Source organism: Arenibacterium sp. CAU 1754 (genome assembly GCF_054482635.1).
Genome location: NZ_JBTLRG010000002.1, coordinates 558451 through 784262 on the forward strand (window position 1 = coordinate 558451; position 225812 = coordinate 784262).

219 protein-coding genes, 3 tRNA genes and 2 pseudogenes (2 of these 224 only partly in view) are annotated in these 225812 nt (G+C 60.6%); 125 read left to right on the forward strand and 99 right to left on the reverse strand.

The genetic code is table 11. The features are described from left to right. The 3 genes from deoD to ACXYMO_RS09490 form a co-directional block, all read right to left on the reverse strand. Positions 1-230 carry the 5' end (the start) of a purine-nucleoside phosphorylase gene (gene deoD, locus ACXYMO_RS09480; protein WP_458878454.1) on the reverse strand. The gene continues 475 nt to the left of window position 1, outside the view, so 230 of the gene's 705 nt are visible here — the first part of the coding sequence; the start codon lies at positions 228-230; its stop codon lies beyond the left edge, outside the window. A gap of 29 nt (positions 231-259) precedes the next feature. Next, a complete protein-coding gene (locus ACXYMO_RS09485; RefSeq protein ID WP_458878455.1) occupies positions 260-595 on the reverse strand; it encodes an H-NS histone family protein in 336 nt (111 codons plus the stop codon). 112 nt (positions 596-707) lie between these two features. Next, the gene (locus tag ACXYMO_RS09490) at positions 708-2672 is read right to left on the reverse strand and encodes a methylmalonyl-CoA mutase family protein (RefSeq protein ID WP_458878456.1); all 1965 of its coding nucleotides are present in this window, start codon (positions 2670-2672) and stop codon (positions 708-710) included. Positions 2673-2868: 196 nt separating this feature from the next. Between ACXYMO_RS09490 and ACXYMO_RS09495 the strand changes: the two genes are divergently transcribed. The 7 genes from ACXYMO_RS09495 (at position 2869) to ACXYMO_RS09525 (ending at position 9811) form a co-directional block, all read left to right on the forward strand. Beyond that, positions 2869-4281, forward strand: coding sequence for a 1-acyl-sn-glycerol-3-phosphate acyltransferase (locus tag ACXYMO_RS09495; RefSeq protein ID WP_458878457.1), 1413 nt, complete (start codon positions 2869-2871; stop codon positions 4279-4281). A 111-nt stretch (positions 4282-4392) separates the two neighbouring features. Beyond that, a complete protein-coding gene (gene ccrA / locus ACXYMO_RS09500; RefSeq protein WP_458878458.1) occupies positions 4393-5679 on the forward strand; it encodes a crotonyl-CoA carboxylase/reductase in 1287 nt (428 codons plus the stop codon). Positions 5680-5890: 211 nt separating this feature from the next. Beyond that, entirely contained in the window at positions 5891-6109 is a 219-nt protein-coding gene (locus tag ACXYMO_RS09505; protein ID WP_458878459.1) for a hypothetical protein, read from the forward strand. Next, positions 6048-6767 carry a helix-turn-helix transcriptional regulator gene (locus tag ACXYMO_RS09510; RefSeq protein ID WP_458878460.1) on the forward strand — a complete coding sequence of 240 codons (720 nt, stop codon included), beginning with the start codon at positions 6048-6050 and terminating at the stop codon, positions 6765-6767. Before ACXYMO_RS09505 ends, ACXYMO_RS09510 begins: the two co-directional genes overlap by 62 nt. A gap of 98 nt (positions 6768-6865) precedes the next feature. Continuing rightward, on the forward strand, positions 6866-7504 hold the full coding sequence (locus ACXYMO_RS09515) for an acyl-homoserine-lactone synthase (protein ID WP_458878461.1): 639 nt from the start codon (positions 6866-6868) through the stop codon (positions 7502-7504). A gap of 52 nt (positions 7505-7556) precedes the next feature. Then, positions 7557-9086: an ATP-dependent DNA helicase gene (locus tag ACXYMO_RS09520; protein ID WP_458878462.1), complete on the forward strand. Its 1530-nt coding sequence runs from the start codon at positions 7557-7559 to the stop codon at positions 9084-9086. Continuing rightward, positions 9083-9811 (forward strand): SDR family oxidoreductase, encoded by a 729-nt coding sequence (locus tag ACXYMO_RS09525; RefSeq protein ID WP_458878463.1) that lies wholly within the window; start codon positions 9083-9085, stop codon positions 9809-9811. Before ACXYMO_RS09520 ends, ACXYMO_RS09525 begins: the two co-directional genes overlap by 4 nt. A gap of 60 nt (positions 9812-9871) precedes the next feature. Here the strand turns inward: ACXYMO_RS09525 and ACXYMO_RS09530 are convergent, their stop codons facing one another. From ACXYMO_RS09530 to trpS, 14 genes are all read right to left on the reverse strand, one after another. Continuing rightward, positions 9872-10633 (reverse strand): TIGR02186 family protein, encoded by a 762-nt coding sequence (locus ACXYMO_RS09530; protein ID WP_458878464.1) that lies wholly within the window; start codon positions 10631-10633, stop codon positions 9872-9874. A gap of 3 nt (positions 10634-10636) precedes the next feature. Beyond that, positions 10637-11569: a sulfite exporter TauE/SafE family protein gene (locus ACXYMO_RS09535; protein WP_458878465.1), complete on the reverse strand. Its 933-nt coding sequence runs from the start codon at positions 11567-11569 to the stop codon at positions 10637-10639. Between the two features lie 116 nt (positions 11570-11685). Continuing rightward, positions 11686-12651, reverse strand: coding sequence for an ABC transporter permease (locus tag ACXYMO_RS09540; protein ID WP_458878466.1), 966 nt, complete (start codon positions 12649-12651; stop codon positions 11686-11688). Beyond that, positions 12651-13745, reverse strand: coding sequence for an ABC transporter permease (locus tag ACXYMO_RS09545; protein ID WP_458878467.1), 1095 nt, complete (start codon positions 13743-13745; stop codon positions 12651-12653). The genes ACXYMO_RS09540 and ACXYMO_RS09545 overlap by 1 nt, the downstream gene beginning before the upstream one ends. After that, positions 13745-15283 (reverse strand): ABC transporter ATP-binding protein, encoded by a 1539-nt coding sequence (locus ACXYMO_RS09550; RefSeq protein ID WP_458878468.1) that lies wholly within the window; start codon positions 15281-15283, stop codon positions 13745-13747. The genes ACXYMO_RS09545 and ACXYMO_RS09550 overlap by 1 nt, the downstream gene beginning before the upstream one ends. 161 nt (positions 15284-15444) lie before the next feature. Then, positions 15445-16440, reverse strand: a complete 996-nt coding sequence (locus ACXYMO_RS09555; RefSeq protein WP_458878469.1) for a BMP family lipoprotein — start codon at positions 16438-16440, stop codon at positions 15445-15447. 152 nt (positions 16441-16592) lie between these two features. Further along, the gene (locus ACXYMO_RS09560; protein ID WP_458878470.1) at positions 16593-17012 is read right to left on the reverse strand and encodes a GNAT family N-acetyltransferase; all 420 of its coding nucleotides are present in this window, start codon (positions 17010-17012) and stop codon (positions 16593-16595) included. Beyond that, positions 17012-17626 carry a tRNA (adenosine(37)-N6)-threonylcarbamoyltransferase complex dimerization subunit type 1 TsaB gene (tsaB, locus tag ACXYMO_RS09565; RefSeq protein ID WP_458878471.1) on the reverse strand — a complete coding sequence of 205 codons (615 nt, stop codon included), beginning with the start codon at positions 17624-17626 and terminating at the stop codon, positions 17012-17014. The genes ACXYMO_RS09560 and tsaB overlap by 1 nt, the downstream gene beginning before the upstream one ends. Continuing rightward, complete coding sequence (locus tag ACXYMO_RS09570) at positions 17623-18078, reverse strand: GFA family protein (protein WP_458878472.1); 456 nt, start codon at positions 18076-18078, stop codon at positions 17623-17625. Before ACXYMO_RS09570 ends, tsaB begins: the two co-directional genes overlap by 4 nt. Positions 18079-18091: 13 nt before the next feature. After that, positions 18092-18655 (reverse strand): NifU family protein, encoded by a 564-nt coding sequence (locus ACXYMO_RS09575; RefSeq protein WP_458878473.1) that lies wholly within the window; start codon positions 18653-18655, stop codon positions 18092-18094. Positions 18656-18739: 84 nt separating this feature from the next. Further along, positions 18740-20128, reverse strand: coding sequence for a S1 family peptidase (locus tag ACXYMO_RS09580; RefSeq protein ID WP_458878474.1), 1389 nt, complete (start codon positions 20126-20128; stop codon positions 18740-18742). Positions 20129-20158: 30 nt separating this feature from the next. Further along, positions 20159-20614 (reverse strand): universal stress protein, encoded by a 456-nt coding sequence (locus tag ACXYMO_RS09585; protein ID WP_458878475.1) that lies wholly within the window; start codon positions 20612-20614, stop codon positions 20159-20161. 66 nt (positions 20615-20680) lie between these two features. Continuing rightward, positions 20681-21544 (reverse strand): branched-chain amino acid aminotransferase, encoded by an 864-nt coding sequence (locus ACXYMO_RS09590; RefSeq protein WP_458878476.1) that lies wholly within the window; start codon positions 21542-21544, stop codon positions 20681-20683. A gap of 463 nt (positions 21545-22007) precedes the next feature. Continuing rightward, positions 22008-23030 carry a tryptophan--tRNA ligase gene (trpS, locus tag ACXYMO_RS09595; RefSeq protein ID WP_458878477.1) on the reverse strand — a complete coding sequence of 341 codons (1023 nt, stop codon included), beginning with the start codon at positions 23028-23030 and terminating at the stop codon, positions 22008-22010. 89 nt (positions 23031-23119) lie between these two features. On the opposite strand from trpS, the gene ACXYMO_RS09600 reads away from it, so the two are divergent. After that, positions 23120-23806, forward strand: a complete 687-nt coding sequence (locus ACXYMO_RS09600; protein ID WP_458878478.1) for a rhomboid family intramembrane serine protease — start codon at positions 23120-23122, stop codon at positions 23804-23806. A gap of 6 nt (positions 23807-23812) precedes the next feature. On the opposite strand, the gene ACXYMO_RS09605 is transcribed toward ACXYMO_RS09600, so the two are convergent. From ACXYMO_RS09605 to murJ, 3 genes are all read right to left on the reverse strand, one after another. Further along, complete coding sequence (locus tag ACXYMO_RS09605; protein WP_458878479.1) at positions 23813-24004, reverse strand: YgaP family membrane protein; 192 nt, start codon at positions 24002-24004, stop codon at positions 23813-23815. A 73-nt stretch (positions 24005-24077) separates the two neighbouring features. Further along, positions 24078-24677 carry a Crp/Fnr family transcriptional regulator gene (locus ACXYMO_RS09610; RefSeq protein ID WP_458878480.1) on the reverse strand — a complete coding sequence of 200 codons (600 nt, stop codon included), beginning with the start codon at positions 24675-24677 and terminating at the stop codon, positions 24078-24080. 3 nt (positions 24678-24680) lie between these two features. Then, a complete protein-coding gene (gene murJ / locus ACXYMO_RS09615; protein ID WP_458878481.1) occupies positions 24681-26219 on the reverse strand; it encodes a murein biosynthesis integral membrane protein MurJ in 1539 nt (512 codons plus the stop codon). A gap of 375 nt (positions 26220-26594) precedes the next feature. Between murJ and rsgA the strand changes: the two genes are divergently transcribed. Then, positions 26595-27656 (forward strand): ribosome small subunit-dependent GTPase A, encoded by a 1062-nt coding sequence (gene rsgA, locus ACXYMO_RS09620; protein WP_458878482.1) that lies wholly within the window; start codon positions 26595-26597, stop codon positions 27654-27656. A gap of 61 nt (positions 27657-27717) precedes the next feature. Here the strand turns inward: rsgA and ACXYMO_RS09625 are convergent, their stop codons facing one another. Both ACXYMO_RS09625 and ACXYMO_RS09630 read right to left on the reverse strand, forming a co-directional pair. Then, complete coding sequence (locus ACXYMO_RS09625) at positions 27718-30546, reverse strand: [protein-PII] uridylyltransferase (protein WP_458878483.1); 2829 nt, start codon at positions 30544-30546, stop codon at positions 27718-27720. Beyond that, positions 30506-31684 (reverse strand): penicillin-binding protein activator, encoded by a 1179-nt coding sequence (locus tag ACXYMO_RS09630; RefSeq protein WP_458878484.1) that lies wholly within the window; start codon positions 31682-31684, stop codon positions 30506-30508. The genes ACXYMO_RS09625 and ACXYMO_RS09630 overlap by 41 nt, the downstream gene beginning before the upstream one ends. A gap of 85 nt (positions 31685-31769) precedes the next feature. Here ACXYMO_RS09630 and rsmI point away from each other — a divergent pair, with 85 nt between their 5' ends. The 4 genes from rsmI to ACXYMO_RS09650 all read left to right on the forward strand — a co-directional run bounded on the left by rsmI (position 31770) and on the right by ACXYMO_RS09650 (position 34591). Then, positions 31770-32627, forward strand: coding sequence for a 16S rRNA (cytidine(1402)-2'-O)-methyltransferase (gene rsmI / locus ACXYMO_RS09635; protein ID WP_458879071.1), 858 nt, complete (start codon positions 31770-31772; stop codon positions 32625-32627). Position 32628: 1 nt separating this feature from the next. Further along, the gene (locus ACXYMO_RS09640) at positions 32629-33000 is read left to right on the forward strand and encodes a YraN family protein (protein WP_458878485.1); all 372 of its coding nucleotides are present in this window, start codon (positions 32629-32631) and stop codon (positions 32998-33000) included. Positions 33001-33062: 62 nt separating this feature from the next. Next, on the forward strand, positions 33063-33998 hold the full coding sequence (gene gshB, locus ACXYMO_RS09645) for a glutathione synthase (RefSeq protein ID WP_458878486.1): 936 nt from the start codon (positions 33063-33065) through the stop codon (positions 33996-33998). An 80-nt stretch (positions 33999-34078) separates the two neighbouring features. Then, entirely contained in the window at positions 34079-34591 is a 513-nt protein-coding gene (locus ACXYMO_RS09650) for a GNAT family N-acetyltransferase (protein WP_458878487.1), read from the forward strand. A 13-nt stretch (positions 34592-34604) separates the two neighbouring features. Here ACXYMO_RS09650 and ACXYMO_RS09655 read toward each other — a convergent pair whose 3' ends face one another. The 4 genes from ACXYMO_RS09655 to cobU form a co-directional block, all read right to left on the reverse strand. After that, positions 34605-36116 carry a YifB family Mg chelatase-like AAA ATPase gene (locus ACXYMO_RS09655; RefSeq protein ID WP_458878488.1) on the reverse strand — a complete coding sequence of 504 codons (1512 nt, stop codon included), beginning with the start codon at positions 36114-36116 and terminating at the stop codon, positions 34605-34607. Positions 36117-36196: 80 nt separating this feature from the next. Then, entirely contained in the window at positions 36197-36883 is a 687-nt protein-coding gene (locus ACXYMO_RS09660; protein WP_458878489.1) for a glutathione S-transferase, read from the reverse strand. 60 nt (positions 36884-36943) lie between these two features. Further along, a complete protein-coding gene (locus tag ACXYMO_RS09665) occupies positions 36944-37522 on the reverse strand; it encodes a histidine phosphatase family protein (RefSeq protein WP_458878490.1) in 579 nt (192 codons plus the stop codon). After that, positions 37519-38040: a bifunctional adenosylcobinamide kinase/adenosylcobinamide-phosphate guanylyltransferase gene (gene cobU / locus ACXYMO_RS09670; RefSeq protein ID WP_458878491.1), complete on the reverse strand. Its 522-nt coding sequence runs from the start codon at positions 38038-38040 to the stop codon at positions 37519-37521. The genes ACXYMO_RS09665 and cobU overlap by 4 nt, the downstream gene beginning before the upstream one ends. 93 nt (positions 38041-38133) lie before the next feature. Between cobU and ACXYMO_RS09675 the strand changes: the two genes are divergently transcribed. The 5 genes from ACXYMO_RS09675 (at position 38134) to ACXYMO_RS09695 (ending at position 43973) form a co-directional block, all read left to right on the forward strand. Next, on the forward strand, positions 38134-39012 hold the full coding sequence (locus ACXYMO_RS09675) for an RNA polymerase factor sigma-32 (RefSeq protein WP_458878492.1): 879 nt from the start codon (positions 38134-38136) through the stop codon (positions 39010-39012). A gap of 115 nt (positions 39013-39127) precedes the next feature. Beyond that, positions 39128-40324 carry a bifunctional phosphopantothenoylcysteine decarboxylase/phosphopantothenate--cysteine ligase CoaBC gene (gene coaBC, locus ACXYMO_RS09680; RefSeq protein ID WP_458878493.1) on the forward strand — a complete coding sequence of 399 codons (1197 nt, stop codon included), beginning with the start codon at positions 39128-39130 and terminating at the stop codon, positions 40322-40324. A 52-nt stretch (positions 40325-40376) separates the two neighbouring features. After that, positions 40377-40832: a dUTP diphosphatase gene (gene dut, locus ACXYMO_RS09685; RefSeq protein ID WP_458879072.1), complete on the forward strand. Its 456-nt coding sequence runs from the start codon at positions 40377-40379 to the stop codon at positions 40830-40832. Next, positions 40832-41884, forward strand: a complete 1053-nt coding sequence (locus ACXYMO_RS09690; protein ID WP_458878494.1) for a HesA/MoeB/ThiF family protein — start codon at positions 40832-40834, stop codon at positions 41882-41884. The genes dut and ACXYMO_RS09690 overlap by 1 nt, the downstream gene beginning before the upstream one ends. A gap of 76 nt (positions 41885-41960) precedes the next feature. Next, positions 41961-43973, forward strand: coding sequence for a M3 family metallopeptidase (locus ACXYMO_RS09695; RefSeq protein WP_458878495.1), 2013 nt, complete (start codon positions 41961-41963; stop codon positions 43971-43973). Between the two features lie 104 nt (positions 43974-44077). Here the strand turns inward: ACXYMO_RS09695 and ACXYMO_RS09700 are convergent, their stop codons facing one another. The 7 genes from ACXYMO_RS09700 to ACXYMO_RS09730 form a co-directional block, all read right to left on the reverse strand. Then, positions 44078-45010, reverse strand: coding sequence for a 2-hydroxyacid dehydrogenase (locus ACXYMO_RS09700; protein ID WP_458878496.1), 933 nt, complete (start codon positions 45008-45010; stop codon positions 44078-44080). 4 nt (positions 45011-45014) lie between these two features. Continuing rightward, positions 45015-46166, reverse strand: coding sequence for a rod shape-determining protein RodA (rodA, locus tag ACXYMO_RS09705; protein WP_458878497.1), 1152 nt, complete (start codon positions 46164-46166; stop codon positions 45015-45017). Next, a complete protein-coding gene (mrdA, locus tag ACXYMO_RS09710) occupies positions 46163-48112 on the reverse strand; it encodes a penicillin-binding protein 2 (protein ID WP_458878498.1) in 1950 nt (649 codons plus the stop codon). The genes rodA and mrdA overlap by 4 nt, the downstream gene beginning before the upstream one ends. Next, positions 48109-48648 (reverse strand): rod shape-determining protein MreD, encoded by a 540-nt coding sequence (locus tag ACXYMO_RS09715; RefSeq protein WP_458878499.1) that lies wholly within the window; start codon positions 48646-48648, stop codon positions 48109-48111. Before ACXYMO_RS09715 ends, mrdA begins: the two co-directional genes overlap by 4 nt. Then, the gene (gene mreC, locus ACXYMO_RS09720; RefSeq protein ID WP_458878500.1) at positions 48641-49540 is read right to left on the reverse strand and encodes a rod shape-determining protein MreC; all 900 of its coding nucleotides are present in this window, start codon (positions 49538-49540) and stop codon (positions 48641-48643) included. Before mreC ends, ACXYMO_RS09715 begins: the two co-directional genes overlap by 8 nt. 58 nt (positions 49541-49598) lie before the next feature. Then, positions 49599-50645 (reverse strand): rod shape-determining protein, encoded by a 1047-nt coding sequence (locus ACXYMO_RS09725; protein ID WP_458878501.1) that lies wholly within the window; start codon positions 50643-50645, stop codon positions 49599-49601. Positions 50646-50870: 225 nt separating this feature from the next. After that, positions 50871-52445 carry a 2-isopropylmalate synthase gene (locus ACXYMO_RS09730; RefSeq protein WP_458878502.1) on the reverse strand — a complete coding sequence of 525 codons (1575 nt, stop codon included), beginning with the start codon at positions 52443-52445 and terminating at the stop codon, positions 50871-50873. A gap of 308 nt (positions 52446-52753) precedes the next feature. Between ACXYMO_RS09730 and ACXYMO_RS09735 the strand changes: the two genes are divergently transcribed. Continuing rightward, complete coding sequence (locus ACXYMO_RS09735; RefSeq protein WP_458878503.1) at positions 52754-53419, forward strand: SDR family NAD(P)-dependent oxidoreductase; 666 nt, start codon at positions 52754-52756, stop codon at positions 53417-53419. 12 nt (positions 53420-53431) lie between these two features. On the opposite strand, the gene ACXYMO_RS09740 is transcribed toward ACXYMO_RS09735, so the two are convergent. After that, on the reverse strand, positions 53432-54880 hold the full coding sequence (locus tag ACXYMO_RS09740; RefSeq protein WP_458878504.1) for an MORN repeat-containing protein: 1449 nt from the start codon (positions 54878-54880) through the stop codon (positions 53432-53434). Positions 54881-55042: 162 nt separating this feature from the next. Between ACXYMO_RS09740 and ACXYMO_RS09745 the strand changes: the two genes are divergently transcribed. Next, positions 55043-56701 carry an NAD+ synthase gene (locus tag ACXYMO_RS09745; protein ID WP_458878505.1) on the forward strand — a complete coding sequence of 553 codons (1659 nt, stop codon included), beginning with the start codon at positions 55043-55045 and terminating at the stop codon, positions 56699-56701. Between the two features lie 135 nt (positions 56702-56836). Continuing rightward, positions 56837-58165 carry an NAD(P)/FAD-dependent oxidoreductase gene (locus tag ACXYMO_RS09750; protein ID WP_458878506.1) on the forward strand — a complete coding sequence of 443 codons (1329 nt, stop codon included), beginning with the start codon at positions 56837-56839 and terminating at the stop codon, positions 58163-58165. Between the two features lie 30 nt (positions 58166-58195). On the opposite strand, the gene ACXYMO_RS09755 is transcribed toward ACXYMO_RS09750, so the two are convergent. After that, positions 58196-59122: an MBL fold metallo-hydrolase gene (locus ACXYMO_RS09755; protein ID WP_458878507.1), complete on the reverse strand. Its 927-nt coding sequence runs from the start codon at positions 59120-59122 to the stop codon at positions 58196-58198. 218 nt (positions 59123-59340) lie between these two features. Between ACXYMO_RS09755 and gltX the strand changes: the two genes are divergently transcribed. Further along, positions 59341-60666 carry a glutamate--tRNA ligase gene (gene gltX, locus ACXYMO_RS09760; RefSeq protein WP_458878508.1) on the forward strand — a complete coding sequence of 442 codons (1326 nt, stop codon included), beginning with the start codon at positions 59341-59343 and terminating at the stop codon, positions 60664-60666. On the opposite strand, the gene ACXYMO_RS09765 is transcribed toward gltX, so the two are convergent. After that, positions 60663-61247: a gamma-glutamylcyclotransferase family protein gene (locus tag ACXYMO_RS09765; protein ID WP_458878509.1), complete on the reverse strand. Its 585-nt coding sequence runs from the start codon at positions 61245-61247 to the stop codon at positions 60663-60665. The two genes, gltX and ACXYMO_RS09765, sit on opposite strands and share 4 nt — an antisense overlap. 104 nt (positions 61248-61351) lie before the next feature. Here ACXYMO_RS09765 and ACXYMO_RS09770 point away from each other — a divergent pair, with 104 nt between their 5' ends. Continuing rightward, entirely contained in the window at positions 61352-61816 is a 465-nt protein-coding gene (locus ACXYMO_RS09770) for an RrF2 family transcriptional regulator (RefSeq protein ID WP_458878510.1), read from the forward strand. Here the strand turns inward: ACXYMO_RS09770 and ACXYMO_RS09775 are convergent. Then, positions 61799-64327: an ABC transporter permease gene (locus ACXYMO_RS09775; RefSeq protein ID WP_458878511.1), complete on the reverse strand. Its 2529-nt coding sequence runs from the start codon at positions 64325-64327 to the stop codon at positions 61799-61801. The two genes, ACXYMO_RS09770 and ACXYMO_RS09775, sit on opposite strands and share 18 nt — an antisense overlap. Beyond that, positions 64324-65019 (reverse strand): ABC transporter ATP-binding protein, encoded by a 696-nt coding sequence (locus tag ACXYMO_RS09780; RefSeq protein WP_458878512.1) that lies wholly within the window; start codon positions 65017-65019, stop codon positions 64324-64326. Before ACXYMO_RS09780 ends, ACXYMO_RS09775 begins: the two co-directional genes overlap by 4 nt. Before the next feature lie 52 nt (positions 65020-65071). Between ACXYMO_RS09780 and ACXYMO_RS09785 the strand changes: the two genes are divergently transcribed. Next, on the forward strand, positions 65072-65719 hold the full coding sequence (locus ACXYMO_RS09785; RefSeq protein ID WP_458878513.1) for an arylesterase: 648 nt from the start codon (positions 65072-65074) through the stop codon (positions 65717-65719). A gap of 62 nt (positions 65720-65781) precedes the next feature. Here ACXYMO_RS09785 and ACXYMO_RS09790 read toward each other — a convergent pair whose 3' ends face one another. The 5 genes from ACXYMO_RS09790 to ACXYMO_RS09810 form a co-directional block, all read right to left on the reverse strand. Further along, positions 65782-65991 (reverse strand): cold-shock protein, encoded by a 210-nt coding sequence (locus ACXYMO_RS09790; RefSeq protein WP_458878514.1) that lies wholly within the window; start codon positions 65989-65991, stop codon positions 65782-65784. 166 nt (positions 65992-66157) lie between these two features. Beyond that, positions 66158-66697, reverse strand: coding sequence for a DUF4329 domain-containing protein (locus ACXYMO_RS09795; protein WP_458878515.1), 540 nt, complete (start codon positions 66695-66697; stop codon positions 66158-66160). A 168-nt stretch (positions 66698-66865) separates the two neighbouring features. After that, positions 66866-67429, reverse strand: a complete 564-nt coding sequence (locus ACXYMO_RS09800) for a L,D-transpeptidase (protein ID WP_458878516.1) — start codon at positions 67427-67429, stop codon at positions 66866-66868. A 146-nt stretch (positions 67430-67575) separates the two neighbouring features. Further along, on the reverse strand, positions 67576-67926 hold the full coding sequence (locus ACXYMO_RS09805; RefSeq protein ID WP_458878517.1) for a DUF3147 family protein: 351 nt from the start codon (positions 67924-67926) through the stop codon (positions 67576-67578). A gap of 78 nt (positions 67927-68004) precedes the next feature. After that, positions 68005-68211, reverse strand: a complete 207-nt coding sequence (locus ACXYMO_RS09810) for a cold-shock protein (protein WP_027263247.1) — start codon at positions 68209-68211, stop codon at positions 68005-68007. Between the two features lie 270 nt (positions 68212-68481). On the opposite strand from ACXYMO_RS09810, the gene trxC reads away from it, so the two are divergent. Then, a complete protein-coding gene (trxC, locus tag ACXYMO_RS09815) occupies positions 68482-68910 on the forward strand; it encodes a thioredoxin TrxC (RefSeq protein ID WP_458878518.1) in 429 nt (142 codons plus the stop codon). 155 nt (positions 68911-69065) lie between these two features. Next, positions 69066-69266: a YgaP family membrane protein gene (locus ACXYMO_RS09820; RefSeq protein ID WP_458878519.1), complete on the forward strand. Its 201-nt coding sequence runs from the start codon at positions 69066-69068 to the stop codon at positions 69264-69266. A gap of 76 nt (positions 69267-69342) precedes the next feature. Here ACXYMO_RS09820 and ACXYMO_RS09825 read toward each other — a convergent pair whose 3' ends face one another. Further along, positions 69343-70017 carry a hypothetical protein gene (locus ACXYMO_RS09825; RefSeq protein ID WP_458878520.1) on the reverse strand — a complete coding sequence of 225 codons (675 nt, stop codon included), beginning with the start codon at positions 70015-70017 and terminating at the stop codon, positions 69343-69345. A 363-nt stretch (positions 70018-70380) separates the two neighbouring features. Next, positions 70381-72036, reverse strand: coding sequence for an energy-dependent translational throttle protein EttA (gene ettA / locus ACXYMO_RS09830; RefSeq protein ID WP_458878521.1), 1656 nt, complete (start codon positions 72034-72036; stop codon positions 70381-70383). A gap of 178 nt (positions 72037-72214) precedes the next feature. On the opposite strand from ettA, the gene ACXYMO_RS09835 reads away from it, so the two are divergent. Next, complete coding sequence (locus ACXYMO_RS09835) at positions 72215-72829, forward strand: nicotinate-nucleotide adenylyltransferase (RefSeq protein ID WP_458878522.1); 615 nt, start codon at positions 72215-72217, stop codon at positions 72827-72829. Here ACXYMO_RS09835 and ACXYMO_RS09840 read toward each other — a convergent pair. Then, a complete protein-coding gene (locus ACXYMO_RS09840; protein WP_458878523.1) occupies positions 72809-73636 on the reverse strand; it encodes a DMT family transporter in 828 nt (275 codons plus the stop codon). The two genes, ACXYMO_RS09835 and ACXYMO_RS09840, sit on opposite strands and share 21 nt — an antisense overlap. A gap of 86 nt (positions 73637-73722) precedes the next feature. Here ACXYMO_RS09840 and dacB point away from each other — a divergent pair, with 86 nt between their 5' ends. Beyond that, positions 73723-75219: a D-alanyl-D-alanine carboxypeptidase/D-alanyl-D-alanine endopeptidase gene (dacB, locus tag ACXYMO_RS09845; RefSeq protein ID WP_458878524.1), complete on the forward strand. Its 1497-nt coding sequence runs from the start codon at positions 73723-73725 to the stop codon at positions 75217-75219. 30 nt (positions 75220-75249) lie between these two features. Here dacB and ACXYMO_RS09850 read toward each other — a convergent pair whose 3' ends face one another. Both ACXYMO_RS09850 and ACXYMO_RS09855 read right to left on the reverse strand, forming a co-directional pair. Further along, the gene (locus tag ACXYMO_RS09850) at positions 75250-75648 is read right to left on the reverse strand and encodes a L,D-transpeptidase (protein WP_458878525.1); all 399 of its coding nucleotides are present in this window, start codon (positions 75646-75648) and stop codon (positions 75250-75252) included. A gap of 64 nt (positions 75649-75712) precedes the next feature. After that, a complete protein-coding gene (locus ACXYMO_RS09855; RefSeq protein WP_458878526.1) occupies positions 75713-76135 on the reverse strand; it encodes a tellurite resistance TerB family protein in 423 nt (140 codons plus the stop codon). A gap of 120 nt (positions 76136-76255) precedes the next feature. On the opposite strand from ACXYMO_RS09855, the gene ACXYMO_RS09860 reads away from it, so the two are divergent. From ACXYMO_RS09860 to ACXYMO_RS09870, 3 genes are all read left to right on the forward strand, one after another. After that, positions 76256-77830: a lysine--tRNA ligase gene (locus ACXYMO_RS09860; RefSeq protein WP_458878527.1), complete on the forward strand. Its 1575-nt coding sequence runs from the start codon at positions 76256-76258 to the stop codon at positions 77828-77830. Between the two features lie 88 nt (positions 77831-77918). Beyond that, positions 77919-78320: a DUF4864 domain-containing protein gene (locus tag ACXYMO_RS09865; RefSeq protein WP_458878528.1), complete on the forward strand. Its 402-nt coding sequence runs from the start codon at positions 77919-77921 to the stop codon at positions 78318-78320. Positions 78321-78474: 154 nt separating this feature from the next. Further along, on the forward strand, positions 78475-80760 hold the full coding sequence (locus ACXYMO_RS09870) for a right-handed parallel beta-helix repeat-containing protein (RefSeq protein WP_458878529.1): 2286 nt from the start codon (positions 78475-78477) through the stop codon (positions 80758-80760). Here ACXYMO_RS09870 and ACXYMO_RS09875 read toward each other — a convergent pair. Continuing rightward, a complete protein-coding gene (locus ACXYMO_RS09875) occupies positions 80740-81246 on the reverse strand; it encodes a HugZ family pyridoxamine 5'-phosphate oxidase (protein ID WP_458878530.1) in 507 nt (168 codons plus the stop codon). The genes ACXYMO_RS09870 and ACXYMO_RS09875 overlap by 21 nt on opposite strands. Positions 81247-81287: 41 nt before the next feature. Next, positions 81288-81965, reverse strand: a complete 678-nt coding sequence (locus tag ACXYMO_RS09880; RefSeq protein WP_458878531.1) for a hypothetical protein — start codon at positions 81963-81965, stop codon at positions 81288-81290. 138 nt (positions 81966-82103) lie between these two features. On the opposite strand from ACXYMO_RS09880, the gene parA reads away from it, so the two are divergent. The 5 genes from parA to ACXYMO_RS09905 all read left to right on the forward strand — a co-directional run bounded on the left by parA (position 82104) and on the right by ACXYMO_RS09905 (position 85345). After that, positions 82104-82736: a ParA family partition ATPase gene (gene parA / locus ACXYMO_RS09885; RefSeq protein ID WP_458878532.1), complete on the forward strand. Its 633-nt coding sequence runs from the start codon at positions 82104-82106 to the stop codon at positions 82734-82736. A gap of 84 nt (positions 82737-82820) precedes the next feature. Beyond that, positions 82821-83228 carry a universal stress protein gene (locus ACXYMO_RS09890; RefSeq protein ID WP_458878533.1) on the forward strand — a complete coding sequence of 136 codons (408 nt, stop codon included), beginning with the start codon at positions 82821-82823 and terminating at the stop codon, positions 83226-83228. 66 nt (positions 83229-83294) lie between these two features. After that, entirely contained in the window at positions 83295-83843 is a 549-nt protein-coding gene (locus ACXYMO_RS09895; RefSeq protein WP_458878534.1) for a hemerythrin domain-containing protein, read from the forward strand. Between the two features lie 127 nt (positions 83844-83970). Continuing rightward, positions 83971-84891 carry an NYN domain-containing protein gene (locus ACXYMO_RS09900; RefSeq protein ID WP_458878535.1) on the forward strand — a complete coding sequence of 307 codons (921 nt, stop codon included), beginning with the start codon at positions 83971-83973 and terminating at the stop codon, positions 84889-84891. A gap of 82 nt (positions 84892-84973) precedes the next feature. After that, positions 84974-85345 carry a TFIIB-type zinc ribbon-containing protein gene (locus ACXYMO_RS09905; protein WP_458878536.1) on the forward strand — a complete coding sequence of 124 codons (372 nt, stop codon included), beginning with the start codon at positions 84974-84976 and terminating at the stop codon, positions 85343-85345. 70 nt (positions 85346-85415) lie between these two features. On the opposite strand, the gene uvrB is transcribed toward ACXYMO_RS09905, so the two are convergent. Both uvrB and ACXYMO_RS09915 read right to left on the reverse strand, forming a co-directional pair. After that, positions 85416-87614: an excinuclease ABC subunit UvrB gene (gene uvrB, locus ACXYMO_RS09910; RefSeq protein ID WP_458878537.1), complete on the reverse strand. Its 2199-nt coding sequence runs from the start codon at positions 87612-87614 to the stop codon at positions 85416-85418. 102 nt (positions 87615-87716) lie between these two features. Beyond that, on the reverse strand, positions 87717-89333 hold the full coding sequence (locus ACXYMO_RS09915) for a tetratricopeptide repeat-containing sulfotransferase family protein (protein ID WP_458878538.1): 1617 nt from the start codon (positions 89331-89333) through the stop codon (positions 87717-87719). Positions 89334-89721: 388 nt separating this feature from the next. Here ACXYMO_RS09915 and ACXYMO_RS09920 point away from each other — a divergent pair, with 388 nt between their 5' ends. The 3 genes from ACXYMO_RS09920 to ACXYMO_RS09930 all read left to right on the forward strand — a co-directional run bounded on the left by ACXYMO_RS09920 (position 89722) and on the right by ACXYMO_RS09930 (position 90611). Further along, positions 89722-90033 carry an ETC complex I subunit gene (locus ACXYMO_RS09920; RefSeq protein WP_458878539.1) on the forward strand — a complete coding sequence of 104 codons (312 nt, stop codon included), beginning with the start codon at positions 89722-89724 and terminating at the stop codon, positions 90031-90033. After that, positions 90021-90488: a GNAT family N-acetyltransferase gene (locus tag ACXYMO_RS09925; RefSeq protein ID WP_458878540.1), complete on the forward strand. Its 468-nt coding sequence runs from the start codon at positions 90021-90023 to the stop codon at positions 90486-90488. The genes ACXYMO_RS09920 and ACXYMO_RS09925 overlap by 13 nt, the downstream gene beginning before the upstream one ends. Positions 90489-90534: 46 nt before the next feature. Beyond that, positions 90535-90611: transfer RNA gene (locus ACXYMO_RS09930), tRNA-Arg, on the forward strand. Between the two features lie 285 nt (positions 90612-90896). On the opposite strand, the gene ACXYMO_RS09935 is transcribed toward ACXYMO_RS09930, so the two are convergent. The 3 genes from ACXYMO_RS09935 to yghX form a co-directional block, all read right to left on the reverse strand. Then, on the reverse strand, positions 90897-91502 hold the full coding sequence (locus tag ACXYMO_RS09935; protein ID WP_458878541.1) for a ferric reductase-like transmembrane domain-containing protein: 606 nt from the start codon (positions 91500-91502) through the stop codon (positions 90897-90899). A 9-nt stretch (positions 91503-91511) separates the two neighbouring features. Beyond that, entirely contained in the window at positions 91512-91991 is a 480-nt protein-coding gene (locus ACXYMO_RS09940) for a peptidase associated/transthyretin-like domain-containing protein (RefSeq protein WP_458878542.1), read from the reverse strand. 210 nt (positions 91992-92201) lie between these two features. Beyond that, complete coding sequence (yghX, locus tag ACXYMO_RS09945; protein WP_458878543.1) at positions 92202-93098, reverse strand: YghX family hydrolase; 897 nt, start codon at positions 93096-93098, stop codon at positions 92202-92204. Positions 93099-93330: 232 nt separating this feature from the next. On the opposite strand from yghX, the gene ACXYMO_RS09950 reads away from it, so the two are divergent. The 4 genes from ACXYMO_RS09950 to ACXYMO_RS09965 are packed head-to-tail and all read left to right on the forward strand — an operon-like array spanning position 93331 to position 97009. Next, positions 93331-94323: a TRAP transporter substrate-binding protein gene (locus ACXYMO_RS09950; protein WP_458878544.1), complete on the forward strand. Its 993-nt coding sequence runs from the start codon at positions 93331-93333 to the stop codon at positions 94321-94323. Between the two features lie 40 nt (positions 94324-94363). Beyond that, positions 94364-94861 carry a TRAP transporter small permease gene (locus ACXYMO_RS09955; protein WP_458878545.1) on the forward strand — a complete coding sequence of 166 codons (498 nt, stop codon included), beginning with the start codon at positions 94364-94366 and terminating at the stop codon, positions 94859-94861. Then, a complete protein-coding gene (locus ACXYMO_RS09960) occupies positions 94858-96132 on the forward strand; it encodes a TRAP transporter large permease (protein WP_458878546.1) in 1275 nt (424 codons plus the stop codon). Before ACXYMO_RS09955 ends, ACXYMO_RS09960 begins: the two co-directional genes overlap by 4 nt. Before the next feature lie 7 nt (positions 96133-96139). Then, positions 96140-97009: an isocitrate lyase/PEP mutase family protein gene (locus ACXYMO_RS09965; RefSeq protein ID WP_458878547.1), complete on the forward strand. Its 870-nt coding sequence runs from the start codon at positions 96140-96142 to the stop codon at positions 97007-97009. Between the two features lie 38 nt (positions 97010-97047). Here ACXYMO_RS09965 and ACXYMO_RS09970 read toward each other — a convergent pair whose 3' ends face one another. Further along, complete coding sequence (locus tag ACXYMO_RS09970) at positions 97048-97956, reverse strand: DMT family transporter (RefSeq protein ID WP_458878548.1); 909 nt, start codon at positions 97954-97956, stop codon at positions 97048-97050. 418 nt (positions 97957-98374) lie between these two features. Between ACXYMO_RS09970 and ACXYMO_RS09975 the strand changes: the two genes are divergently transcribed. Together ACXYMO_RS09975 and ACXYMO_RS09980 are read left to right on the forward strand one after the other, a co-directional pair. Then, positions 98375-98662, forward strand: coding sequence for a hypothetical protein (locus ACXYMO_RS09975; protein WP_458878549.1), 288 nt, complete (start codon positions 98375-98377; stop codon positions 98660-98662). Positions 98663-98803: 141 nt separating this feature from the next. Continuing rightward, positions 98804-99577, forward strand: coding sequence for a hypothetical protein (locus tag ACXYMO_RS09980; protein WP_458878550.1), 774 nt, complete (start codon positions 98804-98806; stop codon positions 99575-99577). 58 nt (positions 99578-99635) lie between these two features. On the opposite strand, the gene ACXYMO_RS09985 is transcribed toward ACXYMO_RS09980, so the two are convergent. From ACXYMO_RS09985 to ACXYMO_RS10025, 9 genes are all read right to left on the reverse strand, one after another. Then, on the reverse strand, positions 99636-100370 hold the full coding sequence (locus ACXYMO_RS09985) for a hypothetical protein (protein WP_458878551.1): 735 nt from the start codon (positions 100368-100370) through the stop codon (positions 99636-99638). Between the two features lie 144 nt (positions 100371-100514). Beyond that, the gene (locus ACXYMO_RS09990) at positions 100515-101939 is read right to left on the reverse strand and encodes a mannose-1-phosphate guanylyltransferase/mannose-6-phosphate isomerase (RefSeq protein ID WP_458878552.1); all 1425 of its coding nucleotides are present in this window, start codon (positions 101937-101939) and stop codon (positions 100515-100517) included. A 5-nt stretch (positions 101940-101944) separates the two neighbouring features. Beyond that, positions 101945-103276 (reverse strand): lipopolysaccharide biosynthesis protein, encoded by a 1332-nt coding sequence (locus ACXYMO_RS09995; protein ID WP_458878553.1) that lies wholly within the window; start codon positions 103274-103276, stop codon positions 101945-101947. A 3-nt stretch (positions 103277-103279) separates the two neighbouring features. Then, positions 103280-104158, reverse strand: a complete 879-nt coding sequence (locus ACXYMO_RS10000; RefSeq protein ID WP_458878554.1) for a glycosyltransferase — start codon at positions 104156-104158, stop codon at positions 103280-103282. A gap of 182 nt (positions 104159-104340) precedes the next feature. After that, on the reverse strand, positions 104341-105567 hold the full coding sequence (locus ACXYMO_RS10005) for a glycosyltransferase (RefSeq protein ID WP_458878555.1): 1227 nt from the start codon (positions 105565-105567) through the stop codon (positions 104341-104343). Beyond that, positions 105564-107057, reverse strand: coding sequence for a glycoside hydrolase 5 family protein (locus ACXYMO_RS10010; protein WP_458878556.1), 1494 nt, complete (start codon positions 107055-107057; stop codon positions 105564-105566). Before ACXYMO_RS10010 ends, ACXYMO_RS10005 begins: the two co-directional genes overlap by 4 nt. Positions 107058-107071: 14 nt before the next feature. Further along, positions 107072-108172 (reverse strand): hypothetical protein, encoded by a 1101-nt coding sequence (locus tag ACXYMO_RS10015; protein WP_458878557.1) that lies wholly within the window; start codon positions 108170-108172, stop codon positions 107072-107074. Between the two features lie 8 nt (positions 108173-108180). Then, complete coding sequence (locus tag ACXYMO_RS10020) at positions 108181-111267, reverse strand: hypothetical protein (RefSeq protein ID WP_458878558.1); 3087 nt, start codon at positions 111265-111267, stop codon at positions 108181-108183. Between the two features lie 83 nt (positions 111268-111350). Continuing rightward, positions 111351-111953 (reverse strand): response regulator, encoded by a 603-nt coding sequence (locus ACXYMO_RS10025; protein ID WP_458878559.1) that lies wholly within the window; start codon positions 111951-111953, stop codon positions 111351-111353. A gap of 317 nt (positions 111954-112270) precedes the next feature. On the opposite strand from ACXYMO_RS10025, the gene ACXYMO_RS10030 reads away from it, so the two are divergent. Both ACXYMO_RS10030 and ACXYMO_RS10035 read left to right on the forward strand, forming a co-directional pair. Beyond that, a complete protein-coding gene (locus tag ACXYMO_RS10030) occupies positions 112271-112795 on the forward strand; it encodes a putative pterin-binding protein (protein WP_458878560.1) in 525 nt (174 codons plus the stop codon). A gap of 111 nt (positions 112796-112906) precedes the next feature. Next, positions 112907-115399, forward strand: a complete 2493-nt coding sequence (locus ACXYMO_RS10035; RefSeq protein WP_458878561.1) for a hybrid sensor histidine kinase/response regulator — start codon at positions 112907-112909, stop codon at positions 115397-115399. A 183-nt stretch (positions 115400-115582) separates the two neighbouring features. Here ACXYMO_RS10035 and ACXYMO_RS10040 read toward each other — a convergent pair whose 3' ends face one another. Next, a complete protein-coding gene (locus tag ACXYMO_RS10040; RefSeq protein ID WP_458878562.1) occupies positions 115583-115753 on the reverse strand; it encodes a hypothetical protein in 171 nt (56 codons plus the stop codon). 87 nt (positions 115754-115840) lie between these two features. On the opposite strand from ACXYMO_RS10040, the gene ACXYMO_RS10045 reads away from it, so the two are divergent. The 3 genes from ACXYMO_RS10045 to ACXYMO_RS10055 all read left to right on the forward strand — a co-directional run bounded on the left by ACXYMO_RS10045 (position 115841) and on the right by ACXYMO_RS10055 (position 119028). Then, positions 115841-116140: a hypothetical protein gene (locus tag ACXYMO_RS10045; protein WP_458878563.1), complete on the forward strand. Its 300-nt coding sequence runs from the start codon at positions 115841-115843 to the stop codon at positions 116138-116140. A gap of 102 nt (positions 116141-116242) precedes the next feature. Further along, entirely contained in the window at positions 116243-117106 is an 864-nt protein-coding gene (locus ACXYMO_RS10050; protein ID WP_458878564.1) for a phosphate/phosphite/phosphonate ABC transporter substrate-binding protein, read from the forward strand. A 47-nt stretch (positions 117107-117153) separates the two neighbouring features. Then, positions 117154-119028, forward strand: coding sequence for an ATP-binding protein (locus ACXYMO_RS10055; protein WP_458878565.1), 1875 nt, complete (start codon positions 117154-117156; stop codon positions 119026-119028). A gap of 170 nt (positions 119029-119198) precedes the next feature. On the opposite strand, the gene ACXYMO_RS10060 is transcribed toward ACXYMO_RS10055, so the two are convergent. From ACXYMO_RS10060 to ACXYMO_RS10075, 4 genes are read right to left on the reverse strand one after another with little or no spacing between them, the layout of a single operon-like run. After that, entirely contained in the window at positions 119199-119945 is a 747-nt protein-coding gene (locus ACXYMO_RS10060; protein ID WP_458878566.1) for a peptidase, read from the reverse strand. A gap of 34 nt (positions 119946-119979) precedes the next feature. Beyond that, positions 119980-120786 carry a transglutaminase family protein gene (locus ACXYMO_RS10065; protein ID WP_458878567.1) on the reverse strand — a complete coding sequence of 269 codons (807 nt, stop codon included), beginning with the start codon at positions 120784-120786 and terminating at the stop codon, positions 119980-119982. Positions 120787-120792: 6 nt separating this feature from the next. Next, positions 120793-121734, reverse strand: coding sequence for an alpha-E domain-containing protein (locus ACXYMO_RS10070; RefSeq protein ID WP_458878568.1), 942 nt, complete (start codon positions 121732-121734; stop codon positions 120793-120795). 6 nt (positions 121735-121740) lie between these two features. Next, positions 121741-123171, reverse strand: a complete 1431-nt coding sequence (locus ACXYMO_RS10075; protein WP_458878569.1) for a circularly permuted type 2 ATP-grasp protein — start codon at positions 123169-123171, stop codon at positions 121741-121743. Positions 123172-123475: 304 nt separating this feature from the next. On the opposite strand from ACXYMO_RS10075, the gene ACXYMO_RS10080 reads away from it, so the two are divergent. The 5 genes from ACXYMO_RS10080 to ACXYMO_RS10100 all read left to right on the forward strand — a co-directional run bounded on the left by ACXYMO_RS10080 (position 123476) and on the right by ACXYMO_RS10100 (position 128063). Next, positions 123476-124729, forward strand: a complete 1254-nt coding sequence (locus tag ACXYMO_RS10080) for a urate hydroxylase PuuD (protein ID WP_458878570.1) — start codon at positions 123476-123478, stop codon at positions 124727-124729. Positions 124730-124904: 175 nt separating this feature from the next. Next, positions 124905-125786, forward strand: coding sequence for a glutathione-dependent disulfide-bond oxidoreductase (gene yghU, locus ACXYMO_RS10085; RefSeq protein WP_458878571.1), 882 nt, complete (start codon positions 124905-124907; stop codon positions 125784-125786). A gap of 211 nt (positions 125787-125997) precedes the next feature. Continuing rightward, the gene (locus ACXYMO_RS10090; RefSeq protein WP_458878572.1) at positions 125998-126678 is read left to right on the forward strand and encodes a phosphatidylserine decarboxylase; all 681 of its coding nucleotides are present in this window, start codon (positions 125998-126000) and stop codon (positions 126676-126678) included. 3 nt (positions 126679-126681) lie between these two features. Continuing rightward, the gene (gene pssA / locus ACXYMO_RS10095) at positions 126682-127437 is read left to right on the forward strand and encodes a CDP-diacylglycerol--serine O-phosphatidyltransferase (protein WP_458878573.1); all 756 of its coding nucleotides are present in this window, start codon (positions 126682-126684) and stop codon (positions 127435-127437) included. A 2-nt stretch (positions 127438-127439) separates the two neighbouring features. Then, a complete protein-coding gene (locus tag ACXYMO_RS10100) occupies positions 127440-128063 on the forward strand; it encodes a class I SAM-dependent methyltransferase (RefSeq protein ID WP_458878574.1) in 624 nt (207 codons plus the stop codon). A 96-nt stretch (positions 128064-128159) separates the two neighbouring features. Here ACXYMO_RS10100 and ACXYMO_RS10105 read toward each other — a convergent pair. Next, positions 128160-128234 (reverse strand) — tRNA-Thr (locus tag ACXYMO_RS10105). An 84-nt stretch (positions 128235-128318) separates the two neighbouring features. Between ACXYMO_RS10105 and ACXYMO_RS10110 the strand changes: the two genes are divergently transcribed. The 13 genes from ACXYMO_RS10110 (at position 128319) to ACXYMO_RS10170 (ending at position 135912) form a co-directional block, all read left to right on the forward strand. Next, positions 128319-128477, forward strand: a complete 159-nt coding sequence (locus ACXYMO_RS10110) for a hypothetical protein (protein WP_458878575.1) — start codon at positions 128319-128321, stop codon at positions 128475-128477. 5 nt (positions 128478-128482) lie between these two features. Further along, the gene (gene murA, locus ACXYMO_RS10115) at positions 128483-129751 is read left to right on the forward strand and encodes a UDP-N-acetylglucosamine 1-carboxyvinyltransferase (protein WP_458878576.1); all 1269 of its coding nucleotides are present in this window, start codon (positions 128483-128485) and stop codon (positions 129749-129751) included. Next, a complete protein-coding gene (locus tag ACXYMO_RS10120; protein ID WP_458878577.1) occupies positions 129748-130227 on the forward strand; it encodes a DUF2948 family protein in 480 nt (159 codons plus the stop codon). The genes murA and ACXYMO_RS10120 overlap by 4 nt, the downstream gene beginning before the upstream one ends. Positions 130228-130342: 115 nt before the next feature. Beyond that, on the forward strand, positions 130343-131644 hold the full coding sequence (gene hisD / locus ACXYMO_RS10125; protein ID WP_458878578.1) for a histidinol dehydrogenase: 1302 nt from the start codon (positions 130343-130345) through the stop codon (positions 131642-131644). A gap of 6 nt (positions 131645-131650) precedes the next feature. Then, positions 131651-132130 carry a UPF0262 family protein gene (locus ACXYMO_RS10130; protein ID WP_458878579.1) on the forward strand — a complete coding sequence of 160 codons (480 nt, stop codon included), beginning with the start codon at positions 131651-131653 and terminating at the stop codon, positions 132128-132130. A 3-nt stretch (positions 132131-132133) separates the two neighbouring features. Then, entirely contained in the window at positions 132134-132592 is a 459-nt protein-coding gene (locus tag ACXYMO_RS10135) for an arsenate-mycothiol transferase ArsC (RefSeq protein ID WP_458878580.1), read from the forward strand. Beyond that, complete coding sequence (locus tag ACXYMO_RS10140; protein ID WP_458878581.1) at positions 132592-132981, forward strand: ketosteroid isomerase-related protein; 390 nt, start codon at positions 132592-132594, stop codon at positions 132979-132981. Before ACXYMO_RS10135 ends, ACXYMO_RS10140 begins: the two co-directional genes overlap by 1 nt. Next, entirely contained in the window at positions 132981-133562 is a 582-nt protein-coding gene (locus tag ACXYMO_RS10145) for a GNAT family N-acetyltransferase (RefSeq protein ID WP_458878582.1), read from the forward strand. Before ACXYMO_RS10140 ends, ACXYMO_RS10145 begins: the two co-directional genes overlap by 1 nt. Positions 133563-133749: 187 nt before the next feature. After that, positions 133750-133968, forward strand: coding sequence for a translation initiation factor IF-1 (gene infA / locus ACXYMO_RS10150; protein ID WP_005978431.1), 219 nt, complete (start codon positions 133750-133752; stop codon positions 133966-133968). 9 nt (positions 133969-133977) lie between these two features. Continuing rightward, positions 133978-134556, forward strand: a complete 579-nt coding sequence (locus ACXYMO_RS10155) for a Maf family protein (protein WP_458878583.1) — start codon at positions 133978-133980, stop codon at positions 134554-134556. After that, on the forward strand, positions 134553-135575 hold the full coding sequence (locus ACXYMO_RS10160) for a ribonuclease E/G (RefSeq protein ID WP_458878584.1): 1023 nt from the start codon (positions 134553-134555) through the stop codon (positions 135573-135575). Before ACXYMO_RS10155 ends, ACXYMO_RS10160 begins: the two co-directional genes overlap by 4 nt. After that, on the forward strand, positions 135572-135754 hold the full coding sequence (locus tag ACXYMO_RS10165) for a DNA gyrase inhibitor YacG (RefSeq protein ID WP_458878585.1): 183 nt from the start codon (positions 135572-135574) through the stop codon (positions 135752-135754). The genes ACXYMO_RS10160 and ACXYMO_RS10165 overlap by 4 nt, the downstream gene beginning before the upstream one ends. Positions 135755-135837: 83 nt before the next feature. After that, a tRNA-Phe gene (locus ACXYMO_RS10170) sits at positions 135838-135912 on the forward strand. A 111-nt stretch (positions 135913-136023) separates the two neighbouring features. Here the strand turns inward: ACXYMO_RS10170 and ACXYMO_RS10175 are convergent. Continuing rightward, a complete protein-coding gene (locus ACXYMO_RS10175; protein WP_458879073.1) occupies positions 136024-137553 on the reverse strand; it encodes a recombinase family protein in 1530 nt (509 codons plus the stop codon). 43 nt (positions 137554-137596) lie between these two features. Between ACXYMO_RS10175 and ACXYMO_RS10180 the strand changes: the two are divergent. The 4 genes and pseudogenes from ACXYMO_RS10180 to ACXYMO_RS10195 form a co-directional block, all read left to right on the forward strand. Then, positions 137597-137794 (forward strand): annotated as a pseudogene (locus tag ACXYMO_RS10180) (transposase); the annotation flags it as partial. Continuing rightward, positions 137787-137924: pseudogene (locus ACXYMO_RS10185) on the forward strand (pyridine nucleotide-disulfide oxidoreductase); the annotation flags it as partial. The pseudogenes ACXYMO_RS10180 and ACXYMO_RS10185, both read left to right, overlap by 8 nt. Then, positions 137861-138289 (forward strand): DUF5368 domain-containing protein, encoded by a 429-nt coding sequence (locus ACXYMO_RS10190; protein WP_458879074.1) that lies wholly within the window; start codon positions 137861-137863, stop codon positions 138287-138289. The pseudogene ACXYMO_RS10185 and the gene ACXYMO_RS10190, both read left to right, overlap by 64 nt. A 91-nt stretch (positions 138290-138380) precedes the next feature. Beyond that, positions 138381-138575 (forward strand): hypothetical protein, encoded by a 195-nt coding sequence (locus ACXYMO_RS10195; RefSeq protein WP_458878586.1) that lies wholly within the window; start codon positions 138381-138383, stop codon positions 138573-138575. Between the two features lie 15 nt (positions 138576-138590). Here the strand turns inward: ACXYMO_RS10195 and ureG are convergent, their stop codons facing one another. From ureG to ACXYMO_RS10235, 8 genes are read right to left on the reverse strand one after another with little or no spacing between them, the layout of a single operon-like run. Continuing rightward, positions 138591-139202 (reverse strand): urease accessory protein UreG, encoded by a 612-nt coding sequence (ureG, locus tag ACXYMO_RS10200; RefSeq protein WP_458878587.1) that lies wholly within the window; start codon positions 139200-139202, stop codon positions 138591-138593. Further along, positions 139199-139843, reverse strand: coding sequence for an urease accessory protein UreF (locus tag ACXYMO_RS10205; RefSeq protein ID WP_458878588.1), 645 nt, complete (start codon positions 139841-139843; stop codon positions 139199-139201). Before ACXYMO_RS10205 ends, ureG begins: the two co-directional genes overlap by 4 nt. After that, complete coding sequence (gene ureE, locus ACXYMO_RS10210) at positions 139833-140354, reverse strand: urease accessory protein UreE (protein WP_458878589.1); 522 nt, start codon at positions 140352-140354, stop codon at positions 139833-139835. Before ureE ends, ACXYMO_RS10205 begins: the two co-directional genes overlap by 11 nt. A gap of 34 nt (positions 140355-140388) precedes the next feature. Then, positions 140389-142128, reverse strand: coding sequence for an urease subunit alpha (gene ureC / locus ACXYMO_RS10215; protein ID WP_458878590.1), 1740 nt, complete (start codon positions 142126-142128; stop codon positions 140389-140391). A 1-nt stretch (position 142129) separates the two neighbouring features. Continuing rightward, positions 142130-142435, reverse strand: coding sequence for an urease subunit beta (locus ACXYMO_RS10220; protein ID WP_458879075.1), 306 nt, complete (start codon positions 142433-142435; stop codon positions 142130-142132). Next, on the reverse strand, positions 142432-142596 hold the full coding sequence (locus tag ACXYMO_RS10225; protein ID WP_458878591.1) for a hypothetical protein: 165 nt from the start codon (positions 142594-142596) through the stop codon (positions 142432-142434). The genes ACXYMO_RS10220 and ACXYMO_RS10225 overlap by 4 nt, the downstream gene beginning before the upstream one ends. Before the next feature lie 15 nt (positions 142597-142611). Next, positions 142612-142914: an urease subunit gamma gene (locus ACXYMO_RS10230; protein ID WP_458878592.1), complete on the reverse strand. Its 303-nt coding sequence runs from the start codon at positions 142912-142914 to the stop codon at positions 142612-142614. 1 nt (position 142915) lies between these two features. After that, positions 142916-143713, reverse strand: coding sequence for an urease accessory protein UreD (locus tag ACXYMO_RS10235; protein ID WP_458878593.1), 798 nt, complete (start codon positions 143711-143713; stop codon positions 142916-142918). Positions 143714-144145: 432 nt separating this feature from the next. Between ACXYMO_RS10235 and urtA the strand changes: the two genes are divergently transcribed. From urtA to urtE, 5 genes are read left to right on the forward strand one after another with little or no spacing between them, the layout of a single operon-like run. Further along, the gene (gene urtA, locus ACXYMO_RS10240; protein ID WP_458878594.1) at positions 144146-145423 is read left to right on the forward strand and encodes an urea ABC transporter substrate-binding protein; all 1278 of its coding nucleotides are present in this window, start codon (positions 144146-144148) and stop codon (positions 145421-145423) included. A gap of 58 nt (positions 145424-145481) precedes the next feature. After that, positions 145482-147437 carry an urea ABC transporter permease subunit UrtB gene (urtB, locus tag ACXYMO_RS10245; protein WP_458878595.1) on the forward strand — a complete coding sequence of 652 codons (1956 nt, stop codon included), beginning with the start codon at positions 145482-145484 and terminating at the stop codon, positions 147435-147437. A gap of 3 nt (positions 147438-147440) precedes the next feature. Further along, positions 147441-148673 carry an urea ABC transporter permease subunit UrtC gene (urtC, locus tag ACXYMO_RS10250; protein WP_458878596.1) on the forward strand — a complete coding sequence of 411 codons (1233 nt, stop codon included), beginning with the start codon at positions 147441-147443 and terminating at the stop codon, positions 148671-148673. After that, positions 148670-149410, forward strand: a complete 741-nt coding sequence (gene urtD / locus ACXYMO_RS10255; RefSeq protein WP_458878597.1) for an urea ABC transporter ATP-binding protein UrtD — start codon at positions 148670-148672, stop codon at positions 149408-149410. Before urtC ends, urtD begins: the two co-directional genes overlap by 4 nt. Before the next feature lies 1 nt (position 149411). Beyond that, a complete protein-coding gene (gene urtE, locus ACXYMO_RS10260) occupies positions 149412-150107 on the forward strand; it encodes an urea ABC transporter ATP-binding subunit UrtE (protein ID WP_458878598.1) in 696 nt (231 codons plus the stop codon). A gap of 32 nt (positions 150108-150139) precedes the next feature. Here the strand turns inward: urtE and ACXYMO_RS10265 are convergent, their stop codons facing one another. From ACXYMO_RS10265 to ACXYMO_RS10275, 3 genes are all read right to left on the reverse strand, one after another. Further along, positions 150140-150964: an NAD-dependent epimerase/dehydratase family protein gene (locus tag ACXYMO_RS10265; protein ID WP_458878599.1), complete on the reverse strand. Its 825-nt coding sequence runs from the start codon at positions 150962-150964 to the stop codon at positions 150140-150142. 30 nt (positions 150965-150994) lie between these two features. After that, positions 150995-152200 carry an NAD(P)/FAD-dependent oxidoreductase gene (locus tag ACXYMO_RS10270; protein WP_458879076.1) on the reverse strand — a complete coding sequence of 402 codons (1206 nt, stop codon included), beginning with the start codon at positions 152198-152200 and terminating at the stop codon, positions 150995-150997. Between the two features lie 148 nt (positions 152201-152348). Continuing rightward, positions 152349-153824 carry a flavin-containing monooxygenase gene (locus tag ACXYMO_RS10275; protein WP_458878600.1) on the reverse strand — a complete coding sequence of 492 codons (1476 nt, stop codon included), beginning with the start codon at positions 153822-153824 and terminating at the stop codon, positions 152349-152351. Between the two features lie 126 nt (positions 153825-153950). On the opposite strand from ACXYMO_RS10275, the gene ACXYMO_RS10280 reads away from it, so the two are divergent. Beyond that, positions 153951-154745 (forward strand): TIGR03084 family metal-binding protein, encoded by a 795-nt coding sequence (locus ACXYMO_RS10280; RefSeq protein ID WP_458878601.1) that lies wholly within the window; start codon positions 153951-153953, stop codon positions 154743-154745. Between the two features lie 18 nt (positions 154746-154763). Here ACXYMO_RS10280 and ACXYMO_RS10285 read toward each other — a convergent pair whose 3' ends face one another. Next, complete coding sequence (locus ACXYMO_RS10285; protein ID WP_458878602.1) at positions 154764-155624, reverse strand: 2-dehydro-3-deoxygalactonokinase; 861 nt, start codon at positions 155622-155624, stop codon at positions 154764-154766. A gap of 228 nt (positions 155625-155852) precedes the next feature. Here ACXYMO_RS10285 and gap point away from each other — a divergent pair, with 228 nt between their 5' ends. From gap to ACXYMO_RS10320, 7 genes are all read left to right on the forward strand, one after another. Further along, on the forward strand, positions 155853-156851 hold the full coding sequence (gap, locus tag ACXYMO_RS10290) for a type I glyceraldehyde-3-phosphate dehydrogenase (protein ID WP_458878603.1): 999 nt from the start codon (positions 155853-155855) through the stop codon (positions 156849-156851). A 430-nt stretch (positions 156852-157281) separates the two neighbouring features. Next, complete coding sequence (locus ACXYMO_RS10295; protein ID WP_458878604.1) at positions 157282-158082, forward strand: sugar transferase; 801 nt, start codon at positions 157282-157284, stop codon at positions 158080-158082. A 68-nt stretch (positions 158083-158150) separates the two neighbouring features. Beyond that, positions 158151-159074 (forward strand): CpsD/CapB family tyrosine-protein kinase, encoded by a 924-nt coding sequence (locus ACXYMO_RS10300; protein ID WP_458878605.1) that lies wholly within the window; start codon positions 158151-158153, stop codon positions 159072-159074. Positions 159075-159131: 57 nt separating this feature from the next. Further along, complete coding sequence (locus ACXYMO_RS10305; RefSeq protein ID WP_458878606.1) at positions 159132-160394, forward strand: GumC domain-containing protein; 1263 nt, start codon at positions 159132-159134, stop codon at positions 160392-160394. Positions 160395-160553: 159 nt separating this feature from the next. Beyond that, positions 160554-162005, forward strand: a complete 1452-nt coding sequence (gene xylB / locus ACXYMO_RS10310; protein WP_458878607.1) for a xylulokinase — start codon at positions 160554-160556, stop codon at positions 162003-162005. After that, positions 162002-163309, forward strand: coding sequence for a xylose isomerase (gene xylA / locus ACXYMO_RS10315; RefSeq protein ID WP_458878608.1), 1308 nt, complete (start codon positions 162002-162004; stop codon positions 163307-163309). The genes xylB and xylA overlap by 4 nt, the downstream gene beginning before the upstream one ends. A 101-nt stretch (positions 163310-163410) precedes the next feature. Then, positions 163411-164709, forward strand: coding sequence for a cytochrome-c peroxidase (locus tag ACXYMO_RS10320; protein ID WP_458878609.1), 1299 nt, complete (start codon positions 163411-163413; stop codon positions 164707-164709). On the opposite strand, the gene ACXYMO_RS10325 is transcribed toward ACXYMO_RS10320, so the two are convergent. Next, positions 164703-166244 (reverse strand): CRTAC1 family protein, encoded by a 1542-nt coding sequence (locus ACXYMO_RS10325; protein ID WP_458878610.1) that lies wholly within the window; start codon positions 166242-166244, stop codon positions 164703-164705. The two genes, ACXYMO_RS10320 and ACXYMO_RS10325, sit on opposite strands and share 7 nt — an antisense overlap. Then, positions 166234-167400, reverse strand: coding sequence for an ROK family transcriptional regulator (locus ACXYMO_RS10330; protein WP_458878611.1), 1167 nt, complete (start codon positions 167398-167400; stop codon positions 166234-166236). Before ACXYMO_RS10330 ends, ACXYMO_RS10325 begins: the two co-directional genes overlap by 11 nt. Positions 167401-167641: 241 nt before the next feature. On the opposite strand from ACXYMO_RS10330, the gene xylF reads away from it, so the two are divergent. The 4 genes from xylF (at position 167642) to ACXYMO_RS10350 (ending at position 171771) form a co-directional block, all read left to right on the forward strand. After that, positions 167642-168670 (forward strand): D-xylose ABC transporter substrate-binding protein, encoded by a 1029-nt coding sequence (xylF, locus tag ACXYMO_RS10335; RefSeq protein WP_458878612.1) that lies wholly within the window; start codon positions 167642-167644, stop codon positions 168668-168670. Between the two features lie 65 nt (positions 168671-168735). Beyond that, complete coding sequence (locus ACXYMO_RS10340; RefSeq protein ID WP_458878613.1) at positions 168736-170034, forward strand: sugar ABC transporter permease; 1299 nt, start codon at positions 168736-168738, stop codon at positions 170032-170034. After that, positions 170031-170786: an ATP-binding cassette domain-containing protein gene (locus ACXYMO_RS10345; RefSeq protein WP_458878614.1), complete on the forward strand. Its 756-nt coding sequence runs from the start codon at positions 170031-170033 to the stop codon at positions 170784-170786. The genes ACXYMO_RS10340 and ACXYMO_RS10345 overlap by 4 nt, the downstream gene beginning before the upstream one ends. Before the next feature lie 49 nt (positions 170787-170835). Continuing rightward, positions 170836-171771 (forward strand): glucokinase, encoded by a 936-nt coding sequence (locus ACXYMO_RS10350; protein ID WP_458878615.1) that lies wholly within the window; start codon positions 170836-170838, stop codon positions 171769-171771. Here ACXYMO_RS10350 and ACXYMO_RS10355 read toward each other — a convergent pair. The 3 genes from ACXYMO_RS10355 to ACXYMO_RS10365 are packed head-to-tail and all read right to left on the reverse strand — an operon-like array spanning position 171768 to position 179059. Further along, positions 171768-173549, reverse strand: a complete 1782-nt coding sequence (locus tag ACXYMO_RS10355; RefSeq protein ID WP_458878616.1) for a gamma-glutamyltransferase family protein — start codon at positions 173547-173549, stop codon at positions 171768-171770. The two genes, ACXYMO_RS10350 and ACXYMO_RS10355, sit on opposite strands and share 4 nt — an antisense overlap. 51 nt (positions 173550-173600) lie before the next feature. Continuing rightward, a complete protein-coding gene (locus ACXYMO_RS10360; protein ID WP_458878617.1) occupies positions 173601-177233 on the reverse strand; it encodes a translocation/assembly module TamB domain-containing protein in 3633 nt (1210 codons plus the stop codon). Then, positions 177230-179059, reverse strand: a complete 1830-nt coding sequence (locus tag ACXYMO_RS10365; protein ID WP_458878618.1) for an autotransporter assembly complex protein TamA — start codon at positions 179057-179059, stop codon at positions 177230-177232. The genes ACXYMO_RS10360 and ACXYMO_RS10365 overlap by 4 nt, the downstream gene beginning before the upstream one ends. Before the next feature lie 219 nt (positions 179060-179278). Between ACXYMO_RS10365 and ACXYMO_RS10370 the strand changes: the two genes are divergently transcribed. Both ACXYMO_RS10370 and ACXYMO_RS10375 read left to right on the forward strand, forming a co-directional pair. Next, entirely contained in the window at positions 179279-180211 is a 933-nt protein-coding gene (locus tag ACXYMO_RS10370) for a LysR family transcriptional regulator (RefSeq protein WP_458878619.1), read from the forward strand. 175 nt (positions 180212-180386) lie between these two features. Beyond that, positions 180387-181478, forward strand: a complete 1092-nt coding sequence (locus tag ACXYMO_RS10375) for a sensor histidine kinase (protein ID WP_458878620.1) — start codon at positions 180387-180389, stop codon at positions 181476-181478. 17 nt (positions 181479-181495) lie between these two features. On the opposite strand, the gene uraH is transcribed toward ACXYMO_RS10375, so the two are convergent. After that, entirely contained in the window at positions 181496-181849 is a 354-nt protein-coding gene (gene uraH, locus ACXYMO_RS10380) for a hydroxyisourate hydrolase (protein WP_458878621.1), read from the reverse strand. 140 nt (positions 181850-181989) lie between these two features. Between uraH and puuE the strand changes: the two genes are divergently transcribed. The 3 genes from puuE (at position 181990) to ACXYMO_RS10395 (ending at position 185404) form a co-directional block, all read left to right on the forward strand. Further along, positions 181990-183402 carry an allantoinase PuuE gene (gene puuE, locus ACXYMO_RS10385; RefSeq protein WP_458878622.1) on the forward strand — a complete coding sequence of 471 codons (1413 nt, stop codon included), beginning with the start codon at positions 181990-181992 and terminating at the stop codon, positions 183400-183402. Next, complete coding sequence (locus ACXYMO_RS10390; RefSeq protein WP_458878623.1) at positions 183399-183887, forward strand: ureidoglycolate lyase; 489 nt, start codon at positions 183399-183401, stop codon at positions 183885-183887. The genes puuE and ACXYMO_RS10390 overlap by 4 nt, the downstream gene beginning before the upstream one ends. Positions 183888-183952: 65 nt before the next feature. Next, positions 183953-185404, forward strand: a complete 1452-nt coding sequence (locus ACXYMO_RS10395) for a uracil-xanthine permease family protein (protein ID WP_458878624.1) — start codon at positions 183953-183955, stop codon at positions 185402-185404. 49 nt (positions 185405-185453) lie between these two features. Here the strand turns inward: ACXYMO_RS10395 and ACXYMO_RS10400 are convergent, their stop codons facing one another. Next, positions 185454-186443, reverse strand: a complete 990-nt coding sequence (locus ACXYMO_RS10400; protein ID WP_458878625.1) for a type I glyceraldehyde-3-phosphate dehydrogenase — start codon at positions 186441-186443, stop codon at positions 185454-185456. Positions 186444-186487: 44 nt separating this feature from the next. After that, positions 186488-187321, reverse strand: coding sequence for a bifunctional allantoicase/(S)-ureidoglycine aminohydrolase (locus ACXYMO_RS10405; RefSeq protein ID WP_458878626.1), 834 nt, complete (start codon positions 187319-187321; stop codon positions 186488-186490). A gap of 189 nt (positions 187322-187510) precedes the next feature. Here ACXYMO_RS10405 and ACXYMO_RS10410 point away from each other — a divergent pair, with 189 nt between their 5' ends. From ACXYMO_RS10410 to ACXYMO_RS10420, 3 genes are all read left to right on the forward strand, one after another. Further along, entirely contained in the window at positions 187511-188275 is a 765-nt protein-coding gene (locus ACXYMO_RS10410; protein ID WP_458878627.1) for an SDR family NAD(P)-dependent oxidoreductase, read from the forward strand. A gap of 254 nt (positions 188276-188529) precedes the next feature. Further along, positions 188530-190176 (forward strand): hypothetical protein, encoded by a 1647-nt coding sequence (locus ACXYMO_RS10415; protein ID WP_458879077.1) that lies wholly within the window; start codon positions 188530-188532, stop codon positions 190174-190176. After that, on the forward strand, positions 190173-190556 hold the full coding sequence (locus tag ACXYMO_RS10420) for a hypothetical protein (RefSeq protein ID WP_458878628.1): 384 nt from the start codon (positions 190173-190175) through the stop codon (positions 190554-190556). Before ACXYMO_RS10415 ends, ACXYMO_RS10420 begins: the two co-directional genes overlap by 4 nt. A 9-nt stretch (positions 190557-190565) precedes the next feature. Here ACXYMO_RS10420 and truA read toward each other — a convergent pair whose 3' ends face one another. Further along, on the reverse strand, positions 190566-191339 hold the full coding sequence (gene truA, locus ACXYMO_RS10425) for a tRNA pseudouridine(38-40) synthase TruA (RefSeq protein ID WP_458878629.1): 774 nt from the start codon (positions 191337-191339) through the stop codon (positions 190566-190568). 109 nt (positions 191340-191448) lie between these two features. On the opposite strand from truA, the gene ACXYMO_RS10430 reads away from it, so the two are divergent. From ACXYMO_RS10430 to ACXYMO_RS10465, 8 genes are all read left to right on the forward strand, one after another. Further along, positions 191449-192864: a YcjX family GTP-binding protein gene (locus ACXYMO_RS10430; RefSeq protein ID WP_458878630.1), complete on the forward strand. Its 1416-nt coding sequence runs from the start codon at positions 191449-191451 to the stop codon at positions 192862-192864. Further along, entirely contained in the window at positions 192861-193310 is a 450-nt protein-coding gene (locus ACXYMO_RS10435) for a GNAT family N-acetyltransferase (RefSeq protein ID WP_458878631.1), read from the forward strand. The genes ACXYMO_RS10430 and ACXYMO_RS10435 overlap by 4 nt, the downstream gene beginning before the upstream one ends. Continuing rightward, entirely contained in the window at positions 193307-194314 is a 1008-nt protein-coding gene (locus tag ACXYMO_RS10440) for a YcjF family protein (protein WP_458878632.1), read from the forward strand. The genes ACXYMO_RS10435 and ACXYMO_RS10440 overlap by 4 nt, the downstream gene beginning before the upstream one ends. Positions 194315-194392: 78 nt before the next feature. Beyond that, positions 194393-195226, forward strand: a complete 834-nt coding sequence (locus tag ACXYMO_RS10445; RefSeq protein WP_458878633.1) for an SAM-dependent methyltransferase — start codon at positions 194393-194395, stop codon at positions 195224-195226. A gap of 74 nt (positions 195227-195300) precedes the next feature. Continuing rightward, a complete protein-coding gene (locus tag ACXYMO_RS10450; protein ID WP_458878634.1) occupies positions 195301-196011 on the forward strand; it encodes a VIT1/CCC1 transporter family protein in 711 nt (236 codons plus the stop codon). A 215-nt stretch (positions 196012-196226) separates the two neighbouring features. Further along, complete coding sequence (gene ileS, locus ACXYMO_RS10455) at positions 196227-199202, forward strand: isoleucine--tRNA ligase (protein WP_458878635.1); 2976 nt, start codon at positions 196227-196229, stop codon at positions 199200-199202. An 80-nt stretch (positions 199203-199282) separates the two neighbouring features. Next, complete coding sequence (locus tag ACXYMO_RS10460; RefSeq protein ID WP_458878636.1) at positions 199283-199738, forward strand: methylated-DNA--[protein]-cysteine S-methyltransferase; 456 nt, start codon at positions 199283-199285, stop codon at positions 199736-199738. Between the two features lie 86 nt (positions 199739-199824). Beyond that, positions 199825-200292, forward strand: coding sequence for a hypothetical protein (locus ACXYMO_RS10465; protein ID WP_458878637.1), 468 nt, complete (start codon positions 199825-199827; stop codon positions 200290-200292). Between the two features lie 7 nt (positions 200293-200299). On the opposite strand, the gene ACXYMO_RS10470 is transcribed toward ACXYMO_RS10465, so the two are convergent. The 4 genes from ACXYMO_RS10470 to fsa all read right to left on the reverse strand — a co-directional run bounded on the left by ACXYMO_RS10470 (position 200300) and on the right by fsa (position 203534). After that, entirely contained in the window at positions 200300-201007 is a 708-nt protein-coding gene (locus ACXYMO_RS10470) for a CDP-alcohol phosphatidyltransferase family protein (protein ID WP_458878638.1), read from the reverse strand. 91 nt (positions 201008-201098) lie between these two features. Continuing rightward, on the reverse strand, positions 201099-202022 hold the full coding sequence (locus ACXYMO_RS10475; protein WP_458878639.1) for a tyrosine recombinase XerC: 924 nt from the start codon (positions 202020-202022) through the stop codon (positions 201099-201101). Next, positions 202019-202732 carry a DUF484 family protein gene (locus tag ACXYMO_RS10480; RefSeq protein WP_458878640.1) on the reverse strand — a complete coding sequence of 238 codons (714 nt, stop codon included), beginning with the start codon at positions 202730-202732 and terminating at the stop codon, positions 202019-202021. Before ACXYMO_RS10480 ends, ACXYMO_RS10475 begins: the two co-directional genes overlap by 4 nt. Before the next feature lie 148 nt (positions 202733-202880). Continuing rightward, positions 202881-203534: a fructose-6-phosphate aldolase gene (fsa, locus tag ACXYMO_RS10485; protein WP_458878641.1), complete on the reverse strand. Its 654-nt coding sequence runs from the start codon at positions 203532-203534 to the stop codon at positions 202881-202883. Between the two features lie 130 nt (positions 203535-203664). Here fsa and ACXYMO_RS10490 point away from each other — a divergent pair, with 130 nt between their 5' ends. Further along, positions 203665-205860: a primosomal protein N' gene (locus tag ACXYMO_RS10490; RefSeq protein WP_458878642.1), complete on the forward strand. Its 2196-nt coding sequence runs from the start codon at positions 203665-203667 to the stop codon at positions 205858-205860. Here ACXYMO_RS10490 and ACXYMO_RS10495 read toward each other — a convergent pair whose 3' ends face one another. After that, positions 205861-206922, reverse strand: coding sequence for a YeeE/YedE family protein (locus tag ACXYMO_RS10495; RefSeq protein ID WP_458878643.1), 1062 nt, complete (start codon positions 206920-206922; stop codon positions 205861-205863). It abuts the gene before it with no gap. Between the two features lie 131 nt (positions 206923-207053). On the opposite strand from ACXYMO_RS10495, the gene ACXYMO_RS10500 reads away from it, so the two are divergent. The 4 genes from ACXYMO_RS10500 to ACXYMO_RS10515 are packed head-to-tail and all read left to right on the forward strand — an operon-like array spanning position 207054 to position 211000. After that, positions 207054-208286 carry an MFS transporter gene (locus ACXYMO_RS10500; RefSeq protein ID WP_458878644.1) on the forward strand — a complete coding sequence of 411 codons (1233 nt, stop codon included), beginning with the start codon at positions 207054-207056 and terminating at the stop codon, positions 208284-208286. Then, entirely contained in the window at positions 208283-209689 is a 1407-nt protein-coding gene (locus ACXYMO_RS10505; protein WP_458878645.1) for an MATE family efflux transporter, read from the forward strand. The genes ACXYMO_RS10500 and ACXYMO_RS10505 overlap by 4 nt, the downstream gene beginning before the upstream one ends. Next, on the forward strand, positions 209689-210564 hold the full coding sequence (locus tag ACXYMO_RS10510) for a 50S ribosomal protein L11 methyltransferase (RefSeq protein ID WP_458878646.1): 876 nt from the start codon (positions 209689-209691) through the stop codon (positions 210562-210564). The genes ACXYMO_RS10505 and ACXYMO_RS10510 overlap by 1 nt, the downstream gene beginning before the upstream one ends. A gap of 31 nt (positions 210565-210595) precedes the next feature. Further along, on the forward strand, positions 210596-211000 hold the full coding sequence (locus ACXYMO_RS10515; protein WP_458878647.1) for a hypothetical protein: 405 nt from the start codon (positions 210596-210598) through the stop codon (positions 210998-211000). Positions 211001-211115: 115 nt separating this feature from the next. On the opposite strand, the gene ACXYMO_RS10520 is transcribed toward ACXYMO_RS10515, so the two are convergent. Next, positions 211116-211580, reverse strand: coding sequence for a DUF1127 domain-containing protein (locus ACXYMO_RS10520; RefSeq protein ID WP_458878648.1), 465 nt, complete (start codon positions 211578-211580; stop codon positions 211116-211118). Positions 211581-211662: 82 nt separating this feature from the next. On the opposite strand from ACXYMO_RS10520, the gene ruvC reads away from it, so the two are divergent. The 15 genes from ruvC to ACXYMO_RS10595 all read left to right on the forward strand — a co-directional run. After that, on the forward strand, positions 211663-212163 hold the full coding sequence (gene ruvC, locus ACXYMO_RS10525; RefSeq protein ID WP_458878649.1) for a crossover junction endodeoxyribonuclease RuvC: 501 nt from the start codon (positions 211663-211665) through the stop codon (positions 212161-212163). Next, a complete protein-coding gene (ruvA, locus tag ACXYMO_RS10530; RefSeq protein ID WP_458878650.1) occupies positions 212160-212834 on the forward strand; it encodes a Holliday junction branch migration protein RuvA in 675 nt (224 codons plus the stop codon). Before ruvC ends, ruvA begins: the two co-directional genes overlap by 4 nt. A 46-nt stretch (positions 212835-212880) precedes the next feature. Next, entirely contained in the window at positions 212881-213900 is a 1020-nt protein-coding gene (gene ruvB, locus ACXYMO_RS10535; protein WP_458878651.1) for a Holliday junction branch migration DNA helicase RuvB, read from the forward strand. A 63-nt stretch (positions 213901-213963) separates the two neighbouring features. Further along, positions 213964-214590: a hypothetical protein gene (locus ACXYMO_RS10540; protein ID WP_458878652.1), complete on the forward strand. Its 627-nt coding sequence runs from the start codon at positions 213964-213966 to the stop codon at positions 214588-214590. A gap of 71 nt (positions 214591-214661) precedes the next feature. Further along, a complete protein-coding gene (ybgC, locus tag ACXYMO_RS10545; RefSeq protein WP_458879078.1) occupies positions 214662-215045 on the forward strand; it encodes a tol-pal system-associated acyl-CoA thioesterase in 384 nt (127 codons plus the stop codon). Between the two features lie 102 nt (positions 215046-215147). Next, a complete protein-coding gene (gene tolQ / locus ACXYMO_RS10550; protein ID WP_458878653.1) occupies positions 215148-215843 on the forward strand; it encodes a protein TolQ in 696 nt (231 codons plus the stop codon). 2 nt (positions 215844-215845) lie between these two features. Then, on the forward strand, positions 215846-216322 hold the full coding sequence (tolR, locus tag ACXYMO_RS10555) for a protein TolR (RefSeq protein WP_458878654.1): 477 nt from the start codon (positions 215846-215848) through the stop codon (positions 216320-216322). Between the two features lie 9 nt (positions 216323-216331). Next, positions 216332-217429, forward strand: coding sequence for an energy transducer TonB (locus tag ACXYMO_RS10560; protein WP_458878655.1), 1098 nt, complete (start codon positions 216332-216334; stop codon positions 217427-217429). Next, entirely contained in the window at positions 217426-218748 is a 1323-nt protein-coding gene (gene tolB, locus ACXYMO_RS10565; protein WP_458878656.1) for a Tol-Pal system beta propeller repeat protein TolB, read from the forward strand. The genes ACXYMO_RS10560 and tolB overlap by 4 nt, the downstream gene beginning before the upstream one ends. Before the next feature lie 90 nt (positions 218749-218838). Continuing rightward, on the forward strand, positions 218839-219354 hold the full coding sequence (pal, locus tag ACXYMO_RS10570; protein ID WP_458878657.1) for a peptidoglycan-associated lipoprotein Pal: 516 nt from the start codon (positions 218839-218841) through the stop codon (positions 219352-219354). Between the two features lie 4 nt (positions 219355-219358). After that, positions 219359-220186 carry a tol-pal system protein YbgF gene (ybgF, locus tag ACXYMO_RS10575; protein WP_458879079.1) on the forward strand — a complete coding sequence of 276 codons (828 nt, stop codon included), beginning with the start codon at positions 219359-219361 and terminating at the stop codon, positions 220184-220186. Continuing rightward, positions 220183-221445, forward strand: a complete 1263-nt coding sequence (gene tilS, locus ACXYMO_RS10580; protein WP_458878658.1) for a tRNA lysidine(34) synthetase TilS — start codon at positions 220183-220185, stop codon at positions 221443-221445. The genes ybgF and tilS overlap by 4 nt, the downstream gene beginning before the upstream one ends. A 77-nt stretch (positions 221446-221522) precedes the next feature. Then, entirely contained in the window at positions 221523-223448 is a 1926-nt protein-coding gene (gene ftsH / locus ACXYMO_RS10585; protein WP_458878659.1) for an ATP-dependent zinc metalloprotease FtsH, read from the forward strand. A gap of 114 nt (positions 223449-223562) precedes the next feature. Continuing rightward, positions 223563-224141, forward strand: a complete 579-nt coding sequence (locus ACXYMO_RS10590; protein ID WP_458878660.1) for an MOSC domain-containing protein — start codon at positions 223563-223565, stop codon at positions 224139-224141. 163 nt (positions 224142-224304) lie between these two features. After that, positions 224305-225812, forward strand: the 5' portion of a protein-coding gene (locus ACXYMO_RS10595) for a formate--tetrahydrofolate ligase (protein ID WP_458878661.1). The gene runs 169 nt beyond the window's last position; 1508 of the gene's 1677 nt are visible here — the first part of the coding sequence; it begins with the start codon at positions 224305-224307; its stop codon lies beyond the right edge, outside the window.

Genomic DNA, 225812 nt, shown 5'->3' on the forward strand with positions numbered 1-225812 from the left:
ATCAACTCGTTCACATAGATCGACAGCGACGGCATGCCCATGCCGCTGCCCTGAATTGTCACGCGGTTGCCGTTCCAGGTGCCGGTAAACCCCAGCATCCCGCGTACCTCGTTGATACAGCGAACGTCGCTCAGGAACGTTTCGGCGGCCCATTTTGCGCGATAGGGATCGCCCGGCAACAAAACGGTTTCTGCAATGTCGCCGGGGGCGGCGCCGATATGGATGGTCATCAAAAGATCTCGCTCAACTCAAGGGTCGCTCAGATCTCAAGCTCCTTGATGTCGACCTTGTTGGCAAGGGCATCGTGGAACCATTGTGGTTTGCGCCCCATGCCCGACCAGGTCTGTTCCGGATTTTCGGGATTGCGATACTTGGGCGCGGCATTGGCGCGTTTTCCCTTGGCACGGCGCTTTTTGCGGCCATCTCCGGGATTGGCCAGGTCATCAAGCGAATAACCAAATTTTGCTGCTGCATCCTGTGCGGCTTTCAATGCGTCGCGCCGCTCGCGTTCTTCGGCTGCAACCAATGCCTTGTCGATATCGGACTGCAATTTCAGCAACTCTTTGCGCGACATATTCTTCAGATCAATCGCCATTTAATTTCCCTGCAATTGTTATTGCGGCCCCAGTGCACGCAATAGGAAAATCGATAACAGAGAGTTATGACGCATGTCAGCGTCATAATGCATTGTTTCAGAAGAAAAAATTCTATTGCGCTGCAATTGATCCCGGATTCACAAGCGTAACGATATCCATCATTATCGTATTCAACTCAAAGTCCTTGGGCGTATAGATTTTTGCAACGCCCATTTCGCGCAGACGTTTTTCATCGTCTTCCGGAATGATTCCACCGACAATAACCGGAATATGGCCCAATCCGGCAGCTTTCATGCGTGTCATGACGTCTTCGACCAAGGGAATATGGCTGCCTGACAGGATCGACAAACCGACCACATGCGCCTTGTCATCCTGTGCAGCGGTCACGATTTCCTCGGGCGTCATGCGAATGCCGTCATAGGAAATATCCATGCCGCAGTCGCGGGCGCGGAATGCAATCTGTTCAGCGCCGTTGGAATGGCCATCCAGGCCGGGCTTGCCCACCAGGAATTTCAACCGGCGGCCCAGCGCATCGCTGGCCGCATCGACGGCGGCGCGAATGTCGTCCAGACCTTCGGTCTTGTTCGATACCGATCCCGACACTCCGGTCGGGCCGCGATAGGTGCCGAAAACCTGACGCATTTCTTCGGCCCACTCCCCGGTCGTGACGCCGGCCTTGGCGGCGGCGATGGACGGTTCCATGACGTTTTCACCATTGCGGGCGGCATTGCGCAGCGCGGCCAGGGCCGCCTGAACGGCATTGTCGTCCCGCTCGGCGCGCCAGCCGTTCAAACGGTCGATCTGTTCTTGTTCAACCGCGGGATCGACCACCATGATCCCGCCATCCTCGCTCATCAAAGGCGAGGGTTCAGTGGTGGTGAATTTGTTGACGCCAACAACGGTCGTTTCACCTGCTTCGATGCGGTTCAGACGTTCGGCATTTGAATCCACAAGACGGGATTTCATGTATTCGATTGCCGAAATGGCGCCGCCCATACTTTCGAGATTGTCCAATTCGGCGCGTGCGCCTTCTTTCAATTCGGCGACCTTTGCATCGACAACCGGATTATTGTCGAACAGATCGCCGTATTCCAGAAGATCGGTTTCATAGGCCAGAATTTGCTGCATTCGCATTGACCATTGCTGATCCCACGGGCGGGGCAGGCCCAATGCTTCATTCCAGGCGGGCAATTGCACCGCGCGGGCGCGGGCATTTTTCGACAAGGTCACGGCGAGCATTTCGATCAGAATGCGGTAAACGTTATTCTCAGGCTGTTGTTCCGTCAGGCCCAGAGAATTGACCTGAACCCCGTACCGGAAACGGCGCATTTTCGGGTCTGTCACGCCATAGCGTTTTTCACAGATTTCATCCCACATTTCGACAAAGGCACGCATTTTGCACATCTCGGTGACGAACCGGATACCCGCATTCACAAAGAAGGAAATACGCCCGACAACGGTTGGAAAATCTTCATCGGGGACCTGACCCTTGAGCCCGTCCAGAACCGCTTGGGCGGTGGCGAGGGCAAAAGCCAGTTCCTGCTCGGGCGTCGCGCCGGCCTCTTGCAGGTGATAGGAACACACGTTCATCGGGTTCCATTTCGGAACATTGGTATAGCAATAGGCCGCAACGTCGGTGATCAGTTTCAGCGAGGGCTTGGGCGGGCAGATATAGGTGCCCCGGCTCAGATATTCCTTGATGATGTCGTTCTGCACCGTGCCTTGCAGCTTGGACACATCCGCGCCCTGTTCCTCGGCCACGGCGATATAAAGCGCCAGCAACCACGGGGCCGTGGCGTTGATCGTCATCGATGTATTCATCTGCTCGAGCGGAATTTCGTCGAACAGTGCGCGCATATCGCCCAGGTGGGATACAGGCACGCCAACTTTGCCGACCTCACCCCGCGCCAGAACATGGTCGCTGTCATACCCGGTCTGGGTGGGCAGATCGAAGGCGACGGAAAGGCCGGTCTGCCCTTTGGCCAGATTGCCCCGGTACAACGCGTTCGAGGCCTTGGCGGTGGAGTGTCCTGCGTAGGTGCGGATCAGCCAGGGGCGGTCTTTTTGCGTTTGCATCGTCGGGGCCTCATGAGTCGCTGTGAGTAATAATATTGCGTTGGGTATGTCTAAACAGAAATTTTTGGCACATGTCAATTCGCTGCATCGCGGCATTTGGCAAAAGCCCGCGTGGACGCACAGGCTGCACGCGAAAGGTGCAGGGCAGGGGCGCGATTCATGTTTACCTGCACGATCAGGCTTGCAAGGATCGGGCATGAATTCCACTGTCGAATTACCTCTTTGGCTGTTCATTCTGATCCTGCTCTTTGCAGCGATTACTTTTGCATCACATTTCCTGTTCCCGTCGGTGCGCTGGTATTTTCGCCGCCGTCTTGAACGCGTCGTCGCAAGGCTGAACCAGCGGCTTGAACGTCCGATCCAACCTTTCAAGCTGGCCCGCCGCTATGACATGATCCAGAGGCTGATCTATGATCCGCAGGTGGCGCAGGCGGTTGCGAAACATGCCGAGGCCGAGGGGATTCCGGAAAACGTCGCCTTTGAACGCGCCCGCCGGTATGCCAAGGAAATTGTTCCGGCCTTTTCGGCCTCGGCATATTTCGGCTTTGCCATCCGTGCAGCCAAGTTTCTGGGCGATGCCTTGTATCGCGTCCGGTTGGGCCATTTTGAGCCCATGGACCTGTCTGAAATCGATACCGACGCAACGGTCGTTTTCGTAATGAACCATCGTAGCAACATGGATTACGTGCTGGTCACCTATCTGGCGGCGGACCGGTCTGCCCTCTCTTATGCTGTGGGCGAATGGGCGCAGGTCTGGCCGCTCAGCGGGCTGATCCGGGCGATGGGGGCCTATTTCATTCGCCGCAAATCGCGCAATGAACTCTATCGCACTGTACTGGCCCGATATGTCCAGCTCGCGACCCAGGCGGGTGTGACGCAGGCCATGTTTCCCGAGGGCGGGTTGTCGAGGACCGGCGCACTGATGCCGCCTAAAATGGGACTGCTGAAATACATCATCGAAGCAACTGACCCCGAGACCCACGACGTCGTCTTTGTGCCGGTTGCGTTGAATTATGACCGCGTGCTTGAGGACCGGGCGCTGACCGCCGCCGCCGAAGACCCGAACCATCGGTTCCAGGCGGGGATCGGTATGATTGCCCGCAGTATCGTGAAACAGCTCTGGTTGCGGGTGAGCGGACGATATCATCGGTTCGGCTATGCCGCGGTCAGTTTCGGACGGCCTGTTTCGCTGCGCGAATTTACGGCGGGCCATCCGGGCGATGTGACCATGCAGCTGGCGCAGGAACTGATGGACCGGATCGGCGCGATCGTTCCGGTGCTGCCAGTGCCGCTGGTCAGCTGGCTGGTTCTGGAAAATGGAGCAATGACCCGGGCCGAGGTTGAACGGGGTCTGAGTGCGCTTTTGACACGGCTGCCGACCGCCCATACCCATCTGCCGCGCGACAACCGCGATTACGGCGCCGAAGTCGGGCTGCGCCATCTGGTTGAACGCGGGGTCCTGCGCGAAGAAGGCGGCAAGTATGTGCCCGATCCGGCGGAAATGAAGATTTTGCAGTACTATGCAAATTCGATCCGGCATCTGATTCCCGGAGATGACCCGGGGGTTTCTGCGGGCGCAAACGAAATTTCTGCAGTCGCAGGGTCATAAAATTACAAATTTGGGGCGTCGAGCTATTGCATTGTTGCGCATCTCTTCATATTCCAAGTTCAAGCGTGCGATTCTGCACCGCGGCAAAGAAAAGCAAAATAGGAGGCCAGCATGGCTTTGGACACCAACGGCGATATCGCGCCGTACGAGGCGCCCGAAAAAGACCTGTACGAGATGGGTGAAATCCCTCCGCTGGGCTATGTGCCCAAGCAGATGTACGCATGGGCCATTCGCAAGGAACGTCACGGCGACCCCGATACCGCCATGCTGCAAGAGGTTGTCGACGTTCCCGTACTGGACAGCCACGAGGTGCTGGTTCTGGTGATGGCGGCTGGCGTCAACTATAACGGCGTCTGGGCCGCCCTGGGTAAACCAATCAGCCCATTTGACGGCCACAAGCAACCTTATCACATCGCAGGATCGGATGCCGCTGGCATCGTCTGGGCCGTGGGTGACAAGGTCAAGCGCTGGAAGGTCGGCGACGAGGTCGTTATTCACTGCAATCAGGACGATGGTGACGACGAGGAATGCAACGGCGGCGATCCCATGTATTCGCCCAGCCAGCGCATCTGGGGCTATGAAACGCCTGATGGGTCCTTTGCCCAGTTCACCAATGTTCAGGCTCAGCAGCTGATGCCGCGCCCCAAGCACCTGACCTGGGAAGAATCGGCCTGTTACACCCTGACGCTGGCAACCGCCTATCGCATGCTGTTCGGTCACGAACCGCATGACCTGAAGCCCGGTCAGAACGTTCTGGTCTGGGGCGCATCGGGCGGTCTGGGCTCTTACGCGATCCAGTTGATCAATACCGCTGGCGCCAATGCCATCGGCGTGATTTCGGATGAATCCAAGCGTGACTTTGTCATGGACCTGGGCGCCAAGGGCGTTCTGAACCGCAAGGATTTCAACTGCTGGGGCCAATTGCCCACGGTCAACACGCCTGAATACGCCACTTGGTTCACCGAGGCGCGCAAATTTGGCAAGGCGATCTGGGACATCACCGGCAAGGGTGTGAACGTCGACATGGTGTTCGAACATCCGGGTGAGGCGACATTCCCCGTTTCGACCTTTGTGGTCAAGAAAGGCGGCATGGTCGTGATCTGCGCCGGCACCACCGGTTTCAACCTGACATTCGACGTGCGGTATATGTGGATGCACCAGAAACGTTTGCAGGGCAGCCACTTTGCGCACCTGAAGCAGGCCAGCGCCGCGAACAAGCTCATGCTTGAGCGTCGCCTTGATCCGTGTATGTCCGAAGTGTTCGACTGGGCCGACCTGCCGCAGGCGCACATGAAGATGCTGCGCAACGAACACAAGCCCGGCAACATGTCGGTTCTGGTTCAGGCGCCCAAAACAGGGCTGCGTACATTGGAAGAAGTGCTTGAGGCGCGTCCTTAATCATTCGCTTCGCTGACGAACAGAAAATGCCCGCGAATCGCAAATGCGTTTCGCGGGCATTTTTGCGTGTATTGCGCGGATTCAGGGAAATCAGTGGTTTGCATTTCCTGCCCTCGCCAATTCGGGGGAGTTGAAAGCGGCGAATATCCTAACAAAATGCCACATGCTATAGTTGTGTTAACTATTTGTTAACTACTCCGGAACAAATCTCATGAAACACAACGACTGGATTTTGGACGTTCTGGCCGACCTCAAATCGTTTGCCGATGCCAATGGCCTGACCGCCCTGGCCGAGCAGCTGGACGACACCACGCTCATAGCAGCGTCCGAGATTGCAGCCAAAGCACAAGAGGCGATCAACCGGACAAATGGCGAGCAACGTCAATTTGGATCAGATCATCGAACAGTTGGACGCCACCAGCGCGCTTGAGGGGCTGAAATCGGTCATCTATTCGTTGCGAGACGCTTATGCAATTGATCACATGGTATATCACTGGGTGGATAGCGCCGGGGATCAGTACGGCTGTGGCACCTATGATGATATCTGGGTCGAGCGGTATCTGACGCAGGAGTATCTGCGCACCGATCCGGTCATCGTTGGGTGTTTTCAGCGGTTTCACCCGGTGGACTGGAAACGTCTCGATTGGTCCGGCAAAGCGGCGCGCACCTTTCTGGTTGATGCGCTACAGCACGGGGTTGGAAATCAGGGCTATTCCATTCCCATTCGCGGCCCGAAAGGGCAGTTTGCCCTGTTCACGGCCAACCACTCCTGTGATGATGAAACGTGGGCCCGTTTTACCGAGGAAAACAGTCGCAGCTTGATCCTAATGGCGCATTATTTCAATCGAAAGGCGCTTGAGTTCGAACCCAGCCGGCAACCCGAACAGTCCCGCGCGCTTTCTCCGCGTGAAGTAGATTCAATGACCCTTTTGGCGATGGGGTATAGCCGGGCGCAGGTGGCCGAAACCCTGTCGATTTCGGAACATACGTTACGTGTTTATATCGAAAGCGCGCGGTTCAAACTGGGCGCGCTCAACACCACGCATGCCGTCGCGCGCGCCATGAGCCGCGGACTGATTGTCGTGTAATCCACATAAAAGTTTATCGACCGCGCGGTGCCCCTACCGGCTGTTAACCAAGCTTTTCCTAGTTTTGGTATCAGCCAGGACGACAAGGGGAACTGCTCATGCTGCGCTATGTCTATGCTAATGATCTGCACAAATTCGAAAAACTGGGCCGGTCGATGTTCATCGATCGCGCCGATCAATTCCGCACCCGACTGGGGTGGGATGTTGATGTCGATGAACAGGGGTTCGAACGTGATGAATACGACGCATTGAACCCGTTATACGTGATCTGGGAAACTCCGGATGGAACCCATGGCGGCTCCATGCGGTTTCTGCCGACCACCGGTCGGGTGATGGTCAATGACATTTTCGGCCACCTGACCGGTGGCGCCCCCATCACCAGCCCGCTGATCTGGGAATGTACGCGGTTTTGCCTGTCGCGCGATGCCAAGTCACGGGTTGCTGCCGCGTTGATGCTGGGCGGCGGTGAGATCATGACCAATTTTGGCATTCGCCATTTCGCAGGTGTGTTCGACGCCCGGATGGAGCGGATTTACAAGGCGATCGGATCTTCGCCCGAGGTTCTTGGGTCCGAGGGGCAGGGCCGCGAAAAGATCAGTGTCGGTCTGTGGTCCTTTACGCCCGAAGCCAAGGCGCGGGTTGCCAAGCGCGCCGGGGTCTCGCCAGACCTGTCGCGGCTGTGGTTTGATCGTTCTTTCGGCTCTGAGGCGGCAAACGCAATGCTCCTGACCGGGTAAAAGCTGCCGGTCGTATCTGGCGGATTTCGCGGCGCGACTGTAGGGTCGCGCCATGACCGCGCCACCCGTGATTTTTTCCGAGGATCAGGCCGCCGCATATGACAGCGTGGCCGACATGCTGCGCAGTGCGGGGGTTGATCTGGATGACAGCCTGCTTACCCCACCGCGCGGCGAGGGCAGCGGTGTTCTGGCCGTGATCGGCAAGGCCGGATCAGGTAAGACCCTGTTGCTGGCCGAACTCTACAAAGCGCTGGAACAGGCCGGGGTCGAGGTCGTCTCGGGCGATTATGAAAGCCGCAAGCGCAAGGACAAGCGCTCGCTCGCCATTCTGGCCCCCACGAACAAGGCCGCCAGCGTGCTGCGCCTGCGCGGCGTGCCTGCCACGACCATCCACCGCATTCTATACACTCCGGTTTATGACCCGGAATATGAACGCATTGCCGAATGGCTGGCGGGCGAGGGCGAGCGCCCTGAAATCGAAGGCCTGACCGATCAGGCGCTGGACCGCGCAGCGGCCTTTTACGCGGGCAACAAATCGATCCCGGGGGCATTGGCGGCCGCGGGCCTCAAGGGATCGGATTTCATCACCGGATGGAAACGGCGCGAAGAACCGCTCGACATCGGATTTGTCGACGAAGCGTCGATGCTGGACGAACGTCAGTTCGAGGACCTGCAGGAGATTTTCCCCAACCTGCTTTTGTTTGGCGACCCGGCCCAGCTGGCCCCGGTCAATCAATCCGGCTCGATGGTGTTTGACGGGCTGGCCGCCCCGCGCAAGCTCGAACTGAGCCGAATTCACCGGCAGGACGCTGACAACCCCATTCTGGATCTGGCACATGCACTGGCCGATCCACAGTTGGAATTCCATGATTTCGAGCGGATGATCGAAGAGACGGCCAAGCGCGATGACCGGGTCGTGTGGGGCCAGCGGGTCGAGGTGGACCTGATGGCCCGCAGTCCGGTTCTGGTCTGGCGCAATGCAACGCGCATCCGCCTGATCAACGCTTTTCGCACGGTCTACGGGGCGCCCGAGGACGCACTCCTGGAAGGGGAGCCGCTGATTTGCGATGGCATCGAACTGCCGCTGAAGCATCGCAAAAAACGTCTCGACCTTGAGGCGCGCGGCCTGATCAAGGGGGCGCAGGTAGTCTATTTGGGACCGGGGCGCAAACCGGGGTTTTCACGTCTTCACGTGATTGGGGCCGAAGACCCGCAGGTCAGCGCCGCATCCATCGTCAAGATCGAAAAACCGGATGAAGAAGAACCGTTCATCCCCTTTGCCGCGCGCATGGGGGCCACGTTTTTACACGGGGCCGCAGTGACGATCCACAAGGCGCAAGGCAGCCAGTGGGACACCGTGCAGGTGTTCGCGCCCGACCTGTTCGTTGCAGCCCGGATGGGGCGGATGGAGGCGGGGCAGCCGCTTTGGAAACGGTTGGCCTATGTTGCGATCACGCGGGCGCAGGACCGGCTGATCTGGGTTGTGCGCAACCGACTGTCAAAACCAGTGCATGCGCTCAAGGTGGACGATCTGCGCGGCACGCCGGTGGCTCCTTTGACGTTGGAAAGTGAGGACATATGAAAAGCATTCTCATCACGGGCGCCAGCTCGGGCATAGGCCGCGCGACGGCTGAACAGTTTCTTGAAAACGGCTGGCAGGTGGGCATTCTGGCCCGCCGTGGGGCGCGACTGGACGAAATCGCGCAGCAATATGAAAACGCCATTCCACTGGTCGCGGATGTGACGGACGCAGACGGCATGGAAGCGGCCTTTGCCCGCTTCTTGGGCAAGACAGGGCGGATTGACGTGCTGTTCAACAACGCAGGGATTTTCACTCCCCCCGGCACCATCGACGAAATCCCGCTGGAGCATTGGCATAGTGCGGTTGCGGTCAACCTGACGGGAATGTTTCTGGCCGCGCGTCTTGCCTTTGGCGCGATGCGTGCGCAGGATCCGCAGGGCGGGAGGATCATCAACAACGGGTCGATTTCAGCCTATGTGCCGCGCCCCGGTTCGGTGACCTATACAACCACCAAACACGCGGTGACCGGATTGACCCGGACCCTGTCTCTGGATGGTCGGCCGTTCAACATTGCCTGTGGGCAGATCGACATCGGCAATGCCGAGACACCCATGGTGGCCGAGCTCAAGGCGCGCGCCGTGGCCGAAGGCGGAGACGTTCCCGAAACGATGCACGTTGCAGATGCGGCGCGGTCGGTGTTGCACATGGCCAGTTTGCCGCTTGAGGCGAATGTGCAGTTCATGACCGTCATGGCGACAAAAATGCCCTACATCGGACGCGGCTAGCCAAGACCGGATCACGTGAAATCAGGGCGTGGCGTTAACCGCAGGTCATCCTGCGCACCTTCAGCTGTTGCGCAACAGACGGAAAGCCGCCGAAGCGCCCCAGCCGGCTGCAATGGCGATGGCCAGCGACATCAGGCCGTAAAGCGGCGCGTTTTCACGGGACAGAACAAATAGCCAGCGTTCCAGACCCACCTTGCGCACATCGATCGAGGTTTCATAACTCGATACGATTTCGCCGTTGCGGGTCAGGAAAATGCGGGTTGCATAGTCGCCCTCGGTCAGATTGGAGGGCAGTTCGATGGCGGTCCGGAACAGGGTTTGTTCGTCCAGGGCCACCTGACCTTCGAGCATCTGGTAAAGGCCCTGATCCTGCCGGATACGGATCACCGCCTTGGTGAAATTCGCAGAGTCCTTGATGTTCGATGGCGCCCCGACCGAGCGGATTACCCGATTGATCGAGATTCTCTGGCGCAGGTCCTCCACATCGCGCAGAACCTCACGCAGGGGGGCGGTTGTGGCAACGGCATAAAAACTGGGGGCTGCATCCACCTCGACGGCGTCCGTATTCACCCAGATACCGAATTTCTTGGCCTTGCGGCGCACCGTCACCGGGGCGAACGGGCCGGTCACGGTAATCACGACTTCCAATGGGGCCTCAGTCGGAATTGGCTCTTCACGTTTTACCGCGCCAAAGATCAGGATTTCGGACCCGTCAAAGCTGGTGGTGATGGCCACCTTGTCGCGTGACAGGCCCAGAACCACCTCTTCCGAAGTGGCCCATGTGGGCAGAAGGAATATCAGGAGTAACAGCCAGATGCGCATTGTTCAGTGCCCACCCGCAAAGCCGAGGGAATAAAGCTCGGACGGTTGCAGCAACAGATCAAGTGCCAGTTTGGCACACACCACCAGCACCAACAGCGCCAGAAGGATACGCAACTGTTCGGCTTTCATGCGCACGCCGATCTGGGTGCCGATCTGGGCCCCGACAACGCCACCGATCAACAACAGAACGGCAAGAACGATATCGACGGTATAGTTGGTCGTGGCGTGCAGCATGGTGGTGAAGGCGGTGACAAAGATGATCTGAAACAGCGACGTGCCCACGACGACCTTGGTTGGCATGCCCAGCAGATAGATCATGGCCGGAACCATGATGAACCCGCCACCCACGCCCATGATCGCCGCGAGAATGCCAACGGCGACGCCGACCAAAAGCGGCGGAATCGCCGAAATATAAAGCCCCGAGGTGCGAAACCGCATCTTGAAGGGCAAGGCGTGGATCCAGCTGCGGTGACGGCGCACCGGAGGGGCCGGGCGGCCGGATGCCTTAGCTTTACGGCTTTTGCGGATAGCATTCAGGCTTTCCAGGAACATCAACCCGCCGACGACACCAAGAAAGACGACGTAACAAAGCCGAACCAGCAGATCGACCTGGCCGATCGCCTTGAGATAGTTGAAGACCACAACACCCAGCGCCGCCCCGGCCAGACCGCCGATCAAAAGAACGACGCCCATTTTCAGATCGACGGTTTTTCGTCGGAAATGTGCCAGCACACCGGAAAAGGACGAGGCGACGATCTGGTTGGCTTCGGTCGCAACAGCGACGGCCGGGGGGATGCCGATAAAGAACAACAGCGGCGTCATCAGGAAACCGCCGCCCACGCCGAACATGCCCGACAGGATGCCCACCAGTCCCCCCAGACCCAAAAGAAGGAAGGCGTCTACCGATACCTCGGCGATGGGCAGATAAATTTGCATGGCCGTTCCTAGCCCACCCCGTGGCAGTCAATCAATATCTCAGTCCCCGGATGCGACCACAGGCCTGATCGATGGGAGCGAACTGGCCCCATAGTGCACAGAAATGCCGCGCTGTCCTAGCGTTCCTTGACATAAGGTTCACCACCAGCGCGCGGCGGGATGGCCTTGCCCACAAATCCGGCCAGAATAACGACGGTCAGAACATAGGGCAGGGCGTCCATGACCTGGACCGGGATCACGAAGTCTCCGATGTTGATGTTCTGGTACCTCAGCGCAATGGCTTGCAGGAATCCGAACAGAAGACAGGCCCACATTGCGTGCCATGGACGCCATTTGGCAAAGATCAGCGCGGCAAGCGCGATAAACCCGCGCCCGGCGGTCATGTCCTTGACGAACCCGGCCTGAAGCGCGGTTGCCAGATAGGCCCCGGCGATCCCGCAAAGGATGCCACAGATGCCGACAGCGGCATAGCGCAGGCCCACAACTGAAACACCGGCCGTATCGACCGCGGCTGGGTTTTCCCCAACGGCGCGCAGGCGCAGGCCGAACCGGGTGCGGTAAAGGATCCACCACGTGGCGGGCACCGCCAGAATGGCGATATAGACAAGGACCGAGTGGCCCGAGATTAATTCGGAATAGACGGGGCCAAGGCCGGGCACATCACGCAGGGGTTCGGCAAAGGGGAAGGTGATCGGGTTGAACCGTCCACCACCGATCAGTGACGGGGTGCGCCCACCTTGTTGAAACCAGTCCTGCGCGATCAGAACTGTCATGCCCGCGGCAAGAAAATTGATCGCGACACCGGAAATCAATTGATTGCCGCGAAAGGTGATCGATGCCAGACCATGCAAGGCTGACAGAGCAAGGGAAGCCGCGATTCCGGCCAGCAGGCCAAGCCAGACCGACCCCGAAACGGCGGCGATGGCGGCCGAGAAAAAGGCGGCTGCAAGCATCTTGCCTTCCAGTCCGATGTCGAAAATCCCGGCCCGTTCGGAAAACAACCCGGCAAGGCAGGCCAGCAAAAGAGGAGTTGCCAGGCGGATGGTGCTGTCGAGCACCTGGATGATCGTCAGGAAATCCATCAGCCGTTTTCCTTCCGCAGGGCAAGGAACAGTTTTTCAAGCGGCATGCGCACCATGTTGTCCAATGCGCCGGTGAACAGGATCACCAGCGCCTGGATGACCACGATCAATTCGCGCGGGATCTTGGTCCAGAGCGCAAGTTCGGCGCCGCCCTGATAGAGAAAGCCGAACAGGATGGCCGCCAGGAAAACGCCAAAGGGGTGCGAACGGCCCATCAGCGCAACAGCGATCCCGATGAAACCGGCCCCTTCGGTGGCGTTCAGGACAAGGCGCTCGGCCTCGCCCATGACATTGTTGATTGCCATCAGGCCAGCCAAGGCCCCCGAGATCAGCATCGCGATCATGGTGATGCGCACCGGAGAAATGCCCGCGTAAAGCGCGCCGCTTTCCGAATGCCCATAGGCACGGATGGAATAGCCCAGACGCGTGCGCCAGATCAGCAGCCAGATAACGACACAGGCGGCGATGGCGACAAGCAGGCTGATGTTGGCCGGTGCGGCCTTGGAAAACGAAATGCCCAAGGGGGCCAGCAATTCGTGCAGCGTCGGCAGGTGCACAGCCTCGGGGAAACGCCGGGTTGCCGGGTCCATCGACCCTTCGGGGCGCATCACGTTGACCAGCATGTAATTCAGCACCGCGGCGGCGATGAAGTTGAACATGATGGTGGTGATCACGATATGGCTGCCGCGCTTGGCCTGAAGATAGGCCGGAATCGCTGCCCAGGCTGCGCCGAACAGGGCGGCTGCGAGGGACGCGAAGATCAGCGCCAGCGACCAGTGAGGCCACGGGATATAGACGCACACCATCGCCACGCCCAATCCGCCCAGCATCGCCTGACCTTCGCCGCCGATGTTGAACAGGCGCGCGTGAAAGGCCACCGCGACGGCCAGCCCGGTGAACATGAAGTTGGTTGCATAGTAGAGCGTGTAACCCCAGCCATAGGTGGACCCCAGCGCCCCATTGACCATCAGCTTCACGGCGGCGATGGGGTCTTCGCCAATGCCAAGAATGACCAGCGCCGACAGAATGGCCGCCAGGCTCAGCGAGATCAGGGGAACCAGGACCACCTCGGCCCATTTTGGCATCACATCCATCAAGCGGCCTCTTCGTTCACGCCGGCCATCAGCAGGCCCAGTTCTGTTTCGTCGGTGTCCTGTGGCATGCGTTCACCCATGATGTGCCCGTCGAACATGACTGCGATGCGATCGGCGAGCGAGAAGATTTCCTCAAGCTCGACCGAGACCAGAAGGATCGCTTTGCCCTGATCGCGCAGGGCGACGATCTGCTGGTGGATGAATTCGATGGCCCCGATGTCCACGCCGCGGGTGGGCTGCCCGACAAGCAGCAGGTCGGGATTGCGTTCGATTTCACGGGCAACGACGATCTTTTGCTGGTTGCCGCCGGAAAAATTCTTGGCGGCCAGCCACGGGTCGGGCGGTCGCACGTCAAATTTTTCCATCTTCGCCGCGGTGTCGCGGCGCAGGGCGGCGTTGTTCATGAACAGGGCGTTGCGCTGATAGGTGGCATCGTGGTGATAGCCAAAGGCGACGTTTTCCCAGGCGTGGAAGTCCATGATCAGACCTTCGCGCTGCCGGTCCTCGGGAACGTGGGCAATGCCCCGCGCCCGGCGCGACTGCCCGTCTGACTGTTTGCCGGTCAAATCAAGTGGCTGACCGTTCAACAGGATCGTGCCGGTGGCGCGGCGCATGCCGCCAAGCACCTCAAGCAATTCGGACTGACCGTTCCCGGCGACCCCGGCAATGCCCAGGATTTCGCCTGCTCGCACGGTCAGGTCTATGCCTTTGATCCGTTCAACGCCGGTCTCGTCCGTGACATGCAGGTTCTGGATTTCCAGAACCGGCTTGCCCGGTGTGGCGGGCGCCTTGTCGACGCGCAACAGAACCTTGCGGCCCACCATCAGCTCGGCCAGGTGTTCGGGGCTGGTGTCTGCGGTTTTGACCGTGGCGGTCATCTCGCCGCGCCGCATCACGCTGACCGTGTCGGTGATATCCATGATCTCGCGCAGCTTGTGGGTGATCAGGATGATGGTTTTGCCCTCTTCGCGCAGGCGATGCAGGATGCGGAACAGCTGATCCGCCTCGGCCGGGGTCAGAACGCCCGTGGGTTCGTCCAGGATCAGGATTTCGGCCTGCCGGTACAGCGCCTTGAGGATTTCGACCCGCTGTTGTTTGCCCACGCCCAGATCCTCGATCACGGCGTCGGGGTCCACGTTCAGCCCGTATTCGCGTTCAAGATCGACCAGAGTGGCGCGGGCCTTGGACAGCGAGGGTTTCAACAGCCCCCCGTCCTCGGCGCCCAGAATGATGTTTTCCAGAACGGTAAAGTTTTCGACCAGTTTGAAGTGCTGAAACACCATCCCGATCCCGGCGGCGATGGCGGCCTGGCTGTCGGGAATTTCGGTTTTCTGTCCGCCGATGAAAATCTCGCCCTTATCAGCTTTGTAAAAACCATAGAGAATGCTCATCAACGTGGATTTGCCCGCGCCGTTTTCACCAATGATCCCGTGGATCGTGCCGGGGGCGACGCTGATGGAAATATCCTTGTTGGCCTGCACCGGGCCGAACGCCTTGGATATGCCTTTGAGTTCGATTGCGGGGGCTTGGGTGTTCATGATTTCACACTATGACCGCCGACAACCGGACGTGTCTTTCCGTTATTTTTGGCCGCGGTATTTTTCTGAACCGGGGCCGCCGAGGAATGTCTTGGCAAAAAGAACAGAAAAATGGGTCGCGCGGTGAAATGCGGGGCCGAAAATTCGGCCCCGCGTTCCAATCAGAAGCTGAGAACCGGGCAGCTGTCGTCAGACATATAGTCGTGCACTTTCAACTCGCCGCTGGCGATCTTGGCCGATGCGGCATCAACCGCGGCCTGCATTTCGGCACTGACCAGCGCGGCGTTGTTGTCATCCATTGCATAGCCCACACCGCCATTGGCCAGACCCATGACGTTGAATCCGGTTTCCATGTCGGGACCATCGGTAAAGGCCGCATACACCGCATTGTCGACGCGTTTCATCATCGAGGTCAGAACCTTGCCCGGGTGCAGATAGTTCTGGTTGCTGTCCACACCGATCGACAGGATGCCTTCATCTGCAGCGGTCTGCAGAACACCGACGCCCGTACCGCCAGCCGCAGCATAGACGACATCTGCACCCTGGCTGATCTGTGCCTTGGTCAGCTCCGATCCCTTGACCGGGTCATTCCAGGCCGACGGGGTGGTGCCGGTCATGTTTGCGATGACCTTGGCCTCGGGGTTGGCGGCCAGAACGCCCTGGGCATAGCCACAGGCGAATTTGCGGATCAGCGGGATGTCCATACCGCCGATAAAGCCGACCGTGCCCGATTTTGATGCCTGCGCAGCCATCATGCCGACCAGGTATGACCCTTCGTGTTCGTTGAACACGACTGAGCGAACGTTGGGGGCATCAACCACCATGTCGATGATCACGAACCTTGTGTCCGGGTAATCGGCCGCGACCTGACCCAGGGCATCGGCAAAGGCGAAACCGGCCATGACGATCGGGTTTGCGCCCGCTTCGGCAAAGCGGCGCAATGCTTGTTCGCGCTGGGCTTCGGATTGCAGTTCGATTTCACGAAAGCTTTCGCCGGTTTCATCGGCCCAACGTTTGGCCCCATTGAACGCGGCCTCGTTGAAGGATTTGTCGAACTTTCCGCCCAGGTCAAAGATGAGGGCCGGTTCGGCCAGCGCAGCACCTGCGGTCAGGGCAAGGCTCGCGGCGGCACCCATAAGGGTTTTCATGAGGGTCATCTGGTTCTCCCGTTGTTTTTCATGTTTTGGGGCCGCGCGGCGGTTGCCTGGCGGCCCGAAAGCGAAGGTCGTTGCTTCTATGCGTCAATTTAGGACGCAGGCGGCGCAAGCGGTCAACCGCTTTTTGTGCGCAGAGGCCGGGATCTGCCTGCTTACCGTTGGGTCAGGTCCAATGCCATGACCAAGGCGTCGGCGGCAGGGCCTGTTTCGCGGGCGTAATAGCCGCGTCTCTGGCCGCATATGCCAAACCCGCAGGCCTGATAGAGCGCGATGGCTGCGGGGTTGTCCGCCGCCACCTCCAGAAAAAGGCGCGATGCGCCTTTTTCGGCTGCGGTGGCCTGCAAAGCCTGAACAAGGGCGCGGGCCAGACCCCGGCGGCGATGGTCAGGATGGGTCGCGATGGTCAGCAGTTCCGCCTCATCCGCAATGACACGCACAAGGGCAAAAGCGCGTGTATCGCCCTGGGCAAAGGTGGCGGGGCGGGCCAGAAGGGCAGCGAATTCATCGGCCGACCATGGGCGTGACTGGTCAAAGGCCGCGCCGTGCAAGGCGGCCATTTCGGCGTGCGACATCAATCCAGAAGGACCGGCGGTTCATCGCGGGACGGGGCCGCGTCGGCGGGGCGCAAATACATCGGCGCCGGGGGCGGCGCGGTATCGGGCCAGTGTGCGGCGGCCAGTTGCGCAATGGCGCAGGCCAGGTGGTCCGGGGCAGGCTGTGGCGCGATGGTCAGCCCATGCGAGTCGGCCACCTGTTGTGCCGCGTCTCGGTCCATGATGGCCAGGGCATCATCGGGAAGGGCGACATAAAGCTGATCGCGCGGGGCGGGGATGGTGATCAGCCCTGGCGCCTGCAGCGCTTGCGCGCGCGCCTCGAAACCGTCGATACCATAGGCGGGAATGTCCAACCCAAGCGCAAGGCCACGCGCGGCGGACACGGAAATGCGGATGCCGGTAAAGTTGCCCGGCCCGGTGCCCACCCCGATGGCCGACAGATCGCGCCATGTGTGGCCGGTTTCGGCAAGCAGTTCCTCGATTAGGGGCATCAGGCGTTCCGCCTGGCCGCGTCCCATTTCCTCGGATCGGCTGGCCAGTACCGTGTCACCCGATACCAAAGCCGCCGCACAATGGGTACCAGACGTGTCAAAACCCAGCACCAGCGGGGTATCGTGGGCATTGTCGGTCATTGGGCTCTGTCAGATCCGCGTTGCGCGGCTTTTTGAGCGTCGCGGGCGCTGCCGGGATTTTGCTCAAGATCGTCCTCGATGTGCAACCAGGGCAGGCGTGACCCGGCGTGGCTGTGCAGTTTTGGTACCAGATCGTTCGCCTGATCCAGAATGCCGACCGGGACATAAACCTGGCCCGGCAGATAGTCGAACCACGCGGCCAGAGGCGACCCGCAGGTGCCGCAGAACCGGCGCGCGACCCCATCGGCGCAGGACACCTGCGCCGGTTCGGGGGTGATCGTCACATCGTCGGTCGCAAAGGCGGCAAAGGCCGCGACCGGGGCGCCGGTGATGCGGCGGCAATCAGAGCAGTGGCAATAGGATACCGTCTGGGGACGCGACAGCGCGGACAGGCGCGTCGCACCGCAATAACACCGACCGGTGATCGGGGATGGGTCCGGAGTATCTTGCACGTTTGACCGGTCGTCAGACGGCAACCGGGCGCACCTCGGTCACTTCGGGAATGTAGTGGCGCAGCAGGTTTTCGATGCCCATTTTCAGGGTCAGCGTCGAGGACGGGCACCCTGCACAGGCCCCTTGCATGTGCAGATAGACCACGCCGCGATCGAACCCGTGAAAGGTGATGTCGCCACCGTCCTGGGCCACCGCAGGACGCACCCGGCTGTCCAGAAGTTCCTTGATCTGGCCGACGATCTCGGCGTTTTCGCCGCTATGCTCGGCATGGCCCGAGGCGGTCGCATGGCCATCGTCGATCACCGGTTGCCCCGACTGGAAATGTTCCATCACAGCGCCAAGAATGGCGGGCTTGATGTGATCCCAATCGACGGCGTCGGCCTTGGTCACGGTGACAAAGTCATTGCCGAAAAATACTCCCTGTACACCCTCGACCGCAAAGATACGGCGCGCCAAGGGCGATTTGTCCGCGGCATCGGCCGTGGGAAAATCGGCTGTGCCGACCTCAAGTACGCTCTGGCCGGGCAAAAACTTCAGCGTTGCCGGGTTGGGTGTGGATTCAGTTTGGATGAACATGACGCGTCTCCGTATATGCCCCCTTGATATGCTGGTGCGGTGCCGACAAGTCAAGGTTTGGAACCATTCCAAATTGGCGATATCTCAGCGGCAGAAGACCGGTACAACCGCGCGTTCCAGGCTGTTCCTGACCTCATTTGCGGACCCATCGTGATCGGTACTGTCACGCTGATCAAAGAAGACATCCTCGCGATACAGCATGTCCGCAATTGCATGGGTCGGTGCGGCCAGCGACAGCTGATCGGGCAGGGCACGTGACGCGTTGGCGGGGCGGCCAACCATGACGGCGATGATCCTGTTGCTGGCATCCAGAACCGGCGCGCCCAGATTGCCGGGTCTGAACGGCATCGCCAGACCGCGGCGCTGACCGGCGCCAAGATACCGGTTCTGACCATCAACCTGACCGTGGGAACTGACCAGCGCGGTGAACCCGCGCTGGTACAAAGGATAGCCCAGTGCGAAAACACGGCTTTGCGGTTGCGGTTCGGACTGCACCGCCAAAGGCAGCCAGTCGCGCGACCGCGCGGGCGATGTCACCACGACCGCCCCCATCGCGCGGGTGTTTTCAAGCGGCGTCAGCGCTGTTCCGTCACCCAGCTTCAGCCCCCGGCACATGCGCAGAACGGCTGTTGCGGTCAAAAGATCGGTGTTGTTGATGTAAAACGCGGTTCCGGCAAAGGCACCGCTATCCTTTTTGGAAACAACCGGTGTCGGCTGGGCCGCAGGCGCGGTTTCCGCTGCAAGCGCCAGAATGGCGCGCTGGATCAGGCCGCCCTCGGGCAGAACCAGCCCCGGCTGTTTGCCAAGCGAAATGCTGGCGAGGATGATCCGCGCGGCCTGTGCCTGCTTGGGGTGCCACCGCACCCGCGTCGTGACAAAATCCTGCCCTCGCCGGTGCGAGCGGAGATAGACCGTGTTCCTCTTGTCGCTTAGCACGGCCGCGGTGATGCGCCGATCTACGGTGCGCACAATCGGCGCTGTCGCGGGGGTCAACGCATTGTCGATCACCCATTTGTGGAGAGTTTCCGTGGTGGCCGCATCATCCCTTCGCGTGCGCACCAGCAATTCGCCCCTGCGCTCCAGGAAGGTGACTCGCTCCTGGCCGGGCTGGCGGATGACCAGCGCCAACGGCAACAGGTAGGACATATCGGTGTTCGGGTCGTGAAAGACCTGCCAGCGCCCTTCGGTCAATGATTTCTGAAACGGCCGTGCAAGGGTGGCCAGATCGCGGACCGTAACGGTGTCATGGCCCAGGTCCTGTTGAACTGTTTCGTTCAAGGCGCGCAGGCTGCGCCGGCCCCACGCCCCGTCAATCAGCCCGGTGTAACGCCCGTTTCCGGCAAGCAGCGCCTGCAGGAACCTGACTTCGACAGGGCGCAATTGTTCCAGCGGCGCAGGTCGGTCCAGAAACGGTTCGGCCATGGCGCTTGCGCTGGACAGGACGGTCAGGATCAGAGCCAGAATGTAACGCATGGTACCTCTTACAAGACTTGGGGATCTTAATCAGGTGATCGCTTCCAGCTTTTCCTTGCTCAGATCTCCGGGAACAATCGTTATGGGGATGGGCAGCGATCCGGCCGAGCGGCTCAGCTGTGTCACCAGCGGACCGGGGCCTTTCTTGTCCGTGCCCGCACCCAGAACCAGAACGCCGATTTCCTGGTCTTCCTTGATCTGGGCGATGATCTCGGGAACAGGATCGCCCTCCCGGATAACAAGTTGGGGGTCGATCCCCTGCTTGTCCCGCATCCATTTGGCGAAGACCTCGAAATGAGCGTGAATGCGTTCGCGCGCCTCGTCACGCATCACTTCGCCCACACCGATCCAGTGGTTGAATTCGTCTGGCGGGATGACCGACAGGATTTCCACGGCGCCATTGGTCTTGGCGGCGCGCATGGCGGCAAAGCGCATCGCGTTCAGACATTCGCGGCTGTCATCCAGCACGACCAGAAACTTGCGCATGTGCGGTCCCCCTTTTGCAGGGGCGATCATGGCGCAAGGACATGTCTCGCGCAATAGAGGCCGCGCTCACCCGTTGGATGCGGCCCAGTCCCAGTACATTTCACGTACCTGGCGGGTCACGGGGCCAATCTGATACTGTCGGTCATCGAATGCGCTGACCGGCGTCACCTTGTTCATGTTCCCGGACATGAACACTTCGTCCGCGTCCTCGAAATCAGAAAAGGACAAAACACATTCATGCACCGTCATTCCGTCGGCGCGCATGTTGTTCAGATGACGTGCGCGGGTGATCCCGGCCAGAAATGTCCCGTTGGAGATCGGGGTGAACACCTCACCATCGCGCACCATAAAGATGTTGGCGGTGGCGGTTTCCGCCACGTTGCCCATGGCATCGGCAACCAATGCGTTGGAAAACCCTTTCGATCGCGCCTCGACCAGCATGCGGGCATTGTTGGGATAAAGGCAGCCCGCCTTGGCATTGACCACCGCGTCCTCCATCACCGGACGGCGAAACCGCGTGCGCGTCAGCGTGGCCGACGCGGTTTCCGGCGCCATCGGGATTTCCTCAAGACAGATGGCGAACCCGGTTTCATCCGGTTGCGGCACAATCGCGGTGACATCCCCATCAATGCCCCAGTACATCGGGCGGATGTACACGGCGGCATTAGGGGCGTGCGCTTTCAGCCCCTCGCGCACAATTTCGACCATATCCCCGACCGGGACCGTCGGTTTCAGCATCAGCGCCTCGGCCGACCGGTTCACCCGCGCGCAATGCGCCTCAAGGTCCGGGGCCAGCCCGTCAAAGCGGCGCGCGCCGTCAAAGACACCCGACCCCAACCATGCGCCATGGTCGGCAGCCCGCATGATCGGAACGTCGCCATCATGCCACTGACCTTCGAAATAGGTTCGGATATTGCTGCCGGTTGCCATCGTTGCCTCCCTGTTGCCGGGGCGACCCTAGGACGGGATCGCCACCGGGGTCCATAGGGTGGGCACGTCATTCTTCATCTTGCCAGGAAAACTCTGGGGTTTGGGGCAAAGCCCCAAGTCGCACGAAGTGCCATGAAAGGCACGCGTCGCAGCGCGCGTCCGTTGAAGGGGAGAGCGGCGATTTTTCCGTTCGTGCTTTCTGAGCGAGAGCGTATCGCGATGTTCAGCGGTATCAAGGTGTGGCTCCGGCAAGCAAACCAATACCGGTTTGGACCGAACCTTATGGCAAGCCCCGGAAGGTTTTCGGGGGCAATTTCTGTGCCGCCCGTTTGGCCCGGCAATATTCTCTGACAGCGATGATGCTGGCCACGACGATCCTTGGACTGCTCAGCGCAGTCTGGGTCATCCGGCTCGACAGGAGCGAGGGCGATGCCCAGCCGATTTGACCGGGTTGCCGGTGGCGTCAGACCGGGGCGACCATCCCGACAATGTCATAGGTCTTGCGCAGGATCGGTGCGGTGATCTCGCGGGCGCGCTGGGACCCGGCCGACAAAATCCGGTCGATTTCGGCCGGGTCGTTCATCAATCGTGCCATTTCGGTCGAGATCGGCGACAGTTTGGCCACCGCCAGATCGGCCAGCATCGGTTTGAACGCCCCGAACTGAAGACCGCCCACCTCGGCCAGCACCTGATCGACCGTCTGGTCGGACAGGCCCGCATAAATGTTGATGAGGTTGCGCGCGTCGGGGCGGTCTTCCAGCCCCTTGGCCTCGGAAGGGAGGGCATCAGGGTCGGTCTTGGCCTTGCGGATCTTCTTGGCGATGGCATCGGCATCATCGGTCATGTTGATGCGGCTGGCATCGGACGGATCGGATTTGCTCATCTTCTTGGTGCCGTCGCGCAGGGACATCACCCGCGTCGCGGCACCTTCGATTACCGGTTCGGTGATCGGAAAGAAATCAACGCCATAGTCATGGTTGAACTTGGCCGCGATGTCGCGGGTCAGTTCCAGATGTTGTTTCTGATCCTCGCCCACGGGCACATGCGTCGCGTGATAGATCAGGATATCGGCCGCCATCAGCGCAGGGTATGCAAACAACCCCAGGGAGGCCGCCTCGGCATTCTTGCCGGCCTTGTCTTTCCATTGGGTCATGCGACCCATCCAGCCCATCCGTGCCACGCAGTTGAAGATCCACGCAAGCTGCGCGTGCTCGGGCACCTGGCTTTGGTTGATCAGGATGGATTTGGTCGGGTCGATCCCAGATGCGATGAAACCGGCGCACAATTCGCGCGTGTTGCGGGTCAGGTCCGCAGGGTCCTGCCAGACGGTGATCGCATGCAGGTCAACCATGCAATAGACGGTTTCGAACGCATCACCCTGCATGCCCACAAACCGTTTGATCGCGCCCAGATAATTGCCCAGCGTCAGACCACCCGAGGGCTGGATCCCGGAAAACACCCGTGGCGTGAAGGTGGATTGGGTCATCTGGGTCAACTCCCGGCTGGCAAAATTCGCCCGCCTCGCTTACCCATGGGGCCAAGCGCCGTCAAGAAGCCGAAAAGGAAGCCGGGCAAATGAGCAGTCAGAACAATGTCTCCGCGGTCAACCCGCTGCCACCTGTCGTGGTGGCGCTGTTTCTGGTGCTGATCGGGATCGAACTGGTGTTTCAGGCCGGGGCCCGGGGCCTCGCCGGTGGTCCGGCTGCGATTGGCTGGCGGCTCGAGGCGTTGCAGAAATACGCCTTTTCCGGCGAAATCGCGATCTGGATGTGGGAAACCGGCCGCTGGCCGATGGCGCATCTGATCCGCTTTGTCAGCTATCCGTTCATCCACGGGTCCTTTACCCAGACCCTGTTCGCCGGTGTGATGCTTCTGGCGATGGGCAAGATGGTCGCCGAGGTGTTCGGCGCGGTGGCGATGCTGGTGGTGTTTTTCGCTTCGTCCGTCGGCGGGGCGCTGGTGTTTACGCTGTTCAGCGGTGAAAACGCGGTTCTGATCGGGGCCTTTCCGCCAATCTATGGCTTGATCGGGACCTTTACCTATCTGTTGTGGCGCAACTTGTCGGTGGTCGGCGCCAATCAGGCGCTGGCCTTTTCGCTGATCGGCATTCTGATGGCCTTTCAACTGTTGTTCGGCCTGATCTTCGGCCTGCAAAGCGATTGGATCGCCGATCTCGCCGGCTTTTCCATCGGGTTTGGTCTGTCGTTCCTGATCGCCCCGGGCGGATGGGCCAGTTTCCTCAGCCACATCCGCAAGGAGTGATCAAACTCAGTTCTTGAGCGGGCAGGTGCTGAGCCCGAGGATGCGATAGAGCGGGCAAAAGCCGATCAAACCGGTCACCAGCGGGACAAGTCCAACCCAGCCCCACGGGGTCTGAGGGCCGATAAAGACAAGCGACAATAGCACAAGGCCAAGAATGACGCGAAGCACGCGGTCGATGGTGCCTTCGTTGCGGGTCATGGGATATTCCTTTCGGTTTTGATCCTGAATGGCCTGATCATACACTATTTTGGTGCGCAGGTCGGTGACAGTGTCACCGTTCCTGTGCGGCAATCCGTTCCAATGCGGCCCGGTCCAGTAAGCGCAGGCGCCCGCGCATCGGTTCGACCAGCCCCTGACGCGCAAATTCAGCCAGCCTGCGACTGACGAATGCGCGCCCCGAGGCGGTTTCGGCGGCAAGGCTGTCATGGGTCGCGGCGACCTCATCGCCTGCGCCGGCGAGGCGCACAAGGGCACGGGCCAGTCGCGTATCAAACCCGGTCAGGGCAACGTCCTCGACCAGTTGTTCGTAATCCGAGAACCGGCGGGCCACCGCGCGCAGCACCTCGGAGCGAAAGGCGGCGTCGTCGGACATTCTGGTTTGAAACAGCGCGTTGGGCAGGATTTCTCCGGTCACGTCCGTTTCGGCAATGCCTTCGGCGCTGTACTGGCCGCCATCGGTCAGGCAGGAAAAGGTTTGCAGGCAGACATCCCCGGGCCGCACGCGGTAAAGAACCATTTCACGTCCGTTGGCCCCGGTCAGGGTTACGCGGATCGTGCCCGAGGTGACACGCACAAAGCCGGGGCACTCTTGGTCCGGGCGGAACAGAACGGTGCCGGCGCCGCATCGGAGGGGGATCGGTGTATCACTCATCGTTCAGCGCCTGATGGCTCGACGGAATTCGGACAGTCGGAAGGCCCCGATCAGGTGGCCCGTTGCGAAATAGACGACCATGCCCAGTGCAACCAATGCCGCCAGTGCAAGATAGCGCCAGCCGGCTGTTTGCAGAAGATCCGACAACAGGTGTGCCGCGCCCCACAGGGCCGCACCCATGATCGCCGAAGCAAGGCAGATGCGCCAGATACGGGTGTGGAACCGAGTATCAAACCGGGCGACATCACCCATGGGCCGCGCCCCTAGCGTCAGTTGCGCCACCATGACCCAGCCCGCCAGCGTGGTCGCAACTGCGGGCGCCAGCCAACCGAGCGAGGGCGCAAGGCCGATGGCGACAACCGCGTTGAACACCATTGCCACAAGGGCATAATTGAACGGCGACCGGGTGTTTTCGCGGGCAAAGTAAAGCGGTTGCAGGATTTTCTGCATCACAAAGGCCGGCAGGCCCGCACCATAAATGGCCACGGCAATGGCGATGGCGGCACTGTCGGCGGCGGTGGTGGCTCCTCGCTCGAACAGGACCGAAACCAACGGCACGGGGATCACCATCAGTGCGGCGGCCGAGGGGATGGTCAGGGCCAGAGAAATCTCGCCCGCGCGGCTGAGCGCGTCACGCCCGCCGTCGCTGTCATCCGCCGCCAGACGGCGCGAGAGGTCGGGCAAAAGAACGATTCCGATAGCGATGCCCACCACGCCCAAGGGCAGTTGATAAAGCCGGTCGGCGGCATATAGCCAGCCGACAGCCTTATCGAAATAACTGGCCACCTGCTGACCGACCAGCAGGTTGACCTGCACCACGCCGCCAGCGAGCGCCGCGGGGATGGCGATGCGGACAAGGCGCCCCAGTTCGGGTGACAGGGTGGGGCGTTTCAGGCGCAGGGAAAACCCGGCCCGCGCTGCGGCGACCCAGACCAGCAACAGCTGTGCGGCCCCGGCCACCGGAATGGTCCAGATCAGGGCCCGCGCAACATCGCCGCCCACCATGGCCGCCGTGGCCATGACCCCGACCAGCAGCACGTTCAGCAGAACCGGTGCCGCTGCGGCGGCGGCAAAGCGGCCCGTGGCGTTCAGAATGCCCGACATCAGGGCCGCCAGGGAAATGAACAGGATATAGGGAAACGCGATGCGCCCGAATTCGACCGACAGATCAAACTGCTCCTGCCCGGAAAACCCACTTGCCAGTGCAAAGATCATCCATGGCATGACCAGCTGTGCAACCAGGGTCAGCGCGATCAGGACCGTCGTCAGCCCGGCCAGTGCATCCTCGGCAAAGCCTTTGGCGTCCTGATCCGCTTCCAGCTTTTTTGAGAACATGGGAACGAACGCCATGTTGAACGCGCCCTCGGCGAAAAAGCGGCGAAACATGTTGGGCAGACGAAAGGCCACGACATAGGCCTCGTACAGGGGACCGGTCCCCAGATAGGCCAGGATCATCGCGTCGCGCACGAACCCCAAAACGCGGCTGAGCAGGGTCCACACCCCGACGGTCAGAAAACCTGACATCAGACGGATCGGTTTCATGCGTGCGCCTGTCGGGTGCGGTTTGGCATTTGATTGCCCTTATGCTTCTTGCCTGCGTCAGGAGTAACCGTTTCCGCGGCAGGGGGGAAGTGAGCGGTGATGGAGTCGTTATTTCAAGTCGCGCAAACCGGGAAAACCTTGAGTAAAGCCGACAAGCTGTCTAACTGGTGGTATCGTAATGAAGATTTCATGTTCCGATAAGGTGGGAAGGCAAATGGCCCTTCCGATGCAAATTTGAACTTGTGCCGCATGCTGGGCGACGCTGGCTTGCAGTGGGTCGGGTTTGCGATCTCTCAAATCATCGACGCCAATCCCCCGGCAACAGCCGTGGCTGGAACATGAAAGCCTGACCGAATGGTACGCGACAATTCAAACATGACGCCCCAAAGTGGCATGAAATCAGATGCGGATCGCAAACTCACCACGCTTGAAATGCTGGGGTGGCAGGCCTTTTTCGCGCAGCAGACTGATGTCGATGAAATGTCCGTCACGCCCCCTGCGCGCGTGACCGAAGTGCACCGCAACGGGTTTCAGGTTCTGGGCGAGGGCATTGACATGATGGTTCCACCGGGGCCCGAGGCAACAGTGGGCGACTGGCTTATGGTGAACTTGGACCTGCCGACCCAAAGCCGGGTTCTGGAGCGCAAAAGCCTGATCAAACGGCGCGCACCGGGGCATGATCGTCAGATTCAGTTGATTGCCGCCAATATCGATACGGCCTTTATCGTGACCTCGTGCAATCAGGATTTCAATATTGCGCGGCTGGAGCGGTATGTCGCCCTGGTTTTTGATGCCGGCGTAGACCCGGTGATCCTGCTGACCAAACCCGATCTGAGTGATGCGCCGGAAACCTTTGCGCAAGAGGCCAGAACCATATCGGATCTGGTGCCGGTCGTCGTTTTGAATGCCCGCAGCGAAGAGCCGAAATCAAAACTGGTGCAATGGATCAAGCCGGGGAAAACCGTTGCCTTTCTCGGGTCATCCGGCGTTGGAAAATCCACGCTGGTCAACGCCCTATCGGAAACGGAATCGATCGAAACGCAAGCCATTCGTGAGGACGACGCCAAGGGACGCCACACCACGACGCGCCGGCAGTTGTATTTCCTGCCCAATGGCTGCGCGGTCCTGGACACGCCCGGCATGAGAGAGCTTCAACTGACGGACATGGGCTCGGGTCTGGAGGACGTGTTTTCCGAACTTCACGCGCTGAGCCAGAATTGCCGGTTTCGCGATTGCAGGCACATGAGCGAACCGGGGTGCGCGGTTCTGGCCGCTGTCGAGGATGGGACAGTCGATCGCGCCCGGTTCGAGAGATGGCAGAAACTGGTCGCGGAAGAGCAGGTCAACACCGCAAGCCTTGCGGAGCGGAAATCAAAAGACAAAACATTGGGCAAAACCATCCGCCAGTTCAAGAAGACCAAGAAAAAGGGCGGCTGATCCGCAGATCGCAACAGCATCACCGAGCGTCGAACCGGATTTGCCCATTCAGGGCACAGATCTATTTGTCCGCGCGTTCCGCCCCTTCGGCGATGGCCTTGCGCAACTTGGCCTCAAGCCCGCGTCGTTTGGATTCCGAATGGTATTTCAGCCCGAACATATCCTTGACGTAGAAGGTATCGACCACCTGTTCGCCGTAGGTGGCGATGACCGCATTGGCGATATAGACGTTGGCCGCCGCAAGGGTGCGGGCCAGATCGTAAAGAAGGCCAGGCCGGTCGCGTGTGTCGACCTCGATGATCGTGTAAATCTCGGACCCTTCGTTATCAAAGGTGATGTGGGTCGGCACGTTGAACGCCTTTTCCCGTTTCTTGATCTTGTCACGCGATTTCAATGCGTCGCGCGTGATGACCTGACCTTTGAGTATTTTTTCGATCATCTGGGTCAGGCGCGGCAGACGGTCGGCCTCGTAAGGGGAGCCATCGGAATCCTGAATCCAGAACGCATCGGTCACATAGCCGTCTTTGGTCGTGTAGGATCGCGCATCGACGATGTTGGCCCCGACAAGGGCCAGCGCCCCCGCCAGCCGGGAAAAGATGCCGGGATGGTCGGCCATGACGAAACAGGCGCGCGTTGCATCGCGGTCTTCGTCCGGGTGTAGCCGGATCATGATCTTGCCGGGATCGTCGGATTCCTCCAAATCGCGGAGCATCTCGGCGAAATCGACATGGGCGGTGACATGCAGACCCTGCCAATAGGGTGGGTAGTGCCGCCCCGTTTCCAGTTTAAGCGCGGCTTTGGTCCAGTCCGGCAGCGCCTTGCGCAGTTCCTTTTTCGCCTCGGCGCCCCGGTTTTCGCGGTTCAGATCCTCCATGCCGGTTTCCATCGCGCGTTTGGTCTGGCGATACAGCGCACGGATCAGCGCGGCCTTCCAGTTGTTCCAGACGTGCGGACCAACGCCGCGAATGTCACAGACCGTCAACACCGTCAGCAGGTCCAGCCGTTTGACCGTTTGCACCGCCTTGGCAAAATCGCGCACCGTGCGCGGATCGGCGATATCGCGTTTCTGGGCCATATCGGACATCAGCAGGTGATAGCGCACCAGCCATTCGACCGTTTCGCTGTCGGTCTTGTTCAGGCCAAGGCGCGGCGCGACCTTTCGCGCGATCTGGGCGCCCAGGATCGAATGGTCCTCCGGACGGCCCTTACCGATGTCATGCAGTAGGAGCGCCACATAGAGAACCTTGCGGTTGACGCCACGCTCCAGAATGTTCGAGGCAACCGGCAGTTCTTCGATCAACTCACCCTTTTCGATCTGCGCGAGGTTCGCGATGCACTGGATGATATGTTCGTCCACGGTATAGCTGTGGTACATGTTGAACTGCATCATCGCCACGATCGGTTCGAATTCCGGCAGGAAGGCCGCAAGCACGCCCAGTTCGTTCATGCGGCGCAGCGCGCGTTCCGGGTTGCCGTGTTTCAAAAGCAGGCCGAGAAAGATTTGCCGCGCCTCGCGGTCGTTGCGCATGTCGTCGTCAATCAGGTGCAGGTTTGCGGTGACCAGACGCATGGCATCCGGGTGGATCAGCATCCCGGTGCGCAATCCTTCCTCAAAAATGCGCAGCAGATTCAGCTTGTCCTGTAAAAAGGCGTCGGGATCGATCACGGCAAGGCGATTGTTGATGACCTCATACCCCGGTTTCACACGCGGTTTGCGGCGGAAAATGCGTTCCAGCAGGGGTTCGGATTTGAGGTGGATCGCTTCAAGCTTGGTCAGGAAGATGCGGGTCAGATCGCCCACGGCGGTTGCGTGTCTGAAATAGGCCTGCATGAAGATTTCAACGCCGCGTCTGCCGGCCTTGTCCTCGTATCCCATGCGCTCGGCGACATCGACCTGCAGATCGAAGGTGAGCTGTTCAGTCGGCCGGCCCGTGATCAGGTGCATGTGCGCGCGCACGGCCCACAGAAAATCCTCCGCCTTGACGAATCGGTCGAACTCCTCTGGGCGGAATACGCCCAGCGGCACCAGTTCGGCCGCGTCTTTCACGCCGTGAATGTATTTGGCAATCCAGAACAGCGACTGAAGATCGCGCAACCCGCCTTTGCCCTCTTTCACGTTGGGCTCGACCATATAGCGCTGGCCCTGTTTCTCGTGGCGCTTTTCACGTTCTTCCAGCTTGGCCTCGATAAAATCGCGGCCAGTGCCGGAAAACAGGTCGCTTTCCAGTTTCTCGGCCAGTTCCTGTGCCAAAGGGACGTGGCCGGCAAGGAACCGATGCTCCAACAAGGCGGTGCGGATGGTGAAATCTTCACCTCCCAGCCGGATGCAATCGCGGATGGTCCGGCTGGAATGACCAACCTTCAGCTTGAGATCCCACAGCATGTACAGCATCGATTCAATGACGCTTTCGGCCCAGGCGGTGATTTTGTAGGGCGTCAGGAACAAAAGATCGACATCCGAAAACGGCGCCATTTCGCCCCGCCCATAGCCGCCAACGGCGATCACGGCGATATGTTCGCCCGAGGTCGGGTTGGCAACCGGATGCAGCATTCGGCTCGACACATAGAGCGCCGTCGTCACCAGCCCGTCGGTCAGGTAGGTATAGGACCGCGTCAACGGGCGCGCGGCAAAGGGCGCCTCGGCAAAGGCCTGTGCAATGGCCGCGCGGCCTGCAGTGTTGGCCTCGCGCAAAAGGCGCACGATATCGGCCCGCAGTTTCGCGGGGTCACTCACATCCTTGGCGAGCGCGTCGATTTGATCGCCGATCCTGTCAGCGTCAAAAATGTCGATTGGGTCGCAGATCAGTGGACCGGATGCCGCTATGGAAATCCGGTCCGTTTGCGTGGCTTCAGAAGCCGGCGCCTGAGAAACTTGCTGGGGCAGGGTCAATTACAACCACCTGTCTGTTTTGAATTGTGGCCACGGCCAGCCCCCGCTGGTTTGTGCCGTCTGAACGCAGACGGAAGATACCACCGACGCCCTGGAAACCGGCGCCTTGCGTCAGGGCCGCCCCGGTAAGTGCATTGGATTTGCCCGCGCCGACAAGGGCGCCGATTGCCGCAATGCCGTCATAGGCCAGCCCGCCGATTGGGTGCGGCTGCGCCCCGTAGGTCGCAAGATAGCGCTGGCGGAACTGTCCGCTTCTGGACGGATCCGGCAGGGCGAACCAGCCGCCCTGAACGCCCGGCAGTTCAAGGGTCTGGGCGGGAATATCCCACCGTGTAAGACCGATGAACTGGGTGGTGGTGTTGCTGACGCCAGCCTCGGGCAAAAGCTGTGTCAGAAGCGGCAGCGCACCCGCGGTGTTCGCGGTCAGAAAGATCGCATCGGCCCCGGTCGAGCCAATCGTCTCCTTGATGCGCGGAATGGTGGCGACCACGCTTTGCTGCGAAAGATCGTAACCGACGGCACCGGCGACCCTGGCGCCAGTGCGCCCGGCGGCCGTCTGAACGGCATCGCGCCCTGCCTGTCCGGCAACGTCATTGCTGTGAACGACGAGGATGTTCTTTTTGCCCTGGCGCGCGGCATAGCTGGCCAGCCGGGTCGCGGTATTGTCAAAAGTCGGGCCCAGGATGAACACGTTGCCGCCCGCGATGCTGGCGTTGTTCGAAAAGGCCAGAACGTTGACCTTTTTCGGGGCCACGGCCAACCCGACGGCGTTTGCGGATTCCGCATAAACGGGGCCAAGGATGATCTGGGCGCCATCATTGACTGCCTTGACCGCCTGACTGGCGGCGGTAGCCGCTGAACCCGCGGTGTCATAGACCCGCAGGTCAACTTTCACACCCTGCAAATCGGCGATCGCCAGACGTGCGGCGTTTTCGAGGCTTTTGGCAAGAAGCGCATCCCCCTGTTGGCCCGATCCCTGGGGAATCAGAAGGGCAACCGGTACAGGGGCTGTTGTATCTATGGTGGGGCCGGCGCCCGTGCCCACGGCAACGGCGTCACAGGACGCAAGTAACATCGTGGCCCCCAAGGCCAGGGACGTGAGGGTTGCCTTGCGGGCACGGCGAAAAACAGCAAACATGGTACGGAAACTCCCTGATCCGGCGATTTGACGCCGCGTTCTTGTCGGTCCGGGATAATAAACGTCAATGAAGGCGGGTCCAGAGTTGAATTTCCAAAAGATCAGATTGGCTCCCGGGTTGTATTTCGTTGCAACGCCGATAGGCACCGCGCGCGACATCACGTTGCGTGCGCTGGATGTGCTGGCCTCGGCCGACATGCTGGCCGCCGAAGACACGCGCAGTTTGCGCCGGTTGATGGATATTCATGGCGTTCCGTTGGGCGACCGACGGGTGATGGCATATCACGATCACAGCGGTGCGGGCGCGCAGGCACGGCTGATTGCGGCGTTGGAACAGGGGCAATCGGTGGCTTATGCGTCGGAGGCGGGGATGCCGCTGATTGCCGATCCGGGTTATGAGCTGAGCAAGGCCGCGGCCGAGGCCGGGTACAGCGTGACGGCGGCGCCAGGGCCGTCGGCGGTGTTAACCGCACTGACGCTGGCGGGACTGCCGACGGATGCGTTTTTCTTTGGCGGGTTCTTGCCAAACGCAACGGCGGCGCGGCGGACGCGGCTGGAACAGTTGCGCGACGTGCCCGGAACGCTGGTGTTTTACGAATCGCCCAAGAGGGTGGCGGCCAGCCTTGCGGACATGGTCGAGGTTCTGGGGGCCGAACGGCCCGCCGCGATGTGCCGGGAACTGACCAAAAAGTTCGAAGAGGTGCGCCGCGCGCCGCTGGGGGATCTGGCTGCATCGCTTGCGGGCACCACCCCAAAAGGCGAGATCGTTCTGGTGGTGGATCGCGCCCGTTCAGAAACTGTTAGTGACTCCGATATAGAACAAGCCCTGACCGAGGCCATGAAAAGCCATTCGGTCAAGGATGCGGCGGAACTGGTGTCCAAGATGTTCGCCGTCCCAAAGCGCCAAGCCTATCAGATGGCGCTGAAACTGGGCAAAGGATGAGATGAATACCAAACAGCTTCGTGGTCAGGTTTCCTATCATGCGGGCCTGTCGGCCGAACAGCGGATCGCCAGGGTCTATCAAGATCGCGGATTTCAGGTTGCCGCGACACGGTGGCGCGGGGCGGGTGGTGAAATCGACCTTATCGTGACCGGGGCTGACGGTGTTGTTTTCGTCGAGGTCAAACAGTCCGGTAATTTTGCCCGGGCCGCCGAACGTTTGGGCCAGCAACAGATGCGGCGTATCTATGCCTCGGCCTCGGAATTTCTTGCAACTCAGCCGGACGGCCAGATGACTCAATCGCGGTTCGATGTGGCGCTTGTAAACCGGACCGGGGCGTTTGAAATCATCGAGAATGCTTTTGGCTTTGGCTAATCGCCATTGAACCCCCGGCGCGGCTGGGCCATGTATCTGGCCAGAGCAATAGGGGATACGCCATGAAAATCGCCTTTCAGATGGACCCGATCCGGGACGTGAACATTAACGCCGACAGCACATTCCGGCTGGCCGAGGAGGCGCAGGCCCGGGGTCATGAACTGTTTTACTACGGTCCTGACCAACTGGCCTTTCAGGAGGGGCGCATCACGGCGCGCGGCCATGACATGACGGTGCAGCGGGTCGCCGATGAGCCCGCGATCCTGGGACCCGAGCGCGAAGTCGACCTGAAGGACATGGATGTCGTGTGGCTGCGGCAGGACCCGCCTTTTGACATGCATTACATCACATCGACCCATCTGCTGGATCGACTGGCGCCCGAAACATTGGTGGTGAACGATCCGTTCTGGGTGCGGAACTATCCGGAAAAGCTGCTGGTGCTGGATTTTCCCGACCTGACGCCGCCAACGACAGTCGCCCGCGACCTTGAGACGATCAAGGCGTTCAAAGACAAGCATGGCGATATCATCCTGAAACCGCTTTATGGCAATGGTGGCGCGGGCGTGTTCCGGCTGGACCGGGACGACCGCAACCTGACAGCCCTGCATGAACTGTTCACCGGCTTTTCGCGTGAACCCCTGATCGTGCAGAAATTCCTGCCCGACGTCAGCAATGGCGACAAGCGTGTGATCCTGGTCAATGGCGACCCCGTTGGCGCGATCAACCGCGTGCCCGCGGTTGGCGAGACGCGGTCGAACATGCATGTGGGTGGACGCCCCGAGAAAATCGCGCTCAGCGCGCGCGACCGCGAGATTTGTGCCGCGATTGGCCCGCTGTTGCGCGAAAAGGGGCAGGTGTTTGTCGGGATCGATGTGATCGGCGATTACCTGACCGAAATCAACGTCACATCGCCCACCGGCATTCAGGAACTGGAACGGTTCGACGGCATCAACGTGGCCGAGAAGATCTGGGAAACGATCGAGTCCAAATTGACTTAGGACGGGCCAGTGCGCGTTCGGCCTGAGTCGTGCATCGACAGCGCATGTCGTGCTCTGCTCACTCGTGATCGGGAGCGTTTATGAAACTCAGACGGGCCTTGAAATCTGATGCGTCCAGCCTTGCGGCGCTATCACTGGAGGTCTGGTTGGGCACATACCTGCGCCGGGGCATAGGCGCGTTTTTTGCAGATTACGCGCTGGCAGAATTCACAAAGGCCAAGTTTGAGTCGGTCCTCGCCGACCCCAACGAATACCTTGCCGTGTCCCAGAACGACGAAGGCATCGATGGGTTCATCCGTGTGAGCGCCGGCAAATCAGGGCCGGTCGACGGGTGTTCCACAACCGAAATTTCAACCCTCTACGTGCAACCCCGGCATCACGGCAAAGGTCTGGGAAAAGCGTTGCTGGCCGAAGGTTTGCGCCACTGCCGGGAAAACGGTGTTGCGTCGGTCTGGCTTGCGACAAATTCCGAAAACACGCCGGCAATCGCATTCTACCTCGCACAGGGGTTTCAGAACATCGGGCAGACCCATTTTCGCATTCAGGACCAGGCCTATCTGAACCAAGTGTTTTCCTTGGCATTGACGGACTAAAGACACCTTCGCTTTAATTCGCCCCGGTAATCAGCCTGAAACTCAGCGCTTCGGCGACATGCGGGCGACGCACGTCGTCTTCGCCCGCCAGGTCGGCGATGGTGCGGGCCACGCGCAGAACGCGGTGATATCCGCGTGCGGACAGACCGAATTTTTCCGCCACCCGGATCAACAATTCGCGCCCTTCGGCGTCGGGTGTGGCGATTTCCTCAAGCTGGCTGCCCTCGGCATCGGCATTCTGGCGCATCCCCGGCGCATCGGCAAAGCGGATGGACTGTCTGTCGCGCGCGGTAGCGACACGGGCGGCGACGGTGGCCGAATTGTCGCCCGAAGCCGGAAGATCGAGATCGGCAAAGGCCACCGGGGGAACTTCGAGGCGCAGATCAAACCGGTCCATCAAGGGGCCGGAAATGCGGCCCAGGTAATCTTCGCCGCATTGGGGAACGCGGGCGCAGGCGCGGGACGGGTCACTGAGATATCCGCATTTGCACGGGTTGGCGGCGGCGACCAGCATGAATTTGCAGGGGTATTTTACGTGCGCGTTGGCCCGCGCGATCATCACCTCGCCCGTCTCGATCGGCTGGCGGAGGGTCTCAAGAACCGTTCGCGAAAACTCGGGGAATTCATCCATGAACAGAACGCCGTTATGGGCGAGGCTGATTTCACCCGGCTTGGCGTTGCGCCCGCCACCGACGATGGCGGCCATGGATGCGGTGTGATGCGGCTCGCGGAAGGGGCGAGCGCGGTTTATGCCACCTTCATCCAGCAGGCCGCAGAGCGATTGGATCATCGAGGTTTCCAGCGCCTCGGGCGCGGTGAGGGGCGGCAGGATGCCGGGAATGCGCGCAGCCAGCATGGATTTGCCAGAGCCGGGTGTGCCGACCATCATCAGGTGATGCCGCCCGGCGGCCGCGATTTCCATGGCCCGCTTGGCGCGTTCCTGCCCTTTGACATCACGCAGATCCGGCCCCGCATAGGTTTCGCTGATCTCTCCGGGTTCTGCGGGAGGGATCGGAGACTGGCCCGTGAAATGACGCACTACGTCGCCCAGGGATGCCGCGCCAATGACCTGGGTTGCGCCGACCCATGCGGCCTCGGCGCCCGATGCCTTGGGGCAGAGAAGGGTGCGCTCTTCCTCGGCTGCGGCCATGGCGGCGGGCAGGGCACCAAGGACCGGCACCAGCGACCCGTCGAGCGACAATTCCCCCAGAGCAACGGTGTTTTCCGCAGCATCCGTCGGCACGATGTCCAGCGCGGCCAGCAGGGCCAGTGCGATGGGCAGATCGAAATGACTGCCCTCCTTGGGCAGATCGGCGGGCGACAGGTTGATCGTGATGCGTTTGGAGGGCAGCGCAATGGCCATCGCGCTGAGCGCGCTGCGCACGCGATCGCGGGCCTCGGACACGGCCTTGTCCGGCAGGCCGACAACCGCAAAGGCGGGCAGGCCGGGGGTGACGGCGCATTGCACTTCGACCAGGCGGGCCTGCACGCCCTGAAAGGCAACGGTATAGGCGCGGGCAACCATATTGACCCCTGAACGTGGTTAGCAGTTGATTAACGGCTAGCGGTTCAGGGGTTTAATAATGGTTAATTTTGAAGGCTGCGTCAGTCGAATGCGGGCCAAGGTGTGGTTGGCAGACCCTGGTCATAGGGATCCGGGTCGTAGCTGACCTTCAGCGCCTCGGTGCGCCACGCGCGAACCGCCGGATCGCCCAGCAAGCCGTGGCAATAGGACAGAGCGGTGTCGCTGACCGGCAATCCGTACCCGACAATTCGGGCCGCGACGGGTGTATAGAAGACATCCGCCAGCGAATAGGCGCCAAACAGATATGGTGTCTGCGACCGCGAAACCGCGCGGGCATGAGCCCAGAGGATTTCAATCCGGTTCAGGTCGGCCAGGACGGCGTCGGAAGGTTGAAATCCGACGTTGCAATACTGCAATTGCATCGGGCAGTCGCCGCGCAGGGCCGAGAACCCGCCGACCATTTCGGCGCAGAGCCAGCGGGCCGTTGCGCGACTGGCAGGATCGGCGGGCCACAGCCCTGCATCGGAGTGCCGTTCGGCCAGCGTTTCGGCAATGGCCAGACTTTCACCGATGACCGTGCCCTCGGGGGTGCGCACGGCCGGGACCAGCCGCGCAGGCGCCAGCGGTTTCAGGTCGTCGGCCATCGTCCCGGAATAGAGGCCAACAAGATGGGTGTCGCAGGGGATGTTGAATTTCTCGAACATCAGCCATCCGCGCAGCGACCAACTGGAAAACATGCGGTCGCCGACAAAAAGATCATAGTTCATGCGGGGCAGACTAGGCGGTGCCGGACACGGCGGTAAAATTCTGTTTTGTGCGCAGTGCCATCACGGCAGATGATTGATGTGCCCCACGTCCCAACCTGCCCTGTGGCGGTTCAGTTGCGTGACCGACAGGTTGTCGATGCGGTGCGAAAACGCCTGGCTCGCGTCCAGCTGCAGGGCGCGCTGCACCTGGGTGAGGATCACGCCGAAATGGGCCACGATGATAAGGTCGCGATCTGCGTGCGCCTCCATCAGCGCATCGACGGTGGCATCGACCCGCGCGCGCACTTCGTTCCAGCTTTCTCCGCCGGGCGGGCGGACATCGCCGGGCGTTTCCCAATAGGCGCGGATGTGATCGGGGTCTTCTTCCTCGATCTCGGCAAAGCGGCGCAGTTCCCACGCGCCAAAATTGATTTCGCGCAGGTTTTCAAGATGCGGCAACCGGCGCCGCGCCCCCTGAATCGCATCCGCAGTGGCGCTGGCGCGGGTGAGATCGGATGACACGACAACCGCGCTGGCCGGCAGGTGCGCGGCCAGACGATCAAGGGCCTGCGTGTCACTGAGGTCGGCGGGCAGGTCGGACCAGCCCACCATTGATTTGGCATGGGTCGGTCCGTGACGCACCAGATGCAGACGCGTCATGGCGCGTCTCCTTTGAGCGTGCGGGGCAAGCCGGCGGTCACCTGAACGACCACATCGGCCTGCGCCGCCAGCAGGATGTTCAGCCGGCCCTGGGCCTCGCGAAAACGGCGGGCGAGGGCATTGTCCGGCACGATGCCATGGCCGACCTCATTCGAGACGATGATGATATGGGCGGGTGATTTTTCGATCGCCGCCAGCAGCATGATTTGTTCATGTTCCAGATCGCTGTCGGCCAGCAAGTGATTGGAAAGCCACATGGTTGCGCAATCGAACAGGCATGTTGCCCCGGCCGGAAGGTCAGCCAGATGCGCCGCGGCGTCCAGCGGCGTCTCTTCGGTTTTCCATCCCGCCGCGCGGCGCGCGATATGATCGTCGATCTTGTGACGCATTTCGTCGTCAAAGGCCTGTGCAGTGGCAAGGTAGACCCATGGCGACGGCCTGCGTGTCACCAGCAATTCGGCATAGGCCGACTTTCCCGATGCGGCCCCGCCCAGAACCAATGTTGTCGCTGGCAACACTTTTTTTTGACCTCAAACTGAACCAGATAGCGTTACAATGCGTATATAGTGTGAACCCGCAAAACAAGGCACAGCTATCGTTAGGGGTGTTACATGCCACTGGATGTCTCTCAGGACCGAACTGTCACACGTCAGGCCATGAAGGCCGAACTTCTCGATGCCGAGACGGAATTGAAACTTGCCTATGCCTGGCGCGACGAACGCGATGAACAGGCGTTGCACCGGCTTATCAACGCCTACATGCGTCTTGCCATTTCAATGGCGTCGAAGTTCCGTCGCTATGGCGCGCCGATGAATGACCTTATTCAAGAGGCCGGACTGGGCCTGATGAAAGCGGCAGACAAATTCGACCCGGATCGCGGTGTGCGGTTCTCCACATACGCGGTCTGGTGGATCAAGGCTTCGATCCAGGATTTCGTGATGCGCAACTGGTCGATGGTGCGTACTGGATCCACGTCGTCTCAGAAGTCTCTGTTTTTCAACATGAAGCGCGTTCAGGCGCGATTAGAGCGCGAGGCGCTGGCAAGGGGTGAGAACTTGGATCGCAGCCAGTTACACCAAATGATCTCGACTGAAATCGGCGTGCCGCTGCACGATGTCGAAATGATGGACGGGCGGCTTTCGGGGTCGGATTTTTCGCTGAATGCCGTGCAATCCGCAGACGAGGACGGGCGCGAGTGGATTGATGCGCTGGAGGATGACAGCGCCCAGGCCGCCGAAGTTGTCGAGGATCGTCACGATACGCAGCAACTGCGCGAATGGCTGATCTCGGCCATGAATGGCCTGAACGAGCGTGAGCGGTTCATTGTGCGCGAGCGCAAACTGCGCGATCAGCCGAGAACCCTTGAGAGCCTGGGCAATGAGCTTGGCCTGTCCAAGGAACGTGTACGCCAGCTTGAGGCCGGAGCGTTTCAGAAAATGCGCAAGACACTGGAATCCGAGACCCGCGAAGTGAGACACCTGCTGGCATAAATATGCGAGGGGTGGCGCGGACCGTTCACCAGACCGGGACGTGATCCAATTCGCACTGGCAGAACCGGCCCGGCGCGCCTATGGTCGGGTGGGTTCTGAGCAAAAGGTGCGCTAAATGCTGGCCTCCAAACGTATTCTTCTGATCATCGGCGGCGGGATTGCGGCCTATAAATCGTTGGAACTGATCCGCCGGTTGCAGGATCAGGGCGCTACTGTGATCCCTGTGCTGACCCGTGCGGCCGAAGAATTCGTGACTCCGCTGTCGGTGTCGGCGCTGGCCGGGCAGAAAGTGTACCGCGATCTGTTCGATCTGACTGACGAGGCCGAGATGGGCCACATCCAGTTGTCGCGCAGCGCCGATCTGGTGGTGGTGGCGCCTGCAACGGCGGACTTGATGGGCAAGATGGCGGGCGGTTTGGCCAATGATCTTGCCTCGACCCTGTTGATGGCGACCGACACGCCGGTCCTGATCGCGCCTGCGATGAATGTCCGGATGTGGGAGCATCCGGCGACCCGACGCAACCTTGCTCAGCTGAAAACGGATGGCATCCGGTTTGTCGGCCCGAACGACGGCGGTATGGCCTGCGGCGAATTTGGGCCGGGGCGCATGGCCGAACCGGATGAGATTGTCACGGCCGTCGGCGCCGTGCTGGGCGATGGGCCGTTGAAGGGGAAGCGGATCATCGTGACCTCTGGCCCGACCCATGAACCAATTGACCCGGTGCGTTATATCGCCAACCGGTCCTCGGGCGCGCAGGGCAGTGCGATTGCGCGGGCTCTTGTTGCGCTGGGGGCTGACGTTGTCTTTGTCACCGGTCCCGCCGATGTGCCGCCGCCCGGAGGGGCCGACGTCGTGCGGATCGAAACCGCACAACAGATGTCAGACGCGGTGGATGCGGCCTTGCCCGCGGATGCTGCGGTGTTTGCCGCTGCCGTGGCCGACTGGCGTGTAGCCAGCGCCTCGGACCGGAAATTGAAGAAATCGAAAGACGGCCTGCCGCTGCTGGAGTTTGCGGAGAACCCCGACATTCTGGCCCGCGTGGCACAGATGAAGCAGGGGCGTCCCGGTCTTGTCGTGGGCTTTGCCGCCGAGACCGATGACGTGGTCGAGAATGCAACGGCCAAGCGCAAGCGCAAGGGATGCGACTGGATCGTGGCCAATGACGTGAGCCCGGCGACGGGGATCATGGGCGGCTCGGAGAACGCCGTGGTTCTGATTTCGCAGGACGGCGCCGAGGAATGGCCGCGGATGGGCAAGGACGAGGTTGCCCAGCGGCTGGCAGCGCGCATTGCGGATGCGTTGGTGACATGATTTTCATGCCTCCGGCGGGAGTTTGTTTGGTAAGATGAAACTGGAAACGGGAATGGTCGTGATCCGTGTCACACTTGACGAGGGTGCCGATGATGCGGTGCCATTGCCGTCTTATGAAACGGCCGGGGCGGCGGGGGCGGATCTGCGCGCGAACCTGCCGGACCGGGGCGAAATGACACTGGCGCCGGGAGAGCGGGCGTTGGTGCCGACAGGGTTGCGGGTTGAGATTCCCGATGGTTATGAGGTGCAGATCCGGCCGCGCTCGGGGCTGGCGCTCAAGCATGGGATCACGCTGCCCAATGCGCCGGGGACGATTGACAGCGATTACCGTGGGCCGCTCGGTGTGATCGTCATGAACGCCGGGAGCGATCCGTTCGTGATTGTCCATGGCGCGCGCATTGCCCAGATGGTCGTGGCGCCGGTAACACGGGCGGCATTCGAACTGGCCGAAGGGTTGAGCGACACCGCGCGCGGCGCTGGCGGCTTTGGGTCGACCGGGACCGGCTGATGATCCTTGTCTTCGTACTTGCTGCCCTGTTGTGGGGGCTGGGGATGGCCATTGGTGCGCCTCGCTCGCAGCGCCTGATCATGATTGCGCTGTTGCTGTCGGGGGTGCTTGCGCTGCAACTTATCCTGCCTGCGGGACATCCGCTGCGCGAGGCGACCGGCGGGTCACCGGCGTTGTGGCTTTTGCTGGGCGGGTTTGGCGTGGTTGCGCTCGCCTACGGCCGCGTCGTTGGCGCCTTGCGCCGTCGGGCCCGGGGCAAGACGGAGCCTAAGGATGCGGCAAAACCCGGAGCGTTCAGCGAAACGGAGCTTGATCGGTATGCCCGCCATATCGTGTTGCGTGAGATCGGAGGGCCGGGGCAAAAGCGGCTGAAGGATGCGCGCGTGCTGGTCATTGGGGCTGGGGGGCTGGGCGCGCCGGCGCTGCAATATCTGGCGGCGGCGGGCGTGGGCACCATCGGGGTGATTGACCATGATGTGGTCGATAACGCGAACCTGCAGCGCCAGGTCATCCACCGCGATACCGATGTCGGCAAACCCAAGGTATTTTCCGCGCAGGCGGCGATGGAGGCACAGAACCCCTTTGTCACGGTGCGCCCCTATAACCGGCGTCTGAGCGCAGAGATCGCCGACGACCTGATCGACGATTACGATCTGGTGCTGGATGGGACTGACAATTTCGAAACCCGCTATCTGGTCAACCGCACATGCGCCGCCGCAGGCAAGCCGCTGATATCAGGCGCCTTGTCCCAGTGGGAAGGCCAGTTAAGCGTGTTTGATCCGGCCCATGGCGCGCCCTGCTATCAATGCATATTCCCCTCGGCACCCGCGCCGGAGCTGGCCCCGTCCTGTGCCGAGGCCGGAGTAATCGGTCCGTTGCCAGGGGTTGTCGGCGCGATGATGGCGGTGGAGGCGATCAAGCTGATCACTGGCGCGGGCACGGTTCTGCGCGGGGAAATGATGATTTATGACGCGCTTTATGGCGAAAGTCGCAAGATCGTGCTGAAACCCCGGGCGGATTGTCCGGTGTGCGGGGATGCCAAAGCGGGGTGAACTGGCGCAATTTCGCGGCTTGGCTCTGGACGTCCTGCATGGGGCTGCATAGCTTGCCCTGCAAAGGAGCATCCATATGAACAACCCCCTTCTGGCCGATTGGTCAACGCCGTTCGAGATAGCACCATTCGATGCGATTTCGGATGAGGATTTTGCCCCGGCACTGGACCTGGCGCTGAGTGCGCATAGGGAAGAGATCGACGCGATCGCCAGCGATGCGTCCGAGCCGAGCTTTGCCAATACGGTTGAGGCGCTGGAGCGCGCGGGCGAAAATCTGGACAAGGTTCTGAGCGTCTTTTTCACCGTGGCCGGGGCGGACAGCAACACCAAAAGGGAAGAGTTGCAGAGAGAGTTTTCCCCCAAGCTGGCGGCGCATTTTTCCGAGATTTCAGCCAACAAGGGGCTGTTCCGGCGTTTGGCAGCGGTGTGGGATCAGCGCGATGCGCTGGATCTGACGGATGAGCAGGCGCGTGTCTTGATGCTGACCCATCGCGGGTTTGTCCGGTCGGGCGCGGCGCTGGAAGGTGACGCGGAATCGCGCATGAAAGAGATCAAGGGGCGGTTGGCCACGCTGGGCACAGATTTCACCCAGAACCTGTTGGCGGACGAGCGAGAGTGGTTCATGGACCTGTCCGAAGAGGACCTGGAAGGACTGCCGCAATTCGTGGTCGATGCGGCCCGCGCGGCGGGGGCCGAAAAAGGCGCCGCCGGGCCGGTGGTCACCCTGTCGCGGTCTTTGATCGTGCCGTTCCTGCAATTTTCGCCGCGGCGGGATTTGCGCGAGAAAGCCTATCGTGCGTGGGCTGCGCGGGGGGCGAATGGAGGCAAAACGGACAATCGCGACATTGCCGGTGAAATTCTTCGGCTGCGCGCAGAGCGGGCTGCTTTGCTGGGCTATGACAGCTTTGCGGATTACAAACTGGAAACCGAGATGGCCAAGGAACCGGCCAAGGTGCGGGACTTGCTGATGGCCGTCTGGGGCCCGGCCCGGGCGCAGGCCGAGGCGGATGCCGCGGTGCTGACAGAAATGCTGCGCACTGATGGGGTGAACGGGGCGCTCCAGCCGTGGGACTGGCGGTACTACGCGGAACAGCGGCGCAAGGCCGAGCATGATCTGGATGAGGCCGAGCTGAAACCATACCTGCAACTGGAGCGGATGATCGAGGCGTCGTTTGCCTGTGCGACCCGCTTGTTCGGACTGGAGTTCAAACCGCTGGATGTGCCGCTTTATCACGCCGATTGCCGGGCGTGGGAGGTGACGCGGGGCGGCAAGCATGTAGCCGTATTCATAGGCGATTATTTTGCCCGTGGTTCGAAGCGGTCGGGTGCCTGGTGCAGCGCGATGCGCAGCCAGGCGAAGTTCCCGCAGAAACAGACGCCGGTGGTGATCAACGTGTGCAACTTTGCCAAGGGCGATCCGGCGCTGTTGTCATATGACGACGCCCGCACGCTGTTTCACGAATTTGGCCATGCGCTGCATCAGATGCTGTCGAATGTGACCTATGAATCGGTCTCGGGCACATCGGTGGCGCGCGATTTCGTCGAACTGCCCAGTCAGCTTTATGAGCATTGGCTGGAAGTGCCCGAAGTTCTGGGCGAATTTGCCACCCATGCTGAAACCGGCGAAGCGATGCCCGCCGCGATGCTGGACAAGGTTCTCAAAGCGGCCAATTTCGACATGGGTTTCCAGACGGTGGAATATGTCGCCTCGGCGCTGGTTGATCTGGCGTTTCACGAAGGTGTCGCGCCCGAGGATATCATGGTACGGCAGGAGGAGATCCTCGCCGATCTGGGCATGCCACATGCCATTGGAATGCGCCACGCCACACCACATTTTGCCCATGTGTTTTCTGGCGACGGATATTCGTCGGGATATTACAGCTATATGTGGTCCGAAGTCATGGATGCGGATGCCTTTGCGGCCTTTGAAGAGGCAGGTGGGCCGTTTGATGCAGACCGCGCCAGAGCCTTGGAGGAGAACATTCTGTCCACTGGCGGAAGCCGGGATGCGGCCGAGCTTTATACGGCGTTCCGTGGGCGGTTGCCCGGGGTCGAGGCCCTGTTGAAGGGCCGAGGCCTTGCCGTGTGATGGAAATTGAGGCGCGTTCCGCGCCGCGCCTTTGTTTTCCGTTTTTGCGATGCAAAAACGCGATGCCTCCGGCGGGAGTTTCCTTGGGCAAGATGAAGGGTGGATCAGTAGCCCAGTGACCGGTCTACGAGGTGAAGCAGGGGGATGCCAGCCTCGTTGCGACGGATGTTCTCGGCGACGACCTCTGAGGCTGTGTCGACCCGTGTGGTCGAGGCGATATGCGGTGTGACCGTGACACGGCGATGCGACCAGTAGGGGTGCTCGTGGGGCAGGGGTTCGGTCCGGAAGGCGTCAAGCGTGGCGTGGCCGACCTGACCTGCGTCGAGCGCCGCCAACAGGGCATCATCATCGATCAGCGCGCCCCGACCGGGGTTCAGGATGACCGCTCTGGTGGGCAACAGGGCTAGCGTTTCTGCATTAAGCGTGTTTTCGGTGGCCGGGGTGTCGGGCAGCAGCAACACGACAATTTCAGCGTTCTTCAATGCCTGATCCAACCCGTGATCGCCGTGCAGGCACGTGACGTGAGGGATCGATTTTGCGGTACGGCTCCACCCGGATACGGCAAAGCCGAGATCGGCGAGCGTTTCGGCGCAGGCCTGTCCCAGCCTGCCAAGGCCGAGGATCGACACGGCGCGGTTTTTGGCCAGAGGTGGGGCGACAGGCGCCCATTGGTGTTCGGGGTTCACGATATGGGCATCCATGCCCAGATGGTGGCGCAATACGTGCCCGGTGACCCACTCGCGCATGCCCTGGGTCAGCCCGTCATCGACCATGCGGGCAAGCGGGGCTTTCAGCGTCGGGTTGCCGACCACGTCCTCGACCCCGGCCCAGAGGTTCAACACCGCCTTGAGCCGTGTGTAAGGGGTGAAATCCTGAACCGTGCTGTTGGGGGCGTAGACGATGTAGTCGACATCGGACGGCGGGAAATCATCGCGCAGATCGAAAGTCAGCCCGGCGCATCGGAGCGCGTCGGTCAGGGCCGATCGGTAATTTTCCCAACTTTCGGATTTGGCGGCAAACAGGATATTTATGGTCATTTTTTCATTTCATGCGCCCGCGCGGGCGGTGGATATGGGCACTTTGAACAAGGCCGAAGGCAATCATAAGGACCAGCATGGCCGAGCCACCATAACTGACCATGGGCAAGGGAACTCCCACAACCGGGGCAAGGCCCATGACCATGGACATGTTGACGGCAAAAAACAGGAAGAAGGTGATGGCCACGCCAAGTGTCACAAGCGAGGAAAACCGGTCACGCGTGGCCATCGCGGTTGCGACGCAAAAGACGACAATCAGCGCGTAAAGGCCAAGCAGGGAGATGCCGCCCAGAAATCCGAATTCTTCGGCCAGCGTGGTGAAGATAAAGTCCGTGTGTTTTTCAGGCAGAAAGTTCAGCCGCGATTGGGTGCCTTGCATGAACCCGCGCCCGGTCCATCCGCCCGAACCGAGAGCGATCTTGGACTGGGTGATGTGATACCCGGCGCCCAGCGGGTCGCTGGCCGGATCCAGAAACGTGTCTATGCGTCGGTATTGATAGTCTTTCAGCAATTGCCAGCTGGTACCGCGGCTTTGGAACACGGCCGTGATCAGGCCGACCCCGGCAGCGATGACGGCGGCGAAATAGGCCCAGTGCGCCCCGGCCAGAAAGATCAGCCCGCCCCCGGCCGTCAGCAGGAGGATCGAGGTGCCCAGATCGGGTTGGCGCAGAACGAGGAAGGTGGGCAGAAGGATGATCAGCAAAGGAACCAGAACCCAGAATGGGCGCGAGACCCGCTTGGCCGGCAGCCAGTCGTAATAGGCGGCCAGCAGCATCACCAGCGAGATTTTCATAAGCTCGGACGGCTGCAATCGCATGAACCCGATGTCGATCCAGCGTTGCGCGCCCTTGCCCTCGACACCAAAGAATTCGACCGCGATCAGCAGCAGGATGGACAGGCCATAGGCCACGGCAGCCATGTTGCGCCAGAACCAGATCGGCACCATTGCAACGATCAACATTGCGGTAAACCCAAAGGCAAAGCGTTTCATCTGGGGTTCGGCCCAGGGGGTCAGCGAGCCGCCTGCGACGGAATAGAGCATCAGGAAGCCAACTCCGGCAACACTGAGGAGCAACAGGTTCAGCGGCCAGTTCAGGTACAGAACCTTGCGCAGCCCGGTTGGCGTGGCTTTGACGTTATACTCAAGATAACTCATGCGCGGTTGCTTTCGCTGGTGCCGTCCTCTTGGCGTTCGCGTTGCAGGCGTTCTTGCTGGGCCTTGATGCGGCTGCGATCGCCGGTCGGATAGGCGGCCAAGGGCGGCGTTCCGTTGTAAAGCGCCTGCAACATGATGTCGCGCGCGATCGGGGCCGCGGCGGTCGATCCGCCGCCGCCATGTTCAACCACTATGGAGACCGCGAATTTCGGGTCGTCATAGGGGGCGAAGCTGACGAACAGGGCGTGGTCGCGGCGTTCCCACGGAAGGTCGCGATTTCGGATCACACCGGCGGCGCGTTCGGCGGCGGTGATGTTGCGCACCTGGCTGGTGCCGGTCTTTCCCGCCATGCGCATGGTGTCTTCGATGATGCGGCTGCGATAGGCGGTGCCGCGACGATCATTGCTGACCGCATACATGCCGCGGCGGATTTTGCGCAGGTTATTTTCGTTCAGCCCCATGCTATCGCCGGCACCGCTGGGTTGTTCGATACCATTGATGGATTTGACCAGACGGGGGGACAGGGACCGTCCGGTGGCGATCCGGGCCGACATTACCGCCAGTTGCAGCGGCGAGGCCAGCATATAGCCCTGACCGATCGAGGAGTTGGCCGTGTCGCCAATCAGCCAGTCCTGATTGTGCACCCGTGATTTCCAGGCGCGGTCCGGGGCAAGGCCACTGGCAACGGCGGACATCGGCAGATCGTGGCGCACGCCCAGCCCGAACCGGCGGGCCATTGCGGAAATCTTGTCGATCCCGACCTTGAGCGCGAGATCGTAATAGTAGACGTCACAACTTTGCTTGAGCGAATTCTGCAGGTCCATGTGTCCGTGGCCCGCGCGTTTCCAGCAGTGAAAGCGGCGGCCTGACACCTCAAGGTGACCGGGACAATATACCGTGTCGTCCGGACCGATCAGCCCGTCCTCAAGAGCGGCCATCGCCGTGATCATCTTGAAGGTCGAGCCGGGCGGATAGGTGCCCTGCACCGACTTGTTGGCCAGCGGGCGATAGGGGTCTTCGGTCAGACCGCGATAGTCGGCAACAGAAATGCCCTGGACAAACAGGTTTGGATCAAACGTGGGCGAAGACGCGATGGCGCGCAGGTCACCGTTCTCGCAATCGATCACGACCGCGCTGGCGCTTTCGTTGCCGAGGCGCGCCTGAACATAGCCCTGAAGGTCGGCGTCGATGCAAAGTTGCAGGTCGGCGCCCGGTTGCCCTTCGCGGCGGTCGAGTTCGCGCATGATCCGACCGGTGGCATTTACTTCGACCCGTTTGGCCCCGGCTTTGCCGCGCAGCAATTCCTCCTGCTTGGCCTCAATGCCGACTTTGCCGATCTGAAACCGTGGGATTCGCAGTACCGGTTCGGGGTCTTCGATCTGGCTGAGGTCATAGTCGCTGACCGGGCCGACATATCCGACCACATGGGCCATGTCGGCACCGCGCGGGTAGACGCGGGTCAGGCCGACCTCGGGGGTCACGCCGGGCAGGGCGGGCGCGTTCACGGCGACGCGGCTGACCTCCTCCCATGTTGCGCGATCCGACAGTGTGACCGGCAGGAACGGCGTTGTGCGGGTCCGTTCGATTTCGGTCAGGGCGCGGTTCAGTTCGTCGTCATCCAGTTCGACCAGTCGCGACAGGTCGGCAATGACCTTTTCGACATCACCTGCGTCCTCAGGAACGACGATGATGCGATAGCTGGGCACGTTACGGGCCAGAACCTTGCCATTGAGATCAAACAGTTCGCCCCGGGCGGGCGGGATCAGGCGGATGTTGATGCGGTTTTCTTCGGCCAGCAGGCGGAACTGATCGGCCTGATCGACCTGCAGGTACCGCATGCGAAAGGCCAGACCGCCTACAAACGCCGCCTGCAGCCCCCCCAGAAGAAGCGCGCGCCGACCCAATTGGCGATGGGAGAATTCCAGATCCTTGATGTTGCGTGTCATGCCCGGCCTCCAAACGAGCGGCCATCGTTGAGGGCCGGTTTTCGAATGCCCAGAACGCTTTGTGTGATCAGAACGACCACCGGATAGACCACGATTGTCAGCAACATCTGCGTCAGGCCCAGCCCCAGCGAGGGCTGACCCACCAGCAGGACCGACAGCACAAGGCGGTTGGCGATCGTGATGGCAATGATCACGATGCAGACGAGGGCCCATTCCCCCAGAAACCCGGCTTCGCCCAGGCTGGCGGCGCGGGCCTTGAGGTATTCGGACCCCAGCACCACCAGAACCGCGAAAAGCCCCGGAGGGCGCTGGAACATCAGATCGGCCATCAGCATGACAAGGGCCACGCTGAGCGCCGGTGCATAGTCCGGCCGTCGCAGCACCCAGGCGAGTGTAAAGGCCATCAGAAAATCCGGCGGTGCCCAGCGGCGCGGCACCGTATCCAGCGGGATAAGGTGGAAAAAGATGATCAGCATCGCGAGGCCGACAAACCCGGCGCGCATCACCCACAGGTGCGTGACCGACCGTTCAGCCATCGCCCGGTTCCTCCTCGGTCGCCTGCACGGTGGCCGCCGGGGCCACAAGGGTGCCCGGGTCGCTTACGGTTTCGGTGCCGTGGTGGCGAAGAACGCGCAGAAATTCGAGCCTCTCGTAATCCGCGGCCAGTCGCACGCGCAGCCGCCCGGACGGAGCGGCGGCCACCTGACCGATCAGCACCCCGGCAGGGAACACACCACCATCGCCTGAACTGACCACTCGGTCACCCGGGCGCACCAGATCGGGACTCTCCAGGAAATCCACCAGCGGCGCGGCGGAGTTGTCGCCCTTGATCAGGGCCGACTGTCCGGATGGCTGGATCGTGGCGGGGATCGAACTGGCCGCATCGGTCAGCAGGATCACGCGGGAGGTGTTTTGCCCGGTGCCGGATATGCGCCCGACCAGGCCGATACCGTCCATGGCGGCCCAACCATCCATGATGCCATCGCGCGCCCCCACGTTCAGCAGGACGGATTGGCGAAAGGGGGATCCGCTGTCGGCCATCACGACGCCGGTGACAAAGGTCAGACGCGGGTCCAGTCGCACGTTGTTCAGGTCGAGCAACCGGGCGTTTTCCTGTTCCAGTTGCAGCGCGGCTTCTTTCCAGGCCTGCATCTGGCGTAATTCGCTACGCAATTCGCGGTTCTGTTCGGCGAGACGTTGATAACTTTGGAAATCGCGGATCAGATTGATGGTGCCGGTCACCGGGGCCAGGGCCCAATCCATATTGGGCACGACGTTATCGGTCACCTGGGCGCGAAACCTCTCAACGCGGGGACTGTCGATGCGCCAGACAAGGAAGATGGCGATCAGGCACAGGCAGATCACCCCGATCAGCAATCGTCGCAGGGGGCCGGTGTAGTCGTCGCTTTGTGATCGGTCCTTGGCCAATGGAACCCTCTTGGTAATTCACCCGCCGGGGCGACATCTGGTCCCGAGGGTGCGTGCCCTAGCTGTCGTAGTCAATCGCGTGGCGCAATTGCTTTTCGTATTCCAGCGCCTTGCCGGTGCCCAGGGCCACGCAGTTCAGGCTTTCATCGGCAATCGAAACCGCCAGCCCGGTCTGTTCACGCAAGGCCAGATCCAATTCGCCCAGCAGCGCACCACCGCCGGTCAGCATGACGCCGCGGTCGACGATATCTGCGGCCAGATCGGGTGGGGTGGCTTCCAGCGCGGTCATCACCGCCTCGCAAATTTGCTGAACCGGTTCGGCCAGCGCCTCGGCCACCTGGGCCTGTGAAATCTCGATTTCCTTGGGCACGCCGTTCAACAGGTCGCGGCCCCGAATTTGCATCGATGTGCCGCGCCCGTCGTCGGGCATGCGGGCGGTGCCGATGCTGGTCTTGATGCGTTCCGCCGTGCTTTCGCCCACCAGAAGGTTCTGCTGGCGGCGCAGGTAGGAAATGATCGCCTCGTCCATGCGGTCACCGCCGACGCGGACCGAACGGGCGTAAACGATATCGCCCAGCGACAGAACGGCCACTTCGGTTGTCCCGCCGCCGATGTCGACCACCATGTTGCCAGTGGGGTCTGTAATGGGCATGCCCGCGCCGATCGCGGCGGCAATGGGTTCTGCAATCAGCCCCGCGCGGCGGGCGCCGGCGGACAGAACCGACTGGCGGATCGCGCGCTTTTCAACGGGCGTTGCCCCATGGGGCACGCAGACGATGATCTTGGGCTTTGAAAAAGTCGAGCGTTTGTGCACCTTGCGGATGAAATGTTTGATCATTTCTTCGGCGGTGTCAAAATCGGCAATCACGCCTTCGCGCATCGGGCGGATCGCTTCGATGCTGCCGGGCGTGCGGCCAAGCATCAGCTTGGCGTCCTCGCCCACGGCCAGCACCTTTTTGACGCCGTCCTTGACGTGATAGGCCACGACCGACGGTTCAGACAGGATAATACCGCGCCCTTTGACGTAGACGAGCGTGTTGGCTGTCCCCAGGTCAATCGCCATGTCTGCGGTGAACAAGCCGCCAAGTGCATCAAAAAAGGCCATTAAATCGGGATCCTGTAGAGAACTGCCATTTTGGCCCACGACTCAGACAAGTGCAGGCCAAGTATATATATGCGGGCGCGGGCGCGGGTAAAAGGCCGGATTCCGCGCAGTTCAGCGCCATTCCGCCAAGTCGGGCCGTGCAACAGGGCAAGGCATCCGACTGCCCGCGTGCGCAGTGCCGGTTTCGCGCACCGGCCGGTCAGGACGGTGCGCGAGAGGATCAGATCAGGACACGTCCTTGTACGAAATCTCGCGCCGGTCTTCGCCGGGCGCGGATTTCTCGCGCCGCACGATCAGGCGGTTCAGGGCATGCACATAGGCCTTGGCACTAGCGACGACCGTGTCGGTGTCAGCTGACTGACCGGTGACAATGCGCCCGTCTTCCTCCATCCGGACGCTGACGGTGGCCTGGGCGTCGGTGCCTTCGGTGACCGCATGCACCTGATAAAGCTGCAGCCGTGCATCATGCGGGAACAGAGCCTTGACCGCGTTGAACGTGGCATCCACGGGGCCATCGCCGGTTTGGGTTGTGCTGTGTTCGGTGCCGTCCACATCCATCACCAGATCGGCGGTTTGCGGACCCTCGGTGCCGCAGACAACGCGAAGCGACTTAATCTTGAGACGGTCGTTTTCGGGGTCTTCGCCCACACGCATCAGCGCGATCAGGTCGTCGTCATAGACCTCTTTCTTGCGGTCGGCGAGTTCCTTGAACCGCACGAACACATCCTTGAGTTGGTTATCCCCCAGCTCAAACCCCAGATCGGACAGTTTCGCGCGCAGCGCTGCCCGGCCCGAATGCTTACCCATCACGAGGCTGGTATCGGCAAGGCCGACATCCTCGGGGCGCATGATCTCGAACGTCTCGGCGTTTTTCAGCATCCCATCCTGGTGGATGCCGCTTTCGTGCGCAAAGGCGTTCTTGCCCACGATGGCCTTGTTGAACTGTACCGGGAACCCCGAAACGGTCGCGACGCGGCGCGAGATGTTCATGATCTTGGTCGTGTCGATATTGGTATTCCACGGCATGATGTCGTGGCGCACCTTGAGGGCCATCACCACCTCTTCCAACGCGGTGTTGCCGGCACGTTCGCCCAGACCGTTGATCGTGCATTCGATCTGGCGGGCCCCGCCGGCGACGGCAGCAAGGCTGTTGGCGGTCGCCATGCCAAGATCGTTGTGGCAATGGGTGGCGAAAATCACCTCGTCCGCGCCGGGAACCGTGGAAATCAGGTTGCGGATCAGGCTGGCGGATTCCTCGGGCGCGGTATAGCCGACCGTGTCGGGGATGTTGATCGTGCTGGCCCCGGCCTTGATCGCAATTTCGACCACGCGGCACAGGTAATCCCATTCGGTGCGGGTGGCATCCATGGGCGACCATTGCACGTTGTCGCACAGGTTGCGCGCATGGGTGACCGTTTCATGGATGCGATCGGCCATTTCGTCCATGGTCAGGTTGGGAATGGCGCGGTGCAGCGGCGATGTGCCAATAAACGTGTGAATGCGTGGTTGGCGGGCGTGTTTCACCGCCTCCCAACAGCGGTCGATATCGCCCGTGGCCGCGCGGGCCAGACCGCAGATCACGCTGTTCTTGGCATTGCGGGCAATGTCGGAAACGGCCTTGAAATCGCCCTCGGAGGCGATAGGAAAACCGGCCTCGATGATGTCCACGCCCATTTCGTCGAGCAGCCCGGCAATTTCGAGCTTTTCATCGTGGGTCATGGTGGCGCCGGGCGATTGTTCGCCGTCGCGAAGCGTCGTGTCGAAGATCAGTACGCGATCTTTGTCGATGGATTGGGTCATTTTGGTATCTTTCGTATCTGTCCTAAAGCCAATGGCGCGCGGGCTGCATCCTCTGAGCGGGCGCGCCGAAAGGCACGCTCAGAGGCGCGTTAGGATCAGTAGGCCACGCAGGGCAGCGCCGCAGAATGCGGTCGGCGTCTGGATATGTGCGTGACGTGTCATGGCCGCAGGTTATACCGGTGTGTGGCGCAAAGAAAAGACCGAATATGCCCATCTCTGGGTCGCGCCCTGCCACAGAACGGGCTGGCCTGTCCGTGACGCGCGGAAAATTCATTGAAACATGTGGCGGCGCGGCTAGTTATTCAGCGATGGAACGGGCTTTGATCATAGGGGCGAGCGGGGGGATCGGATCCGCAGTTGCCGGGGCGTTGAGTGCGGGCAACATTGAGGTGACGGGCCTGTCGCGGTCACGCGATGGGCTGGACGTCACGGACGAGGTGAGCGTCGAAAAAGGTCTCGCAGACGTCGCAGGGCCATTCGATCTGATCCTCGTTGCGACCGGTGCTCTGGAAATCAACGGGGCGGCCCCTGAGAAAACCATCAAATCGGTCACTGCGCAGGCGATGGCGGACCAGTTCGCGCTGAACGCCATTGGCCCGGCGCTGGTGTTGAAACACGTGATGCCGCTGATTCCGCGCAAGACCCGTGCAGTTGTTGGTGTCCTGTCGGCGCGGGTCGGGTCCATCGGTGACAATCGATTGGGCGGATGGGTCAGTTACCGGGCCGCCAAGGCCGCCGTGAACCAGGTGGTGCACACCTGTGCGATCGAGTTGGCCCGGACACACCCCAAGGCGATCTGCGTGGCGCTTCATCCCGGTACCGTCCAGACGCCGTTCACACGGAAGTACCTGTCACGGCATCCGTCGGTTCCCGCCGATCAGGCCGCAGAAAATCTGCTGTCCGTGATCAAGGGCCTGGCGCCCGAGGATAGCGGCCAGTTCTTTGACTGGGCCGGAAACCCCGTGCCCTGGTAGGACTATGACGGCTCAGTTGCTGCTTTCGCTGGTGGGTTCGGAGTCAGGGCTGTCGGCAGGTTCCGACTCCCTCTCGCTCAGCGCGCCGTTTTCCCATGTTCCGCTGGCTTCCTGCCCCGAGGCATAGCGCATGGTTCCGGTACCCTGACGTTTGCCTTTGACGAACTCACCCTCATAGACATCGCCATTGGCGTAGGTCGCCGTGCCGGTGCCGCTGATTTCGCCATCCAGCCATTCGCCGACATAGCGGAACCCGCCCGCCATGACAATTTCACCCTGACCGTGGCGTTTTCCGTCTGCGAATTCGCCCGTATAGACGGAGCCGTCGGAATAGGTAGCCGTGCCTTTGCCGTGGCGTTGACCGTCCTGCCACATGCCATCGTATTTGTAGCCGTCAGGGTAGGTCATCACGCCCTGTCCGTGGTTGCGGGCATTGCGGAATTCGCCGGTATAGACCGTGCCGTTAGCATAGGTCGCGGTTCCGCGCCCTTCGATCACGCCAGCAACCCAACCGCCTTCATAGGTGGAGCCGTTCGTATAGGTTATCTTGCCTTCGCCGTCGGCCAGATCGGCCTGGAAACTGCCGGTATAAACCGATCCGTCGGGATAGGTGACGGTCCCGGTGCCTTCGATCTGACCGGCCATCCACGATCCTTTGTAGACATAACCATCTGTCCCGGTGAACGTGCCCTGACCGTCGCGCCGGTCATCTGCGAAATCGCCCTCGTAGACGTCGCCGTTGGCGTAGTCCACGCGGCCTTTGCCCTGCCGTTTCCCGCCCACCAGCATGCCGGTGTAAACATCCCCGTTGGGTTGGGTCAGGGTGCCGATCCCTTCGATCTGGCCCTCTTTCCAGGGTCCGACATAGGTCAGCCCATCGGGCAGGGTCAGCTTGCCCTCGCCATGGCGTTCGCCGTTGAGGATATCGCCATCATAAACGGCGCCGTCGGGATAGGTGATGACACCCTTTCCCTGTTTCTCGCCGTTTGCCCACTCACCACGGTATTCATAGCCACCCGGGCTTTGCATCGTGCCTGTGCCGTGATGCTGCGCATCCAGAAACTCACCTTCATAGCGCACGCCATTGGCATAGACCGCGATGCCCTGACCGTTGATCTTGCCGTCGCTCCAATACCCTTCATAGGTGCCGCCATCGGAAAACGTGATCTTTCCCAGCCCTTGGGGTTTGCCCTTGACGAACTCTCCCTCATAGACCGACCCGTTGGGAAACCGGGCGACGCCCTTGCCCTTGATCTCACCGTTTTCCCACTGGCCTGTGTATTCATAGCCATTGGGCAGACGGTAGGTGCCGGTGCCGTGCTGCAACCCGCCCTTGAACGTGCCCTCATAGACACCGCCGATGTCGTCCTGTGTGGTCAGTACCTGATCGCTTTGGGCCAGAACCGGCCCGCTGCAAGCCAGTGCGAAGATCGCGGTGAGGGCCGTGGTGCGCTGTGTCATGCAAGCTCCTGTCTGGCGGAATGCCCGGTCCGCGCGATGCGCGACCCTTGTGAAATTAGGCGAGCAACCGGTTCGGGGCAACGTCTTTCGCTGCAATCTGCTTTCCCCTGCGGTGTGATCTGGTAAATGACCAGAGAAGGAACACCAAGCGCAGGGGCCGTCATGTCCGACCGTTTTCGCATTACTCTGGGTCAGCTGAACCCGATTGTCGGGGATTTGTCCGGCAACGCGGCCAAGGCGCGCGAGGCATGGCAGGCCGGACGTGAGGCCAAGGCCGACCTTGTGGCGCTGCCCGAGATGTTCATCACCGGGTACAATGCGCAGGATCTGGTGATGAAACCGGCGTTTTACACGGCGGCCATCGAACAGGTGCGCGCGCTGGCGCAGGAGTGTGCAGACGGGCCGGCGCTGGCCATTGGCGGGCCGTGGGTGGAAGGCACCGAACTTTACAACGCCTACCTGATCCTGAAAGGCGGCAAGATCGCCAGCACGGTTCTGAAGCATCATCTACCCAATGAAACCGTGTTCGACGAGGTGCGCATTTTCGACGCCGGTCCGCTGGGCGGCCCCTATAGCGTGGGCAACACCCGGATCGGCAGCCCGATCTGCGAAGATGCCTGGCACGAGGATGTGGCCGAAACCCTGGCCGAAACGGGGGCCGAGTTCCTGTTGGTGCCCAACGGGTCGCCCTATTACCGGGGAAAGCATGACACCCGGCTGAACCACATGGTGGCCCGCGTGATCGAAACCGGGTTGCCGCTGATCTATCTCAACATGGTCGGCGGGCAGGACGATCAGGTGTTTGACGGGGCGACCTTTGGACTGAACCCGGGTGCCGAACTGGCGTTCCAGATGCCGCAATTCGACAGCGCCATCGCCCATGTCGATCTTGAGCGCGGCGCCGAGGGCTGGCGCATTCTGCCGGGCGAGGAACATGTGCATCCCAGCGAATGGGAACAGGATTATCACGTCATGGTACTGGGCCTGCGCGATTACATGGCCAAGACCGGTTTCAAAAAGGTGCTGCTGGGCCTGTCCGGTGGCGTGGATTCCGCCATCGTCGCCACCATCGCGGTGGATGCGCTGGGCGCGGACAATGTGCGCTGCGTGATGCTGCCGTCCGAATACACCTCGCGCGCGTCGCTAGAGGATGCCGAGGCTGTCGCCAAGGCGTTGGGCTGCCGGTACGATTACGTCCCGATTTCCGAGGGGCGCGCGGCGATCACCAACACGCTGGCCCCGCTGTTCGAGGGCACCGAACCCGGCCTGACCGAGGAGAACATCCAGTCCCGCCTGCGCGGTCTGCTGTTGATGGCGCTCAGCAATAAGTTTGGCGAGATGCTGTTGACGACCGGCAACAAATCCGAGGTGGCAGTGGGTTATGCCACGATCTATGGCGACATGGCCGGTGGCTATAATCCGATCAAGGATCTGTATAAAACGCGGGTGTTCGAAACCTGCCGCTGGCGCAATGAAAACCACCGCGACTGGATGATGGGCCCGGCGGGCGAGGTGATCCGCCCCAACGTGATCGACAAACCGCCCACGGCGGAATTGCGCGAAGATCAGAAAGACAGCGACAGCCTGCCTGACTATCCTGAACTAGACGCATTGCTGAACATTCTGGTCGACAAGGACGGCAGCATCGCTGATTGCGTCGCCGCCGGGTTCGACCGCGCCACCGCCAGGAAGGTCGAGCATCTGGTCTATATCAGCGAATACAAACGGTTCCAGTCAGCCCCCGGTCCGCGCCTGACCAAGCGGGCATTCTGGCTCGACCGGCGCTATCCGATCGTGAACCGCTGGCGTGACGGGTCCTGAGCCGGGCATTTCAAACGCGTGCATCGCGTGTAAATAGTTACTGTAAGTGTCGGCTGGGCCACAACTGCCGCAGATCGATCCAATAGGGAACACGGCCAACTGGACCAGGTCAGAAGGATCTGTGTAGATGCTCCAATGCCGGGGCCTGTTGTTACACCGTTTCAGTCTGATCATCGCCTGCCCGACCGTGTTGATGTGGTTGTTATCGGCGGCGGGATCATCGGTGTTTCCACGGCGCTTGAGCTTGCCGAACGTGGCCAATCTGTCCTGCTGTGCGAAAAGGGCCAGATCGGGGCCGAACAATCGAGCCGCAACTGGGGATGGGTGCGCCTGTCCCAGCGTGATCCGCGCGAAATTCCTCTGATGATCGAAGCGATCCGCATCTGGGAAGGTCTGGATGCGCGCGTCGCTGGCAAGACCGGCTATGCGAAGACCGGCATTTTGTTCACCTCACCCAACGCGCGCAGTGTGGCCCGCAACGAGCGCTGGGCCGAACATCTGGCCCCGCTTCAGATCGACTGCCGCGTCATTCAGGGCGATGAACTGGAGCAGTTGATGCCGGGCCACCAAATGAAGGTGAAAGGCGCACTTTATACGCCCACCGATGGCCGGGCCGAGCCACAATGGGCCGCCCCGGCGATTGCTGAAGGTGCGCGCGCGGCGGGGGCCACGGTGATGACCGCATGCGCCGTTCGCGGCGTTGATCTGGAAGGGGGGCGCATCGCCGGTGTGGTGACCGAAAAGGGCCGGGTCAAATGTGGTGCGGTCGTTCTGGCGGGCGGGGCATGGTCGCGTCTGTTTGCGGGCAATGCGGGCATCCGGCTGCCGCAACTCAAGGTGCTGAACACGGTCATGCGCACGACACCGGTACAGGGGCCCGAGGCCTCGGTCTGGGCCGATGACTTTGCCCTGCGCAAACGCGCCGACGGGGGGTATACTATCGCCTCGGGCACCGAGAACATGGTTGATATCGTTCCCGACAGTTTCCGGCTGGCCAAGGCATTCTTGCCTGCCCTGATCGCCGAGTGGAGTTCGCTCAGGTTCCGTATCTCTGGCCGCTGGGGCCAAGAAGCGCGAGAAGCGCGCAGTTGGCGCCCGGACGAAGTGACGCCCTTTGAGTTGTGCCGGATCCTGGACCCAAACCCGTCACAGCGTGTGTTACGCTCCAGCTGGGCCGAAGCGCAGCGCGCCTTTCCGATCTTTGAAAAGGCCGACATCGTGCAGAGTTGGGCCGGCATGATCGACGTCACGCCGGATGCGATCCCGGTAATTTCTGGCGTGGTTGACATGCCCGGCATGTTCATCGCGACAGGGTTTTCCGGACACGGATTCGGCATCGGCCCAGGCGCGGGGCGGTTGATGGCGGACCTGGTGACGGGGGCCACACCCGTGGTTGACCCGCATGATTTCCGCCTGTCGCGTTTCACCGACGGCAGCCGGATCAAACCTGACAGCGGGTTTTGACCGGGCACAAGATGCACCCGGTCAATCAGGTCACAGCATCAGCTGATAGCTGTGGGGCACGTAATGATAGGCGTCATTGCGCGTTTCCACAAAACCCAGACCCGGGAAGGGCATGTGATAGCCGATCATCGGAATCTGATCTGCCGACAGCATGTCGAGGATTTGGCGACGCGTGGCGGCGGCGGCGGCCTTGTCACGATCGAATTTGACCTCCCAATCCGGATAGGCCAGCGACCAGACGTAATGGTTCGCGAAATCCGCCCCCAGCAAAAGCTGCTTGCCGCCGCTCTCCAGCATATAGGTCATGTGGCCCGGCGTATGGCCAAATGCCGCCATCGAGGTGATCCCGCTTGCGACGCTGCCACCATCGTCGAGGAAAGTGGTCTGCTCGGCGAGCGGGCGCATCTTTGCCTCGAAGGTTTCGTTGCCGGACATGTCCCATTCATCGAATTCGACCGATCCGGTCACATAGCGGGCGTTGGGAAAGGTCGGTGTGCCATCCGTGCTGAGCCCGCCGATATGGTCGCCGTGCATATGGGTAATGACCACGACATCGACCTGATCCGGGGTGTAGCCGGCCGCGGCCAGCGCGGCCGTCGTTCCGGCGCCGGACAGGCCGGTATCAAACAACACCAATTCCGATCCGGTGTTGACCACGGTCGGTGTGAAAAAGAACTGTGCGACGTCCGTGGGAATTCGTGCTGCCTTGGATGCGGCGGCGAATTCCTCGGCCGAGGCATTCAGGCCAAAGATCGCATGGGGGTTTTCCACCGGGCGGGTTCCGGCCAGCAGGGTGGTGACGTCGAATTCGCCCAGCTTGATCCGGTTGAACAGCGGCGCGGATGTGCCCATCATCGGTGCGGCGGCCTGAACCGAGTTGGCTGTTGCTGCGGCAATCGGCAGTGCCGCAGCCCCGGCAAGAGCGGCGCGGCGGGTCAATTTGATTTCTTTGGTCATGGCATTCCTCCTTCTATTGGGATGGATCGCAAGTAGTGCGAAACCGTCGCCTGGCCAGTGTAGCCTGTCCGCACATTGGTCTGTGCGCCAAGGCACATTCCCGTGTTACGGCGAGTCGGTAAACCCTTTTTCGTGAGCCTCTGACCCTAGAGACCCGGCGCAGTTTACTGGACAAAGCCCGGCCCCTGTGACAAACGGCGCCGGTACAGGAGACACCAATGACCACCACCCGTTTCGCCCCGTCGCCCACCGGCTTTATCCATATCGGAAACCTGCGCACGGCGCTGATGAATTTCCTGATTGCCCGAAAATCCGGGGGCACGTTCATTCTGCGGATCGACGATACTGACCCGGAACGCTCGAAAGAGGAATATGTCGATGCCATCAAGGAAGACCTTGAATGGCTGGGCCTGCACTGGGATCGGGTCGAGCGTCAGTCGCATCGGCTTGACCGCTATGCCGAGGCGGCGGACAAGCTGCGCGAGATGGGCCGCTTTTATGAGGCGTTCGAGACGCCGGTAGAGCTGGACCTCAAGCGCAAGAAACAACTGAACATGGGGCGGCCGCCGGTCTATGACCGGGCTGCACTTTCCCTGAGTGACGCCGAAAAGGATGCCCTGCGCGCAGAGCGAGGACAGGGCGTGTGGCGGTTTCTGCTGAACCACGAACGCATTGAATGGACCGATGGAATCTTGGGCGACATCTCGATCGACGCGGCAAGTGTCAGCGACCCGGTTCTGATCCGGGGCGATGGTCAGGTTCTTTACACGCTGGCTTCGGTCGTGGACGACACGGAAATGGGCGTAACGCACGTCGTGCGCGGGTCGGACCATGTGACCAACACTGCAACCCAGATTCAGATCATCCAGGCGCTGGGCGGAAAAGTTCCGCATTTTGCGCACCATTCGCTGTTGACCGGGCCACAGGGCGAATCCCTCAGCAAGCGGCTGGGCACGCTTTCGCTTCGCGATCTGCGGGCCAAGGGCGTGGAGCCGATGGCGCTGCTCAGCCTGATGGCGCGGCTTGGCTCCAGCGATCCGGTGGAGTTGCAGACCGACATGGGCAAGCTGATCGACGGGTTTGACGTGTCCCGCTTTGGGTCCGCGCCGACCAAATTCGACGAGGCGGACCTTTATCCGCTGACCGCCCATTACTTGCAGTCCCTGCCGCTTGAGGATGTGCGCGAGCAAGTCGATGCTCTGGGCCTGCCTGCCGATCTGGCCGAGCCGTTCTGGCTGATGGCGCGCGACAATATCACCACGTTGGGCGATCTTGGCCAGTGGTGGGATCTGTGCCGGGACGGGGCCGACCCGCTGATCGCGGACGAGGATAAGGATTTCGTGGAACAGGCGATGGCGATACTGCCGCCGCTGCCGTTTGACGACTCCACCTGGGCCAATTGGACCAGCGCGGTGAAAGAGGCCACCGGTCGCAAAGGGCGCGGATTGTTCATGCCACTGCGAAAGGCGATCACCGGGCGCGAACGCGGCCCGGAGATGGCAGCGTTGATGCCATTGCTGCAGGTTGTGCGGGGGCGCGGTTAACCCGTCGCGACCTCATTCCTGGTGATGATCCGGACCGACAACTCCATCAGGTGGTCATCGACGCAGCGCGTTTCTTGTGCGCTCAGGCTCTGATACCGGGGATAGCGCGGTTCGGCGCGGTCGTTCAGAATGGGCGCGTCCCAGCCCGAGGTCGTCGCGAAAAAGCGTTCAACCCCGTCGCGCCCGAATTCCCGCAGATAGCCCTGAACGACAACGTCCAGATAGCTGAGCAGGATCGGATGCGCATTCGTCGGCGTGCCGTGCCGGTCGGCGGGCACGGAATAGACCGCAATGTCGAGCGGGTCTGACAGCGGATGGGTCACCGCGTGGCTGGCCGCAACACGGTCATAGGCCCATTCGCGCTGATCCAGAGCCTCCCAGTCAGCACCGGGGACCTGGGCAATCAGACCTTCTATTTCACAGGCGTCATCCGGCACGGCGGTCAGAAACGCGACCGGTCGCAGATCGGTGTGTCGCCAGGCGCGCCGCCATCCCGTCAGGCGGGCGGGTTGAGGGCGGGCAAAGTCATGCGTCGCCCGGTTCACAAGGCTTCCATAGCCGAAGAAATACGGATCATTCATTGTTGTTTCTGTCCAAACCGGGGTTTGTCGAATTGATGCAAGTCAAACCATTGTTTTGCGAACCGTGCAACAGTGAGGCCCTTCGTCCTTGGAAGGGTCTTCTGATGCGCATTACCAAACGTACCAATATTGCCATGCGGCTGTTGATGTATTGTGCCGCTCATCCCGACCGCCTGGTCACAAAAAACGAAATTGCGGCCTGCTGCAATGTTTCGGAAAACCACTTGGCGCAGGTGATCAACCAACTCAGTCAACTTGGATATCTCAGTACGCAGCGTGGCCGCAATGGCGGCATGAAGCTGGGACGGTCGCCCGAAAGCATTCAGGTGGGCAGCGTGTTTCGTGACGTCGAAGGCGACTTGCCGATCGTGGAATGCTTTGCCGATGCCGATAACAGTTGCCCGCTGGTCTCGGCATGCCGGCTGAAAACCATCCTCGCCGAGGCGGCCCAGGCGTTTTATGCGTTTCTGGACAAGGTCACCTTGTCGGAGCTTGTGTGCGACAATGACAGGCTGATCTCGATGCTGCAGCCCATCGAGTGCGGTGCCCGGTCACTCGCGCGCTCGTAAAATCCGGGCCGGGCGGGCCGCGAGCGGTCGCCATGCAAACATCAGCCCGGCCAGCAATGTGGCCAGCATCCCGCCGCCGACAATGGCCAGAGCGGAGGGCCAGATCACGGCGAAATCGGTTTCCAGGACGAATGTGCTGACCGCCCAACCGCCTGCAATTCCGGCGAACAGGGCGACGACACCCGCCGCCAGCCCCAACAGGGCAGACCGGATGGCAAAGCTGAGCATGATCCGGCGGCGCGCGGCCCCTAGGGTTTTCAGAACGGCGGCCTCATAGGTGCGCGCGCTTTCTCCGGCGGCGGCGGCGCCGATCAACACCAGAAATCCGGTCAGCAGCGTGGCCGCCGCGCCATAGGATGTGGCGGCGGCGAGACCGGCCAGAACCTCGGCCACGCGGTCAATGGCATCGCGCACCCGGATGGCGGTGATGTTGGGATAGGCGCTGGCCAGATCCCGCAGGATTTGCGCCTCGGCGTTCTCTTCGGCGTAGACAGTCGAAATGAAACTGTGTGGCGCGCCTTGCAGCGCCGACGGGTTCATCGACAGCACAAACCCGATGCCGGCAGTCGAAAAATCAACTTCGCGAAAGCTGGTGATGGTTGCGGTGATATCGCGCCCCAGGATGTTGATGGTCATCGTGTCGCCCAGCCGGATGCCCATTTCTTCGGCTTCTTCTGCGGCAAAGCTGATCTGGGGCGGGCCGGTATAATCAGCGGGCCAGAATTCACCCGCGGTGACGTGGGTGTTTTCGGGCAATTCAGCGGAATAGGTCAGCCCGCGATCACCGCGCAAGACCCAATGCGACCCGACCGCTTCGATCGCAGGCTGGCCATTGATGCGGGTGATGACCCCGCGCAGCATGGGCGCGCTGTCAACGCGCGATACGGCAGGATCATTTGCAAGGCGCTCGGTGAACCCCTGGATCTGGTCCTTTTGAATGTCGACAAAGAAATAGGACGGCGCCACATCCGGCAGATTGCCAGAAATCGCCGCGCGCAAGTTGCCGTCGATCTGCCCGACGGCGGCCAGTACCGACAGGCCCAGTCCCAGCGACAGAACAACCGAGGCGGCCCCCTCACGTGGTCCAGAAATCGCCGCCAGCGCCCACCGCAGGGCGGGCCGTCCCCGCGCGATCACCGAACTGTGTCGGGCGATCAGACGGATCAAAATGGCCGACACGGTCAGCAGCACCAGAGCCCCAAACAGCCCCCCGGTCGTCCAGAGCGTCAGGCGGATCGTGCCGCTGAACCATGCGGCCAGTCCGACCAGCGCGACCAGTCCGATGCCCGTGGCCACCAGATACCGCAGCGGCGGTAACAGGCGGGCCGTGGACAATGCATCGCGGAACAGCGTCGCGGCGCGGACCTCTTCGGTGCGGGCCAGCGGCCAGAGCGTGAAGATGAAGGCAGTCAAAAGGCCGTAAATCGCCGCCTCGCCCAGCGGCGCGGGATAAAAGGCAAATGCGGAGGGGATGGGCAGGCGCGCCTCGATCAACGGGGCAAGCATCAGAGGAACAATCGCGCCAAGGACCAACCCAATGGAAATGCCCACGACCGACAGGATGGCAATTTGAAAGAAATAGGTCTTGAAGATGGTCGCGCGTTCCGCCCCAAGCGTGCGCAGTGTTGCGATCACACTGGTTTTTCCTGCGAGATAAGCCCGCACGGCGGCGGATACGCCGACCCCGCCAACGGCCAGGCCCGACAGGCCAACGAGCACCAGGAACGCGCCCAGCCGGTCGACAAACTGGGATACCCCCGGCGCGCCATTGCGGGAATCGCTCCACCGCAGGCCGGTTTCGCGAAACCTCTCCTCGGCCTCGCGCGCGAGGGCGGGCAGGTCGATATCCTCCGGCAGGTCGAGCCGGTATTTCGTTGAATAGAGCGTGCCCGGCTCCAGCAACCCGGAGGCTTGCAATGCCTCGGTCGCAACGATGGTGCGCGGGCCCAGTCCGAACCCGCCCGAGGCATTGTCGGGCTCATGCTCGAGGATTGCCATGAGGACGAAATCCTGCGTGCCGAGCCGGAACCTCTCACCCGGTTTGAGGCCCAGGCGATCGGCCAGAACCAATTGCATCACGGCGCCTGGCTGGCCGTTTCCGCCGGCCAGCGCGCGGTCAATTGACATCTCGGGGGACAGACTGACCGCCCCAATCAGCGGATAGGCGTCATCGACGGCCTTGACCTGCGTCAGCCCGCGTTCAGTCGTGCCGTTGCGGTCCACGACCACCATGGAGCGGAAATCGACCACTTCGGAAACGGAAAGCGCATTTTGCGCCATCCAGTCTCGTTCCTCTTGCGCGGCAAAGCGATAGGTGAATTCCATTTCGGCATCGCCGCCAAGAAGGGCCGCGCCTTCGCGGTTCAGGCCCGCCTGAATGCTGGCGCGGACAGTGCCGACAGCAGCAATCGCGGCGACCCCAAGCGCCAGACAGGCCAGAAAGATGCGAAACCCGCGTAGCCCGCCGCGCAATTCGCGCCGCGCAAAACGCAGGGCGGTGCGTGTGCTCATTCCGCGGCGTCCCGTTTCTGTTCGGGCGCGATCTGTCCGTCACGCAGGCGGATCACCCGGTCACAGCGCTGGGCCAGTTCATTGGAATGGGTCACCAGAACCAGCGTGGCGCCGTGCCGGTCGCGCAGCCCGAACAAAAGGTCGATGATCGCATTGCCATTGTCCTGATCCAGATTGCCGGTGGGTTCATCCGCCAACAGAATGTCCGGCCGCGGCGCAAGCGCGCGGGCAAGGGCGACGCGTTGCTGTTCACCCCCCGACAATTGCGCGGGATAGTGGTTGGTCCGGTCAGCAAGGCCAACGGCGGCCAATTCATTTTGTGCCCGCTCAAAGGTGTCCGACGCGCCCGCCAGTTCCAGCGGGGTCGCGACGTTTTCCAGTGCGGTCATGGTCGGAATCAGGTGAAAGGACTGAAACACGACGCCCATATGATCGCGTCTGAACCGGGCGAGTTCATCCTCGTTCATGCGGGTCAGGTCATGGCCAAGGGCGGTGATAGTGCCCCCGGTCGCCTGCTCAAGCCCGCCCATCACCATCAACAGTGAGGACTTGCCCGATCCGGACGGTCCGACAAGGCCCAATGTTTCGCCGCGGTGCACATCCAGCGTGATGCCGCGCAGAATATTGACAAGGCCGGCATTGCCATTCAGCGACAAAGCAGCATCTTTTAGGGAAAGGATTGGGTCGGTCATGGGCCCTGACAATGTTTAATCATGTGACATCAGATATGGAGCGGCCAGCGCGATGCGCAAGTTGATTATGAGTTTTGCCTTGATGTGTTGCGCCGCCACTGCGCGCGCAGAACCGGTGACGGTCGCCGCTCTGGGCGACAGCCTGACACAGGGCTACGGTCTGGTTCAGAAGGAAGGATTCGTTCCGCAACTGGAAAAGTGGCTGCAATCTCAAGGTGCTGATGTGGTTCTGATCAATGCGGGCGTGTCTGGCGACACCACGGCCGGGGGCGCGTCGCGGGTGGGCTGGACCCTGACGCCGGACGTGGACGCGATGATCGTGGCGCTGGGGGGGAATGATCTTTTGCGGGGGATTGATCCGGCGGTCAGCCGACAAAACCTTGAAACCATCCTGTCCGAGGCCGCCAAGGCGGAGGTCGAGGTGTTGCTGATCGGGATGGAGGCGCCGGGGAACTATGGGCCGGATTACAAGGCGGCCTTCGAGGCAAATTATGCCGAACTGGCGCAGACCTTTGGCACATTGTTCCTGCCCCGGTTTTTCGACGGTATTTCCGGCGAGGCGGGTGATCCGGCGGCCATGCGGCCCTTTTTGCAGCCGGACGGCATTCACCCGAATGCTCAAGGGGTTGCGCGGATCGTTGAAACAATCGGGCCCACGGTTCTGGACCTGCTTGCGCGCGTCAAAGACAGCAGCAAATAAAAAACCGGGCCGCAAGTGGGCCCGGTTCAAGCATCAGATCGGGCCAGTCAGGCCCGATGAAATCAGTCAGCCAGCGCGATGTTGACCGCAGATTCGCGGCCATCACGGCCGGGTTCGATGTCGAACGTCACTTTCTGATTGTCGGCCAGGCCGGTCAGCCCCGCGCGCTCAACAGCCGAAATATGCACAAACACATCCTTGCTGCCGCCGTCGGGGGCGATAAAGCCGAAGCCTTTTGTCGAGTTGAACCATTTGACGGTGCCAGTAGCCATCGTCGTTTCTCCTAAGTAGTGCTGCCCACGGAATGCGGCAGGTCGGCTAAGTCAGTGCAAGATCGAGGACTGAGCCGGTAGAGGAGCAGTGGTGTCGATAGCTTAACGTCGCATGTTTAATGTGGGGTCGATCCTACTGAGTAGCAAGTTTTTTTATCTGCACCTGCTATTCCGGCGATTCCAAGCCGAGCAACTCCTCGTAGGTATAAACCTGCGCAATCTGGCCATCGTCGCCGGGATGAAATTTCGGATCCTGAGGCAGGCATCCGAGGCCGCACAGCTGGCGGGTTATCATCGCGCGGGTGTCGATGTACCACAATCGCCCACCGGGCGTGGCGACAAAGCCGTTCAGGTGTTCGCGCCGGTCGCTTTTCATGTCGAGGGCGGTTGGAAATTCAGCGGGCACCTCCGGGTCATAGGCACCGTGCGTGTGCACCGACGCGATAAGGTCAGTTCTGGAAATGGGAACCAGTGGCGTACAACCATCGTTGCCGCCCCGGACCATATCGGTAAACCCGATCGATCCGTCCGCCTGTCGCAGAAGATAACCGCAATATTCCCTGTTGGTGGCAAACGAGAGCATTTGCAGCGCGGCAAGCCTTTCGCGAACGACTGCAAATTCCTGATCCGTGGGACCATCGGCATGGGTCGGAAGGGCCGCAACCAGCGTGGCTGCGAGCGTGGTCAGGATGACGATCAGGCTCATCGTTCGCCCCGATGGCCAAACTGCCAAACAGCCGTGGAAATGATCAAGGCAAGGTGAAAAGGCATGTTGGACCGCCACATCGGATCAGACTGCATGCGCAAGGTTATACCAACCACACGTCAGGTCCATCCATGGTGGCGATTTAATGCCATGTGCGCCAGAGCGCGCTCAGAGAACAGTGACAACCGTTCCGACCGGCACCCTCTCATACAGATCGGTGACGTGTTCGTTGAGCATCCGGATACATCCGTTGGACACGGACCGGCCAATGCTGCTGGGCTGGGTGGTGCCATGTATGCGGAAATAGGTGTCGACCCCGTTTTGGAACAGGTACAACGCGCGGGCGCCCAGCGGGTTTTTCGGTCCGCCCGGCATGATGTAATCATTGTCGACGAATTTGGCATAGGCCCGCGGATCGCGGTCGATCATCTCGTCGGTCGGGCGCCACGTGGGCCATTCTTTCTTGGCCTGAATCACAGCGGTTCCGGTGAATTCCAGCCCGGCCTTGCCGACGCCGACGCCATAGCGGATGGCTTTCTTCGGCTCAGTCACGAAATAAAGATAATAGGACCGCGGCAGGATCAGAAGTTGACCGACCTCGAATTCCTTTTTGATTTTCACAAACTGGGGAGTTGGGTCGAACACGACCTCTTCTGGTTTCTTGGCCAGTGCGGCACTGGGCAGAACCGTTGCCGCGGTGGATGTAGCGATAAAATTGCGACGGGAAATCATGACCGGCCTCACAGATGGGTTCAACAACGCAGGCAAGATTATGCCATGGGGCGGCGTGGTCAACGATTTTAGCCGTTTTCAGGGCCTTCTGACGCAGAAGTGAGGCAGTCGGGGCACATCGTGGGGTTGCATGTGGGCCATGGGTGTCAGAGATCATACCCCAGACGCGAAGCCGCCCAGATCATCAGCGCATAAAGCGCCATGGTCAGCACGCAGCCCAGCATCAACACGACCCAGAAAGACCATCCCCGGTTCAGCAGAACACCGATCAAAATGAACATCGGCAAAGAGGGCAGGACGTACCAGAAGGTTGAGGTGGAAAGATGCGCCATGTTGGCTGCATCGGGTTTTTCCTGCCAAAGCCAGATCATGGCAAGGACCGAGACCAGTGGCAAAGACGCGATCAATGCCCCAATGCCGGGTTGGCGTTTGGCGACTTCGGAAACGATGGCAATCAGGATGCCCGATATCAGGGCTTTGGCGATCACGTACCACATGGGGCCAGTGTGCCGGGATTTGCCGCATCTGGCAAATCGGGGTGTCGGACGCGCCTTGGCGCGCCCGACTGTAACAAATCAGGCCAGTGCCAGGTTTGTTGCGCTTTCGCGGCCGTCACGGCCGGCTTCGATGTCGAAGGTCACTTTCTGGTTGTCTGCCAGGCCGGTCAGGCCTGCGCGCTCAACAGCCGAAATGTGCACGAACACATCTTTGCTGCCGCCGTCGGGGGCAATAAAACCAAAACCTTTTGTCGAGTTGAACCATTTCACGGTGCCAGTGGCCATATCCGTGGTCTCCTATTTAGATGCTGCCCGCAGAATGCGACAGCTCGGCGTGGTCGGTCTGGATCGAAGACTGAGCGCCGGTGGAAGGGAGACAGTGGGTCGATAGAGAATAACGTTAGCGTGGCGCATATTGCAGATACCGGAGCAACTTGCAAGGATAATCCCAAGTGGCGCAAGGATTTCTCAGAATCGCTTGGCCGGGGTTTCGGCGATGCCAATCATACTTATATTAAATATCGAATGTGTTTTCTGGCGTAAGGAGGCTCGTCAATGAGCGCTAAGAAACTGACCTGTCTGGATTGTGGCCAACTGAACCGCGTCCCCGAAGAGAAGCTGGAAGCCGGTGCAAAATGCGGCACCTGCGGTGCGCCCCTGGTGCCATCCAGGGCTGTGGAGGTGTCGCCCGAGGTTCTGGCCAAGGCCGCACGGAACGATGACCTGCCGTTGGTGGCCGATTTCTGGGCTCCCTGGTGCGGACCGTGCCGGACGATGGCGCCTGAGTTCTCAAAGGCGGCGGCCCAGTTGAAGGGAAAGGCGCGCCTTGTGAAGGTCAATACCGAGGAACACCCTCAGACCGGCGCAAAATATGGTATTCGGGGCATTCCCACGATGGTCGCGTTTGCCAAGGGGCGTGAGGCAAAACGCCAGTCCGGTGCGCTGAGCGCAGGGCAAATCGTGGGATGGGTGCAATCGGGCTGACCCATAGCAGGGCATCTGACCGGGCGTTTGTGGCGTGTGAGAGACAACTGGCGTTAATTCATATTCAATATATTGAATTATTTGCCGGGACGTCTTACATAAAGGGCAAGTCAGGGGTTAATACAGCCCGGATGCCAGGACAAGGAGACCTGAAAATGACACTTGATCGCACCGTTATGATGTTCGCCGGTTTCATGATTTTGCTGAGCGTGGCGCTGACCGCGTTCGTGTCGCCGCTGTGGATGTGGTTCACCGTTTTCATCGGTGTAAACTTGATCCAGTCGTCGATCACGGGTTTTTGCCCGGCGGCCGTTATCTTTCGCAAACTGGGCGTGAAAAGCGGCACGGCATTCTGAGAACCGCCGCTGTTGTGAATAAGAACCAAGGGCGCCCGCAACGGCGCCCTTTTTTGTGGGCTGGTCAGACGGGTGGCTAAAACGACAGTTCGGCCACGAAACGGGCCCGGGGGGCGCGGCGCAGGTCGGTCCTGATCCCGGCCCGACGATCCAGCGCGGCGTTCACCTCGTCGCGGTGGTCTTTTGAAACGATGTCACCCTCGCAGGCGCCTTTCACGATCCAGCGCTGATAGGAAATTGGCCCCGAAACGATGCCGGAAATCACATGCGAGGCGATTTCGTGTTCCTTGACCCGGCCCGACAGGGTGAGCGTCTTGATCGCCTCGGCAATGACTTCGGCGCTTTCCTGAAACGTCATTTTTTCGAATTTGCGCATGTCGTCGGTGGGCGTGCCGTCGTTCAGGCAATGGCGTGCAACGAATATCCAATCATGCACCATATAGGCGGGCGCATAGCCCCAGGGCGAAAAGCCGGAAAACAGCTGTGCCTGCCGGGGGATCGACCCGCCATCGGTATACATCATGTCGGGGGCGATCGTGGTGATCGAGCCGCCGGACGCGCGGCGCGTAAAGGTCAGCGGGCGGGTCCGGCTGGGCACAAAGACAAACCGGCCCGAGCCAAGATCATTCCCGTCATCCACCCACATGACGAGAAGAGAGCCAGCGAAATCACCCTCGGGCGCGGCGTCGTAATTCACGACGCCACAGGCGGTGAGAAAGGCGCAGAAGAAAATTGAAACAAGGATGCGCATGGGGTGAGTGTGGTACAGCCGAGGGTTTCTTCAAAGAGACCCCTCACGTCGCGCGCAACGCGGAAACGCTTCGCGTTTTCGCCGCATCCGACCGCCCTGTCACGCCAAAGGCGTGCCATTTTTTCATAGGCGTACCTCTGGTGCGACGGCGGGTGCGATTGCATCGCCCCCGGGGCTTTCAGCCCTCTGCGGCCTCAAACTGTCCACTGGACAGTTTGCAAGACGGCGTTCGACCCGCGGTCTGGTTATGGGGCAGATTACGCATTAAAGGGCGGCCCGATGACCCGCCCGCCTAGAAATTCTGAGGAGTACGTAGGCCGTTGCTGTGCAACCGGCTCCTCGGACCCAAGAAGTTTACCCGAATTATCGGGTAAACTTCTTGAACTTCAATCGTTTCGGCTCCAGCGCGTCCGCCCCCAAGCGCCGTTTCTTGTCTTCCTCGTAATCCTCGAAATTACCTTCGAACCATTCCACGTGGGCCTCGCCCTCGAAGGCAAGGATGTGGGTACAGATACGGTCAAGGAAGAAACGGTCGTGCGAGATGACGACGGCGCAGCCGGCGAAATCGACAAGGGCGTCTTCCAACGCGCGCAGGGTTTCGACGTCAAGGTCGTTGGTCGGTTCATCGAGGAGGAGGACATTGCCGCCCTCTTTCAGCAGCCGGGCCATGTGGACGCGGTTGCGTTCCCCGCCCGAGAGCAGGCCGACTTTCTTCTGCTGATCGCCGCCCTTGAAGTTGAAGGACGAACAATAGGCGCGCGAGTTAACCTCGGCATCGCCCAGTTGGATCAGTTCGGCGCCGCCTGTAATGGCCTGCCAGACGGTGTCATCGGGCAGAAGGTCATCGCGGGACTGATCGACGTAGGACAGGTCAACCGTGTCGCCGTATTCGATTGTACCTGCATCGGGTTTTTCCTGCCCGGTCAGCATCTTGAACAGGGTCGATTTACCCGCGCCGTTGGGGCCGATCACCCCGACGATGCCGCCCGGGGGCAGGGCAAAGGACAGGTTTTCGATCAGCTGCTTGTCGCCCATGTGCTTGGACAACCCGTTCACCTCGATCACCTTTGAGCCGAGACGCGGGCCGTTGGGGATGACGATCTGGGCGCGGGCGAGTTTTTCACGCTCGGATGTGTCGGCCATTTCATTGTAGGCGGCGATCCGGGCCTTGGATTTGGCCTGACGGGCCTTGGCGCCCTGGCGCATCCATTCCAGTTCGCGTTCCAGCGTTTTCTGTTTGGATTTGTCTTCGCGGGCTTCCTGCTCCAGCCGCTTGGCCTTTTGTTCCAGCCAGGCGGAATAGTTGCCCTCGTAGGGGATGCCGCGGCCGCGGTCGAGTTCGAGAATCCATCCGGTGATGTCATCCAGGAAATAGCGGTCATGGGTGACAATCAGGATGGTGCCCTTGTAGTCGATCAGGTGCTGTTGCAGCCAGGCGATGGTTTCCGCGTCCAGGTGGTTGGTCGGTTCGTCAAGAAGCAGCATGTCGGGCGCTTCGAGCAGGAGTTTGCACAGCGCGACACGGCGTTTTTCACCGCCCGAGAGATCGGCGATATTGGCGTCGTCCGGCGGGCAGCGCAGCGCCTCCATCGAGACGTCGATCTGGCTGTCGAGATCCCAGAGGTTTTCGGCGTCGATCTGGTCCTGCAACTTGGCCATTTCATCGGCGGTTTCGTCCGAGTAATTCATCGCCAGTTCGTTGTAGCGGTCGAGAATGTCCTTTTTCTCTTTCACGCCCAGCATGACGTTTTCACGCACGTTAAGCGAGTCATCAAGCTGTGGTTCCTGCGGGAGGTACCCGACCTTGGCGCCTTCGGCGGCCCATGCCTCGCCCGTAAAATCGGTATCGAGGCCGGCCATGATTTTCATCAGGGTCGATTTACCTGCGCCGTTGACGCCGACCACGCCGATTTTCACGCCGGGCAGGAAGTTCAGGTTGATGTTTTCAAAACATTTCTTGCCACCGGGATAGGTCTTTGACACGCCGGACATGTGATAGACGTACTGATAGGCTGCCATGGGATGCTCCGCTCATTCTGGGTTTGGGCAGAGATAGTGAGTACAGGCGGTAATGGCAATGATCAGCGGGCGTCCGGATGATCGGCGCTGGTGAGCCGCGTCGGGGGCCCGGTTGTGGGATGGCGGCGGGATGGAAACCGCTGGACGCGGGACAGGCACCTGAGCTAGGCGAAGGCGAATGAGAAACAGGTTTCCATATGCGCGGGCCGGTCAGACGATCGGGTTGCTGGGCGGCTCTTTTGATCCGCCGCATGCGGGGCATGTGCATATCACCAAGCAGGCGCTGAAGCGATTTGGGCTGGACCGGGTGTGGTGGCTGGTGACGCCGGGCAACCCGCTGAAAGCGCAGGGACCGGCGCCCTTGCCGGAGCGTATGGCGGCGGCACGGGCGCTGATGCAGGACCCGCGTGTGACGGTGACCGACATCGAGGCGCAGCTGAATACCCGGGTTACGGCCGATACGGTGGCCGCGTTGGCCACGCTCTATCCCGGGGTGCGGTTCGTCTGGCTGATGGGGGCGGACAACCTGGCGAGTTTTCATCTGTGGAAGAACTGGCGCTATGTGATGGACACCGTGCCGGTTGGTGTTTTGGCGCGGCCGGGTGATCGGATTTCGGCGCGGATGTCGCCGGCGGCACGGATATATGCGCGGTATCGGATCAGCGGATCGGCGAGCCAATTGCTGGCCCATTCGCATGCGCCGGCGTGGTGTTTCGTGAATGTGCCGATGGTGGATTTCAGCTCGACCGAAATCCGCGCCAAGGGCGAATGGTCAACGTCGCACCGAGGTTGAGGCGAGCCCGGCGCCGATAACAAGGGCCAGACCCACCCATGTGAGCGTATCGGGCAGGTCCTGAAAGATAAGCCAGCCAAGGCCGGTGGCGGCGATCAGCTGAAAATAGACCAGCGGGGCCAGAACCGTGGCCGGGGCGCGGGCGTATGCAAACAGCAGCAAAAGATTGCCCGACATGGAGAAACCGGCGCTGGCCAGGGAAAGGCCTGCGATGGGCCAGGTCGGCGCGGGCAGGGCCATCAGGCCAAAGGGCAGCACCAGAATTGCGCTGATGACCAGTTGGGTGAGGCTGAGTTCGAGCGGTGAGCCGAGGTCGGACAGCCAGCGCGACGCCGTCAGGAAGGCGCCGTAGCAGGAGCCGGCAAGCACGGCCCAGGCTAGGCCGATTGTGCCACCAAAACCGGGTCGCACAACCAAAAGCACGCCGCAAAAGCCGACCGCCATCAGTGCACTACGCAGGAGGCTGGCCGGTTCGCGCAGGACCAGGGCCGACAGCACATAGCTGAGGATCGGACCGATGAAGAAGGCGGCAAAGACATTGGCCAGGGGTTCGGTACGCAGGGCGTTCTGGATCGAAAAGATGCCCGCCGCGAGAAAGGATGCCCTGAGCCAGACGCGCCAATCGGTCAGCAACCGCCACGCGCGATTGGGCACAAAGGGAAGAATCAGCGCGATGCCGATGATAAAGCGCGACCATGCGACAAACGCCGGTTCAACACCGTGGGCCGTCGTCAGAAGCTTGCCCGACATGTCCCCGGCCGGGATCAACGACATAGCGACGAACATGATGAGAACAGCCTGCCACATGCGCTGGCCATAGCAGGTTGGATCGGCCTGCGGTAGCTGCCTGTGTTGCGCTTGTCAGCACCGACGGTCTGCGGTTTAGTGCTGGCATGTTCGAACGCATGACCAGACGTCGTTTGATTGCCGGGTTGGGGGCCGTTCTGGCCGCCAACCCGGTCGCGGCCAATGCGCCGTCCCGTTCGCTGCGTCCGCAGATGCGTGGCGCAGCCGCGCGCGCGCGCCCGGCAGGCCGGCCCGAGACGATGGTGTCTAAGGCGGGGCTTTCTGGGCAGGTCGCCTGGGCGGTGGCGGATGTGAAATCGGGTCTGCGGCTGGAGTCCGTCAAAGGCGATCTGGCTCTGCCCCCGGCCAGCGTGACCAAAACGCTGACGGCGCTTTATGCGCTTGAGGTTCTGGGCGGGGATCATCGGTTTGTCACACGGCTGATGGCAACGGCGCCGGTGCAGAACGGGGTTTTGGATGGTGACCTTTTGCTGGTCGGCGGCGGTGATCCGTTGCTCAATACCGATCATCTGGCGGAGATGGCCAGACAACTCAAGGTGAGCGGCTTGCGCGAAGTTCGGGGCCGGTTTCTGGTGCATGACGGGGCCTTGCCCCGGTTGCGCAGTATAGATGACGCGCAGCCTGACCAGGTGGGATACAATCCGGCAGTGTCCGGCATTGCACTGAATTTCAACCGGGTGCATTTCGAATGGAAAAAGGGTGGCAACGGCTATGCCATCAGCATGGATGCCCGCACTGAGCGGTACCGCCCGGAAGTGCAAATGGCGCGCATGCGTGTGGTGGACCGGCAGACACCGGTGTTCACCTATGACGACAGCAAGGCGGTCGAGCATTGGACTGTCGCGCGCGGTGCGTTGGGCCGCGGCGGGTCGCGCTGGTTGCCGGTACGAAAGCCGGCAGATTACGCGGGCGATGTGATGCGCTCGCTCGTGCGATCGCACGGCATTGTTCTGAAACAGGCAGAGTCGACCCGCAGCTTGCCGCCCGGCGGCGATACGCTGGTGACCCACCAAAGCGCGCCGTTGTGGTCGATCCTGAAGGGGATGCTTAAGTATTCGACCAACCTGACGGCGGAAATGATCGGGCTGAGCGCGACAACGCGATTGGCGGGGCATCCGGCCTCGATCAGGGCCTCGGCGCGGCATATGAGTAAATGGGCCGAGCATCGGTTCGGAATGAAGAACACGCTGCTGGTCGATCATTCGGGTTTGGGGGACGGATCACGAATGACCGCTGAGGATCTGGTGGGTGCGCTGGTTGAGGTGCGCAAACGCGGTGCGCTGCGCCCGTTGCTGAAAACCATCGCAATACGTGATGCGAAAGGACGGCTTTTGCGGGACCATCCGATCAAGGTGAATGCCAAGACCGGAACTTTGAATTTCGTGTCGGGTCTGGGCGGGTTCATGACAGCGGCGGATGGCACCGAACTGGCCTTTGCCATTTTCGCGGCCGACACGGCGACGCGGTCGCGGATCAAGAAGGCGGACCGCGAAACCCCGCAAGGCGCGCGCAGTTACAACAGCCGGGCCAAGAAATTCCAGCAGGTTCTGATCGAGCGGTGGGGGTTGTTGTACGGGAGTTAGGACGCGGCTTTCGGGACGGGCCGGAAGTCATCAGTCCCGAACGATGATCAAAGTGTCTGACATGCCGACCTCAAGCACCATGTTGAACAGGATTTCAGCATTATCGGGGTGCAGGCGGACGCATCCGGCCGATGCGACACAGCCGAGTTTTTCAATCTGGGTGGTGCCGTGAATGGCGTAGTTGCCGGCAAAGAAGATGGAAAACGGCATTGGTGCCCTGTCATAGATGGTCGAGAAATGCATCCGTTTCAGCGCCTTTGGTCTGAACACCCCGGTCGGTGTGTTCTTGCCGGGTCGCGCGGTCGAGACCGGCCAGCGATACAGCAGTTTGCCCTCACGATAGACGGTCATTTCCTGGTCGGATTTATCGATCCTTGCCTCAAGCGTGGCGGCGATGGCGTCTGTGCAAAAGATGCACAGCCAGATCACGGCGCCCGACAGGAGGCAAAGCAACGGGTTGCAGCGTGAGAGGAGGGCGCGAACCTTCACCGGTTCAGGTCAGGTGGCGCGCGCGTGCGCCCCGTTCGATCGCGGCTGCATGCAGGCGGTCAATGACAAGTTCATAGCGCATTTCCTCAAGCAGGCGCAGTTCGGATTCCGCAAGCGTGCCATCGGCAGCGGCCACGTCGCAGGCCAGAGCATAAGCTGTTTCGAACAGGCGCTCGGGCAGGTTGTCACGGATCAGGCCAAACAGCGCGTCAAGCCCGTCTTCCTGTTCGAACAGGTCGAAAACGATCTGGGACACGGTGTTCATGCGATCGATGTCATACCCGGCAAAGACTGGCAGCATATTCACCGATGACTGGATCTTGACCAGTTCAGCAGTGCGGATGTTTTCGTCAGACGCGGAAACCGCAACCATGAGCGCCACAAGGCAGTCCTGGGCGCTGAGAACGTGAGGAGTATTGTCGGTCACGGTATACGTGTCCTTTGTGTGAATTCTGTTGCAGTGCAGAATATTGACGCCACAGGCGCAGCACAATAGGAACCGTCGCTAGGTTACGCGAAGTGCGCAGCCTTTGATCCGGAGTGTGACATGTCTGAGATGCGCGAAGCGGCCCTTGCGTCGAAAGCCTGGCCTTTTGAAGAGGCACGTCGGGTTGCCAAACGCTATGCCAAGGGTGCGCCCGAAAAAGGATATGTCCTGTTTGAAACCGGGTACGGGCCGTCGGGTCTGCCCCATATCGGTACCTTTGGCGAGGTCGCGCGCACCACGATGATCAAACGCGCCTTCGAGGTGATTTCGGACATTCCGACCAAGCTGATCTGTTTCTCGGACGATCTGGACGGGATGCGCAAAGTGCCGGGCAACGTGCCGAACCAGGACATGTTGCAGGAGCATCTGCAAAAGCCGCTGACCTCGGTCCCTGATCCGTTTGGCACGCATGAGAGTTTTGGCGCGCATAACAACGCGATGCTGCGCCGGTTCCTGGACACGTTCGGGTTTGAATACGAATTCATCAGCGCGACCGAGTTCTATCGCTCGGGGCAGTTTGACGAGGTGCTGAAGCGCGCCTGTGAGCGGTATGACGACGTCATGAAGATCATGCTCAAGTCGTTGCGCGAGGAACGTCAGCAGACCTATTCGATCTTTTTGCCGATCCATCCCGAAACCGGGCGGGTTTTGTACGTGCCGATGAAAAAGGTCGATGCCGAGAATTACACCGTCACCTTTGACGATGAGGATGGCAAGGAATGGACGCTGCCGGTCACCGGTGGCAACGTGAAATTGCAGTGGAAGCCTGATTTCGGCGCGCGCTGGGCGGCGCTGGGCGTCGACTTCGAGATGTACGGCAAGGACCATTCAACCAATACGCCGATCTATGACGGGATTTGCCGGGTGCTGGGCGCGCCCGCGCCGGAGCATTTCACCTATGAGCTGTTCCTGGATGAGAACGGGCAGAAGATTTCAAAGTCGAGCGGCAATGGTGTGTCGATTGACGAATGGCTGACCTATGCCAGCGCCGAAAGCCTGTCGTATTTCATGTATCAAAAGCCGAAGACGGCCAAGCGGATGTATTTCGATGTCATCCCCAAGGCGGTCGATGAATACCACCAGCAGTTGCGCGCCTATCCGGGACAGGACCTGAAGGCGCAGTTGAACAATCCGGTGTGGCATATCCACGGTGGGGATGTCCCGGAATCGACCCTGGTCGTGCCGTTTGCCATGCTGTTGAACCTGGCCTCGGTTTCGGGGGCCGAGGAAAAGGAACAGTTGTGGGGGTTCATCAACCGCTATGCGCCGGATGCCTCGCCCGAGACACATCCGGATCTGGACAATGCGGCCGCCTTTGCGGTGCGGTATTTCAACGATTTCGTCAAACCGACCCGCCAGTTCCGCGCCCCGACCGATCAGGAGCGTGAGGCGCTTGAGGCGTTGCGGGCCGAACTGGTCGCCTATGACGGGCCGGTCGAGGATGAGGCGCTGCAATCGGTCGTTTATTCTGTCGGGCGCGAGCGGTTCGATCCGATGCGAGGCTGGTTCACGGCGCTGTACGAGGTGCTGCTGGGTGCCAGCCAAGGGCCGCGCTTTGGTGGGTTCATCGCGCTTTACGGTGTTGATGAAACGGTGGCCCTGATCGATCGCGCCCTGGCGGGTGAGCTGGTCTGACCACGCCATCGGCAGAATTCCCCGTTCAAGGATTCACTGTTGGTGAGTGTTGCTGTAGGGTTCGGCTGAACTCAGACCGGAGGACCCTATGCGTCGTATCCTGATTGTGCTGTGTCTGGTAATTGGTTTTGTTGGTCCCGCGTCCGCAAAGGACGTTGAAATTGAAGAAACCATCGGGGCGCAGCTGGATGCGTTCCTGGTGGGGGATCTGGCCGAGGCCTTTGGCTATGCCAGTCCGACGATCCAGAAAATCTTTCGCACGCCTGAAAACTTCGGGTTCATGGTCCGGGATGGATACCCGATGGTCTGGCAGCCCTCGGATGTTCAGTTTCTGGAGTTGCGCGAGATTTCCGGATCGCTGTGGCAGAAGGTCATGGTGACCGACGCGCAAGGCAATATTCACCTGTTGGACTATCAGATGGTCGAGCTGGAAAGCGGGTGGAAAATCAACGCCGTGCAGCTTACGGACTCGGCCACAGTCGGGGCCTGAAGACCCCGGTACACCGGGAGCACCGTGACGGTGCCGTGAGAGCCTTTTAATCCTTTTTCATTACCCCGGCCTGCACCCAAGGGACGGTTTCCCAAGGGCACAGGTTTGGCCTGTCCGGGCGTCCCGGTCGGGTGGATTCGGGAAAGGGATTTGGATGAACAAGGCAATCACCGATGGCGTGCTTTTGATGCCGCCTGCGTTCGAAAACGGGCTGGATGTCTGGTCAAGCGGGGACGGCACGCCGGGGTCGGACACCTATGACGGAGCGGTGAATGCCGTGTTCGTTCCGGCGGATCAGGATTTTGGCAGCTGTCTGGAGATTCAGAAAACCCAGGCCGTACAAAAGCTGCGCTATATGGGGGAAACGCCGCTTTTGCCCGGCTGCTATCTGCAGATTCGCGTGCGGGTCAAAGCGGTCAGCGGGAATTTGCCTACTGTGCGCGTTGCCGGTTGGGCTGGGGGCGCGGGCGGTGTGCATGTGGACGGTCTGACCGAGGCGGGCCCGGCAACGACCATCAGCAGTTATGGCGACGTGGTCGAGGTCACGGCGATTGTCGGGGCTGGAGCTCGTGGCGGCGTTGATATGCCCTGGGGCACCGGGGCGCTGTATGGGCATTTCGGAATTGATCTGACCGGGGCAACTGGCGGCGTTGTGCGGATTGACGATGTCGATATTTCCGATGTCACGTCTTATTTCCTGCGCGACATGATCAGCGTTGTCGATGTCCGCGATTTTGGCGCCGTGGGCGACGGGGTGAAGGACAACACTGCGGCCTTTGCCGCCGCCGACAACGCGGCCGCCGGTCGGCGGGTTCTGGTACCGGCCGGCGTGTACCACCTAGCCGACAGCGTCACCTTTGACTCGCCCGTCGAATTCGAGGGCACGGTCACAATGCCCGCCGACAAGATGCTGCTTTTGACCAAAACATATGATCTGCCCCATTACATCGCTGCCTTTGGCGACGAGGAACTGGCGTTCAAAAAGGCATTTCAGGCGCTGTTGAACAACGCCGATCATGAATCGCTGGATATGGGCGGGCGCAAGTTGACGGTCAGTGCGCCCATCAACATGCAGGCGGCGGTTCCGAACAAGACCAGCTATGCCACCCGCCGCGTCATTCGCAACGGGCAGTTGGAGGCCACAGGGGCGGCGGCGTGGGATACGCAAACCGTGACCTCGCAGGCCACCTATGCCGCTGCGGACCCCCGCAAGCTGAGCAATGTGGTCAACGTGGCCAATGTGCCCGTGGGGGCATTGGTCGAGGGCAATGGCGTGGGGCGCGAGGTCTACGTGCGCGCCAAGAACGTCGGAACCGGAGAGATCACGCTGAACGCGCCGCTTTATGACGCGGAGGGCACGCAAGATTTCACCTTTCGCGATTTCAAATACCTGCTGGATTTCAGCGGTTTCAGTCAGCTGAGCAAATTCGGCCTCTCTGACATCGAATTCCAGTGCAACGGTCTGAGCAGCGCGGTGCGGCTTGCGCCCAGCGGGGTGATCTTCAACATGCGCGATTGCTTTGTCACGCGGCCCAGGGACCGTGGCATCACCTCGATCGGGGAAGGGTGCCAGGGCATGCTGATCGACCGCTGCCAGTTCCTGTCGAACGAGGATGCGCTGGACGTGGCCGACCGGGTGTCGATTGCCCTGAACGCCAATGCCAATGACGTGAAACTGCGCAACAACCGGGCCACCAAGTTCCGCCATTTCGCGGTGCTGGAAGGTTCCAACAGCGTTGTGATCGGGAACCATTTCTTTCAGGGGGACAATGTCGTTGACGGGACACGGACGGCGGGCATCGTTGTCGCCAACAACTATGCGAGCGCAACGATTACCGGCAATTACATCGACAATTGCACAATTGAATGGACAAATGAACGTGATCCGTTCCCCGATTTCGTCAGCGGGTTTTCCTTCAGCGCGATGAGCATCACTGACAACATCTTTCTGTCGGGCAATGTGGCCCCGTGGTTCAGCTACATTGTGGTCAAACCCTATGGCACCGGGCATTTCCTGAACGGGGTGACGGTTTCGGGGAACAAGTTCCGCAGCACCAACGGCTCGATCGACAGGGCCGAGCGGGTCGATACCAGCTTTGCCCCGCTGGACCACGGCCGACACAAGGATGTGAGTTTCCAAGGCAATTCCTATCATCAGGTCAGCAAGCAGGTCGCAAACCCGCTGCGTGTCCGCCACACCGAAGGGTCAGTTGCGCAAAGCTGGTCTATCGACATGAATGGGGAACTACCGTTTGGCGGTCAGGCACGTGGCGTCGACAGCGTGGTTGCGCTGGAGGCGATCACGAACGCCGCGGGGCAGGCCCGTCATTCGGTGCCATTCGCGCGCGTCAACCAAGGGGCGGACAAGGATCAGGTTGTTCTGGTCTGGGATGAACCGGTGCAGGGCGAGGTAGCAATGTCAGTTCGGATCGATACCTGAAGGGTCTGGCAAACCCATGTCCCGTGGCGCCAGGTGAAACGCCTTGCCAAAGCCGCCGTTCAGAAACCCGAGCGAGACGCTGAAAAGGACAAAGGAAAAATCGGCGAAATCTATGTAAAGTTTCGCCTTGGGATGGCTGCGCAGGTAATGCGTGGCCATTTCCGCATAATGCGGCGCGCTGTGGGACAGAAAGGTTGCCTGCGCCTGGAGTGTCAGGCGGGGCTGGTTCAGCGGGTCACCGCGCGTGCCGGGGTCACCAATCAGAAGGGAACAGGCTTTGTGGGCGCGCAGGGCGGATGTGTGCATCGACAAGTCCGAAACCAGCGTCAGCGGCGTGCCGTCAGGTCCCGCGCCGAAGGCGACGCGCGTCACCAGCGGGCTTCCGTCCGGCTGGATCACGCCCAAGGACGCGATCCGCGCCGCACCTAGCAGGTCGCGCGCCATCTGGCGGGCATCGTCATCAGTGGGGCGGATCGGGTTTGTCATGCGTGCGATGTTAGGCGCGTGATACGCGATCCTCAAGACGATCAGAACTTGCGCCAGACCTCGAACCCTATGCCGGTGGCAGGGACGGCGCCTGTTTTACGTTCGATCCCCAGGACCCAGGTCGACGTTTTCTTTTTCTTCCCTTTGGTGTCGAACATCAGGTGGGCCGAGCCGGTTACCGACAGCGGCTGTCCCGAAATATGGCTGGCCCCCAGCTTGAACATGGGACGGAGCCGCGCGCCCGAGGATTGCCCGATTGTCGTGTCCAGTTTGTAGATCGGCCGGGCCTCGCCCAGCCGGCGTTCCAGGGTCGCCTCGATATTCATCCACCCGTGGCCCCAGCGCCGTTCAAAGCCGCGCCCATAGGCGAGGGTAGATTTGAACATGGCGTGCCACTGGCCGATGCGATAGTGACTTCCAGCGCCGAGTTCCAGGGACATACTGTGCGGTTTGTCGAGATTGCCGAGCGGGAACCGCAGAAAGCCGATGACATGGCCATAAGTGGCAGAGGTATCGTTTATCGCGACACCCAGTGTGAGGCGCGGTTTCAGACCGTATTCGCCGTAGATTTCAGTATTGGAGGCCAGAGACTCGGGCGTTTTACGCAGGGTGTTGCCGGTCGAGAGAAAGAATTGCCCGGTCTCACGCATCCATCCCCCCGCGCGGGCAGGTGGCGCGACCGTCAGGCAGCACAGCAAGATCGCCAGAGCGCGTCGCATTCCGATATCCTCCGCGCTCATATTCGTTAAGCATGGTTAACGCATCGTTACCGCGTGATCGGATCCCTGTGGCGGAATGCCCATTGCGCAGATGCGGCGAAGTGATATGCTGCAATGCAGCAAGGACAGGAGTCTCGGATGGGACGTGTCATCACAATCGCACAACAAAAAGGCGGGGCCGGCAAGACGACGCTGGCCGTCAACCTGGCCGTCGGTTTTGCCAAGGCCGGGAAATCCGTGGCCCTGATGGATACCGACCCGCAGGGCAGCGCAGGGCGCTGGTTCATGACCCGTATGGAAGAGCAAGGGGACCCGGGGCTGGAGTTTTCGACTGCCTCGGCCTGGGGAGTGCCCTATGAATGCCGCAAGCTGGCCGAGGCGCATGACATTGTCATCATCGACACGCCGCCCAAGGCCGACAGCGACCTGCGTCCGGCGCTCAGGGCGTCGGATCTGGTTCTGATCCCGGTTGCGACTTCGCATCTGGATCTTTGGGCTGTCGAAGTGGTTCTGTTCCTCGCCGCACGTGAGAACGTTCCGACGATGATGGTCATGACACGCGCCCGCGCGGGCACGCGCTTGGCCGCTGACGTTGCTGAAAAGGCTGCCGAGATGGACGCTGAGGTGGCAAAGACACCGATGGCGAACCGGGTCGTCTATGCCGAAACGCTGGGCAAGGGCAAGGCGGCGCTTGAGGCGCCCAAGGGCCCCGCGCACGCAGAGGTGGCCGCCCTTGTGCGCGAGGTCGAGGCGGCACTGGACGCGCTATAATGCCAGCCGACCCGTATGATTTGAATCAATGTTGCCGGCTCCGATCCGGTCCAATCTGTGTGGGAACAGATCAGGAGATTTCGGATGTATCACAATATTCTCGTTCCCATCGCCTTTGACGCCGAGCGCGATACCTCGGCCCCGCTGAAGTTGGCCCAATTGCTGGCGACGCCAGAGGCCAAGATCACGCTGTTGCATGTCGTCGAACATATCCCCGGCTATGCGATTTCCTATTTGCCGCCCGATTACATGGCCGAGGCGCGCAAAGCCATCGCCGGAAAACTGAGCGACATGGCCGCCGAACTGCCCAATGCCACCGGCGTTGTCATCGAAGGCCATTCGGGCCGCAGCATTCTGGACTGGGCAAGGGAAAATCATCCTGACCTGATCATCATCGCGTCGCATCGCCCCGGGATGAGCGACCTGTTGCTTGGGTCCACCGCGGCACAGGTCGTGCGCCACGCACCCTGCGCGGTGCATGTGGTGCGCTGATCCCGCGTCACACCTGCCGCGCGGAGAAGCCTTGCCCTGACGCGGGCAGTGCACTACCTGCGCGGGATGAATGCGAACGACACCCTTGAACTGAACCAGCGCGCCGGGCTGCCCGACGCGCTGCGTGTTTTGGTAACGGAAATCCCGCGCGAGGCGTGGCAGGCGCATCCGAATTTCGGCGGCATGGTCGAATTCTGGTTGCAACGACACATGATGTTCCGCCAGATTCTGGAACGGATGGAGCGTGACGTTCAAGCCCATGTGGACGGGCATCTCGACTTCAAGGCCTATGCCCCGCGCCTGTCGCGCTATGGCGGCATGTTGCTGAACGAATTGCACGGCCATCACCAGATCGAGGATCACCATTATTTCCCGCGTCTTGTACAATTGGACCGGCGGATCGAGGCGGGGTTTGACCTGCTCGAGGCCGACCACGGCGCCATGGACGGGCTGCTGCACGACATGGCCGGTGCGGCAAACGCGGTGCTGCAGGGGGGCGAAGCCGGTGTGTTTTCCGACCGGCTGGACGAATTTGGCACCTTGCTGAACCGGCATCTGGTGGACGAGGAAGACATCATCGTCCCGGTGATCCTGAAAAGCGGGTTTGACGGTTAGGGGCGTGTCGGTGGCGGCGCAACAGGCCGAAATCGATTCCGGGCATGGTTGACGCAAAGGCGAATATGTGGCCCATACTCTACTTATGAGTGCGCCGTTGTTGCTTTTCTTGTTGTCTCTTTCAGGTATGGCCGCATCCGTTCTGATCTACGGTCCGGTTCTCAGCGATGTCCTTCTGCTCAGTGCCACCGTGTTCTTTTCAGCCACGGTTATTTTCATCAGGGCGTTATGGCGCAAGTCGCCGACATACGTTGTGATTGACGGATCCAATGTAATGCACTGGAAGGACGACAGCGCATCCCTCGGCACCGTGCAACAGCTGCTGGGGCTGCTGCACGAACAGGACAAGGTGCCGGTTGTCTGGTTTGACGCAAACGTCGGATACAAGGTTCGCGATCGCTATCTGGGGCCCGGACCGCTGGCGCGTATACTGGGACTTTCACCGCGCCAGGTCTTTGTTGCGCCCAAGGGCACGCCGGCCGATCCTTTGCTGCTGGAAGATGCGCAAAAGCTGAACGCGACTGTGATCACCAATGACCGGTTTCGCGATTGGGCCGAAAGCCATCCACAGATTGCGCAGCCCGGGTTTCTGGTGGGGGGGCAGGTGCAGGGGGACAACATCAAGCTGACCGACGGGTCCCTGGCCGAGCCGCTAAAAGAACCGGTCCAACAAACGCGCCGCCATCGCCGCGCCGACCGGCTGCGGGCCAAGGCGCTGTCACCGCGCAGGGTGATGTGGGCGCTGGCTGCCTTACCGATTATTACGGCGTCGACTGCCCTGTCGGTCTATATCCGCACCAGCCCCTATGAACCGGGCGAGGCGGTACTGCACCTCGCGGCGATGGCGGGGTGCGGTGTGGCGGGCAAGGTGGGGCTGAGCCCGGCCAACCGGGGCGAGTTGGGATATCACGTGCGCAACGATGCGGATGGCAACGGGGTGGCGTGCGAGCCCACGGAGGCACATATCGTGTCGCGGGGGCAGGTACCGGCCCGGCGCCGCACCGAGACCACCCGCACGGTCGGGGGTGCAAAGTTCGTGAAACCCTGAGCACGTCCTGGGTGGCCGAAGGTTGCAGGGCGGCATCCGGTTTCCCATATCAAGGGTGTCCAAAATGGGAAGGAGCCGTTTGATGAAATGTCCGCTGTGCCACATTGATTTGAAGATGAGCGAACGCCACGGGGTCGAGGTGGATTACTGCCCGAAATGCCGGGGCGTCTGGCTGGACCGGGGCGAGCTGGACAAGATCATCGAAAAGGCGACCGAACCGATGGTTCTGCCCGATCCGGACCCCAAGCCGCGCACGCAGGCCGAACCGCCGCGCGAATGGCGCGAACCCTATTCCGATGATCGGCATGACGAGGCCCGGTACGAGGACCGAAGGGGCCAGTCATACGACGACCGGCATGACGAGGTCCGCTACGAGCGGGCGACCCGATATCCGCCAAAGAAACACAAGAAGAAACGCAAAAGCATCCTGGCCGAGATTTTCGATTTCGACTGATGCGGGCCATCGCGCGGCTTGGGGTAAGGTCATTTTCTGAGCGGGGAGTTTAGAACCTACACGCGCCGCATTACCGCTTTCGTCGCTTCACATTCCCGCCCCGCTGACCCGGCCTTCCGGCCGTTGACCGGCCACGGGATTTCACGGCCTCTTCGGACGCTTTCTCGACCGCATACTGACGCGCCATGGGGTCGTCCGAGACCATGAGGTCAACAGCCTCCAGACGTTTGACCTCGTCGCGCAGGCGGGCGGCCTCTTCGAATTCCAGGTTCTCGGCGGCCTTGCGCATGTCGGTGCGCAGACCGTCCAGAACCGCCTCGAGGTTGGCGCCGTGCAGGGGTTTGTCGATCTTGGCGGTGACGCGCGACATGTCGGTGTCGCCCTTGTAAAGCCCGGCCAAAACGTCCTCGACGTTCTTTTTGACCGTTTCCGGCGTGATCCCGTGTTCTTCGTTATAGGCTATCTGCTTGTCGCGGCGGCGGTCGGTTTCGGCCAGCGCGCGTTCCATCGAACCGGTAATCCGGTCGGCATACATGATGACGCGGCCCTCGGCGTTGCGCGCGGCGCGGCCGATGGTCTGGATCAGCGAGGTTTCAGAGCGCAGGAAGCCCTCTTTGTCCGCGTCCAGAATGGCGACCAGCCCGCATTCGGGAATATCGAGTCCCTCACGCAAGAGGTTGATGCCGATCAGCACGTCGAATGCGCCCAGACGCAGATCGCGCAAAATCTCGATCCGTTCCAGCGTGTCGATGTCGGAATGCATGTAGCGGACCTTGATCCCTTGTTCGTGCATGTATTCGGTCAAATCCTCGGCCATCCGTTTGGTCAGCGTCGTGACCAGCGTGCGGAACCCATCGGCGGTGACCTTGCGCACCTCGTCCAGCAGATCGTCGACCTGAGTTTCGACGGGGCGGATTTCGACCATCGGGTCGAGCAGGCCGGTGGGGCGGATCACCTGTTCTGTGAACACACCGCCGGTCTGTTCGATTTCCCATTTCGCCGGGGTGGCCGAGACGAACACCGATTGCGGGCGCATGGCATCCCATTCCTCGAACTTGAGGGGGCGGTTGTCCATGCAGGACGGTAGGCGGAACCCGTGTTCGGCCAGTGTAAATTTGCGGCGATAGTCGCCTTTGTACATGCCGCCGATCTGGGGCACGGACACGTGGCTTTCGTCCGCAAAGACAATGGCGTTGTCGGGGATGAATTCGAACAGGGTGGGGGGCGGCTCACCCGGGGCGCGGCCTGTGAGATAACGGGAATAGTTTTCGATGCCGTTACACACGCCGGTGGCCTCAAGCATTTCGAGATCGAAATTGGTGCGCTGTTCCAGGCGCTGTGCCTCAAGCAGCTTGCCCTCGCTGACCAGTTGGTCCAGCCGCGTGCGCAGTTCCTTTCTGATGCTGACGATGGCCTGCTGCATCGTTGGCTTGGGCGTTACATAGTGGCTGTTGGCGTAGACGCGGATTTGATCGAAGCTGCCGGTTTTTTCGCCGGTCAGCGGGTCGAATTCGGTGATGTTTTCCAGTTCCTCGCCAAAGAAAGAAAGTTTCCAGGCGCGGTCCTCAAGGTGGGCGGGAAAGATTTCAAGGCTGTCGCCGCGCACTCGGAAGCTGCCCCGCTGGAACGCCTGATCGTTGCGTTTGTATTGCTGGGCGACCAGATCGGCCATGACCTGCCGTTGGTCGTATTCGTGCCCGACCTTCAGATCGAGCGTCATCGCGCCATAGGTTTCGACCGACCCGATGCCATAGATACAAGACACCGAGGCGACGATGATTACATCGTCACGCTCGAGAAGGGCCCGCGTGGCCGAGTGGCGCATGCGGTCGATCTGTTCGTTGATCTGGCTTTCTTTCTCGATGTAGGTGTCCGAGCGGGCGACATAGGCCTCGGGCTGGTAATAGTCATAAAAGCTGACGAAATATTCGACCGCGTTATCGGGGAAGAACCCCTTGAATTCACCATAAAGCTGGGCCGCGAGCGTCTTGTTGGGGGCAAGGATGATGGCGGGGCGCTGGGTTGCCTCGATCACCTTGGCCATGGTGTAGGTCTTGCCCGTGCCGGTCGCGCCCAGCAGGACCTGGTTGCGCTCGCCCTCATTGATAGCGGCACTGATTTCGGCGATGGCGGTCGGCTGGTCGCCTGCGGGCGAAAAATCGGACTGCATACGCAGGGGAATGCCGCCTTCCAGCTTTTCGCGCGAGCGGACGTCTGGTGCAGGGCTGTGCAAAACGGGCTCGGTTTTGTCGGAATGGGCGTAGGGCATGGGCAGGGGCTCCGGCGGGTGAGACCCTTTATTTGTTCCTTTTTTGTCCCGTTGCAAGGTTTTCGGGCTGGCAGCCGTGCGCTCTGCTGACGGTTTTTGTCATCACGACCGGTCGGATGGTTCCAATGTGCCCCACAGGTCGGGGTCGAGATGGGACATGAATTCGCTCAGCCGATCCCCCAGTAGGGCGCCGCGCCCGATGGATTGGCGATGCACTTTTTGCCGGACCTGGTTCAGGCTGGCGGTCTTGACGGCGGCCTGGTTTTCCTCGGGGTGCAGCATCCGGTCGGTCCAGTCGATGGCGCAATGGGCGGCGAGGGTACGCGATGCCGCGTCAAGGTCGCACACGATGTCTTCGTACCGGATGTTCAGGACGGCATCGGGGTAAATCGATGACCAGTGCGCCATGTAGCGTTTGTAGGTGTTGGCCTCGTCCGCGATGGACGACAGGCGGCTGGCATAGTTCATGCCCTGGGTAATGAACCGCTGCATCCACATGGAAACCGCAACGTCGCGCGGGTCACGTTCCACGTTGATCACACGTGCATTGGGAAAGGCCGTAAGCAACGGGCCGACAAGCCGGTAGTTATCGGGCATCTTGTCCACAAAGGTATCGGGCGCGCCGGGCAGATCCGGAAGATCCGCCAGGTAGGCGGCCGCAAACCGGGTGACGGTTTCGCCGTCAAGGTGGGACTGCTGAGCGAGGATGGCATTAAACAGGCGCGCGGCTGTCGAGAGTTCGCCGCACGAATCGACCTGATCGCCCGCTGTCAGGATCATTTCGACAAGCGTTGTGCCAGAGCGGGGCAGGCCGACCACAAAGATCGGGCGGGGCTGAGCATCGGGCATCCGGATGTCGGGGTTGTCATCCGGGAACAGACCGGTGATTTGTTCAAAAAGCTTTTTGGCTTGAGCTGTGGAATAGGGTTTATGCCGCGCGTCCATGGCGTGGGCTTTGTCAAAGGCACGCATCGCATGTTCGACGTCACCGAGCCGGTTGCGGGCGATGCCTTCGGCCATCAGCAGAAGGGCCCTGTCGTCAGGGTCTTTTGATCGGGTGTCCATGACCTTGCCAACGGCCCTCAGCAGGTTTTCCAGTTCGGTTTTCGGCGCCAGCGCGGCCAGCCGCGACAGGGCGAACGCATGATGGGGGGCAATCCGGATCATCGCCAGATAGTGTTGCACGGCCTCATCGGCGCGGCCCAGTTCGTTCAGGCGCGAGGCGCAGTTCTGATGCGCGGCGAGGTTCGAGGGGTGCCGGTCGAGAATGGCGCGAAAATCGGCGAGCGCGGCTTCGGGCTCACGCAGATCGGATTTCGCCGCGCCCCGGACATTGAGCGCGTCGATCATGTCAGGCGAAAGTCCCAGCGCCTTGTCGGCGGCCGAAACCGCTTGTCTGAATTGCTCGGACCGGAGCGCGTTGAGCGCGCGCAGATAATGCAGCCGGGCAGGGGGTGCGCCGGTTTTCAGGGCGACGTCAATCGCCGCGTTGGCCCGGTCCGGCTGTCCGGTCATGACAAAGGCTAGGATCAAGTTGGTGCGGATGTCCGGGTTGTTCGGGTCCATGCGCAGTGCGCGCTGAAAATAGGGAATGGCCGCGCCATGATCGCCGCCTTCGGCCAGGGCAATCCCGGCCAAGTTCTGAAACACGGGCAGCTTGGGGTTCTTCTTGGCCGCGGTCCTTGCCTTTTTGAAGGCAGAGGCATGTTGCCCTGCCATCAGGTCCTGTCTGATTTTTTTAATCGCGTCAGTCGACATGAGAGGGCCTGCGGGAAAATGGGATCGGACTTCCCGGAGGGTATAGTGATGCCGGGGGCCTTGGGCAAATGGATGATGCGGCAACGACGGGCCGAGTGCACGATTGACCCTGCGGGAAGGCAGGCTTCGGACATTTTTGAGAGAGACTATTCAAAGCCGATGGGATGGCGGGACTTGTTCTGTCGGGCGTCGCTGCCCGAGGGCCTGAGCCTGACTTGAGTTCGTGAATGTCAAAGCCGGCTGTGCAATACTCAGCCGGCTTTGTCGGGCCAGCGTCACATGGCGCGCTTGGCAACCCGGGCGCGGCGTGGCAAAAGGGCAGAAGAACAGGAATCCGAGGATCTTCGTCATGCGCGCACGCATTTACCAGCCCGCCCGAACCGCAATGTCGTCGGGAACCGCCAAGACCAAAGGCTGGATCTTGGAATATGCGCCGTCCAGCGCGCGCGATGTTGACCCGTTGATGGGCTGGACCTCGTCGGATGACACGCAAAGCCAGGTGCGGCTGAAGTTCTCGACCAAGGAAGCGGCTTTGGAATATGCGCAGGCGCACGGGATCGACGCGCAGGTGATGGAGCCGCACAAACGCAAGCCCAACGTGCGCCCCGGTGGCTATGGCGATAACTTTGCCACCAACCGGAGAGGGGTATGGACCCACTGACCGACCCGGTCGAGGTCAGCCCGACAGATGCCGGTGTGCGTGACCTGATCGAGACACATCTGGAGCTGATGTACGCCTCCAGTCCGGCCTGTAGCGTTCACGCGATGAAACCCGAAGACATGGTTGGGGCCGGAGTGCGATTTTACGCGGTTTTTGACGGCGATGATCCCGTCGCGATGGGCGCGATCAAGCGCATCGAAACCGGCCATGGCGAAGTGAAATCAATGCACGTCCGCGCACCGCGCCGCGGGCAGGGGCTGGCGGATCGGATATTGCTGCATCTTGTGCAGGTCGCCCGCGCCGATGGGCTGACCCGGCTGAGCCTGGAAACCGGATCGCAAGACATCTTCGCCCCGGCGCGCGCCTTTTATCAGCGCCACGGTTTTGACTTTTGCCCGCCCTACGAAGGATACGAAGAAGACCCCGCCAGCGTGTTCATGACCCGCATCCTGTAACTGGGCTTGATCGCAGGGGGGTTATGCCCCTAGAACGACGCCCAGCGGTCCCTTAGCTCAACTGGATAGAGCAGCTGACTTCTAATCAGCAGGTTGAGGGTTCGAGTCCTTCAGGGATCGCCATTTTGTCTTTTTTTAACAGATATTGGATGGTGTATCGGTTGACGCCGCGTTGCCTGTTTTCCTGACGGAAACAATAGTGAAGCAAGCAGAGAGAAGATTCTTCTGTTGCGAGCACCTCTCACATCTAAAAAACTGTGCTTCCTAACAAGTTCTCAAGCTTGAGAGCAGTTCGTTTTGTTTGGACGTTTTGGGTCTTGGGCGTCTCCGTAGAGTGAAGCGTAGTCTCTTTGCGTGGCGAAAGAGTACTTTGGAAAGGCCGCGGCGTCCGGATCGAACCGGCACTGTTCATCGCGTACCGTTATTTCGGACATGTCTGCGAAGGTTTGAAGTCACGGTTCTTGTCGTCGCAATGAGGACCAGTGCACACAGCGTCGCCTTCGACATCGTCTCCATTGTTCCCTCGATCAGCATGGCATGGACCACGCTGCCCACCACGATCACCACCGCAAGGGCCGTATGGGCGATACGCCACACCCGCAGAACCAGACGTCGGCGGAGCGCGGCCATGAATGCTGTTGCAAAGACGGCCCACATGGCGACGACTCCCCAGACCGAAAACGGCGTCGGCGATGCGAACAGCAAGACGTCGATCACATCCGGCGGGCTGGTCACCCAGAGGGCTGCGACGTGGATACCAACGGCCAGGACGAGAACGAGACCGGTCTGGCGATGTATGCGCCGTGCACGAAGAAGATGCAGGCCTGGCAGATATCCACCGGCCAGCACAGGTTGCACCAGAAGGATCGCCATCGCGATAGTCCCTGCGAAACCAGCCGCGATGTAAATCGGATCCCGCCAGGCAAGCAGCGGGCTTGCGGCGGCGGCACCGATCGGCACGGTGATGACGGTCAGGAGAGCGGCCCAGATCAGCACCGCGCGAACCGTGCTCATATGCTTTTCTCAGACGGGTTGAAGTACAAAGTCAGCCGTGAGGCGCGTGTCGCTTGAGCTTGCCATGACGGGACGCAGGAAAACGGTTTCAAAGTCGTCATCGTCATACGCAAGGTGGCCATGCGGCTGCCCGAACGCAGGGACGATTTGCGGCATTTCAAGGCGGAAAACACCGTTCGCGTCGGTGAGCGTGGCCCCATGACTGTGCGGATCGCGCTCGTGCCCTTCGGTGGTGTGCGCCCAGATCTGGATGCGTTGACCAGCAAGCGGCGCACCATCGCCAGCGCGGCGTACTGTGCCGGTCATCCAGAAGCCGCCGCCACCGATACGATCCACGATGGGAGCACCCGGAAGGTAGTTGTTGGAGCCGCCCCGCATCGAGCGCGTGGGCGCGAGGCCTTGTGCCTGCGCCGTACCGATGAGGCCAGTCGCCAAGACGGCGCTGCCTGCAACAACAAGGTCGCGGCGGGTTAGCAGAGCGTTGGTCATTTGGCTTTCTCCTTTCCGATGGGCGGGCATGCTGCCGGTGAAAACGTCCGGCTGCTGCTTTCGAAAACCTTAGCGCGATTGCGTGCCATTCCAAACCGGGCCAAGCGGTTTGAGCAATAAAATTGGGACAAAGCTTCGTGATGCGGTGTCCGCATTTGCGCAACCGTCGCACTTTGGCGTCTTGCAGGACCTGGCCGCAGCAGAGCGACCCTAGGTCAAATGATCGCCAAAGAACTTGATCGTACGGCCCCATGCCAGATTGGCGGCCGCCTCATCGTAGCGGGGTGTCGTATCATTGTGAAAGCCGTGGTTGACGTTCGGGTAGAAATGAACGCTGAAGTCCTTTTGGTGTTCGCGCAGGGCTGCGGAATAGGCCTCCCATCCGGCATTGATACGTTCGTCCAGCCCGGCATAGTGGATCATCAGCGGCGCCTCGATCTTTGGGACATCTGCGGCATCTGGCTGGCGTCCGTAAAATGGCACCGATGCGGCCAGGTCCGGATAGGCCACTGCCAGGGCATTGCAGACACCGCCGCCATAGCAAAAGCCGACCGCGCCGACCTTGCCGGTCGAGCCGTCGTGATCGCGCAGGAATTCAAACGCGGCAAAGAAGTCATTCATCAACTTGACCCCGTCCAATGAGCGCTGCATCTCGCGCCCCTCTTCGTCGGTTCCGGGATAGCCGCCCAAAGGGCTGAGCCCGTCAGGTCCGAAGGCGAGATAGCCAGCCTTGGCCGTACGGCGGACAACATCCTCGATATAAGGATTAAGCCCCCTGTTTTCGTGGACCACCAGCACGGCCGGAAGTTTTCCCGACGTATTGGCCGGCTTGGCCATCAGCCCCTTGATCGTGCCGTGGCCTTCCGGGCTTTCATAGGTGGCCTCCATCGTCTCGATCGACGGATCGTCCGGGGCCACCTGCTGCGCCCATGCGTAATTCGGCTGTAGCTGTTCAAGAAGCATTGCGCCGGTGATCCCTGCCGCCGCATAGCGCCCGGCCTGGCGGATGAAGTCGCGTTTGGAGATCTTGCCGTGGACATACCCATCGAAGATTTCGAGGATCCTCTGATCGAACTCGTGGGCCTTCTTGCGTTGTGTGCTGGTCATTTCAACCTCCCGGTGGCTGTTCCTTTTTCTGGTCGTCTGAACTGTGTCGCAGGATACCACCAAAACTGGAATGCGTGGGACAAATCATTGTCAGGTCCGATTGCGCGGCCTGGGGGTGCGACCGTGATCCGATGACCAAAGCGGAAAGGGCAGCAATTTCAGGGATAGGCTTGTGATATTGGGGGCGTTGAATAAGGTGTCGTCATAAAATTGATTTGGGAGGATCACTGACATGTTCAACAAACACCTTTTCGCAGGTGCGGCTTTGGCCTTTGGCCTGGTCTCAACTCAACTTAGTGCGGCCGACACGACGATGCGCATTTCGCTGCAGCTGCCGCTGAAAAGCCACCTGGGCCAGAATCTGGTCCTGTTCAAGGAACAGGTCGAAGAGATGTCGGGCGGTGATATTGCCGTCGAAATTTACGACTCGGCCCAGCTTTACAAGGACAAGGAAGTGCCCGCCGCTGTCGGCTCGGGTGCGATCGAGGCGGGCGTCGCCTCGTTGACGCGCTATGTCGGGGACATCCCGGCGGTGGATGTGTTCTATATGCCGTTTCTGCTGAACAGCGAAGCCAAGGTCCGTGCCGCAGTGGCGCAGGGATCGCCTGTGCGTGGCCCGATTGACGAGGCGATCAAGGATACCGGATCGACCGTGTTGTGGTGGCAGGCCTATGGCGGGGCGATCCTGTTGTCCAATGGCGGTCCCATCAAGACGCCCGCAGACATGCAGGGCAAAAAGGCCCGGGTCTTTGGCAAGACCCTTGGCGATTTCGTGACCGCCACCGGCGGCGCGCCGACGATGGTTTCGGGGTCCGAACAGTATCTGGCATATCAGCGCGGCACGGTTGACGTGGGCATGACCGGTGTCTCGGGTGTGTCATCGCGCAAGCTGTGGGAGGTGATGGATACCATCACAGTGACGAACCATGCGGATATCGAGTTCATCGTTGTCGTGAACACGGACTGGTGGAATGGCCTGCCCGAGGGACACCGCGAGATGATCACCAAGGCCGCACAGATCGCTGAGACGGACGTGCGCGATCGCGTGTCGCAGATCGAGGCGGATGCCTATGCCGCCGCCGAGGAAAACGGCATGACGGTTTACACACCGACCGAGGCCGAAATTGACGCCTGGAAGCAGTCTGCAGCATCTGTCTATGACGACTTTCGCGCCAAATCGGGTGACCTGGGTGCCGCAGTCCTGAAAGCGGCTGAGGGGCTTTGAGGCTCTTGGCTTCCTCTCCCCGGATTGGGGAGAGGTCCGTATGACGTGGTTTGATCGTCTGGTCCTGGGGCTTGCCTGGCTCGCGGCGGTGCTGTTCACCGTCGCGGGTATCATGCTGACGTACGAGGTTCTGGCCCGCTATTTCTTTGTCCGGCCAACGGTGTGGGCTGCGGAGCTCAGTCAGCTTTGCCTGATCTGGGGCTGTCTGATCGGGATGGCCTGGCTGTTGTCGGCCCGCCGCCACATCGCGGTGGATGCGGTGATCCAGTTGCTGCCACCCGTCGCACAGCGCTGGATTGAGGCGGCGGCGATGCTTGTCGTGGCGGCATTCAGCGCGATTGTCACCTGGAAGGGCTGGGATATCTTCCTGGATTCATTCGAACGCGGGCGTACGACCGGCTCGCTTCTGGATTTGCCCAGTTGGATTGTCGAGCTTGCGGTGCCGCTCGGATTTGCATTGCTGTTCATTCAAGCCTTGATCGAGGCGGTCCGTTCAGCCCGGGGCACGGCTGCGGATCGGGAGATTGCAATAGAATGACCGTTATTCTCATTCTGGCCTCGCTGTTCACCTTGTTGCTGGCGCGGGTCCCGGTCGCCTTTGCCCTTGGCGGTATGGGTCTTGCCCTTTTGGTGCTTGGTGGCTTTTCGCCGTTGATGGCGCCACAGGCGATCTTGTCCACCCTGGACGGGTTCATCCTTTTGGCGGTGCCGCTGTTCCTGCTGATGGCGAATTTGCTGTTGAAAGGCGGGGTCGGGGATGACTTGTTCGCTGCTGTCAATTCCTGGGTCGGCCACTGGCCCGGCGGTCTTGCGGTGGCTACGATCCTGTCCTGCGCCATTTTCGCCGCCATCAGCGGAAGCTCGGTTGCGACGGCGGCCACCATCGGCACCGTCGCGATCCCGGCGATGATCGAGCGCGGGTATGACAAACGGTTTGTGTATGGGCTTTTGGCGGCAGGGGGCACGCTGGGCATCCTGATCCCGCCCTCGATCCCGATGATCGTCTATGGCTTCATCACCGAGGAATCCGTGGGCGCGCTGTTTCTGGCCGGGGTTGGCCCGGGCATGGCGCTGGTCGTCTTGTTCATCGCGTATTCCATGCTACACGCGCGTCTGACGACGGTTCAGGGTGCGGGCAAACCGGCAACGATGGCCGAACGGCGCGTGGCCACGATGCGGGCCTTTCCGTCGATCGCACTTGCCATGCTGATCATCGGTGGGATTTATTCCGGCGCCTTCACCCCGACCGAGGCGGCAGCGATCGGGTTTACCGCAGCGCTTTTGGTGACTGTGGTGGTCTTGCGCTCGCTGTCCTGGAAAGGCTTTCGCGAGGCGGTGTTTGAATCCATGATCACCACGGTCGCAATCCTGCTGATCGTGGCCGGCGCCAAGGTATTTGGCAAAGCGATCACGCTCTATCGAATTCCGCAGGACATCTCGTCCATGATTGCGCAAGCTATTGAAACCCCGCTGGTGTTCATCATCGTGGTCTCCATCGTCCTGCTGTTGATGGGACTTGTGTTCGAGGCCCTGTCGATGGTTCTCATCATGACGCCGGTGCTGCTCCCTTCGGCGATGGCGATGGGGTTCGATCCGATCTGGTTCGGCATTTTCATGGTGGTGATGGTGGAATGCGCGCTGATCACGCCGCCTGTGGGCCTGAACCTCTATGTCATTCAGGCGGTGGCGCGGGCCAGTCTGGCGGACGTGGCGCGCGGCGTTCTGCCGTTTCTGCTGTTGATGTTTCTTTGCGTGGCCATTCTCTATGTCTGGCCGGACCTCGCCCTCTATCTTCCCTTTAATTTATGAGCTTCGGATGACCCAACCTGACAAACTTCGCGCGCTTCTGGCGCAGGACAAACTGCATGTGATGCCCTGTTGTTTTGATGCCTTGTCGGCGAAATTGATCGAACAGGGCGGGTTCGGGCTGTCGTTCATGTCGGGCTTTGCAACCTCGGCCTCGCGGATCGGCGAGCCGGACCTGGGCCTCATGTCCTATACCGAGGTTCTCGACAGTGCGCGCAATATCTGTGACGCGACCTCGATCCCGCTGATCGGGGATGGCGATACCGGGTATGGCAATGCGATGAACGTGCGTCGCACGGTGCGCGGGTTTGCGCGCGCGGGATGTGCGGCGGTGATGATCGAGGATCAGCTGGCGCCAAAGCGGTGCGGTCACACCCCGGGCAAAGAGGTGGTCGGGCGCGATGAGGCGTTTGACCGGATCAAGGCGGCGGTGGATGCGCGCGCGGATGACGATATTCTGATCCTGGCCCGTACCGATGCCCGCCACGATCATGGGCTGTCCGAGGCCATTGACCGGGCGGCGAAGTTTCACGAACTGGGCGCCGATATCCTGTTTGTCGAGGCCCCCAAGACCGTCGCGGAAATGCGCAGCGTCTGCGCCGATCTGCCGGGGCCGAAAATGGCGAATATCGTCGAGGGTGGCGAAACGCCCGAACTCAGCCATGCCGAACTTGGCGAGATCGGCTATGCGATTGCGGCCTATCCTTTGACGCTCATGTCGGCGGCGATGCAGGCGATGACCCTGACGTTGCAGGCGCTGGCCGAGGATAAGCCGCGCGATCCCATGCTGATGGACTTTGTCGAACTGCGGCGCAGGATCGGATTTGACGCTTATTACGAGGCATCTTCGGCCTATCGTTCGTCTTTCCGTTCGTCCTGATCTCGCCTGTTGGCTTGGCCTGCGCCTGCACGGACGGTTCAGGACGCAGGCGCCAGCCGGGATTTGCTCAGAACGCCAGAGGCGAGAAAGACACCCGCCGCCACAAGGACAACGCCGCCGACCTTGAGCGGGGTAACGGTTTCGCCCAGAAACGCCACCCCGCCCAGCAAGGCAAGGATCGGGGTCAGGGCGCCAAAGGCGGCGGTTTCGGCCGCGCCGAGAATCTGCACCGCATAGCCGAACAGGAACATCGCCAGAATGCCGATGATAAAGCTTTGCAGCACGATCATGACCGTGACGTCGCCCAGACTGGCGGTGGCAAAGGTCACGTTACCGGTCGCAAGCAAAAGCGGGGTGACAAGCAGCGTGCCCCAGAACAGTCCGATGACCAGCCCATGCAGGGGGCTGAGCCCGCTTTGGCGGAAAATGACAGAATAGACCGCCCAGAACCCCGATCCGGTCAGGAACATCAGGTGCCCCTTCCACGCGCCGTCCTCGGCCCCGGCGAGGATTTGCCAGAGGCTCACGACCATCGCGCCGGCCAGGATCATCATCAGCCCAAGTCGGCGGCGCGGGCCCGGGATTTCGCCCGCCAGGACATAGGCCGCCAGCGCGGTCCAGAATGGCAGCATGCCCGGAGCCAGCGCCCCGCCCTCGGAGGCGGGCGCATAGGCCAGCCCCTTGGACACCACAAAGGGAAACACCGCGCTGGCGCCAACCATCAGCATCGCCGCGCGTGGCCAGGATTGTCCGCGCGGCATGACACCCAGTCGCCACATGACCGGGGCCATTACCAAGGCGCCGGGCACGAGGCGCAGGATCAGGATTTCCTCGACCGTAAAGCTGCCCTGCACGGCAAAGCGCGTGACCAGCATGAACGCCGCCCAGATCGTCACCGTGGCAAGCGCTGCAAGCAGTCCAAGCGTGCGTGTTCTGGGCAGGTTCATTGATCCGGTCTTTCATGTGTTGATCACGGTGCAACCTAAACGTCATTGTGTGGAGGCCACCAGCCGAAAGCGCGTGCCGCAAGGGTTTCTTTGAGACGGCTCAGAGCCGCCCGATTGGCGTTCAAGAGGGGTCAGAGAAGATCGAAAGGTGCCGGGTCTCTCAGTTGGTTCGCCTTGCGGGACAAAGCAGACTTTCGCTGCGGATCGGCACAGCAGGGCAGTTTAACTTGGCGTTGCGACGCATGATTTCACAATCAACCTTGTGATGGAGCGCCGCGGTTCTTTGACGCCGAAAGAGTTATTTCCAATCCTGCGTCACCAGTTCATAGTTCCAGCGGAAACTGCCTGAAGGTTGGCGAGAGTGGCGCAAATCCCATTCAAATACAGGCTCATAGGAGTCGCCATTTTCTTTTACTGGATGGGCATTGCCTATCTCTTGAACAGTGTTGCCAGCATGTACCTGGCGGGCGCCTTTATGGGCGGTGTTTCAACGCCACCTTCAATTTGGCTGCGGGTACACTGGTTTGGAATGACGTGGTTGCCGGCACTCTTTCTTTTGGGCGGACTGCCGACAGCGATTCAGGCGTTGCGGGGCCGTGATTTCAGAAACATCTTGCTGGTTTCGATCGGTACTTTTTCAATCCTGTGGGTGCTTGTTATCGCGACCATATTCTGGCTTCCGGGCGTGCTCGGATGGAACTGGTAGGTGGACTGCAAACAACCCTGGGAAATCGAATTCGACCCGTCGTGGAGGCTGTTTCGATGTGCACAGGACATCATTCTACCCTGATGGTCACACTTTGCTCTGGTCGGTAACTTTAGGATCATGACCTGGTAAAACAGCACTATGGAACAAGCTTGCCCAAGTCTGATCACGGCCTTTGCGTTGGACTTCACCGTCCTGACGTGGGGCTTGTCTTGGAACTGGCGGAGAGCCATTCGAGCGACGGCAGTCCTTAATTTTTTTGCATTTGCAGTACTCGTCCTAGTCATCTCGCTTCCGGTGGCGGAGATGTTCTTCTGGGCACTCATTGCTCCTGTTCTTGCCTTACCCGTAACAGTCGCCCTGGCGATCGCGACCGTTGGTTTCGCCTTATTGAACATGGCACTCAAATGGCCCCTGTTCGTCGTCCTGTTTCGCCCGGCACGGCGCAGCCACGCATTCAAACTGCTTTCACTAGCAAGTCTTGCAAGTGGCGCGATACTTGTGGCGCGTGTTTGGGATGACGATCAGCCCAAGACGATCCCAGAGCATGAGATTGCATGGCTGGAGTCCGAATATGCACCGGAGATTGCGTTCCTGCACGCTCGGGTAGATGAGATGAGTCGCCTCGGATATGCGCCCTGGCGCGATCCGGATTGGAGCAGCCGCATGCAAGTCGAGGCTGGCGAGCTTCGCTTCCATTGGTTGGAATTGCGCTACAGTTCACATGAACGTTTTGCTCTGGCAGACATCAGTCACAAACAAACTGATTTTCATGCGCAGACGAAAAACGATTATCGATGGGTTCTTCGCGGTGAAGACAAGGACCAACTTTACTATCGATACATCGTCATCAAACAAAACGGCAAAGATGGATCTTTGGAGGCTATCGCAGATTTCGTGACCCCGGCGAATTGAAACCGGCTTGGCGCTGGGGATGATCTGGTGCCTGATCCGCCCCACCACCGGGATCGCCTCAGAACCCCTTGTACCAGCCCGCAAAAATCATCGGTCCTGTATCGACGGTATTCGCCACCCAGCGGTAATCGACCTCGTATTTTGCGCCTAGGAAAAGTTCACCTTTCTTGAGAGGTTTGCGCAGTTTGACACCTACAGCGGGGATGATCTTGTTGTTGTAGTTATTGCCGTCCTTGTCCCATGAAAAATGGGCATCGACGAACGGGATGAAGAGAAGCTTGGTGTCCGGAATCTGGTACTCTGCCGAATATTCAGCACCCAGTGTCAAAACGATATTGTTGTCGCCTTTGATTAGTGATCCCGGATAGGCCAGCGTGCCATAGCTTTTCAGCACATTCGAGCGTTTCGTCATGCCCCAGACAGATTTCGTGTCGGTTTCGGCCCAGTACTTGTAATAGTAATAATCCACCGCAAGGCGCCAGCCCTGGCGGCGGATTGACGTGCTGCGTTCCCCGAACCAGTCGTAGCGAGCGCTAAAGATCAGTTCCAGGTTGTCGGTCACGCGGGTTGACAGGCTCAGCCCGAGACCGGCCTTGCGGGTGTTGTTGTAGGCGAACGGCTTGCTGTCGCCCACATAGTTGGCGAGCATGAATGCCTTCAGGGCCGTATCGCCCTGGCGCCAGAGCTCCACGTCCAGTTTCAACCAGGCTTCGGCAAAGGCATTGCCGTCGTCAATATCCTGATTGGTGTTGGGGAACCTGAGGATTCCGCCGGTGGCGCCGCTGAATTTCAACAGTGGCGCCCTGCTTTCGTCCGCCTGCACTGCGGTGGCGCAAATTAACGCAAAAACAAGGAATTGGAGGGCGACAGTAAACGCCCCGAGAAGGGTGGATTTGGGTGACATGTGGGGCACTCTTTAACTTTGCGTTACAATAATTCAGGCGCGCGCATAGACGTCTTCGTAGCGCACGATATCGTCCTCTCCGAGGTAGCAGCCGGTTTGCACCTCGATCAATTTCAGCTGCAATTTGCCCTCGTTCTCCAGCCTGTGAACCTCGCCCAGGGGGATATAGACGGACTGGTTTTCGCTGATCATCTGGCGTTTTGTGCCGATGGTGACCGTTGCGGTGCCTTCGACGACGACCCAGTGTTCGGCGCGATGCGCATGGCTTTGCAGCGACAACTTTCCGCCGGGTTTCACGACGATCGACTTGACCTGAAACCGTTGGCCCAGTGACAGGGTTTCATAGTGGCCCCAGGGACGGTCATGGCGCGGGAACTCATCGGCCTGCGTAACACCCTGTGCACGCAGTTCATGAACGGCCAGAGAGACGCTTTGCGATGCATCCATATCGGCAATCAGAACCGCGTCGCGGGTGGCCACCGCAGTGATATTGCGCAGACCGATGCCGACAACTTGCACGCCCTCGTTTTCGCTGCGCAGAAGACTGTTTTCACATTCGATCGCCAGAGCGTTTGAGGACGCAGCAACGCCGTTATGGTCCTTGGCACTTTCCTCCCAGACGGAACGCCAGCTGCCAAAGTCGGCCCAGCCGGGCGAGACGGGCACGACGATGCCCGTCTCGTGCTCCATGATTGCGTGATCCAGCGAAATTTTCGGCGCATCGCAATAGCTGGTGCCGAGCCGCGCAAAATTCATGTCGTATTTCAGATCCTGAATGGCCAGTCGAACGTGGCTGCGCAGGGTGGGTTGATATTTTTCGAAAAGGCGCCGCGCAGTGCGCACGGACAAAAGAAATATGCCCGCATTCCATACATACCGGCCCGTATGCAGCATTTTCTCGACGCCTTGCGTGCTGGGTTTCTCGACAAACTGCAAGAAGGGCTGCGGTGTGCCGTCGGGGGATCTCGTGTCGCTCAGTTCGATATAGCCGAACCCGGTTTCAGCGCGATCAGGGCGGATGCCAAAGACCACGATTTCACCGTTGCGGGCCTTTTCCACACCTGCCGACACCGCGCTGGCGAGGGCCAGTTGATCGCGTACAAGGTGATCGGACGGCAGCACAAGCATCAGTGCGTCCATGTCTGACTTGCCCAAAAACTCCGCAGCCGCACAGACTGCAGGTGCGGTGTTGCGCGATTCCGGTTCAATCATGATCGTTGCGCCTTGCACGCCGATTTCGTCCAATTGCTCGACCACGCTGAAACGGTTGGCGCAATTGGTGATCACGAGCGGTTCTGTGTAGCCGCTGTCCTCGATGCGCTGCATGGTTGTCTGCAACAGGCTCAGCTCTCTGTGCAGCCGGGCGAACTGTTTTGGCATGGCTTTGCGCGATGTGGGCCAAAGGCGGGTGCCTTCGCCGCCGCACATGATAACGGGGTGGATCTTGCTCGGTGTCATACTGTTTACTCCTTGATGAAATTTCTCTCGGGGTCGCGCCCCGAAACCGGTTTTGCCTGTGCATGAATTCGCAGGATCGCGAACCCCAACAGCGGGGCTGCCAATGCCCCCTGACACCCAAGTTTAACGATCATCAGATCGCCCGGCGTTACCCCGTCGGTTGTCATCCCAGTGATGAAAAACGCCCCGAGCTGAAGCGGCACGCCGGCCGCAAGGACCCAGATTCCGCGAAAATCGCCCAGGGCCACCAGAAAGGTGGCCAGAAGATAGTTCATGGTGAACAGCGCGGCGGCGGCCGCCGCGACTGGCAGAAAGGACGTTGCCGGCAGGTAGTCAGGGCCGACCAACGCCATGATCAGGCGGTCTGGCGACGCGGTGACGGCACCCAGGAAGACGCAGGTGGCAAGGATAAAGACCACAGCGACGGGTAGTGCCTCGCGCAGGCCCGAATGGCCGCGTGAAACAGCATCTGTAACCGACGGCAACAACACTGCGACCAGCCCGAAGCAGGCAAAGAAGGCGATCCTTTGAAACAGTCCGACCGCCGCGACATGCCCGGCTTCGACCTCGGTCATCAACAGCTTTGCGGCAAACAGGTCGCCATCCAGCAAAAAGACCTGCGATGCCTGCAGGACCGCAAAGGGAAAAGCAGCCGAGGCAATCAGGACTGCCAAGGCGCGCGGCAGGTCGCGGGTTTTGTCCTGTTTTGGCAGCTTGCGCGAAATCACGGCCCATCCCGCCAGGATCGAAACTGCGATCGCGGCGACCACGCCTTCGCTGCCGAACCCCAGGGTCCAGAAGGCGACGGCCCCGCCGAGGCGCAAGACCATTTCGACATTTGCCGACAGCAGGATGCCATTAACATCCATTCGGCCCTGAACGACGCCGCGCAACACGCTGAGCGACGCCGCGAATGGCAGAGACAGGAGAACGATCAGCAGAAGATGAGGATGCCCCATGCCCAGCCGGTCACCGGCCTGTCCCGCGTGGATCAGCAGCATCAAGACCGGTGTCAGGCACCAGAGGGCGATGAAAACGAAACGGTTCAGCCGCGCCAGATCGTCGTCATCGGCCGCGCCGCGTTTAGCGACGTGGTGGCTGACGGCCATCTGAACCGCCCCGAACAGGCCAAGCAGGGCGAGTTTGATGGTCAGGACGGTCGCCAGATCGCCAAACAGTGCCGGGCCCATCCATCGGCTGAACAGCACGTTGAAAACCAGATTGCCGGCATTCACGAAATTCGAAGACAGGAATACCAGTACAACCGGGCTTGCCAGTGCCGCCCAGACCGCGCCGGCATGCATCCGGCGCGGGAAAGAGGGATGAACCGCGGTCACGAGTCAGGCTGCCAACTTGTCGTTTTTTGCCGTGGTGGAAAGCGTCTGCGTGTTGGAGGGTGCACGCATGAGACGACTTTCCACCACGAGCTTCAGCATCTTGAAGCCGCTCTGGAGGATCACCTTGCCGGACACTTTCGACCCAGCAATTTCGGTCCATTCCGCCAAGGGAAACTCATAGAAGGCTTTGCTTCGATCTTCGACCTTGCTCGACAGGCGCGCAAAAAGTTCGACGTCGAAAAGCCATCCCGCCGTAAACTCGGATTGCAGGCTCTCTTCCAGGTGGTGCGTATTCCGGAGGAGTTTGGCCCCGCACTGAGTGTCACGCACCGGCAGACGCACGGCCATACGGGCCAGTGAACTGCAGATGCGCGACACGGTACGCCGAGCAAGCGTTCGGTTGATCCTGTGCCCAAGAAGCTGAACGCGCGAGCCATAGACGACGTCGACGTCGTCATAACGACAGGCAATTCCCGCAAAATCGTGAATTGCCGAGAGAGGCGTCGCAAGGTCGGCATCCCAGTATCCTACAAGGTCCGCGCCGCGTTGGGTCGCGAACAAAAGTCCGCGGCGGACGGCTTCGGCTTTGCCCCGGTTGCGCGAGAGGGCGAGGACGTCGATCCGGTCGGGGCAATGCTTTTGCATGGCCGTCAGCAATTTCAGCGTGCCGTCGGCGCTGCCGTCATCCACGAACACGAAACGGAGCTGGGCGTGGTCATCCAGGTGCTGAAGGAACGTCGTGGCGTTCAGGCGTTTCTCTTCGTTAAAGCAGGGCACGACGACATGAACGGCTACAAGGCCATTTACCAACTGAGGAACCGCCGACCCGGCGACAGTCGTAGCGAAATCGAAGTAGTTTTTCGTCGGGGTTAGCAGAGTCATGGCAGCACCTTTTCAGTTCACTCGTTATCGAGTTGTCCCAGAAGGTTTGCCTTTTCCTGGCTGCCAAGTCTCGTTCGCGGGAGGTTAGCGAGAGGGGGCGAAAGAGAAACGCGCCGCCGGTCAGAATAGTCCGGCGGCGCGTCAGGAGGAGGGCGCTATGCGATTGGATAGGCGGGCGGGAGTTAACGGGTAGCCGGGGTCGTGCTCCACTCTGCGGATCCTGCGGCGCCATGCCCTTTTTCGACGAATTTGCCAATGTGAAACCCGACAATGTCAGCCATGGGAATGCCCATTGCAGCGGCGCGATTCGCTTTGGCCAGGGATTCGGCCGCGGGAAGGTCGCTCAGGGCGCTTTGCATGGCATCGGCCATGCCCTCGGCATCGCCGGGTGCATAGTGATAGCCGCGCAGACCTTCGGCCTCGCAGACATCGACGAAATCGCCGATCCTGGGAAAGATCGGCACCGTTCCATATGACACGGTCTGGTGCAGCACGCCGGAACTTCCGGTCGTCGAATCATAGTCGAAGACACTCAACCGCGCGTCCGCGAAGAATTCGGCAACCCCGTCTTCGGGAATATAGCCCTGGAAAGTGACCGCATCGTCCTGTGCGCGGGATTGCGCGGCATCCGCCATGTATCCGGGCGTGTTCGGGTGATCCGTGCCGCCGATGCAAAGCTGGAAATCGTTGAATTCGGGGTCGCGCCGAAGGATGTCAAAGGCCGCCAACAGGGTTTCCAATCGCTTGTAGGTTCCGAATTTCCCCATTGTCACGATCCGCTTTGGTCGATCGTGCAATGGTTCGGTCTGGTGGTCGTCTGTGTCGAAGGTCCCGTGCGGCACAAGCGTGATGTCGGCCTTGGGGAACTGTGATTTCAGCAAGGTTTCATAACTGGGCAAGGTCACCGTCACATAGTTGGCTGCAGTCATGGCCCGCGAGACCACGACGCCACCCAATTTCACCAAGGCCTGTCGCAAGCGCTGGCCTTTCAGAATGGTTTTTTCAAGATCGACGCCGGCGATGATGTTGTGGGCGATGATGCCGCTTGGCGTGCCCAGCCAGCGCGCCACCATTGGGGTCATCAGACCCAGAGCTGCCGTCACCTCGCGGTCGCCAAAACTGGCGGTCTGCACATTGAAAATCGCGCCATCGGCATCCGCCTTGGACAAGGTGCGCAGGATTTCTGGCATTGATCCAAGCCCGTTGAAACGCCAGGTCCGGCGCACCTCCAACTTGGGGCCCAGGTCCAATTCGGCAGCGGGTTCGTCGAGCATATCGGCGATGATCACGACCTTGGCCACGTCGTCGCGCGCGATCAGTGCGCGCGCAAGGTGGTACCCGTATTCATTGAGGCTCTGCTGGCCCGGAGGAAAGGCCGATACCAGAGCGATGGTCAGTTTATCCGTCATTTCTTTTGTCCTTTCTGGAAGGTTCTGAATCCTGTTGTGACCGCGTCGGCCGCAGGTTTGGCGGTGCCGTTTTCGGCAAAGAGCCCGAACTCGCTTTGCTTGCCTCGCACCCATGGGGAATTGCCGATGGCTGCGGGGTCGGGGTCTGGGAAATCGTGCAGGGTCCAGACGAACAGGCCGTCTGCCGCTGCAAGCGCGTCCATCCGATCGGCAATCAGGCGCGCCTGTTTCCTGGGCGAGCCGGGTGAGCCGGCCACAAGTGACCAGGAGCTTTCACCGATCTCGGTGATCATGACCGGCTTGTCCCCTGCGATGCGTTTGACCTGAGTCAGCCGGTCCGCCGCGCCGTCAATCGGGGCGTAGTCGTGATAAGTGATCAGGTCGAGCGTGTCGGCCGCGACATGGGCGTGCCCGGACGCCGACCAGCCAATGGTCAGCGGCAGGTGCGGCGCCAACTGGCGCGTGACCAGCGCCATGCTGCGCACCCAGGCTTCGACCCGGGCCCGGCCATGTGTGGCGAAATCCAAATCGGGTTCGTTTTTCAGGTCCACGAAGGCCACCGCGCGGTGGCCTGCCAGAACCGGCAGAACCGAGCGCAGATAGATCGCGTCGTTGCTCCACCCGGCCAGGGCATAATTGCTCTTCAGATCAAAGAGCGTTGGCACCACAGACAGTCCGCGTGCGGCTGCCGCTTCGAGAAGGGCGTTCAGATTGTCGAGGTGTCGTTCCTTGTCGGTTTCCAGAAAATCGTCACGGGGCAGGAACACGCGGACCGAATTGCCGCCAAGCGACTTTACCTTGTCAAAGTCAGCCTCGATCACGGCGAGATCGAAGCTGGCCCAGAATTCCCGCCACGGGGTCAGGGCCGGGTAGTAGTTGATCCCGGTCAGTCGCATTTCCGGCACCCGCACAGGATCATGGGAAACGGTCTGTGCTGCAATGCGTTCGTGGCTATAGACCCGCCAACCGGAACTTTCGTTCATCAGGGTCGTGACGCTGGTGTCAATTGTCGCGTGGAACGTCAAAAGCGTGTCGATGTCTTCGGCGAAACGTATATTCAGGGTTTCGAAACGGGCCTGAAAGAGCGACCCGTCCAGATGATAGAAAGCGGGCGTTCCGGTCAGCGACAGCGTGGCAAGCCGTGTACCGGCCTCGTGTGCGGCGGCGCTGGCCAGCCGGGCCCTTTCAAGCGCGACACCAGAGAAGTAATCGGGCAAGGCGCCGGTTTTGCCGGTATCCTGCGCCGCGGCAAAGCCTGTCCAGGCCTCACTGATTGCTTGGCCGATCTTGTCTTCGTCAAATGGGTTGAAGTCGCGTACCAAGGGCACTTCGGCGGCTTGCCAATTGACCGCGTTCGGGGCCTTGCGACCGGTCAGCAAGGCCTCGTCGAAATAATCGTAAACCACTTGCTGGGTCCGGACATGGTCAAAGGCCGTGGCGGTCACGGTCAGAACCGACAAAAGCGCGATGGTGGTAACTGTGAAAAGCATCAGTCGATGGCGCATCATTCCAGCCCCCAATCCTGCCGGTGGCCTTGCCCGTCAAGCGCTGTCAGTCTCTGGCGGAACTGGCCGGTTTCAGTTGCAATTTCGATATCGGCTGGCAAGTCGCCCACGCGTCCGGGAACGATCGCTTCCAATGTGCCATCCAGCAGCCAACCCTGGTACGTCATCGCAGGCTGGCCGGTGAACCGAACGGAGACATGCACCGGCGTTCCGTCGTTCAGAACGTGGCCGGCATCGGTCAGGAACGGGCCGACATGCAGGCGAAGTGCCCCGATTGTGCGCAACTCGGTCGCTCGGACTTCGGGTGCGGCCTCGATACGTTGGGGGCGCACGGAAAATGTGATCGGGTGCGATTTCTTTCGGCCGAGGTCGACCCGCATCGTTGCAGGCGATGCCGTGCCACGGGTCAGCAGGCGCGCGCGCCCCGCATCGGCGACGGTCAACGCGGTGGACATCGTTTTGGTGCCGTCGCGGTGATCCAGCCAGACCTGCAAGGCAATACCGTCACCGATCGCGTTGCCGAAACCGTCGTGCAACGGGGTCGTGCGAATGTCCGCAAACGACTCGGGCTGAACAAATTGGGGCTGTGGCTCCATGACCGGGGAGACGCTGTCGAGATCGGGCACAACGCGATATTCGGCCCGGGCGCTCTGGCGGTCGCCGATCCGGGCACCGGCGTGAAAGACACCGGTTTTCGGGGGTGGGGTGAACAACGTGCCCGCCACACCGAGCCGTATTTCGCCTTTGCGCCGCAGATCCTGGTCCAGCGCAAAAGTTATGGTTGTGCCGGAACTGACCATGTTGCCGTTCCGATCCAGCCCAAGTGCTACGGCATGCACCTTGTCTTTTCCGGCAACCGCGCTTTTGGGGCCGACAAAGGCCAGGATCGTTTCGGCGCCTCCTGCTGGCAGAACTGTGCTTTTCTGCGCGCCGTTTGCTGTAACGGTTTCCTGAAGACCGGACCACGTGGCCCGGGGCGTTCCGGCAAAGGCGGACACAGGGATCAGCCCGAATGCGTCGCTTGCGTATTCAGCTGTATCGGCATAGGCCGGTTGGGCCAGTAGCGCTGCGGCAATCCAGAATTTGAATTTCATTTTCATGCCTTTGGTCAGAACAGGGGTTGATGTGTCATGGTCGTGACGTGGATGCGCGCCGCGGTGTATCCGGAAAGCCCATGTAGAGGGACGGTGCCGTTGCCGGCTTGAGGGACGCCAACATCCGTTTGTTGACTGGCGCCGTTGATGAGCATGCGCCGCTCATCGAGGTCGGCCACGATTTCGATGGCACGCGCTTGCGGAAAGGCGAGCGAGAACTCGGTGCTTTGTCCCGGATAGAGGTTGGTTTCGACGAACCCCGCATCCACCCAAAGCGGCCGCCCGGAGGGTCCGAAAAGAAGAACATTGATCCGGATGATTGTCGCCGTTTCGGTGCCCGTGTTGACGGCAAGTCCCGAAAGGTTCAGTGCACTCTCCTGTTGCTCGAAGCGCAGACCGTTGAGCGTCACGCCGCGATAGAGGTTGTTTGTGTTCACCAGCGCCCGCGCTTCGAGTGCGCCGCCGGTTGGCTTCGCGTTGAATTCAGGGGGCAGGAACTGTTTCGGGTCGAAAGTGCCAAGGCTTTGTGCATCCCGCAGGGACAAAACCCCGTCGAATTCTACCCGGAAACCGGTGCTTTCCGCTGGCAACAGGCGTTGACCACCCCATTGCCCGGCGGCCTTTTGTGCTAGGGTCTCATCGTTGTTGAACAGTGTGCCGAAAATGCTGACGGCTGCCGGATCGTGATCGCTGTTGGTCACCTGGCCCACGATGGAATAGCGCCCTGCGTGCCGGACGACGCGGGCACCCATCAGGGCAATGCGGTTCCGGTCGAGCCGGTCGCGGTGCAGGTCTGCGTCGGCGCGGGGCTGTCGGCGGCCGACGGTGTTCCAATCGACCGCTGGCTGGCGCTGCAAGCGGACCGGCACCTGGACGTGCTGCAAGCCGGTCGGCGCGATGCGCCATAGCCCGTCCCGTTGGACCAGGCGCATTTCGCGGCGTTTCTCGATCCGCGACAGGCTGGTCAGATAGGTCAGGGACACGTCAAAGTCGATCAGCGCGCTGTTGCGCTTTTCCGCGCGCATAGTGAGGTCTTCCAGCTTGCCGTAGGAGTTCAGCAAGCCGCCCTGCCATTTCCAGCGGAAAAGCATGTCGTCGTAGGATGGTCGGAATTCGGGGTCGAGCAAGTCATAGGCTTGTTCGAACCGGCGAAAGTCGAGATGCTCGTAATAGTCTCTGAGGACCTGTTCGGGTGAACGGGGCTGGACCCAGGTTTGATAGGTCGAATAGCTGAGCGCGGCGAGCGCGCTGACCCCGATGAGTGCCAGAGAAATAAGGATGCGCCGCACCCGTCGCGGGTTCGAAAACCCGGCCCGCGGTGCCACGACCGACACGGGCATTGGCACCGAGCGGCCGCGTGCCAAATCCCAGATCAGCAGAGCAAAGGCCAATGCCAGCACGAAAGGCGGCACGGCGCCCCAGATCACCGCATGCGTGACCGGAACCGAGCGACGGGGCAGATATAGTGGCAAGGGCGTAACGTCGGGTTTTTCCCAGACCACAATGCCGTTGCCTAGCCGGTTCAGACGGTTCCAGCCATTGAAATGAAGAAGTGGATCGTAAAATTCATCGTTCGAAAATATGTACTTGAGGTGATAGCGGTCCGCGTTGACGATGAACTGTTGCAACGAGCCAAGGCCCGGAACGCCGAGATATTTTGCGTTTTCCAGCCGTTCGACTGAAAAACGCGTCAGGTCGGGCAGGCGCCGTGCCGAATGATAGTTTCCGTCGACCGATTGCGCAGTCATTTGCGCCGAGAGATAGGCGAACTGGTCCCCGAACCCGAGAGTCAGGTAGCGCCAGCGATCATGCTCGTCCTCTTGCATGAATTGCACGATTGGCGTCGGATCGACAAAGCGCGGCTGTGTCGGCTGGATCGACGTCAGAATGGCCACGAAACTGGTGAAACCGGCGGACGCGAGGAAAAATCCGCCGATCAGCGCCCGATGACCGGTGACACCAAGAACGGCGCGTATCGCCTCGCGCGAGCGGCCGTGCATCAGACCGTCAAGCATCACACCGGTGAAGGGCAGGATCAGGATCGATCCCCAGAAGGTGAACCGGTCCAGTGTCAGGATGTCGAATGCACCACCGAGGATGGCGCGGGGGATTGGAGTCGTGCCGCCGGTGCCAAGAACGAAACACAGCGCAAGGCTGATTCCCAGCGGCCAAAGCGAGGTGACCGACGCCTTGTAGAATGCATATGGCAGCACCAGAAGGGAGACACCCCAAGGTATAAGAAAAAAGACAATCCCCAAGTCTGTCCGCTCGAGAAAGCTTTCGCGGCTCCCATGTGGGATCGAGACCTGGGTGATTGGATCGGTAACCGACCAGTACCAATAGGGAAATACGGTCAGGGCCACGGCGGTGATCATAAGGACTGCGAGCAAAATACCCCGCGCCAAGGGTCGCCAGAACCTGATGACCCCGGTGCTCCACCCGTGTGGCAGGTCACGCCCTGCGTAGGCCCGCAGCGACTGCGCGGCGAGGGGCAGCACGAACAGAACGCCGCCGAAGATGCTGGTCACATGGTGCGCTGCGGTCGTCGCAGCCGACAAGGCCACGGCAAAGCTGAGATCCCGCAGGTTCCCGAACACGATCCAGCGGAAAAAGTAGGGCAGACCATTCAGGAAGATGCCCAGCGAAAAGATGGTCGGCAACTGGCCGAACACATGCACGGTTTCCGAAATTGACGAGGCCAATACGACGAACAGAGCGGCATATCCAGCGGCCCGCGGAGTGACCCAGAGAAGGGAAAAACGGTATGTTCCGATCACCAGCAGCAACAGACCGGCAAGTTGAACGACGACGAAGGCCGCGCGCAACGGCATCAGGTGCATCAGCCCCGCGATCATCATGTGGGTGCCGGGCGGATAGGAGACCGTCACGAATCCGGTGTACCAGCGCGGTTCCCACGGATCGAACCAGCTTCGATGATAGTGATCGCCAAAGAACATGTGGATGAAAGCGTCGTAGGTCTTGCCGTGGGTCAGCGGAATGAGGCCACCATGAAACACGACCGTTGCCGCCAGTGCGATCAACAGCAGCCGCAGGCCAGCGCTGGCCTGAATCGTGGCTGTTTTGGAAGAGGTGAAGATCATTTCGGAAAGCAGACAAACAGGCACAGCCCTATCGGGCCCGAACGTCATGTTCGGGGGCTGGCGGTGTTGATTTTCTGGGGCGTTCAGATCAGCGAACGGTCACGTGCGATCATCGCCGCATGGGTGCGGTTGCGCGCGTTCAACTTCCGGCTCAGCGTCTTCACGTGCAGTTTGATGGTCACTTCCTGCAGGTCGAGATCGCGCGCGATTTCCTTGTTCGATTTGCCTTCGCAAATCCCGCGGATCACTTCGGTTTCGCGTTTGCTGAGCGGGCTGTCGTTGTCTTCATGCTGGCGTTTGAGCACGTCGATGGGCGCATAGATTTCGCCGGCAGCCATGAATTTGGCCGCAGTGATCATGGACCGGGTCGACAGGGTTTTCGGGATGAACCCGGCGGCACCTGCATCGATGGCCTTGTTGGCGACATCGTGGGATGCGGTGCCGGACAACAGGGCAACGGGCTGGTTGCCGGTTGCTTCCAGCATCTTGGTCAGACCTTCCAGTCCGTTCATTCCAGGCATGTCATAGTCAAGGAACACCAGATCGAACGGTTCGCTTTTTTCGACGATGTCGATGGCATCCTTCAAGTTGGCTGCCAATTCGACGACCGTGAAGTCATCATTGTTCAAGATTGCGCCGATCGACTCGCGCACCAGATCATGATCGTCAGCAACAAGAACACGCATAAATTCAACTCCAGCGATAGCATTTTTATTTCTATAGTCTTTTAGACCTGTCGGTTGAACCTTGATCATCACAAACCTTACTCTTTCGACATTTTATCTACTTCGAGCCGACAATCCGACCCTCCTTTCGTTTGTAATCGGCATCGATCGGGCCGAACACTCTGGCATATGGTTAATTCGGCTGGCAAAGGGAGGGGGCGATGTATCCGAAAGGATAGGAACGTATACCTCTGCACCGGTGACTTGGTATGGCAGGCTGTGGCAATCTCCTGACACGACCCAAACAGGGTTTGAATCATTCTCTGAGGAGACAAGGTATGAGTTATGCGATCCGTCGTAAGGTATGTGAATGTGTTCTTGGTGTCGTAATGACCGTCATCGGGTCGGCCGTGTCCGCCGAAGAACTGCCCCAGCCTAGCGGTGACGTGTTGTTGACCGTCAGTGGTGCGGTTGCCGTCACACAGTCTGGTGACGTCGCCCAGTTTGATCGCGAGATGCTGGAAGAGGTGGGAGAAACCTCGTTCACGACGACGACTATCTGGACGGAAGGGTCGGTCGAATTCACGGGTGTGCCGCTGGCCGATCTGCTCAAACGGTTGGGTATCGAAAGCGGGACTCTCAAAGCCACTGCGATCAATGATTATGCAGTGGAAATCCCTGTTGCAGACGCGCTCACTGAACCGGCCATCATCGCCTATAAGATGAACGGCGCGCCGATGAGCGTGCGCGAGAAAGGCCCGCTGTGGATCGTCTATCCGTATGACGCGGACGAGAATTTTCAGTCAGAGACTTACTACTCACGGAGCATCTGGCAACTTGACCGTATCGTGGTCCAGCCCTGATCATGCCAAAATTGATCTTGAGGCGTGGCTGCGATGATGGTTGATGCTGTTCCCCGCACCGGGAAAAGCTGGGGGCGGCGGCGGGCATTTCTTGCCGTCGTCGTCCTCATTATGATATTCGCGATTGTCTATCTTGCGACCGGAGTTCGCAAAGAACTGCGCGAGCTTTCGAAAGCGACATCTGACAACGTCCAATGGAACCTGTCGCAGGCAGAGGTGGAACACCTGGCGTTTCTTGTCAAAACGCAAGATGCGATTTCGTCGGAAAACAAGGACCTCACGCAGCTCCGCCGCAGGTTCGACATCCTTTACAGCCGGGTTGCGACATTGCTGAACGGCGAGCTTTACGCCGAGTTCCGGGGCGAAGCTGAAACCGCGGAAAAGTTGTCTGAGCTGCGACTGTTCATAGACGAGGCCGCGCTATTGATGGACGGGCCGGACGCGGCCCTGATCCAGGCGCTTCCGGATATCTTTGACCGGGCGCAGGACACCCGCTTTGTTCTGCGGGAAGTTGCGCTGAACGGGATCGCACATTTTTCCCGGCTTCACGATCAGCGCCGCCAGAAATTTGTCGATACGCTTGTCAATATCGGGATGCTGACAGGCGGATTGCTTGTCACACTGGCCTTTCTTGTTTTCGACTTATACCGGCTCAACGAAGTGAGCCGTGCCCGGGCCAAACAGATCCAGTTGTCGCAGTCTCGCATGTCCGCCATCGTCACCACGTCGCTTGATGCAATCATCGCGGTTGACCGCCATGGAACCGTGATCGATTTCAACGGCGCGGCAGAAGATATTTTCGGCTATTCCGAGGCCGAGGCGATCGGCGCCCAGATGGCCGAATTGATCATTCCGGATTCCCTCCGCGAGGCGCACAGGAAGGGGATGAACCGGTATTTGAAGACCGGTGAAAAACGTGTTGTCGACAAGGGGCGTGTGCGTCTTGAGGGAAAACGCAAGAACGGAGAAGTCTTTCCCGTCGAATTCAGCATCGCAACGGCGAAGGGGCCTGAAAGCGAAATCTTCGTTTCATACCTTCGCGACATCTCGAAAGAGGTGGAGGCAGAAGAAGAGTTGCGCAAGGCACGCGACCTGGCAATTGCAGGTGAGAAATCGAAATCCCAACTTCTGGCCGTGATGAGCCATGAAATGCGCACTCCGCTGAATGGCCTGCTGGGAACCATGGAATTGCTGTCCGGCACGGGATTGAACGACAAGCAACAGCGATATCTCGGTATCATGGAAAAGTCGGGCAATCTGCTTTTGTCGCATGTGAACGATGTCCTCGACATTTCCCGTCTCGAAGCCGGCAAGCTGGACATAGAAGATACTGTTTTCGACCTCGATTCCCTTCTCGAAGATCTCGTGGATGGTCAGAAGGTTCCGGCCAGCAACAATGGCAACACGCTGCGCTTTGTTCCGGGTGACGCAGGGCGCACTCTTGCGAGCGGCGATCCGGTGCGCTTGCGTCAGGTTCTGCTGAACCTGATCGGCAACGCGATCAAGTTCACCCGAAACGGAGAAATCATTGTCGAGTCCGAGCGTTTGCCGCAGAGCGACGAGATTGAAATTCGTGTCTTGGACACTGGGCTGGGCATTGAAGAGAAAGACCTCGACCGGATTTTTGAAGACTTCGCCACGCTTGACACCTCGTATGGCCGTCGCACCGATGGAACCGGTCTGGGCTTGGGAATTGCGCGTCGTATCACCCATGCCATGGGGGGCGAGATCGGGGTGGAAAGCGAAATTGGAGAAGGAAGCATCTTCTGGATCCGTCTTCCGATCGCAATGGATGAAGACCAACCGGCATCCGCTGAAAAGATCGCGGCGTCCACGCTAGGCCAAGCCGATGAAGCGTTGGCCCGGCGGTTGGACATTCTTCTGGTCGAGGACAACGAAATCAACAGGATGGTCGCGCGCGACATGCTGGAAGCCGATCATCACCGGATCAGCGAGGCGCACGACGGTGCCGAAGGCGTTGCCTTTGCCGAGCGCAAGAAGTTCGATCTCATCCTGATGGATATCAGCATGCCCGAGATGGACGGAACCGAAGCGACGCGGGCCATCAGAAAAGGGCAGGGCATGTCGAGGAATGTCCCGATAATCGCGCTGACCGCGCACGCGCTGGAAGAGGACGTTCGCCGTTTCATTGATGCGGGAATGAACGACGTGATTGTCAAACCAGTGTCCAGGACCGCATTGCGCAAGGCGATTGCATCGGTGACGGTTGGGGCATCGGCGACGCAGACATCCAATGAGGTTGCGTCTGGTCCGGTAAATCTCCGGATATTGCGCGAGCTGCGTCAAGACATCGGTGAAGCCAGATTCCAGGAGCTGCTTCGCCTTTTCGTCAAGGAAATGGATGCCGAACTGAACCCTGCGGGCCGTCTCTCATCCACCGATCTGGATGGCGAAACCCTGGCCAAGACCGCGCATCGTCTGTCAGGATCTGCGGCGATGTTCGGGGCGCACGACCTGCGAAAGACACTTTCCGAGATTGAATTGTCCAGCAAGGCGTCGCCTATGGCGTCAAGTGCCGGACTCGTTGAAAGCGCCGTCGCAACCTGGAGCGAAACGCGTCGCACCTTTGAGTCAATGTTGTAGGCGCGTCCTGCGGGTTCTGGTTGAGCGTTCCGTAGACAGACTCGTCGATTGCGAGCTGACGTTTTTTGAAATCGCTGGAAAACAGGCACACCAATTCTTCGCGTGTTGGTGTGTTCTGGTTTTGCGGGCGGGGCGGGCCCCGCCGTTCAGTCATGTTCATCTTCGTGCCCCCGGTCCGTACTGTCAGGTTGCCAACGCGGACATCAATCCGTTGCGCTTGCGGTTCGAGATAAAGAGCGGGGCACCGTGATCACGCGAACGGGGGCGCGCGGACATGTCGGAAAAGATGTTGCGAGTTTCCAGCGAAGCAAGAGCTTTGAGGCGGTTCTGACGGGCAATTTGGGAAAGTGTCATTTTGTTTCTCCGTGTTGGTGTCTGGAATTTTTCTAACAGGGATGATCGACAAAATTTAGGGCTAGGGCGGCTAGGTGACTGTAAAGTATGGATAAACAAACTATCCTTTGGGACAGGTCATTGCCCCTTTTTGCTCTGCTATCTGAAATTAAAGGTGCAATATTCGATGTATCGGACCAGAAAGACGCATCGCCTGATGAGAGTTGCGTGAACCGCCGTGACGGCAACAGGGCACGTGATCGTTTTGGCGGATTGTGCCGAGCAGGATTTAAAATCAGGCTGCGGTGGTTGGTCGTGCCGGCGTTTGGAACTCGTGAAAAAGACACCTGCGATTTTTGCGGGCCGTTGGTGGGACACCGTCGAGCGGACAGCTTTGCGGCCCAATGATTGCCCGACATACCCGTTTGATCTCTTGTTCTATACTTTTTAGGAAAACGCAGACCGTAGTCATGTGTTACACAGCTTCCGGTAGATAAAAGGGTCCATGGTATGCGATTTCTGACCAACAAGCGCACGTACAGGCGTGTGTTCACGCAGCGTCTGTTTGGCGCGTTATTCGCCTTTGGCGCTCTGTCGCATTCGGTGCAGGCGGAAACAGAATATACGTTTGGTGTCGTCCCTCAATTCGAACCTCGTCAGTTGTCCAGTATCTGGACACCTATCTTGAGCGAGATCGAACAGCGCAGCGGGCTTCAACTCCGTATGGTGGGCTCACCGCGAATACCGGAATTTGAGCAAAGTTTTGAGAACGGCGTTTTCGATTTCGCTTACATGAACCCCTATCACCTTCTGATTGCTCAGGAGACACAGGGCTATATTCCGCTGATCCGCGATGGAAGCCGTGAACTCTTTGGCGTGATGGTTGTCAGAAAAGATTCCGGAATTGAAACTGTCGCGCAGCTTGCCGGCAAGTCCATCGCCTTTCCTGCACCAAATGCTTTGGGGGCGTCCTTGCTCATGCGTGCTCAGCTTGATCAGGATTTCAGCCTCGATTATAAAGCCTTCTTTGTTTCCACTCACACCTCGGCCTATCTAAATGTGATCCTTGGCGAAGCGACGGCGGCTGGCGGCGTGATGGCTACGTTCAATCGCCTTGATCCGGAGATTCGTGATCAACTCAAGATCATATACGAGACTCCCCGGGTGCCACCGCATCCGATAACGGTGCACCCGCGTGTGCCTGAAGAGGACAGGCGCAAAATTCAGGCGGCTTTTCTGGAACTTGCAGCGACGCCGGAAGGCAAGGAGTTGCTGTCGCGCGTGCCGATTGGAAAGGCAGTTGCGACCGAGATAGAAGAATATGGGCCTCTCAAGCAACTAGGGTTGGAAAACTATTATGTATCTGCGAACTAATTGCTTGAAGTGCTGGTTGGTTACCAGCGGGTGACGGGTTTGAGTTGATGAAAAAGCTAACCGTCAGGACAAAGCTTCTTGCGCTGCTGTTCGCACTGGCATTGGGCGGCGCACTGATTTTTCAATATGTCTGGTTTCCTCGTATCTCCGCCATCTTGGTGGACGTGGAAAACCGCGAGTCCCAGAGGCAAGTCGAAATCATCGGCGACAGCATATTGCCCTACCTTCTGAGCAACCAGTTCGCGGCCATTCATGAAACACTTTCGGCAATTCGCGATCGCCACGACAACTGGATCAGCATTGCGCTCTATAACGAGAATGGTCGGCTGATCTATCCGCTGACAAAACCCGAAACACTCGGTGGGGCAAACATCCTGAACCTGGAGCACAATGTGTCTTTGCGGGGTGACACGCTTGGCGTCATTCGTGCCGCGATTGATGTCACCGGGCCGATTCAGAGGGTGAAATCCGAACAGCGGCTTTTGGCGGTGATCGCGTTGGGCATCCTTGTTTCGTCGACTTTGCTGATCATCTTCACCATCGACCGGCTTCTTACCCGAAGACTTGCTATGCTGGGTCGTGCGGCAAAATCGATGGCGGTCGGCGATTTTGAAACCGAATTGCCGCCCATGGAACGTGACGAGATCGGTCAGCTCACACGAAGCTTTGCTGCCATGCGTGACAAAATACATCATCAGACCATAGGATTGAAGGTGGCGCGCCAGGATGCGGAAAACGCTTTGGCAGCAAAATCACAGTTCCTGGCGACCATGAGCCATGAAATTCGCACGCCCCTCAATGGTGTCATTCCGGTCGCTGATCTTCTCTTGCAAACCAAGTTGGACAGCAAACAGAAAAAGCACGCGGAAACGATCAGAGAGTCCGGCAAAGCGTTGTTGTCAGTTGTCAATGACATTCTTGATCTGGCGTCCTTTGAAGAGGGACGGTTGGTCCTGAACGAAGAGCCAATGACCATGGGCGGCATCGGCCGATCCGTGAAAAGTATTCTCGAATTGAACGCGCGCGAGAAAGGGTTGGACCTGGTCATTCATCGCGGTCCGGCATTCTCGACACCGCTGATCGGCGACTCGCGCCGCATACGTCAGGTGCTGATGAACTTGATTGGAAATGCGATTAAGTTCACTGAAGCCGGCAAGATTGAAATGTTCTGCGAATTGCTCAGCCAGAACGAGGACTCAATAGAGCTACGCATCAAGGTGCAGGATAGCGGGATAGGTATAGAACCCGAAGCGCAGGACCGTATTTTTGAACGGTTCGAGCAGGCAGAAGCGGGACAGACCAGACGGTTCGGAGGCAGTGGTCTGGGGCTTGCCATCAGCAAGTCCATCATCGAAGCCCATGGCGGCGAGATCGGCCTCACGAGTGTTCCGGGCAAAGGAAGCACTTTCTGGTTCACTTTGCGATGCCGCAAGGGGGACGAAAAACAAGTCGTGGATGGACATGATCACGACTCAGGCAAAGACCGTAGATCAACGGCCAGATTTTCGGGTCGTGCCCTTGTGGCTGATGACAATGAAATCAACAGGCTGGTTTTCGAAGGGATGCTTCAGACCATGGGGCTGGACACGAAATCCGTGGATGATGGAGCGAAAGCCTATCAGGCAGTGTCGCGGGAAGATTTCGATATTATTTTCATGGACATGCACATGCCGGTGATGGATGGCCTCATGGCAACGCGCAAGATCAGGGCGATGATGTCTTCGAACCGATCCAGGACCAGGATCGTTGCGCTGACGGCAAGCGTTCTGGACGAGGATGCCGACAAGTGCCGCGAAGCGGGGATGGACGGTTTCCTGACAAAACCGATCGCAAAAAGCGATTTGATCGCATGCCTGAATTTGCAGTTGGCTTCTCATCCGAATTTCCAGCAATTCGAAAAGGATCCCCAGACCCGAAACTGACCCATCCCGCAATGTGATGTGCTTGTTCATGGTGCCCCGCCCGGTCAGTTGGCGGGATTCGTGGTTCTGGTGTCGGCGCGCTGGCTGCGGGTTTGCGGATCGGCACAAACCGTCTCCGTGTCACCAGCGTCCTGCTGGCACTGTAAACCGGTCGCCAGATGCGCGCGGCATCAGTCGGTTGCGTCTGGAAACCGATAGTCGGGCAGCTGGTAAAAGGCGTCACGCAAAGCGCTGCCCCAGCCGCTGGAGATCTCATCGTAGAACGGGTCGTCCAACTGAATTCGGACGATTTTGCCGTTCCTGCGGCTGTCTTTTTCATAGACATGCACATCCAGCGGCAGGCCGACCGACAGATTGGCCTTTATCGTTGAATCAAAGGACACCAGCAGCAGTTTGACCGCGTCCTCAAAACCCATATCCGGGTCATAGGCCCGTACGAGGATGGGGCGGCCGTATTTGGTTTCTCCGATCTGGAAAAACGGCGTGTCAAAGCTGGCTTCGATGAAGTTGCCTTCGGGGTAGATCAGGAACAGGCGCGGAGCGCCGTCGCCGACCTGACCGCCGAGGATCATGGTCGCGTTGAATGTGGCATCTGCACGCTGGCCGGTTTCGGCGTGGCTGGCGATCACCTCTTTGAGCAGGTTGCCCACAAAGGTGGCAACCTGGAACATCGTATCCGCCTCAAGAATGCCGGGGTTGCGGTCGATGGGTTCCTTGCCGCGCTCTTCGAGAAGGCTGACCACCGATTGTGTGGTGGCCAGGTTGCCGGCGGTCATCAGCGTGATGGATCGCTCGCCGGGAACCTCCCATGTGAACATCTTGCGGAAAGTGGAAATGTTGTCGACGCCCGAATTGGTGCGGGTATCGGACATGAATACCAGCCCCTTGTTCAGCATCAGGCCCACGCAATATGTCATGACGACTCCTTTGGATCAGAAGCTATCAAACAGCTTATTGCTGCACCTGCAAGACGACATGAAGCGCTTCGCCGCCCGTGCCCTGACGTAATCCGCGGATTGGCGCCGCATCCTGATAATCGCGCCCGGTGGCGACCCGGACATAGCGGGCATCCGGCGAGATCCCGTTCGAGACGTCAAACCCGACCCATCCCAGTGTTTCGACCCAGATTTCACACCAGGCATGGCTCGCCTCCTGATCCGTTTGGCCGTCCATGAACAGGTATCCGCTGATATAGCGGGCGGGATGACCCAGCTGCCGGGCGATCGCGATCATGATATGGGCGTGGTCCTGACAGACGCCATGCTGGGCGGTCAGCGCCACTTCTGCGGTGGTGTCGCTGTCGGTGCTCCCGGTCTCATAGTGCACTGTCTCGCCGATCCGTTTGGAAAGGGCGTGCAGGCGCGACACGTCGTCGAGATCGGCAAATTCATCGCGGACGCTGGCAGCCATCTGGCGGATGTTGTTGCCCGCTGCGGTCATCGCGGTGGGTTCCAGGAATAGCCACAGGGGCGCGCAGCCCGAATGCGCGCCGACAACGCCGCCGCGATCCTCGACCTCGACCACCCCTTGCGAGACGATCTCGATCCGAGTGGCGCCCGGATCGACCGCGACAAGTTCGGTGTGATTCAAGAACTGATCGTCAAAGATAACCTGGCTTTTGCCGCCGGTAATCGTGGAATTCCATTCGATTACCTGCTGGCCATGCCCTGTGCGCGGGATCAGGCGAAGCTGTTGCAGCGCATAGTGCACCGGCGTGTCGTAGGTGTATGTCGTGACGTGGGTGATTTCGAGCTTCATGATACCTTACCCGTAAAACCGGAAATCTTCTTCGATCGTGCCGGCCAGTTTTCTGGTGTCATCTATGAACTCGCCCAGAAATTCGTGCAGTCCGTTTTCGAAGATTGAGTTGATAGAATTTTCTCTAAGCCGTTCACAGACCTGTTGGGCCCGGTCTTGGCTAGGCTGCCGGGTTCCGTATTCCTCTTCCAACTGGCCGAGGAACTGATCGATCTTTTTGAAACAGAACCCGAGAGAGCGCGGCATTCTTCGGTCGAGAATCAGGAATTCGGCAATTCCCATGGGCGTCGCCCGACCGGCGTTCAGCCAGCGATAGGAACTTTGCGCCGAGACCGAGCGCAGGATGACCTCCCACTGGGCGTTGTCGATGCGAGTGCCGACAAAGGACGAGGACGGCAGCAGGACATAATATTTCACGTCCAGAATTCGGGCCGTGTTGTCGGCCCGTTCGATGAACGTACCCAGCCGGGCAAAGGAATAGATGTCGTTGCGCAGCATCGTGCCATGCAGCGCGCCGCGCACCATCGACGCATTGTGACGGATGGTTGCCAGCGTAGCATGCAGGTTACGATCCGTGATCGGGCGCGCCATTTCCGCCCGTACAGACATCCAGCAATCATTTGTCGCTTCCCACACCTCGCTGGACAGGGCGGTGCGGACCATCCGGGCGTTCGTGCGGGCAAGGTCGATGGCGGACATGACGCTGGATGCGTTGTCGCGATCCCGCAAAAGGAAATCGATCACCTTGGCGGCGTCGTAGGTGTCGTGTTTTTCCTCGTAAGCAGGGGTCATCCCGGCCGTCGAGACGACCGATTGCCATTCATTGGACCCGTTAGAAGAGCGCGTCAGCGCCATGTGCCAGCCAGCCTCGATCAGACGGGCGATGTTTTCGGCGCGTTCCAGATAGCGACACATCCAGAACAGGCCGCCTGCGGTTTTCCCAAGCATCACGGTTTAATCTCCCAAAACCCAAGTGTCCTTGGTACCGCCCCCCTGCGAGGAATTGACGACCAGCGACCCTTTTTTCAGGGCCACGCGGGTCAATCCGCCGGGGGTGATTTCGATCTTGTTCGGTGAGACAAGAACGAAGGGGCGCAGGTCCACGTGGCGCGGTGCAAGGCCCGATTTGGTCAGGATGGGCACGGTGGACAGGGCCAGGGTGGGTTGCGCGATATAGTTTCCAGGTTTGGCGCGCAGCTTCTTTTCGAAGGCTGCCAATTCCCTTTTGCTGGCGGCCGGACCAACCAGCATCCCGTACCCGCCCGAACCGTGCACTTCCTTGACGACAAGGTCCTTGAGGTTTTCCAGAACATAGGACAGTGCGTCGGGTTCGGAACACCGCCAGGTTGGCACGTTCTTAAGAATTGCTTCTTCGCCGGTATAGAATTCGACGATATCGGGCATGTAGGAATAGATCGCCTTGTCATCGGCGATGCCGGTGCCGGGGGCATTGGCAATGGTGATATTGCCCGCGCGGTAGACATCCATGATCCCCGGAACGCCAAGCAGGCTGTCCGGGTTGAAGTTGAGCGGGTCGAGATATTCGTCGTCCACCCGCCGATAAAGCACATCAATGGGCATATAGCCTTGCGTCGTGCGCATCGCGACGCGCCCGTCCTCGATCCTGAGGTCCTGGCTTTCGACCAGTTCGGCGCCCATCTGATCGGCCAGAAAGGCGTGTTCGAAATAGGCCGAGTTGTGGATGCCCGGTGTCAGAACGGCCACTACGGGCGACTCGTTGGGTGAGCCGCCGGGCGCGCAATCGGCCAGCGATTTGCGCAACAGACCGGGGTAGGCGCTGACCGGGCGCACCTTGAGCTGGGTGAACAGCTCGGGGAACATCTGGAGCATGGTTTCGCGGTTTTCCAGCATGTAGGAAACGCCCGAGGGGGTGCGCGCATTGTCTTCGAGCACGAAGAATTCATTTTCGCCAGTGCGCACCAGATCGACGCCGACGATATGGGTATAGACGCCGCCTGGCGGGCTGACACCGATCATTTCCGGCAGAAAGGCCTCGTTTCCGGCGATCACCTCGCGCGGGATACGCCCGGCGCGCAGGATTTCCTGCCGGTGATAAATATCATGCAGGAAGGCGTTGATCGCGCGCACGCGCTGTTCGATACCACGTTCCAGTTGTGCCCATTCACGCGCGGCAATGATGCGGGGGACGATGTCGAACGGGATCAGGCGCTCATCCGCGTCGGCCTGTCCATAGACATTGAAGGTAATGCCGATCCGGCGAAAGAACGCCTCGGCGTCGCTGGATTTTTTCCTCAGCCGCTTGAGATCGTCTTTGCTGAACCAGTCAAAATAGTCGCTATAGGGGGCGCGGGCCTGATCGGGCCCGGCCAGCATCTCGTCAAAGTAAGATTTCGGTGTTTCCATAGTTGGATACTTTCATTGCGTACCATGGCCGCAAGAGAATTGATTTCGGCGCGCTCTTGCGAATTCCGGAGAACAAGTATCATTGCACAGAAATCTGGCGGTGTGTTTAAAAATTAACCGATTTGGAATTTGGGGTGAGTTTGGCCTCCGCTCGACCGTGTGAAACCGGGGTGGTCCGGTCGTCGCATAATGTGGCAAACCACACTTTTCGGTAAATTTTGAAACTGCTGGGGGGCATTTGCGAATAGCCCCCGGTTGGGTGCCTGCGCTAAGGTTCGGGCGTGTCAACGTTGGAGAATTTGTCATGCTGGACCTTGCCATTGCCTGGGATTGGGCCGCGTTTGCGGTGCGCTGGCTGCATGTCATAACGGCGATCGCCTGGATCGGATCGTCGTTTTATTTCATCGCGTTGGACCTTGGGCTGCGGCAGGCGGATGATCTGCCGCCCGGCGCGCACGGAGAAGAATGGCAGGTCCACGGCGGCGGGTTTTACCACATCCGCAAATATCTGGTGGCCCCGGCGCAGATGCCCGAGCATCTGACCTGGTTCAAATGGGAAAGCTATTCCACCTGGTTGTCCGGCGCGGCGTTGCTGATGATCGTCTACTGGGCCGGGGGCGAGCTTTATCTGATTGATGCGGGTAAGGCCAATCTGGCCCTTTGGCAGGGGATAGCGTTTTCCGCCGCATCCCTTACGGTCGGATGGATCGTCTATGACGCCCTGTGCAAATCCGGGTTGGGCGAGCGTCCGACGCTTCTGATGGTTTTGTTGTTCGGGCTGCTGGTGGCGATGGGGTGGGGGTATAACCAAATCTTCACCGGGCGGGCGATGATGCTGCATCTGGGGGCCTTCACAGCCACCATCATGACGGCGAACGTGTTTTTCATCATCATGCCGAACCAGCGCATCGTGGTGAAGGATTTGCAGGAGGGTCGCACACCGGATGCCAAATACGGCAAGATCGCCAAGTTGCGGTCGACCCATAACAACTATCTCACGTTGCCGGTCATCTTCCTGATGTTGTCGAACCATTATCCGTTGGCCTTTGCAACGCAGTACAACTGGATCATCGCGGCTCTGGTGTTCCTGATGGGCGTCACGATCCGGCATTATTTCAACACCGTGCACGCCCGAAAGGGTCAACCGACCTGGACCTGGCTGGCGACCGCATTGTTGTTTCTGGCGATCATCTGGCTGTCGTCGGTCGGCATGCCCGACGCGGTCGCCGATGAAGAAGCCGCCTTGAGCAAGCAGGAGCAGATGCTGGTTTCGGCCGACGGATTTGACGAGGTGCGCGACATCGTTCTGGGGCGCTGTTCCATGTGCCATGCGCGCGAGCCGTTTTACGAGGGCATTCACTGGGCGCCCAAGAACGTGTTTCTTGAAACCGACAAGGAAATCGCTAAATGGGCGCGGACGGTTTATCTGCAGGCCGGGATCAGCACGGCAATGCCGCCGGCCAACGTCACCTATATCGAGCCCGAAGAACGGGCACTTATCGCCGGATGGTACAAGGGCGCGGTCCATGCCGGTGCGTCACGTCTGGCGTCACGATAACCCCGGGCAAGCTGCATCTGCCAATTTCGTGAACGTGGCAAACATGGGTTGCCATCCATGGCGTTATGGCGCGTAAATGCCGGGGTTGCCGCCGCAATCACAGGATTTCAAGGCCGGTTCCCATCGGCAAGCGCTTTTGGGGCGCCGTCACTCTCCAATCAGATCGAGACCGCACATGACAGAAAACAAAAGCTATACCCCACCGAAAGTCTGGAAATGGGATACCGAAAGCGGCGGAAGATTTGCCAGTATCAACCGCCCCATTGCCGGAGCGACGCATGACAAGGAACTGCCGGTCGGCAAGCACCCGCTGCAGCTTTATTCACTGGCCACGCCCAACGGGGTCAAGGTGACCGTCCTGCTGGAAGAGTTGTTGGCCAAGGGGCACAGTGGCGCGGAATATGACGCCTGGCTGATCAATATCGGTGAGGGCGATCAGTTCGGAAGCGGGTTTGTCGCGGTGAACCCGAACTCGAAGATCCCGGCGTTGATGGATCACAGTACCACGCCGCCGACGCGGGTGTTCGAATCCGGTGCGATCCTGCTTTACCTGGCCGAAAAGTTCGGGGAGTTCCTGCCGGCGGACCCGGCATTGCGGCCCGAATGCATGTCCTGGCTGTTCTGGCAGATGGGCAGCGCGCCCTACTTGGGCGGTGGATTTGGCCATTTTTATGCCTATGCACCCGAAAAATGGGAATATCCGATCAATCGGTTTGCGATGGAGACAAAACGTCAGCTGGACGTGTTGGACCAGCGGCTGGCTGACAATCAATTCATGTGCGGCGCAGAATACACCATTGCCGATATGGCGATCTGGGCCTGGTACGGTCAGCTTGTGCTGGGGCGCCTTTACGAGGCAGCCGAGTTTCTGGACGTGGAAAGTTATGACCATGTCCTGCGCTGGGCGAAAGAGATCGACGGGCGCAAAGCGGTCCAGCGCGGGCGCATGGTGAACCGGACCTTTGGCGACCCAAAATTCCAATTGCACGAACGTCACGACGCAAGCGATTTCGACACCAAGACCCAGGACAAGATCGAAGCCGCAACTGATAGCTGAGACACTTGCAGGATCACGGGAACGGCGCAGGGCAGGGGCTTTGCGTCGTTTTTTGTGGCCAAAGTGTCGGTTACCGGGCGCCCCGCGCGGATCGTCCCAACCCAGCGGCTTTGGCTGAGCAGACCGATTTCCGCCAGAGGATTGCGCTTGCGCTGATACCCAATCAAGTTATGAGTGTGCCTCAAATCAATGCACTGAAGGTTACGTTGCCATGAAAATGACGGATACATTCATCAAGCCGATGCATCCCGAAGGCCGCAAATTCGTTGCTATTTTTGCAGCAATCACAATTGTGCTGTTCTTGTTTTCGGATGTTCTGGGCTGGGTTGGCGTCGGGTTAACCGTCTGGTGCTACTATTTTTTTCGTGACCCCGAGCGGGTCACCCCGGATCGGCCCGGTCTGATTATCAGCCCGGCTGACGGGATCGTTTCGCTGATCGAACCTGCCATCCCGCCCGCCGAGCTGGGCCTGCCGGATGAACCGCTGACACGGGTCAGCGTGTTCATGAGCGTGTTCAACTGTCACGTGAACCGGGTGCCGATTGCGGGGGAAATCACCCATGTTTCCTATCGTCCGGGCAAGTTTTTCAACGCGTCTCTGGACAAGGCCAGTTCAGACAATGAACGCAACAGCCTGCGCATCAAGATGGAAGACGGCCGCGATCTGGTCGTGGTTCAGATTGCCGGTCTGGTGGCGCGCCGGATCGTCTGCTTCGTTCAGCCCGGCGCATATCTGCAGACGGGTGAACGGTTCGGGCTGATCCGGTTCGGGTCGCGTCTGGATGTCTATCTGCCCGACGGGGTGGACCCGCTGGTCGAGGTCGGCCAGACCATGATTGCGGGTGAAACCGTTCTTGCCGAACTGAACAGGGATCAGGAGGCGGCGGTCTGAGCGATGGCGCAGAACCCCGATAGACCCAACAAGGAATTCGCGCTGATCCAGTTGCTGCCCAACATGCTGACCGTTGGGGCGATTTGCGCGGGTCTGTCGGCCATCCGCTTTGGGGTGCATGGAAATTACGTGCTGGCGGTACAATTGATCCTGCTGGCCGGGTTGCTGGACGGATTGGACGGGCGGCTGGCACGGGCGCTGAACAGCGACAGCAAAATGGGCGCCGAACTGGATTCGCTGGCCGATTTCCTGAACTTCGGGGTTGCCCCGCCAATGGTCATCTATTTCTGGGCACTCGAGGACATGCGTGGCGCGGGCTGGATGTCGGTACTGATCTTTGCGGTGTGCTGCGTCATTCGGCTGGCCCGGTTCAACGTGTCCAGCAAATCCGAAGAGGTGCAGGGCAATTCGGCCTATTTCACCGGCGTGCCATCCCCTGCGGGGGCGTTGCTGGTGATGTTGCCGATGTATGTCTCATTCGCCTTTTCCGACGCCTGGACGGTGCCGGATTATGTGATCTGCATCTACATGGTTTGCATCGGCTTGCTACTGATCAGTCATGTTCCGACCTGGTCGTTCAAGGCCACAAAAATTTCACGTGACAAGGTTAAGTTCTTTCTTGTCGGGTTTGTTTTCGTCGGGGCGGCGGTCCTGACCTATGCCTGGGTGACCCTGATCGGGTTGTGCGTCGCTTATGTCGTCATCGTTCTCAGGGCGCTTTTCCGGCCCAAACCGTCATTTGGCAAGAAAGGCCAGTAGCCGTGGACCTGAAATCTGTTCAAGCCTCCTATGCCCGCTGGGCCCCGGTTTACGACAGCACCTTCGGGGTGCTCACTGATGCCGGGCGCCGCGAGGCGGTTGACTATATCAATACCCGGTCCGGCACGGTTCTGGAGGTTGGGGTCGGCACGGGATTGTCGTTGCCAAGCTATAAGCCCGAGCTGAAGGTCACGGGAATCGATTTCAGTGCCGACATGCTGGAAAAAGCCCGAAAACGGGTGGCTGAACGGCAGTTGGAAAATGTCGTTGCCCTGCGCCAGATGGACGCGCGCAGCCTGGATTTTCCCGACAACAGCTTTGACACCGTTGCCGCCATGCATGTGCTGTCGGTCGTGCCCGAGCCCGAGATCGTGATGTCCGAAATCGCGCGGGTGCTGCGTCCGGGCGGGGAGGTGGTGATCACCAATCACTTTGTCCGCTCCAAAGGCTTTCTGGCCGTGATCGAACGGATAACCGCGCCATTCGCGAATTTGATCGGATGGCATTCCGATTTCGAACTGGGCACCGTGTTGCAGGAAAAGACACTGGAAATCGAAGACAAACGGTCGATCCCGCCGCTGGGCATGATGACGTTCCTGGTGCTGAAAAAGAAGATCAGCGCGTAACCCCGAGCAATACCGACGCCCCCGGCCCCTCTTCATCAGCCGGAACAAGCCGTACATCACCAGGAGCGGCGTCAAAATCTCATGCTTGGTGAAGAATGGTGCTGCTGGAGAGAATTGAACTCTCGACCTCTCCCTTACCAAGGGAGTGCTCTACCTCTGAGCTACAGCAGCGCCGTGCGCGGGTGATTAGACGCAATTATCGGATCGTGCAAGGGCAATCTGGACGCTTTTTGCGCGCTGGGATAGAGAGGGGGCATGGCAGACAAAACCACCCCTTCAAAACAGGCGAAACCGGCGCAGAGCCGCGAGGACCGTCTGAAATCCGCGCTCAAGGCCAATCTGGCCCGCCGCAAGGCACAGGCGCGGGCGCGGGGTGAGAATAACATTGACCAGTCAGGCAAAAGCGAAGGATAGGGCAGATGGATTCGATCATAGTGACAGGAAACGGCCCGTTGGCCGGGCAAATCCCGATTGCGGGGGCCAAGAACGCCTGTCTGACCCTGATGCCAGCGACCTTGCTGAGCGATGAACCGCTGACGCTGACCAATGCGCCACGTCTGAGCGACATTCGCACCATGACCGAATTGCTGGCATCGTTGGGGGCCGAGGTGACGAGCCTTCAGGATGGTCAGGTGCTGGCCTTGTCGAGCCATGATCTGAACAACCACACTGCCGACTATGACATCGTGCGCAAGATGCGCGCTTCGATCCTTGTTCTGGGGCCGATGCTGGCGCGGGACGGGCATGCGGTCGTGTCTCTGCCCGGGGGCTGTGCGATTGGCGCGCGGCCGGTCGATCTGCATCTCAAGGCGCTTGAGGCGCTGGGGGCGGAAATGGAGTTGCGCGATGGTTACGTGCACGCCAAGGCGCCCGGCGGGCTGAAGGGCGGGATGGTCGAGTTTCCGTTCGTGTCCGTGGGCGCGACCGAAAATGTGCTGATGGCGGCAACGCTGGCCAAGGGCACCACGGTCATCAAACAGGCCGCGCGCGAACCCGAGATCGTCGATCTGGCCGATTGCCTGCGCAAGATGGGCGCACAGATTGAGGGTGACGGCACCGACACGATCACGGTGCAGGGCGTTGACCGGCTGCATGGCGCGACCCATCCGGTTGTCACCGACCGAATCGAACTGGGCACTTACATGCTGGCCCCGGCCATTTGCGGCGGCGAGGTTGAGTTGCTGGGCGGGCGGCGCGATTTGATCGGGGCCTTTTGTGACAAGCTGGACGAGGCCGGGATCGAGGTGACAGACACCGAAAAGGGCCTGAGCGTCAAACGGCGCGGCGATTCCATCAAAGCGGTGAATGTTACGACCGAACCGTTCCCCGGGTTTCCGACCGATTTGCAGGCGCAGATGATGGCGTTGCTGTGCACGGCCGACGGGGTCAGCGTTCTGGAAGAAAAGATTTTCGAGAACCGGTTCATGCACGCGCCTGAACTTATCCGCATGGGGGCCAAGATCGACGTCCACGGCGGCACTGCGACGGTGACCGGGGTTGAACGGTTGAAGGGCGCGCCGGTGATGGCGACGGACCTGCGCGCAAGCGTGTCGCTGATCCTGGCCGGATTGGCGGCCGAGGGGGAAACCACCGTCAGCCGGGTCTATCATCTGGACCGCGGGTATGAGCATGTGGTGCGCAAACTCGAAGGCGTTGGCGCCAAAATCGAACGGATCAAGGACCAATGAGCCAGGATGCAACCTTTGAAGAAGGGGCCGAACGGCCAGTGAACCTGGGCGCGCTGGACGGTGATGACCTGCAGGTCATTTCATCGCTGGTCCAAGATGCCGTTTTTCCGATCACCGACATGACCTGGCGCCCGGCCGAGCGCCGGTTCGCCCTGTTGCTGAACCGGTTCCGCTGGGAAGATCGGGCGGTAGCCGAGCGGCGCAACCGCCCGGTTGAGCGTGTGCGATCGCTGCTGGTGGTGGACAACGTGCTGCGGGTTTCCTCGCAAGGGGTGGATCGCAGCGACAAGGATGTCATCCTGTCGCTTTTGTCCGTCACGTTTGAACCGGGCGAGGACGAGGCAGGGCAGGTGTTGCTGACCCTGGCCGGGGACGGGGCGATCCGTCTTGAGGTCGAGGCGCTTGAGGTTTCGCTCAAGGATGTGACGCGCCCTTATCGCGCCGTTTCCGGAAAAATCCCGACGCACAGGGACTGAGCGACCACTCGGAAGGCCGGGTTAGATCGCCGCGTCCGGCAATCATTCGCGTCGGATCTCTTGAGATCGGGCCGTACCGCCGATAAGGCTTGGCGCGTATGCCGGAGACCTTGCCATGCCCGTATTCCTTGATACGACCGCCCCTGATTTCGACACCGCCTTTGCGGCGCTTTTGAACGCGAAACGCGAAGATAGCCCGGATGTTGATGCCATCGTGGCCGATATTATTGCGGATGTGCGGGCGCGGGGGGATGCGGCCGTGATCGAGCTGACATCGAAATTCGATCGTCTGGATCTGACCCCTGCGACGCTGGCCATCACCCCGGATGAGGTGAATGCAGCGGTGGCCCAGGTGCCAAACGCGGACCGCAAGGCGCTGGAACTGGCGGCGGAACGTATCCGCGCCTATCACGTGCGCCAGATGCCGCAGGACGACCAGTGGACCGACCCGGAAGGGGCGACATTGGGCTGGCGGTGGTCGGCTGTGTCCGCGGCGGGGCTCTATGTGCCCGGCGGGCTGGCGTCCTATCCCTCGTCGGTTCTGATGAACGCGATTCCGGCCAAGGTCGCCGGGGTGGAACGGCTGGCCATCACGGTGCCAACGCCGGACGGGGTGATAAACCCGCTGGTGCTGCTGGCTGCGCAAATCGCCGGCGTGGACGAGATTTACCGCATTGGCGGGGCGCAGGCGATCGCGGCGCTGGCCTATGGCACCCAAACCATTGCGCCGGTGGACAAGATCACCGGCCCCGGCAACGCCTTTGTTGCGGCGGCCAAGCGGCGCGTGTTCGGCAAGGTCGGAATCGACATGATTGCCGGACCGTCCGAAATTCTGGTCATCGCCGACAAGGACAACGATCCCGACTGGATCGCGCTGGATCTGCTGAGCCAGGCGGAACATGACGAAAGCGCGCAGTCGCTGTTGATTACGGATGACGCGGCATTCGGACAGGCCGTTGCGGATGCGGTGGACAAACGTCTGGAAACGCTGGAACGGCGCGCCATCGCCGGGGCCAGCTGGCGCGATTTCGGGGCCGTGATTGTTGTGCGTGATCTGGATGAGGCTGCGGCCCTGTCAAACCGCATTGCGCCCGAACACCTTGAACTCTGTGTCGCCGACCCCGAGACGCTGGCCGACAAGACAGTACATGCCGGGGCCTTGTTCCTTGGTAAATGGACGCCCGAGGCTATCGGGGATTATGTCGGTGGACCAAACCACGTTCTGCCCACGGCGCGCTCGGCCCGGTTCTCATCGGGGTTGTCGGTGATGGATTTCCTCAAGCGCACCACCGTGGCGCGGATGACACCGGATGCGTTGCGTGCTATCGGACCCTCGGCTGAAAAACTGGCGCAATCCGAAAGCCTCGAGGCGCATGGACTTTCGGTTCGCGCCCGTCTTGACCATTTGAACAGGTAACCGTCCATGTCACATATCGTTGATATCGAACTTGATGATGCGGGCCTGCCCCCGCCCACGCCCGAGATCGAACAGGAGCGCAAGGTCGCCATTTTCGATCTGCTGGAGCAGAATCATTTCGTGTTGCCCAAACGCGATGACCGGGAGGTGCCCGAGGGACCCTATCATCTGAATTTGTCGATTCGTGACAAGCGGTTGGTGTTCGATGTTGAGACAGCGGATGAACAGCAGGCCGCCGAGTTTCACCTGTCCCTTGGACCGTTCCGGCAAGTGGTGAAAGATTATTTCCAGATCTGCGAAAGCTATTTCGACGCGGTGAAAACCCTCCCGCCCAGCCAGATCGAAACCATTGATATGGCGCGCCGTGGCATCCACAATGAAGGCAGCCGGGTTTTGCAGGAACGACTGGAGGGTAAGGTTGAACTGGATACCGATACCGCGCGGCGGTTGTTCACCTTGATCTGCGTTCTGCATTTCGGGGGCTGAGCGTTGCCGGAGCTTCCGCAGTCGGTCCTGTTTTGCTGCGATCATAACGCGGCGCGGTCCCCCATGGCCGAGGGGATCATGAAAAAATTCTATGGTACCGGGACCTATGTGCAGTCCGTCGGGGTCAGGAATGACATGGAGATCGACGGGTTCTCGATCGCGGTCTGTCAGGAGATCGATGTCGAACTGGCGCGGCATCGGTCGCGGTCCTTTGACGAGATGGAACAATGGGGCGACGACCTCAGTTCTTTTGATCTGGTGGTGGCGCTGTCGCCGGCCAGCCAGCGCCGGGCGCTGGAACTGACCCGGTATTTTCACCTTGAAGTGGAATACTGGCCGATCCTTGATCCCACGGGCCTGGGCGAAACGCGCGAGGAAAAGCTGGCCGCCTATCGGCAGGCGCGCGACCAGATCATCGAACGGCTGATAGACCGATTTGGCGAACCGACGGAGGTGGTGTGATGGATGTGGTTGCGCAGTATTTCAAAGCCTTCAACGCGGGCGACACGGCGGGCATGCTGGAGTGTCTGACCGATGACGTGGCCCACCATGTCAACGAAGGGCGGATCCGCACCGGCAAGGACCTGTTCAAATCCTTTTGCGATCACATGAGCCGGTGTTACCGCGAGGAACTGACCGATATGGTCATCCTGTCGGGGGGCGATGGCAGCCGCGCGGCCGCCGAATATGTGGTCAATGGCACCTATCTGGAAACCGACGACGGACTGCCCGAAGCCAAGGGGCAGACCTATCGCCTGCCGGCCGGATCCTTTTTCGACATCCGGGATGGCAAGATCGCGCGGGTGACCACCTATTACAATCTTGCGGATTGGGTGCGGCAGGTGTCCTGATGGACGTGCGCGTTCTGACTGGACCGGCGCTGGCTGCGGCGCTGGATGATGTGGCAGCCCTGCGCATCGAGGTGTTCCGCGACTGGCCGTATCTCTATGACGGTGATGTCGAATACGAGCGTCGCTATCTTCAAACCTATCGCAACAGTGCCAGCGCGGTCTTGGTCGGGGCTTTTGATGGCGATCGCCTTGTCGGCGCATCTACGGGCACGCCGCTTGCGGATCATGCGAACGACTTTGCTCAGGCATTCAAGGGAACCGGCATTGATCTGGGCGACGTATTTTATTGTGCGGAATCGGTTCTGTTGCCGGCCTGCCGCGGCAAGGGGATCGGGCACCGGTTCTTTGACCTGCGCGAGGCCCATGCGCGGCATCTGGGATATGCAAACTGCGCCTTCTGTGCCGTGGTTCGCCCTGCCGATCACCCGTTACGGCCAAAAACCTACCGCCCCCTGGATGAATTCTGGCGCGCCCGCGGGTATGCGCCGCTAAAGGGTGTGATCGCCGAATTCTCATGGAAAGACATCGATCAGCCGCAAGAGACATCAAAACCCCTGCAATTCTGGATGCGGGGGTTGTGATTTCACATGCCTGAGCGTGTCTGACAGACTTGAATGGCACTGAATTTCCAGTGATTGTCTTTGTCGCAGTGTCACGCTGTGGTGAAAAAACGGCCACATGTGCATTGCGCCCTTGAAAAACGGGGCATTTGCCCTCATTTAAGCGCACGTCCTGCACACTGGCAGGCGAAATTGTGATGGAGAGAACATGGCCAAGGAAGATACGCTCGAATTTCCCGGTGTCGTGAAGGAACTCCTGCCCAATGCGACGTTTCGGGTCGAGCTTGAAAATGGCCATGAAATCATCGCACACACGGCAGGCAAGATGCGCAAGAACCGCATCCGCGTTCTGGCTGGCGACAAGGTACAGGTCGAGATGACCCCCTATGATCTGACCAAGGGTCGGATCAACTATCGTTTCAAGTAACGCTGAAACATGGCGCTTATTCTGGGATCCGGAAGCCCCCGGCGGCTGGATCTTTTGGCGCAACTCGGGGTAACCCCCGATGCAGTAAGACCACCTGACATCGATGAAGACCCGCGCAAGGGCGAATTACCGCGCCCTTATTGCGCCCGCATTGCGCGGGAAAAGGTCGTGGCCGTCAGCGCCGAACCGGACGATATCGTCCTGTGCGCCGATACCACTGTGGCCCTGGGCCGCCGCATTCTGGGTAAACCCAATGATGCGGGGGAAGCGGCCGAATTCCTGTTGGCCCTGTCCGGGCGCCGTCACAGCGTGATCACGTCGGTTGCGGTGCGCCGGGGCGACAAGATCTGGCAAAGGGACGTGGTCAGCCAGGTGCGGATGAAACGTCTGTCCGATGCCGAACTGAACGCATATCTGGCGACGGATGACTGGCAGGGCAAGGCCGGCGGCTATGCCATTCAGGGGCCCGCAGGGGCGCTGATCCCTTGGATATCGGGATCATTTACAGGGATTGTGGGCTTGCCGCTCTGCGAAACCGCAACCCTTTTGCAAACAGCGGGCTATCCGCTCTATGGGGGTAAGGTGTGAAGGGTCGAACGATCATTCTGGACCATCTGAACGGGGTGGAGGCCGCCGCGCTCATGGTCGACGGCAGGCTTGAGGATCTTCTTGTCCAAGGGGCGGCGCCCGCACCCGGAACGATCTATCGCGCCCGGGCTGACCGTCCGGTCAAGGGGCAGGGCGGCATGTTCCTTGCAACTCCGGACGGGCCTGCGTTCCTGCGTCAGGTCAAAGGGCTGGCAGCCGGCGCAAGACTGCTGGTTCAGGTCACGGGCTTTGCAGAGCCGGGCAAGGCGATTCCGGTCACCGAGAAACTTCTTTTCAAAAGCCGCTATGCGATTGTCACGCCGGACGCGCCTGGGCTGAACATTTCGCGCAGCATCCGGGATGAGGACGAACGCGACAGGCTGCTGGAAATCGCGCATGAGTCGATGGGCGAAGACGGGTTTGGCCTGATCTTGCGCTCGGCCGCCGCGGGTGCCGAGAGAGAGGCCATTGCCGACGATATCGCGGACATGTGTTCCCTCGCCCGTCAGGTCATGTCCGACAGTGGCGACGAGCTCGAAACCCTGATCGAAGGCGACGGTCCGCATGCCATCGCTTGGCGCGAATGGAGCGAGCCCGCAGAGGTGGTGACCACGCCTGGCGGGTTTGCCGATCACGGCGTTCTTGAGGCCGTGGATGTGGCACTGGGCGCGTCCGAGCCGCTGTCAGGCGGCGCACATGCCTATATTGAGCCGACCCGTGCCCTTGTGGCGGTGGATGTGAATACAGGGTCTGACACGTCGCTTGCTGCGGGGATCAAGGCCAACATGGCTTGCGCGCGCGCCCTGCCTAGGGCGTTGCGTGTGCGTGGCTTGGGCGGACAGATCGCCATCGATCTGGCCCCGATGCCGAAAAAGGACCGCCGCGCCTTCGAAACCGCTCTGCGGGCGGCATTCCGTGCCGACACCGAAGAAACCACATTGGTCGGCTGGACCCCGCTGGGCCATTTCGAACTTCAACGCAAACGCGGCCGAATTCCGCTGAAGGAGGTGTTGAAATGAGCTGCCCTCTCTGTAGCAATGATACGGACCCGAAATACCGGCCCTTCTGTTCGCGTCGCTGCGCGGACCGGGACCTGGGTAAGTGGTTGAACGGGTCCTATGCGGTGCCATCGCAAGACCCGGAAGACATTGAAAAAGCCCATGAGGAAGCCGAAGCGGCAACACGCAAACCGCATTGAGTGCGCAGGGCTGAAAAAGCCTCTGGACACCCGCGCATTGAAAGCCTAGAACGCGCCCACCCAAAGGCATCCGCCTTTCCCGTGCCCGGGTAGCTCAGGGGTAGAGCAGTGGATTGAAAATCCTCGTGTCGGTGGTTCGATTCCGCCCCCGGGCACCATAAAATCAAAGACTTATATGTTGTTGTTTTTTTATAGGCTCAGTATAGGCTCGGGCTGTGTTATTCGATCTGTAGTAACCTTTGGGTGATCAAAGTTTGCGAACATTCCACCTAGGTCGTGTTAGTCAATTGGGTTTGCTGGGCAATCTCTTCGACTTCTGCAAGCTTTGTCTGGATCAACTCAAAAGTTCGAGTTCTGTCCCTGACTGGTGCACCACATAGGACAGCAAGGGTGGTGTCGACATCCTGAAGCCAATTCTGGGGTTCTAGGGAAAGGGATTTGTTGGTCAGCGAGCAGTTCGACAATGCGATTTTTGCCAATCGGGCTTTCTGGGTGCGATCTGCTAATCTGTAAAGCAAAATAAGGTTTTTTGTCAGTTCGAGGTATTTTGCGATCAATACCTCTCCAGTGCTGGTTTTTCCGATCTCAGCCAGCGCCTTTTCCAGGATGTCCTGTTCTTCGAGGAGCCTTTGTTTGCGGTCGCTGAAGGTTGCCTTGTCAATAAGCTGATCCAGAAGTGCATCTGTCAGCTGATCCAGGCGCCCTTTGACATTGCTGAGCTGGAGTTCCACGGCGCGCTTGTCCTTCTCGGGTGCCCGTGTCCTGAGTAATTTCCGCATGCGCGTTGTAAGGCGTTTTTCGTCGATCCTGCTCAGCTTCAGCCCCTGAAGCTCCGATGCAACCACCGCTTCGAAAATATCCTCGCGGATGCTCGTGGTTGGACAGTCGCTGGTATGGCACCGGTAATACACGCGGCCTTTCTGCCATTCCCCGATCAGCGACCGTCCGCAATGCCCGCAGGCGATCAGCTTGCGATAGATATGGTTATGACGCGTTTCCTTCTTGTTCTGGCGACCAGATTTCAAGTCCTGAACGCGGTTGAAAAGTGCCGTGGAGATCAGAGGCTCATGGAGGCCCTTGTAAATCCTCTCCGTTCGTTTGAGGCGGACATAGCCATGATAGAACGGATTGCTCATCATGTTTTCGAGGCAGGTTTTTGAAATCGGCTTGCCGCTGCGGTTCCTGAACCCACGGCGGTTCAGTTCTGCCTGCAGCCCCCGCAAGGAGTATTGCTGAGTGGCGTAGAGCTCAAACGCTTGTCGGACAAAGGGCGCCCGCTTTGGATCCGGTGTTTTCGGCTTACCCCCACCCTGATCAAGGTATCCGATTGGAGCGGCCCAAGGAAACAGCCCCTGTTTCAGGCGGCCTTCCATCCCTTTCAAGCACTCTTCACGAAGATTACGAACGTAATCGGCAGCAATGACTGCCTGAACGTCAGCGGTGAGGCGTCCGCCACGCGAACGCATATCCAGGTTTTCATGCGCCAGATGCACATCAACACCACTATCCAGCAATTCGCCAATGCGCGCCCAGTCTGAGAAATTTCGCGCAGAACGGTCGATCTTGTGCACAATCAGACCGGCGGCTTCGCCTTTCTGCAGAGACTTTATTAGATCATCAAAAACCGGCCGACCGCGCTTTGCGGCGGTTTCTTTTTCCTCATACCACCGGGTAATATTCAGGCCTTTTCGTTCTGCAAAAGCCACAATTGCGTCCCTTTGGGCTTCAAGCGAAACACCGTCGCCCTGCTTGACGGTTGAGACGCGGGTATAGGCAAAATGGACCTGTCGCGGTTTGATGCCGCTCCTTTGATAGCATTTACTGCAACAAAGGAGACTGACTATGGGACTGAAACGAACGGACGAATTCCGAGCAGATGCGGTGCGTATCGCGCTGACCAGCGGGCTAACGCGCAAGCAGGTGGCTGATGATCTGGGTGTTGGCATGTCGACGCTGAACAAATGGATCACGGCGCATAGGGACACAGATGTGGTGTCCAAAGCGGATTTAGACCTCGCGCGAGAGAATGATCGACTTCGACTACCACAACAATCTGACCCCATCGTTCCCAGGCGTGATCGCGCCCTTGGAGGAACTGTGGATCAGCTGGTTGATGAAGGAAGTGGCATTGAAAGCCACCTACAACGCAATGCTGCGCGGCAAAGCCTGAGGAGACCTATCATGGAACAATTAACGCCAGAGACCCTAATCGCCGTATTCGAAGAGATTTTTGGCCGCACGCTGTTTTGGATTATGGTCGCAGCGGCTGTCGTCGTTACACTGGCCTATTTATACGTGCTGATCCGCGACCGTTCGATGTCCATGCGGAAATTCCTTCTGGCACAACTGTCGATGCCAATTGGTGCGGTGGTTGCCGTTGTTTTCGTACAGGTCATGACCCATTCCCATCTGCGTGACATCGGTGGTCCTATTGATGTGATCGTGCTGTTGGGTGTTGCAGGGATGGGAGCAATCGGGATGGCGATATTGGTCTACACGGCACAATCGCTGCTGCGCGGAAAGGCCGAAGAATGACGGTCGCAGACGAAATGTGACTCACAAACTTGTCAGCAGTATCCTTCGATGTTTCGGGTTTCTTATTTATCTTCGCTCCTTGAGGGCTTCGATGAACCAGAAATCCACCGTTGCTCAAACCGCTAAGCCTGTCCGGAGGGTGCTGACGTCAGACAGCCTCGGCACGATCGAGGCCAATGGCGTCGAGGGTTGCGCGGCTATCCTGATCAAATGGCCCAAGACACTGGCCGATTCAGAGGCCTTTGGGCAGAACGGCCGGGCTCACCCCGTCCAGATCCGCGCCTGATCTTGGCCGGTGGTCCTACAGCCCGCCAATTTCACAAATCCTGGCGACGATGTCGTCAACGCCTTTGCCGACCTTGAGAGAGGCAAAGAGATAAGGGCGCTCTCCGCGCATGCGGGTGCTGTCGCGATCCATAACCTCAAGCGACGCGCCGACATAGGGGGCCAGATCGGTCTTGTTTATCACCAAGATGTCCGATTTTGTAATGGCTGGCCCGCCTTTTCGTGGGATTTCCTCGCCCGCGGCCACGTCGATGACGTAAATTGTCAAGTCGGCCAGTTCGGGCGAGAAGGTTGCGGACAGGTTGTCACCGCCGGATTCGATCAAGAGAAGCTCAACATCCGGGTGGCGTTTGCGCATTTCGTCCACGGCGGCCAGATTGATCGATGCGTCTTCGCGGATCGCCGTGTGCGGGCAGCCGCCGGTCTCGACCCCGATGATCCGGTCCGAGGGCAGGGCCTGCATGCGCATCAGCGCCTCGGCGTCTTCCTGGGTGTAGATGTCATTGGTGATGGCCCCGACCGAAAACCGGGGCGACAGGGCGCGGCAAAGGGCGGCGGTCAGCGTGGTTTTACCCGCGCCCACCGGGCCGCCGATTCCAATGCGCAATGGACCATGAGGAGACGTCATGAGCGGAACAACCTTGTGTATTGAGTTTCGTGTTTCATCGAGGCGATATCGGCCAGAAACGTCGCACCGCCCAGATCGTCGGTCGACAGGGTGACATTGTCCCGCGCGATGGTTTCGCAGAGCGGCGACAAGGCCGCCAATACGGATTGCCCGTTGGTCTGGCCCAACGGGATCAGGCGGATGGCGGCCGAGGTCAGGGTGCTGGCAAAGGCATGCAGGTACATGGCCGCCGTTTGGCCCAGCGGGATGCCTTGTTGTGCGGCGGCGTACCCCAGTGCGACGGGGAATGTCAGCTCTGGCAGATCGGCGCCCCAGATCGCCGTCGTGGTCTTGCAGAAAGCGCCACCTTGCTGGGTTGTTTCCAGCAGACGCTCGGCCGAGGGGGCAAAAGCGCGGGCCAGTTCATCCAGTTCGGCCAGCCCTTCGCGATCACTGTGGTAGGCGTTTCCGAGCAGGATCGTATCGTTGCGCCCGGCACCATGCGCAAGGATATCGCCCAGCCAGGCGCGGAAACTGTCGGTGTCGATGACCTGCTGATCCTCGACCGCCCATTCCAGCCCGTGGCTATAGCTGAACGACCCCAGCGGATAGGCGGGCGACAGCCATTGGGCCAGTGTCAAAAGGGCGGAGTCAGTGATCATGGCTGTGTGCGTGATCGTGGTCATGAGAATGGGCATGATCGTGCGTGTGAACGGTTTTGCCATGTTCATGCGCGTGGGTGCGCCCATGCCCGTATGCGCCGCCTTCGGGGGTAAAGGGTTCGGTTACTTCGGTCATATCGGCCCCCAGATGGGCCAGCATTGCCATGATCACGTGATCGCGTTGGATCAGCAGGTGATCGGCTTTGATCTGGCAGGGCGTGTGGCGATTTCCGATGTGCCACGCCAGACGCGGCAGGTTATCGCCCGATACGCGCAACAGGGGTTCAGGTGCGGCCTCGATCCCGATCAGGACGCCGTTTTCCATTTCCAGCGCATCGCCCTGATCGAGCGAAACGGTTTGCGCCAGATCGGCCAGGATGCTGGATCCTGTTTCTGTTGTCAGAACCTTGCGGCGCAGGAACCGCGCCTCGTAATCCAGGATCACGAAGTCCTGTGGTTTCTTGCCGTACAGGTCGGCGGCGCGCAGATGTTTCAGGGCGCGGTTGGTCATGAGTTTGTCCCTTGTCTTGTTGCAACGCGTTGGATCAAAAAAGAAAGTATCGCTGCGCCATGGGTAGCACTTCTGCGGGTTCACAGGTCAACAGCTCACCATCGGCGCGCACGTCATAGGTTTCCGGGTTCACCTCGATATGTGGGGTGGCGTTGTTCAACAGCAGATCGGATTTTCCGATGTTGCGCGTGTTGGCCACGGCGACGGTTTGCTTGGCCAGCCCCAGCTTGTCCGCCAGCTCATCGGCCTGCGCGGCCTCGGATACGAAGGTCACGGCTGAGTTTTCGACCGACCGGCCAAAGGCCCCGAACATGGGCCGGGTAAACACCGGTTGCGGTGTCGGGATACTGGCGTTGGGGTCGCCCATCTGGGCGCAGACGATGGTGCCCGCCATCAGCACCATTTCCGGTTTCACCCCGAAAAATGCCGGGTTCCACAGGACCAGATCGGCGCGTTTGCCTTCCTCGATACTGCCGATTTCGCCCGAGATGCCGTGTGCAATGGCCGGGTTGATCGTGTATTTCGCGATATATCGGCGCACGCGGAAATTGTCGTTGTCGCCGAGCTCCTCGGACAGGCGACCGCGCTGTTTCTTCATCTTGTCGGCAGTCTGCCAGGTGCGGATCAAAACCTCGCCCACGCGGCCCATCGCCTGACTGTCCGACGCGATGATGGAAAACGCGCCCATGTCGTGCAGGATATCCTCGGCTGCGATGGTTTCGCGGCGGATGCGGCTTTCGGCGAATGCCACGTCTTCGGGGATGGATTTGTCGAGGTGATGACAAACCATCAACATGTCGAGGTGTTCCTCAAGTGTGTTGACGGTAAAGGGACGCGTCGGGTTGGTGGAGGAGGGCAGAACATGCTCTTCCCCGCAGATGCGGATGATGTCGGGGGCATGCCCGCCGCCTGCGCCCTCGGTGTGAAAGGCGTGGATGGTGCGGCCTTTCATGGCCTTGAGCGTGTGTTCGACAAAGCCCGATTCATTCAGCGTGTCGGTGTGGATCATCACCTGCACATCCATCGCGTCTGCCACACCCAGACAGCAGTCGATCGCCGCCGGTGTGGTGCCCCAATCCTCATGCAGTTTCAGTGCACAGGCGCCGCCTTTGACCTGTTCCTCAAGCGCGGCAGGCAGGGACGCGTTCCCCTTGCCCGCAAAGGCGAGGTTCATCGGAAAAGCATCGGCCGCCTGCAACATCCGCCCGATATGCCAGGGGCCGGGCGTGCAGGTGGTGGCCATCGTGCCGTGGGCCGGGCCGGTGCCGCCGCCCAGCATGGTTGTCAGTCCGGAATGCAACGCGTCTTCGATCTGTTGCGGGCAGATAAAATGGATGTGGCTGTCAAACCCGCCGGCGGTCAGGATCTTGCCTTCGCCCGCGATGGCCTCGGTTCCCGGACCCACGATGATATCGACACCCGGTTGCGTATCGGGGTTCCCGGCCTTGCCGATCTTGGCAATGCGCCCGTCTTTCAGGCCGACATCGGCCTTGTAGATGCCGGAATGATCCACGATCAGGGCATTCGTGATGACCGTATCAACGGCTCCTGCGGCGCGAGTGACTTGGCTTTGGCCCATGCCGTCGCGGATGACCTTGCCACCGCCGAATTTGACTTCTTCGCCGTAGACGGATGCGTTGCCGGTGCCTGCACGGTCGGCCGTCAGGTCGCGTTCGACCTCGATGATCAGGTCGGTATCGGCCAGGCGCAGCCTGTCGCCCGTTGTGGGGCCGAACATGGCAGCATATTCGGCGCGTGAAATCTGGCTTGGCATATCAAAGGTCCCCCATCACGGCCTGGTTGAACCCGAAAACGCGGCGTGCGCCGCTAAGCGGGATCAGGGTCACGTCGCGGCGCTGACCGGGTTCGAACCGCACGGCTGTTCCGGCGGCAATGTCCAGGCGGCGCCCGTGCGCGGCGTCGCGGTCAAAGTCCAGCGCCGGGTTGGTTTCGGCGAAATGGTAATGGCTGCCGACCTGCACGGGACGGTCGCCGGTATTGGCCACTTGCAATGTAATCGCATCCGCGCCTTCGTTCAGGGTCAGCATGCCTTCGGCCGGGAAAACTTCGCCCGGGATCATCGCTTGGCCCATCCGATGGCTGCTGCGGCTGCGATGGTGGCAATTCCGGCGGCGACGGTGGCCCAGTTGGTCGCGTCATGCGGGACGATGTGCACCCCGTCATGGGCCATCGCGGCCGGGGCGACCAGAACAAGTGCAATCAGGCTGGTGATCGGTTTCATCGGGATATCCTTTGCTCAGCGAATGGGGTTGTGGACGGTGACCAGCTTGGTTCCGTCGGGAAAGGTGGCTTCGACCTGCACGTCGTGGATCATCTCGGCGACGCCCTCCATGCATTGATCGCGGGCAATAACCTCGGCCCCGGCCTGCATCATTTCAGCCACCGAGCGTCCGTCGCGGGCACCTTCGACAACGGCGTCGGTGATCAGGGCAATCGCCTCGGGGTGGTTCAGCTTGACGCCGCGCGCCAGCCGTTTGCGCGCCACCTCGGCGGCCATCGAGATCAGAAGCTTGTCTTTTTCACGGGGGGTCAGTTGCATGTCAGAGCGTCCATGTTTTGGGAAGAGGCGCGGTCAACAACGTCTGGATCATCGGGATCAGCGTTTGACGCATGAGATAACTGTCAGCGGCCAGCAAACGGCCGAACAACACGCCCGGCCGGATCAGGCTGACGCCGCCGGTGCCAGGGACAAGGGCGCGCAACGCGGGCAAGAACCGCTCGGCATCGGGGGCGGCGTAGAGAATGTTGGCCATGGCGCCAGCCTTGCCCGCGATGGCGGACGAGGTCAGGTGCCGGTCGATTTCACCCTCAAGGCGCGTCGCATCGGCAAATATCAACGCCCCGTCGCGCCGGATACGCACCACGTCGCGCAGGTGGCCTTGCGTCACGGTTTCGCCCATGGCCGTGCGTCCGAAGACGATCGGTTCAACCATCAACAACTTGGCATCCGTTGCCAGTTCCGCGGTCAGGCGGCGACGCAGGGCGGATTGATTGAACAGGATGGTTTCCTGGGGCAGCCAATTCAGCCGTGCGCCTGGTGACACCCTGAGATCGGTTGCGATGCGCGCCTCGTGCCCGGTCTGGGCCCGGTAAATCCGCTCGGCGGCCTGGGTGGTCAGCGTCAGTTCGCTGTTGGTCGATGCCTTTGCATGGTTTTCGAACCGGTCACCGCCGGTCATTCCGCCAGCGGTGTTCAGGCTGACGGCTGTCAGGGCAGGGGAAGCGGTGCGTGGAAACAGCAGTTTCGAGGCGCCGGATTGGTAAAGATCGTCCAGAACCGAGGCGTTACCGGCACGTTTGCTGGATACCCGCAGCACGCCTTTGGCGCGAGGCTGCACAGGCACAGGTTGTGCCGCAATTAGAGGCATTTCGATAGTGATGTCCGTCTCCATTCCTGTGGGTGTCTAATTATGAGGCATGAGACGGTTCAGAGCGGATGACACGCAGAATCGCAGTTGCGGTGCGATTTGCGCCCCGCGCTGATCAAAAAGTAGGCGGAAGCGCCGAGGGCGTCCAAATTTTAGACAATTTTGTGCGCGCCTTGAGGGAAAGACGGCAATGCAGTTGCAGCAATTCGGGGCGCGGCGTTTCTTTTGCCTGCCTGACAGAGCGTTGGAAGCGCTAGAGATGAAGGGTGTGTGACGACCCAAGGATTTGGACATCGGTTAGGTCGCCACACGGATGCAACATAACTGTTGCGGGGGATTAGCTAGGCTGTTCCGCTTTGAGGTTCAAGGCGTCGGTCTAGGCACTCCGCAAGGAGGATATTCATGAATTATCTGAAATCTGCGCTGGCCGGAACGTTGGCCTTTGGCGCCACGGTCCTGCCGGCCTTTGCCGAAGACACCATCAAGGTTGGTGTTCTTCACTCGCTGTCGGGCACGATGGCCATTTCCGAAACGACGCTGAAAGACACTATGCTGATGCTGATCGAGGATCAGAACGCCAAGGGCGGTGTTCTGGGCAAGATGCTTGAGCCGGTTGTCGTTGACCCGGCGTCTGATTGGCCGCTGTTTGCCGAAAAGGCGCGCGAACTGCTGAGCGTTGAAAAAGTCGACGTGATGTTCGGGTGCTGGACATCGGTCAGCCGCAAATCGGTGCTGCCTGTCATCGAAGAGCTGAACGGCCTTCTGTTCTATCCGGTTCAGTATGAGGGCGAGGAATCGTCGAAGAACGTGTTCTACACCGGCGCTGCCCCGAACCAGCAGGCGATCCCGGCCACCGACTATTTCCTTGATGAATTGGGTGTCGAGAAATTTGCGCTGCTGGGGACAGACTATGTTTACCCCCGCACCACCAACAATATTTTGGAAAGCTATCTGAAATCCAAGGGCATCGCGGCAGAAGACATCTTTGTGAACTACACGCCGTTTGGTCATTCGGACTGGTCCAAGATCGTCGCTGACGTCGTTGCGCTGGGCGCCGACGGCAAGAAGGTCGGTGTGATCAGCACCATCAACGGGGACGCCAACATCGGGTTCTACAAGGAACTGGCCGCGGCTGGTGTCTCGGCAGATGACATTCCGGTTGTTGCCTTCTCGGTCGGAGAAGAGGAACTGTCGGGCCTGGATACGGCAAACCTGGTCGGTCACCTGGCGGCGTGGAACTATTTCCAGTCGGCAGACAGCGACATCAATGCTGAATTCGTTCAGCAGTGGAAAGCCTACGCTGGCGAAGATCGCGTCACCAATGACCCGATGGAGGCCCATGTCATCGGCTTCAACATGTGGGTGAAAGCCGTTGAAAAGGCTGGCACAACCGACGTCGATGCGGTGCGTGAGGCGATGTATGGTCTGGAAGTGCCGAACCTGACCGGAGGCACGGCTGTCATGCTGCCCAACCACCACCTGGCCAAGCCGGTTCTGATCGGTGAAATCCAGGCCGATGGTCAATTCGACATCATCAGCCAGACCGCAGAGGTCCCCGGCGATGCATGGACCGACTTCCTGCCGGAATCGGCGGTTCTGAAGTCGGATTGGAAAGAACTGGGCTGTGGGATGTACAACACCGAAACCAGCTCCTGCGTTCAAATTCAGTCGAACTACTGATCATAACCAATTGGAGAGAGGGGGGTTTCCCCCTCTCACCCAACGAGGGGCGGATTTAATGCGGCGTATACTTGTGGCCTTGGTCACATTCCTTTTCCTTGCCCAGACGTCAGCGGCCCAGGAGGCCCCTGTTCAGACGCTGCTTCAGGAATTTCAAGAGGTTATCGTAAAGAGTTCGCGTAAAACGATCGGTCCGGCCGTCGAGGCCCTCGCCAATAGCGGACTGGATCAGGCGCAAACGGTTCTTCAGAAATGGCAGGCCAAGGCGATGTACCTGCGCGACAGCGATGGCTTGTTCTTTTATGGCGAGGAAATCGACAGGAAAACGGTACGCCTTTTTGATTTTGACACCGGTGAACCGGTGGGCGAATTTTCCACATCCGACCTGAAACAGATCAAACCCAACAGTGGTATTCGCGCCTTGCTTGGTGCGGCGCTGGTTCAGTTCCAACTGTCCGATCCGGACCCGTCGCGCCGACGCGATGCGCTGCAATCCATACAGCGCGACGCCGAGGCATCGCATCTCGGGGCGTTGCGGGCCTCACTCGATACAGAGACCGACGCCGGAATTCTGGCCGAGAAGAAAAAGCTCGAGAGGCTTCTGACAATCAGTTTCGATCCGGATGAGGCCGCCCGCGTTGCAGCCATCAATGAGGTGTCAGGCCAGGTTTCGCTGGATGTGCGCGGCACGCTCAACCCGCTGGTTCAAACCCGGATCAAGGTCGCGCAGGGCGACGTGCCTGCAGGCGAAAACATCGCACGCACTTTGCGCCCCGGTGGCAGGGCCCTGTCGCGCGATGCCGCCTATGATCTGCTTGTCGCGGCCAAACTGGCGCCGTCGCGTGTGTCTGACGATGCGGTGCGCGAGGCGCTGATGGCCAACATCGATGGCGCGATGGTGGGCGGTGTTGCCGTGGCCCAACTGAACAAACAGGAGGAGCGTATCCGCGCGTATTCCGCGCTGGCCGATCAGGGCATCGTGCCGCCCTTCGTCGACGAAAAAAACGTCGATGAGGCGCTTGGCACCCACGTGTTTTACGAGGCCTACAGCGAACCCTCTGCCGAGGTGACCGCAGCCGCGAACAGGGCGTTGTCGGCGATCTCGCGCAATGTCGCGGCCAATCAGGCGCTCGATCTGACGCTGGACGCACTTTCACTGGCGTCGATCTTTTTCCTGGCAGCGATTGGCCTGGCCATCACATTCGGGGTGATGGGCGTCATCAACATGGCCCATGGAGAGTTCATCATGATGGGCGCCTATACCGGTTACGTGGTGCAGCAGTTCATCCCGAACTATACCGTGTCGATCCTGGTTGCCCTGCCGCTGGCCTTTGCGGTGACTTTCGCGGCCGGCGTTGCGATGGAGCGGCTGGTGATCCGCTGGCTCTATGACCGTCCGCTGGAAACCCTGCTTGCGACATTCGGGATTTCCATCGCCTTGCAGCAGATCGCCAAGAACATTTTCGGCACCCAGGCGCGCCCCCTGACGTCACCCGCTTGGCTGGACGGGGCGTGGGTGATGAACGACGTGGTGTCGATCAGCTATATACGGATCGCTATCTTTGTTCTGGCGGCGCTGTTTCTGGGGGTATTCTTGTTCATCATGAAAAAGACCCGGCTGGGTCTGGAAACCCGCGCCGTGACGCAAAACCCGCGCATGGCGGCCAGCATGGGGATAAACCCGGACAAGGTGAACATGCTGACGTTCGGCCTCGGCTCGGGCATTGCCGGGATCGCCGGGGTGGCCATCGGCCTCTTTGCCAAGGTCACGTCCGAATTGGGCAGCGATTACATCGTGCAAAGTTTCATGACCGTGGTTGTCGGCGGTGTCGGCAATATCTGGGGGGCCCTGTCGGGGGCCGTGATGATCGGGTTTTTCCAGAAGGGTGTCGAATGGCTGAACCCGTCCAACACGCTGGCGGCACAAACCTACATGATCATCTTCATCATCATTTTCATCCAATTCCGGCCGAGGGGCATCATCGCCCTCAAAGGCCGGGCAGCGGGGGACTGAGCGATGGAACGTTCTTTCATCATGCGCAACCCGTCGATACTGATCTTTCTGGCCTGTCTGGGCCTGTTCACCCTGGTGGTCAGCGTCCTGTCCGAGGGCGTCGGAACGGGGCTGATTTCGACCAGTTTCATCAAGACGCTGGGCAAAACCCTGTGCCTGTGCCTGATCGCCGTGGCGATGGACCTGGTGTGGGGCTACACCGGCATCCTGTCACTGGGCCATGTCGCGTTCTTCGGGCTGGGTGGCTACATGATCGGCATGTGGCTGATGTACGAGCGCACCCGCGACATCATCATTGAATCGATGTCGAACGCGCAGATCCCCCCGACGGAGCAAGAAATCGTGGATGCTATCGGCAACCAGATATTCGGCGTGGTCGGGGCGAGCGACTTTCCGGTGATCTGGGCCTTTGCCGACAGTCTTGTTCTGCAACTGGCGCTGGTTGTGCTGGTGCCGGGGCTGCTGGCGCTGGTCTTTGGCTGGCTGGCCTTTCGCAGCCGCGTGGCCGGGGTTTACCTGTCGATCCTGACACAGGCGATGACCCTGGCTCTGGCGCTGTTCCTGTTTCAGAACGACAGCGGCTTGCGCGGGAACAACGGGTTGTCCGGGTTGCAGAATCTGCCGGGCGCCGAAGACATTGCGCAAAGCGTTGTTTCGGTCTGGTTCCTTTGGGGATCCGCGCTGGCGCTTGGGCTGGGGTATGTGCTGGCCGCCTGGATCGTATCGGGAAAGTTCGGCAGCGTGATCCGCGGTATCCGCGATGACGAGGCACGCGTGCGGTTCCTTGGCTATTCGGTCGAAAGCTACAAGCTGTTTATCTTTGTGGTTACCGCGATCATCGCGGGCATTGCCGGTGCGCTTTATTACCCGCAGGCCGGGATCATCAACCCCGCCGAGGTGGCGCCGATCGCGTCGATCTATCTTGCGGTCTGGGTGGCGATCGGCGGGCGCGGGCGGCTTTACGGTGCGGTCATCGGCGCGGCGTTTGTTTCACTGGTGTCCTCGTGGTTTACGGGCGGTCAGGTGCCGGAGGTGTCGCTTGGGGTTTACACGATCAAATGGGTGGAATGGTGGCAAGTGATCCTGGGCCTGTCCTTTGTTCTGGTCACGCTTTACGCGCCCAAGGGGATCGGCGGGTTGTTCGATCTGCTGAACGACAGGCTGGCGCCAAACCGCCATGGCGCGGCCTATGGCCCTGACAAGGGATCGTTTCAGGAACGGGAGGGCCGGGGATGAGCACCCTTTTGGAAGTCTCAGGCGTGTCGGTCACCTTTGACGGGTTCCGCGCCATCAACAACCTCAGCTTTCAGATCGGCAAGTCCGAGATGCGTGCCATTATCGGGCCGAACGGGGCGGGTAAAACGACCTTTATGGACATCGTAACAGGCAAAACGCGCCCCGATGAGGGGCGGGTGATCTGGGGCGACAAATCCATTTCGCTGATCCGGATGAATGAGGCACAGATCGCCCGCGCAGGCGTTGGCCGCAAATTCCAGCGCCCCACGGTGTTTGAGGATCAGAGTGTGTTCGATAACCTTTTGTTGTCGCTCAAGGCCAATCGCGGGCCACTGGCCGTGCTGCTTTATCGGCGCAGCGACCAGGACCGGGCCCGGGTCGAAGACCTCGCCGCGCAGATCGGGCTGACCGACGCGCTTGCGCGCAAGTCCGGAGAACTGTCGCACGGGCAAAAACAGTGGCTGGAAATCGGCATGTTGCTGGCGCAAGACCCACAACTGTTGCTGGTGGACGAACCGGCCGCTGGCATGACACCGGAAGAGCGCGAACACACCACCAGCATTCTTGTCGAGGCGGCCAAAACCCGCGCGGTTGTGGTTGTCGAACATGACATGGAGTTCGTGCGGCGCCTGAATTGCAAGGTGACGGTGCTGCACGAAGGTTCTGTTCTGGCCGAGGGCAGTCTGGACCACGTAACCAACAATCAGGACGTCATCGACGTCTATTTGGGGCGCTGAGATGCTGAACGTCGAAAACCTGTCCCTGCATTATGGCAGTTCGCAAATCCTGTATGACATCTCGCTAACGGCGCGGACGGGCGAGGTGACATGCGTGATGGGCACCAACGGTGTGGGCAAGACCAGCCTGCTCAAGGCGCTGTCGGGCACGCATCAACGATCCTCTGGCGAGGTGACGTTCGACGGCAGGCCCCTGGGAAAGGTTTCGGCCCATGCGCTGGCCAAGATGGGTGTTGGATATGTCCCGCAGGGGCGGGATGTGTTCCCGTTGCTGAGTGTGCGCGAGAATCTGGAAACGGGATATGCCTGCCTGCCTGCGGCCGAGCATTTCGTACCGGATGAAATTTACGACTTGTTCCCCGTTCTCAAGGATATGCAGAACCGGCGTGGCGGGGACTTGTCCGGCGGGCAGCAACAGCAACTGGCCATTGCCCGGGCACTGATCACCAAGCCCAAGCTGCTGTTGCTGGACGAGCCGACCGAAGGCATTCAGCCCAACATCATCCAGCAGATCGGCGATGTGATCTGCTATTTGCGGGACAAGGGCGATATGGCGATCATTCTGGTCGAGCAGTATTTCGACTTTGCATACAGGATCGCGGATGATTTCGTCGTGCTGCGCCGGGGCGCGGTTCTGAAATCGGGGAGCAAGGATGCGCTTAGCCGGGACGAGTTGATGAACGCGATTTCAGTCTGAAAACGCGTTCGCCCCGGCGTTTGGCTGCGCAGTCATTTCTTGGGGATGTCGAGAAACTGGATGCCGCTGATGCCCAGATCGACCGAGGCGAATGGCCCGCCGTGGCACATCTGCGCCGGGTCCGAGGGGTCTGCCGCTGGAGCTTCGGCCAGGATTTTTGGGGCGAATTGCTCGGCGTTGTCCTTTGGGCGATAGCCAAGAAAGGACGCGGCAGAGTTGTCCACCGGGCTTCGGTCGTTGTTGGACACACCATAGAGGATGGCAAACCCTGTGATCGGGGTGGAAACCGATTGTTCCACCAGATGGATCAGGTCGTCGTAAGACAGCCATGACCCAAGCGAGCGCGTATTGGAGACCGGCGCACAGGAATAAATGCGCAGGCACACGGATTCGAGCCCGTATTTATCCCAGTACATGCGCGCCATATCTTCGGCGAAACACTTGGACAGGCCGTAAAACGTATCGGGGCGGTGGGGCAGATCGGCGGTGATTGCGGTTGTCTTGGGGTACATGCCGACTGCGTGGATCGAGCTGGCATAAACGATGCGGCGCACCCCGTGTTCATGGGCGGCGCTCCAGACGTTATAGGCCCCGACGATGTTGGATTGCAGAATGTCCTCAAACGGCGCCTCGTCCGGGATCGCGCCAAAATGAACGACCATATCCGTGCCCTCTAGCATCTTTGCAATGGGGGCGCGGTCGGACAGATCGGCCTGAACATAGGTCTCGTTTGCGTTCAGCGGCCCGATATCCTGGACCAAGTCGGTTGAAATCAGCGTGTCTGCCATTTGCGACAGGGGCTTTCGCAGGTAGTCGCCAAGACGTCCGGCCGCGCCGGTCAGTACGATCTTTTTCAATTCATCTCTCCTTGTCAGCTAGGGGGGCGGTCAGATCACCGCGCGTTCGGTCAGGGGCCGGTTTTCGGCAATCCGGTCAAAGTGAAATGGAGCGAGGTCAAGCGACCGGTATTCGCCAAAGGTCAGATACTCGGACAGTCCGCGCGCGAGGGCAGGGGATTGCTGTAAACCGTGCCCCGAAAACCCGTTGGCGAACAGAAAGTTGGTAACGCGGGGGTGCGGGCCGATGACGGCGTTCTGATCAAAGGTGTTGAAGGCATAATGCCCGACCCAGGAATTGATCAGCTTGATCGCTTCGAACTGGGGGATGCGATGGGCAATGGCCGGCCAGACCTTGTTTTCCCACAGGCTGTGATCGGGTGCGAAATCCGTGACATCGACGGCTCCGTCTACGTCCGGCGGACAGCCTGCCATGTAATAGATGCCATCGCTGCGCATATGAACGCCCGACGGGTCGATGGTCAGCGGCAGGTCCTGGTCCAGAGGTTTTTCCGCGGCGAAAACAAACGTGTGGCGTTTGCGCGGTTCAACCGGCAGGTCGATGGCTGCCATTTTCGCCGTCAGCGCGCCGCGCGGACCCGATGCATTTACCACGTGCCCGCAGGTCAGGGGTTCACCGGACGCCAGTGTAACGCTTTCAACCCGGTCACCGCCCTGGTTCAGCCCGATGGCACAGACCTCGTTCGCGATGAATTCGACGCCCTTCTTGCGTGCCATGCGCCGCCAACAGTCGAACATGGTCGCACCGTCGAAATAGCCCTCGTCAACCGGGTTGTGGTTGCCGGCAAGGATGTCGTCCAGATTGTAGAACGGGAACTGGCGGGCAATCGCATCCGCGCTCAGATGCCGGGTGCCTGCGCCCAAGGACTGCTGCAATTCCTGACGGGCCTGAAGCGTTTCGGCAAAGCTGGGCGTGTCGGCCAGATACATGTAGCCGAAACTGTGCAGCAGCAATTCCGGCACATCGGGATCGCCGCCCATCTGGTTTCTGAAATCCTTGATGTATGCGGCCCCGAACTGGGACACGCGGACATTGATCTCGGCGCTGAATTGCTGACGGATGCAGCTGTTGGTGTGGGACGTGGATGCGAATTCATACGTGGGGTCACGTTCGACGACCAGAATACGACCGTTGAAATCGGTGCTGTTGCTCAAAAACCAGGCCACGCCCGAGCCATAGATGGCCCCGCCGATAATGATGACATCATAGGTGCCGTGTTGCGGCGTCGCGATCATTCCGGCACTGCTCACATTGGGTTCCTTCGCCTGATGTCTATTTGAATGCGACCGATCCCCTCATTTGGCAAGCCATAGATTTCGCGCGCCGGATCGGGTGCGTCCGTTTGGGAAAAACCGTTTTCCCTGACCTGTCCGGCGGTTCGTTTCACGCTGAAATCGGGCGATACGTCAGATCCCGGTCATCGGGCGACCGCATTTCGCGGGCATAGGCGGCGGCGCTTCCGGGATAGAGGGTTTCGATGCGGCCGTCGTCGCGTTTGTACCAGCTGGAACAGGTCGTCGCCCAGACCGTCGTTGAAAGGTCGGCGTGTAGCTCCGCGTTGAACCGGTCTTGCGCGTCTTGGGTCACTTCGATGGCTTTCCCGTCTGCAACGCGGCCCATGGCGCCAAGGATCCAACGCACTGATTGTTCTATCATGAACACGACCGAAGTGGTTCCCACACCGCTATTGGGGCCGGTGACCTGGAAATAGTTCGGAAACCCGGCGACCATGACGCCGCGATAAGCTTCGACCTTGTCTTGCCAGGCCTCGCGCAGTGTCAGACCCGCGCGCCCGGTGACGTTCAGGGCGGTAAATTGGCCCTGAATGTCGAACCCGGTGGCAAAAACGATGGCATCGACCGGGCGTTCAGCGCCATCAACGGTTGCCACACCGGCTGGCGTGATCTGGTCAATCGGATCGGTGATCAGATCGACATTGCTCCGCTTCAACGCGGCATAAAAATCGTCCGACACCAGGATACGTTTGCAGCCCAGTTCGTAATCCGGGGACAGCTTGCGGCGCAAGTCGGGGTCCTTGACGGCCTTGGCAAGGTAGGCCCCGATCCGCCGCGAGAGCATATCCCGCCGCTTTGTGCTGTGGACCAATGGGAAAATCAGGACATCAAGACGTTTCATGATGAACCAGCGGTACAATCGCTGCCAAACGGGAAAGCGTTTGAAAACCCGTTTTTGCCGCTCGGAATAGGCGAAGTCGCCGCGCGGCGAGATGTAGTTGGGCGTGCGTTGATAGACATCGACCCGCGCCGCTGTTTTTGCCAGTTTCGGAATAACCTGAATTGCGCTGGCCGCGCTACCGATGACAGCGATGGTCTTTCCTTTTGGATCAAAATCATGATCCCAGAGGGCCGTGTGCATTGTCACGCCGCGAAACCCGTCGCGCCCGGGAATATCGGGCCAGGATGGCCGGTGCAGCCCGCCCATGCCATTGACCACGAACCTTGCCCGCAGAGTTTCGCCGCTGGTCAGGCGGACGTCCCACAGGCCGCTTGTTTCGTCAAAGACCAGGTCAGAGACCTCTTGCCCCATCCGCAGGTGCGGGCGCAGACCGAAACGCTCGACGCAATCGCGGATATACTCCAGAATTTCGGGTTGCGGGGAATAGAGGCGGCTCCAGTCCGGATTAGGCGCAAAGGAAAAGGAATAGAAATGGGACGGGATATCACAGGTCGCCCCGGGGTACGTGTTTGCATACCATGTCCCGCCGACATCATCGTGTTTTTCCAGGACCTGAAAATTCGTGATACCCTGTTCGCGCAGCTTGATTCCCATGCACACGCCCGCAAATCCGGCTCCGATCACGATCACATCCAGCGCCGTCTGGGCGGTCTCATTCTGCATCGCCTCGTCCCCTTCGCATTCTTCGCTGTGCCAGCCAGGGGCGAGCCTATCGCGGATCAAATCGCGTTGGAATATCTGCCTTTGGCGGGTTAACCTCATCCCAGCACAAAACATCGGGGTGTCCACATGAAGCAAGCTGAAGATTTTCGTCAGGAAAGCCGGGCCCTTGCTGACGTGCTGGAGCCTCTCTCGGATAGTGATTTCGACATAAAGACCCAGTTCAAGGGATGGACGATCGACGATGTGATCGGACATCTGCACATGTTCAACGTCGGTGCGGAAAAGACGCTTCAGGGGGATGCGGCCTTTGCTGATTTTTTTGCCCCGATTGCCGCGGCCCTGAGGCAGGGCAAATCGCTGCGCGAGGCGCAATATCCCTGGCTGAACGGTCTGCGCGGGCGGGCCCTGTTCGAAGAATGGCGTGAAACGGCGGACCGCACCGCAGACGCCTATGGCGGCGCCGACCCGAAACAACGGGTGAAATGGGCCGGACCTGACATGAGCGCCCTGTCATCGATTACCGCGCGCCAGATGGAAACCTGGGCACATGGGCAGGAAGTGTTCGACATTCTTGGCCTGGTCCGGACCGAGCATGATCGCATTCGAAACATCGCCCATCTTGGCGTTGCCACGTTTGCGTGGTCCTATGCAAATCGCGGCCTGCCTGTGCCTGATCCTGCGCCTCATGTTGAACTTGTCGCGCCGTCGGGGGCCGTGTGGACGTGGAACGACGCGCAGGCGGATAACGCCGTGCGCGGCCGCGCGGTCGAGTTTGCGCAGGTCGTTACACAGGTGCGCAGTATTGGTGATACGCAGTTGCAAACGATGGGTATAACCGCGCAGGGATGGATGGCCATTGCGCAATGCTTTGCCGGTCCGCCGGAAAACCCGCCAGCGCCGGGCGCGCGTCACAAGGTGTGACGGGTCGGGAATTGCGCTTTAGCTCAACATGCGCCACGCGGCAGTCAGCCCCGCCAGCGTTGCCCGTTTGGCATTGCTCCGGGTGACCGGCGCGCCCTGGGCCTCAAGCGCGGCAACATAGGGTGCCGCGTCAGTGGTGTCGCCGATGACCGCCAGTTGCTGGCCCAGCCAATAGGGCCGCGCCGCCGCGAGTTCTGCGCCCACCAGGAGCCCGGTCAGATAGGCGCGCGGGGACACGGGCGGTTGGTCCAGAAGGATCAGCGCGCGTAACTCGCTCAGCTTGGCGGCCAATCGGTCGGGCCGTGACAGGGTTTCCGTCAGCCCGGCATCAAAGTCTTGGGTGTTCCAGTCCGCCTCGGCCCATCGGCTGACAAAGGCATCGGTCTGGCCAAGCACATCGGTCAGAGCGCCGGTCATGAAGGTTTGAAAGCTTACGATTTCACCGGCACTGACAAGCGCCCAGCAGGTCGTTTCGCCCGGCACGCATATCACGCCGTCCCACCCCGGGTTGAGCGAGAGAAAACCGGAAATCTTTGTTTCCGGACCCCAGACCGCATCGGTGGGTGTTTCCTGGCGCAGTCCAGGCACTGCAAAAATCTTGATCTCGAAACCGGGCAGGGGGGGAACCTCGGCAATTGTCGTGCCCGGCTTGCAGGGAACGGATTGCAGCCGCTCGGAAGACCCCGGAAGGGCACCACATGCGACAAGCGCCGACGCCTTCGAACAATCCCAGTCGGCAAACAGATCGCGCAGCACGACCGGCACATCCTGGCCTGTCTCGGTGGCATGCGTCCTGTGATCCAGAACAGTTGTTCCGTTCATTGCCCATGCCATAACGCAACCCGGGGCCCAGTCCAGCGCAATCCAATCGGCCAGCATGTCAAATCTCCTGTCCAGCCGGGGGTTTTCCGTCGCCCGTGCCGTTGCTGCCGGGTGTGGTCATTATGCCGGTTGCTGTCAATCAGGGCCACATGGTTTGCGGGACTGTGGTGTGCAAAGTGCCTGAAAAACGTGAACAGCAAACCTCTGGCTTTTGCGGCAAAGCGGTGTTATTAAACGGCAATGTTAGCGCTATCATACCCCGAACACTGACCCGGAGGGCCAAACATGACCGTAAAGCTTGCCATCAACGGCTTTGGACGCATTGGGCGCTGCGTGTTGCGTGCCTGGATCGAAAGCAAGCGGGAAGATGTCGAAATCGTCGCGATCAACGATTTGGTGCCGACCGAAACCAACGCGCATCTGCTGCAGTTCGACTCGGTCCACGGGCGCCTTAACGCGGACATCAGGGTCGAAGGCGACAGGCTGATCGTGGACGGGCACGAAATCCGCGTTTCCGCCGAACGGGATCCGGCAAAACTGGACTGGGGCGATGTCGATGTCGCACTCGAATGTACCGGTATCTTCAATAGTCGCGAAAAAGCGTCGCTACATCTGAAAAACGGCGCGCAGAGGGTGCTGATTTCGGCCCCGGCGTCGGATGCCGACAAGACGATTGTATTTGGCGTCAATCACGATGTGTTGACCCCGGCGGATCGCATCGTTTCCAATGCGTCCTGCACCACCAACTGCCTGGCCCCTGTCGCCAAAATTCTGGATGACGCGTTCGGGATCGAAACCGGGTATATGACGACGGTGCACAGCTATACGGGCGATCAGCCGACCCTGGATACAGCGCACCGCGATCTTTATCGCGCGCGGGCGGCGGCGCTGTCCATGATCCCGACCTCGACCGGCGCGGCGCGCGCGGTGGGTCTGGTGCTGCCGCAACTTCAGGGCAAGCTGGACGGCTCTGCGATCCGGGTGCCGACGCCCAATGTTTCAGTGGTTGACCTGTGCTTCATGCCGACGCGAACGGCGACGGTGGAGGGCATCAACCAGGCTGTCGCCGAGGCCGCAGCATCGGGCCCGTTGAAAGGAGTACTGGCGGTGTCTGACCTGCCGCTTGTATCCTCTGATTTCAATCACGATCCACATTCGTCGATTTTCGCCACGCAACAGACAAGCGTCGGGGACGGCGGGATTGTGCGCGTGCTTAGCTGGTATGATAACGAATGGGGGTTTTCCAACCGGATGCTGGATACGGCAACGGCGATGACCGCGTGAAACCGTAACATCTGACCAAAATCAGCGTATCCATCAGAAAAGCAGGTGCCGTTGATCCGGTGATTCCCGGCCATCTGAGGGCGCGGATTTTCAACAATGCAGTGGATTCAAAGTGATTGGTTCCAAAGGCTGAGCGACATTCCCTTGGAATCCACCGAATTCGGGCGAAAACGCCCCGTTTTCGGCGAAATCTCTGCAAAAACTGTACCAATCGTTATCTTCAATTTAGGCCATTTCAAGGCGGCCACCTGCTGGGACGTACTGGCGTCATTTGAATGACAAAGGTTCAGCAGGATGTCGCCCGGCCTGGTGACCTTGACAGCGCAGCGGGCTTTGGCTTCGCAGGCTGCTTTGAGAGTTTAGGGTTGGACTGCTTGGGGGCATTTCGACGACCGGACCCAGGTTCGGGTAAGCGCCTTGGAGGGTGACTATGAAGGATTTTAACCATGATACGCTGCCAGCGAATTATGCCAATTTCGGCCCCGTACACAGCGCGCATGTCCCTTCAGTAGGCCGATTTTCGTCGGCCGTGGCAATTTCCGGCCATGCGAGTACTGATGCGCCCTTCAAGACGCTTGCACGAAAACCCGCCGCGCATAAATCCGCAAAACCCTCGCCGCACCGGTTTTACGCCTCGGTCGGAAAGCGTGTTCTGGATGTCGCCCTGGTGATCGCGTCGCTTCCTGTCTTGCTGCCTCTGGCTTTGCTGTGTGTCGTGGCGGTCATGCTGGATGGCGGGAACCCGTTTTACCGGCAGGACCGGCTGGGGCGGAACAACAAGGTGTTTTCCATCCTGAAACTGCGCACGATGGTGCCCAATGCCGACGCAAAACTGGCCGCCGTTCTGGCCAGCGATCCGGCGCTGCGGGCGGAATGGAACGCCACGCAAAAGTTGAAGAATGACCCGCGCATCACGCGCTCGGGTGCCTTTTTGCGGGCCACGTCGCTGGATGAGCTGCCTCAGTTCTGGAACGTGCTGACCGGCGAGATGAGCCTTGTCGGCCCGCGTCCCATGCTGCCTGAACAGTTGCCGATGTACGGCGATGCCGAACCCTATTTCGCGATGCGCCCCGGAATTTCTGGGCTGTGGCAGGTGTCGGCCAGAAACGAAAATAACTTTGGATACCGTGCCAAAGTGGACGCCGAGTATTTCTCGAATGTGTCGTTTCTGCATGACTTTCTCATTTTGGTGAAAACTGTAGGTGTCGTTTTGCGCCGGACCGGTTACTGAGACCGCCATAAGCATTCGCAATCCGCCAAACGCTTGAGCGTTGCACCCATTGGAACCAGAGGACTGACGTGCCCGGTGAAGACCAGACCGGCGGTCGTTCATCGCGCACCTCCGTGCGCGATGAAATGCCGTCAAAACAGAGCAAACCTGCGCAGAGCCGCCGGAATATTTCCGGCGGTGTGCTGAGCCTGCCCGGTGCCGCCCCGTCGCTGTTGCGCGCCCAGACGGGTGAGGGTGCGTCCGGTGGCAACGCGGCGGAATTGACCGCCATCGATCCTGCGGCGATGATCTGGCGCGCGTTGCGACGGGTCATGGCTGACCCACGCGCCCCCGTTCTGGGCGGTGAGGGGCTGGCTGCTGCGTCGGTCCGCGATCCGCTGACCCGGTCCTTTGGCCTGTTGCGCACGCGTTTGGTGCATCAGTTGCGCGAAAACGGCTGGTCGCGGGTGGCAATCGTGTCGCCCACGCCCGGCTGCGGCGCGACATTCACCGCGGTGCGTCTGGCGATGAGCCTGTCCCGCGTTCCGAACTGGCGTACCATATTGCTGGATCTCAACATGCGCCGCCCGGGCATCGCGGAAGAAATCGGCGTCCGCGCCGGGTGCAATACCAGCGATTTCCTGGCCGGCGATTTTGCGATGGATCGCTATCTGGTGCGCACCAGCCATGCACTGGCCGTCGGGCTTAGCCATCAGCCAAGCGACGATGCCGACGAACTTCTGATCGCGCAGCGGTCTGCGGATATTCTGGCCAAACTCGATCAAACCCTGTGCCCGGACGTGACCTTGTACGATCTTCCGCCGATGCTCGAATCCGACGACCTGCTGGCTTTCCTGCCCCAGGTTGACGGTGTCCTGCTGGTGGCGGATGCGACGAAATCATCCCCCGAGCACCTGCGTACCTGCCAACAGTTGCTGGCCGGACAGACCGAGATTTTCGGCGTTGTTCTCAATCACGGCCTGCCGTCGGATGTGATTGGCAACCATGTATAAGCAGCGCCCAATCCTGGAAACGGGTGGCGGTGACATCCGGATGCGGGCTGTCCGCTGATGGCACAGCGGCACCTACACCAGGCGTTCGCCGATCTGGCCGACATGCTGCGCAGACGCGGGAATGTCATGGTTCTGGTCTTCGTGCTGGGCTGCGTCGTCTCGCTTTTCTATGCGTTGAGCAGGCCTTATACCTATCGGTCCACCGAGATCGTCGAGATCGTCAGCCCGCACGGTGATGCCGCGCTGGCCACCCAGGACCCAGCCCAGCATCTGGAAAGCCGCATGGAGCTGCTGGAGCAGCGCCTTTTGGGCCGTCAGAACCTGATCGACATCGCCGAGGCCTATGACCTTTTCAGAGATGAGGCCGGGATATCGGCCGATGATCTGGTGGACCGGATGCGTCATGCGGTTCGGATTGAAAACGTCTTTATCAGGGAAACGCTGTCCGCTCTGAAAATCTCGGCCGATATGCCGGACCCTGAACAGGCGCGTCTTGTGGCGCAGGAACTGTCGCACCGGATCATAAACATGAACGCCAGTGTGCGGATCGAGCGGGCCCGCGAAATGTTCGAATTCTTTACCATTCAGGAAAAGAAACTGTTTCGGGACATGGCCGAAACCGAAGACATGATGGTGACCCTGCAAGAGACCGGCGGTGCAGGACTGCCGGGATCAGAAGGTTTGCGAGATGCGGAAATTGCATCGACCAAAGACGCAATTGACCAGATTGACCAGAACCGCGCCGAGCTTCAAACGCAGATTTCCGCGCTTGAGAAAGAAGGCCGGTCCGACGCGCAAACTGCGCAGCTCAATCCGTTGATCCAGCAGATGAACACGCTGAATGCGCAACGCAGATTGCTGAGTGACCGCAGGAACGAATTGGCAAGTTCCGAAGGCCCGCTGTTCGAAATTGCACGCGAGCTGACCAAGCTGGCGCGTCACAAGCGGCTTCTGGAGGACCAGATAGACGTGATTTCGGCGCGCCGTGGGACTGCGGAAATCAACTATCTCATGGAAACGCGCAGGCAGACGGAACGACTGGTGGTGAGCGAGCCGGCGTTTCGCCCGGACGCCCCTGTGTTCGACCCGCGTCGGCGCGCAATGCTCTGGGGCGCGCTGGTGAGCATGGTGGCCGCTTTTGCTGCGGCGCTGTTTCTTGATTGGCGTGCGCCCGTTGTGCGCAGCGCCCGACAGTTGGAACGCCAACTGGGGATCGCGCCGATCGTGGTGATTCCCAGTGTCGCGCCGCCAGAGGACAGGAAACCCTTGTGGCAAGTGTTTGCTGCAAAGCTTCGACAGTGGCGGGCAGGGACCTCCTGAATCGGTCCTGTCTCACCGGTATTTTCTTTTGATCTGATTTTTACGCGGCCAAAGGCCCCGTCAATGGCGCGCAAAAGACGGCCATTTCACGCGGCGAATTTATTTTAATTTGACACGAGAATTAAATCTAGGGACATTTGCCCGACGGGGGGAGATGACATGTATATCGGACTTGATCTGGGAACGTCCGGGGTACGGGCCTTGTTGGTTCACGGTGACGGAACCGTTCTCAGCAGCGCCGACGCCCCCGTGACCGTTTCGCATCCCCACCCGGGATGGAGCGAGCAGGATCCGCAGGACTGGATCGATGCCACCTGTCAGGCACTGACCAGATTGCGGAGCGCAGCCCCGAACGAGATTGCACAACTCAAGGGCATTGGCCTGTCAGGGCAGATGCATGGCGCCACCTTGCTGGATGAATCCGGTCAGGTCCTGCGGCCCTGCATGCTGTGGAACGATACGCGCAGCCATGATCAGGCCGCGCGGCTGGATGCCATCCCCGAGGTGCGCCGCATCAGCGGAAATATCGTGTTTCCCGGGTTCACCGCGCCCAAGGTCATGTGGGTCGCAGAAAATGAGCCCGAAGTTTTTTCACAGGTTGCCAAGGTTCTTTTGCCCAAGGATTACCTGTCATACTGGCTGACCGGTCAGCAGAAATCGGACATGTCCGACAGCGCTGGTACCGCATGGCTCGACACAGGCGCGCGCGATTGGTCGGCGTTTCTTCTGGATCAGTCCGGCATGCGCCGTGATCAGATGCCCGATTTGCTCGAAGGGACCGGCATTGTCGGCCCCATTCGTGCGGACCTGGCGGATGAACTGGCTATACCCCGGGGCGTTCAGGTCGTAGCGGGGGGCGGGGACAACGCGGCGTCGGCCTGTGGGGTCGGGGCGTTGAACGAAGGCGACGGTTTTGTCTCACTGGGCACCTCGGGCGTGTTGCTGGCCGCGCGGGATGGCTTTGCCCCAAGGCCCGAAAGTGCGGTTCACACGTTTTGCCATGCGATACCTGACACCTGGTACCAGATGGGTGTCATTCTGGCCGCGACCGACTGTCTGAACTGGCTGTCGCGCATTACCGGGAAAAGGCCCGCCGTTCTGACCGGCGCATTGGGCGATCAGATTTCAGCCCCCGGACGGGTGCGGTTCCTGCCCTATCTGTCCGGAGAACGCACACCGCATAACGACAGTGCCGCGCGCGGGTCACTTACCGGACTGGACATCGCCAGTGACCAAAGCGACCTGACACGCGCGGTTCTGGAAGGGGTGAGCTTTGCGCTGAGGGACAACCTTGAAGCGTTGAAATCAACCGGTGCCCGGCTGGAGCGGGTTCTGGCGATTGGCGGTGGGGCACAGTCGCGATATTGGGTCGAACTGCTTGCAACCATTCTGGATATGCCTGTGGACTTGCCAAAACAGGGTGAATTCGGTGCCGCGCTGGGGGCAGCGCGCCTTGCAATCTGCGGGGTGACAGGTGCGGACCCGCGACAGGTCATGACGAAACCCCCGATTGCGGAAACCATCGATCCGCGCCGCGATCTCAGCTCTGCCTATGCCGATGCTTATGCCGCATTTGCAGCAACTTATCCCGTGATGAAAGCCATACCATGACACATCCCTTTTTCGATCAGATCGCGCCGGTGCGCTTTGAAGGTGAAAACAGCGACAATCCGCTGTCATTTCGACACTACAACCCCGATGAAATTATCATGGGTCGGCGGATGGAGGAGCATCTGCGCTTTGCAGTGGCTTATTGGCATTCCTTCGCGTGGGAGGGCGGCGATCCCTTTGGCGGGCCGACGTTCGAACGCCCTTGGCATCCGCAGGACGATATGGCCCGCGCCAGGGTCAAGGCCGACATCGCCTTTGATCTTTTCGATATTCTGGGTCAGCCCTATTTCTGCTGGCACGACGCGGACATTCGCCCCGAAGGTGACAGTTTTTCTGACTCCTATCGCAATTTTCAGAAGATCATCGACTATTTCGAACAGAAGATGGACGGGCGCCACATCCGTCTGTTGTGGGGCACTGCCAACATGTTCGGCCACCGGCGCTGGATGGCCGGGGCGTCGACCAACCCCGATCCGGATGTCTTTGCCTATGCCGCGGCAACGGTGAAAACCTGCATGGACGCCACCAAACGGTTGAAGGGCGAAAACTATGTCCTGTGGGGCGGGCGCGAAGGGTATGAAACCCTGCTCAACACCGACATGGGCCGCGAACTGGACCACATGGGCCGGTTCCTGAACAAGGTGGTCGACTACAAACACAAGATCGGGTTCAAAGGCACCATTCTGGTCGAGCCGAAACCGCAGGAGCCCTCGAAACATCAATACGACTATGATGTCGCCACCTGTTACGGCTTTCTGCAGAAATACGGTTTGGAAAACGAGGTCAAACTGAACATCGAACAGGGCCACGCCATTCTGGCGGGGCACAGTTTCGAACATGAAATCGCAACGGCTTCGGCGCTGGGCGTGTTCGGATCGATCGACATGAACCGCAACGATTACCAATCGGGATGGGACACCGATCAATTCCCCAACAACACCCCCGAGGTTGCCCTGGCCTATTACCACATTCTGAAGGCGGGCGGTTTCACAACGGGCGGGACCAATTTCGATGCCAAGCTGCGGCGCCAGTCGATTGATCCGCAGGATCTTATTGCCGGGCATGTCGGGGCGATGGATGTCTGCGCGCGCGGGTTCAAGGCGGCGGTGGCCATGTATGAAGACGGAGGGTTGGATCAGGCGCTGGCCGACCGCTATGCGGGTTGGGATGGGCCCGAGGCCAAGACGATGATGGACAGCGATTTCGACAGCATCTTTGAACGGGTGATGAGCGGTGAGGTCGACCCCGCGCCACGGTCCGGCCGGCAGGAGCAGTTGGAGAATTACGTCAACCGGTTTGTCTGATCCTCGCGATCCGCCTAGGGTACATACGCGGGGTTTGCACCCTCGCAATGGCCCTGTCATTCAATCGTGGAAACGGCGCATCGCGCCACAAAGGAAGGTTCATGATCCGCGTTCTGCTCTGTTTTCTGTTTCTGCAGACTGCGGCCCTTGCCGATCCTCTGCCACAGGCAGACGCGCGGTTCCCTGCGGTTGATATCGAGCAGGCAAAACTGGGCCAGTTGCTGTTTTACGACCCCGTCCTGAGCGGTAATAAAGCCGTTTCCTGCGCCACCTGTCACCATCCGCGGTTCGGCACGTCCGATGGCGTGTCCCTCGGTCTGGGGGACGGCGGTATCGGGCTTGGCCCGCAGCGGCGCGGCGATCCGGGCAACGCCCCGGAACAGCGCATCGCGCGCAATGCGCCTGCTCTGTTCAATCTGGGGGCGTCCCAGTTCACCCGCTTTTTCCATGACGGACGGCTTGAGGTCGATGAAAGCCGCGCCTCGGGTATTCGCACGCCTCTGGGGGCGGATATGGAACAAGGGTTTGCATCCGCCTTGTCGGCGCAATCGATGTTTCCGGTTCTGTCGGGCGATGAAATGGCCGGTCACTATTCGGAAAATGACGTGGCACAGGCGGTGCGGCAGGGGCGCTTGACCGGGCCGGGCGGGGCGTGGTCGATCCTTGCCAAACGGGTTGCGGATATCCCGGAATATCGCGACCGGTTTCGGCAGGTGATCGGTGATCGCGACATCGGGTTCACCGACATTTCGGATATGATCGCGGGTTTTGTCGCGTTTGAATGGCGGGCCGATGATAGCCCGTTTGACAGGTTTCTGCGCGATCGCACCGCATTGCCCGAGATGGCCGCCAAGGGTATGGAATTGTTCTACGGCAAGGCGGGCTGCGCACGGTGCCATGCCGGGCAATTCCAGACGGATCACGGGTTTCACGCCATCGCGATGCCCCAGATCGGGCCAGGCAAAGCCGCCCGTTTCGAAAGACACACGCGCGATATTGGCCGCATGCGCGTTACGGGCGATCCGCGCGATGCCTATGCTTTTCGAACGTCGTCTCTGCGCAATGTGGCGCAGACCGCGCCCTATGGGCATGACGGAGCCTATGCGACACTGTCCGGGGTTATCCGTCACCATCTGGACCCGGTTGCCGCACTCAAACGGTATGACGCTTCGCAGTCCGTTTTGCCGGGTCGCCCGTTCCCGTCGGATTTGGCGGTGATGGCCGATATTGCGGAGATCGACGCCATTGCGGCTGCCAACACCTTGTCACCGATCAGTTTGAGCGATGCGGAAATCGAACAGCTGATCGCGTTCCTGCACAGTCTGACGGATGAGACGAGCCTTGTCGGGCGGCTGGGTGTGCCGGATGCCGTTCCAAGCGGATTGCCGGTGGATCAATAGGGCGAAAGGGTCAAGCCGGTGCCGGAGGGGGCGATGCGCAATCGCCGTGAGGTTTCGGTTTCCACCCAATCCGACACTACGTTGCCCGGCCAGACCACGCGCAGGCGGACCTTTTCCGCCGGACCAAGGCCAAAGTGTTCCGGCACGGCGCTACCGCCCGCATGACCGCCGCCGACGGTGATTTCCCGTAATTGACTTGGCCCCCTCCCGTCGTCGATTTCGATCCAGCCGCCAACCGCATGGGTGTTCGGGCCGGACTGGGCCAGCGACACTGTCAGCCAGTTGCCACTGGGGCGGGTGACGTTTCGATACAGCTCAATCGGGGCGCGGCGGTTCACGACCACGACGTCCAGCAATCCATCGGCGTTGAGATCAACGAGAGCCCCCCCGCGACCACGGTGCAGGCTGGCCAGACCGGCCGCACCGCCTCGTTCAACGAACTGGCCGTCGCGATTTTGCATCAACAGGTTGTTGGGATCGTCCATGGCGCTGTCGGGCATCTGCTCGACATTTCCCTTTGTCACGAAAATATCGTCCAACCCGTCGTTTTGTACGTCGCCAAAGGCCACGTGCCACCCGGTCGATGGGCGCCCGTCGCCGCCCAGATAGGGGCGCTGCGCCGTTGTTCCGGTTGCAAAGGGAGCGTCCTGAAACGTCGGTTGGTCGCCGACGCGGAACTGCAACCGCTGATCGCCCATCGAGGTCAGGAACACATCGGGTTTGCCGTCGCGGTTGACGTCGCGCGACGCGATGCCCATGCCCCAAAGCATATGGCGTTTCCAGCCATCCGTTTCGTCGAAAAGGCGGGGGGCATCGTCCATCCGCCACAGTTGTTCCTGACCCTGGTCGACATAGTAATGCCGGTCATTGCTGAGGCGCAGATCGGCCCGCCCGGTCCGCCCCCAGTCGCTGAACAGCATGGACAGAGGGCAATAGCCGGGCACCAGGCTGGTCGGGGGCTGATAGCGGGCCCCGTCAGGGCGATAGAGATGGTTCACATCGCAGGCGCGGAATGGACCCTTGGGATCACTGCGGTCGACATAGTTCCCAAAGGCGAGCGTGGGCAGAGTGTTACCTGTCTCCCACGTGGCGGAAAAAGCGGTGGTCCAGTGATCGCCAGAGGTGAACCCGATTTTGTCGAACGGGGTAAACGCGCAATCGGGCGCGCCGCGCATCAGCAGGTTCTCGCCCACCCGCAAAACGGCCAGATCAAAATGGCCGTCGCCGTCTATGTCGAGCGGATAGGCCCCTGTTACGCCGGTCAGGTTCAAGGCGTCCGGTGTGGCATCGGAAAATTTGAGGTCGCCGCCCGCCGTCTCGCCATTGAGCAGCAGCATTGCGGGATTTTCACCACCCGCAGCAAATAGCTCGGGCAGGTCATCCCCGTTGCAATCAAAAACCGCGACGCCGCCGCCGACGAAGTGTTCCCAGCCCCCGGCATAGACGTGCCGCGGCACATCATCGACCTTTGCGAAACGCGGCTCTGCGCTCAGCGGGCCTGCCACAAGCAGCAGCGCAAGCAGTTCAGCCCGCATGCCCGCCCAGCCCTTCGAGGGCGAGTTCGGACACCTGGTCAAGTGCATATGCCGCGGCCCCGCGCGCCCACATCAGGTTTCCCCATTTGTGAACGGCCACCTCGGGCGGGTCCCTGTCGACCTGAATGATGGATTTGCGCATCGCTTCGATCACCTCGGGGGAATAGAGGTGGTCGAATTTCATCTGTTCCCCGGCCAGAATAATCAGTTCGGGGTCGAAGATGTTGACCAGATTGGCAAGGCCCAAGGCAAACATGCGCCCGGCTCGGCTGACGATGCTTTTTGCGGTCGGGTCTCCCTTGCGCGCGGCGGCGAGCAGGGTTTCGATCCGATCGGCCGGCGGGGCGGACGGATCGGCGCCCGGGATGGTCAGCGCCTCGCGCACCAGGGCGTAATCGGCGACATAAGCCTCAAGACAGCCACGCTGACCACAACGGCACAGCGCCCCGTCGAGGTGCACCTTGGTATGGCCGAATTCCGCACCACAGCCCCGGGTGCCGCGATAAAGGTCTCCGCCGATGACCAGCCCCATGCCGACGCCGGATTCTATGGTCACGACGATGAAATCAGTATGGGTTTGACCGAGGCCAAAGTTTTTTTCCGCCACGGCAACCAGATTTGCGTCATTATCCACAAAGGCCGGGACGCCCATGTTCCGGGTCAGGACAGCCCCGAATTCCACGTTTCGTTCCGACAGGGACGGGGACCAATAGACAAACCCGCCCACGGCCTCGACAATCCCGGCGATGCCGACGCCCACGCCCGAGATATCGGCAAGTTGATGGCCGGCATTTTGCGCCAGTTGATCGACAGCCGTTTTAATGGCCAAGGCCAGATCATCGGGGCTGAGCACTGGGGCGGGCAGTTCGGTTTCCAGTTCCGCCAGTTGGGTGCCTTCGAAATCAAGAAGCACCAAGGACAGTTGGCGGTTCGAGACTTTGACCCCGGCAATCAGGTGCGCCGCGCCGCGAATCTTGAGATCGACACGCGGGCGGCCACGCCGCGTATCGGATTCGGTTTCATCGCGCGGGATTTCTTCGATCAGGCCATTTTGCAAAAGTTCGGCGGTGATCGTCGTGACGGTTGCGCGGCTGATCCCGGTCAGGTCAGACAGTTCAATGCGCGGAATCCGGCCCGCCTGACGTATCTGGGCCAACAGGCGCCGTCGTCCGTATTCTCTTTGCAAAACAGCCATTTAAAATTTGATACCCGCGTTCAACCTGTCCTTTTGCGGGGTCACAGTCGCCGCAGCAGGTGTTTCAGTCTTAGCCGTAAACGTGGCGCGGGTTTAGAGTAGACGAATTAATTTGATTTTCAAATTAAAATACATCACCATTTCCGGGCACGCCACCGCGGAGGACAAAAGAGCGGCGGCGCAACAGTTTTGGAGGGAGACCATGAAGATTTTTGCATCCGCGACAGCGGTTATTGCCGGCGCGTTTCTGGGCACTGCGGCCATGGCCGCGGATTTGACGGTTGGCGTCAGCTGGTCCAATTTTCAGGAAGAACGCTGGAAAACGGATGAGGCGGCGATCAAGGCAGCGTTGGACGCGGCTGGGGTGGCCTATGTGTCGGCAGACGCGCAAAGTTCGTCCGCCAAACAGCTTTCCGACGTGGAAAGCCTGATCGCGCAGGGCGTTGATGCCCTGATCATCCTCGCGCAGGACGCCCAGGCGATTGGCCCGGCGGTTCAGGCGGCTGCCGACGAAGGTATTCCGGTTGTCGGCTATGACCGTCTGATCGAAGACAACCGTGCCTTTTACCTGACATTCGACAACGTCGAAGTGGGCCGGATGCAGGCGCGTGCCGTTCTGGCCGCCGCGCCCACCGGTAAATACGTCATGATCAAAGGGTCGCCCACCGACCCGAACGCCGATTTTCTGCGCGGGGGCCAGCAGGAGGTTTTGCAGGCGGCAATCGACAAGGGTGACATCGAGATCGTCGCCGAGGCCTATACCGACGGGTGGTTGCCCGCCAATGCGCAGCGCAACATGGAGCAGATCCTGACCGGGGCGGATAACAAGGTCGATGCCGTGGTGGCGTCTAACGACGGGACAGCAGGCGGCGTTGTTGCGGCCCTGACCGCACAGGGCATGGACGGTATTCCGGTGTCTGGTCAGGACGGCGATCACGCCGCGCTGAACCGTGTTGCCAAGGGCACCCAAACCGTCAGCGTCTGGAAAGACGCGCGCGATCTGGGCCGCGCAGCGGGCGAAATTGCCGTGGTGCTGGCCAATGGCACCGCTATGGCCGACGTGGAGGGGGCAGGCGAGTGGACATCGCCCGCAGGCACCACGATGACCGCCATGTTCCTGGCACCGATGCCGGTGACACGGGACAATCTGAGTGCTGTTGTCGATGCCGGCTGGATCACCAAGGACGCACTCTGCCAGGGCGTGACCGACGGTCCGGCCCCCTGTAACTGATCACTCACGGAGACCCGTGCCCCGTTCGCAACCGGATGGGGCATGGGCAACTTGCAGGACATCAAATGACCCAGTCCGAGACTTCCCAAACCCCCGTTCCCCCGCGCAAGAATGTAATCCAGCTGCTTGAGCTTGATCTGCGGCTGCTGGGCATGATCGGTGCTTTCGTTGCGCTATGTGTCGCGTTCGACCTGATGACGGGCGGCCGGTTCCTGACACCGCGCAACGTGTTCAACCTGACGATCCAGACCGTTTCAGTGGCGATCATGGCGACGGGGATGGTGTTCATCATCGTCACGCGCCACATCGACCTGTCGGTCGGGGCGCTTCTGGCGACCTGTTCGGCGGTGATGGCGATGACGCAGACCGCGTTTCTGCCCCAGGTTCTGGGCCTTGATCTGGGCCATCCGCTGATCCCGTGGATCAGTATCGCCGTCGGGCTGGTCACCGGCACACTGATCGGGGCCTTTCATGGCTATCTTGTCGGTTATCTCACCATCCCGGCCTTTATCGTGACGCTGGGCGGGTTGTTGGTCTGGCGCAATGTGGGCTGGTATCTGACCAGCGGCAAAACCATTGGCCCGCTGGACGAGACATTTCAGAAATTCGGCGGCATCAACGGCACGCTCGGGGCGACATGGTCTTGGGTTGTCGGGTGCTTGGCGTTGCTGGCGGCGCTTTACGGGCTCTACAGTGCGCGGCGCAACAAGATCAGGCACGGGTTTTCAGTAAAACCGGTCTGGGCCGAGGCAGCACTGGCTGCAATTGCAGCCACCGTGATCCTGGGGTTCGTGGCGACGCTGAACGCCTATGAGGTCCCCGCGCGTAAGCTCGAACGGCTTTTCGAGGCGCGGGGTGAAGTTATGCCTGACGGGTTCACGCGATCCTATGGCATTCCGGTGTCGGTCCTGTTGCTGATCGCGATTGCCATTGCCATGACCGTTCTGGCCCGCCGGACGCGGCTGGGACGGTATATCTTTGCCACCGGCGGCAACCCGGATGCGGCGGAACTGAGCGGGATCAACACCCGCTGGCTGACCGTCAAGATTTTTGCGCTGATGGGGGCCTTGTGCGCGATTTCGGCGGTGGTTGCATCGGCGCGCCTGACCAATCACTCCAATGATATTGGCACGCTGGATGAATTGCGCGTCATCGCCGCAGCAGTAATCGGCGGCACCGCGCTTGCCGGGGGTATCGGAACCATTCACGGTGCCATTCTGGGCGCGCTGATCATGCAGTCGCTGCAATCGGGCATGGCGATGGTAGGCGTGGATGCTCCGCTGCAGAACATCGTTGTCGGTGCGGTTCTGGTTCTGGCCGTGCTGATCGACATTCTTTATCGCAAACGGACGGGAGAGGCATGATGAGCACCCCACTTGTCGAAATGCGTGACATCTGCATCAGCTTTGGCGGTGTGCACGCGGTCGATCACGTGAGTGTCGATTTGTACTCCGGTGAGGTCGTCGGCCTGCTGGGCCATAACGGGGCCGGGAAATCGACCCTGATCAAGATCCTGTCGGGCGCCTATCACGCGGATTCAGGCGAGATTTTCATCAACGGTGAAAAGGCCCATATCGCCAACCCGCGCGATGCGCGCCGCTATAACATCGAAACCATCTATCAGACGCTGGCACTGGCGGACAATCTGGATGCGTCCAGCAACCTGTTCCTGGGGCGCGAACTGGTCACGCCGTTCGGGCTGGTGGATGATGACGCGATGGAGGCGGAAACCCGCAAGATCATGGCGCGGCTCAACCCCAATTTTCAGAAATTTTCGGACCCGGTTTCGGCCCTGTCCGGCGGTCAGCGCCAATCGGTCGCGATTGCGCGGGCGGTCTATTTCGACGCCAAGATCCTGATCATGGACGAACCGACCGCAGCCCTTGGCCCGCACGAAACGCAGATGGTGGCCGAGTTGATTCAACAGCTCAAGGCGCAGGGGATCGGGATTTTCCTGATCAGCCACGACATCCACGATGTGATGAAACTGTGCGATCGGGCCAGCGTGATGAAGAACGGCAAACTGGTGGGCACTGTCGATGTAGACGATGTGACCGACGATGACCTGCTGGGCATGATCATTCTGGGCAAACACCCGCATCAAGGCGCGGACTGACGCATGGCCCCGTCACATTCAATTGATCACCTGAGGGGTGGGGCGCGCAGTGACCATTCTCGTTTCTGACGTTGGTGGCACCAACACCCGGATTGCCCTTTGCGAAACCGACGGCATCCCCCGCGATATTGCGCGCTTTGCCAACGATGAATTTTCGTCTTTCGAGGCCTGTCTGGCGGCCTATCTTGCGACCCGTAGAGTTGGTGAGGTCACTGCCGCCTGTGTGGCGGTGGCGGGGCCGGTGACGTCACACCGGGCGCGGCTGACCAACCGGAACTGGACGTTCGAGCTGGATCAGATTGCGCAGGTCTTGCCGGGGTCCGGCACCGCAAAGGTGCAACTGATCAACGATCTGGTCGCCCTGGGTCAGTCCCTGCCGGGGTTGCGGAATGATCAGGTCGATCTGATCAGGCCAGCGCTTGGGACGGGGCCGAGCAACGGACAGTCTCTGGTGGTGGGTCTGGGGACCGGGTTCAACGTCTGTCTCGCCAAGGAAGGCGATGCGGGGCTCACGGTGATCGGGGCCGAACTGGGTCATGCGAGCCTGCCCATCAGTGTGCGCGACACGCTCCATGACGTGATCGGGCCAGAGGCGCGCCGGTTCGCCACGGCGGAGGATCTGTTTTCAGGGCGCGGCGTAAGCGACCTGCACCGGGTCATCACCGGGGGCTGTAGCGACCCGTCACATGACATTGCTGCGGCGGCATCCCAGGGAAAAGCGCGCGAAACCGTGGACCTTTTGATGCGCCTTCTGGGCATATTCAGCCGCGAACTTGTGTTCCAGTATCTGCCTCTTGCGGGAATGTATTTTGCCGGGGGCGTCGCGCGTGGCGCCTTGGGCGCACAGACACAGGCGACGTTCCTGTCGGCCTTTGATGTGCCGGGGCCATTTGCCGATCTTGTGGCGCAGGTCCCCGTCCGTCTGATCACCGATGATGGCGCCGCCCTGACCGGCGCGGCGCGGGTGGCGGTCGCGCTGCCCTAACGGCCCACCGCGTAGGCCTGCATCAAACGTGGGGTGGCGGCGGCCTTGAGCAGCCCGTCAACCTCGCGCGCAGCAGCGGTCAGGCGGCCCACGGTCCAGTCCTGCGCAAGCTCGATATCATGGCCCCGGTCGCGTAGATCGGCGATGACCGCATCGCCAAAGGCCGGTTCGATCATCAGATGCCCGCGACGTGCAGCACGCGGATAAAACGAACTTTGGAAATGGGTGGTGTGAAACAGTGGTGCGTCGATGGCGGCCTGAAGGTTGGCTGACCCGTGCACCAGACGCAGAAAGTAGATCAGTTGCCATTGGTCCTGCTGATCCCCGCCCGGGGTGCCGAAGGCAAGGCGCGTGCCATCCGCGCGGCGGGCCATCGATGGCGACAGGGTGGTGCGCGGGCGCAGCCCCGGCGCCAGCGAACTGGGCAACCCTTCGTCGAGCCAGAACATCTGGGCACGCGAATTCAGCGCCATGCCGAGGCCTGGAACAACAGGGGAAGATTGCAGCCAGCCGCCGGACGGGGTGGCCGAAACCATGTTGCCCCATCGGTCGATCACATCGAGATGGACCGTGTCACCGCGTTTTTCACTGAGATGGGCCATTGTCGGTTCGCCCGCCCCCGCGCCAGCCGGGGCATTCACGGTCATCGACGCGCGGTCAATCGCCGCTTGGGCAAGGTGCGCAAAACCGTCCAGATGGCCCGGTCGCTGATCCAGCGATGCCCGCGCCCCGATCAGGGCGCGGCGCGTTTCGCCGTAGTCCGCGCTGAGCAGGCGATCATGGGGCAGGCCCACGTCGGCGTCGCCATAATACGCCTCGCGATCGGCAAAGCTGAGCTTGATCGTCTCGGTGACCAAATGAACGAATTCGGCGGGGTCATCCAGGTCCACGTTCAACCCGGACAGGATATTAAGTGACTGCAGCAGGGTTGGCCCCTGAGACCAGAAGCCGGGCTTGAAAACCTCCCATCCATGGTATCCGGTGCTGAGTGCGGGTTCATAGCTGGCCTGCCATTGGGCCATGTCCTGCCCGGTCAGAACGCCCTTGCGCCGTTCCCCGGTGGCGTCCATCACGCAGGCCGCGCGCAGATAGTTGTCGATCGTTTCGGCGATAAACCCCTTGTAGAACGCATCGCGCGCGGCATTGATCTGAGCCTCGCGCCCGGTGTGGGTTTCCGCCTCGGACAAAAGGCGCTCCCATGTGGCGGCCAGATCGGGATTCCTGAACAGGGCGCAGGGCTGCGGCGGCGTTCCGCCGGGCAGCCAGATGGCGTGCGAGGTCGGCCATTCCTGTTCGAAGAATTCGGCCAGTCCGGCAATCGTGGCGCTGACCCGGGCCAGAACCGGGTGGCCAGCTCTCGCGTAATGGATGGCCGGTTCCAGAACAGTGCGCAGGGGCAATTGACCGTGATCGCGCAGCATCAGCATCCAGGCGTCGAACGCGCCGGGAATGACCGTCGCCAGCAGCCCGGAGCCGGGGACAAGGTCCAGCCCCTCGGCGCGATAGTGCGCGATTGTGGCCCCGGCGGGAGCGGTCCCCTGACCACAAATCACCGTGGGCTGATCCTGTCCGGCCGGCCAGATCAACGCGGGCAGATCGCCAAGCGGCCCATTCAGATGCGGCTCGACCACCTGCAGAACGAACCCCATCGCGACGGCGGCATCAAAGGCATTGCCGCCGAGTTCCAGCATGCGCATCCCGACCGCCGAGGCGATCCAGTGGGTCGAGGTAGCAACGCCGAACGTGCCGGTGATCTCGGGGCGGGTGGTGAAGGTCATCCTGGTGTCTCTCTTGTTGCGCAGGCCTGCGACAACCGGGACGATCCGACCTCAGTAATCGCGTTGATAGAACAAACCAACACCGGTTTCCCCGACATTGTCCACCGATCCCTTCAGCGTGAGGTTCTTTGAGACATCGAGGTTCAGGTTGATCTCGCTCTGGCCCTGCGAATTCACGGTGATGTCGGTATAGACATTTTCCGACAGGTAAGAGCCGACACCGACCTGCGGATTGCCTTCGACATCGGTGCCGATGTCCAGAACATCGACGCCCAGACCCTCGCGGGCCTTGCCGGTCACACCGCCGCCCGACCCGCCGAGCGTGGCAAGCTGTGCTGCCAGTTGGGCGATCTTGATTGGCGACAATTCGGTGAACTTGTCCCCAAACAACAGCATGGCAAGGGCCTCTTCGCTGGGCCGTTCGGGGGTGGAAAAGACTTCGATCACAGGCGCATTCATCGGGCCGGATATCGACAAGGTCGCCTGACCTTCGGATGTGGGGGTCGTTGCCAGGAACTGCAGGAACGGTTCCAGTTTCCCCTGTAGCGAGACGCGCCCTTCGTCCAGTTTCAGACGACGTCCGAGGATGTCGAAGGTGCCGCGGATCAGCGAGATCTGACCAGATGGCACAACCCGGGCCGTGGTACCCCGGACCAGAATGTTGCCACCCAGTTCCGCGTTCAGCCCCCGGCCGCGCGCAAACACGCGGCGCGGCGCACTTAGAACGAGATTGAGGCCGATCACGGGACCGGCGCCGTTTCCGCCGACCTCAAGCAGGTTGGCCCGTGCCCGGGTCGCGCGCACTGCGGTGGGTTCGCCGACATGGGTTATGTTCGGGATCGGAGCGGCGCCAATCGCACCCGATACGGTGGCAATATTGATTTCGGTTTCGCCGAAATCAATTTGTCCCGAAAGTGTTCCCCCGCCGCCCAGAGGGCCGCGAAACCGCAGCTGCCCATCGGCCGAACTGGTGTAGCTGATATTGTCCGTCAGAACGATCCCGTTCAGAACAACGTCCAGTGACGCCGTGTAGGGTGCGCCCAGGGCGACGGGGCCGCTGGCACGGAACCGGCCACCTGCACGCGGCGCACCGGTGGCGGTGATCTGCGCCTGTCCACCGGCCAGGGCGATGGTCGCGTCGATGTCCTGAATGGTCTGGGCCAGATCCGGCAGCGCCAGAACGGCGTCAGCGGTGGTGAGCGTTCCGCTGACGTTTCCCAATTGCGGTGCCCCGCGCAGTGCAAGGTCGAAACGGCCCAGCCCGCTGACCGAATTGGGGCGGACCACCGTGTTGGCCAGCCCCAGTTGCGCCTGTCCGCGCGCCGACATGTCGGCACGGTTTGTCTGCTGATCGAAGGTGCCCGACAGGTTTGCCGATATGCCGCCGGGGCCATTGGCGTCCGCGGCGACAGTCCAGAGCGTCCCTGCCTTTTGCGCCTGTCCTCTCGCTTGCAGCCGACCTGCAATTTCGGAAATGAACCGTTCGATCCGGTCCAGCGCCGCATCAAAGGTGACTTCGGCACTGCCATCCGTCTCGTCATATGTTGCGTCGATCGTTCCGGACAGGCCGGCAGACCCCTCGGTGCGGGTTTCGATGGACCACTTGGCCCCGGCAGAACGTTCGGCGGTACCCACAACTGCAACATTGCCAGTCAACTGGGGAACGAAGCGGTCAAGGAAGGTGACCACCCCGTCAAAGTCCAGATTGACGCGTTGGTCGCTGGTGATGGTCGCATTGGTCTTGAGCGTCGAGTTTTCGGGACCGGCCACATTCGCGGTTACCAACACGTCGGACCCTGCTGTCTGGCGCAACGTTGCGTCCAACGCCACGGGACCCGGAATTTGCGGAACGACGCGGCCAAGATCGTCAAGGGCAGCGGCCAGTGACAATGAGCTGCCCGAACTGCGCAGAACGCCATCGGCGCTGAGATCCAAGGCGGCGTTGCGCAGTTGGAAGTCGCGCAGTGTCGTTCCGGTTGCATCGCGCGCGGCGTCCAGTGAAATATCGGTCTCGCCCATGGTCAGCGCATCAAGCTGTGCAATGCCGACGGCCAGATCGGCGGTCCGCACAGCGGCGCGAATGTCGAACATGCCGCCCAGGGGCGATCCTGTACCGCTGAGCGATCCGCTGATGGCGCCCGCAAGGGGACGCCCGGCCAGCGCCGAAAACCGGGACATATCCTGCGCGTCGATCCGGGCGGTGCCGTCAATTTCCAACCCGCTGTCCAGACCGCTGATATCGGCATCAACATGCGCCATGTAATCGGCACCCTGAAAACGGAACCCATTGAGTTTCAGCGACTGATCGCTGGACCAGGCGAATTCGCCCCTCAAATCCAGTATTTCGCCGACGGCCTCGCGCAGGGACTGGTCCGCGAAATCCACACCATTCAGGTTGGCTGTGACATCTCCGGTCAATTCCGTCCCATCGGTTTGGATCAGCTCGCCCAGTGCGGAGAGATTGGCCTGTGCGATCTTCAGATCGGGCCGGTCGACCCCGGTGATCAGCACATCTGCCTGCCAGAGCGAACTGACCGTGGCATCGAATTCGGCAGCGATGTCGGCCGAGCGAATGGTGGTCGTCACTCCCGAAATCGGCAGGACGACAGGGTGGCGGTCGTCATGGCCGATGGTCCCGGTCAGCGTGACCTGATCGAGACCTCCGCTGGCCGCGATATTCAGAGCGCCGGTCAGTGATAAAGCTTCGGTTGCCAAGGCAAACCGGTCGATGCCAAGCGCGCCGTCGCCTGTGGCGAGCCCGGCCAGCTCCAACTGCGCAGCGGGGCCAAAAAAGTCGCGAAACCGTTCTGCCATCAGCGGGCGCAGATCGCCGGACAGATTGGCCCCGAAAACCGTGTCCGGTTTGATGTCCGGCTGGGCGGGTTGATCGGGTTGTTTCAGGAAAACCTGCCCCGTCAGCCTTTCGGTGGCATCCGTGGCAAGGCTGATATCTGTCTCAAAATCGGAAACCGTGCCCTGGCCTTGGGCGGTAAATTTGATCGCCGGACGCTCCGGGATGTTGAGAACTTCGGACAAAAGCCCGTTTTCAGCCTCGGTCAGGATCAGATCCAGGGTGATCTGCCCCGTGTCATTCGCAAACTGCCCCTTGAGATCGAGCAGGTCGGTGGGTCGGTCCAGCCGCGATATGGCCAGCCGGCTGTCCAGCTTGCCGGCGTCGAGCAAGAGGTTGCCCAAGACCGACATCTCGGCCCCGATCCCGGTCAGGGATGGATCCAGTTTGAGCCGGTCCACGGCGATTTCACCGATGTTCACGGACACCGGCAACTCCGGGAGCTGGAACCCCTGCGCCTCGGGGCTGGGCAGGGTTTCGTCCTGTTTGGTTGGTCCCGGCTTTCTGTCGATGACGATGCTGTCAGCACGCAACGTGTTCACGACAAAATTGCCGCGCAACAGGGCAAGACGGTTCCAGTCAAGTTCGGCCCCGGAGACGGTCATCCAGACCCCGTCATCATCGGAAACCTCGATCTTTTCGATCGTGGCCTTTGAGCTGAACGCGCCGTCAAGGCCGGTGACACGGATATTACGGTTTTCGCCCGACAGATTGTCCTGCAGAAGTTCAACCAGAAACCCACCCGCCTCGGCACCGGCCTCCTGTTCCTGGGCCACGGCGGTCTGGCTCAGCCCCAAAAGGAATACCAGCACATATGTGAACAGCCTGATCAAAACGCTTGTCCGATCCCGATATAAAATTGCAGCCCGTCACCTGTGTCACCATCGACCGGCATCGCCAGATCCAGTCGGATCGGCCCAAAGGCCCCCAGATCATAGCGCACGCCAATGCCCGCGCCCGAATGCTGGCGCGATCCGCCCTGAACAAACCCGCGGCTGTCCACGGCGCCAAAATCGTAAAACCCGACGAGCGAGATTTTGTTGCTGACACGCGCGCGCAGCTCGGCGCTGGCGGCCAGAATGGACCGTCCGCCTGCGATGCCTGCTCCGATGGGGATGCCGAGGGACTGAAAAGGTTGCCCCCGGACTGTTCCGGCTCCGCCAGAGAAAAACAAGTATTCGGGCGAAATCTCGGACAGGCTGGCCCCCAGAACAGATCCTAGTTGCAGGCGACCTGCCAAGACCACCGAGCCTGTGTCGGTCAGGCTGAGATAGGCGCGCCCGTCGATGTGCGCGGAAATGCCCGAGGCCGCGCCGCTGAGACCGGCAAACGGGGTGAGGCGGGCATCAAGGAAATATCCCCTCGTGGCACTGTCGCGCGCATCGCGCCGGTCCAGTTCGGCGTGCAGGGGCAGGGACACCAGCTTAAACCGGCGGTCCCCAAAAACGTCGTTGGTGTTGCTGGAACTGGCCAGAAGGGTCGCCTCGGCATAGAGGTCCTCTGAAATCACGCGGCGCACGCCGACGCCGAACATGACGCGCTCAATGTCATAGTGCTGCCGTTCGAATTTTTCGAATTCGCCGAGGTAAAACAGGTTGTTGTCAGGCCCCAATCGGGCGGGATTGTCGAGCCGGATGGAAAACTTGCCATCCAGATCCTCGCTGCCGCCGATATTGCGCAACACCCCTTCGATGCGCAAACGCTCGGCGGCGCCGAACAGGTTGCGGTGAATCCAGATCGCCGACAGGGCGACACCGGTGTTGGTCGCGACCTCGCCGCCGAATGTGATCCGGCGCGGCAACTGCTCGGTGACCGACGCGGTGAAATCCAGTGATCCATCGGCGTTTGCGTTTTCGGATTCGATGATCGAGACCGAAGAAAACGCACCCGTCCGCCGCAGACGCGCGCCAATTCGCTGCACCATTTCAGGGCTATAGACCTGGCCCGTCGGGATGCCCGCAATGCGGCGGATCGCTTCGGTGCGCACGCGGTCTGCACCGGAGACTTTCAACGTCCCGAAGGTCAGTTTCCGCCCCGGAATCAGGGTGACATCCGCATTCAGAATGGCCTTGGGGTGGTCGGCGATGATTTTCTGACCGCCTACCGACGCCTTGGCGTGGCCAACGCGCCGCCAACCGTCGCGCCCGGCCAGGGTTGCCTCGCGCAGGATGCCTGTTCCGGCCGGTTGTCCGCGCGCGAACCCCTTTGGCAGTTCAGTTCCGGGCGCCAGAGGGGCGATGCGCGCAGTGCCAAAGCGGAAGGCCGGACCGGTCTGGACGCTGATTTCAATGCGATTGATTTGGGACGGCGGGGTGATCAGCGGAATGGTCGCCGCCTCGCGCCCATCAAGGCGGATGTTGATGACTGGGCTGAAATATCCGGCGTCATACAAGACCTGGATCAGGGTGCGGTAGTCCGACAGCGAAGCGGCAAAAAGTTCCTGCGCGGTGTCGAGCCCGTTTGCCCGCGCAGAAAGCGTGGCCGAGGCGGCGCGCAATCGTGCCGACAGATCATCAGATGTACCGGGCGAGGAAAACTGTGTCTCGAGCGCCAAAAGCCGGTTGGGGAGCAGAAACAGCGCCACGGCACAGAGAACGAAAACCGACCTCAGCAGCAGGGCCGGGAAATGTCTTGGTGTTTTGGCGAAAGACTCAGACACAGGCGAAATCCAAAAACGTTTATTGCCTCTATCACGGCGGCTGACACAGGTTAAACTGTTTACCGGCGCTTCTGTTCCCACGTTTTTGTCACAGGCGCTTTTTGGCTGGTCAAAAGGCATCGGATTCGCCACGCGGCACGATGTTTATCAATCTGGGCATGTCCGGTTTGTTTTGATACTCTGCCAGAAAGCTTTGCGATTATCAAAAATCAGGGAACAATGTCCTATCTCGACAACATACGAACCTTTGTTCGCGTTTTCGAACTGGGCAGCATGTCTGCCGCAGGGCGGGACATGCGGATTTCTCCGGCTGTGACATCGGCCCGGATTTCGCAACTGGAAAACCATCTGAACGTCCGGCTGTTTCAGCGGACAACACGCCATTTGACACCGACCGAGCAGGGCAAGGCGTTTTACCGTGGTGCCTGTCAGGTGCTCGAGTCCGTCGAGACGGCCGAGGCCGATGTGATGAGCCTGACCGACAACCCGCGCGGGTCCCTGTTCGTGGCGGCGCCGCTGGGGATTGGGCGGCGGTTGATCGCCCCGCGTGTGCCCGAATTCCTGGAGAAATATCCCGAGATTGACCTGCGGTTGCGCCTGAGTGATCGAAAGGTAGACCTGACGACCGAGGGGCTGGATCTGGCGTTTTTTCTGGGTCAGCCGGCCGACAGTACCTTGCGCATCCGCAAAATCGCCGACTGCCAACGCGTTCTGTGTGCGGCCCCGGATTACATCGCGGTACGCGGCGCGCCGCGCGACGGAGATGCACTGATCGCCGAGAAACATGAATGCCTCAGTCTGCGGTTTCCGGGCGCCACGGAATTCCAATGGACGCTGGACACGCCCGATGGGCCACGAAAATTCCCTGTGGCCGGGCGGTATGAATGCGACGATGGTGATGTTCTGACCAATTGGGCCCTGTCGGGTCAGGGGATCGTGTTGAAACCCGTGTTCGAAGTGGCCGACCATCTGATTTCGGGGGCCCTGGTGCAGGTCGCGCAGGAAACGCCGCCTGTTCCTGTGCAAATGGCCTGTCTTTACACCCACCGCCGCCATCAGGACCCGAAATCAAGGCTGTTTCTGGAATATGCCACCCGCTCGCTGACCAAAGCCGTTCAAAGCGCCGAAGACGCCGTGGCAGCCGTGTCTTGACACCCCACCGTATTGGGCGCGGGGACGGGCCTGTTGTTCGGGGAATAGATGCATCCCTTTGATATCTTTTCACTTGCGTTTTTGGCGGGAACATAATTTTTTGGTGCCAACAGTTCGCGCATTCAGTTCAGACCACCAAAAACCAACTTCGCCTGTTATCCTGTGAGGCATTTCCATGTTGGCCGATATCCATCCGGACCAATCCGAACGTCTGGAGACTCTGCATCGTTTGGGTATTCTCGATACGGCGCAAGAGGCCGATTTCGATGACATCGTTCAACTGGCGTCGCGGATCTGCGAAACGCCGATATCGCTGATCAGTCTGGTTGATGAGGATCGCCAGTGGTTCAAGGCCCGTATCGGTTTCGATGACGCCGAAACGCCATTGGACAAATCCATCTGCTCGCACGCGATCCTTGAAGAGTCGTTCTTTGAGATTTCCGACACGCGCAATGATCAGCGCACGGCCGATAACCCTTTGGTTCGCGGCGATGACAATATCCGGTTTTACGCTGCTGCACCGTTGATGGCCTCGAACGGTCTGCCGATTGGGACACTGTGTATACTCGATCAGAAACCGCGCGAACTAAACGACCTGCAACGCGAAACGCTGCGCGTGCTGGCCGGGCAGGTCATGCAACAGATCGAACTGCGCCGCGCCCTGCGCGAAAAGGAAATTCTGCAAGGCGAAATGGACCACCGGGTCAAGAACTCGCTTCAAACGGTGTCCTCCTTTGTGCGTCTTTACCGGCGCAAGGTGCAGGGCGAACAGGCGCTCGAGGCATTGGATGCCATTCAACGGCGCGTCGATGCGGTCAGTGCACTGCACGAAGAACTGCAATACGCGTCACATGTCGACCAAGTCGACCTGCAGGATTTTCTGGCCCGCGTCGCCAGCTATCTGCAAAGCAGCGCCCCGGACAGGATCACTATCATGCATCAGGTCGATCGCTGCCTCGTGCATTCGCAAAAAGCATCGGCGTTGGGCATGATTATCAGCGAATTTGTCGCCAATTCGATCAAGCACGGGTTCCCCGACGGGCGCCGGGGAACGGTCTCGATCACGATGGACGTGGCGGCTGACGGCACGATTGACCTGATCTGTCGCGACGACGGCGTCGGGGCAAACGGCATACCTGCCGACGCCACTAGGGAAACCGGTCTGGGTCAGGGGCTGGTCGAGGCCTCGGCCTCGCAACTGGGCGGCGTTCTCGATCACAGCCTGACCGAAAACGGCAGCAAACTGACCCTGCAATTCCAGTTGTAAACGCGAATGGCGGCGTATCAGCTGCCGCGGTAGGTCGAATATCCGAACGGCGAAAGCAGTAGCGGCACGTGATAGTGCAGGGGTTCGGACATGCCAAAGCGGATCGGGATGATATCCAGAAACCGCGGGTTTTCGGCGGTAACGCCAATGTCGTCCAGATAGGGCCCCGCGTGAAAGATCAGCTCGTAGCTGCCTGTTGCGAAATCGGAATCGGGCAGGATGTGCGCGTCTGTCCGGCCATCCGAATTGGTGTGCAGCGTGTTCAGCAGCATGCGGCTGTCCCGTTCAATCCGGTACAGCTCGATTTTGACGCCCTCGGCCGGGCAACCGCGTGCCGTATCCAGAACATGTGTGGTCAGATAGCCCGTCATTGCAAAGCCTCCTCTTTCTGCATCCGGTGTGCCGCAGGATGCAGCTTTGTGCAAATCCGGTGTTTTTGACAATGCTTTTGCATTTATTTGAAAAACCAGAGCATTGTTATGGCTTAGGAAAGACCGAACCGGAGGTCCAGATGAACAGATATCCCCGCGACATGATTGGCTATGGGGCCAACCCGCCGAACCCTGTGTGGCCGGGTGGGGCCAGGATCGCGGTGCAGATTGTTCTGAACTACGAAGAAGGCGGGGAAAACAACATCCTGCATGGCGATGCCGCGTCCGAGGCGTTCCTGTCCGAGATCGTCGGGGCCGCGCCCTGGCCGGGGCAGCGGCACTGGAACATGGAGTCGATCTATGAATACGGGGCGCGCGCGGGGTTCTGGCGTTTGCACCGGCTGATGCAGGATTTGCCGATCACCGTTTACGGGGTTGCCAGTGCGCTTGCGCGGTCCCCGGATCAGGTCGCGGCGATGAAGGACGCCGGCTGGGAGATTGCCAGCCACGGGTTGAAGTGGGTGGAATACAAGGACGCGACCGAAGCGGATGAACGCGCCGACATGGACGCGGCGATCCGGCTGCACACCGAAGTCGTGGGGGAACCGCCCAGGGGATGGTACACTGGCCGGTGTTCCGACAACACCGTGCGCCTTGCGGCGGAAACCGGGTGTTTTGATTATGTGGCAGATACTTATGCCGATGATTTGCCATATTGGATGCAGTTCGAAGACCGCGCGCAACTGAACGTTCCCTACACGCTGGATTGCAACGACATGCGGTTCGCCACCCCGCAAGGCTTCAATTCGGGCGATCAGTTCCTTGCCTATCTGCGTGATACGTTTGACGCGCTATACGCCGAAGGTGCCGCCGGCGCGCCCAAGATGATGTCGATTGGTCTGCATTGCCGTCTTGTGGGGCGTCCCGGGCGTATCCGGGCGTTAGAGCGGTTTCTGGACCATGTGCGCGAACACGCGGACGTGTGGTTTGCCACGCGCCAGCAGATCGCACGGCATTGGGCGGCAACGCATCCGTTTGAGCCGCGCGAGCGACCGTCGCAAATGCCGCTTGCGCGGTTTGTTTCCGAATACGGCGGGATTTTCGAACATTCGCCCTGGATCGCCGAGCGCGCCCATGCGCTGGAACTGGGGCCGGCGCACGATACGGCGGGCGGCTTGCACAACGCTTTGGCGCGGGTGTTTCGCAGCGCGTCCGAGGACGAAAAGCTGGCCGTTCTCAAGGCGCATCCCGATCTGGCCGGAAAACTGGCCGCGGCCAAGCGCCTGACGACGGACTCAACGGCGGAGCAGGCCTCGGCCGGGTTGGATGCGCTGACCGATGAGGAACGTGAGGCGTTCACCCGGCTGAACGACAGCTATGTTCAGAAATTCGGCTTTCCCTTCATCATCGCTGTGCGGGATCATGACAAGGCAGGTATCCTTGATGCGTTTCAGGCGCGGCTCGAAAATGGACGGGACGAAGAATTCGCCACCGCCTGCCGACAGGTCGAGCGGATCGCAGAATTGCGTCTGCGCGCGGTGCTGCCGTCATGACGCAGCGCATATCGATCCAGCCGATCACGAAAGAGGCGTTCACGCCCTTTGGTGATCTGATCGATTGCGCGGGCGAGGCGGACAAGATCATTAATCAGGAGCTCTGCGGGCGCTATCATGACCGTGCGACCCTGGAGTTTGGCGACGGGCGCGCGGGGTTGAGCCTGTTCAAGGCCGAGGTGCGCACGCTTCCGCTGACCCTCGATATGGTCGAAAGACACCCCGAGGGCAGTCAAGCCTTTGTCCCGATGTCCCATCACCCGTTTCTGGTGATCGTCGCCCCGGACGAGGGCGGCAAACCCGGAACGCCGCGTGCCTTTGAAACCCAGGCCGGGCAGGTGGTGAATTTTCACCTTGGCACCTGGCACGGGGTTCTGACCCCGCTGCATGAGCCAGGGCTTTTTGCCGTGATCGACCGGATCGGCGCGGGCGATAACCTTGAGGAACACTGGTTCAATCCCCCGTTCATCATTGACCGGGACTGAAGCTCAAGTCGCGCGGGAAAAGACGCGACATCTGAAACGTGACACAACAGCGAGAGGACACAGACATGGTTGACGCTTCCATCGGTACGCCGGAACAACTGCGCGACCCGAATTACACACCTGCATTGTACAAGGCCATACCGCTGGGCATTCAGCATGTTCTTGCGATGTTCGTCTCCAACGTGACACCCGCGATCATCGTCGCAGGCGCGGCGGGGTTTGGCTTCGGTTCCAATTCGCCCGACTTTCCCGAATTGCTCTACATGATCCAGATGTCGATGCTGTTTGCGGGTGTTGCGACCTTGTTGCAGACGATCACGGTTGGGCCGGTGGGGGCCGCGTTGCCCATCGTTCAGGGCACATCCTTCGCGTTCATTCCAATCATGATTCCGCTTGTCGCGGGCAAAGGCGTCGACGGTCTGGCCGCCCTTTACGGAGGCGTCATCCTGGGCGGTATCTTCCATGCCTTCCTTGGGATGTTCATTGGCAAGATACGCTTTGCCCTGCCGCCGCTTGTGACCGGGCTGGTGGTGACGATGATCGGTCTGGCGCTGGTAAAGGTGGGCATCGAATACGCGGCGGGCGGTGTTCCTGCCAAGGCGCGTGACCTGGCTGAATATGGCAGCCTGCTGAATTGGTCGGCGGCGCTGGTGGTGATCTTCGTCACACTGGGGCTCAAGTTCTTTGCGCGGGGGATGCTGTCGGTTTCCGCGGTGCTGATCGGGATACTGGTGGGGTATGTCTATGCGCTGATGGTCGGAATGCTGTCTTTTGATGCGATCGCCACCAGCTGGGCCCGTTCGGCGGCGTTCGCACTGCCGGAGCCCCTGAAATACGGGTTCGAATTCAGCGCGGCGGCGGTGATCGGGTTTTGCCTGATGGCCTTTGTGTCGGCGGTTGAAACCGTTGGCGATGTGTCGGGTATCACCAAGGGCGGCGCCGGGCGCGAGGCGACGGATCAGGAAATTCAGGGCGCGACCTATGCCGATGGTGTGGGTACGGCCGTCGCGGGCCTGTTTGGCGGCCTGCCGAACACATCGTTCAGCCAAAACGTCGGCCTGATCGCCATGACCGGCGTCATGAGCCGCCATGTGGTGACCATCGGAGCCATCTTCCTGATCGTCTGCGGGCTGATCCCCAAGGTCGGCGGGCTGATCCGCACCGTCCCGATCGAGGTTCTGGGCGGCGGCGTGATCGTCATGTTTGGCATGGTCGTTGCCGCCGGCGTTTCGATGCTGTCCGACGTGCAGTGGAACCGCCGCAACATGGTGGTCTTTGCCGTGGCGCTGTCCGTGGGTCTGGGTCTGCAGCTTGAGGTGATGAACGTCGCGCCGGGCGCACCCAACGCGTTGCAGCATCTGCCCGACTGGCTGCGGGTGCTGGGGGCGTCGGGCATTCTGCCTGCGGCGCTGATCGCGATTGTTCTCAACCTGATCCTGCCAGAGGAGCTGGCCGAGGAAGCAACCGAAGAAGTGTCAGGCGGAATGGCGGGACACGGGCGCGGCACACGCGGTTAAGCAAAGGGTCGGCGGGGTTCCCGGACGGACCCCGCCCGCCAACACAGAGTCAGACCATCGACCGCCGCGCCATTCTGGCCGCGAGATCGAGCATGCGCGCGGAAAACCCCCATTCATTGTCATACCAGCCGAACACCCGAACCTGCCGGTCGAGGACCCGCAATTCGGGGGCCGCAATGACAAGGGATTCAGGGCGGCTGCGCAGGTCCGAGGACACCAGCGGCACCTCTGTCCATCCCAGTACAGGTGAGGCCGTAACCGCCTCGTGAAGCGCCGCGGCAAAGGCATCTGGGGCAACCGGCTGGCGCAGGTGCGCGACAAGATCGATGGCCGACACGCTGGCCACGGGTACGCGCACAGCCGCGCCGGTGATGCGCCCCGCGAGATCCGGCAAGACCTCGTCTATGAGATGCGTTGCGCTGCTGGTGGTGGGCACCATGGATTGCGCGCCACCCCGGCTGCGCGCCAGATCGCCGCGCGGGGCATCCACCATCGGCTGGCTATTGGTGTAACAATGGATCGTCGTCATGTGGGCGGTGTCGATACCCGCGATGCGGTGGATGACCTTGACCAGAGGCGCCAGCGCATTCGTCGTGCACGAGGCGTTGGAGACGATCCTTGCCTGCCCCAGCGCGTCGTCGTTGGCACCAAAGACCACGGTCACTTCGGCGGCCGGTGAAGGGCCGGAGATCAGGACCGCGCGCGCCCCTGCGCTCAGACCCCGTTGGGCGACATCCGAGGTCCGCGCAATGCCGGTGCATTCCAGGACCACGTCAACGCCGGACAGGTCCAATTTGGTCAGGTCTGCGGATTGGGTAAACGGGATGGTCCGGTCGGACACGCAAAGCGCGCTGCCCTCAGTGGAAACCTCGCCCGGAAAGACGCCAAAGGTGCTGTCGTACTGAAAGAGATAGGCACAGGTTTCCAGCGGGGCGATATCGTTGATCCGGACAATATCGATGCCGGTGTCAGGCCCGGTCAGGACCTGACGCAGTATCGTGCGGCCGATGCGGCCGAATCCGTTGATCGCGATGCGCATGGCGCAGGTATCGCAGGGGGACTGACCAACCTCAATGCCCGGCGTTATCCAAAGGCGGGACGCAGGGGCATATGCCGGTTCACATCCTTGTAGAGCAGATAGCGGAACGGCCCCGGACCCCCCGCATAACAGGCTTGCGGGCAGAAGGCGCGCAGCCACATGTAATCGCCGGCTTCGACCTCGACCCAGTCCTGGTTGAGCCGATAGACGGCCTTGCCCTCTAGAACGAACAACCCGTGTTCCATCACGTGGGTTTCGGGAAACGGGATCACGCCGCCGGGCTGGAAGGTGACGATGTTCACATGCATGTCGTGACGCATGTCATTGGGTTCGACAAAACGGGTGGTAGCCCAACGCCCTTCGGTGCCCGGCATCGGGTTGGGCGCGACATCCGTTTCGTTGGTGACAAAGGCGGGCGGGGTATCGATGCCATCGACGGGTTGATAGGCCTTGCGGATCCAGTGGAACCGCGCCGCCGGACCAGCACGGTTGAACAAGGTCCATGTGCATCCGGGCGGCAGGAAGGCATATCCGCCCGGCTCCAGAACGTGGGTCTGATCGTCGATGGTCAGGCTGATCGCGCCATCGGTGACGAACAACACGGCTTCGGCTTGATCGTCCGTCTCGGGCCGGGTGCTGCCGCCGCCGGGTGTTACCTCCATGATGTAATGCGAAAAGGTTTCGGCAAACCCGCTGAGCGGACGCGCGATGACCCAAAGCCGCGTTTCGCTCCAATGGGGCAGGTAGCTGGTGGTGATGTCCCGCATGGTCCCTTTCGGGATCACGGCATAGGCGGTGGTGAACATCGCCCGGTCGGTCAGCAATTGGTCCTGTCCCGGATGGCCGCCCTGGGACGAATAGTATTTTGGATTGCTCATCGGGGCCTCTCTAAAACGCGCATGGTCCTTCATGCCCCGATAACAGGCCCGAAGGGAACCGCGATAGCGTGGAAAGCATTCTTCGTCCTTATTTGAAGATGCGTTGCCTCGCATCCGTGCGGGCGGTGGTTGATGTTGGTTTGCGTCTGCGCAATGGTGCCGGGAAATTCTGACCGTCGAGTGTTTTCAATGACCCAGCTTCCCACTCCGCCGTCCTTTCGTCTCGATGGGAAAACCGCGCTCGTCACGGGTGCGTCCTCTGGCATCGGGCAGGGCTGTGCGGTGGCTTTGGCGGATGCCGGCGCGCATGTGGTCTGTGTGGCGCGCGGGGCGGATCGTGTTCAGGCCACGGTCGATGCGATGCAGGCCAAAGGCTGGTCCGCCGAGGCGCTGAGCCTGGATATTTCCGATCTGGACGCGGTTGAACAGGCGCTGGGCGACCGGGTTTTCGACCTGTTGGTCAATTCTGCCGGAACGGCGCATCTTGGCCCGGCGCTGGACACCCGTCCGGAAGATTTTGACCGTGTGTCGGCGCTGAACCTGCGAGCCGCCTACTTCCTGTCGACGGGCGTTGCCCGCAATCTCAAGGCCGTGGGTAAGCCCGGGTCGATCATCCATATCTCAAGCCAGATGGGCCATGTGGGCGGGGACGAACGCACGGTCTATTGCGCATCCAAATGGGGGCTTGAGGGGATGATCCGCGCCATGGCGATTGAATGGGGCGGGGATGGCATTCGCATCAATTCGGTTGCCCCCACGTTCATCCGCACGCCTTTGACCGAGGTGACGTTCAACAGGCCCGACCGAGTGGCCTGGATCGAGGACAAGATCAAACTTGGCCGTATCGGCGAAGTGCAGGACATCATGGGCAGCGTTCTCTATCTGGCAAGTCCGGCCTCGGCCATGGTGACGGGGACCTCATTGCTTGTCGATGGCGGGTGGACCGCTGACTGATTCCGCCGGAAGTGTAGATAAGTTCCGCAATTTTCCCCCAAACGGATTGGCTCAAATATGCGTTTTTCCACTGCGTGCGCGCGCCTCGTATCGCACGGCGCAGGGCGCGCTGCCGTCAGGTGGCCCGGCCCGGGTTGAGGACCCAAACGCACGAAAAGCGGTGCGGGCGTCGTGTTTTGAATTGAAACAACGGGCCGAAGTAGGCAACCATATCGCTTGATACAGGTGTCGCCATCAAGGAAGCCGCCGTGAACATGACCGCAGCCCCGCCAACAATTCCGGTCCGCCCCCCCGCGCAGGTCATGCGATTGGCGCGGATGGGCGCGGCGTTTCCGACGCGGTTGTCGTTCCTGCCTACTTTGCTGCGGCGAGTGCGCGATGAAAAGGCGCAAGTGACGCGCCCTGTCTGGAACATCGACGCTGAGGGGTACGGGCACGCGGTCTATACCGTGACCCTTGGCGGGCATTCCTATTCTCTGGTCGCCGTTTCATCGCGCCTGCCGGAAGATCAGCGCACGGATCGTGTGATCGCCACGGCCTGGGACACGGCCTATGTTCTCTATGACGGCGTGCCCGATCAGGACGAAATCGCGCGCATCTGCGCATCGGCCCCCCTGCAGGAGGCCGCCCGGTTCACGCCGCGTGACCTGATCCTGAGCCGCGCCAACAAATCGGTCCGCCTGTTTGAACATGTCGTGTCATCGCTGCGCAGCGGGTCACAGCCCGATGCCCAGAGGATCCGCGAAACCGGATACCTTATGCGCACCACGGCGGTGTACGGAAATGGCAAGTTCGGCATCGCCGACCGGGCGCATATTGCCGATCGCCCGGGTCTGGGCGGTCCGTTCATGGCCGAGATGCTGACCGTCTGGCTGATCCGCGGGTTCACCCATGATCTGGTCGAACACCTGGGACAGAGTCCTTTGGACAGGACCCTGAAACGGCATCTGGGCATCGGCAATGCAACCGGTCTTGGCATGGCCCCGTTCCTTGTCAGTCACCCACGGCTGTTGGATTCCTGGATGCAGGCGCGGGAAATGGCATTTGCCCGTGTCAGGGACGTGGAAAAGCTGGCGCCGGAGCACGTCTCGCGGCTGCAATCGCTGGCGGCACGCGCGGACCGGCATCTGGCCGAGTGGCAGGTGCCGGATGCCGCCGCACAGGTGTCCATCGAACAGCTGCGCCGGGACTGGGCGGATGTCATCGGATTCCTGAACTCGCTCGATGTTGATATGCCGTTTGCGATCAATGTCATGGCCGAAAATCTCAAGATGAAATCCCTGCAATGCCAAGAGCTTTTTCTCGCCTTGGCGCTGGAACCCTTTGGCGATCTTGTCGATGGCCTGGCCGAGTGCATGGCAAACCCACATCTGCCGCGTCTTGATCCCGAATTGTCCATGGCCGACATTCGCACGGCTCTGCTTCGGGATTGGGACTGGGCGCTGGGGCTGGATTTCGAAGCGACCGAGAACAATGCGCAGTTCTGGTACGTGTCCGAGGAAAAACTGGAGCCCCGGTTGGGGCGCCGGCACGAGGAACCCGGCGCCGAGCGCGAAAGCCCGCTGGACATCGCGCGGCAGGTCCATGCCATGGCGCGCGATCTGGACGGGTTTGACGGTGACGTCATCGCGTTTCTCAAGGTCTTTCCCGGCCATCGGGCGGCGATGCGGCGGGTGCAGACGGTGATCCGCCATCCCTATGCCGAAATCCGGGACAACCTGATTGGCGAAACCTGCAAGCCGATCGACATGCTGCGTTGCAAGCTGGCCTTTTTCGGCGCGGCCAAGTTTGATCCGAAATCCGACCGCTGGACCCGGATCACGCTGGCGCAGGGGGCACCTTTGTTTGATGAACTGGACCGCGCCGATGACTGGTGGCTGCCCTATTTCGGAATGTCATGAAACGATCTGCCAATGAAATATCCGCTTTGGTGTCCAAGGCCGCCCGCGGCGCCGGCCTGCCGCTGGCGGTGACCGAAGATCTTGCGCGCGTTGCGCCGGGGATGGGGGCCGAGGCGCTGGACGCCGTGGTCCAGTGCATCTCATCGACATCGCGCCACGCCGACCTGTGCGAGGCCTGCCTGATGGTAGAGTTCGATGAAAATGGAGGTGGGGATGAGTTGTGCGCGCTGCTCCGCTCGCCCCACGCCGGAGACCCGCCCTATGACGTTCCCGCCGACATCTGGAGCGAACTTGAGCGATTGGCGCGGATGACCTTTGTGCCTGAAAGCGAGGCCTCGCGCCGGGCGGGGGCTGGCGCGGGCGAGATCGACAACGACTGACCGCGAAACTCAGCTTTGTTCAAACGGGTCCGTCGGGTACCCAACCCGTTTCAGATATAGCCCCTGTGGCGGGCAGACCGGCCCGCACGCGGCCCGGTCGCATGCGTCCAGTGCGTCGCGTACGTCTGACGGGGCCCATGCCCCAGCGCCGACGCGTTCCAGTGTGCCAACAAAGCTGCGTACCTGATTGTGCAGGAAGGATCGCGCGCGGACGTGGAAATGCACCTCGGGGCCGGAAAACCCGTCAACGGCCACCACGCGCAGTTCGTCCAGCGTTTTGACAGGGCTGGCGGCCTGACAGATGGTCGAGCGGAAGGTGGTGAAATCATGTTTGCCCAGCAGGAAATTGGCCCCTTCCTGCATTGCGGGCACGTCCAGCGGATGGCTGACTTGCCAGACCTGTCCCCTGTCATGCGTGGCCGGGGCGCGGCGCATCAGGATGCGGAACAGGTATTCGCGCTCCACCGCCGAGAACCGCGCATGCCAATCCTCTTGGACGCGGGCACAGGCGACAATGGCGACGGGGGCGGGTTTCAGGTGATAGTTCAGCGCCTCGCCCAGCCGAAAAGGATCCCAGTCTTTTTCAAGATCGCAATGCGCCACCTGGCCCAGGGCGTGGACGCCGGCATCGGTGCGGCCAGCGGCGGCAATGGTGTGTGGGCCGGGTTCCAGCCGGGCCAGCGCCGACTCGATGGCGCCCTGTACGGTCGGCAGATCAGTCTGCCGCTGCCAGCCCGCAAACGGGGCGCCTTGGTATTCCACTTTCAATGCAAATCTGGGCATGCCCGCGCTGGTATCCTGTGTGCTGCGTTCGGGCAAGGGCGCTTGGCTCTGGTAACGCGGGCGGGCGCGGCCTATCTTGAGGGCGGGCAGATGGGGCAGGGCGTAACGCGTGGTTATTTCAACATTAGCCGACAGTTTGGTGCGTGGCGTCGATTCCGTGAACGACACCATTTCCGAAACGTTTTTCGAACCCGTTATCCGCTTGGGGGTGACCGGACTTGCCCGGTCGGGGAAAACCGTTTTCATCACCTCCCTGGTGGCCAACCTGCTGGACCGCGGCCGGATGCCGGGCCTTGTTGCCGCGCAAGAGGGGCGGATCAGCGCCGCCTTTCTGCAGCCCCAGCCCGACGACACGGTGCCGCGCTTTGACTATGAAAACCACATCGCGGCGCTGACCGGCGTCACACCGCATTGGCCCGACAGCACCCGCGCGATCAGTGAACTGCGGTTGTCGCTGCGCGTGCGCCCGGCGGGGTTGCTGGCGGGGCTTCAGGGGCCGCGCACCATTCATCTTGATATCGTGGATTATCCCGGCGAGTGGCTGCTGGATCTGGCATTGCTGGACAAAACCTATGCCCAGTGGTCGCAAGAGACGCTGGAGCGGATCGCCGACCGGCCCGAGGCGGGCGCGTATCATGCCATGGCACTGGCCGAGGACAGCACAGTGAAACTGGACGAACCACGGGCACAGGCGCTGGCGCACAGCTTTACCGATTACCTGACAGCCGCGCGTGGCAATGGCTGGTCCGATTGCACACCGGGCCGGTTTCTGTTGCCCGGCGATCTGGCCGGGTCGCCGGTTCTGACCTTTGCGCCGCTACCGGATCAGGACGGGGCGCCACGCCGATCCCTGTGGCGCGAGATGGAGCGGCGATACGAAGCCTATAAATCACGGGTCGTGCAGCCGTTTTTCCGCGATCATTTTGCCCGGATCGATCGCCAGATCGTTCTGGTCGATGCTCTGGGCGCCATTCACAAGGGGCCCGGGGCCGTTGCCGACATGCGCGGGGCGATGGCCGATATTCTTGGCGCATTCCGGCCGGGGCGCAACGCGTTCCTGTCGCGGCTTTTTCGCGGGCGGCGTGTGGACAAGATCCTGTTTGCCGCGACCAAGGCCGATCATCTGCATCACACACAGCATGCCCGCCTGAGCGCCATCATGGAGGCGCTGATCCGCGAGGCCCAGGAGCGGGCACGCTTTGCCGGGGCCGAGACCGCCGCCATGGCAATTGCCGCGTTGCGTGCGACGACCGAGGAAGATCGCCAGCACGAGGGCGCAACCCTGCACTGTGTCCGGGGCACGTTGCTTGAGACCGGCAAGGAGGCGGCGTTCTACCCCGGTGAACTTCCGGAAAATCCGGCGCGGCTTTTGGGGCAGACCAGCGCGGGGGCCACTGCATGGCTGGACGGCGAATTTCAGGCGATGTCCTTTGCGCCGGCGCCGCTGACGCTGCGCCCGGGTGAGGGGCCGCCGCACATCCGTCTGGACCGCGCCGCGCAATTCTTGTTGGGGGACCGGTTGTGAGCGTGCGGATCCGTCCGGCCCAACCCACCGATGCCGGGCGCATCGGTGATATCATGTGGCAGTTTCAGGACGACCATAAATGGATGCCGGACCTCTATTCAGCTGCGCAGACGATTGCGTTTTGCGGGGCGATGATTGACCGGGGCTGGGTGACCATCGCGCTGGCCAATGACGAAATCTGCGGGTTTCTTGCCCGTGACGGGCACGAAATTTGCGGACTGTACCTGTCGCCGCAGGCCAAGGGGCGCGGCATCGGCAGGGTGCTTCTGGATCACGCCAAGCACCACAGCCGGGTTTTGTGGCTGCGGTGCTTTCAGGCCAATACTGGGGCCTTGCGGTTCTATCGCCGCGAAGGGTTTGTCGAGAAATCGCGCGGCATCGGGGCCGAGACCGACGAAAACCTGCCCAGTATCACCTTCACCTGGTCAAAGGAGACAGGCGCATGACCCAAGGACCGGTCCTGATCGATCTGACCGAGAAAAAGGCCGAACCGGCGCAGACGGTGGCCGACGCCCCGCCGGTGCCCGATCTGCAGCAGCCCCCGGTGACGGGGCGGGCGATGCAGGTGGCGGCCCGCATCGGCGCGCGCAAACCCTCGCGTCTGGCGCGGTGGTTCTGGGGCTTGGCGGTTGCCCTGATCGGGGCCGTGGTTTCGGTTGCTGCGTGGGATTTCGCGACTGGCCTTTTGGCGCGCTCACCGGTTCTGGGGTGGGCGGTCACCATCTTGTTCGGTCTGTTCCTTCTGGTGCTGGGGATCATCGCGCTGCGCGAACTGGCGGCGTTCGCGCGGCTTGGACGGATCGATATGCTGCGCAGGGCGGCCGACGAAGCCCTGGCCGAGAACGATCTGAAGAAGGCGCGCGACGTATCGGACCGGTTGATCCGGTTTTATGCTGGTCGCGAAGAAACCAGATGGGGCCGTGACCGGCTGGCCGAGCGGGTGCCGGAGCAATTTGATGCCGTGGTCGTGCTGGGGCTGGTCGAGTCAGAACTGCTCGCGCCGCTGGACGCCGCGGCCAGCCGCGAGGTCGAGGCGGCCGCCCGGCAGGTTGCAACGGTTACCGCGCTGGTGCCGCTGGCGCTGGCAGATGTCTTTGCCGCGCTGACCTCGAGTCTGCGCATGATCCGGCGGGTTGCCGAGATCTATGGCGGGCGGTCCGGTTTTCTGGGCAGTTGGCGCCTGACGCGGGCTGTGTTTGCGCATTTGATCGCCACAGGGGCGGTCGCGGTCGGTGATGACCTGCTGGAACCGGTGCTGGGCGGATCGATCCTGAGCAAGCTGTCGCGCCGGTTTGGCGAGGGGCTGGTCAATGGCGCCCTGAGCGCGCGGGTCGGCGTCGCCGCGATGGAGGTTTGCCGTCCGCTGCCGTTTTCCACTGAACGGCGCCCCTCGGTGCGCAAGATCGTGCAGCGTGCGCTAACTGGTCTGTTTTCGCGACAATCGAAATGAGCGGGCGGCAGGCGGTGTGTTCAGGCGCATTCGCGCGTAAACTGGGCACCGTCAGACAGACATTGGGGGGAGATCACCATGCCAGACAAGGATGACATAGCCCTGCACTATGACCAGGGCGCGCTGCTGGAGCGGATCCTGCAGGGGCTGGTGCAGATGGGCGTGACGCCGCCCATTGACCCTGACGTGTTGTCACCGGTGGATGAATTCCACATCGGCGGACGGATCGCGACCGAACACTTGTTCGAACACCTTGACCTGACCGCGGGTCAGCACGTTCTGGACATCGGCTGTGGTATCGGCGGGCCTGCGCGCCTTGCTGCGCATCTGACCGGGGCGCACGTGACCGGAATCGATCTGGCGGCAGAGTTCGTGAAAACCGGTAACGCGCTGTCTGAACTGACTGGGCAGGCCGATGCCGTGACGCTTGTTCAGGGTAATGCGCTGGATCTGCCGTTCGAACACGCCGTGTTCGACGCGGCATATCTCATCCATGTCGGGATGAACATCGCCGACAAAGCCGGCCTGTTTTCACAAATCGCCCGTGTGCTGAAACCAGGTGGCCGGCTTGGCATTTACGATGTGATGCAGGTCAGCGACGACCCTCTGGAATTCCCGGTGCCCTGGGCCTCGCATCCGGATCATAGCGTCGTTGCGTCTCCGGCCGAATACCGCGCGGCTTTGGCGCAGGCCGGGTTCGACGTCACTGCCGAAACGGATCGGCGCGCATTTGCCTTGGACTTCTTTGACAAGATGTCCCGGCAACAGGCCCGGATGTCGGCGCTACCGGCGCTGGGTCTGCATATCGTCATGGGCAAGAGCACATCGACCAAAGTTTCCAACATGATGGCCAATGTGCGCGCGGGGCGGGTTGCACCTGTCGAAATTATCGCGCAACTGCGACGGGAATGATTGCTGATCTTGCGCATGGTCAATGACCCGTCGACCGGAGCAAGATACACGGGACACCGCAGCGGAGGATCGCAATGATTGACCATGGCCACAGCGAGGAAGAAATCGCCAAACGTATCAGTGCGCCCCCCGGTCGGGGCATTCTGCGCGATTTCGTTTATGGGGGCATTGACGGATCGGTCACCACCTTTGCCATCGTGGCGGGTGTTGCCGGGGCCGGGTTGCCGCCCTTTGTGATCGTGGCGCTGGGGCTGGCCAACGTCCTCGCGGACGGGTTTTCCATGGCTGCCAGCAACTATTCCGGGGCCAAGGCCGAGCGGGACAACCTGCGCCGGATTCTGGCGATCGAGGAACGCCACATCGCTGAATATCCCGACGGAGAGCGGCGCGAAGTGCGCGAAATCCTGTCCCGCAAGGGGTTGTCGGGCCGGGTGTTGGAAGAAGCCACCGAAGAGATCACCCAGGATCGCGATAAATGGATCGAACTGATGGTCGATGGCGAATATGGCCTTGGCGGTGTCGATCCGCATCCGATGCGGGCTGCATTGGCCACCTTCGGGGCCTTCATGGTTGCCGGAATGATCCCGCTGTTGCCGTTCCTGTTCTCTGTTCCCAAGGCCTTTACCGTTTCGGCATGGATGACGATGGGGGTTTTCTTTTCCATCGGAGCATTGAAAAGCCGCTGGTCGCTGGCGCCCTGGTGGTATTCCGGTGGAGAGACATTGCTGATTGGCGGGGCCGCCGCCGCGATGGCCTATGGGGTCGGGCTGCTGTTTCACGCCTGACGGAGGCGCAGGCACTGCGGCAGTTCGGCTGGACGGGGCCACTTTACCCCGCTGAAACCCAAGCCTATAACGCCAGCCATGAGAGGTTTCTCCTTGATACCCATTCGAATTATGTGCCCGGCGCTCTGATTTCAGGAGCCGCCGGACAAAGGTGTTCGAGTTATCGCACCGACTGCCTGAACCCTACCCGTTTTGCCATGCGAAGGACGCCTGACATGTGCGCCGATACCGTCGATTACAAAGAAACCCTGAAACTGCCCAAAACCGATTTTCCGATGCGCGCGGGCCTGCCCAAGCGCGAGCCGGAGTGGCTTGCACGGTGGGCGGAACTGGGCATTTATGACCGCCTGCGCGAAAAAGAGGGCCGGACCCCGTTCATCCTGCATGACGGCCCGCCCTATGCGAACGGCCATCTGCACATCGGTCATGCGCTGAACAAGACGATCAAGGACATGATCGTGCGGTCGCACCAGATGATGGGCCATGATGCGCGCTATGTGCCCGGTTGGGACTGTCACGGCCTGCCGATCGAATGGAAGATCGAGGAACAGTACCGCGCCAAGGGCAAGGACAAGGACGATGTGGATATCGTCGACTTCCGTCAGGAGTGCCGTCGGTTTGCCGAGGGCTGGGTGGACATCCAGCGTGATGAATTCAAGCGCCTGGGCATCACCGGTAACTGGGAAAACCCCTATCTGACAATGGATTTCCACGCCGAGCGCGTGATCGCCGAGGAATTCCAGAAATTCCTGATGAACGGCACGCTGTACCAGGGCTCAAAACCCGTGATGTGGTCGCCGGTCGAACAAACCGCATTGGCCGAGGCCGAGGTCGAGTATCACGACAAGGATAGCTTTACGATCTGGGTGAAGTTCCGGGTTTTGAGGCCGGATGAGAATATCTACCTTCCACCAATTCAAGGAGACGCGACGCCTGAAGCTAAAGCCAAAGCCCAAGAGGAAAGCAAGCAACTTGAAGGCGCTTATGTAGTTATTTGGACGACCACTCCCTGGACCATCCCGTCCAACAAGGGCGTCGTCTATGGCAATGACTTTGACTATGGGCTGTACGAGGTCACAGGAACTCCGGAGGAATCTTGGGCAAATGTCGGCGACCGCTTTATCCTTGCGGACAATCGCGCCGAAGATGTGATGTCGCGCGCGCGTCTTGAAACGGGAATGTGGAAGCGAGTACGTGACGTCAGTGCGTTCGAACTCTCCGGCTTGACCCTGCAGCACCCGCTGGCCGGTGTCGAAGGCGGCGAGGGCGAATGGGACGCCCCGCGCGATTTCCGTGCCGCGCCGTTTGTCACCGATGAGGACGGCACCGGGTTCGTCCATTGCGCCCCGTCCCACGGGATGGACGAATTCGAACTGTACCGCGATCTGGGCATGCTGGAAGAGGTCATCACCTATAACGTGGTCGAGGACGGGTCGTTCCGCGCCGATCTGCCCCTGTTCGGGGGCAAGCGCATCCTCAAGCCCAACGGCAAGGAAGGCGATGCCAACAAGGCTGTCATCGACAAGCTGGCCGAGGTTGGGGGCCTTCTGGCCCGTGGCAAGATCAAGCACAGCTATCCGCATTCCTGGCGCTCCAAGGCGCCGGTGATCTATCGTAACACACCGCAGTGGTTTGCCGCCATCGACAAGCCGGCGGGCGGCAATGACACCTATGGCAAGACGATCCGCGAACGGGCGTTGACCTCGATCGATCAGCTGGTGAAATTCACCCCGCAATCGGGCCGCAACCGTCTTTATTCCATGATCGAAACGCGCCCGGATTGGGTTCTGAGCCGCCAGCGCGCCTGGGGCGTGCCGCTGACCTGTTTCACCAGGAAGGGCGCCTTGCCCACAGACCCGGACTTCCTGCTGAAGGACGATTCCGTCAACGCCCGCATCACCGAAGCGTTCGAAGCCGAGGGCGCGGATTGCTGGTATGCGGATGGGGCGAAGGCGCGGTTCATCGGGGATGCGGGTAACGCGGATGAGTATGATCAGGTGTTTGACGTTCTCGATGTGTGGTTCGATTCCGGATCGACCCACGCCTTTGTTCTGCGGGATCGCGAAGACGGTTCACCCGACGGTATCGCCGATGTCTATATGGAAGGTACCGACCAGCACCGCGGCTGGTTCCATTCATCGCTGTTGCAGGCCTGTGGCACCTTGGGGCGTGCGCCGTATCGCAACGTGGTGACCCATGGGTTCACCTTGGATGCCAAGGGCAACAAGATGTCCAAGTCACTGGGCAACACCATCGTGCCCGAGGAGGTGGTCAAGCAATATGGCGCCGACATACTGCGCCTGTGGGTTGCGCAGACCGATTATACCGCCGACCAGCGGATCGGCCCCGAGATCCTGAAAGGCGTGGCTGACAGCTATCGCCGGTTGCGCAACACGATGCGGTTCATGCTGGGGTCGTTGTCGGATTTCTCCGAAGCGGATCGCGTTGATACGGCCGATATGCCGGAGCTGGAGCGATGGGTCCTGCATCGCTTGTCTGAACTGGATGAAACGGTGCGTCAGGGCTATCGCGGCTTTGATTTCCAGGGCGTGTTCAGCGCGGTGTTCAATTTTGCGACGGTGGACCTGTCGGCCTTTTATTTCGACATTCGCAAGGATGCGCTCTATTGCGATGGCGACACCTTGCGCCGCCGCGCCGCGCGCACGGTTCTGGACCTGCTGTTTCATCGACTGACCACCTGGCTGGCACCGGTTCTGGTGTTCACCATGGAAGAGGTCTGGCTTGAACGGTTCCCCGGCGATGACAGCAGCGTGCATTTGCAGGATATCCCGGACACCCCGGAAAGCTGGCGCGATACTGCCCTTGAGCAAAAGTGGTCGGCCATCCGCAAGGCGCGCCGCGTCGTGACCGCCGCGCTTGAGGTGCAGCGCACCGACAAGATGATCGGCGCCTCGCTTGAGGCCGCACCGATTGTTCATGTCGAAGATGGCGACATCCTGAACGCGCTGAAATCGGTTGATTTCGACGATATCTGCATCACCTCGGGCGTGTCACTGAATAATGCCGCCGGGCCGCAAGAGGCGTTCCGCCTGGCGGACGTGCCGGGTGTCAGCGTGGTGTTCGCCAAGGCAGAGGGCGAGAAGTGTCAGCGCTGCTGGAAAATCCTGCCGGATGTCGGTCAGCATGACCATCCGGGTGTTTGCGGGCGCTGCGACGCGGCGCTCGATTGATTTGGGCGCGCAGACCTGTCCGGGTCTGCGCGGTCTTCCTCGCATCTTGTCATGTTGTCGCGCGCGCGGCAGGGTAAGCCATGCCCGAACTTTCGGTAGATACACAATTTGGCGCGCTGACCCTGACAGAAGAGGACGGCGCCCTTGTGGCCGTGGATTGGGCGACCGTTGCCAGGCCCGATGCAACCGCGTTGCTGAAAGAGGCAGCGGCACAATTGCGGGCCTATGATGCGGGGGAATTGGAGAAATTCGACCTGCCGCTGTCGATCCGGGGGTCGGCGTTTCAGGTTGCGGTTTGCGAGGCGATGCTGGCCATCCCGTTTGGGGACACCCGGACTTATGGAGAGATTGCGCAGGATCTGAACGCGCGGGCCCAGGCCGTGGGCGGGGCCTGTGGCGGCAATCCCATTCCGGTCATCATTCCCTGTCACCGGGTGATGGGGGCCAAGGGGCTGACGGGGTTTTCCGGCAAGGGCGGCGTGGAAACCAAGGTTGCCCTGCTCAGACACGAAGGGGCGGCCAGCCTGTTGATCTGACGGGAAAAAAGGGTGACACAGATCAAGGTAGGGTCGCCGGGTGGCGGCTAGGATTTATGAAATACAAACGCAACGGGAGACTGTGAATGAAAAGCGATGAACAGCGGTTGGCACTGAAACGGGACCTCAGGGACCGCATGCTGAAGTTGGAAGAACTGGAGCTGGCCACGGCGGTCGAGCATCATGAGCGGTTCTTGCATGACGCGGTGGTCGACAACACGGAAACCCGCGACAATTCCGACATTGCCGAAGCCCGCGAAAACGCCGATCTGGCCGCGGCATTCGACGAACCTGTGCATCGCCATCATGCCAAGATCGACGTTTTGGAAAACCTCGACATGTCGCTGACCGATACGGTGCGTTTGGGGTCCGTCGTGATGTTCAACAACCGCAGTTTCGTTGTGGCCGTTTCAACCGGGCGCTTTGATCACGATGGCAGGACTTATATGGGGATTTCCACGCAAAGCCCGATTTACAAGGCGATGGATGGGCTGAAAGCCGGGGACAGCTTTACCCATAACGGCAAGGAATTTACGCTGAACGCGGTTTTTTGACCTGCGATCAATAGCGACCGCGAAACGTGGGTTCGCGTATGATCATCTGCGCGATCCCCGCAAACAGCAGGTAAACACTGGTCAGGATCAGCCCCCAGTGCGCCCAACTCTGGGGATGGAAATCGACCCAGGCGGCCCATCCGGCAAAGAACGTCCATGCGATGGCAATGGGCAGGGTGATCTTGCGCCAGCGTTCGGTGCGCACGGGGTGTACGAATTTCAGCGGCAGGAACATCGCGACGGACAGGGCGGTGACCAGCGACAGGCTGACCCAGAAATTCGGTTTCAGCGCAAAGATCACGAGCACCAGCATGTTCCAGCATCCGGGAAAACCGGCAAAGGAATTGTCCTTTGTTTTCATGCGCGTGTCAGCGAAATACATGGCGCTGGCAAAGGTGATGATGATAATTGCAAACCACCCTGTCCAACCATCCATCAGCCCTGATTTGAACAGGGCAAAGGCCGGGATGAACACATATGTTAGATAGTCGATGATCAGATCAAGCAGGACGCCATCGAATTCGGGTGCATAATGTTTGACGTGATAGCGCCGGGCAAGCGGGCCATCGATGCCATCGACAAAGAAGGCGACGACCAGCCAGAGAAACATCATGTCCCATTTTTCATCGACCGCCGCCAGCATCGCCAGCATGGCAAAAACTGCACCGGTTGCGGTGAAAAGGTGGACGGATAATGCACGCAGTTGCGGAGTCATGCCTTTCCTCATGCCGGATGCGCAGGGGTGATGCAAAAGAAAATTCAGAGCGCGGGAGTGATCACGAAGCGCCGTGCCCTGAGTGTTACGCTCAGGCCTTGGGGTGGGTGCTGTTGTAGACATCCATAAGGCGCGCGGTGTCCACGGCCGTATAGGCCTGCGTGGTCGACAGGGATGCATGGCCCAAAAGTTCCTGAATGGCGCGCAGGTCGCCACCCGCAGCCAGAAGATGGGTTGCAAAACTGTGGCGCAGGGCGTGGGGGGTTGCAGTTGCGGGCAGGCCCAGTTGCATCCGGGCGCGGGCCATCACGCCTTGCACCACGCGGGCAGACAGGGCGCCACCGCGCACGCCGCGGAACAAGGGCGCGTCGTTTTCCAGGGCGAACGGACACAGCCGGGTATAGGCCTCAACCGCCGTGCGGGCCGCGTCGATGACGGGAACGATACGCTCCTTTCCGCCTTTGCCCTTGATGCGCAGCACCTGCCCCAGCGGGGCATCGGCGCCGGTCAGCCCCAGCGCCTCGGAAATGCGTAATCCGCAGCCGTAAAGAACCGTCACCACCGCCGCATCGCGCGCGGCGACCCAGGGTTTTTCCGATTGCATTTCAACCGTGTCGATCATCGCGCGCGCCGCGTCTTCGGCCAGCGGGCGGGGCAGTTTTTTCTGGAATTTGGGCGACCGTGTCGACAGAACGGCGGTGGGTTCAAACCCTTCACGGTCGGCAAGCCAGCGATAAAAACTTTTCACGGCCGAGAGTTTGCGCGCAAGGGATCGCGTCCCGACGCCGCTGCTGCGGGCGCTGGCCATCCAGGCGCGCATGTCGGACACGGTGATGCGTTCCAGCGCGCCAAGACCCTGCGGCTGGCCGTGATGCAGGGTCATGAAGGACAGGAATTCGGCCACGTCGCCCTGATAGGCGGTAATCGTGTTTTCCGCCGCGCCGGCCAATGCGCGGCGTCCGTCAAGCCAGAGAGAAAGCGCGTCGCGACACGCCGGGGAAATCAGCGTGCTCAAGACAACCAGTTGCGCATTGATCGTTCAAATACGCCGGCAAAGAAGCTGAGCAAATCGGTGCCCTGTTGCGGTGAGAACTGGTGCGGGTCTTCGGCGCCCATGACCAGAAGGCCGGGCAGTCGCCCCGCGCCGAGATCAAGACGCAGACAGGCCTCGGACCGGATCCAATCGGCGGCGTCGCCGTAAACCGATGGCGATGCATGTTGGGTCTGGCGCAGCGTGACTTGCCGGGCCTGTCCGCCGCGCCCCTGGGTCAGGTAAGCGTCGATGAAACCCGGATCGACAACCGTCAGCACTGTATCCAGTTTCTTGACGGCGGGATCGCCCTCTTGTGTCTGGGTTGCCGATTCAAGAACCAGCGTAATGCGGTCCACCTGCAAAATCTCGGAGACTTCGCCACCCAGATCCCGCAGGAAGGTTTCGAAATCCTTGGGGTCAAGCATTCGCAAAATCGCGCGGTGCACCTGATTTGTCCCGGCAAGGTTTTCATAGGCCGCCGCGATCACCGAACGATGGGTGTCTTCCAGCCGGTCGAGGCGGGATTCCAGCCGCTCCATCGCGATACCGCGCAGGTCGACAATATTGCCGCCCATGGATTTTTCATTGGCCGCGATCAGGGCGTGCATCACATCCTGATCGTCAAGAATTGCATCTGGCTTGGCGATGATCGCCGAGCGCAACGTGTCTTCCAGTTTCGGGCTACTGCTCATGCTCGCCTCTATTTATCTTGGCGCGCTTTATATCACGCGTTTTTCTTTTTGCTGCCAAAAAATATGCCTGCGCCAAATAATGTTGCGTCTGTGCGGCACTGGCAAAAAGGGCGCCAGGCACGGAGTGCCGGCGCCCATTCGATCAGGTTTACAGGATTTTCTGACCGGTTTTCGCCCAGTCGGCCATGAAGGCGGCCAATCCTTTGTCGGTCAGCGGGTGATCGGCCAGTTTGCGGATCACTTCGGGCGGGGCGGTGATGACGTCGGCACCGATGCGCGCGCTTTCGGTGATGTGGTTCACCGTGCGGATCGACGCGGCCAGGATCTGGGTTTCAAACCCGTAATTGTCATAGATGGTGCGGATATCCTCGATCAGCTCCATGCCATCGAGGTTGATATCGTCCAGCCGTCCGATGAAGGGCGAGATGAAGGTCGCGCCGGCCTTGGCGGCCAAAAGGGCCTGGTTGGACGAGAAACACAGCGTGACGTTCACCATGTTGCCTTCGTCGCTCAGGGTTTTGCAGGCCTTGAGACCGGCCCATGTCAGCGGCACCTTTACGGCGATGTTTTCAGCGATCTTGGCCAGCTTGCGGCCCTCGGCGATCATGTCGTCGGCTTCGGTGGCGACGACCTCGGCCGAGACCGGGCCATCGACCAGGTCGCAGATTTCCTTGGTCACTTCCAGGATGTCGCGGCCCGATTTCATGATCAGCGACGGGTTGGTTGTCACACCGTCCACCATGCCCAGATCGTTAAGCTCGGCGATTGCGTCAATTTCGGCAGTGTCTACGAAGAATTTCATGTGGCAGCATCCTTTGATGGGTTGGCCTTGGATCGGCTTGGCTTTACCTCATAGACAGCGCATCGAAAACCCCCGAAGCGGGGGCGAGTGTTAGCGGAAACATTTTCGCCAGCCATCAGAGGCAGAAGATTTGCAGGAACCCGACTACTTTGACCAAGGCGCACTGATCGGGGTGTTGACCACCCAGCCGCTGGACCGCGTGCTGGATTACAAGGCGCCCGAAGGCGGGTGTCATGTCGGTGCCTTTGTCGAGGTGCCGTTGGGCCCGCGCAAGGTGATCGGCGTGGTCTGGGGGCCCGGGAATGGTGACTATGATCTGTCCAAGGTGCGCTCTGTGACTCGGGTTCTGGACGTTGCCCCGATGCGGGACGAGATGCGCGATTTCCTGCGCCGCGCGGCCGATTACACGCTGACCCCGATGCCCGCGATGTTGCGCCTTGCCACCCGGGCGCCGGGCCTGGGTGACCCGCCGTCGATGCGCAAGGTCTATCGCCTTGGCAGCGCGACTCCGGACCGGATGACGGATGCGCGTACCCGTGTTCTGGAGGTTCTGACCGAATATGGCGGGTTGTCTTTCACCCTTAAGGAACTGGCCGAAATGGCCGGAGTGACATCGTCGGTCGTCAAAGGGTTGGTCAAACAAAACGCTGTTCTGGAAGAGGACAGCCCAAGGGACCTGCCCTTCCCGCCGCTGGACCCCGAGCGGCCCGGCAAGGAATTGACCGAGGATCAGGAAGCCGCCGCCGAACATTTGCGGCTGGCGCTGCGGTCCGGAAATTACGGAACGACGTTGCTGAAAGGGGTTACCGGGTCGGGCAAGACCGAGGTTTACCTTGAGGCCGTCGCCGAGGCGTTGCGGCAGGGGCGCCAGGCGCTGGTGCTGTTGCCCGAGATTGCATTGACGGCTGAATTTCTGACACGTGTCGAGGCGCGGTTCGGGGTGCGCCCTGCGGAATGGCACTCCGGTGTGACCATGACCGAGCGCCGGCGCATCTGGAAAATGGTTGGGCAGGGAAGCGCGCAACTGGTGGTCGGGGCGCGGTCGGCGCTGTTCCTGCCGTTTCAAAATCTGGGCCTGATCATCGTCGATGAGGAACATGACACATCCTACAAGCAGGAAGATGGGGTTCTCTATAACGCGCGGGACATGTGCGTTTTGCGCGCCTCGATCCTGGGGGCGCAGGTGGTTCTGGCCAGCGCGACACCGTCGCTGGAAAGCTGGGCAAACGCCGAGGCAGGGAAATATGCGCGCGTCGAACTGACCGCGCGATTTGGCGATGCGGTGATGCCGGCCATGCGCGCCATCGACATGCGGTCCGAGCCGATGCAATCGGGTCGGTGGATTTCACCCAGCCTGCAAAAGGCGGTCGAGATGCGGATGGAGAAGGGCGAACAGTCGCTTCTGTTCATCAACCGGCGCGGATATGCGCCGGTGACTTTGTGCCGGGCCTGCGGCCAGCAGGTGGCTTGCGATCATTGCGATGCGCGCATGGTCGAACACCGGTTCATGAAACGGCTGATGTGCCATCAATGCGGTGAAACCAAACCCATTCCGACGAAATGCCCGTCCTGCGATGCCGAGGATCGCCTTGCGCCCGTCGGTCCCGGTGTCGAGCGGTTAAGCGAAGAGGCAAGTGCCCTGTTTCCGGAGGCGCGTATCGCGACGCTGAGTTCCGACATGTACGGCAGTGCGCGCGCCCTGAAGGCGGAAATCGAGAACATTGCCGCCGGGGGGGCGGATATCGTCATCGGGACCCAGTTGGTGGCCAAGGGGCACAACTTTCCCTTGCTGACGCTGGTCGGGGTGATCGATGCGGACCTTGGCCTGCAGGGGTCCGACCTGCGCGCGGCCGAGCGTACCTTTCAACTGATGCGGCAGGTGGCGGGCCGGGCGGGGCGCGCCGAAAAACCGGGCGAGGCAATGTTGCAGACCTATCAGCCCGAGCATCCGGTGATCCGGTCGATCCTGTCAGGGGATGAAACGGGGTTCTGGCGCACCGAGGCGCGCGAACGCGAAGCCGCGGGTGTGCCGCCATATGGGCGCATGGCCGGGATCATCCTGTCTGGCTCCGATGTCGGGCAGGTGTTCGATCTGGGCAATGCATTGGCGCGCAATGATGGCCCCTTGCGCCAGATCGGTGCGCAGGTCTTTGGCCCGGCACCCGCGCCCATCGCGCGGGTGCGCGGGCGGCACCGGGTGCGGTTGCTGGTCAAGGCCGACAAGGGCACGCCGCTGCAGGGCGCCTTGTCCCGCTGGATTGCGCCGTTCCGACTCAAGGGCGATTTGCGGCTGAGCGTCGATATCGACCCGCAGAGCTTTTATTGATCAGGCAAAGGCCGGTTGGGCGCGCTGATCGACAAGGAAATCGGTTGCCATCGCGCCGACCCACATGAAGAACAGGGCACACCATGCGGTGCCGACAAAGATCGATCCGCCGGTCACCCCCGCGCCGATGGCGCAGCCCCCGGCCAGCATCCCGCCAAACCCCATCAGCGCCGCGCCGATCATCGCCTTGCGCATTGTCACGGGGCCGTCGAAGGCTTGAAATTTCAGTTCCTTGGCAAGCAAGGCCGACACGAACGCCCCAAGGAAAACCCCCGGCACCAGCCCCACGTCGAATTCCAGGACCGAGGACCGGTCGAGGAAGAACATCAGGGTGTTGGCCGACGGTCCGGTGAACGTCGCGCTTTCGATCTGAACCGGTTCAAAGGCGACCTGCGATAGCGCAAAGGTCGTCACCCAGCCAACCGCCACCGCAAATCCGACACCCGAGGCAAAGATAAGCCGCGCGGCGCCGATCCGGTTCCGGCGCGACAGTGCAAGGGCGAAGACCGCAATCAGCAGCCCCAGAACCAGCCCGGACTGCTGTGGCAGACCGACCGTGGTCAGCAAATCCATGTTGCGTCCGCCGGACGTGATCCACAGCATCGCCAGTTTGTCCCGCAGGGGCGACAGGATGCCAGACAGGCTCATCTGTGCGACGACGGCAAAGATCAGACCCGAGACGACCGATCGCAGGTTGCCGGTCGCGGCCATGACCAGAAGACGCCCGGAGCATCCGCGCGCCAGAACCATGCCGGCGCCAAACATCAATCCGCCGATGATTGCGCCCGACCAGCTGCCGGGCACGGCCATGATGCGGGCATCCGCACTGTTCATCAGGCCCAGCAATTGGGCCACCTGAACCCAGACCATCGCCGTTGAAAAGGTCAGCAACCAGACCGAAACCGATGCGCCCATCGCCCCGCGTGCAAATTCGACGGTGGCCGCGCGCAGACAAAACCGCGACCGTTGCGCCGCGACGCCGAATATTGTGCCGGTGGCAAGCCCGAAGAGCGCCGCGGTCGGGGCCTCTCCGATCTGATCGACAAGGGTTACAACGTCCATTTTCGCGTTCCGAGTCTCGTTAAGTTGCGCGGATATATTCACGACAGGCTGTTCTGTGCCTTGATGCAGATCAGATCTGCGCGCTTTGCTTTGGTCTCGCCAACTGCGCGCAACCGGCGTATGTCCGTTTCATGAGCAAGATTTTCCCCATAGGAAACGCGGCCGAATTGCCATTCTGGCGGCGGCCGGTCACCTTGTTGTTCGTCATGGCGCTGTCGATGCCCGTGGCGTTTTACGCCTGGTATGCCCTGCTGAATAATTTCGTGATCGAAGCGGCCGGCTTTGACGGGGCCGATATCGGGTTGTTGCACACGGTGCGCGAAATCCCCGGGTTTCTGGCCGTCGGGGTGATTGCAATCATCATGTTCGTGCGCGAACAGATCCTGGGGCTGGTGTCGCTGTGCATGTTGGGGGTCGCGACGGCCTTTACCGCGTGGTTTCCGTCACTTGGCGGGCTTCTTGTTCTGACACTGCTCAGTTCGATCGGCTTTCACTATTACGAAACGGTCAACCAGTCCTTGCAGCTGCAGTGGCTGCCCAAGGGGCGCGCACCACAGGTTCTGGGCTGGCTGATGGCTGCAGGATCGGCCAGCACGCTGGTGGTTTTCGTGCTGATTGTCCTGATGTGGGAACCGCTCAATCTGAGCTATAATCTCGTGTTCATGCTGGCCGGGGGCGTCACGGCGGGCATGGCGGTGTTCTGCCTGATCGCCTATCCGCAATTCGAGGCCCCGCATCCGCAGGTCAAAAAGATGATCCTGCGCCGCCGGTACTGGCTGTATTACGCGCTGCAATTCATGTCGGGCGCGCGGCGCCAAATTTTCATGGTGTTTGCTGGGTTCATGATGGTCGAACGCTTCGGGTTCGACGTGCATGAACTGACCGCGCTTTACCTGATCAACCTGATCATCAACATGGTCGCGGCCCCGTTGCTGGGCCGGTTTGTCGGCACGTTCGGTGAACGCAGGACGCTGATTTTCGAATACATCGGTCTAGCGCTCGTGTTTTCGGCCTACGGAGGGGTCTATTGGTTCGGCTGGGGGGTGACTTTGGCGGCGGTTCTTTACGTGATCGACCATATCCTGTTTGCCCTCGCGCTGGCGCTCAAGACCTATTTTCAAAAGATCGCCGATCCGGGTGATATCGCCCCGACGGCGGCTGTGGCCTTTACCATCAACCATATCGCGGCGGTGTTTCTGCCGGTTCTCCTGGGGTTGCTTTGGGTTGTCTCTCCGGCGGCGGTCTTTGCGCTGGCCTCTTGCATGGCGTTGGTGTCCCTGACGCTGGCGCTGATGATCCCGCGGCACCCCGAACCGGGCAACGAAACCGTTTTTTCGCGTTTCATAGCTGCGCCCGCCGAATGACCCCTGGCGGCTCGGAACAGGGGCGGTTTCTGAGCGGATCGACCATGGGGCATGTGGTCAGAATGACCCTGACCGGTGCCATGGGGATCACCTTTGTCTTTCTGGTCGATGCCGCGAACCTGTTCTGGATTTCTCAGCTGGGCGATCCGCGCCTTGTGGCGGCGATCGGGTATGCCTTTGCGATCCAGTTCTTTTCGGTGTCGGCCGGTATCGGTCTCATGGTGGCGGCAACGGCGCTGGTGTCACGGGCAATCGGCGCGGATGATCGGGCGCTTGCCCGGCAGAACGCCACAGGGGCCGTCACGATTGCCTTTGCATTTCAGGCCATCATGGCCGCTCTGATCGTCTTGTTCCGTCATGACCTTGTGGCAATGTCGGGGGCCAGTGGCGAGTCGGCCGCGCTGGCGGCGCGGTATCTGGCGCTGACGGTGCCATCCCTGCCGATCATGGCCGTCGGCATGATCGGCAGCGGGACATTGCGCGCGCAGGGCGATGGCGCCCGTGCGATGTTTGTCACCCTGACGTCGGGGTCCATATCGATGATCGTGGACCCGCTGATGATCTATGGCTTGGGGCTGGGTCTGGACGGCGCGGCGATTGGCCTGAACCTGTCGCGCATCGTAATGCTGTTCATGGCGCTGCGCTTCGCGGTTGGGAAATATGACATGCTGACCCTGCCGCGCTGGACGACGGTGCGCGACACGCTGCGCCCCTATCTGATCATCGCGCTGCCGGCCATTCTGACGCAGATGGCGACGCCTGTGGGGAATTACCTGATGACCAGCGTCATGGCGCAATTCGGCGATGATGCGGTTGCCGGCTGGGCGGTGGTCGGGCGCATGACGGTGGTTGCGTTTGGCGGCATCTTTTCCCTTGCCGGGGCGATTGGCGGCATCTTCGGCCAGAACTATGGCGCGCGGCGCTATGACCGGCTTAGGAGCACTTATCGCGATGCGATCCTGTTTGGTCTGGGATACACGACGGTGACCTGGCTGGTGCTCTATTCAGCCAGTCCGATGATCGTGGCCGGGTTCGAGCTGACCGCGCTGGGTGGGCAGGTTGTGCATGCCTTTGCGACCGTTGGGGCGGGCGGGTTCGTGTTTGCCACGGCGCTCTTCGTGTCGAACGCGGCCTTCAATGCCTTGGGTAAACCGGGGCGCTCGACGCTCAGCAACTGGATACGCGACGGGATATTGACCTTGCCGCTGGCCTTGTGGCTGGCGGGTGTATTCGGCGCAACAGGTGTGATCTACGCCCAGGCGGCGGCAAGTGCGATTGTCGGGACGATCGCGGCGCTGTGGGGCTGGTCCTATGTTCAGGGCCTCAGCCGCCAGCAACTGCCGCCGCTTGACCTTGCGCCGCCGCGGCCTTACGCGAACGCCGACCGGTACAGGAGACGCTAATGCCGACATTCACCGCACTCACCACCCTCAAAGGCAAGGCCCCGGCCGAAGCGCTGGGCGACGCCCTTGAGCGGCTTGAGCCGGAACCCACGGGCATCGGAGTGTTCGAGGTCGAGGACGACTCCGGCCTGTGGGAGGTCGGGGGATATTTCACCGAAGCCCCGGACGAGGCCGGTCTGGCCCTCTTGGCCGTGGCCTTTGAGGCGAACCCGTTTGTCGTGTCCGAAGTGCCGGAAACCGATTGGGTCGCCCATGTGCGTCGTGAATTGTCGCCGGTTCATGCGGGGCGGTTCTTTGTTTATGGGAGCCACGATGCGGACAAGGTTCCGCCGGATGCCGTGCCCTTGTTGATCGAGGCGGCCATGGCCTTTGGCACGGGGCATCACGGCACCACGCTGGGATGCCTGAAAGCACTGGATCAGCTGATTGCCGAGGGGTTCACCGCCGAACGTGTGGCGGATATCGGGTGCGGCACGGCCGTTCTGGCGATGGCGGCGGCCCGGGTCTGGCCCGGTCAGACCATTCTGGCCAGCGACATCGATCAGGTTGCCGTGGATGTGGCCGAAGCCAACCTGAAGGCCAATGACATGGCCGGCCAGGTCACCTGCCTGCGTGCGGCCGGGTTTGACCATGACGCGCTGAAAGATGCCGCGCCCTATGATCTGGTGTTTGCCAATATCCTGAAGGGGCCGCTGATTGCGCTGGCGCCGGACGTCGTGGCGCATCTGCGCCCCGGTGGATATGCGATTCTATCCGGCATCCTTGTTGAGCAGGCGGACGATGTTGCTGCGCATTATGCACGATCCGGCGCCAATCTTGTGTCCAAAGATCGGATTGGTGACTGGATGACTTTGTTGGTTCGGAAGGCGGCATGATTGGGTTGGATTTGCGGCGTGTGCCCAACTTTTGCCACAATCGCTTTTTACCAATATTTATCTGCTGGTGGGGGCCAGCTTATTGGAGGTAGACATGGTGTCTAACCATCTGGAGTTCGAGACGAGGTTGCGCCGCCTGATGCGGAAACATCGTGCTATGAGCAATGGTTATACCATGCGTATGCAGCCTGACGGGTTGATTGTCGCGAAACCGCGCCGTGCGTCGCGGATATCCGGCCGCTCGGTTCTGATTTTTCTTGCCGCCTTTCTGTTGTTCAAGGGGTTCCTGATCGCGAACCTGGGCGCAGAAGGATATGGTGAGCGCATCAGCCGTCTGGAATCGGGTACCTTTGTTGAAAAGGCAGGAGCCTTTGCAATGCAGATCGACCCGTTGTCGGAATTGGTGTCGCAGAAACTGCGACCGCTTCTTCACTGATCTCTCAACCACTGGGTCCGTCTTGTCAGCTACAACAGACGGGGCCGGGGATCTCAAGGAAAACGCCGTGTGACTGGGGTCACACGGCGTTTTTCTGTTTCCGCGTCGTGAATGCTCAGATGCGGGAATTACACTGAGCAACCGCATCGATATCGCCACGGATCAGTCCGATATCTTCCAGTTCACGGTCGGTCAGGCCAGACAGCGCGTTGCGGGTGGCGCGGGTGTCATTCCAAACGACGATTGCAGCGTAAACCGATGCCAGCATGCCGCCGATACGGCCGGTCAGGCTCCGTGCGCCATAGGTGGTGCGGGAAGTGTCAAATGCAGCCATATCCTTGTCCTTTCGATTGGGGGTGCGATTCCACATGTTTGTCGAGGGCAGATAGGCTGGGGAATCGCCCGGCGCAAGCGGTGCAAAATGCATATTTCCTATGCATTTTCTGCATAGCAGCAATTGCGGCAACCCCATGATATATATGGCTAAAATTAGCCTGAATTCATGTCGCTTTTGGAGCATCACAATGTCGCTTTCGGACCTGTCGTCGTTTTGCCCGGCAGCGGGGTCGTTTTTGGTCAAACCGCCAAAAGGCTTGGACCATGTTCGCGTTTCGTGCTAGTGCACCAAAAAAGCAACAATTCTGGCGAGGGCCGGGCAGTACATGCGAATTTTGGGCATTGATCCGGGGTTGCGAACCTTGGGGTGGGGGGTGATCGACTCGGTCGGGTCGCGCCTCAGCCATGTTGCCAATGGTCTGTGCCGCTCGGAAGGGACCGACCTTGGGGTGCGCCTGTTGTCGCTGCACCGTCAGCTGACCGAGGTGCTGGAGACATACATGCCGGACCAAGCCGCAGTTGAGCAGACATTTGTCAACAAGGATGGGGCCGGGACCCTGAAACTGGGTCAGGCGCGCGGGATCGCGATGCTGGTTCCGGCGCAAGCCGGGCTGCCAATTGGGGAATACGCGCCGAACCGGGTAAAAAAGACGGTCGTCGGTGTCGGTCATGCGGACAAAGGGCAAATCCTGCATATGGTGCGGCTGCAATTGCCCGGCTGCGATCCGGCAGGGCCGGATGCGGCGGATGCGCTGGCCATCGCGATATGTCATGCCCATTACGGTGGCGAGGCCGCCAATGTCGCCCTGCGCGAGGTGCGGGCATGATCGGGAGGCTGAGCGGACGGCTCGACTACCGGACCAGCGATCATGTTCTGATCGACGTGCGTGGTGTCGGGTATCTGGTCTATTGCTCGGAACGCACCCTCGCCGCCCTTCCGGGTGTGGGCGAGGCGGTGTCGCTTTATACCGACCTCGTGGTGCGCGAGGACCTTTTGCAGCTGTTCGGGTTTCAAACCCTTGTTGAAAAGGAATGGCATCGCCTGCTGATGAGCGTTCAGGGCGTCGGCGCCAAGGTGTCACTGGCCATTCTGGGTGCGCTGGGTCCGGACGGGGTCGGCCGGGCCATTGCATTGGGCGACTGGAACGCGATCAAGATGGCCAAGGGGGTCGGGAACAAGACCGCGCAGCGCGTCGTTCTGGACCTGAAAGAAAAGGCACCCGGCGTGATGGCCATGACAGGCGGGGCGGCGATGCCCGCCGGATCGCAGGCCGGGGCCGAAGCGGATGATGATGTGATCGAAACCGTCAAACCTGCCACGCCCGCCCCGGCGCCTGCGCGCTCCGCCCAGGCGGATGCGCTGTCGGCGCTGTCCAATCTGGGTTATGCTCCGGGTGAGGCGGCGTCAGCCGTGGCCGAGGCCGCCGGGTCGATGCCCGAGGCCGGCGAGGCGGAACTGATCCGCGCTGCCTTGAAACTGTTGGCGCCGAAAGGATAAGCGGGTTGGTCCGGAAACGCCCGGGTCAATGTGCAGATGAGATGACATGATGGAAGCTGATCCAACCCTGCGCCCCACCCCGTTGCCCGAAGATAACGACCGGGCATTGCGGCCCCAGGTACTGGATGATTTCATCGGTCAGGCCGAGGCCCGCGCAAATCTCAAGATTTTCATCCAGTCGGCGCGCCAGCGGGGCGAGGCGATGGATCACACGCTGTTTCACGGGCCGCCGGGATTGGGAAAAACCACGCTGGCGCAGATCATGGCGCGTGAACTGGGGGTGAATTTCCGCATGACCTCGGGGCCGGTTCTGGCCAAGGCAGGGGATCTGGCGGCGATCCTGACCAATCTCGAGGCGCGCGACGTTCTGTTCATCGACGAAATCCATCGCCTGAACCCGGCGGTCGAAGAGGTGCTTTATCCCGCACTGGAAGATTTCGAACTGGATCTGGTCATTGGCGAAGGACCCGCCGCGCGGACCGTGCGCATTGAATTGCAGCCCTTTACGCTGGTCGGGGCCACGACGCGGATGGGATTGCTGACCACACCGCTGCGTGACCGGTTCGGCATTCCGACGCGGCTTCAGTTCTATACGGTCGATGAATTGCACGAAATCGTCACGCGCAACGCACGCCTGTTGGGCGCCCCGGCGGATGATGCTGGCGCCCGCGAAATTGCGCGCCGGGCGCGGGGCACCCCCCGGATTGCCGGGCGTCTGTTGCGCCGTGTCGTGGATTTTGCAGTGGTCGAGGGGGATGGCACGATCAGCCAGGCGCTGGCCGATAATGCGCTGACCCGTCTGGGTGTCGATCATCTGGGGCTGGACGGTGCCGATCGACGCTATCTGCGCCTGATTGCCGAAAACTATGCCGGTGGGCCGGTGGGCATCGAAACCCTGTCAGCGGCGCTGAGCGAAAGCCGCGATGCCTTGGAGGAGGTGATTGAACCTTTCCTTCTGCAACAGGGACTGATTCAGCGCACTCCGCGGGGCCGAATGCTGGCGCAAAAGGCGTGGGATCATCTGGGTCTGCCCGCGCCCAAGGGGCAAAACGACTTGTTCGGTTGAACCCGAGACAGCTGCCATTTATGGCGTGGCGCGCACGGTTCTGGCCAACACCCGCGAGGCAATATGACACCTGAAGATATTGAAACGCTGTTCACCGGCGAAAACGGCGCGTTCCGTTTCGCGCGCTGGGGACGCCCGATTGCGCCAATCGTTTTCGGGGTCGAGGATGAAACCCTGTCAGTCGTAAAGGGCGCGTTCGAGGCCATGACCGTTCTGGCCGGGCATCAGATGGCGGAAACCGATCCGGAACTGGGCAGCAATTGCATGGTGTTCTTTTTCCGCGACTGGTCGGAACTGTTGGAGGTGCCCGACCTTGACCGGTTGCTGCCCGAACTGGCCACCCTTGTGCCCAAGCTGGATGCATCAGGCGCTAACCAATATCGCGTGTTCCGCTTTGATGCGCAGGGCGCGATCAAGGCGGCCTTCGTGTTCCTGCGGATGGATGACCAGCTGTCGGCCATGCCTGCCGAAACACTGGCGCTGGGGCAGGTGGTGCAGGTCATGCTGGTCTGGTCCGACCGCGCCTTTGCCCAAACCTCGCCTCTGGCCATTGCGCACGGGACGACCATCTTGCGCCCTGATATCGGCGACGTCATACGCGCGGCATATGACAAGGTGTTGCCGGTGGCGTCCGAGGATCCTTCGGTCGCGCTGCGCCTTTTTGCACGGATCACGGCCAATACCGCGTGACCTGAGGCGGGTTGCGCTTTCATTCAGACGTCGGTTAGCTGTGCCGCATGTCTGAACCCACCGCAGAACCGATCATTCATCGCTTTCCGGTCCGTGTCTATTACGAAGACACGGATATGGGAGGTGTCGTTTATCACGCCAATTATCTGCGGTTTATTGAACGGGCCCGCAGCGAATGGGTGCGCCAGTTGGGAAACGATCAGAATGCCATGCGCGATCAGGGCATTGTCTGGGTCGTGCGCAGCATTGCGGCCGAATATTTGGCGGCCGCCCGGTTCGAGGACGAATTGATGGTCGAAACCACCTTGGCCTCGGTCAGCAATTCCAAGCTGGTCATGGACCAGGTCGTGAAACGGGGCGATCAGGTCATTTTCACCGCCCGAGTCACGGCGGTGTGCATGAATGCGAGTGGACGGCCCGTGCGGCTTCCAGCGGAGATTCGCGCATTGATGTAACAAACGATGTTGTGAGCGCGGTTCTGTTGGCAATCCCCATCAATCTAAGCTAACTTGCGCCCAACAAGGCCGAAAAAACGGCCGTAATTGAAGAGCAGGCAGATGGAAACAGAGACCCTTGCGCTGGCGCAGGAGATTGATTTCTCCATGTGGGCGCTTTTCGCGCGCGCCACCCTTACCGTTAAACTGGTGATCGTGATGCTGGTTCTTGCTTCAGTATGGTCCTGGGCGATCATCATCCAGAAACACATCCTCTACCGGTCCGCCCGCCGCGAGGCAGGCATTTTTGACCGCGCGTTCTGGTCCGGTGAGCCGCTGGATGGGCTCTATGAGCAGATCGGCGCGCAACCGGACGGAAATTCGGAAAAAATCTTTGCTGCCGGCATGACCGAATGGCGCCGGTCGCATCGCGATGATGGCGGGTTGATCGCCGGGGCGCAGGCCCGGATCGATCGCAGCATGGACGTGGCGATCAGCAAAGAGGCCGAAAGCCTTCAGCAAGGTCTGACAATTCTTGCAACGATCGGATCAACGGCCCCCTTTGTCGGTCTGTTCGGGACCGTCTGGGGCATCATGAACGCCTTCATCGAAATCGCGGAACAGCAGAACACCAATCTGGCGGTCGTGGCGCCGGGCATTGCCGAGGCGCTTCTGGCGACCGGTCTGGGCCTTCTGGCAGCGATCCCGGCAGTGATCTTCTATAACAAGCTGAGCGCAGACAGTGACTACATCGTCGGTGGCTACGAGGCGTTCGCCGATGAGTTCGCGACGATCCTGTCGCGCCAGTTGGACGCCTGATCATGGGCGCGGCGATTCAGCAATCGGACGGCGGTAACAAGCGGCGCAGACGCGGGCGCAGTCGCGCGCGGCCTATGGCCGAAATCAACGTCACCCCCTTTGTGGACGTGATGCTGGTGCTGTTGATCATCTTCATGGTTGCGGCCCCCTTGCTGACGGTCGGTGTTCCGGTCGAACTGCCGAAAACAGCGGCCAATGCGCTGCCCGGAGATCAGGAAGAGCCGCTGACGGTGACGATTACGGCCGATGGATCGGTGCAGATTCAAACCACCGACACGCCGCGCGATCAACTGGTGGCCAAGCTGCGCGCCATCGCCGCCGAGCGTGAAAGCGACCGTGTGTTCCTGCGAGCTGATGGGTCGATCCCCTATGAGCAGGTGATGCAGGTCATGGGCGCGTTGAACGCGGGCGGGTTTTCCAATGTGGGTCTGGTGACGGATATCGGCGGGCCGACGCTGGACAGTTCAGTGGATAGGTGAGGCTGCGCTTTGCAGACCGGCACAAAAATTTCGGGCATCGCGCATTTGGTGCTGATCGGCTGGGCCGTGTTCGGTGGGGCATTCTCCTCCGATCCACTGCCGTTTGAAGTGGCCGAAGTGTCCGTCATAAGCGCCGAGGAATACGCCGCGCTGACCGCACCGGCGCGCCCGCCGGCTGTCGCCCCCGCGCCCGAGGTGCCGCAAGCGCCGCAAGAGCCCGAACAGACGCCTGTCGTCGAACCCGCGCCGGAACCCGAAACACCGCAACCGCCCGAGCCGCCGGCCCCGCAGGAGGCCCCCGAAGCGCCTGCACCGCCGCCCGATGTGGACGTCAGCGAAGCGCCGCCCGCGCCGGAACCGGAGCAAGAGCAGGTAAGCATAATCGAAGAGCCCAAGACCGATGCGCAGCCCAAGCCATCGGATCGGGTTGCCCCCGAGGTCGTCGCGCCGCCGCCCCCCGAAGCGCGCCCGGATAAGGAGACCAAGGCCGAGGTCGCGCCGGATGACGGTGCCCAGACCCCTCAGGAGCCGCAGGAAGCCACCGCGCCGGAAGAAGCAAGCGATCGGATCGTTCCCGAAACGCAGGAAGTTGCCGTTTTGGCCCCTACACGGTCGGTGCGTCCGCCCTCGGCCCGGCCCAAACGCCCCGCGCCGACTCCGGCGGTGGCGAGCGAGCCCAAATCGGACCCGGCCCCGCAACCCAAAGACACGACCGATGCCGTGCGCAATGCGCTGGCCGAAGCGCTGGGCGGGACGGATGCCCCCGATGCCGCCCCTGCGGGTCCACCCTTGTCGGCCGGGGAAAAGGACGCATTGCGCGTGTCTGTGTCGCGCTGCTGGAACGTCGGGGCCTTGTCTTCGTCGGCGCTGGCGACAACCGTGGTCGTCAAGGTCTCCATGGCCCAGGACGGCAAGCCCGATGTCGGTTCGATCCGCATGCTGTCCAACTCGGGCGGCGACGGAACGGCGGCGAAACAGGCATTCGAGGCGGCGCGCCGCGCAATCATCCGATGTGGCAGCAAAGGGTTTGACCTGCCAGCCGAAAAATACGCCCATTGGCGCGACATTGAAATGACATTCAATCCCGAAAGGATGCGGATCAAATGATGCGATATCTGCTGAGCCTTTGTATTGCGACCACGTTGATTGCTGCGCCTTTGGCGGCGCAGGATCGCCCGCTTAGGATCGAGATCACCGAAGGGGTGATCGAACCGCTGACCTTTGCGGTCCCGGACATGGTTCCGGCGGGTCCAGCCGCGGCCGAAGTCGCGCAACAACTGTCCCGCGTCATCGCATCGGATCTGTCCGGAACGGGTTTGTTTCGGGAAATTCCCGCCAGCGCCTTTATCAGCCAGATCACCGATTTCGGTGCACCGGTCCAGTATGCCGATTGGAAGGCGATCAACGCTCAAGCCCTGATTACGGGGTCGGTCAATGTCGCGGGCAACGTGCTGACCGTTCAATTCCGGGTCTATGACGTGTTTTCCGGCGCTGAACTGGGCAACGGGCTGCAATTTTCGGGCTCGCCGGCCGGGTGGCGCCGCATGGCACACAAGGTCGCCGATTCCGTTTACAGCCGGATCACGGGCGAAGGCGGTTATTTCGACAGCAGGGTGGTGTTCGTGTCCGAAAGCGGCCCCAAGGATCAGCGCCTCAAACGGCTGGCGATCATGGATTATGACGGGGCCAATGTTCAGTATCTGACCGACAGCGCCGCCATTGTCCTGGCGCCCCGGTTTTCGCCAACCGGCGACCGGGTGTTGTACACCAGTTACGAAAGCGGCTTTCCGCGCATTTACGTCCTGGACGTGGGCAAGGTCGAGCGCCGCGTGCTGGAACAGCAGGAAGGCACCATGAGCTTTGCGCCGCGGTTTTCGCCGGACGGGCAAACGGTGGTGTTTTCGCTGACGGAAGGCGGAAATACCGACATCTATACCCTGTCCATCGGAACAGGCCGCCGCACCCGGCTGACCAGCGCGCCCTCGATCGAAACGGCGCCCAGCTATTCACCGGATGGCAGCCAGATCGTGTTCGAAAGCGACCGGTCGGGAACACAGCAACTCTATGTCATGTCGGCGGGCGGCGGCGAAGCGCGCCGGATCAGTTTTGCCGAAGATGGCCGCTATGGCACGCCGGTCTGGTCGCCGCGTGGCGATCTGATCGCCTTTACCAAACAGAGCAAGGGACGCTTTCACATCGGCGTGATGCGTGTGGACGGCAGCGAAGAGCGCCTGTTGACCGCATCGTTCCTGGATGAAGGGCCAACATGGTCGCCAAATGGCCGGGTGATCATGTTTGCGCGGGAAACCCAAGGCGCACAGGGGCGGTCCTCGCTCTATTCGGTGGATATTACCGGGCGCAATCTTCGCCCGGTCAGCACGCCGGACGGGGCATCTGACCCGTCTTGGTCGCCGTTGCAGAAATGATCGGAAAAGGGCCGACAAGCGTCGCGTTCACATAGGCATGCGACTGTGGTACTAATAAAGTAAGTAAAAGCAAAAATGCGAGGCATCGGGATGAGCACCCTGACCAAATTTCTGACGATCGGTTCCATGTTGATCATGGCGGCATGTACAGATCCAAGCCGTCTTGCCGATTCCGGCGCGGCCGGAACCGGCGCGGGCACTGCGGGCGCGATTGTGCCCGGGTCCGCAAATGATCCCAGATCACCGGCCTATTTCAGCCAGACCATTGGCGACCGGGTTCTGTTCCAGGTCGACCAGTCGACTCTGAGCGCGCAGGCGCAGGGCGTTCTGGACGGGCAGGCCAAGTGGTTGTCGACCAACACCGATTATATCGCCGTGATCGAAGGTCACGCCGATGAACAGGGCACGCGGGAATACAACCTTGCCCTGGGCGCCCGGCGCGCAAATGCGGCGCGGGAATATCTGATTTCGCGCGGTGTCGCCGGCAACCGGCTGAAGGTGGTCAGCTATGGCAAGGAACGCCCGATCGAGATTTGCAGCGAAGAGGCCTGCTATGCCAAGAACCGGCGTGCGGTCACGGTCCTGTCTGGTGGGGTGACAAGTTAACATGATGCGGTTTGCAGTTTTTGCGCTTTTGGTGCCATTGGGACTGGGGGCCGCTCCGGCGGTTGCCCAGGATCAGCAGACTTTGGCGGATGTCCGTCAGGAGTTGACGGTTCTTTACGTCGAAATTCAAAAGCTGAAGCGGGAACTGTCAACAACCGGCGCCCCTTCGGTCGATGTGGCGGGCTCCAGCGTGCTCGACCGCGTGGCGGCGATGGAATCCGAACTGCAGCGCCTGACCGCCCAGACCGAGCGTCTGGACAACCGGGTCAACCGTATCGTGACGGATGGCACCAACCGGATCGGCGATCTTGAGTTTCGTCTGGTGGAACTGGAAGGCGGCGACCTGAGCAAGCTGGGCGAAACGACCACGTTGGGCGGGGTCGAGGCCCTTCCCGCCGGGGCGGGCGTTGCCGAGACGCCAGCACCGACAATACCCACTGTTGAAATGGCCGTGGGCGAAAAGGCCGATTACGATGCTGCGGTCGCGGCCCTGTCGGAGGGTAGTTTTCAAAAGGCGGCTGAATTGTTTGCCGGGTTCAATCAATCCTATCCGGGCAGCCCGCTGGCTGCCGAGGCGGACCTGAACCGGGGCAAGGCGCTGGACAATCTGGGCGACACGCGCGAAGCCGCGCGCGCCTATCTGGCCAGTTTCTCAAGCGACGCCAACGGTCCGGTGGCCCCTGCGGCGCTGTTTGAACTGGGGTCGGCGTTGGGCCGGCTGGGACAAACGCAACAGGCCTGTGTCACCCTGGGTGAGGTCGGCGTTCGTTTTCCGGACGACGCAGCCGTTCAGAACGCCCGCGAGGAAATGGTCAAACTGGGCTGCTCTTGAACGAGCAGGATGCTCATATTCTGTCAACCGTCCGGGCGCAGTTCCACGCGTCGCCGCCCGAGCGTATTGGCGTAGCAGTATCCGGCGGCGGGGATTCAATTGCCCTGCTTCATGTCCTTCACCAGTTGTTCGACCCGCAAACAACGCAATTGTTCGCCGCGACTGTCGATCACGGCCTGCGCCCTGAATCGGCAGACGAAGCGGCGCAGGTGCGAGACATCTCTGAAAGCTTGGGGGTGACCCATTCTATTTTGCGCTGGCGCAATTGGGATGGGACCGGAAATCTGCAGGACCAGGCGCGCCGCGCGCGGTACGAATTGCTGAGCGACTGGTGCAAGTCCTGCGGAATCAGCGTGCTGGCGCTAGGCCATACCGCCGATGATCAGGCGGAAACCGTGCTGATGCGGCTGGCCCGCTCGGCTGGCGTTGACGGGTTGGCCGGGATCCCGTTCAAACGCACGATGAATGGCATCACGGTCATTCGGCCGATGTTATACCTGACGCGCGAAGAGCTTCGCGGTTTTCTGAGGCGCCACGACATTCCCTGGCTGGAGGACCCCTCGAACCAGGATATCCGGTTTGACCGGGTCAAGGCGCGCCAGGCGCTGGAGTGTCTGGACGATCTGGGGGTGACGGTTACCGGGCTTGCCGCGGTTGCGCAAAACCTGGCGCAGGCGCGCGAGGCGCTGGATTGGTACAGTTTTCTGGCCGCGCGCGACATTGCAGAGATCGTGGGCGGTGATGTTGTTCTGGATTTGCGCCAGTTTCGCACGCTTCCCGATGAAATCGCCCGCCGCCTTCTGGTGCGGGCTATCACATGGGTCAGCGGATCTCTCTATCCGCCGCGACGCGCGCCGTTGATGGACGTGATGGAGCTTGTCCGGCGGGGCCCGGTCAGGTCGGCGACCTTGGGGGGGTGCCGCGTTTTGCGACACGGGCGCAAGATCTGGATTTGCCGGGAATATAACGCGGTGCGCAATGAAATCGTCCCGGTTTCAGATATCTGGGACAAGCGGTGGCATCTGACGGCCGAGGACATGAGCGCGGATTACGAGGTTCGCCCGCTGGGGCGGCGGGGGCTCGCATTCTGCGAGAACTGGCGCGAAACGGGGCGCCCCCACGCGGCAATTATGGCCTCACCTTCGGTGTGGCTGGGCGATGAATTGATTGCCGCTCCGATGGCGGGCGAGCCCGGAGAATGGCATGCGGAACTGGCTGGCGGCGAAGAGTCTTTTTTCGCGGCGCTATTATCGCATTGAACCTGACCATTTCCTCTCTATTTTAATAGGGAAGCAAGGGGCCAGCTGCCTGGTCCCATGAAATTAGGAGATCTCCCTTGGGCAATGCACGCAACATCGCGTTCTGGGTCGTTCTGTTTTTGCTGATCCTTGCGCTGTTCAATCTGTTCAGCGGCTCGGGCGGAACCATGCAGAGTCGCGAAATCACCTATTCCGAGTTTGTGACTGCGGTCAAAGGTGGCGAAGTTTCGCAAGCAACGCTGGATGGTGAGCAAATTCGGTTCCGTCGTTCGGACGGTCAGGACTATGTAACGATCAAACCGGAAGACGCCGAAGTCACCGGAATGCTGATCGACAACAACATTCCGATCCGGGCGGAAAAACAGCAGCAATCGTTGTTCCAGTCCCTGATGTTCACGCTGCTGCCATTCCTGTTGCTGATCGGTGTCTGGGTTTATTTCATGAACCGGATGCAGGGCGGCGGTAAGGGCGGCGCCATGGGGTTTGGCAAATCCAAGGCCAAGATGCTGACCGAAAAACACGGGCGCGTTACGTTTGACGATGTCGCGGGTATCGATGAGGCCAAGGAAGAGCTGGAAGAGATCGTTGAATTCCTGCGCAATCCGCAGAAATTCTCGCGCCTGGGCGGCAAGATTCCGAAAGGTGCGCTGCTTGAGGGCCCTCCGGGGACAGGTAAGACGCTGCTGGCCCGCGCCATCGCGGGCGAGGCCGGTGTGCCGTTCTTTACCATTTCCGGGTCTGACTTTGTCGAAATGTTTGTGGGTGTCGGTGCATCGCGTGTGCGCGACATGTTTGAACAAGCCAAGAAAAACGCGCCTTGCATCGTCTTTATCGACGAAATCGACGCCGTGGGCCGTCATCGTGGCGCCGGGTATGGCGGCGGTAATGACGAACGCGAACAGACGCTGAACCAGTTGCTGGTCGAAATGGACGGGTTTGAGGCCAACGAAGGCGTCATCATCATCGCGGCCACGAACCGCAAGGATGTTCTGGACCCCGCGTTGCTGCGTCCGGGTCGGTTTGACCGTCAGGTCACCGTTGCAAACCCCGACATCAAGGGCCGCGAGAAAATTCTGGGCGTCCATGCCCGCAAGACTCCGCTGGCGTCCGACGTGGATCTGCGTGTGATTGCGCGCGGCACGCCGGGCTTTTCCGGGGCCGACCTGGCCAACCTCGTGAACGAGGCGGCGCTGACCGCCGCGCGTCTGGGTCGCCGTTCGGTCGCGATGGACGATTTCGAGATGGCCAAGGACAAGATCATGATGGGCGCCGAGCGTCGCAGCATGGTGTTGACACAGGACCAGAAGGAAAAGACCGCCTATCACGAAGCGGGCCACGCGATTGTGGGGATCAACCTGCCCAAGTGTGACCCGGTCTATAAGGCCACGATCATTCCGCGTGGCGGTGCATTGGGCATGGTGATGAGCCTGCCCGAAATGGACCGTCTGCAGATGTTCAAGGACGAAGCCGAACAGCGTATCGCCATGACCATGGCGGGCAAGGCGGCCGAAATCCTGAAATACGGCGCAGAAAGCGTGTCGTCCGGCCCTGTTGGTGACATTCAGCAAGCCTCGGCCTTGGCCCGTTCGATGGTCATGCGCTATGGCATGTCCGACAAGGTCGGCAACATCGATTACCAGGAGGCGGCGGCTGGCTATCAGGCCAACGGTGGCGCCGGCGGGTTCTCGGTCTCGGCGGCGACCAAGGAGTTGATCGAATCCGAGGTTAAGCGGATCATCGACGAAGGTTATGCCACCGCGTTCAAGATCATTCAGGACAAGAATGAAGAATTTGAGCGTCTGGCACAGGGACTGTTGGAATACGAAACTCTGACGGGTGAAGAAATTCAGCGCGTTATCCGGGGTGAGCCGCCTCATGTCGATGAGGACAGCGATGACAGTTCGGATACCGGCAGCGCACCCAGCGTGACGGCCATTCCAAAGACCAAGCCCAAGAAAACCCCACCCGCCGAGGGCGGGATGGAGCCGGAACCGTCGGCCTGACGATTATCGGAAACCAAATGCGGCCGGGGATGACCCCGGCCGTTTTTATTTGCGCTGGACTCGACCGGGACATCTGGCTTGGATCGGTCAACACAAACAGCAGGGACATTTGCGATGCCGACCTTGGAGCAAACGGAATTTGTGGGTGAGGTTGTCTGGCTGGGTCACGTTCCCGGGCAGATCGACTCCCTGCGCGCCCATGCGGTCGATTATCTGGATCTGACACTGGCCGGGGATGAGGGCGCCAGACATGCGGGAACTGAGCGCCCGTCCTGCGTGCGGGTGGCGAATCTCTACCCCAAGGGCACGATCATTCGAAACGTCCGCCAGTTGACTATTCTGTCGGCCGAGGAACTGGCCGGCATCGCCGCGGACATAAATTTGGACGATCTGGACCCGGGGCTGCTGGGCGCGTCGATGATCCTGCGGGGAATTCCTGATTTCACCCATGTGCCGCCGTCGTCGCGGTTGCAGGCGCCCTCGGGCCTGACCCTGACAGTAGACATGGAAAACCGGCCTTGCGTCCTGCCGGGCCGCGAGATCGAAGCCGAGCAATCCGGGCACGGCACCGGGTTCAAAACGGCCGCAACAGACCGCCGTGGCGTGACCGCCTGGGTCGAACGGCCGGGCAAGGTCGCTGTTGGCGATCGGCTCACTTTGTTCGTTCCCGATCAGCGCGTCTGGGCGCCCTGACTTCGGATTCGTTTCCAATCAGAAACGTGGAACACGAACCGCGCCGTTTCATGTTGTGAAAATGTCGGAAATCCACCGCTGACGGGATTGCCCTGGTTGTATGGCTGAAGCAGTTTCGGCGCGTCTCGCCGATACAGCAGGGAAAAAGGTCAGGATCGGGCGTATGAGCTATAAAACCGATATCGAAATTGCCCGCGAGGCAAAGAAAAAGCCGATTCAGGAAATTGGTGCAAAGCTGGGGATCGGCAATGATCACCTGCTGCCCTATGGCCATGACAAGGCCAAGGTCAGCCAGGATTTCATCAACTCGGTCCAGGATCGCCCGAATGGCAAGCTGATTCTGGTGACCGCGATCAACCCGACGCCCGCGGGCGAGGGGAAAACCACCACGACGGTCGGGTTGGGCGATGGACTGAATCGGATCGGGAAAAAAGCTGCCATCTGTATCCGCGAGGCCAGCCTGGGTCCGTGTTTTGGCATGAAAGGCGGCGCTGCGGGTGGCGGCTACGCGCAGGTTGTTCCGATGGAGGAAATGAACCTGCATTTTACCGGCGATTTCCACGCTATCACCTCGGCGCACAATCTCCTGAGCGCGATGATCGACAACCATGTCTATTGGGGCAACGAGCTGGAAATCGACGTGCGCCGCGTCACGTGGCGGCGCGTTGTCGACATGAACGACCGGGCGCTGCGCCAGATCACGGCATCCCTGGGTGGGGTGTCAAACGGGTTCCCGCGCGAAACCGGGTTCGACATCACCGTGGCCTCGGAAGTGATGGCCTGTCTCTGTCTAGCCACTGATCTTGAAGACCTGCAAAAGCGTCTTGGCGATATTATCGTGGCCTATCGGCGGGACCGCAGCCCGATCTATGCGCGTGACATCAAGGCGGACGGCGCGATGACCGTTCTACTCAAGGATGCAATGCAGCCGAACCTGGTGCAGACATTGGAAAACAACCCGGCCTTTGTGCATGGTGGACCGTTTGCGAACATCGCCCACGGCTGTAACAGCGTGATTGCCACCACGACGGCCCTTAAACTGGCCGATTACGTGGTGACCGAGGCGGGGTTCGGCGCTGATTTGGGCGCTGAGAAATTCATGAACATCAAATGCCGCAAGGCGGGTCTGGCGCCCGACTGCGTGGTGCTGGTGGCAACCGTGCGGGCGATGAAGATGAATGGTGGCGTGGCCAAGGCCGACCTCGGAGCCGAGAATGTCGAGGCGGTTCAGGCGGGCTGTGCAAACCTGGGACGTCACATTGGCAACCTCAAGTCGTTTGGCGTGCCGGTGGTGGTTGCGATCAACTACTTCGTCACGGACACCGAAGCCGAAGTCGAAGCGGTCAAAGCCTATGTGGAAACCCAGGGGTCCGAAGCGATCTTGTGCCGCCACTGGGAACTGGGCAGCGAAGGCACGGCAGAACTGGCCACGCGGGTTGCCGAAATCGCCGAAAGCGGCGAGTCGCAATTCGCGCCGCTCTATCCTGATGATCTGAGCCTGATGGAAAAGATCGAAACCATCGCCAAGCGCATCTATCACGCGGACGAGGTTCTGGCCGAAAAGAAAATCCGCGACCAGCTTCGCCAGTGGGAAGAGCAGGGGTATGGACACCTGCCGATTTGCATGGCCAAAACGCAGTACAGTTTTTCGACTGATCCGAACCTGCGCGG

What these genes read in the sequence shown, in the direction of transcription:
- ACXYMO_RS09485 (WP_458878455.1), bottom strand. Translation starts at nt 595, where the DNA reads ATGGCGATTGATCTGAAGAATATGTCGCGCAAAGAGTTGCTGAAATTG.
- ACXYMO_RS09490 (WP_458878456.1), bottom strand. Translation starts at nt 2,672, where the DNA reads ATGCAAACGCAAAAAGACCGCCCCTGGCTGATCCGCACCTACGCAGGA.
- ACXYMO_RS09495 (WP_458878457.1), top strand. Translation starts at nt 2,869, where the DNA reads ATGAATTCCACTGTCGAATTACCTCTTTGGCTGTTCATTCTGATCCTG.
- ccrA (WP_458878458.1), top strand. Translation starts at nt 4,393, where the DNA reads ATGGCTTTGGACACCAACGGCGATATCGCGCCGTACGAGGCGCCCGAA.
- ACXYMO_RS09505 (WP_458878459.1), top strand. Translation starts at nt 5,891, where the DNA reads ATGAAACACAACGACTGGATTTTGGACGTTCTGGCCGACCTCAAATCG.
- ACXYMO_RS09510 (WP_458878460.1), top strand. Translation starts at nt 6,048, where the DNA reads ATGGCGAGCAACGTCAATTTGGATCAGATCATCGAACAGTTGGACGCC.
- ACXYMO_RS09515 (WP_458878461.1), top strand. Translation starts at nt 6,866, where the DNA reads ATGCTGCGCTATGTCTATGCTAATGATCTGCACAAATTCGAAAAACTG.
- ACXYMO_RS09520 (WP_458878462.1), top strand. Translation starts at nt 7,557, where the DNA reads ATGACCGCGCCACCCGTGATTTTTTCCGAGGATCAGGCCGCCGCATAT.
- ACXYMO_RS09525 (WP_458878463.1), top strand. Translation starts at nt 9,083, where the DNA reads ATGAAAAGCATTCTCATCACGGGCGCCAGCTCGGGCATAGGCCGCGCG.
- ACXYMO_RS09530 (WP_458878464.1), bottom strand. Translation starts at nt 10,633, where the DNA reads ATGCGCATCTGGCTGTTACTCCTGATATTCCTTCTGCCCACATGGGCC.
- ACXYMO_RS09535 (WP_458878465.1), bottom strand. Translation starts at nt 11,569, where the DNA reads ATGCAAATTTATCTGCCCATCGCCGAGGTATCGGTAGACGCCTTCCTT.
- ACXYMO_RS09540 (WP_458878466.1), bottom strand. Translation starts at nt 12,651, where the DNA reads ATGGATTTCCTGACGATCATCCAGGTGCTCGACAGCACCATCCGCCTG.
- ACXYMO_RS09545 (WP_458878467.1), bottom strand. Translation starts at nt 13,745, where the DNA reads ATGGATGTGATGCCAAAATGGGCCGAGGTGGTCCTGGTTCCCCTGATC.
- ACXYMO_RS09550 (WP_458878468.1), bottom strand. Translation starts at nt 15,283, where the DNA reads ATGAACACCCAAGCCCCCGCAATCGAACTCAAAGGCATATCCAAGGCG.
- ACXYMO_RS09555 (WP_458878469.1), bottom strand. Translation starts at nt 16,440, where the DNA reads ATGACCCTCATGAAAACCCTTATGGGTGCCGCCGCGAGCCTTGCCCTG.
- ACXYMO_RS09560 (WP_458878470.1), bottom strand. Translation starts at nt 17,012, where the DNA reads ATGTCGCACGCCGAAATGGCCGCCTTGCACGGCGCGGCCTTTGACCAG.
- tsaB (WP_458878471.1), bottom strand. Translation starts at nt 17,626, where the DNA reads ATGACCGACAATGCCCACGATACCCCGCTGGTGCTGGGTTTTGACACG.
- ACXYMO_RS09575 (WP_458878473.1), bottom strand. Translation starts at nt 18,655, where the DNA reads ATGTTCATCCAAACTGAATCCACACCCAACCCGGCAACGCTGAAGTTT.
- ACXYMO_RS09580 (WP_458878474.1), bottom strand. Translation starts at nt 20,128, where the DNA reads ATGCGTTACATTCTGGCTCTGATCCTGACCGTCCTGTCCAGCGCAAGC.
- ACXYMO_RS09585 (WP_458878475.1), bottom strand. Translation starts at nt 20,614, where the DNA reads ATGCGCAAGTTTCTGGTCGTGCTGGATGACAGCCGCGAATGTCTGAAC.
- ACXYMO_RS09590 (WP_458878476.1), bottom strand. Translation starts at nt 21,544, where the DNA reads ATGGCAACCGGCAGCAATATCCGAACCTATTTCGAAGGTCAGTGGCAT.
- trpS (WP_458878477.1), bottom strand. Translation starts at nt 23,030, where the DNA reads ATGACCCAATCCACCTTCACGCCACGGGTGTTTTCCGGGATCCAGCCC.
- ACXYMO_RS09600 (WP_458878478.1), top strand. Translation starts at nt 23,120, where the DNA reads ATGAGCAGTCAGAACAATGTCTCCGCGGTCAACCCGCTGCCACCTGTC.
- ACXYMO_RS09605 (WP_458878479.1), bottom strand. Translation starts at nt 24,004, where the DNA reads ATGACCCGCAACGAAGGCACCATCGACCGCGTGCTTCGCGTCATTCTT.
- ACXYMO_RS09610 (WP_458878480.1), bottom strand. Translation starts at nt 24,677, where the DNA reads ATGAGTGATACACCGATCCCCCTCCGATGCGGCGCCGGCACCGTTCTG.
- murJ (WP_458878481.1), bottom strand. Translation starts at nt 26,219, where the DNA reads ATGAAACCGATCCGTCTGATGTCAGGTTTTCTGACCGTCGGGGTGTGG.
- rsgA (WP_458878482.1), top strand. Translation starts at nt 26,595, where the DNA reads ATGACGCCCCAAAGTGGCATGAAATCAGATGCGGATCGCAAACTCACC.
- ACXYMO_RS09630 (WP_458878484.1), bottom strand. Translation starts at nt 31,684, where the DNA reads ATGTTTGCTGTTTTTCGCCGTGCCCGCAAGGCAACCCTCACGTCCCTG.
- ACXYMO_RS09640 (WP_458878485.1), top strand. Translation starts at nt 32,629, where the DNA reads ATGAATACCAAACAGCTTCGTGGTCAGGTTTCCTATCATGCGGGCCTG.
- gshB (WP_458878486.1), top strand. Translation starts at nt 33,063, where the DNA reads ATGAAAATCGCCTTTCAGATGGACCCGATCCGGGACGTGAACATTAAC.
- ACXYMO_RS09650 (WP_458878487.1), top strand. Translation starts at nt 34,079, where the DNA reads ATGAAACTCAGACGGGCCTTGAAATCTGATGCGTCCAGCCTTGCGGCG.
- ACXYMO_RS09655 (WP_458878488.1), bottom strand. Translation starts at nt 36,116, where the DNA reads ATGGTTGCCCGCGCCTATACCGTTGCCTTTCAGGGCGTGCAGGCCCGC.
- ACXYMO_RS09660 (WP_458878489.1), bottom strand. Translation starts at nt 36,883, where the DNA reads ATGAACTATGATCTTTTTGTCGGCGACCGCATGTTTTCCAGTTGGTCG.
- ACXYMO_RS09665 (WP_458878490.1), bottom strand. Translation starts at nt 37,522, where the DNA reads ATGACGCGTCTGCATCTGGTGCGTCACGGACCGACCCATGCCAAATCA.
- ACXYMO_RS09675 (WP_458878492.1), top strand. Translation starts at nt 38,134, where the DNA reads ATGCCACTGGATGTCTCTCAGGACCGAACTGTCACACGTCAGGCCATG.
- coaBC (WP_458878493.1), top strand. Translation starts at nt 39,128, where the DNA reads ATGCTGGCCTCCAAACGTATTCTTCTGATCATCGGCGGCGGGATTGCG.
- dut (WP_458879072.1), top strand. Translation starts at nt 40,377, where the DNA reads ATGGTCGTGATCCGTGTCACACTTGACGAGGGTGCCGATGATGCGGTG.
- ACXYMO_RS09690 (WP_458878494.1), top strand. Translation starts at nt 40,832, where the DNA reads ATGATCCTTGTCTTCGTACTTGCTGCCCTGTTGTGGGGGCTGGGGATG.
- ACXYMO_RS09695 (WP_458878495.1), top strand. Translation starts at nt 41,961, where the DNA reads ATGAACAACCCCCTTCTGGCCGATTGGTCAACGCCGTTCGAGATAGCA.
- ACXYMO_RS09700 (WP_458878496.1), bottom strand. Translation starts at nt 45,010, where the DNA reads ATGACCATAAATATCCTGTTTGCCGCCAAATCCGAAAGTTGGGAAAAT.
- rodA (WP_458878497.1), bottom strand. Translation starts at nt 46,166, where the DNA reads ATGAGTTATCTTGAGTATAACGTCAAAGCCACGCCAACCGGGCTGCGC.
- mrdA (WP_458878498.1), bottom strand. Translation starts at nt 48,112, where the DNA reads ATGACACGCAACATCAAGGATCTGGAATTCTCCCATCGCCAATTGGGT.
- ACXYMO_RS09715 (WP_458878499.1), bottom strand. Translation starts at nt 48,648, where the DNA reads ATGGCTGAACGGTCGGTCACGCACCTGTGGGTGATGCGCGCCGGGTTT.
- ACXYMO_RS09725 (WP_458878501.1), bottom strand. Translation starts at nt 50,645, where the DNA reads ATGGCCTTTTTTGATGCACTTGGCGGCTTGTTCACCGCAGACATGGCG.
- ACXYMO_RS09730 (WP_458878502.1), bottom strand. Translation starts at nt 52,445, where the DNA reads ATGACCCAATCCATCGACAAAGATCGCGTACTGATCTTCGACACGACG.
- ACXYMO_RS09735 (WP_458878503.1), top strand. Translation starts at nt 52,754, where the DNA reads ATGGAACGGGCTTTGATCATAGGGGCGAGCGGGGGGATCGGATCCGCA.
- ACXYMO_RS09740 (WP_458878504.1), bottom strand. Translation starts at nt 54,880, where the DNA reads ATGACACAGCGCACCACGGCCCTCACCGCGATCTTCGCACTGGCTTGC.
- ACXYMO_RS09745 (WP_458878505.1), top strand. Translation starts at nt 55,043, where the DNA reads ATGTCCGACCGTTTTCGCATTACTCTGGGTCAGCTGAACCCGATTGTC.
- ACXYMO_RS09750 (WP_458878506.1), top strand. Translation starts at nt 56,837, where the DNA reads ATGCCGGGGCCTGTTGTTACACCGTTTCAGTCTGATCATCGCCTGCCC.
- ACXYMO_RS09755 (WP_458878507.1), bottom strand. Translation starts at nt 59,122, where the DNA reads ATGACCAAAGAAATCAAATTGACCCGCCGCGCCGCTCTTGCCGGGGCT.
- gltX (WP_458878508.1), top strand. Translation starts at nt 59,341, where the DNA reads ATGACCACCACCCGTTTCGCCCCGTCGCCCACCGGCTTTATCCATATC.
- ACXYMO_RS09765 (WP_458878509.1), bottom strand. Translation starts at nt 61,247, where the DNA reads ATGAATGATCCGTATTTCTTCGGCTATGGAAGCCTTGTGAACCGGGCG.
- ACXYMO_RS09770 (WP_458878510.1), top strand. Translation starts at nt 61,352, where the DNA reads ATGCGCATTACCAAACGTACCAATATTGCCATGCGGCTGTTGATGTAT.
- ACXYMO_RS09775 (WP_458878511.1), bottom strand. Translation starts at nt 64,327, where the DNA reads ATGAGCACACGCACCGCCCTGCGTTTTGCGCGGCGCGAATTGCGCGGC.
- ACXYMO_RS09780 (WP_458878512.1), bottom strand. Translation starts at nt 65,019, where the DNA reads ATGACCGACCCAATCCTTTCCCTAAAAGATGCTGCTTTGTCGCTGAAT.
- ACXYMO_RS09785 (WP_458878513.1), top strand. Translation starts at nt 65,072, where the DNA reads ATGCGCAAGTTGATTATGAGTTTTGCCTTGATGTGTTGCGCCGCCACT.
- ACXYMO_RS09790 (WP_458878514.1), bottom strand. Translation starts at nt 65,991, where the DNA reads ATGGCTACTGGCACCGTCAAATGGTTCAACTCGACAAAAGGCTTCGGC.
- ACXYMO_RS09795 (WP_458878515.1), bottom strand. Translation starts at nt 66,697, where the DNA reads ATGAGCCTGATCGTCATCCTGACCACGCTCGCAGCCACGCTGGTTGCG.
- ACXYMO_RS09800 (WP_458878516.1), bottom strand. Translation starts at nt 67,429, where the DNA reads ATGATTTCCCGTCGCAATTTTATCGCTACATCCACCGCGGCAACGGTT.
- ACXYMO_RS09805 (WP_458878517.1), bottom strand. Translation starts at nt 67,926, where the DNA reads ATGTGGTACGTGATCGCCAAAGCCCTGATATCGGGCATCCTGATTGCC.
- ACXYMO_RS09810 (WP_027263247.1), bottom strand. Translation starts at nt 68,211, where the DNA reads ATGGCCACTGGCACCGTGAAATGGTTCAACTCGACAAAAGGTTTTGGT.
- trxC (WP_458878518.1), top strand. Translation starts at nt 68,482, where the DNA reads ATGAGCGCTAAGAAACTGACCTGTCTGGATTGTGGCCAACTGAACCGC.
- ACXYMO_RS09820 (WP_458878519.1), top strand. Translation starts at nt 69,066, where the DNA reads ATGACACTTGATCGCACCGTTATGATGTTCGCCGGTTTCATGATTTTG.
- ACXYMO_RS09825 (WP_458878520.1), bottom strand. Translation starts at nt 70,017, where the DNA reads ATGCGCATCCTTGTTTCAATTTTCTTCTGCGCCTTTCTCACCGCCTGT.
- ettA (WP_458878521.1), bottom strand. Translation starts at nt 72,036, where the DNA reads ATGGCAGCCTATCAGTACGTCTATCACATGTCCGGCGTGTCAAAGACC.
- ACXYMO_RS09835 (WP_458878522.1), top strand. Translation starts at nt 72,215, where the DNA reads ATGAGAAACAGGTTTCCATATGCGCGGGCCGGTCAGACGATCGGGTTG.
- ACXYMO_RS09840 (WP_458878523.1), bottom strand. Translation starts at nt 73,636, where the DNA reads ATGTGGCAGGCTGTTCTCATCATGTTCGTCGCTATGTCGTTGATCCCG.
- dacB (WP_458878524.1), top strand. Translation starts at nt 73,723, where the DNA reads ATGTTCGAACGCATGACCAGACGTCGTTTGATTGCCGGGTTGGGGGCC.
- ACXYMO_RS09860 (WP_458878527.1), top strand. Translation starts at nt 76,256, where the DNA reads ATGTCTGAGATGCGCGAAGCGGCCCTTGCGTCGAAAGCCTGGCCTTTT.
- ACXYMO_RS09865 (WP_458878528.1), top strand. Translation starts at nt 77,919, where the DNA reads ATGCGTCGTATCCTGATTGTGCTGTGTCTGGTAATTGGTTTTGTTGGT.
- ACXYMO_RS09870 (WP_458878529.1), top strand. Translation starts at nt 78,475, where the DNA reads ATGAACAAGGCAATCACCGATGGCGTGCTTTTGATGCCGCCTGCGTTC.
- ACXYMO_RS09875 (WP_458878530.1), bottom strand. Translation starts at nt 81,246, where the DNA reads ATGACAAACCCGATCCGCCCCACTGATGACGATGCCCGCCAGATGGCG.
- ACXYMO_RS09880 (WP_458878531.1), bottom strand. Translation starts at nt 81,965, where the DNA reads ATGCGACGCGCTCTGGCGATCTTGCTGTGCTGCCTGACGGTCGCGCCA.
- parA (WP_458878532.1), top strand. Translation starts at nt 82,104, where the DNA reads ATGGGACGTGTCATCACAATCGCACAACAAAAAGGCGGGGCCGGCAAG.
- ACXYMO_RS09890 (WP_458878533.1), top strand. Translation starts at nt 82,821, where the DNA reads ATGTATCACAATATTCTCGTTCCCATCGCCTTTGACGCCGAGCGCGAT.
- ACXYMO_RS09895 (WP_458878534.1), top strand. Translation starts at nt 83,295, where the DNA reads ATGAATGCGAACGACACCCTTGAACTGAACCAGCGCGCCGGGCTGCCC.
- ACXYMO_RS09900 (WP_458878535.1), top strand. Translation starts at nt 83,971, where the DNA reads ATGGCCGCATCCGTTCTGATCTACGGTCCGGTTCTCAGCGATGTCCTT.
- ACXYMO_RS09905 (WP_458878536.1), top strand. Translation starts at nt 84,974, where the DNA reads ATGAAATGTCCGCTGTGCCACATTGATTTGAAGATGAGCGAACGCCAC.
- uvrB (WP_458878537.1), bottom strand. Translation starts at nt 87,614, where the DNA reads ATGCCCTACGCCCATTCCGACAAAACCGAGCCCGTTTTGCACAGCCCT.
- ACXYMO_RS09915 (WP_458878538.1), bottom strand. Translation starts at nt 89,333, where the DNA reads ATGGCAGGGCAACATGCCTCTGCCTTCAAAAAGGCAAGGACCGCGGCC.
- ACXYMO_RS09920 (WP_458878539.1), top strand. Translation starts at nt 89,722, where the DNA reads ATGCGCGCACGCATTTACCAGCCCGCCCGAACCGCAATGTCGTCGGGA.
- ACXYMO_RS09925 (WP_458878540.1), top strand. Translation starts at nt 90,021, where the DNA reads ATGGACCCACTGACCGACCCGGTCGAGGTCAGCCCGACAGATGCCGGT.
- ACXYMO_RS09935 (WP_458878541.1), bottom strand. Translation starts at nt 91,502, where the DNA reads ATGAGCACGGTTCGCGCGGTGCTGATCTGGGCCGCTCTCCTGACCGTC.
- ACXYMO_RS09940 (WP_458878542.1), bottom strand. Translation starts at nt 91,991, where the DNA reads ATGACCAACGCTCTGCTAACCCGCCGCGACCTTGTTGTTGCAGGCAGC.
- yghX (WP_458878543.1), bottom strand. Translation starts at nt 93,098, where the DNA reads ATGACCAGCACACAACGCAAGAAGGCCCACGAGTTCGATCAGAGGATC.
- ACXYMO_RS09950 (WP_458878544.1), top strand. Translation starts at nt 93,331, where the DNA reads ATGTTCAACAAACACCTTTTCGCAGGTGCGGCTTTGGCCTTTGGCCTG.
- ACXYMO_RS09955 (WP_458878545.1), top strand. Translation starts at nt 94,364, where the DNA reads ATGACGTGGTTTGATCGTCTGGTCCTGGGGCTTGCCTGGCTCGCGGCG.
- ACXYMO_RS09960 (WP_458878546.1), top strand. Translation starts at nt 94,858, where the DNA reads ATGACCGTTATTCTCATTCTGGCCTCGCTGTTCACCTTGTTGCTGGCG.
- ACXYMO_RS09965 (WP_458878547.1), top strand. Translation starts at nt 96,140, where the DNA reads ATGACCCAACCTGACAAACTTCGCGCGCTTCTGGCGCAGGACAAACTG.
- ACXYMO_RS09970 (WP_458878548.1), bottom strand. Translation starts at nt 97,956, where the DNA reads ATGAACCTGCCCAGAACACGCACGCTTGGACTGCTTGCAGCGCTTGCC.
- ACXYMO_RS09975 (WP_458878549.1), top strand. Translation starts at nt 98,375, where the DNA reads ATGGGCATTGCCTATCTCTTGAACAGTGTTGCCAGCATGTACCTGGCG.
- ACXYMO_RS09980 (WP_458878550.1), top strand. Translation starts at nt 98,804, where the DNA reads ATGGAACAAGCTTGCCCAAGTCTGATCACGGCCTTTGCGTTGGACTTC.
- ACXYMO_RS09990 (WP_458878552.1), bottom strand. Translation starts at nt 101,939, where the DNA reads ATGACACCGAGCAAGATCCACCCCGTTATCATGTGCGGCGGCGAAGGC.
- ACXYMO_RS10000 (WP_458878554.1), bottom strand. Translation starts at nt 104,158, where the DNA reads ATGACTCTGCTAACCCCGACGAAAAACTACTTCGATTTCGCTACGACT.
- ACXYMO_RS10005 (WP_458878555.1), bottom strand. Translation starts at nt 105,567, where the DNA reads ATGACGGATAAACTGACCATCGCTCTGGTATCGGCCTTTCCTCCGGGC.
- ACXYMO_RS10010 (WP_458878556.1), bottom strand. Translation starts at nt 107,057, where the DNA reads ATGCTTTTCACAGTTACCACCATCGCGCTTTTGTCGGTTCTGACCGTG.
- ACXYMO_RS10015 (WP_458878557.1), bottom strand. Translation starts at nt 108,172, where the DNA reads ATGAAAATGAAATTCAAATTCTGGATTGCCGCAGCGCTACTGGCCCAA.
- ACXYMO_RS10020 (WP_458878558.1), bottom strand. Translation starts at nt 111,267, where the DNA reads ATGATCTTCACCTCTTCCAAAACAGCCACGATTCAGGCCAGCGCTGGC.
- ACXYMO_RS10025 (WP_458878559.1), bottom strand. Translation starts at nt 111,953, where the DNA reads ATGCGTGTTCTTGTTGCTGACGATCATGATCTGGTGCGCGAGTCGATC.
- ACXYMO_RS10030 (WP_458878560.1), top strand. Translation starts at nt 112,271, where the DNA reads ATGAGTTATGCGATCCGTCGTAAGGTATGTGAATGTGTTCTTGGTGTC.
- ACXYMO_RS10035 (WP_458878561.1), top strand. Translation starts at nt 112,907, where the DNA reads ATGATATTCGCGATTGTCTATCTTGCGACCGGAGTTCGCAAAGAACTG.
- ACXYMO_RS10040 (WP_458878562.1), bottom strand. Translation starts at nt 115,753, where the DNA reads ATGACACTTTCCCAAATTGCCCGTCAGAACCGCCTCAAAGCTCTTGCT.
- ACXYMO_RS10045 (WP_458878563.1), top strand. Translation starts at nt 115,841, where the DNA reads ATGGATAAACAAACTATCCTTTGGGACAGGTCATTGCCCCTTTTTGCT.
- ACXYMO_RS10050 (WP_458878564.1), top strand. Translation starts at nt 116,243, where the DNA reads ATGCGATTTCTGACCAACAAGCGCACGTACAGGCGTGTGTTCACGCAG.
- ACXYMO_RS10055 (WP_458878565.1), top strand. Translation starts at nt 117,154, where the DNA reads ATGAAAAAGCTAACCGTCAGGACAAAGCTTCTTGCGCTGCTGTTCGCA.
- ACXYMO_RS10060 (WP_458878566.1), bottom strand. Translation starts at nt 119,945, where the DNA reads ATGACATATTGCGTGGGCCTGATGCTGAACAAGGGGCTGGTATTCATG.
- ACXYMO_RS10065 (WP_458878567.1), bottom strand. Translation starts at nt 120,786, where the DNA reads ATGAAGCTCGAAATCACCCACGTCACGACATACACCTACGACACGCCG.
- ACXYMO_RS10070 (WP_458878568.1), bottom strand. Translation starts at nt 121,734, where the DNA reads ATGCTTGGGAAAACCGCAGGCGGCCTGTTCTGGATGTGTCGCTATCTG.
- ACXYMO_RS10075 (WP_458878569.1), bottom strand. Translation starts at nt 123,171, where the DNA reads ATGGAAACACCGAAATCTTACTTTGACGAGATGCTGGCCGGGCCCGAT.
- ACXYMO_RS10080 (WP_458878570.1), top strand. Translation starts at nt 123,476, where the DNA reads ATGCTGGACCTTGCCATTGCCTGGGATTGGGCCGCGTTTGCGGTGCGC.
- yghU (WP_458878571.1), top strand. Translation starts at nt 124,905, where the DNA reads ATGACAGAAAACAAAAGCTATACCCCACCGAAAGTCTGGAAATGGGAT.
- ACXYMO_RS10090 (WP_458878572.1), top strand. Translation starts at nt 125,998, where the DNA reads ATGAAAATGACGGATACATTCATCAAGCCGATGCATCCCGAAGGCCGC.
- pssA (WP_458878573.1), top strand. Translation starts at nt 126,682, where the DNA reads ATGGCGCAGAACCCCGATAGACCCAACAAGGAATTCGCGCTGATCCAG.
- ACXYMO_RS10110 (WP_458878575.1), top strand. Translation starts at nt 128,319, where the DNA reads ATGGCAGACAAAACCACCCCTTCAAAACAGGCGAAACCGGCGCAGAGC.
- murA (WP_458878576.1), top strand. Translation starts at nt 128,483, where the DNA reads ATGGATTCGATCATAGTGACAGGAAACGGCCCGTTGGCCGGGCAAATC.
- ACXYMO_RS10120 (WP_458878577.1), top strand. Translation starts at nt 129,748, where the DNA reads ATGAGCCAGGATGCAACCTTTGAAGAAGGGGCCGAACGGCCAGTGAAC.
- hisD (WP_458878578.1), top strand. Translation starts at nt 130,343, where the DNA reads ATGCCCGTATTCCTTGATACGACCGCCCCTGATTTCGACACCGCCTTT.
- ACXYMO_RS10130 (WP_458878579.1), top strand. Translation starts at nt 131,651, where the DNA reads ATGTCACATATCGTTGATATCGAACTTGATGATGCGGGCCTGCCCCCG.
- ACXYMO_RS10140 (WP_458878581.1), top strand. Translation starts at nt 132,592, where the DNA reads ATGGATGTGGTTGCGCAGTATTTCAAAGCCTTCAACGCGGGCGACACG.
- ACXYMO_RS10145 (WP_458878582.1), top strand. Translation starts at nt 132,981, where the DNA reads ATGGACGTGCGCGTTCTGACTGGACCGGCGCTGGCTGCGGCGCTGGAT.
- infA (WP_005978431.1), top strand. Translation starts at nt 133,750, where the DNA reads ATGGCCAAGGAAGATACGCTCGAATTTCCCGGTGTCGTGAAGGAACTC.
- ACXYMO_RS10155 (WP_458878583.1), top strand. Translation starts at nt 133,978, where the DNA reads ATGGCGCTTATTCTGGGATCCGGAAGCCCCCGGCGGCTGGATCTTTTG.
- ACXYMO_RS10165 (WP_458878585.1), top strand. Translation starts at nt 135,572, where the DNA reads ATGAGCTGCCCTCTCTGTAGCAATGATACGGACCCGAAATACCGGCCC.
- ACXYMO_RS10195 (WP_458878586.1), top strand. Translation starts at nt 138,381, where the DNA reads ATGAACCAGAAATCCACCGTTGCTCAAACCGCTAAGCCTGTCCGGAGG.
- ureG (WP_458878587.1), bottom strand. Translation starts at nt 139,202, where the DNA reads ATGACGTCTCCTCATGGTCCATTGCGCATTGGAATCGGCGGCCCGGTG.
- ACXYMO_RS10205 (WP_458878588.1), bottom strand. Translation starts at nt 139,843, where the DNA reads ATGATCACTGACTCCGCCCTTTTGACACTGGCCCAATGGCTGTCGCCC.
- ureE (WP_458878589.1), bottom strand. Translation starts at nt 140,354, where the DNA reads ATGACCAACCGCGCCCTGAAACATCTGCGCGCCGCCGACCTGTACGGC.
- ureC (WP_458878590.1), bottom strand. Translation starts at nt 142,128, where the DNA reads ATGCCAAGCCAGATTTCACGCGCCGAATATGCTGCCATGTTCGGCCCC.
- ACXYMO_RS10220 (WP_458879075.1), bottom strand. Translation starts at nt 142,435, where the DNA reads ATGATCCCGGGCGAAGTTTTCCCGGCCGAAGGCATGCTGACCCTGAAC.
- ACXYMO_RS10225 (WP_458878591.1), bottom strand. Translation starts at nt 142,596, where the DNA reads ATGAAACCGATCACCAGCCTGATTGCACTTGTTCTGGTCGCCCCGGCC.
- ACXYMO_RS10230 (WP_458878592.1), bottom strand. Translation starts at nt 142,914, where the DNA reads ATGCAACTGACCCCCCGTGAAAAAGACAAGCTTCTGATCTCGATGGCC.
- urtA (WP_458878594.1), top strand. Translation starts at nt 144,146, where the DNA reads ATGAATTATCTGAAATCTGCGCTGGCCGGAACGTTGGCCTTTGGCGCC.
- urtB (WP_458878595.1), top strand. Translation starts at nt 145,482, where the DNA reads ATGCGGCGTATACTTGTGGCCTTGGTCACATTCCTTTTCCTTGCCCAG.
- urtC (WP_458878596.1), top strand. Translation starts at nt 147,441, where the DNA reads ATGGAACGTTCTTTCATCATGCGCAACCCGTCGATACTGATCTTTCTG.
- urtD (WP_458878597.1), top strand. Translation starts at nt 148,670, where the DNA reads ATGAGCACCCTTTTGGAAGTCTCAGGCGTGTCGGTCACCTTTGACGGG.
- urtE (WP_458878598.1), top strand. Translation starts at nt 149,412, where the DNA reads ATGCTGAACGTCGAAAACCTGTCCCTGCATTATGGCAGTTCGCAAATC.
- ACXYMO_RS10270 (WP_458879076.1), bottom strand. Translation starts at nt 152,200, where the DNA reads ATGATCGCGACGCCGCAACACGGCACCTATGATGTCATCATTATCGGC.
- ACXYMO_RS10275 (WP_458878600.1), bottom strand. Translation starts at nt 153,824, where the DNA reads ATGCAGAATGAGACCGCCCAGACGGCGCTGGATGTGATCGTGATCGGA.
- ACXYMO_RS10280 (WP_458878601.1), top strand. Translation starts at nt 153,951, where the DNA reads ATGAAGCAAGCTGAAGATTTTCGTCAGGAAAGCCGGGCCCTTGCTGAC.
- ACXYMO_RS10285 (WP_458878602.1), bottom strand. Translation starts at nt 155,624, where the DNA reads ATGCTGGCCGATTGGATTGCGCTGGACTGGGCCCCGGGTTGCGTTATG.
- gap (WP_458878603.1), top strand. Translation starts at nt 155,853, where the DNA reads ATGACCGTAAAGCTTGCCATCAACGGCTTTGGACGCATTGGGCGCTGC.
- ACXYMO_RS10295 (WP_458878604.1), top strand. Translation starts at nt 157,282, where the DNA reads ATGAAGGATTTTAACCATGATACGCTGCCAGCGAATTATGCCAATTTC.
- ACXYMO_RS10305 (WP_458878606.1), top strand. Translation starts at nt 159,132, where the DNA reads ATGGCACAGCGGCACCTACACCAGGCGTTCGCCGATCTGGCCGACATG.
- xylB (WP_458878607.1), top strand. Translation starts at nt 160,554, where the DNA reads ATGTATATCGGACTTGATCTGGGAACGTCCGGGGTACGGGCCTTGTTG.
- xylA (WP_458878608.1), top strand. Translation starts at nt 162,002, where the DNA reads ATGACACATCCCTTTTTCGATCAGATCGCGCCGGTGCGCTTTGAAGGT.
- ACXYMO_RS10320 (WP_458878609.1), top strand. Translation starts at nt 163,411, where the DNA reads ATGATCCGCGTTCTGCTCTGTTTTCTGTTTCTGCAGACTGCGGCCCTT.
- ACXYMO_RS10325 (WP_458878610.1), bottom strand. Translation starts at nt 166,244, where the DNA reads ATGCGGGCTGAACTGCTTGCGCTGCTGCTTGTGGCAGGCCCGCTGAGC.
- xylF (WP_458878612.1), top strand. Translation starts at nt 167,642, where the DNA reads ATGAAGATTTTTGCATCCGCGACAGCGGTTATTGCCGGCGCGTTTCTG.
- ACXYMO_RS10340 (WP_458878613.1), top strand. Translation starts at nt 168,736, where the DNA reads ATGACCCAGTCCGAGACTTCCCAAACCCCCGTTCCCCCGCGCAAGAAT.
- ACXYMO_RS10345 (WP_458878614.1), top strand. Translation starts at nt 170,031, where the DNA reads ATGATGAGCACCCCACTTGTCGAAATGCGTGACATCTGCATCAGCTTT.
- ACXYMO_RS10355 (WP_458878616.1), bottom strand. Translation starts at nt 173,549, where the DNA reads ATGACCTTCACCACCCGCCCCGAGATCACCGGCACGTTCGGCGTTGCT.
- ACXYMO_RS10370 (WP_458878619.1), top strand. Translation starts at nt 179,279, where the DNA reads ATGTCCTATCTCGACAACATACGAACCTTTGTTCGCGTTTTCGAACTG.
- ACXYMO_RS10375 (WP_458878620.1), top strand. Translation starts at nt 180,387, where the DNA reads ATGTTGGCCGATATCCATCCGGACCAATCCGAACGTCTGGAGACTCTG.
- uraH (WP_458878621.1), bottom strand. Translation starts at nt 181,849, where the DNA reads ATGACGGGCTATCTGACCACACATGTTCTGGATACGGCACGCGGTTGC.
- puuE (WP_458878622.1), top strand. Translation starts at nt 181,990, where the DNA reads ATGAACAGATATCCCCGCGACATGATTGGCTATGGGGCCAACCCGCCG.
- ACXYMO_RS10390 (WP_458878623.1), top strand. Translation starts at nt 183,399, where the DNA reads ATGACGCAGCGCATATCGATCCAGCCGATCACGAAAGAGGCGTTCACG.
- ACXYMO_RS10395 (WP_458878624.1), top strand. Translation starts at nt 183,953, where the DNA reads ATGGTTGACGCTTCCATCGGTACGCCGGAACAACTGCGCGACCCGAAT.
- ACXYMO_RS10400 (WP_458878625.1), bottom strand. Translation starts at nt 186,443, where the DNA reads ATGCGCATCGCGATCAACGGATTCGGCCGCATCGGCCGCACGATACTG.
- ACXYMO_RS10405 (WP_458878626.1), bottom strand. Translation starts at nt 187,321, where the DNA reads ATGAGCAATCCAAAATACTATTCGTCCCAGGGCGGCCATCCGGGACAG.
- ACXYMO_RS10410 (WP_458878627.1), top strand. Translation starts at nt 187,511, where the DNA reads ATGACCCAGCTTCCCACTCCGCCGTCCTTTCGTCTCGATGGGAAAACC.
- ACXYMO_RS10415 (WP_458879077.1), top strand. Translation starts at nt 188,530, where the DNA reads ATGACCGCAGCCCCGCCAACAATTCCGGTCCGCCCCCCCGCGCAGGTC.
- ACXYMO_RS10420 (WP_458878628.1), top strand. Translation starts at nt 190,173, where the DNA reads ATGAAACGATCTGCCAATGAAATATCCGCTTTGGTGTCCAAGGCCGCC.
- truA (WP_458878629.1), bottom strand. Translation starts at nt 191,339, where the DNA reads ATGCCCAGATTTGCATTGAAAGTGGAATACCAAGGCGCCCCGTTTGCG.
- ACXYMO_RS10440 (WP_458878632.1), top strand. Translation starts at nt 193,307, where the DNA reads ATGACCCAAGGACCGGTCCTGATCGATCTGACCGAGAAAAAGGCCGAA.
- ACXYMO_RS10445 (WP_458878633.1), top strand. Translation starts at nt 194,393, where the DNA reads ATGCCAGACAAGGATGACATAGCCCTGCACTATGACCAGGGCGCGCTG.
- ACXYMO_RS10450 (WP_458878634.1), top strand. Translation starts at nt 195,301, where the DNA reads ATGATTGACCATGGCCACAGCGAGGAAGAAATCGCCAAACGTATCAGT.
- ileS (WP_458878635.1), top strand. Translation starts at nt 196,227, where the DNA reads ATGTGCGCCGATACCGTCGATTACAAAGAAACCCTGAAACTGCCCAAA.
- ACXYMO_RS10460 (WP_458878636.1), top strand. Translation starts at nt 199,283, where the DNA reads ATGCCCGAACTTTCGGTAGATACACAATTTGGCGCGCTGACCCTGACA.
- ACXYMO_RS10465 (WP_458878637.1), top strand. Translation starts at nt 199,825, where the DNA reads ATGAAAAGCGATGAACAGCGGTTGGCACTGAAACGGGACCTCAGGGAC.
- ACXYMO_RS10470 (WP_458878638.1), bottom strand. Translation starts at nt 201,007, where the DNA reads ATGACTCCGCAACTGCGTGCATTATCCGTCCACCTTTTCACCGCAACC.
- ACXYMO_RS10480 (WP_458878640.1), bottom strand. Translation starts at nt 202,732, where the DNA reads ATGAGCAGTAGCCCGAAACTGGAAGACACGTTGCGCTCGGCGATCATC.
- fsa (WP_458878641.1), bottom strand. Translation starts at nt 203,534, where the DNA reads ATGAAATTCTTCGTAGACACTGCCGAAATTGACGCAATCGCCGAGCTT.
- ACXYMO_RS10495 (WP_458878643.1), bottom strand. Translation starts at nt 206,922, where the DNA reads ATGGACGTTGTAACCCTTGTCGATCAGATCGGAGAGGCCCCGACCGCG.
- ACXYMO_RS10500 (WP_458878644.1), top strand. Translation starts at nt 207,054, where the DNA reads ATGAGCAAGATTTTCCCCATAGGAAACGCGGCCGAATTGCCATTCTGG.
- ACXYMO_RS10505 (WP_458878645.1), top strand. Translation starts at nt 208,283, where the DNA reads ATGACCCCTGGCGGCTCGGAACAGGGGCGGTTTCTGAGCGGATCGACC.
- ACXYMO_RS10510 (WP_458878646.1), top strand. Translation starts at nt 209,689, where the DNA reads ATGCCGACATTCACCGCACTCACCACCCTCAAAGGCAAGGCCCCGGCC.
- ruvC (WP_458878649.1), top strand. Translation starts at nt 211,663, where the DNA reads ATGCGAATTTTGGGCATTGATCCGGGGTTGCGAACCTTGGGGTGGGGG.
- ruvA (WP_458878650.1), top strand. Translation starts at nt 212,160, where the DNA reads ATGATCGGGAGGCTGAGCGGACGGCTCGACTACCGGACCAGCGATCAT.
- ruvB (WP_458878651.1), top strand. Translation starts at nt 212,881, where the DNA reads ATGATGGAAGCTGATCCAACCCTGCGCCCCACCCCGTTGCCCGAAGAT.
- ACXYMO_RS10540 (WP_458878652.1), top strand. Translation starts at nt 213,964, where the DNA reads ATGACACCTGAAGATATTGAAACGCTGTTCACCGGCGAAAACGGCGCG.
- tolQ (WP_458878653.1), top strand. Translation starts at nt 215,148, where the DNA reads ATGGAAACAGAGACCCTTGCGCTGGCGCAGGAGATTGATTTCTCCATG.
- tolR (WP_458878654.1), top strand. Translation starts at nt 215,846, where the DNA reads ATGGGCGCGGCGATTCAGCAATCGGACGGCGGTAACAAGCGGCGCAGA.
- tolB (WP_458878656.1), top strand. Translation starts at nt 217,426, where the DNA reads ATGATGCGATATCTGCTGAGCCTTTGTATTGCGACCACGTTGATTGCT.
- pal (WP_458878657.1), top strand. Translation starts at nt 218,839, where the DNA reads ATGAGCACCCTGACCAAATTTCTGACGATCGGTTCCATGTTGATCATG.
- ybgF (WP_458879079.1), top strand. Translation starts at nt 219,359, where the DNA reads ATGCGGTTTGCAGTTTTTGCGCTTTTGGTGCCATTGGGACTGGGGGCC.
- ACXYMO_RS10590 (WP_458878660.1), top strand. Translation starts at nt 223,563, where the DNA reads ATGCCGACCTTGGAGCAAACGGAATTTGTGGGTGAGGTTGTCTGGCTG.